Source organism: Ralstonia sp. A12 (assembly GCF_000801955.1).
Lineage (GTDB): Bacteria > Pseudomonadota > Gammaproteobacteria > Burkholderiales > Burkholderiaceae > Ralstonia.
Genome location: NZ_JSZO01000033.1, coordinates 1 through 230,686, shown reverse-complemented (window position 1 = coordinate 230,686; position 230,686 = coordinate 1). Strand labels below are relative to the sequence as shown.

Genomic DNA, 230,686 nt, shown 5'->3' with positions numbered 1-230,686 from the left:
ACGCGTTCGATACGCGCAGCCGAACCCTTGCCGTGTGCATGCCGCATGTGCGGCCACCAGCCAATGAAGGCCAGCAGCGCCGGCAACGCCCAGAACGCCAGCGCCGGCTGCCACCCACCCAGCCATGCGGAAAGCGGCGCGCTGGCACCGGCTGCAACCGCCGCGCCAAAGCACAGCGCCATGGTGTAGACGCCGGTCATCAGATCAGCCTGACGGCCAAAGTCTCGCTTGACGATGCCCGGCAGCAAGATGCCTGTCACGCCAATGCAGGCGCCCGCTGCCAGCGTGCCGATGAAGAGCGCAAGCGCACCGCCCGCGCTGCGCAAGGCAATGCCCGCGGCCAGTGCGATCAGCAGGCCACCGACGGCGCGTTCCGCGCCAAAGCGCCGGGCCAGCACCGCCGCAGCCGGTGCGAACACGCCAAGGCACAACACCGGCAGCGTCGTCAGCAGCCCCGCCGTTGCACCTGACAGGCCCGTGCCAGCCGCGACTTGCTTGAGTACCGGCGACAGGCTCGACAGTGCTGGCCGCAGGTTCACGCCCACTAGGACCAGCCCGACTACGAGCAGGACGAGTGCGCCGGCCGAGTTGCGCGCGGTGGCGTCATGCGTGGCGGCAGGAGATTGCGGCGAGTGTGGTGATTGGGACATGGCAGGGCAGGCTTGCGGGCAAGCTGCCGATTGTAGGGCGTGCGCTGGATTGGTGCATGCGCCTTGCCCGATCCCCATGACGGCAGCGCGCGTTAGTGTGCTCCGTTGATTCGCGAGGCGATGTCCGTCAGCACGTCGGTGGACGGCGCGCCGCGTTCGGCCGCCAATGCCAGTGCGCGCCGTGTGAGCGCGGTGTACAGCGCAGCATGATCCGCGCCGAGCGCCCCCAGCGCATGCAAGTGTTTGTCGATCACGCCGCCGTCGCCACGCGAGACCGGCCCGGCCAGTGCGCCGGCCAGGCCGCGCGCGCGGGCGGCGGCCAGCGTGCCGTCCACCAGCGGCCACATGGCGGCAACAGCAGCATCGCGGTCGATGCCCGCGGCCTGCCACAGCGTGGCGGCCTCATGCAGTGCGCACAGCAAGAAGCTGGCAGCGTAGTTGGCCCCCGCGTGGTACAGCGCGCGTTGTCCGGGTCGGACCTTCAGCGGTGTGCAGCCGAGGCGTTGCGCAAAGCTGGCGAGCGCCGCGTCGTGCGGGGCGTCCGCGTCAATGGCGATGGATGCGCCGCCCAGGCGTTCGGCGTCGTCTGGCAAACCAGCAAAGAGGAAGAGGGGGTGAAGGCTGGCCGTATCTGCACCGGCCTGGCGGGCGGTGTCGAGCAGATCGCGTTCTCCCGCGCCGCTGCAATGGACCACGAGCTGCCCAGGTCGCCAGCGCACACCGGCCGCGACGCGGGCAATCGCATCATCCGGCACAGTGATGAAGACCCAGTCCGCCGCATCGGCCACGCCTTGCGCATCGAGCGCCTTGGCACCCGTGGCCTGCGCCAGCCACGCCGCATTGGCTTGCGTACGACTGGCCACCGCAACGCTAGGTACGCCCGCGTGATACGCCCGCGTGGCCAGTGCTCGCGCCAGGCGACCCGCGCCGATCCAGCCGACCGAAACTGGCGCCTCGATTGCTAAAGAAGACATACGTGAACCCCGCGTCAGAACGGGCGGATCATAAGCCCGGCGCCCCTTCATATTCGCAATTAACTGCCGTGATTTTTTCGTAACCGCCAATGCGCGTGCAGGAAAGTGGGGTACGCCGAGTGCTGAGCAAGGCAGCCGCAGGCGTGCACTTTCGCTGAGCATCGCCTGACCGCTTCTCGTGGGTTGGCTGAGCGCGTTGCAGGTGTGGGTGTCTCGCAGACGCTTGACTGGGCATAATTCCGGCTGCATTCCCGAAGGACAACATTCATGAAAACAGGTCGACGCGCTGGGGGCATACCCTCCGGCGGTCCTGCCCGACGTTGTGTCCGTTATGCGCCCCTGATACTGGCGATGCTGCTGGCAGGCTGCGCTGTCGGCCCCGACTACGGCACGCCGCAATTGAAGGGCACCGAAGCGCCGCAAGGCTGGCACGCCACGTTGCCGCACCACGGCAACCGCATGGCGCTGGCGCGCTGGTGGGAGCAGTTTCACGATCCGGTGCTGACGCAGCTTGTCGAGCAAGCCGACACCACCAGTCCCACCATCGCCCAGGCGGTCGGGCGCGTGCGCGAGGCACGCGCAAGTGTCTCTACCAGCCGGGCGGCGTTCTTTCCCCAGTTGAAGGGCAGCGGCTCGGCATCGCGGCAGGGCGGGTTCGGTAGCAGTGAGTTCGCCGGTGGTTCGAGCTTTGGCGGATTGCCCGGCGGCACGGTGAGCCCGACGCTGGGGCTGGGCACCATCACCACGCTGGCGGCACAGGCCGATGCGTCTTGGGAGATCGACCTGTTTGGCGGTAAGCGCCGCAGCTTGGAGGGTGCCGATGCGCGCCTGGAGGCCAGCGAGGCCGATTGGCACGATGCCCGCGTGACACTCGCGGCGGAAGTCGCCAACACCTATCTGCAGCAGCGTGAGTGCGAAGCGCTGGTCGACATTGGTGCGACGACGCTCACTTCACGGCAGGAAACGCTCACGCTGACCGAGCGCAAGTTCCGCACGGGCTTTGTCGCGCCGGCTGACTATGCGCAGGCGCAGGCCACTGTAGCTGATGCCATCAACGCGCTGGAAGGGCAGCGAGCCCAATGCGCGCAGGGCATTGACAAGCTCGTCACGCTCACCGGCTTGGACCACGAAGCACTGAACACCCTGTTGGCCAAGGCGAGTGCGCAGATTCCTGCGCCGCCTGACGCCGGCGTGCACGACGTGCCAGCGCGGGTGCTGTCGCAGCGGCCAGATGTGTCGTCGTCGGAACGCGCGGTGGCAGCGGCCAGTGCGGACATTGGTGTTGCGGTGGCGAGCCGCTTGCCGTCGCTCACGTTGGTGGGCTCCATCGGCATCAACTCGTTTCGCGTGAGCGGGCAGTCGTTCACGAGCAAGTCGTGGTCGTTCGGGCCCTCGGTGTCGCTGCCGATCTTCGAAGGTGGTGCGGGCGCGGCGCGTGTGGAAACCGCACGTGCACGCTACGACCAGGCGCTGGCCAGCTACCGCGGGAAGGTGCGCCAGGCCGTGCAGGAAGTCGAAGATGCGCTGGTGCGTCTGGACGCGGCGGACCGCCGCCTGGATGCCGCCACCACGGCCGATACGCAATACACGAAGGTGCTGGAGGCGGCCAACGCGCGCTATCGCCTGGGCGCCGGCAGCCTGCTGCAGCTTGAGGACGTGCGACGTACGACGCTGCAGGCATCGCAATCCCTGGCGGCTGTGAGGCTCGAACGCGCGCAGGCGTGGGTCGCGCTGTACAAGGCCGCGGGCGGTGGCTGGCACGCAGATGATGCCGACGCCGCCGGCAACGCCCAACCGAATTCTTCCAAGGCTCCCGCGCCGGCCGCAATGGCCCCGGCGCACAACGGAAACGCTTCATGACAGGACAACGTGTTTGGATGACAGGGCTGGCCCTGGTGTTGGCCGGCGTGCTGGCGGCGTGCGGCAAGGCTGCGCCCGAGAGCAAGCAACCGGGCAAGGAACAGCCTGCGCCCAAGCCGGCGCTGACCGTGAACGTGACGCATCTCACGCAGCAGGTGTGGCCGCGCACGGCTACGGCCAGCGGCGCGGTGCAGGCGTGGCAGGAAGCCAGCATTGGCGCTGAGGTGGGCGGATTGAAGCTGGCGGAGGTGCTCGTCAACGTGGGGGATGTCGTCAAGCAGGGGCAACTGCTTGCGCGCCTGTCGGACGAGACGGTGCGCGCCGACGTTGCCGCGCAACGCGCCGCGCTGGCAGAGGCCGAAGCTTCTGCAGCGCAGGCTGCCGGCGAAGCCCGCCGTGCACACGAGTTGGACAAGAGCGGTGCCATCAGCCAACAGGATCTGGTGCAGTACGACACGCAGGCCAAGACGGCAGCGGCCAAGCTCGCGTCAGCGCGTGCGCAGTTCGACAGCCAGCAACTGCGGTTGCGTTATACGCGGGTGGTGGCGCCGGATGACGGCGTGATCAGCGCGCGTTCGGCCACCGTCGGTGCCGTGGTGTCGTCGGGCACCGAACTCTTCAAGCTGATCCGCAAGAACCGCCTGGAGTGGCGCGCCGAGATGCACGGCGATGTGCTGCCGCGCGTGCAGCCCGGCCAGGCCGTGCGCTTGCGCCGCATGGATGGCGGCATCGTCAACGGCCGCGTGCGCCAGATTGCGCCCACGGTGGATGCCAACACGCGCAATGGTCTCGTCTATGTCGATCTGCCGCCCGAAGCCGGCAGCACCGGTATAAAAGCCGGCATGTACCTGTCAGGCGATGTGCAGTTGGGCGATGCGCCCGCCAAGACAGTGGCAGAGACCGCGGTCTTCTCGCGCGATGGCTACGACTACGCGATGGTGGTCGGCCCACAGAACCGCGTGCGCCAGACCAAGGTCGTGCTCGGCCGTCGTCAGGGTGGTCAGGTGGAGATCACGCAAGGCATTGACGCGAACGACGCGGTGGTTGCCGCAGGGGCCGCCTTCCTGAGTGACGGTGATCTTGTGCGCGTGGCTGCGGCCGGCGCGCCTGCATCGGCACCGGCGGGAGCGAAGCCATGAACTTCTCTGCCTGGGCGATCCGCAAGCCCATTCCGTCGATCCTGTTGTTCATCCTGATCACGGTGGCGGGGCTGGTGTCGTTCAAGATGCTGCCGATCCAGAATTTTCCGGACATCGACTTTCCCGCGGTGTCCATTACCGCCAGCCTGCCCGGCGCCACGCCCACGCAGATGGAGACGGAGGTCACGCGCAAGATTGAAGACAGCATCGCCAGCATCGGTGCGATCAAGCACATCACGTCCACCATCAACGATGGCAGTTCGACCACGATGGTCGAGTTCCAGCTTGAGAAGGATGTGCAGGAAGCGGTCAACGATGTGCGTGACGCGGTCAGCCGTATCCGCGCGCAATTGCCGTCTGACGTGCAGGAGCCGGTGATTTCGCGCGTGACGTTTGCCGGCCTGCCGGTGCTGACGTACGCCGTGGAAGCGCCCGACATGGACGCGGAGGACCTCTCCTGGTTTGTCGACAACGTCGTCAACAAGCGGTTGCTGTCGGTGCGCGGCGTGGCCAAGGTCACGCGCCAAGGCGGGGTGGACCGCGAGGTGCGCGTGCAGCTCGACCCTGTGCGCCTGCAAGCCCTGAACGTGACGGCGGCTGACATCAGCACGCAGGTGCGTGGCATGCAGCAGGAGGCGCCGGGCGGCCGCGGCAATATCGGCGGGCAGGAGCAGGCCGTGCGCACGCTCGGCACCGTAAAGAGCGCGCGTGAGCTGGCGCAGATGGACATCCCGCTATCGGATGGACGGCGCGTTCGCCTCTCAGATGTAGCCGAAGTGCGCGACACCGCTGCCGAGCCGCGTCAGATGGCGCTGTTTGACGGCAAGCCGGTGGTGAGCTTCCAGGTGTTCCGCTCGCGTGGCGCCAGTGAAGTCTCGGTGGCCAAGGGTGTGCGCGAGGCCATCGCCAAACTGCAGGCCGAGCGCCCCAACGTGCATGTGACCGAGGTCTTCAACATGGTCAAGCCGGTGGCGGATTCGTACAAGGCATCGATGGATGCGCTGTACGAAGGCGCCATCCTGGCTGTGCTGGTGGTGTGGTTGTTCCTGCGCGACTGGCGGGCGACGTTCGTGTCGGCGGTGGCGCTGCCGCTGTCGATCATCCCGACGTTCGCCGCCATGCAGTTGCTGGATTTCACGCTCAACGGCATTACGCTCCTGGCGCTCACGCTGGTGGTCGGGATTCTCGTCGACGATGCCATCGTGGAGGTGGAGAACATCGTGCGCCACCTGCGTGATGGCAAGAAGCCGCTGGAGGCGGCGATGGAGGCCGCGCAGGAGATCGGCCTCGCCGTGATCGCCACCTCGCTCACGCTGGTGGCGGTGTTCCTGCCGACGGCCTTCATGGGCGGTATCTCGGGCAAGTTCTTCAAGCAGTTCGGGTGGACCGCCTCGCTGGCGGTGCTGGCGTCATTGCTGGTGGCGCGCTTGCTCACGCCCATGATGGCCGCCTACATGCTCAAGCCGCAGGACGAGCCCAACCGCGACAGCTGGATCATGACGCGCTACCTGCAGGCGGCGCGCTGGTGCCTGGTGCACCCGTGGAAGACGGGTGGCATGGCTGCGGCGTTCTTCGTCGTATCAGTCGCCATCATTGGATTGATTCCCGCCACCTTCCTGCCGCCTGAAGACTGGGCGCAACTGCAGATGACGGTGGAAAGCCCGCCCGGCAGCACCATCGCCCAGACCCGCGACAACACCGAGCGCGTGCGCAAGATCGTCATGCAGCACAAGGAAGTCCGCCACGTCTATACGGCCATCGGCTCCGGCGTCATGGCCGGCGTGCCGGGTTCCAGCGGTGGCGAGGTGCGGACGGGCACGCTCACGATCTCGCTCACGGACAGGCATGACCGCAGCATCAAGCAACAAGCGGTGCAACGCCAGTTGCGCGAGATGCTGGAGGGTGTGCCGGGCGTGCGCATTTCATTTGGCGCGGTGGGTTCCGGCGAGCAATTGCAGGTGGTGCTGACCGGCGATGACCCTACCACGCTGCAGCAGTCCGCCCGCGATGTGATGCGCGATCTACGCACCGTGCCGGGCCTGGGTGCGATCACGTCTTCGGCGAGCCTGTTGCGGCCTGAAATCGTCATCCGTCCGGACTTCGCGCGTGCAGCGCAGCAAGGCGTTACCGCGGCCGCCATTGGCCAGGCCGTGCGTGTGGCCACCGCCGGTGACTACGACGTCAACCTGCCCAAGCTGAACCTGCCCGAGCGGCAGGTGTACATCCGCGTAGAGCTGGACCCGAAGGCGCGCAACCAGATCGACACGATCCGGCAGTTGCGCGTGTTGGGCCGCAACGGCGCGGTGCCGCTGGAGAACATCGCAGACATCTCCATCGCCAGCGGCCCCGCGCAGATCGACCGCTACGACCGCAGCCGCAACATCACCATCAGCGTGGGGCTGGAGGGGCGTGCGCTGGGCGACACCAACATGGCGGTGGAGGCGCTGCCATCCATCAAGAACCTGCCGCCGGGCGTACGTCGTATTGCGGCGGGCGATGTGGAGGGCATGCAGGAACTCTTCGGCAGCTTCTTCCTGGCCATGGTCGCGGGGGTGCTGTGCGTGTATGCGGTGCTGGTGCTGCTGTTCCACGACTTCACGCAGCCGGTGACGATTCTGGCGGCGCTGCCGCTGTCGGTGGGTGGCGCGTTCGGGTTGCTGGCGTTGTTCGGCTTCAGCCTGTCATTGCCGGCGCTGATCGGCCTGTTGATGCTGATGGGCATCGTGACCAAGAACTCGATCCTGCTGGTGGAATACGCCATCGTGGCCCGGCGTGACATGGGCATGTCGCGCACCGACGCCATCATTGATGCGTGCCACAAGCGTGCTCGCCCCATTGTCATGACCACCGTGGCGATGACGGCCGGCATGGTGCCGATGGCGCTTGGCCTGGAAGGCGATGCGGGCTTCCGTGCGCCGATGGCGGTAGCGGTGATCGGTGGTCTGCTGACCTCCACGTTGCTGAGCCTGCTGGTGGTGCCTGTGGTGTTTGAGAAGGTGGACGACATCAAGGAGTGGATGCTGCGCAAGTTTCGCAGTGCGCGCCATCACGGGCACCAGGGCGAGCCCGCATCGGAGCGCGGCACGCGCTAGGTGTAGCATCGGGCGGTCCCAAGCCGGGGAGACCACCCATGTCCGACGCCGTGCTGTTCCAGACCGATGGCCCGGTCTGCACGATCCTGCTCAACCGGCCCGAGTGCCGCAACGCGGTAGATGGACCGACCGCCGCCGCGCTGCTCGCCGCGTTCGAGCGCTTTGAAGCCGATGATGCGTTGCGCGTCGCGGTGCTCGGCGGCACCGGTGGGCATTTCTGCTCGGGCGCGGATCTCGCTGCGGTGGGTGATCCAGCGCGGCGCAATCTCCTTGACCCCGATGGCGGGGCACCCGGGCCGATGGGGCCGTCACGCATGGCGCTATCGAAGCCGCTGATTGCTGCTGTGAGCGGCTACGCCGTGGCAGGCGGCCTGGAACTGGCGTTGTTGGCCGATTTGCGCGTGGTGGAGCGTGACGCCGTATTCGGCGTGTTTTGCCGCCGCTGGGGCGTGCCGCTCATCGACGGCGGAACGGTACGCCTGCCGCGTATTGTCGGTATGGGGCGGGCGCTGGACATGATTCTGACCGGTCGCGCTGTACACGCCGACGAAGCGCTCGCCATGGGCCTCGCCAGTCGCGTGGTCGAGCCCGGTGAATCACTGGCTGCTGCGCAACAGCTCGCCCGCGAGATTGCCGCGTTTCCGCAGCAATGCATGCTGGCCGATCGCGCATCGGCTTATGCGCAGTGGGATCTGCCGCTGGCCGAGGCGCTGCGACAGGAAGGGGCGCGTGGCACGCCAATGGTATTTGCCGAAGGCGTGGCCGGTGCGGCGCGATTTGCCAGTGGGGCAGGGCGGCACGGGCAACCGGACACGACAACCTGAACACGTATGAAAATGCACCAACCGAAAGCCAAATCGGTTGGCGTTTTTCTTTGGTGTTGCGGGCGCTTAGGCGGTAACGCTTTCAGCCTGCACAGCTTTGCTGCCTGCATGCTGTGCCTTGGCATGCTTGGCACGCAAACGGCGCGTGGCTTCCACCATGCCTTGCAGCGCTGCTTCCACTTCCGGCCACCCACGTGTCTTCAAGCCGCAGTCTGGGTTCACCCACAGGCGCTGCACCGGCACCACCTGCGCCGCCTTGTCGAGCAGCGCTTCCATCTCTTCCACACGCGGCACGCGCGGTGAGTGGATGTCGTACACGCCAGGTCCGATCTCGTTCGGGTACGCAAACTCGCCAAACGCGTCCAGCAGTTCCATGTTCGAGCGGGAGGTTTCGATGGTGATCACGTCGGCATCCATTGACGCGATGGCCGGCAGGATGTCGTTGAACTCCGAATAGCACATGTGCGTGTGGATCTGCGTGTCGTTGCGCACGCCCGAGGCGGATACGCGGAAGGCGCGCGCCGCCCACTCCAGGTAAACCGGCACGTCGGACGCACGCAGCGGCAGGCCTTCGCGGAAGGCCGGTTCGTCGATCTGGATGGCGGCAATGCCGGCGGTTTCCAGATCGCAGACTTCGTCGCGCAGGGCCAGGGCGATCTGCAACGCGGTTTGCTCACGCGGCTGGTCATCGCGCACGAACGACCACTGCAGCATCGTCACGGGGCCGGTCAGCATGCCCTTCATCGGCTTGGTGGTCAGGCTTTGCGCGTACTTGGACCACTCGACGGTCATGGCTTCGGGTCGGTACACATCACCGTAGATGACGGGGGGCTTCACGCAGCGCGAGCCGTAGCTCTGCACCCAGCCGTTGGCGGTGAAGGCGTAACCCCACAGCAGCTCGCCGAAGTACTCGACCATATCGTTGCGCTCGGCTTCGCCGTGCACGAGCACGTCGAGCCCCAGGGCTTCCTGGCGGCGCACCACGTCGGTGATCTCGGCGCGCATGCGTTCGAGGTAGTCCAGCGCAGGCAGATCACCGCGCTTGTTCTGGGCGCGGGCCTGGCGGATCTCGGCCGTTTGTGGGAAGGAACCGATGGTGGTGGTCGGCAGCAGCGGCAGATTCAGGCGTGCTTGCTGGGCTTCTGCGCGCGTGGGGTAAGGCGCGGCGCGTTCCGCATCCTCTGCACGGATGGCAGCCACGCGGCGCTTGACGCTAGCGTTGTGTACGCGGCGCGATTGGGTGCGCGTGGCAATGGCAGCGCGGTTGTCATCGAGTGCGCTTTGCACTGCGGCCGGCCCCTCGACCACCGCGCGCTTGAGCACGACCAGTTCGTCCAGCTTCTGGCGTGCAAAGGCCAGCCAGCCCTGGAGTTCGTCGTCGAGCCGGGTTTCGGCAGACAGGTCCACCGGCACATGCAGCAGCGAGCAGCTCGGTGCGATCCACAGACGATCGCCGAAGGCTTCGGCCAGCGGTGCTACGCGTTCCAGCACGCGTGCAAGGTCCGTGCGCCAGATGTTGCGGCCATCGATCACGCCCACGGACAGCACCTTGTCGGCGGGCCACGGTGCGAAGGCAGCAAGCTGTTCCGGCGCACGCACGATATCCAGATGCACACCGGCAACCGGCAGCGACTTGATCAGCGCCGCATGGTGTGAGGCGGCTTCAAAGTACGTGGTTAGCAGCAGCTTCGGGCCATTGGCGGCCGCCAGCGTTTGATAGGCCGGGCCAAATGCTTCAACCCAGGCCTGCGGCAGGTCGAGCACCAGCGCCGGTTCGTCGATCTGCACCCATTCCACGTTCAGCGCAGCCAGGCGCTGGAGCACGGTGGCGTAGGCCCGCAGCACCTGCGGCAGCAGCGTGAGCTTGTCGGTCAAGCCATTGCGCGCCTTGGACAGATGCAGGAACGTGACCGGCCCGATCAGCGCCACCTTCACGCGATGGCCTGCCGCCTGCGCTTCACGTACCTCGTCGAAGAGCCATTCAGTACCGGGGCCAAAACGGAGGTCCGGCGTGAGTTCCGGTACGAGGTAGTGGTAGTTGGTATCGAACCACTTGGTCATCTCCATGGCCGCGTGGTCGGCATTGCCGCGTGCCAGCACGAACGATTGCGCCAGCGTGAGCTGCGTTGCGTCGACACCGTAGCGGGTGGGGAGGGCACCAAGTAGAGCGGCCGTTTGCAGTACCTGGTCATACCAGGCGAAGTCGCCCACGGTCACGAAATCCAGCCCTGCATCACGCTGGGCCGCCCAGTGGCGCTCGCGCAATGCGCGGCCGGTGGCACGCAGGTCGTCTTCCGAAGACGCGCCCCTCCAGAACGATTCGAGGGCGAACTTCAGCTCGCGCTGAGCGCCGATGCGCGGGTAGCCGAGGGTGTGGATGGTCGTCATACAGATTACAGGTGCCAAAGTGCAGGTCGGTTTTCGAGTCCTGTGATGATGGGTGACGACATTCCATGAATCAAATGATATTATTTTCTACATCATTGAATTGGATTCATATTTCGGAAATCGCACGCGTATGCTGGAAGTCCGTCATCTACGAACCCTGATTGCCCTGGCCGATGGCGGCTCGGTGTCGCGCGCAGCCGAGCGGCTGCACCTGACGCAATCGGCGCTGTCACACCAGTTGCGCGCGCTGGAATCGCACTACGGGTTGGCCGTCGTGCGCCGCAAGGGCCAGACCGTAGAACTGAGTGAGGCCGGCGAGCGCCTGCTGGAACTGGCCCAGAAGGTCGTCGCCGACATCCAGACCGCTGAGCGCGACTTGGAGCGCATCAAGGGCCGCGCCGCCGGCACGCTGCGCATCGCGCTGGAATGCCACACCTGCTTCGACTGGCTGATGCCCGTGATGGACGCCTTCCGTCAGCGCTGGCCCGAGGTGGAGATGGACCTGGTCTCCGGCTTTCATACCGATCCGCTCGCGCTGCTCAAGGACGGCCGTGCCGACGTCATCATCGGCTCCGACGCCAAGATGCGCCGGGGCGTGGTGTTCGCGCCGCTGTTCCGTTTCGAGATCCTGGCCGTACTACCAGTGGACCATCCCCTGCGCAATAAGAAGTGGCTGGAAGCGAAGGACTTCACAGACCAGACGCTCATCACATACCCCGTGCCGGAAGAGCGCATCGACCTGATCCGGCAGGTGCTGACGCCCGCCAGTATCGTGTTCAACCGACGGACGGCAGAGCTGACCATTGCCGTGCTGCAGCTTGTCGCCAGCCGCCGCGGGCTGGCCGCGCTGCCGAGCTGGGGTATCAAGAACTACATTGACTACGAATACGTGGTCGCCAAACGCGTCGGCAAGGAGGGAGTCTGGAGCGATCTCTACGCCGCCATGACGCGCGACTACGCGCAGGCGCCGTTCGCGCAGGACTTTATCGAGACGGCCAAGTCGATCTGCTTTGCGCAGTTGCCGGGGTTGATGCCGTTGGAGGCATAGTCCACTGAATCACTGAAATTGGTCGGCGCCTGCCATGCCATGCGGGCGCATCGCGTCGTTGCAAATGCTCGCAATAGCTGGCTATTGCTGCGCTTTGCGCCTAGCGCTGCATCCCGCATGGCATGTCCTTCGCCTCCCATTTCAATGATTCAGTGGACTAGTCAGGCGTGTTCTTTCTGGGGCAGGCGCGGCAGCTTGTTCTGCAAACCGGCTTTCAGAAAATCCAGCAGATGCCGCGTCGCCAGCGTCCGATACCGACTCGGCATCGCCAACATGTAGAGCCGACTGCCAAACACGCTGAACCGATAACCCGGCAGCACGCGTTTGACGTGGCCCTCGCGCAAATCATCAGCCGCCGCGTAGTAGGGCAGAATGCCCAGCCCATTGCCGGCGCGCACGGAGGCTTGCAGGAACAGGTAGTTGTCGGAAGAGACGCCTGGGTCGAGCGTGACATGCATGCGTTCATCGCCAAGCTGGGCTGACAACCGCAACGGCTGCCCAACCGCCGGCGCACTGACGATGGTGTGTCCGGCCAGCGTATCGAGCGTCTTTGGCATGCCATGCGCGGCCAGGTAGTCCGGCGCGGCGCACAGCACCCAGTCCACCTCATCGAGCAGTGTGGCGACGAGCGACTCGGGCGGGTTCGAGACGATGCGCAGTGCCACATCCACATCTTCGCCAATCAGGTCGGACACACGGTTGTCGAAGCGCACATCCAGCCGGATGTCCGGATACGCGCGCTTGAACGCCACCAGCAGCGGCGACACCAGTAAGTGCCCCAGCCCTGTCGGCACCGACAGCCGCACGCTCCCCTGCAGCGATTTGCCTAGCGACGACACCAGCGCGTCCGCCGCCGCCATCTCGCGCAGGATGCTGCGCCCATGCTCGTAGATGCCGGCGCCGACTTCGGTTGGCTCCACGCGGCGGGTGGTCCGGCGCAGCAACTGCACGCCCAGTGCTCGCTCGAACGCCTTAAGCCGGTGGCTCACGTTGGAGCGCGTGGTCTGCAGCTTGCGCGCCGCCGCCGACAGGTTGCCCGCATCGACGATTTCTACGAACAGCTTGAGTGCATTCAGGTCCATATCGGATCCATCCCGGCGTGCCATATTGGTGAAGCAGACTCGACATTCTGTTGATGTAGGAACGGATTGTCAAAACGCCTCAAGTCGGTAATATCTGCCGGAACATCCCATTGGAGCCAAGCGACATGGCACTCGACGACGAATCCTTCGGCCTGCTGCAGCAATCGGTGCAGCGCTTCATCCAGGAACGGCTGATGCCGGCGGAAAACATCCTCGAAGAAGAGGATGACGTGCCCGCCGAGATCGTCGCGGACATGAAGGAGATGGGCCTGTTCGGCCTGTCGATTCCGGAAGAGCACGGCGGCATTGGCCTGTCGATGGCGCAGGAATGCGAGGTGGTGTACGACCTTGGGCACACCGCGTTCGCGTTCCGCTCGGTGTTTGGCACCAACGTCGGCATTGGCTCTCAGGGCATCCTGATGGACGGCACCGATGCGCAGAAGGCCAACTACCTGCCGCGCATCGCCAGCGGCGAGCTGATCATCTCGTTTGCGCTCACGGAACCGGGCGCCGGTTCGGATGCGGCATCACTGCAGACGCGCGCCACGCTGGATGGCGACCACTACGTCATCAATGGCACCAAGCGCTTCATCACCAACGCGCCGCGCGCCGGCGCCTTCACGCTGATGGCGCGCACCGGTGGCGAGGGCGCGGGTGGCATCTCCGCCTTCATCGTGCCGGCCGATACGCCCGGCATCACGCTCGGCAAGCCGGATAAGAAGATGGGCCAGCGCGGCACCAAGACGTGCGACGTGATGCTCGACAATGTGCGGGTGCCTGCGGCCAACATCATCGGCGGTGTAGCGGGGCAGGGCTTCAAGACAGCAATGAAGGTACTGGATCGCGGGCGTCTGCATATCTCTGCGCTGGCCTGCGGCATGGCGCACCGGCTCATCACGGATGCCGTGGCGTATGCCAAGGAGCGCAAGCAGTTCGGCCAGCCGATTGCAGACTTCCAACTGATTCAGGCGATGCTGGCCGACAGCCAGGCCGAGCTGTACGCGAGCATGTCGATGGTGCGCGATTGCGCGCGCCGTTATGACGCCAAGCCCGTGGGCAAGCAGGATCACGAAGTCAGCATGCTGGCCTCGTGCACGAAGATGTTCTGCACGGAAATGGTTGGCCGCGTGGCAGACCGCGCCGTGCAGATCCACGGCGGCGCGGGCTACATTGCAGAGTACAAGGCCGAGCGCTTCTACCGCGATGTGCGCCTGCTGCGCCTGTACGAGGGCACAACGCAGATCCAGCAACTCATCATCGCCAAGAATCTGCTGCGGGATTGAGGCTACGTGGTTCCATCAATTCGGGCGGGGATGGCCCTGTAATGGAGCCATGTTCTGGTTCACAATGGGTGCCTTCCCCCGAGCGGTTGGCCCAGACGCCACCGGAGTTGCCATGTACGTCCCCGCCCATTTCGATGAATCGCGCACCGAGGCGCTGCATACGCTGATCGCGCAGAACCCGTTCGGCACGCTCGTCACGCACGGCAGGAGCGGGCTGGATGCGAATCACATTCCGTTCCTGCTGCTGCCTGAAGAGGGCAAGCTTGGCGTGTTGCATGCCCACGTGGCGCGCGCCAACCCGGTCTGGCAAGACGTGGCCAATGACGACGAAGTGCTCGTCATCTTCCGTGCGGGTGATGCGTATATCTCCCCCACGTGGTATCCGAGCAAGCACGAGGCGCACAAGCAGGTGCCGACGTGGAACTACCGCGTGGCCCATGCGCACGGCCGCATCACCATCCGCGACGACGAGCGCTTCGTGCGCGGTGTGGTTGCGCGCCTGACGCGCACGCACGAGGCTTCGCAGCCAACACCTTGGAAGATGTCCGATGCACCGGCTGACTACATCGACACGCTGCTAGGGATGATTGTCGGCATCGAGATCGAGATCACGCGCATCGAAGGCAAGCTCAAACTCAGCCAGAACAAGGAAGCGCGGGACATTCGCGGCGCGGGTGAAGCACTCCAGGCAAACGGCGAGCGTGTGATCAGCGATGCGATGCTGGCTTGCGCTGCCGCCAAAGCAGAGTGATGCGAGAGATGGACGCTGCGTCCGTTGCGCATAGGTATTACCTCGCGCTGCAGCTCCAGTAATCTGTCACCGCCAGTACAGTTGCCTCTGGAAACAGGCGCAACTGTTTCTGTACCGTCTGTGTGCCTGCATTTCAGAATGCATGAAACCCGACAGCCGTATGGATCGACGGAGCGTTCATGTACATCCCCACCCAGTTTGAGGAACCGCGTGCACAAGCGCTGCATGCGCTGATCGCGCAGTACCCGCTCGGCGCGTTGGTCACGCGCTGCGAGGGCGGTTTCGATGCGAACCATATCCCGTTTCTGTTGCTGCCCGAAGCGGGCAAGCTAGGCGCACTGCACGCCCATGTGGCGCGCGCCAACCCGCTCTGGCAAGACGTGGCCAATGGCGACGAAGTGCTGGTCATTTTTCGCGCGGGCGATGCGTATATCTCGCCGACTTGGTACCCGAGCAAGCATGAGCACCACAAGGATGTGCCGACGTGGAACTACCGCGTCGTGCACGCCCATGGCCGCATGACCATCCGCGACGATGAGCGCTTCGTGCGCGGTGTAGTCGGGCGCCTGACGCGGGCACATGAGGCTTCGCAACCCGTGCCGTGGAAGATGTCCGACGCTCCTGCCGACTATGTCGATGAACTGCTGAAGATGATTGTCGGTATCGAGATCGAGATCACGCGGCTTGAGGGCAAGCTCAAGCTCGGCCAGAACCGCGAAGCGCGGGACGCTCGCGGAGCCGGTGAAGTGCTCAAGGCCAGCGGCGAGCATGTTGTTGGCGATGCGATGCTGGCCGCGCTGGCGGCGAGGACGGAGTGATGGGAGCGGCGGACGTTTGATCCGCCGCTCGGGGATGCCTTACTTCACATTACGCGCCGGTAGTACCTCCCCGCGCACTTCACCAAAGCCCACGCGATAGCCATCCCCCTGGCACCAGCCGGTCATGATGACTTCATCGCCGTCTTCCAGGAAGGCGCGCGTGGTGCCGTTGCCAAGGTCAAGCGGCTGCTTTCCATTGACGGTCAGCTCCAGCAGGCTGCCGTACGAATCGGGCGTGGTGCCGCTGATGGTGCCGGAGCCCATCAAATCTCCCACGCGCACGTTGCAGCCGGACACGGTGTGGTGTGCCAGCTGTTGCGCCATCGTCCAGTACATCGCGCGGAAGTTCGTGCGGGCGATGGTGGCGCGCCCATTGTGATCCGTGCCGTGCGGGCGCAGCGCCGTTTCCAGGGCGATGTCGTAAGCGTTGGGCTGGCTCTGGCGCAGGTATTCCAGCGGCTCGGGTGATTGCGCCGGGTTGGCCACGCGGAACGGCTCCAGCGCTTCCATCGTCACGATCCACGGCGAGATCGACGTGCCGAACGTTTTGGCGTTGAACGGCCCTAGCGGCACGTATTCCCATTGCTGGATGTCGCGCGCGCTCCAGTCGTTGAGCAGCACCACGCCAAACATGTGGTCCGGTGCTGCATCGACGGCAATCGCTTCGCCCAGCGCGCTTGGCTTGCCGACCACGAAGGCCATCTCCAGTTCATAGTCCAGCTTGCGGCAAGCGCTGAAGATCGGGCGCGACTGGTCCGGCAGCTTGATCTGGCCCATTGGGCGGTGCAGCGGCGTGCCGCTCACCACCACCGAGCTGGCGCGGCCGTTGTAGCCGATGGGGATTTCGAGCCAGTTGGGCAGCAGCGCGTTTTCGGGGTCACGGAACATGCGGCCGACGTTGGTGGCGTGCTCCTTGGACGAATAGAAATCCGTGTAGCCGGGAATGTTGATCGGCAGGTGCATCACGGCGTGGGATTGCGGCACGAGGGCGCGGGCGTGCAGGGTGGCGTTGTCGCGCACGTGGGTGTCGGCCACGCTGAAGAGCGTTTGCAGCTTTTTGCGCGTTTCTGCCCACACGGGTTTGCCCAGGGCGATGAAGGTGTTGAGTGTGCCGGTGCGGAAGGTGCCACGTGTGGAGGCGGGCAGCAGGCCGGCGTCGTCCAATGCGCCCAAGTCGATCACCTGGTCACCCAGGGCGACGCCGGCGCGCGGCGAGGGGTTCTCTTTGGTGGAGAAGATGCCGAAGGGCAGATTTTCTAGCGGGAAGTGGGTGTCGGGGGTGTTGGCGGATTCGAGCCAGCTTAGTTGTCGTGTGGTCATGTTGGGTCGGGGGCGTTGGGTTGTTTTGGGGCTTGACGCTGTCAGTGCATTCTCTGTTTCACCCCCTGCCGGGGGCGACTCACTTTCTTTGTCTTGCCAAAGAAAGTAAGCAAAGAAAGGCGCGCCCGAGATGGCGACTTCCCCTTGAATTTATGTCGCAGAGAGGGGAAGGGGAAAACTCGCTTCGCTCAGACAGTTCCCCTTCCTTTTTCCTCTCTGCAACAGAAATTCAAGGCGCCATCAAGGGCAGGGTACGGCCAAACCTTCTGGATGTATGCCTTGGCGTCAAGGCGAATTCGGTATCAACGCTGGGTCGGGTCGAAATGCTTCTTCAGGCCTTGCCAGCACTCGAAGTACTTGGCCTGCAACTGTGCGGATTCTGCCGCGAAGCGCGTCGGGCGGATGACGGCGGGTGTCTCGAACATGAAGGCCATCGTTGCGTCCACCTTGTGCGGCTGGGTGGTGTCGCCGTTGCTGGCTTTCTCGAATGTGTCCGCATCGGGACCGTGGCCGCTCATGCAGTTGTGCAGGCTGGCGCCGCCCGGCACAAAGCCTTCGGCCTTGGCGTCGTACACGCCTTGGATGAGGCCCATGAACTCGCTGGCGATGTTGCGGTGGAACCAGGGCGGGCGGAACGTGTTCTCGGCCGCCAGCCAGCGCGGCGGGAAGATCACGAAGTCGATGGTGTCCACGCCAGGCGTGTCGGACGGGCTCTGCAGCACCAGGAAGATCGACGGGTCCGGGTGGTCGTAGCTGATCGAGCCGATGGTGTTGAACAGGCGCAGGTCGTACTTGTACGGCGCGAAGTTGCCGTGCCAGGCCACCACGTCCAGCGGCGAGTGGCCGATCTTGGCGGTCCACAGGTTGCCCTGGAATTTGGCGATGAGTTCAAAGTCGCCCTCGCGGTCTTCGTACCAGGCGTGCGGCGTGAGGAAGTCACGCGGGTTGGCCAGACCGTTCGAGCCGATCACGCCCAGGTCCGGCAGGCGGAAGAGGGCGCCGAAGTTCTCGCAGATGTAGCCGCGGGCTTCACCATCGGGCAACTCGACGCGGAAGCGCACGCCGCGCGGGATGACCACAATTTCCAGCGGTTCGACATCGACCACGCCCATCTCGGTCAGCAGGCGTAGGCGGCCTTGCTGCGGCACGATCAGCAGTTCGCCGTCGGCGTTGTAGAAGAAGCGGTCGGTCATGTCCGCGTTGGCGGCGTACAGGTGGATGCCGCAGCCGGTTTGCGCGTCGGGGCCGCCGTTGCCGGCAAAGGTGACGACGCCGTCAACGAAATCGGTGCCGGCGGCCGGGGCGGGCAGCGGGTCCCAGCGCAGCTGGTTGGGCGAGGGCGGCACCTCGTTGAAGTTGCTGTGGAAGCGCGCTTGCGCCATGGCGGCGAACGGCAGATGCACGGCACCCGGGCGAATGCGATACAGCCACGAGCGGCGGTTGTGCGCGCGCGGCGCGGTGAAGGCGGTGCCGGAAATCTGCTCCGCATACAGGCCATACGGCGCCTTCTGTGGCGAGTTCTGCCCGTGCGGCAGTGCGCCCGGCAGGGCTTCGGTGGCGAACTCGTTACCGAAGCCGCTCTGGTAAGCGGGGCGGTCCAGCGACGCGGGGGTGAATGCGAAGGGGGACGCGCTCGGGGCCGTCGGGGCGAGCATGTTCATGGTGAAGTCCTTGGAGAAAAGGTCGTCAAGGGAAAGCGTAGTCGTTCGAAAGCCATCAAGCAGGCTTGCGCGCAGCAAAGCGTGCGGCGTCCGAGCCACTGGCGGCCAGCGTGAGCGCCAGCACCATGCCGAACGACACCAGCGCCGGCACCGCCGCTGCCTGGAATAGCGCCTGGCCCGTCCACTGCATGGCGATCAACTGTCCGCCGACCACGGGGCCGAGCACCGAGCCGATGCGGCCCACGCCCAGGCTCCAGCCGATACCGGTGGCGCGCAGCGTGGTGGGGTAATACGTGGCGGCCAGCGCATTCACGGCGGGTTGCCCGCCGACGATGCAGAAGCCAGCGATAAACACGACAGCCACCAGCATCGGGAGTGCCGCCGCCACATGGCCGATCAGCGCAACGGTGGCGCAGGCGATCAGGAAACACACGGCCAGCACGCGCACAAAACCCAGGCGATCAATCAGCCGGCCCAGCGTGAGCGTGCCGATCACACCGCCCACTTGCAGCGCGGTGGCTACCAGCACAGCGGTATCCGTTGAGTACCCCGCGTCGCGAATCAGCGTCGGCAGCCAGTTCGACAGGAAGTACAGGTCGATCAGGTTCATGAAGTTGATGACCCACAGCACCAGCGTGACCTTGGCGCGGCCTTCCGTGAACAGCGCGGAGACCGGCATGCCGCGCGCAGGTGCCTCGGGCACGACGAACTGCGTCTGCGCGTTCACCTGTAGTTGCGGGGCAAGTTTGCCCAGCCAGCGTGCGAGGCGTTGATGGCGCGTTTGCGGATCGCCCTTGAGCACTAGGTATTGCAGGGATTCGGGCAGCCACAGCACCATCATCACGCCAATGACAAGCGGCACCAGTCCGCCCACGAGGAACACTGCGTGCCACCCGAAGCTCGACAGCAGTGCCGCGCTCACGAACCCGCCCAGCGCTGCGCCCACGGTAAAGCCGCAGGACACCAGCATCATCCACGTCACGCGTGAGCGCGCCGGGCTGAACTCGCCGGCCAGCGCCATCGCGTTGGGCATGATGCAGCCCAGCCCGAGGCCGGTAATGAAGCGCAGGACAAGCAGCGCCTGCACCGTTTCCACCTGCGTGGTGGCCAACATGCAGGCCGCAAAGAAGAACGTGGCGATGATCAGCACCGGCCGCCGCCCAAAGCGGTCGCCCAGCACGCCAAACACGAGCGAGCCGACCAACATGCCGAACAGCCCCGCGCCGAACACCGGCCCGAGGCTCGCCTTGGTGATGCCCCAATCCTTGATGATGGCCGGTGCCACATAACCCATGGCCTGTACGTCAAAGCCGTCGATGATCAGGCACAGCCCGCAGATGGCGAGCAACAGGATCTGGAAGCCGCCGACCTTGCCCTGGTCGATCAGGCGCGCAAGGTCAATGGAAGTAGATGGCACTTCATGGGCAGAGGGGGCTGGGCGCATGGTGGTCTCCGGTGGCGGCATTGGCCGCTCTGTCGTTCTGGTTCTAGGTATGCGCGTATTGTCCGGATTGGGTGAAAATTTGGAATATCAATGCGAGAATGCATGCTATTGATATTGTGAATATTGGGGCGTCGCATGCTCAACCTGCGCGATGTGGACCTGAACCTGCTGGTGGTTTTTCAGGAAATCCTGCGTGAGAAGCGCATTTCCGTGGCGGCTGAGCGTCTGGGGCTATCGCAGCCGGCGGTGAGCAACGCGCTGGCCCGGCTGCGCCAGACCTTCGACGACGAACTCTTCGTGCGCACCCCGCGCGGCATGATGCCGACGGCACTTGCCGAACAATTGGCTGAGCCGGTCGCCACGGCGCTGGATACCTTGCAGCGGGCGCTGGGCCAGCGCACGCACTTTGAGGCCGTCAGTTCCACGCGCACCTTCACCATTGCCATGAGCGACGTCGGCGAGGTGTATTTCATGCCGGTACTGGCGCAGCTCTGTGCCGAGCAGGCGCCCGGCGTGCGCATCGACACCCTGCGTGCCGGCGGGTTCGACATGAAGGCGGAGATGGAGGCAGGTGCCATCGACCTCGCTATCGGTGCGTTCGATGATCTGTCGGGCGAGAGCATTTTCCAGCGCCGCCTGTTCCAGCAGGACTACGTGACGATGTTCCGGCGCGGCCACGTGCTGGCGGAGGGTGCGCTGACGCTGGAGCGCTTTCGCGCGGCGTCACACCTGGTAGTGGCGAGTTCAGCCAGCCCGTACAACGCCATCGGGCCGCTGCTCGACAAGGCGGGGATCACGCAATCGGCGCGCTTCTCGGTGCCACATTTCGTGGCGGTGCCGTACATCGTCAGCACGACGGACCTGGTGGTGACGGTGCCGCGCAAGCTGGCCGAGCGCGCGGCGCCGCCGTTCGGGCTGCAGTTCGTGGCGCCGCCGCTCAAGCTGCCGGCGCTGCAGACCAATGTGTTCTGGCACCGGCGTTTCCATCAGGATGCCGGCAACCAGTGGCTGCGCAACCTCGTCGCGCGGCGCTTTGCAGAATTGGAGGGGTAGCGCGAGTCATCCCCGCATCCGCAGAGATGACTCGGCGGGCCGAATCAATCGGCGAGCTTGCCCTTGCCCATGACCTCCATCATGCGCACTGTCAGGTACAGGCGCGGCACCACACTGTCGAGGTCGGCCCATTCGTCTGACGAGTGCAGCCGGTCGCCAACGATGCCCATGCCGTCTAACACGATGGGTTTGCCACCGTTCGGGTGGTAGGCGAAGCCGGCATCGGTGCCGTAGCGCATGGCCACCGGTTTGATCGACTTGCCCAACTCCTTGTAGATGCCATCGGCAGCAGCGGCCAGGCGGTCGCTGTTGGCATTCCGGCTGAACGGCGGGCGGCGATTCTCCACCTTGACCTTGACCTCGGTGTCGGCAATCAGCTTTTTCTGGATGATCTTGTCGGCATCGGCCTGCACGCGTTGCACTTCGGCCACGTCGGCCATGCGCATGTCAGCGGTGGCGGAGGCCGCCTCGGGGATGATGTTGACGCGATCGCCCGAGCGGACCACCGTCCAGTTGACCGTGGTGCCCTTGGCCGGGTCGCCCAGATCCTTGAGCTGCACGATCTGGTTGGACAGTTCCAGCGCGGCATTGCGGCCGGCTTCCGGCGCGGAGCCCGCGTGCGATGCACGGCCCTTTACGTCCAGATGCACATAGGCGATGCCGTTGGTGGCCACAGTCACCACATCGGCTTCGGGCGGTTCATACACCAGCACGTAATCCTGATCGGCTGACAGCTTGGTGATCAGGCTGCGTGAGCCGAGCGAGCTTTTTTCCTCATCGGGGTTGAACAGCACGGTCAGCGTCTTGTAGTCCTTGAAGCCACGCTCGCGTGCGATTTCCAGCGCGTAGAGGATCAGCAGCGCGCCGCCCTTGGCATCGGCAACGCCGGGGCCGGTGGCCTTGTTGCCGGAGATCTTGAACGGGCGCTTGGCGGCCTCGCCGACGCCGAACACGGTGTCGTAGTGAATCATCAGCATGATGTTCTGCGTGCCGGTGCCTTGCAGCTTGCCAATCACGGCTTTGCCTGCAGCCGGCGGTGCGGCAACGACTTCGACGCTGGCGCCGAGGTCTTTCAGGCGTTGTGCGAGGATCGCCTCGACTTTGGCCAGCCCATTGGTATCGTCGGTGCCGGTGTCGATATTGACCAGCGCGGCCAGGTCTTTGACGAACGCATCCTTGTGCTGTTGCGCGGCTTGGAGCAAGGCGCTATCGGTGTTGGCTGCCTTGGCGGGCTGTGCGAATGCGGTGGGGGAGGTGGCGCAGGCCAATGCCGCTGCCAGTGACATCAGTTGTCTCTTTTTCATAGCTGTTTGTTCTGATGGATGGAGCGATTGTGAAACGGGTGCGTGTCGCGCCGATCAACAATCGCGAGGAATTATCGCACTGGGTTTTCACAAGGTGTGCAGGAGGGGGCGCTTGCTAGAGCGTCAAGCGTTTTCCGATCGGGTGCGCAAAGCGCACCACTCGGCGGCACGCGTTGGTTTGAAGGTGTCGAGCGGAGAGCCCCCAAAAACCCACCAGAATGATGTGCCCTGCACAGTTGACCAATCCGTCCTATCCTTTGCGCTTCATGCCTGTCCTGAGCCTGCGCGCTCAGCCTCCAATCACACCGTATCGGAGTTGACCTCATGCGCTACAACCAGTTGGGCCGGACTGGCCTGTTTGTATCGGAGCTGTGCCTGGGCACCATGACCTTTGGCGGCACCGATGGCATCTGGCAGAACATTGGCGCCTTGCAGCAGGCCGACGCGGAGCGTCTGGTCGGGCGGGCGCTCGATGCCGGCATCAATTTCATCGATACCGCAGACGTGTACGCCAACGGCGTGTCGGAGCAGATCACGGGCCAGGCGCTCAAGAACCTGAAGGTGGCGCGCGACAGCGTGGTCGTGGCCACCAAGGTGTTCGGCCAGACCGGTGAAGGTGCGAACGCGCGCGGCGCCTCGCGCTATCACATCATGGATGGAGTCAAGGCGAGCCTGGCGCGTTTGCAGCTCGACCATATCGACCTGTATCAGATCCACGGCTTTGATCCGGCCACGCCCATCGAAGAAGCCGTGCGTGCGCTCGACACACTGGTGCAGCAGGGGCATGTGCGCTATGCCGGTGTATCGAACTGGGCCGCCTGGCAGATCGTCAAGGCGCTGGGCATTGCGGAGCGACTGGGCTGCGCGCGCTTCGAAAGCCTGCAGGCGTACTACACGATTGCCGGCCGCGACCTGGAGCGTGAACTGGTGCCGATGCTCCAGAGCGAAGGCCTGGGTCTGATGGTGTGGAGCCCGCTGGCCGGCGGGCTGCTCAGCGGCAAATACACGCGGGACCAGCAGGGCGAACAGGACAGCCGCCGCACCAAGTTCGATTTCCCACCGGTGGACCGCGAGCGCGCCTACACCTGCGTCGATGCCATGCGCGTCATGGCCGATGCGCGCGGGGTGTCGGTCGCACAGATCGCATTGGCTTGGCTGCTGCACCAGCGTGCCGTGACCACCGTGATCGTCGGCGCCAAGAAGGTCGAGCAGCTTGACGACAACATCGCCGCCACCAAAGTGGAGCTGACAGCGCAAGAGTTGGCGCAGCTTGATGGTCTGAGCAAACTCCCGGCCGAATACCCAGGCTGGATGCTGGAGCGGCAAGGCGAGTACCGGCGCGGCCAACTCGCCGGAACGCGCCAGGCCCGCTAACCACGGGTTGCCGGCTCGAACCGTTCGCCCTTGAACACGCGGCGCGGGTTGCCGCGCTCCACCTGGTGATGGAGCGCGCGCCGCTCTGCACGCTGCGCCGCGTTGGCAGCAGCATCGTGGTCTGCCAGTTTGTGCGCGAGCAGCAGCACGGCCAGCCGCTTGTTGGCGTGCTGGCTGCGCTCGGTCTGCACCTTCACGCTGATGCCCGTGGCGATGTGCGTAGCTCGCACGGCGGATTCCGTCTTGTTGACGTGTTGCCCGCCCGGCCCCGACGAACGTGTGGTCTCAAATCGGATCTCGCTCGGTAGCGTTTCCGATGGCGCCGCACAGCGCGCCACACCAAAGAACCAGTTCTTGCGCGCGTGCCGCGAGCGATAAGGGCTCGTGCACGTCCACTGGATCGTGCCCTCCCACGCGCGCGCCACGGCGTCTTCAGCATCGCCTTCCAGGCTGATCAATGCGGAGCGCAGCGTGCCGGCGCGCTCGCCATCTTCCCGTTCAAGCAGTTCGAGCTGTACGCCAGCGTCTGCCGACTCGCGTTGCAGGCGCGCGAGCGCTTTCGCCACCGCCAGCGCGCATTCGGCTGGCCCCTGTGCAGAAGAGAATTGCAGCAATACCATCAGCAGCACTCCCCACGCGTCTTGTAGGTCAGCACCGGGCGCAGGCGCGCGAGCACCTTCACCAAGCCCGCATCCACCAGCGGCGCAATGACGCTGTCGATCGCCTTGTAGGCTTCAGGCGCCTCTTCGTAAATCAACTGCTTGTCTTCGCAGATGACGTGGCTGCCCAGCTTGGTCCGGTTGAGCTGCGCCGGGGTGAAGCGGCGCACCAGGCGGTCTTTGCACTCGCTGCGCATCCACTTGCGGCCCGCACCGTGCGCGAGCGAGAACAGGCCGTGCTCGCTCGGCAGTGGGGCGACGAGGTAGCTGTAGTCCCCGCGCGAACCGGGGATGACGACCACACCCGCATCCGACGGCGTCGCTCCCTTGCGATGCAGCCAGCCGCGTTCGCCATGCACCGTGGCCGGCGCAACAAAGTTGTGATGCACGTCGAGCAGCGGTTTGCCCTGCGCGTGCAGGCGGTCCAGCATGCGGCGCGCGATCAGTTCGCGGTTAGCTTTGGCGAAGTGTAGCGCCGTTTCGTGGCGTTCCAGATAGGCGGTGCACGCGGGGTTGTCCTGTGCCAGGCCGGTGTGGCCGTACGCGCGAACTTGTTCTTCCAAAATGGCCTGGCCCAGCCCGCGCGAACCACTGTGTACCAGCAGCAGAAGCTGACGCGGGTTCAACGCGATGCCCGCTGCCTCGTCGTAGATTTCATCCACGCGTTGCAGCTCGGCAAAGTGGTTGCCGCCGCCGATGGTGCCAAGCGCGGCATCAAAGCCCGTGCCCGCCGGAGCCAGCGATGCAACCCGTTCGCTCCAGCTTTCGTCGAGCGGTGTATCGATGTTGCCGAGCCGCTTTTCGAGCTTGTCCAGGCTAACTTTGCCCGCGTCAAGATCGGTGGCCCACAGCGCCATGCCGCAGCCGATGTCGTTGCCGATCAGCGCCGGATACAGGCGGCGGACCGAGAAGAATGCTGCGCCCACGGGGTAGCCGCGGCCAGGGTGCAGATCCGGCATGCCGGCCACATGACGCATGCCGTCGAGTGCTTTGGTGGTTTGAAGTTGTCGGATCGCATCGCCTTCGATCCAGGTGTCGTCCGAGGCGATCAGGGTGCCGCCATCGAACAAATGCAAGATGCAATTGCCCATGAATATTCCATATCAGGTCTGAAAAAAGTCTGATGTGGCAGGCCGGAGCCTTGGGGCAATGCGAAGACGCTGTGTGCTACAGCGCGAGAGATTCGATCAACCCAGGCAAGGGCCTGCAAAGGGGAAAGCAAGGTGACGCATGATGTTTTTCCTCCTGTGCAATGTGGTTGATCGGTAAGCGGTGCGGATACTAGCACCGCACTTTGCGCAGTCGCAAGTGCGGTGCAGTGCGAGTGTTGGATTGTTGAAACGCGATGGCGCTTACGCGCTGGTTGCGGGCAATGCCAGTCGCGCCGCCGCCAACGCTTCGCGCAGCACCGCCATGTCGCCGATATGGTTGGCGAGCAGCAGGATGAGCTGCGCGTTGAGCATCGCGCTGTGCTCGTCGCTCAGGTTGCGGTGCGTATCGATCAATGCCTCGTAGAAGTCATCGGGACGGGGCAGGTTGGGCTGCGTGTTCAGCGGCATGGTGGTCAGCGTTGGGCTCAGGCAGTGACAGTGGCACGTGACGTTGCGGTAAGCGCGGTTTGCCCCGTGGCGCGAAGCACCGCAGCGTTCAGCTTGGCAAGGTCGAATGCGCGCCAGCGCGCGCAGACGTGCTGGTCCGGGCGGATCAGGTAGGTCGTGCCGGGCCGCGCGTCATAGCGTTGTGCGACAAGGCCATCGACGTCTTCGAGTGCGGTCACGTTGGCCGAGACCGTGCCCTTGCCGCCCGAAGGGAAGACTGCCAGCGTGGACAACGGCAACGCATCGACATGCTCGCCGGCACCGCAGAAGCGCAGTGCGGTGAAGCCCTCGCGCATGTGAGAAAGCAGCCAGCCTGCGCGGCCATCGGCGCCGCGTACCGGCGCATCCAGGGCAACCGCACCCGGCACCAGTGCGCCAGCAAATGGCGCGTCATCCGGTGTCATCAGCGGTGAGCTGTCGAGCACCGTCGGCATCGACAATCGCCCGCTGTTGACCAGCGTGCGCGCAAACGGATAGTGCTTGGCCAGCCGCAGCGTGGCATCGCGAAAGAGTCGGCTGACCGGGCTCTTGGGCGTGATGAAATCGGTGGAGCGGGTGGAGTGGCGGATGTTGTCGTCCGCGGCGAATTCGCGCTCGCTGGCGTAGGTGTCGAGCAGCGCGTCGGGTGCGTCGCCGTTGAGGACCATACGCAGCTTCCACGCGAGGTTCTCGGCATCCTGCAGGCCGCTGTTGGCGCCGCGCGCGCCAAAGGGCGAGACACGATGTGCCGCATCGCCGATGAACAGCACGCGGCCATGGCGGAAGCGGTCCATGCGTTCGCACGAGAACGTGTAGACGCTGACCCACTCCAGTTCAAAGTCGACGCCTTCACCCAGCAGCGCGCGCACGCGGGGGATGACGCGCTCGGGCTGCCTTTCGGCCACCGGGTCTGCGTCCCAGCCGAGCTGGAAGTCGATGCGCCAGACGTTGTCGGGCTGGTGGTGCAGCAGGACGGATTGATTCGGGTGGAACGGCGGATCGAACCAGAACCACCGCTCGCTTGGGAAGGGCGCGTCCATGCGCACATCAGCGATCAGGAAACGGTCCTTGAACGTCTGCCCGTGGGCTTCCAGGCCCATCATCTGGCGCACGGAGCTGCGCGAGCCGTCGGCGGCGACCACGTATTGCGCGCGCTGCGTGTACGTGCCGTCGGGCGTTTCGATGGTGAGCATAACGTGATCTGAGCCATCGGCATCCTGCGTGAGGCCCGTCACCTTGTTCTTCCAGCGCAGCTCGATGTTCGGCAAAGACTGCGCGCGTTCGGCGAGGAAGCCTTCGACGTAGTACTGCTGCAGGTTGATGAACGCGGGGCGGTGGTGGCCGGCTTCGGGCAGCAGGTCGAAGCTATAGAGCAGCTCGTTCTTCAGGTAGACCTTGCCGACGTTCCAGCTCACGCCTTTGTCGACCATGCGATCACCACAGCCAAGACGGTCGAAAATTTCCAGCGAGCGCTTGGAAAAGCAGATCGCGCGCGAGCCGGTGGACAGCGTGCAGTCGTCATCCACGACGACAACGGGCACGCCTTGCTGCGCCAGATCGATGGCCGTGGCCAAACCAACCGGCCCCGCGCCGACGATGACGACGGGGCGGGATGCGGTTGCCGCACCGGGCTGTTGTTCAGCGCACGGCGTGTACGAGAAAACGCGGTTCTGGAAATCGGGATTCATGTCTCGCTCGCACCCGCGGCGGTCTTGGCCGCCGCTTTTTTGGTCGATTCAGTTCACGGCAGAGGCGCCGCGTCAGTTCTGCAGCGCGGCCCACATCTCCTGATCGCGCTGGGCGGTCCAGATGCGCGGATGCTTGATGCCGCTGGCTTCGTCAAAGGCGCGCGTCACGTCAAACGGCAGGCAATGTTCGTAGATGAAGACGTTGCCGAACTTCGGGTCCATCGCCGCACGGGTGTGGGCCATGGCGGCCTTCAGGTCCATCTTTTGCGCCACGGCCTCTTTACCGCGTTGGAGCAGCGTGGACACGAAATCGCGCGTGTAAGCGAGGCCCTTGTCGACTTCGGCGGGGTTCAGCAGCGCCGGGCCACGGCCGGGCACGAGCTTGTCGGCGCCAAGTGCACGCAGGGCATCCAGCGTGGCGGGCCACTCTTCAAGTTGGGCATCTCCGCAGTAGCAGGCCGCGTCGTATTCGACCAGATCACCTGAGAACAGCACCTTCTGAGACGGAATCCACACCACCGTGTCGCCCTTCGTGTGGCCGGGGCCCAGGTGCAGGATCTTCACTTCCAGCTTGCCGAGGAACAGCGTCAGCTCACGCTCGAATACCAGCGTCGGCCATGTCAGACCGGGCACCGTCTCGACGCCGGCAAACAGGCGCGGAAAGCGCTCGATCTCGGATTTCATATCCGCCTCACCGCGCTCGACGATCATTTCGTACGTGCCGCGGCTGGCGATGATGTTCTGTGCGCCTTCAGCAAAGTACGCCGACGCGCCCAGCACGCGCACCGCGTGATAGTGCGACAGCACCACGTGCTTGATCGGCTTGTCGGTGACGGCACGGATGCGAGCGATCAGGTCTTGTGCCATCGCCGGGGTGGCGGTGGTGTCGACGATCAGCACCGAGTCGTCGCCGATGATGACGCCCGAGTTCGGGTCGCCCTCGGCGGTGTAGGCGTAAGCGTTGGGAGAGAGCTGGGTGAAGGTGACTTGTTTGGCCTCGAGGTCGGCTTGCGAGGCGAAGGCTTTGGCCATTCTGTCACTCCTGGTGTAGTGCATTACGGGTTGGGGAATTGTTTTCGGCGCTGAAGATGCCGTGAAAGCGCGGTTGGAGGCACGTAGATGTCAGGCATGACCGAACGTTGCCCATCATAGACCGCACGGTCGGGTGGCGCGCCTAGGGTATACGTTTATTATGAATAGAAGCATTGTTTCTACAATGCATAAAAATTAAAACGTCGTTAACGACTGCGATCGGCATGCTACGCTCGCAGCACTTGTTGCCTCCCGCACCGCCCAATTCGCGCCCCACGAGGACATGGAGACCACTGAAGTCGAAGACGACCTGCCACCCGATGGCGATGCTGAGGACGCGCGTGCAAATCGTGACCGCTCTGGCATTCAATCCATCGAGGTCGGCTCGCAATTGCTGGTGGCGCTGACGCGTGCCATGCGCGCGATGGCGCTGGGCGACCTGGCGCGTGCGGCGGGCATGCACCCGTCCAAGGCGCACCGTTATCTGGTGAGCCTGCAGCGCGTGGGCGCCGTTTCGCAAGACCCGCTCACCGGTCGTTATGAGCTGGGTCCCTTTGCGCTGCGCCTGGGGTTGGCCAGCCTCAACCGCACCGATGCCATCGTCCGCACACGGCCCTTGCTGGCCGCCATGCGGGATCAGACCGGCCACACCATCGGTATTGCTGTGTGGAGTGATCGCGGCCCGACCGTCGTGCATTGGGAAAAGGCCGGCGGGGCGCCCGGCGTGAATCTGCGCATCGGCGACGTCATGCCGATGCTCAATTCCGCCACCGGCCGCCTGTTCGGCGCGTACCTGCCGATCGAACAGACGCTGCCGCTGGTGGAGCGCGAACTGCATGAGCGCGCCAGCGATGATCTGCCGGGCCTGCCTCGCTCGCTGACGGACTACTACCGCCTGTGCGAAGACATCCGCCGGGAAGGTGCATCGTGGGTCTCGGGCAGTCTGTTGCCGGGGGTGAGCGCGCTGTCGTTGCCGGTGTTTGGCGAGCGCGGGCAGTTGGCGTTGGTGCTGATTGCGCTGAACCTGCAACCGCTCTTTTATGCAGAGCGCGGGGGTGAACTGGAAGCGACGCTGCGGGCATTCGTGACACAGCTTTCGACCATGCTGCGGGCACCGGCACCAGAACCTGCCAAGGCAGGGGGGCGGCGGACTCGCGCGATGCGCTAGTGATCGCGTTAGGGTTCTCGCCAATTTCATCCTGTCGTAAGAAATTTACTATCTCGTAACTCGTGGCGCCCTGTCGCGCTTTTTGTGTTTCCGCGCGAATCCCACGACTACAAGAACGAGGAGACTCATGGACTTGTCGATTGCCGCCATCCTGGCGCAGGACGGCGTGACATCGGGCGCGATCTACGCGCTCCTGGCATTGGCGCTCGTGCTGGTGTTTTCGGTCACGCGCGTGATCTTCATCCCGCAGGGCGAGTTCGTGGCCTATGGCGCGCTCACGCTGGCGGCCATCCAGGCCAACAAGGCGCCGCTGTCGGCGTCCATGCTTGTTGCCCTCGGCGTGCTGACCTTCCTCGTCGAGATGGGCCGCACGCTGCTGCAGCCCGAGTTGCGCCTGCATGCGCTACGCACGGGCGCGATCTACGCAGGCAAGTATCTTGTCTTTCCGCTGGCGGTGTACGCCGCGGCCACCATGCTTGCGCCGATGACGCTGCCGATGGCAGTGCAGGTGGCGCTCGCGCTGCTGATCGTCATTCCCATGGGCCCGATGATCTATCGCCTGGCCTACGAGCCGCTGGCTGAGGCGAGCACGCTGGTGCTGCTGATTGTCTCGGTGGGCGTGCACTTTGCGATGGTGGGGCTGGGCCTCGTGATGTTTGGCGCGGAAGGCTCGCGTACGGATGCCTTCTCGGATGCGCGCTTCGATCTGGGGGCGCTTTCGGTGTCGGGCCAGAGCCTGTGGGTGGTGGCGGTGTCGCTGCTGATGATCGTGGCGCTGTACTTCTACTTTGGCCGCACGGTGTCGGGCAAGGCACTGCGTGCTACCGCCGTGAACCGGCTCGGCGCGCGGCTGGTGGGTATCGGTACGACGCAGGCGGGCCGATTGGCTTTCACGCTGGCGGCAGCGCTCGGCGCGCTGTGCGGCATCCTGATCGCGCCGCTCACCACGGTCTACTACGAGTCGGGTTTCCTGATCGGCCTGAAGGGCTTCGTGGGTGCCATCGTGGGCGGGCTGGTCAGCTATCCGGTGGCTGCGCTGGGCGCGCTGCTGGTGGGGCTGCTGGAGTCGTATTCATCGTTCTGGGCGTCGGCGTTCAAGGAGGTGATCGTGTTCACGCTCATCCTCCCGGTGCTGCTGTGGAGGTCGCTCACCACCAAGCACGTCGAAGAAGAGGAATAAGCCGATGACGACCTTGACCAAATCTTCCGATCAGGCCGGCCAGCGCGGCTGGCTTTCGCGCAACCGCGTGCTGACAGCGCTTTTCGTGATCGTGCTGGCGCTGGTGCCGGTGGTGCCGACACCGGAGTTCTGGATCACGCTGCTCAACTACATCGGGCTGTATAGCCTTGTCGCGCTTGGCCTTGTGCTGCTGACAGGCGTGGGCGGGCTGACCTCGTTCGGGCAGGCCGCGTTCGTTGGCCTGGGTGCGTACAGCACGGCGTATCTGACCACGCAGTACGGGCTGTCTCCGTGGCTGGGCTTGCTCGCCGGGCTGGTGATCACGATGGCCTGCGCCTACGTGATCGGCCTCATCACGATGCGCATGTCGGGACACTACCTGCCGCTGGCGACGATTGCCTGGGGCCTGTCGCTGTTCTTCCTGTTCGGCAACCTGGAGTTTCTGGGCAAGTACGACGGGCTGAACGGTATTCCGGTGCTGAACTTCCTTGGCAAGCCGCTGCAGACCGGGCGCGAGATGTTCTACCTGATCTGGGCCGTGGTGGTTGTGGCCGTGCTGGCGGTGCAGAACCTGTTGAATTCGCGCCCGGGCCGCGCCATCCGCGCACTCAAGGGCGGCGGCACCATGGCCGAGGCGATGGGCGTGAACACGGCGTGGATGAAGGTGGTGATCTTCGTCTGCGCGGCGGTGCTGGCGTGCATTTCGGGCTTTCTCTACGCGCACCTGCAGCGTGCGGTGAACCCGACGCCGTTTGGCCTGAACTACGGCATTGAATACCTGTTCATGGCGGTGGTCGGTGGCGTAGGCCATGTATGGGGCGCAGTGCTCGGCGCCGGGTTGCTGACCATCCTGAAGGACAGCCTGCAGAGCATTCTGCCGAAGCTGCTGGGCTCGAACGGCAACTTCGAGATCATCGTGTTTGGTGTGCTGCTGGTGCTGTTGCTGCAGCACGCGCGCGATGGCGTATGGCCATTCATCCGCAAGTTGTTCCCGTCTGCGCCGACGGCCCGCGCGCCGGAGGATGCGCCCGCGCTCAAGCAACGCGAGAAGCCGCAGGCCGGTGAACTGATCCTCGACGTGCGTGCCGCGCGCAAGGAGTTCGGCGGCTTGGTGGCCGTCAACGACGTCAGCTTCCAGGTGAAGGCCGGCGAAATCATCGGCTTGATCGGCCCGAACGGCGCGGGCAAGTCGACCACGTTCAACCTCGTGACGGGCGTGCTGCCGGTAACGCGCGGCGAGGTGCTTTATCGCGGCGAATGCATCAGCGGCCAGCCCTCACGCGAGATCGTCAAGCGCGGCATCGGCCGCACCTTCCAGCACGTGCAGCTGCTGTCGGGCATGACGGTGCTGGAGAACGTGGCGCTAGGCGCCCACCTGCGGGGCGACTTTGCAGCGCAGGGTGGGGTGCTCGCCAGCGTGGTGCGTATGAACCAGGCGGAAGAACAGAAGCTGCTGTTCGAGGCGCGCCGTCAATTGGAGCGCGTTGGCCTGGCCGACTGCATGTATCAGGAAGCCGGCAGCCTGGCGCTCGGCCAGCAACGGATTCTGGAAATCGCCCGTGCGCTGTGTTGCGACCCGGCGCTACTGCTGCTCGACGAACCCGCCGCCGGCTTGCGCTACAAGGAGAAGCAGGCTCTGGCCGCGCTGCTCACCAAGCTGAAAGCTGAAGGCATGAGCGTGCTGCTGGTCGAGCACGATATGGATTTCGTCATGAACCTGACCGACCGGCTGGTGGTGATGGAATTCGGTACCAAGATCGCCGAAGGGCTGCCGCAAGAGGTGCAGCAAAACCCGGCAGTGTTGGAAGCCTACCTAGGCGGCGTGGAATAAGGAGAACGCGCATGTCGATCATCCTCGAAGTCAAGGATCTGCACGTCCGCTACGGCAAGGTGGAAGCACTGCACGGCGCCAACCTGAAGGTGGGGGCGGGGCAGATCGTGACCGTCATCGGCCCGAATGGCGCCGGCAAGTCGACCATGCTGGGCGCGATCATGGGCGCGTTGCCGACCACCGGTTCGGCCAATGGCGTGGTCTCGTACCTCGGTCATAACCTGACCGGTCTGCCGGTGGAAAAGCGCGTGGCGCGCGGCATGTGCCTGGTGCCGGAAAAGCGCGAGCTGTTTGCCACCATGAGCGTGGAAGACAACCTCGTGCTCGGCGCCTATCGCCGCAAGCGGGCAGGCGAGCGCAATTATCTGGATCAGATGGACGTGGTCTACGACCTCTTCCCGCGCCTGAAGGAGCGCCGCGTGCAGGAGGCCGGCACGCTCTCCGGCGGTGAGCGCCAGATGCTGGCCGTGGGCCGTGCGCTGATGGCCAAGCCCCAACTGCTGATGCTGGACGAGCCGAGCCTCGGCCTCGCGCCGCTGATCGTGAAAGAAATCTTCCATATCATCAGCGACCTGCGCAAAACCGGCGTAGCGACGCTGCTGATCGAGCAAAACGCGCGCGCCGCCCTGCAGGTGGCTGATTACGGCTATGTGCTGGAAACGGGCGACATGACGCTCGAAGGCCCGGCGCAAGAGTTGGCCGTCAACCCGCGCGTGATTGAGACCTACCTCGGCCTGGCGAAGAAGGCAGCCTGAGCGCTGCCGGGCGCGCGATCAATCGTCGTAGTCGTCGCGACGATGGTGCTTGCGCCATTCGCGCTCACGCCAGCGCTGCTCGCGCCATTGCCGTTCCTGCCATTCGCGGCCGCGTCCGTCATCGTAGTAGCCGGGCGCAACAACCACCGGCTGCGGCGCAACATAGACGGGGGGCGGTGCATAGTAGGCCGGCGGTGGAGGCGGTGCGTACACCGGCGCAGGTGCATAGACCGGCGCGGGCGCGACATACACCGGCCCCGGCACACCAATGCCGATATCGACATTGACTCGGGCCAGAGCCGCCTGGGACGACAACGCCGCAATGGCGGCCAGAGCGCACAGCGCTAGGTTCTTTTGCATGATGGAAATCCTCGCTACGGCGGCACTGTAGTGGAATGGCGCGCGCGCAGTCTTACAGAAGATATACGGGTGTTACGAATTGTAACGGAGTGACGGGGCGGGCGCTCAGGGTAGTTGGCGTTCCATCAACTGGGCGTCATCACCGTAAATGGTGCGCAATGCCGTTAACTGTGTGCGTTCAAGGTTGGCGGACTGATAGCCGAGGCGGCGCCAGAAGACATCAGCGCCTTGCACCGCCACCAGCCGTGATTGCCACAGACCCTGGGCCTGGGCGCTGGCGCATGCGGTTGCATAAAGGCGTTCCCCCAGGCGCTGACCGCGGCCAGCCGGGGCGATGGCCATGTCGTGCACGAACCAGAGCACGTCCGCGCCATCTGCTGTGGGCAGCGGCACGTGCAGTTTGGGCGGCGCCCATGCGTGCCACGCATGCGAGAGCAGGTAGCCGACCACCTCGGCGCCATCCAGCGCGACCAGACACATGGCCGGGCTGCGCGCCCAGCGGCTGGCCAGTGCATCGCCCGGCTCGAGAAACCCATCGCCATAGCACGCCTGTTGCACAGCCAGAATGCCGGGCAGATCGGGCTCGGCGACAGGGCGGATGATGAGGTCGGACATGGCGGGTGAGGTTGGCCGGAAGTCTCCGGAAAGCCCGCAAGTCTACCGGACGCCTCCGGCCCGTCATGCCGTTTGCGCATAACCCGAGCGCAAAACGCTATTCGCGGTGTGGCCCACGTATCCTTTAGATTCCCTGGCAGGGCAGTCCCGCCCGCCTCGAAACTCTTCCTCCCAGCATGTCCCGAATCGTCTTCCTGAACGGCCAATACGTGCCCGCCGCCGAAGCCACCGTCTCCATCATGGACCGCGGCTTCACCTTTGCCGATGGCATTTACGAAGTGACCGCCGTCGCGCGCGGCAAGCTCGTCGACAGCGATGCGCACCTCGCGCGCCTGACGCGTTCGCTGTCTGCCATCGACATCGAGAACCCGTACACCGAAGCCGAATGGACGCGTGTGTGCGAGGAGTTGGTGGCACGCAATGGCCTGGAGGAGGGTGTCGTCTACATGCAGGTCACGCGCGGCGTGGCTGAGCGCGACTTCGGTATTCCCGCCAGCATCACGCCGACGGCCGTGGCCTTCACGCAGGTCAAGACCATTGTCGACAGCCCGCTGGCGCGCAAGGGCGCGACCGTGGTGACGGTGCCTGACCTGCGCTGGAAGCGCTGCGATATCAAGAGCGTGGGCCTGCTGCCGCAGGTGATGGCCAAGCAGATGGCTGCCGCCGCTGGCGCGCAGGAAGCCTGGATGACCGATGGCGACCGCGTGACCGAAGGCGCGTCGTCCACCGCCTTCATCATCACCGCGGACAAGCGCCTGATTACGCGCCCGCTCTCCAATGCTGTGCTGCCGGGCATTACGCGTGTGTCGGTGCTGGAGCTGGCGCGCGAGCATGGCCTGACGCTGGAAGAGCGGACGTTCACCGTGCAGGAAGCCCAACAGGCAGCCGAGGCGTTCTACACGAGCGCATCGACGTTCGTGATGCCGGTGGCGTCCATCGATGGCGTGAAGATCGGCAACGGCCAGCCTGGCCCGCTCACGCAGGCGCTGCGCACGCTGTATCTGCGTTTTGCCGGTATTGAGGTTGCTGAGCCCGCCAATCAGATGTGACGAGAACGGTTGAGCTGACACGGTAGAATCGCCCGCTTAGTTTTTGCAGCAAGGCGAGACCACCCATGAAGACAGGAGGCTGGCGCCCGCAAAGCGCCATCGCAGCAGCCACGTTGGTTGTTGCGCAGTGGGCAGCGATGCCCGTGTTCGCTCAAACCGTATCCACGTCGGCGGCTGCGCCGGCTGTGTCTGCAACCCCCGCAGCATCCGCAGCGCCCGAGCGTGCCAACGATGACGATCGCTGGCGCCGCTTCGTCGGCGCTACAGGCGTGGTGTCATACGTCGACAAGCAATCCGTCAAGCCGCAGGTTGAGGAGCAAGCCGGCACACCCACTGTGCACTTCAAGCTGTTGCGCAACGTCCTGCCCGATTTCACGATCAAGACGTCGGACGGCCAGCCGATCCGCTCGTCGGTCAAGCAAGTGGTGCTTGACTGCGCGCAGCGCACCTACACGGTGATCGCGCAGACGCTCTATCGCGCGCGTAACGCCAGCGGCAATCCGCTGTACCAGATTCGCTATGGCGAAGACGCGCAAAGCCGCTCGCTTCGCGAGGGCAGCGTGTTTGACTGGATTGCCGGGCGCTTCTGCTCAGTGCAGCCGCACTAACACGAAGCGTGTGCGGGCGGCGTGTCGGGTGATGCCCCGACCTCGCTGCCTCAGACTGGCACTTCTTCTTCGCGGCCCCGTGCGTAGGGCTGCCGTTCCTGCTCGAGCTCCGGATACTTGTGTGCGGCGAAGCCCATGGCGGCTTCGTACGATCCGAACTGATTCGACTCTTCGGCCACGCCGTCGTTGACCAGAATCGCGTACCACTTCCCGTAAAGCGGTCCGTAAACCACCACCTTGCTTTTCATTGTCCTGTCCCTGTCTTTTGTATCGAAGACCGGGCGTCGCGGTTCGCGCGAAGCCGGCGGCTCGGGCTGTCCGGGCACCAGGTCGTGGTGCGTCGTCAGCGGCGTTATAGGCGGACGATGATTGCAGCGAGATGCATGCACGTCAACGTTTGCGTTGGGCGCAATCTTCTAATGCAAAGCGTTAAAAATATGCCGTGGCAGTTAAATTTTGTGAAATTGACATCGCCGGTGCGTAGCTTCTAAGGTCCTCGGGCGCGTCGCACTCCACATGGTGCGGCGTCTGATTTGATGTCTGATTGTTTGATCAATCAGACAATATCGTACTGCCTTGCGGAGAATCGCTGTCCATGGATTGGATCCACACCGTGTTCAAGAGCGTGCCGGAGACGGCGCTCTTTCTGTCGCTCGCCATTGGTTATGCGGTCGGCAAGATCAACTTCGGCAAATTCCAGATTGGCGGCGTGGGTGGCTCGCTGATTGCCGCCGTGCTCATCAGCCAGTTTGGCGTGAGCATCGATTCCGGCGTGAAGAGCATCATGTTCGCGCTTTTCATCTACGCGGTCGGCTATGAAAGCGGGCCCCAGTTCTTCAGCTCCCTCAATCGCAGCACCCTGCGCGAGATCGCCATGGCGGTGTTTCTTGCGGTGAGCGGGCTGGTGACCATCCTCATCTGCGGCAAGCTGTTCGGTTTCGACAAGGGGCTGACGGCGGGCATTGCGGCGGGTGGCATGACGCAATCGGCGGTGATCGGCACGGCGGGCGATGCCCTGTCGCGCATGGGCTTGCCGGCCGACGAAGTGGCGCGTCTGCAATCGAACGTGGCGATTGGCTATGCGGTGACGTACGTGTTCGGCAGCTTGGGCGCCATCATCATGTGCGTGAACATCCTGCCGCGCCTGATGGGCCGTGAGCTGCGTGACGACGCCAAGAAAGCCGAGCTGGAAATGGCCGGCGGCAAGCGTCCGCTGGAGCAGGGCGAGGTGGCCTCGCTGCCGGCGCTGGTCGGGCGCGTGTATGACGTGACCACGGGCGCGGGCAAGACTGTGCGCGAGGTCGAAACCACGCTGGACGACGGCATCACCATCGAGCGCATCCAGCGCAATGGCAGCGAGTTGACTATCGAACCCAGCCTGCAACTGCAGCACGCCGATCGCGTGCTGTTGATCGGGCGTCGGGAAGCTGCCGCCAGGGCCTGGACGCTGCTTGGTGATGAATCCTCCATGTCTTCCGACATGGACCAGCCGCTGCAGGTGCGCGATGTTGTGTTCACGCGCAAGGGCGCGAGCCACAAAACGCTGGGCGAGCTGAAGGCGCAGGCCACGCGCGACATGAAGCACGGTGTCTACATCGCGCGCATCACGCGCATGGGCAAGGCGGTGCCGCTGCTGGACGGCACCGTCATGCTGCATGGCGATGTGGTGACGCTGCATGGTGCGCCATCCGATGTGAAGCGCGCCTCGGCGGAAGTCGGTTACCCCGTGCCGCCCGGCGACAAGACCGATTTCGTCTACATGGGCCTCGGGGTGCTGGTCGGCTTGCTGATCGGTATGCTGGTGGTGAAGTGGGGCGGCATTCCGCTCACGCTGGGCAGCGGTGGCGGGGCACTGCTCTCGGGCTTGGTGTTCGGCTGGCTGCGCGGCAAGCACCCGACCTTCGGCCAGTTGCCCAACGCTGCTTCGCAGATCCTCAAAGACATGGGCCTGGCCGCCTTCGTCGCGTGCGTGGGGCTGGGCTCCGGCGCGCAGGCGTGGTCGACGCTGCAAAAGAGCGGCGTGTCGATCTTCATTGCCGGCGTGATCGTCACCATGGTCCCGCTGATCCTGACGTACCTGTTCGGCCGTTATGTGCTCCGCTACGACAACGTTGCCGTGCTGGCGGGCGCACTGTCCGGCTCGCGCTCGGCCAACCCCGCCTTTGGCGGCGTGCTTGAGAAGGCCGAGAGCAGTGTGCCGACGATTCCCTTCGCCATTACCTACGCGCTGGCGAACGTGCTGCTGACCTTGCTCGGTCCGCTTGTGATTGCCTTTGCCTGAGCGCTCTCATTGTCCTAACTGGCCCGCCGCACGCGCGGTGGGCTGCCCTCGTCAACTCCACATCCACGGGAACTCGCGATGACCACCAATCCGACGCAAAAATCCAAGGAACTGGAAGCCCTCGGGCAACTGAGCCCGTTCGAGCTGAAGGACGTGCTGATCCAGCTCGCACAGAGCGATTCGCAACGCATGATGCTCAATGCCGGGCGCGGCAATCCGAACTTCCTGGCGCTGGAGCCGCGCCACGGCTTCTTCCAGCTGGGCCTGTTTGCGCTGGAGGAGTCCGAGCGCTCGTTTTCCTACCTGGCTGAGAAGATCGGCGGCATCCCGACCAAGGAAGGCTTCGAGGCGCGCTTTGAAAGTTTCGCGCGCCGTAACGCCGATGTGCCGGGTGTGAAGTTCCTGCACCACGCGGTGTCGTACGTGCGCGATCAACTGGGCCTATCTGCCGAAGATTTTCTGGCGGAGATGGTGTGCGGCATTCTCGGCTGCAACTATCCGGTGCCGGATCGCATGCTGAAGATCAGCGAGCAGATTGCCGCGCGCTACCTGAAGCAGGAGATGATCGGCCGTGCGCCGTTCGTCGGCCAGTTCGACTTGTTTGCGACCGAAGGCGGCACGGCGGCCATGACGTATCTGTTCAGCACGTTGAAGGAAAACTTCCTGCTGAACGCTGGCGACAAGATCGCGCTGGGCATGCCGATCTTCACGCCGTACATCGAGATTCCGGAGCTCAACAGCTTTGAGCTGGTCGAGGTCAAGCTCAATGCGGATCCGTTCAACGGCTGGCAATACACCGACGAAGAACTCGACAAGCTGCGCGACCCGAGCGTCAAGGCGTTCTTCCTGGTCAACCCGAGCAACCCGCCGTCGGTCAAGATTTCCAAGGATGGCCTGAAAAAGCTCAAGGCGATCGTCGACGAGCGCCACAAGGCGGGCAACGACCTCATCATCCTCACCGACGATGTGTACGGCACGTTTGCCGATGACTTTGTCTCACTGTTTGCGGTGGTGCCGTACAACACGATCCTCGTGTATTCGTATTCCAAGTACTTTGGCGCGACGGGCTGGCGGCTGGGCACCATCGCCACGCACCAGAAGAACGTGCTGGACGACAAGCTGGCCACGCTGCCTGAAGAGAAGCGCAAGATCCTGCACCAGCGCTATGCGTCCATCACCACCGAGCCGGATCAGCTCAAGTTCATCGACCGGCTGGTCGCCGACAGCCGAACCGTGGCGCTGAACCACACGGCGGGTTTGTCGACGCCGCAGCAGGTGCAGATGGCGTTGTTCTCGCTGTACGCGTTGATGGATCAGCCAGACGCTTACAAGGCTGCAGTCAAACGTCTGGTGCGCGGGCGCAAGGCTGCGCTGTACCAAGCCATCGGCATCGAGTGCGATGCGGATGAGAACGACGTCGCGTACTACAACATCCTCGACGCCGAGGTGGTCGGCCGCAAAACCTATGGCGAGGCGTTTGTGCAGTGGTTCCGCACCAAGACCAAGCCCGCGGACGTGCTGTTCCGCCTGGCCAAGGAGAGTGGCGTGGTGCTGCTGCCGGGCAACGGCTTTGGCGCGCTCAACCCGTCAGTGCGCGTGTCGCTGGCCAACCTGAACGAGCCGGACTACATCCGCATTGGTGCAACACTGCAGCGCTTGCTGGAGGAGTACCACCAGCGTTGGCTGGATGAGGGTGGCAAGTAACGCGCCGCCAGAGCGATCCAGCAATCAGGCCGGCGTCAGCGTGCCGGCTACACGGGCCCGCTGCAACGCGGCGGGCTCGTTGCCTGATTCCGCATAGTCGGCAAAGCGGCGGATGCAGTCCGCCACCCAGTCGGGCCTGCGCAGCGGCAACCAATGGCCGGCGTCGATCTCGTGCCGCCAGTAGTGCGGCACCCAGGCTTCAACCGCACGCGTGACGGCGGGACTCACGTAGCGATCCCGCGTCGGTACGATCAGCTGCACGGGCGCATGCGGTGCGCGTGCCTGCGGACGGGCCAGCCGCTCGCGAAAATTGGCGCGGTACATCCGTACGCCATTGCAGGCATCGCGCACCAGCGAAGGCCGCTGCACCGCACCACGAATGCCCTCGGTCTTGCGCAGCCACCATGGCCACGCACGCGCCACCCACAGCCGCCATGACCATTCTGGTACTAGCGGCAAGTGGAAAACCCCCACGTACCAGGACTGCAGTCGCTGCTTCCACACCGCCCGCCTGGCCGCCCACGTACCGGTGTCGAGTTGCGTCTGCATCCAATGGCCGACGTGATCCAGGCAGGGTCCCGAGATGGATGTGTACGACGCGATGCGCCCGCGCAGGCGATCGGTGGTCACCGATTCCCAACTGTGGATCGAGCCCCAGTCGTGCCCGACCAGGTGGAAGCGCTCGCCGGGCAGCAGCGCATCGGCCACGGCGGCAAGGTCATCGGCGAACTGCGCGATGCGGTAACCGGTGGTGTCGGCGGGGGCGTCAGACAGGCCCGCGCCGCGTACGTCAAAGGTGATGACGCGGCTATGGCGGGCCAGTACTTCGCGCACGCCGTCCCAAACCGAGCTGTCATCCGGATAGCCGTGCACCAGGACGACAGAGGGCCGCTGTTGTGCGGCCTCATCCCTGGGCTGGGTCAGGCGCGCATGCAGGCGCACGTCGCCTGAGCGTACGACGTGGGAAGACCGCTGGAGTGACGGGGAAAGGCCGCGCGGTTGACGCAAATCCGGGTGCTTGGGAGCGGCTGGCGTGGGCATCGGCGGGTCTCCATGTCGATCTGAAGGTGACATTGATCGATGTCATGGTAGGGGCCGATATCACGATTTGACAATGCGCAACTTCACTGACGTTGCGTGTGCGCACCGCCACAAAGGGCGTAGCTTTCCGCGAGAAAGTTCCATAGAATGCGAACGCGAATTGTTCCTATTACCATTAATTGAGCAGCCTGAGTGAGCCTACAGGCCGCCGAGATCAGGGAAATGCAAGAAAAACAAGAACGAGGAGGAGACGGCGCACGCGCTCGTCGGATGGTGCGCGCGTCGTGGCGTGCAATGTTGATGGTTGCCTGCACCGTGCTGGTAACGGCCTGCGGTGGCGGAGATGGCGGCAGCAGCACGTCGTCAGGCACGCCAGCGGCCAGTGGCCTGTCGCCGATGGCGCAGGTAGGTAAGCAGATCTTTTTTGACCAGGCGCTCTCCGCTTCGGGCAAGCAGTCGTGTGCGTCGTGCCACGATGCCGCGCGCGGGTTTACTGATCCGAACAACCTGGCCGTTTCGTTTGGCGGCCCGAACCATGGCCTGCCGGGCCTGCGCAATGCGCCGTCGCTGAACTACGCGTCGTACACGCCCAACTTCAAGATCGATGCCACCGGCAAGGCATCTGGCGGCTTCTTCCGCGATGGCCGTTCGCCTTCGCTGGCGGACCAGGCACAGCAGCCATTCACCAATCCGTTCGAGATGGCCAATGCGTCGGCCGACGACGTGTTCAAGACGCTGCTGACGCGTCCGTACCTCGACCAGTTCACCACGGTGTTCACCAAGGCGGCCATCCAGGACAGCGCGACGGCCATGCAGAGCATTGGCCAGGCACTGGCGGCTTATCAGTCTGAAGACCCGAGCTTCCATACCTTCGACAGCAAGTACGACGCGTACCTCGCGGGCAAAGCCACGCTTTCGGATTCGGAAACGCGCGGCCTGCTGCTGTTCAACAACCCCACGAAGGGCAACTGCACGGCGTGCCACGTTTCGTCGCGCACGGGCAGCACGCCTGCGTTGTTCACCGACTTTACGTACGACAACGTCGGCATTCCGCGCAACTGGAGCCTGGCAGCCAACCAGGAGGGCACGACGTTGCCGTACGTGCCGAAGAACGGCGCGGCACTGGGTGATCCGAACTACAGCTACTACGACCTCGGCCTCTGCGGCCCGCTGCGCACGGATTTCCGCGTGGGTGGTACGACGTGCGGCAAGTTCAAGGTGCCGACCCTGCGCAACATCGCGCTGACGGCGCCGTATTTCCACAACGGCGTGTTCCAGACGCTGGACCAGGTGGTCGCCTGGTATGTCACGCGCGACACCGAGCCCGGCCGCTGGTACGTCAAGGCCGACGGCACGCCCGACGTGCCCTACAACGATCTGCCCGTCGCCTTCGATGGCAACGTGAACGTGGCGGAAGTGCCCTACAACCCGGCCAAGGCACCGTCGATGACGAACCAGGAGATGAGCGATCTCGTGCATTTCCTGTGCACGCTTACCGATGGGTTTGACCCGGCCAACCCGTCTGCCTACAACGTGCCGGCGCAATGCGGCTCCACCGCGAACAGTGTGGGCGCCGCCCGTATCCAGACCGTTTCTGCCAGCGGAGCCACGCTGGCCAAGACGGCAATCAACAAATAAATCGATTCAAAGTTCAAAGACTAGGGAACGTCACAGCATGAAACGAATCGCCCGAACCGCGATTGCGGCCGCCGCCGCCATCGCACTGATGGGGGCCGGCGCAGCCCATGCCACCACCACTGCGCAACTTGAACAGAAGCTCGACGCCATGGCCGCGCAGATCGAGGCGCTCAAGGCCGAGCTGAAGGAAGTGAAGTCGCAGAACGCGACGCTGGCCACGCAGCAGCAGACGCAGGCCAAGGCGCAGGCGCAAGTCCAGGCACAACAAGCCGCCGCGCTACAAGACGTGCAGCAGACTGTGCAGACGGCGCAGCTTGCATCGACCAGGCCATCGCCGCTCGACAACCTCACGCTGTGGGGTTACGGCGAGATCAACTACAGCCGCCCGACCCGCCGCTCCGAAGACACCAAGATGGACTTGTCGCGTGCGGTGTTCGGCATCGGCTACAAGTTCAACGACAAGACGCGTTTCAACTCCGAGTTTGAAGTCGAGCACGCGATTGCATCGTCGACCGATTCGGGCGAGTTCGAGGTCGAGCAGTTCTACATCGATCACAAGCTGACCGACAAGATCGGCCTGAACGCGGGCTTGTTCCTGATCCCGGCGGGCTTCATCAACCGCAACCACGAGCCGACCAACTACTACGGCGTGCATCGCAACTTTGTCGAGACGCTGATCATTCCGAGCACGTGGCGCGAGGGCGGTCTGTCGCTGTACGGCGATACCGATTTCGGCCTGAACTGGAACGTGGGCCTGACGACTGGCCTGAACCTGGCCAAGTGGAACTTCAATCCGGAGAACCCGCTGTTCAACTCCGCGCTGGAGATGCAGAACAACGGTGCGGGCCCGATGCAGCAGACGCACCAGGAGCTGGGGCTGGCGAATGCGAAGAACCTGTCGCAGTACGTGGCGCTCAATTACTCCGGCATTCCGGGTGTGACGCTGGGTGGCTCGGTCTTCACGGGCAAGAGCAGCCGCGGTAGCGCTGATGTGACGCCGCTGCCTGAACAGCGCGTCACGCTGTATGAAGCGCATGCTCGCTGGACGCCGGGTAAGTGGGACCTGTCCGCTTTGTATGCGCGTGGCACGCTGAGCAACGCCGATGTGGCTAACCAAATGAACCCGGGTAGCGCGAATCCGATGCCGTCGGCGTTCTATGGCTGGTTCGTGCAAGGCGCGTACAACGTGTGGCAGAAGGGCGATTACCGCGTCACGCCGTTCGTGCGTTATGAGCGCTACAACATGGGTGAGAAGTACGCGGGCCTGGTGCCGGGCTTCGTAGCACCGGCGGGCTGGCCGTCGCTGTCTGATACGGTCTATACCGTGGGCGCGAACTTCTACCTGAACCCGAACGTGGTGTTCAAGGTCGACTACCAGCGCTTCACCAAGAATCGCGATTTCTCGCGTGTCGACCTGGGCCTGGGCGTATCGTTCTAAGCCGCGTCGATTGATCTGAAGAGCCGAAGGAGGCGCAAGCCATGCGTTATCAGCCAGTGCCCATCGTTCTCGTGTGTGCCGCCGCCATCGGCGCGCCGGGCGCGGTCGTCACCAACGCCTTTGCAGCGGACTACATGACCGCTGCAGAGGCCCAGAAATCGATCTTTCCCGATGCCACCAGCTTTGAGCCGGTGGTGGTTGCATTGTCAGTCGATCAGCTCAAGCAGTTGGCTGATCGCGCGGGCGGCCCGGCCAAGCCCGGTGTTTGGCGCGTGTGGCAAGCCAAGCAGGGCACGAAGGATGGGGAGCGGGCGCTCGGCTATGTCGTGACCGACGCCGTCATCGGCAAGTTTGAGTTGATTAACTACGCCGTGGGCCTGAACGCGGCGGGCGAGATCACTGGCGTCGAGATCCTCGCCTACCGCGAAAGCCACGGCTACGAAGTCCGCAACAAGCCGTGGCGCGCGCAGTTCCTGGGCAAGTCGGCCAAGTCAGCGCTGCGTGTTGGTGACGACATCAACAACATCAGCGGGGCGACGCTGTCGTGCACGCACCTGACAGACGGCATCCGGCGCATTGCGGTGATGGCGCAACTGACGCTGGTCAAGGGCTGAGCACGTGATGGAGCCGGTGATCTGCCGGCGCGCGCGGCCGCTGCTCGGCACCTTGGTTGATGTGCAGGCCGAAGGGCCAGACGCGCAGGCAGCCGTGGCGGCGGCATTCGACGAGATTGCCGCCGTGCACGCACTCCTGAGCTTTCATGCGCCCGATAGCGAGTTGCAGATGATCAACCGTGCTGCGCCTGGCGCGTGGCTGCAGGTCGATCATCGAACACGCGCAGTGCTGCACCTTGCCGCCGCGCTGTATGACGCATCGGCGCGGGCCTTCGACTGCCGTGTCGGCACACCTGAACAGTTGGCCGACACGCGCTTTCCTGTTGCCTTTGAGGGCGACATCCTCATCAAACAGACTGACGCATCGATGGACCTGGGTGGCATCGCCAAGGGTTATGCCGTCGATCGCGCCATCGAGGTGATGCAGGCGCATGCGATCGAACGCGCGGTGGTCAATGCCGGCGGTGACCTGCGTCACCACGGTGCAAGGCCGATGACCGTGCAGGTGCGTGACCCACGTAATGCGGCACATGTTGCTGTGACTGTGCGGCTCGACAATGCCGCACTCGCCAGTTCAACGGCCGGTGGTTTGGGCGCGCATGCCGACAGCGCGTCGCGTATTCACGATGCCGATCGGGCGCGTCTTCCTGCGCTTGCCGGGGCGACTGTGCAGGCGCCCACCAGCATGCTGGCTGATGCACTGACCAAGGTTGTGCTTGCCACGGGCGACGTCATGCATCCGCTGCTGAATCAGTACCGTTCAACGGTGGCCGTATACTCGCCGGGTTAACCGGTTGCTCAGTCCGTCATGTCTGCTTCTCCCCGTTTTTCTCATCATCTGCGCGAAAGCGCCTTCCGCCTCAGCCGCCGCCGGCGCTGGGCGGTGTATGGCGTGTTTGCCGTGCTGCTGGTGACGGGGCTGGTCTGGCTGGCGCTGCATTTTCTGGATGACGGCAGCGAGGGCGGCATGTTGGCCCTGGCGTGGAGCATGAAGCTGCACGGCGCGGCCGCCATGGCGGGTTTGTATCTGCTCGGCATGCTGTGGGGCCCGCATATCCGCAATGCATGGGTGCGACGGCGCAATCGCGCGGCGGGCGCCGTGTTCGGCACGCTGACGGCGGTGCTGGTGCTGACGGGCTATGCGCTGTACTACGTCAATGGCGAACTGCCGCGCCAGAGTGCAGAGATCCTGCACTGGGTAGCGGGGGTGGTGGTATGCATTGCCTTGTGGGTGCACATCTTGATCGGGCGGCGCAAGCGCAAGGCAGTGTCGACGTTCCAGATGTGAGCGTCAGGCGGGCAAGTCCGGCACGTCTTGCAGCAGCGGCGTGGCAGCCGCGAATTCGGCCAGATGCTCCAGCAGTGCGCGCACCTTGCGCGGCAATTGCTGCTGCGGCCACACCGCATAGATGGTGCGCTGCGGCGTGTGCCATTCCGGCAGCACGCGAACCAGACGTCCGCTCTCCAGCGCCGCGTGACATAGCGTGCGCGGGCAATACAGCAGGCCCTGTCCCGCCTCTGCCAGCGAAACCGCCAGTTCGATATCGTTCACATCGCATTGCCCTTGCGGCTGCATCTCGATGGCCTCCTTGCCATCGGGCGAGGTGAAGCGCCACGTGGAAATGGGCGAGGCCACCAGCAGCCGATGCATCTCCAGCGCGTTGGGATGGGCTGGTGCACCGTGCTCGGCCAGATAGGCAGGCGAGGCGACCAGTACGATCGCGATCACCCCCAGCCGGCGCTGCCGCAGCTTGGGGTCATCCTGCGGCCCGACGCGGATGGCCAGGTCTGCGCCATGTCGCCAGACATCTTCATTGCGGTTGCTCAGCGACAGCTCCAGCCGGATCTCCGGCCACGCCGCCATGAAGCTCGCATAGGCGGGACCCAACAGCCCGCGCGACAGGTTCAGCGGTGCCAGCACGCGCAGCGTGCCCTTGATCTGGTTGAGATCGTCGTCGAGCGTTGCCGTGGCTTGTGTGAGCGCGGTCAGCAGCGGGCGGCACTGCTCGTAGTAGAGCTGGCCTTCCGGCGTCGGTTTCAGGCTGCGGGCGCTGCGCAGCAGGAGCTGGCAGCCAAGCGTGGCCTCCAGTTTCTGCAGGCGCCGCGTGAGGGTGGCCGGGGGCAGGTTGGCGTGCCGTGCTGCCGCCTGCAGGCTGCCGTGATCCACGATGGAAACGAAGAGGGCCAGATCGTCGAGCATGATTCCATTTTCGGAATTTAAGTTTCAATAAACATCTATAGTTTCTTGAAACGCGGTTGTCTAGCATACCGTCAATCACATTTGATGGCTTTGCAAGGAGAACCGCCATGTCGATGCCCATTCGCCTCCGTGTCACCTTTGCCTGGTTGATGTCTGGCCTGATGTCGCTGTTGATGACGGGCTGGATTGGCTGGATCAACGCCGGTTTCAGCGCAGACTTTCTCGCCCGCTGGGCGCATGCCTTCGTGCTGGCCTGGCCGGCGGCATTCACCATCGTGCTCATCGCCGCGCCGACAGTGCAACGCCTCACGCAACGTCTGCTGGTGCCGGAAGTTGCCCAGCCCTGAAAAGAAAAGGCCCGCCAGGAGGGCCAGCGGGCCGGAAGGTTGACAGCAGGAAAGACCGATCAAATCGGTGTGATACCAGGCCGGCGGCATGCGAAGTCCCGTTCGCAACGTCGCCAACCCTATCGCGCATGGCAGCGCAGACACGGCAACCTTCGGTTGGACCTGCGGCGCGGATTCCCCAATCACGCCAGACGCCCACCCTTGCCGCGCGTTGCTGCCAAAACGCGTCTACTTGACACCCGACCGACTCCGCCGTGCACACCGGCGGAGCTCAAACGCCAAAGCAGTGGTTGGACTGTATGGCCTGCGCGCTTTCGTGAAACTTTCGAAGGGCCTCAGGACTTACCCGCATCCGCGCCATTTGCGGCGTGCCTTGGTGCGCACGAACCCTCAGGATCCGCTGGCAGAATGGCAGTCTCACCACACGGACCGTCCACCATGCCTGCATCTGCCGAGCTGCTGATTCGCCCCATTCACCAGGATGATTTCGCCACCTGGAAACCACTCTGGGATGGCTACAACGCCTTCTACGGCCGCGCGGGCGAGACCGCCTTGCCCGACTTCGTCACGCAGACGACGTGGCAGCGCTTCTTCGATGAGCATGAACCCGTGTACGCCATGGTCGCGGAGCGTGACGGCGCATTGCTCGGCATCGTGCACTTCCTGTTTCATCGCAGTACGACGCAGGTGCAGATGACGTGCTATCTGCAGGATCTGTTCACGGTAGAAGCGGCGCGAGGGCAGGGCGTGGGCCGTGCACTCATCGAAGCTGTCTACCGCCGCGCCGCGGAGACAGGTTTGCCGCGCGTCTATTGGCAGACGCACGAGACCAACGCGACCGCCATGCGGCTGTACGACACGGTGGCCGAGAAATCGGGTTTCGTGGTGTATCGCAAATTCCTGTAGCCCGATTCGCGTGACAAGCGGGTACGCCAATCGTGCGTTCCCGCAAAACGCCGTGCGATCTTGGTATCCGTGCGCAAGGGTGATCGGCAGACTGTGTTCAGCCGCTGCAGCAACATGCCAGCGGCTCAATCGACTGCACAGGAGCCCTTGATGTCTGCCAATGAAACCCGCCCACCGATTCCGCCGTTCACGCTGGAGTCGGCCATCCAAAAAGTCCGCCTGGCCGAAGACGGCTGGAACAGCCGCAACCCCGAGAAGGTCGCGCTGGCCTATACGCCGGACAGCCAATGGCGCAACCGCGCCGAGTTCGTCACCGGCCGCGAGCAGATCGTCGCCTTCCTCACGCGCAAGTGGCAGAAGGAACTCGACTATCGCCTGATCAAAGAGCTGTGGGCATTCGGCGGCAATCGCATCGGCGTGCGCTTCGCCTATGAATGGCACGACGACTCCGGCAACTGGTACCGCTCATACGGCAACGAGAACTGGGAGTTTGATGCGCACGGCGTGATGCAGCGCCGCTACGCGTGTATCAACGATGCGCCGATCAAGGAGGCAGAACGCAAGTTCTTCTGGCCGCTAGGCCGGCGCCCTGACGATCACCCGAGCTTGTCCGATCTGGGATTGTGATGGCATGCCCCACTGATCGAGCATCCCGTCGAGCGCGCGGCGTCGCCAGATCGACGGGCTGTCACCCGTGAGCCGTTTGAACACGGTCGAGAAATGCGCCTGGTTCTGGAAACCGACCGATAGCGCGATCTCCACGACCGCTGTTTCGGCCTGCATTAGCAATTTCTTGGCGCGCTCAATGCGCCGTTGCAGCAGGTAGTCGTGCGGACGCACGCCAGTCGCCGCGCGGAACTGCGCCGCAAAGTGCATGCGCGTGAGGCCCGCTGCGCGCGCGAGATCCTCCAGTCGTACCGGCTCGCCCAGATTGGCTTCGATGTAGGCCGTTGCCAGCCTCAGGCGCCACAGCGGTAACGGCGATGGCCGAGTGCGCAGCGGCGGCGCGGCAGCACGGCAATCAGCAGGCGTGGCGGTCGATAGGGGAGTCACAGCATCATGGCGATACAGATCTGTCTACATGATTGAGTAGACAGGTCTGTCTGTCAAGACCATACTGCGGTCATCCCACCTGAAGGCCCAGAGATGACCAAGGCAGCCGAAACCCTCTCCGCCCGCGATCGCATTATGGAAACCGCCGAGCGGTTGTTCCTGCAAGAGGGCTTTCGTGCCACCGGTATCGACCGGATCATTGCCGAGTCTGGCGTCGCCAAGATGTCGCTGTACCGGCATTTCCCTTCCAAGAGCGACTTGATTGCGGCGTTTCTGGATGTGCGGCACGAACGCTGGATGACATGGTTTCGTGAGGAAACGGAAGCGCGTGTGGCCAAGCGCGCTGAACTGGATGTGCTGGCTGACGTGCTGGCAAGCTGGTTCTCGACCGATACCTACCGCGGCTGCGCGTTCATCAACCTGGTGGCTGAATCCGGCACCGAAACCGGCGATGCGCAACTGGTGGAGAAAGCGGTGGCGCACAAGGCCGATCTTGGCGCTTACCTGGCCGAGCTGGCGCGCCGCCTGGGCTATCCGCGCCCGAAGGCGGTCGCTGAAGAGGCGCTGCTGTGCGTGGAGGGGATGATCGTGCGCTACCAGATGACCGGTAACCGTGCGGCCGTCGATGCGGGGCGCCGGTTGCTGGCCCGGCTCCGCTAAGACCCATATCGGGCGCGCCATCCGGCTGATCAGCCGGCTTCGGGCGCACCACTTTTTCACAAAAGCATAGGGTAATCCCGCATCTTCGATTTCGAAGACGCGGTCTATAGTTGCACCTGTGTTCCAGATATTAACAGACGTTTCATAGGTAAAACAAATGAAACGTGATGGAGTCGACAAAAATGCAGCCGCAATTCAACCCCGACCTCGCTCCGTGGGAGCCGATTTCTCCGAACAACGTCGCAGGCAAGGGCCGTGTCGAGCGCCCGGGCCACGTCGCCAATCTGGTGTGGCAGACGCGCGCTGCAGAGCCGACGCCCTATGAGAACCAACTCGCCGATTCTCTGGAAGCGGCATTTCTGGGCGGCGCGCAGACGCCGGCTGACATCGTCGTCGTGCTGAACGCGCGCGGCCCGCGCAACGCCGCCGGCGGCGAGGCCTGGACGGAAGAAGCGTTCCTGGCCGAGATGCGCCGCCTGGGCGCCTGAGTTCAGCCAGTTCCGACCACACGATTCGACGCCGTATTGCCCACAGAGGCGGCCGGCGCAACCCCATCAAGCGAGGCAAGCAATGGAAGGCAACAAGGAAGCGCAGAAGGAAGCGCGCATCAACACCGGTCTGCGCAACTACTGGTATCCGGTGGCGGCGTCGTGGAATGTGAAGAACGCCCCGGTCGGCATCACCCGCCTGAGCCAGAACATCGTGCTGTGGCGTGACACCGCCGGCCAGGTGCACGCACTGGAAGACCGCTGTCCGCATCGTGGCGCGCGTCTGTCGATGGGGTGGAACCTGGGCGACCACGTGGCTTGCTGGTACCACGGTGTTGAAGTGAATGGCCAAGGCACGGTCACGAGCGTGCCGGCAGTCGACGCTTGCCCGATGGAAGGCAAGACCTGCGTGCGCAGCTACCCGGTGCAGGAACGTGCCGGCGCCATCTTCCTGTGGTTTGGCGACAAGGCCCCCTCCGAATTCGACGATGCCGTTGGCACGCTGCGCCTGCCCGAAGAACTGACCAGCGACGAGCACAGCCACTTCCTCTGCTTCGCACACTGGAACGTCAACTACCGCTATGCCATCGACAACGTGATGGACCCGATGCACGGCGCGTACTTGCACGCCGTGTCGCACTCGATGGCCAGCGGCGAGAAGAAGGCCGTGATGGAAGTGCTGGAAACCGAGCACGGCATCATGTTCCAGAAGACCGGCCAGCGTGGCGTGAACTTCGATTGGACCGAGTTTGGTGAGACCGGCACGATGTGGCTGCGCCTGTCGATTCCGTATCAGCCAAAGGTCGGCCCCGGCGGCCCGTTCACCATCATCGGCATCACCACGCCGGTGGATGAAGAGCATTGCATCGTCTACTTCTGGCGCACGCGCCACGTGCAGGGCTGGGAGCGCGACGTGTGGCGCTTCCTGTATCGCAACCGCCTGGAAGGCCTGCATTGGGATGTGCTCGAGCAGGACCGCGTGGTGCTCGAATCGATGGCACCCGAGGCGCGCGATCACGAAACGCTGTACCAGCACGACATCGGCATCACGCGCATCCGCCGCATCCTTTCCCGCCGTGCCGCAAGCGAATTGGCCGATGCGCCTGTCGCCATGCTCAAGCCCGTTCCTGCGGATGCCCAACATGCCTGAGCGCAATCAAGCCATCGGGCTGCTGGCTGGCCGCAGGGTGCTCGTCACCGGCGCCGCGCGTGGGCTGGGTCTGGCGTTTGCCAAGTCCATCGCTGAAGCCGGTGGCGCGGTTGCCCTGGCAGACATTCTTGGCGAGCGTGTGCAGGAGGAGGCCGCGGCACTGCGCGCGGCTGGCTTCGAGGCGCATGGCTTCACGCTTGATCTCGGCGACCCGGCTTCCATCCAGGCTTGTGCGGCAGCGGCTGCGCAAGCACTGGGTGGGCTGGACGGTCTCGTCAACAACGCGGCCATCACCAATTCGGGCGGGCGCGATGCATCGTCCATCGACGTCGACACCTGGGACCGCGTGATGAACGTCAACGTGCGCGGCACCTGGCTGATGACGACGGCCTGCCTGCCGGCACTCAAGGCATCGGGCCGTGGTGCGATCGTCAACTTGTCGTCGGACACGCCGCTGTGGGGCGCGCCGAACCTGCTGGCCTACGTGGCGAGCAAGAGCGCCGTCATCGGCATGACCAAGTCCTTGGCGCGTGAGTGCGGCGCAGACGGCATCACCGTCAACGCCATCGCACCGGGCCTGACGCTGGTGGAAGCCACCGAATATGTACCGGCGCATCGTCATGCGCTGTACCGCGACCAGCGCGCCATCTCGCGCGATCAGGTGCCCGACGACGTATGCGGCGCCGTGCTGTTCGCGCTGTCCGATCTTTCCCGATTCGTGACGGGCCAGACGCTGGCCGTCAACGGCGGTTTTGTCATGCAGTAATGCAACCCATATCACTGAGAAGAGGCATTCGATGAGCGATCTCTCCGAACAACAGCAAGTGCAGCGCACGTGGGACCGCCCGGAAGGCGCGTCGTTTGAAGATTGGATGAACAGCCGCGTGGCGCGTTTCGCCACCCGCCGCTACGACTGGGACGCCCTCAAGTTCCAGGCTGACTACGACCCGAAATACCGCCGCGCACAAATGCGTTACCTCGGTACCGGCGGCACGGGCGTGGCGGCTGACACCAACACGGTGCCGTCGGAGCACTTCACGTTCTCGACCATGGTCATTCCGGCTGGCCACGAAGGCCCGTCGCACCTCCACACCGATGTGGAGGAGGTGTTTTTCGTCATCCGCGGCAAGCTCAAGCTGGTGCTGGAGAAGGACGGCGAGCGCTTTGAGACCATCCTGACTGACCGCGATCTCGTCTCGGTGCCGCCCGGTGTGTACCGCGAAGAAATCAACATCGGCGATGAAGATGCGCTGATGTGCGTGATGCTCGGTGCCAAGAAGCCGATCACGCCGACGTATCCGCCCGAGCACCCGCTCGCCAAGATCAAGCGTTGATGTCATGAGCGCGCAGGCTGTCATGTCTTCCCACCCATTCCGCGTAGCCGATGCACTTGCTGTGCTCGGCGCCGAGTTTGCCGAACGCACCGTTGCGATCAACGAGCGTGGCGACCGTATCGGCTATCGGCAATGGGGCGAGCGCGGGCCGGTGGTTGTGCTGTTGCACGGCATCAGCTCCAGTGCTGCGTCATGGCTGCCGTGTGTGCAAATCCTTTCGCAAACCACGCGTGTGTTCGCGTGGGATGCGCCGGGCTACGGCAACTCCACGCCGCTTGCACAAGCCGAGCCGCGTGCTGCCGACTATGCACTGCGCCTGCGCGCGTGGCTTGCCGCATTGCGCGTGAAGCCGGATGCGCTGGTTGGACATTCGTTGGGTGCGCTGATGGCGTCCGCGTATGTGGCCGACGCACCTGCGGCGATGCAACCGCGCAGCTTGCTGCTCCTGAACCCGGCACAGGGCTACGGCCAGCCGGGGCAGGAAGCGAAGTCGCGCACGGTACAGGCTCAGCGATTGGCAACGCTCGACCAGCTTGGCATTGATGGCATGGCGGAATCGCGCCATGCGCATCTGCTGCGCGCCAATGCCTCTGACGAAGAGCGCGCCTGGGTGCGCTGGAACATGAAGCGCCTGAACGATGGCGGTTATCGCCAGGCAGTGGCCATGCTCAGCGGCGACGACATCGGCGCCCACCTGCGCAAGCGTCCCGCATCGACGCCAGCACACATCGCGTGCGGCGACGTGGACGGCATCACGCCCCCGCAGGGCTGCCAAGCACTGGCCGAGACGTTCAGCCTGCCGTTTGCGCTCGTGCCGTCTGCCGGACACGCCTCCTACATCGATGCTCCTGAAGCGGTTGCAGGCTGGATCGAACAAGCTGTCCTCTCCCAATCCCGAAACGCGTAAGCGCCAACACGTATGAGCAACGACCTCATCTCCGAAGACGTGCAGGAAAAGTACATCGTCCCCGGGCTCGAACGCGGCCTGCGCCTGCTATGCGAGTTCAGCCACAAAGATCGCGTGCTGTCGGCACCGGAACTGGCGCGCCGGCTGAAGGTGCCGCGCTCGACGGTGTTCCGCCTGCTGACCACGCTTGAAGTGATGGGCTTTGTCGAGCGTGTCGATGGTGGCCGCGATTTCCGCCTCGGCATGGCCGTGCTGCGCCTGGGCTTTGAGTACCTCGCCTCGCTGGAGCTGACCGAGCTGGGCCGCCCGCTGCTCGATCGCCTGCGCGACGACATCCACTACCCGTGCAATCTCGTGGTGCGCGATGGCCGCTCGATCGTCTACGTGGCGAAGTCGGTGGCGCCCACGCCGTTCACCAGCTCCGTCAATGTCGGTACGCGCCTGCCTGCGCATGCCACGGTGTTGGGTCGCGTGCTGCTGGCAGACCTGTCGCTGGCTGAGTTGCGCCAGCTCTATCCGGAGCCGCAGCTGGAAGTGTTCTCGCACAACACGCCGCGCACGGTGGAAGAGCTGTTCGAGATGGTCCAGCGCGACCGCGAACACGGCTACGTGCTGCAGGAGGGCTTCTTTGAAGCCAATATTTCGACGATTGCTGCGCCGGTGTTGGACCGCGCCGGCAAGGTGGTCGCCGCGCTCGGTACGACGATCCCGTCGCCGCGCATCGAGCCTGCCCAGCTGGATACGATGATCGACAAGGTGCGTGCCGCCGCCGGTGAGCTGTCTTACCTGCTGGACTACCGCCCCGCCAGCGGCAAGGTCGTCAACCTGTTCCGGGAATGACCATGCCAATGATCAATCTGACTGGCAAGACCGCAGTCGTGACCGGAGGCTCCTCCGGCATCGGCCTCGCCACCGTTGAACTGTTGCTGGAAGCCGGTGCCGCCGTGGCGCTGTGTGGCCGCAATGCCGAACGTCTTGCGCAAGCTGAACAACACCTGCGCAGCCGATTCCTGGGTGCCAAGTTGTTCGCCGCCACGTGCGACGTGCTCGATGCAGCGCAGATGACTGCGTTTGCCGATGCGGTGGAACAGGAACTCGGCCCTGTCGACATGCTGGTCAACAACGCCGGCCAGGGCCGCGTCTCGACCTTTGCCAACACCGAAGATGCTGCATGGACGGACGAACTGCATCTCAAGTTCTTCTCCGTCATTCACCCCACGCGCGCGTTCCTGCCGCAACTGGAGCGCTCGGCACACGGTGCCATCGTCTGCGTGAACTCGTTGCTCGCGCAACAGCCGGAGCCGCACATGGTGGCCACCTCGGCGGCGCGTGCCGGCGTGCTCAACCTGGTGCGCTCGATGGCGACCGAGTTTGCGCCGAAGGGGGTGCGCGTCAACGGCATCCTGATCGGGTTGGTTGAGTCCGGCCAGTGGCGTCGCCGCTTTGAGGCACGACCTGAAGAAGATCGCCATCTCGACTGGGCCGCGTGGACGCGCCGCCTGGCCGCGCAAAAGCATATTCCCCTTGGCCGCCTGGGCCTGCCCGAAGAGGCGGCCCGCGCCATTCTGTTCCTTGCCTCGCCGTTGTCTTCGTACACCACGGGCAGCCACATCGATATCTCCGGAGGACACTCCCGTCATGCGTAACGAACAACAACTGGTCACGGTGGGCCACGCGATTGCAGCCTTCCTGGAAAGCTGCGAGGTCAAGGCCGCCTTTGGCGTCATCTCGATCCACAACATGCCCATCCTTGACGCGATGGGCGAGCGCGGCAAGATCCGCTTCATCATGGCGCGCGGCGAAGCAGGCGGCACCAACATGGCCGATGCCTACGCCCGCACCACGGGTGGCCTGGGCGTGTGCCTGACCAGCACTGGCACGGCCGCTGGTAACGCTGCCGGCGCGATGGTCGAAGCACTGACGGCCGGCACGCCGCTGCTGCACATCACCGGCCAGATCGAAACGCCGTACCTGGACCAGAGCCTCGCGTACATCCACGAAGCACCGGATCAACTCACGATGCTCAAGTCGGTGTCGAAGGCGGCTTTCCGCATCCGCAGCGCGGACACCGCCATCAGCACGATGAAGCTGGCCGTGCAGACCGCGCTGACAGCGCCGACTGGCCCCGTGAGCGTGGAGATTCCCATCGACATCCAGGCCGCGCTGATCCCGATGCCGGACGATCTACGTCCGTTGCTGGTGCCGCAGCATGTGCCGTCTGCGCACGCGCTGGATGAACTGGCCGAGCGCCTGTCGCGTGCGCGCCGCCCGATGCTGTGGTTGGGCGGTGGTGCCCGTCATGCTGCCAAGCAGGTCAAGCGCCTGATGGACCTGGGCTTTGGCGTGGTCACCAGCACGCAAGGCCGCGGCATCGTGCCGGAAGATGATCCGCGCTCGCTGGGTGCGTTCAACCTGCACAAGCCGGTTGAAGCGTTCTACCAGACCTGCGACGCCATGCTCGTGGTCGGCTCGCGCCTGCGCGGCAATGAAACGCTCAAGTACGAACTGAAGCTGCCGCGCCCGCTGTACCGCATTGATGCGGATGCGTCGGCGGAAGGCCGTTGCTATGCCAGCGACTACTTCGTCTGCGGCGATTCAGCCCTGGCGTTGGATGGCCTGATCGAGAGGCTGGAAAAGAAGATGCAGATCGACGCCGCATTCGCAGGCGACCTGCGTGCTGCACACGAGAAGGCAGTTGGTGCACTGGTGGATGGCCTGGGCCCGTACTCGGCGTTGGTGGAATCACTGCAAGCTTCGGTGGGCCGCGAGTTCAACTGGGTGCGTGACGTGACGGTGTCGAACAGCACATGGGGCAACCGCCAACTGCGCATTTTTGATTCGCGTGCCGGCGTGCATGCGCTGGGCGGCGGCATTGGCCAGGGTCTTGCAATGGGCATTGGTGCCGCCATCGGTTCGGCGGCTACGGCATCGGGCAAGAAGACCTTCTGCCTGGCCGGCGACGGCGGCTTCATCCTGAACCTGGGTGAGCTGGCGACGGCTGTGCAGGAGCGCGCCAACCTCGTCATCGTGCTGATGAACGACAAGGGCTACGGCGTCATCAAGAACATCCAGGACGCGCAATACGGCGGCCGCCGTCATTACGTCGAGCTGCACACGCCGGACTACGCCGCGCTGTCGCAGTCGCTGCAGTTGCGTCATCGCCGTGTGTCCGATCTGGCGGACGTGGGCAAGGCGCTGCAGGAAGCCACCAGCGAGGAAGGCCCGTTCCTGATGGAGATCGACATGCTCTCCATCGGCAGCTTCAAGACCATCTTCGCCGGCCCGCCGGTCAACCAGCAGGCCAAGGACACCCAAGGCGAACGCGCAGCCGAGCGCACCACGGTGGTGGCGTGAGCCCGCAACTGAGCCAACCCAAGGAGCCGGACATGCTGCATGTATCGATGGTCGGTTGCGGAGCAATCGGGCAGGGCGTGCTGGAGCTGCTCAAGAGCGATCCGGATGTCTGCTTTGATGCCGTGATCGTGCCCGAGCACGCGATGGACAAGGCGCGCGAGGCCATTGCCCCGTTCGCACCGAAAGCGCGTGTGATGACGCACCTGTCGGCGGATGCGCATCCCGACCTGCTGGTTGAGTGCGCCGGCCACGACGCGCTCGAAGAGCATGTGCTGCCGGCGCTGGAGCAGGGTATCGACTGCCTGGTGGTCTCGGTGGGCGCACTGTCCGAGCCCGGTGTGGCGGAGCGCCTGGAAGCGGCGGCCCGTCGCGGCAATGCACAGGTGCAGTTGCTTTCAGGTGCCATCGGTGCCATCGATGCGCTGGCCGCTGCACGCGTGGGTGGGTTGGATGCCGTGGTCTACACGGGCCGCAAACCGCCACGTGCCTGGAAGGACACGCCAGCTGAGCAGCAGTTCGACCTCGACGCGCTGCGCGAGCCGACCGTGATTTTCGAAGGCAACGCCCGCGAAGCTGCACGCCTGTTCCCGAAGAACGCCAACGTGGCTGCCACGCTGTCGGTGGCTGGTCTGGGGCTCGACCACACGCATGTGAAGTTGTTGGCCGATCCGACCGTCGACGAGAACGTCCACCACGTCGAGGCGCGCGGCGCCTTTGGCGGCTTCGAGCTGACCATGCGCGGCAAGCCGCTGGCGGCGAATCCCAAGACTTCTGCGCTGACAGTGTTCAGCGTGGTGCGTGCGCTGGGCAACCGCGCGCACGCCGTTTCGATTTGAGTGAGGCCACTGCGCCATGACTGCTTCCAACTTGAACGCAACCGCAACGTCCCTGCTGCCGATCTGCATTGCAGGCGAATGGCGCCTCGGCACCGGCGAGCGCTATGTCACGCGCTACCCGGCCACGGGCGAAGTCGTAGCAGAACTCAATGCCGCCAGCGTGGCTGACGTGGAAGAGGCCGTCGCCGGTGCGTACCGCGCATTCCTCTCCAGCGGCTGGGCCCAGCGCAAACCGCACGAGCGCGCTGCCGTGCTGTATCGCGTGGCCGAGCTGATCCGCTCGCGCAGCGAAGCCCTGGCCCAGCGCCAGCGCCTGGACAACGGCAAGCCGATCAACGAAACGCGCGCCCTGGTGGCGAGCGCTGCCGCCACGTTCCAGTTCTTCGGTGCAGCCTGCGAGACGCTGGAGGAATCCCTCACACCCGCGCGTGGCGATTGCCTGACGATGAGCGTGCACGAGCCCATGGGCGTGGTGGCCGCCATTACGCCGTGGAACTCGCCGATTGCCAGTGAAGCGCAGAAGATGGCCCCCGCGCTGGCGGCCGGCAACGCTGTCGTCGTCAAGCCCGCCGAAGTCACGCCGCTGATGGCGCTGGAACTGGCCGCCATTTGCGAAGAGGCGGGTGTGCCCAAGGGCATGATCAGCGTGCTGCCGGGCAAGGGTTCGATTATTGGTGACGCGATCACCAAGCATCCGCTGGTGCGTCGTGTGTCGTTCACGGGTGGCACGAATACAGGCCGCCATATCGCGCACATCGCGGCCGACAAGATGATGCCGGTGTCGCTGGAGCTGGGTGGCAAGTCGCCGACGATGGTGTTTGAAGACGCCGATCTCGACCACGCGGTGAACGGCGTGCTGTACGGCATCTTCAGCTCGTCGGGCGAGTCGTGCATCGCGGGTTCGCGCCTGTTCGTGGCACGTTCGTTGTATGAGCCGTTCATGGATCGCCTGGCCGCCGCCGCCGCACGCCTGCGTGTCGGCAACCCAGCCGATGAGGCTACGCAGATGGGCCCGCTGATCACCGATCGCCACCGCGAGACCATCGAGTCTTACGTGGCGATGGGCGTGGAAGAGGGCGGCCACCTGCGCACGGGGGGGCTGCGCCCCGAAATCTCCGGCTGCGAGTCCGGCTACTTCTATACGCCGACCATCATCGAAGGCCTGACCAACAACGCACGCATCTGCCAGGAAGAGATCTTCGGCCCGGTGCTCGTCGCCATGCCGTTCGATGACGAAGAGGAGCTCATCGAACAGGCCAACGACAGCGTGTATGCGCTGGCCGCCGGCATCTGGACGCGCGACTACAAGCGCGCCTGGCGTATCGGCCGCGCCGTGCAGGCCGGCAATGTGTGGATCAACACGTACAAGCAGTTCTCGATTTCGACGCCGTTTGGCGGCTGGCGCGACAGCGGCCTGGGCCGCGAGAAAGGCCGCCTGGGCATCCTGCAGTACATGGAACAGAAGAGCCTCTACTGGGGCCTGAACGAACAACCGCTGGCCTGGGCCAACTGAAAACAAGAGCCAAGGGCAGGTGTGAGGAGACAACAATGAATTCAAGTACTGGGCGCTGGCTGGGCGTGGTCACGCTGTTTCTGGTCGTCGCCATTTCGTATGTCGACCGCATCAATATTGCGGTGCTGATTACGCAGCATGATTTTCTGCAGCACGTGGGTCTTGCCGCCAACGACCGTAGCAGCCAGGGGCTGCTGGCCACGGCGTTCATGGCCGGCTACGGCTTGTCTGCCATCTTGTTCACCCCGTTCTGCGCAGCACTGTTCGGGGTGCGCCGTAGCCTGATCTATGGGCTGACGTTGTGGGGCGTGATCACCATGGCATCGCCGTGGTTCAACAGCTACATGGAGCTGCTGCTGTCGCGGTTCATTCTGGGTTTTGCCGAGGGGCCGCTGTTCTCGCTGGGCGCGTCGTACATCAAGGCGCATTTCGACAGCCGGGAAAGCGGCAAACCGAACGCGATCTTCAACATGGGCACGGGTGTTGGCCTGGCGGTGGGCTATCCGCTCGTTGGCTATGCCATTGCCAATGCTGACTGGGAAGCGTCGTTCCACCTGCTGGGCCTGCTCAACCTGCTGATGGGGATTCCGCTGGTGCTGGCGTTCGTGCGCATGCCGGCGCGCTACGCAGCCATCCCCAAGCCGGAGTCTCTGCCGGCAGCGCTCTCCACGGTGCGCGAGATGTTCCGAGGCGCTTTTCACACGCGTCATATCTTCACCATGACGGTGCTGACTGCCGCCTTCCTCTCTTACCTGTGGGGCAGCAGCAACTGGCTGCCGACCTACCTGAAGGAGGCACGTGGCTTTTCTCTGCGCGAAATGGGTTGGATGGCGTCGATGCCGCAGTACGCCGCGGTGCTGGGTGTGCTGCTGGGTGGCCTGCTGCTGGATATCCTCCCGCGCCGCCGCATTCCGTTGATTTTCGTGTTGGGCAGCCTGGGCGTGGCGGTCGCGGTGCTGCTGGCGATCAACAGCACGGACCGGTATGCCGCTGCTTACTGGCTGACCGCTGCCAGCCTGTGCTGGGGCTTGCAGAGCCCGGCCATCCCCAGCACCGTCCAGTTCAATGCAGCACCCGAGCACGTTGCGTGCGCATTTGGTGTCACCAACGGTGTGGGCAGTCTGGTGGCGGGCTTCATGCCGGCCCTCATGGGCGTCGTGATCGGGCTGGGGAACGGCGGAGGTCTTGCCGCCGGCTTCGGCAGCCTGGTGGGCACGCAATTGATCGTGTTGCTGTGTGGCCTGGCTTTGTTGCGCAACGGCGCGACGGCTACGCGGGCCGTTCCGGGCGGGGCTCACTGACAGCGCGGTCCCCACATCAATGAATCACCGCGACTGCACGTCACTCAGGTTATCGGGGCGTGCAGCGCAAAGCAGGAGATGAAGATGAATACCATTCGAGGCATCGACGAGATCGTCTACGGTGCCGACGACCTTGCCGCCTGTAAGCAGTTCTTCCAGGACTGGGGTCTCACGCTGCAGGCGGAAGACGCCAGCGGCCTGCTGTTCGAAACGCTCAACGGTTGCCGCGTGCGCGTCAAGCGCACCGACGACGCAACGCTGCCCCCCGCCATGGAGGCTGGCCCGACGCTGCGTGAGGTGATCTGGGGTGCGGATTCGCAAGCCGTGCTGGATCGTCTGGCGGACAAGCTGTCGGATCAGCCGGGCTACATCAACGCGAATGGTCGTGTTGGCTGTATTGATCCGAATGGTCTGGCCGTGCGCGTGCAACTGACCGCCAAGCGTGACGTTGACGTGCAATGCGCAGCGATGAACACGTGGACAGACAAGCCGCGCCGCAACCAGCCCAGCCCGATCTACGAGCGCGCCACGCCCATCGAAGTGGGTCACGTGGTGTTCTTCGTGAAGGACGTGGCGACCACCGAACGCTTTTATATCGAGAAGCTCGGCTTCGTACCGTCTGATCACTATCCGGGCCGCGGTGCCTTCCTGCGCTGCGAGCCGGAAGGCGGCCACCACGACCTGTTCTTGCTGCAACTGCCGCAGGCCAAGAGCGGGCTGAACCACGTGGCCTTTACCGTGCGCGACATCCATGAGGTGTTCGGTGGCGGCATGCATGTGTCGCGCTGCGGCTGGGATACGCAACTCGGCCCGGGCCGTCACCCAATCTCGTCGGCGTACTTCTGGTACTTCAAGAACCCCGCCGGCGGCTTGATCGAGTACTACGCCGATGAAGACCAGCTCGACGCCGAATGGCAGCCGCGCGATTTCGAGCCCGGCCCGACCATGTTTGCGGAGTGGGCCATCGAAGGCGGTATCGACGGCAACACGCGCCGGCAGAAGAACGCCGGTGGGCCCGAAGGCAAGTTCCTGACGGAAAAGCGCTGAATCGACGTTGAGAGAAGTGCCATGAGTACGAATCCCCCCCTCAATCTGCGCGTGCACGCGATGCGCTACGAAGCCCAGGGCATCGTGAGCGTGGAGCTGCGCGACGTGGACGGCAAGACCCTGCCCGAGTACGCACCGGGCGCGCATATCGACCTGCACCTGGGCAATGGCCTGGTACGCAGCTACTCGCTGTGCGGCGCGCCGGAAGTGCGTGACCGTTATGTGGTTGGCGTGCTGCTGGACCGCAACAGCCGCGGCGGCTCGCGCTACGTGCATGAGCAGCTGCGTGTGGGCTCGACGCTGAAGATTGGCGGCCCGCGCAACAACTTCGCGCTGGATGAAGCCGCGCCGCGTACGGTGCTGGTGGCCGGCGGTATCGGCGTGACGCCCATCGTCTGCATGGCGCGTCGGCTGGCGGAGCAGGGCAAGACATTCTCGATGCTCTACTGCGCGCGCTCACGCACCGAAGCCGCTTTCGCTGATGACCTGGCAGCGCATCGCGATGCCGTGCGTTTCCATTTCGACGCGGATGCGGGCGGCCCGCCTGATCTGAAAGCGCTGCTCGCAGGACATCCGGCAGACACGCATTTCTATTGCTGCGGCCCGGGCCCGATGCTGCGTGCCTTCGAGGCTGCATGCGAAGCGCTGGGTTACACCAACGTCCACATCGAGCGCTTTGCGGCGGACGCTGAGGTCTCGTCGGTGCAGGAAGGGGAGTACACGGTCAAGCTCGCACGCACCGGCTCCGAGCTGTGCGTGCCGGCCGGCAAGTCGCTGCTCGATGCCTTGCTGGAAGTGGGCGTGGACGTTGAGTACAGCTGCAAGGAGGGCGTGTGCGGCTCGTGCGAGACGCGCGTGCTGGAGGGCGAGCCCGAGCACCGTGACAGCGTGCTCTCCAAGAGCGAGCGGGCTTCGAACCAGACCATGATGGTCTGCGTGTCGGGCTGCAAGGGTAAGCGGCTGGTGGTTGACCTTTAAGCAGTTGAGCGCCGGCTTGACCAGCCGCGCGCTCTCTTTTTTTCACGTGTCAATTTCTTAAACGTCGTTTCATAGGCGAAACGATCAATAACAGCCTGCCAACAGGCGGGCGATAACAACCGGCAGGGCCTGACACCCTGGCCAACGGAGGAAGCGGAAATGAGGAAGACACTGTTCGCCATGGCGGCGATGGGCTTGGCTGGTACGGCCGCTGCACAGAGCAACGTGACGCTGTACGGCAGCATTGACCAAGGCGTGGCCTACATCAACAACTTGAAAAGTGGCGCGACCAGCGGTTCTGCCTTGCGTGTGGACCCAGGCACGATGCAGCCGGACCGCTTCGGTTTCCGTGGCACGGAAGACCTGGGGCAGGGCACACAGGCCATCTTCCAGTTGGAATCGGGCTTTCTGGGGGACACCGGCAACAGCGTGGTGGCGGGCAAGCTGTTCAACCGCGCAGCGTGGGTCGGCCTGTCGAACGAGCGCCTGGGCAACATCCAGCTCGGCCACCAGGCGGACTTCATGTTCGATTACCTCGGCCGCCTGAGCAATGGCTTCCAGCTCACCAACTTCTACCTGTTCCACCCAGGCAACTTCGACAACCTGGCCAATCAGTTCCAGATCGATAACGCCGTGCGCTATGTCTCGCCTGTCTTCGGTGGGCTGCAACTGGGCGGTATGTACGGTTTTGGCGAAGTACCGGGCTCGCCGTCGAAGAGCCGCAGCTACAGCCTGGGGGCCTACTACAGTAACGGTGGCTTCCGTGCTGCAGCGGCCTACACCGCGTCGAACGACCGCGCGCTGGACATTGCCGGTCGCCTGGGTATTACCAACACGCTGGGCACGACGCTCGTGCCAGGCGTGATGACGCCGATGAGCTCGGTCAAGTCGTTCGGTGCGGGCACGCTGTACCAGTTCAGCAGCCTGCCGTTGCAGATCAACGCGGTCTACACGCAAACGCGTATCACGCTGGGCGGCGCCAATGCACGCTCGCAGAACGTTGACCTGGGCACCGCTTGGCACTACAGCGCAGCAAATACGCTCAACGTCGGCTACACGTTCAGCAAGTACGAAAGCGCGCGCTGGAACCAGTTCAGCGTGGGCAATGTGTATGCATTCTCCAAGCGCACGCAGGTGTACTTGCAAGGCACGTATCAACGTGCCTCAGGCGATGCGCCGTCGGCGGCAATCAACGGTGTGGGCGTGTCGGCCAATCGCAGCCAGGTCGTGGTCAGCACCGGGGTGCATCACTCGTTCTGATGTCCAGGCCGAATGCGGCGCTGCGGGCAGGTTCGCAGCGCCGTGTTGGTCTACGTGTGATCAAGCGACGGTGTGGTCGGCCATCAGCTCAAGCGCCTTCACCATCGCCGAGTGATCCCACGCCTTGCCGCCATTGGCTGCGCACACGCTGAAGAGCTGCTGTGCGCTGGCCGTGTTGGGCAGGGCAATGCCAAGCTTGCGCGCGCCTTCCAGTGCCAGGTTCAAGTCTTTCTGGTGCAGTTCGATGCGGAAACCCGGGTCGAAGGTGCGCTTGATCATGCGTTCGCCGTGCACCTCCAGAATGCGCGACGCGGCAAAGCCACCCATCAGCGCCTCGCGCACGCGCGCCGGATCCGCGCCGGCCTTGGAAGCGAACAGCAGCGCTTCCCCCACCGCTTCAATGGTCAACGCAACGATGATCTGGTTGGCGACCTTGCAGGTCTGCCCGGCACCGGATTCGCCCACGTGCGTGATGTTCTTGCCCATCAGGGCGAATAGCGGCTTGGCGCGCTCGAATGCCGCCGCCGTGCCGCCGACCATGATGGTGAGCGTGGCATCGCGTGCACCCACTTCACCACCCGAGACCGGCGCATCCAGGTAATCGGCCCCCAGGGCTTCCACGCGCTTGGCGAATGCCTGGGTTTCAATGGGCGAAATCGAACTCATGTCGATGAACAGTTTGCCGGCGGCAAGACCCTGTGCAACGCCGTCTTCGCCAAACAGTACGTTTGCCACGTCCGCTGTGTCCGGCACCATGGCGATGACGGTGTCTGCTGCTTGTGCAACGGCTGCGGAGTTGGGGACAACCGTTGCATGGGCGCGCAGGTCATCGGGCACAGAGTGCTTGCCGCTGACCACGAGGGTGTGGCCGCCCTTGAGCAGGTTGCGGGCCATGTGGGCACCCATGATGCCCAAGCCGATGAAACCGATGGTTGCCATGATGTTGTTCTCCCAAGAGGCAAATTGGTTGAGGCAGACCACAAGCGTAGATCAGTTTGGGCGTTGTGGTGCGCAGGGCGCGTGCTTCTCCACCAAGATCCACCTTCAGTAGTCGTAGACGTGTTCGACTTGCCAACCGTGCTGCTTGGCTGCCAGAAGGGTGGCGGACAGGCTCCCTACGGGGATGAGTGCCCCGACACGTCGCTCCCTTGCCGGCACAGACAGGGATTGTTCGAACAACACGCGACCCAGCGCGGTACCGAACGTCGCGTTATCCGGCAGCCAGAGGGTGATCAGCACATCCGAGGTGTTGCCCGCAATGTCGACGATGCGAATACCGTCTTCAGCCAGGGCGGTTGCCGCAATGCGGAAATCGAAATAGCGGGGCAGCGATAGCACGGCGCGCCCATCCGCGGCATGCGTCACGACGCTGACTCGTGCCGGAGGTGCCCACGTTGGCGGGATGTGGTCCACCACCACGTCAGTCGTCATCTGGGCCGGGGTGTAGATCACGCCAGTGGCCCAGGCGATCAGCTTGCCGTAGAGCGCCTTGACGATGTATTCGGTGGTCAGCGCATAGCGCCGCTCCCACTTGCGCAATGGGTTGGCGCCGGTGCCCAGCACGTCGGCCCACAGATGCCTAAGCCGCGTGGCGAAGTCAAACCGGTACCAGGGCTCCTGGCGGATGAAGTCGACATAGTCCTGGGCGGCAGCGGCGGCGTAGCGATCTTCGGCACTGGGCTGACTGCCGGACAGGGCCCAGCTCAGTCGTCCAACGGTGTTTTCGTAAGCCGAGCGCAGCGCGTACTCAATGGTGGTGCTGACCGAGAGCACGCCGATCATCAAGTGATAGCCCGGGTTGGCCGGATATCCGCCACGTACCTGTTCGGCCGATACCGCGGCGTAGCTGGACCACAGCTGCCCGATGTGGCGGACGAATGGAAAATCCTGCGGCGTGCCGGTCTGCACGGTGCGTGCATATTCGGCTGGGCTGTGCACGAGAAACCATTCCGGATAGGTCAGCAGCGTCTGCTCGGCGCTGCGGCGGTCGGCGGGTGGGACCAGGCTGTCTGCCGCCTGCGCGCAGGCGGGGGGTATGGCGGCGGCGCCTAGCGCGAGCGCGGCCAGCGTCAGCTTGATGCGATTCATCATGATGGGGTGCGCTCTTTTACGAACGCCATCAGCAGGTTGTCGGAGGGGTCGCCTTCCTGGCGCAGTTGCACGCCGGTACGGCGTAGCCCGCAGCGTTCGATGCGGCGGATCCAGGCTTTGGCACTGGCAAAGTGGCGCAGCTCTGCGGCATTGGTGGCCCAGCTTTCACCGAGCCCCGCGTTGAACACCGTATGCGCCAGCGCGACGAAGCGATGCATGGCGGACGAGGTCACATCATGTTCACGCACCACAAACATGCCGCCGGGCCGCAGTACCTGCGCAATCGATGCCAGGAACGGCTCCAGCTTCTCCGGGGCCATGTGATGCAGGCCGATAAAGCAGCTCACGAGGTCAGCGCTCTCTGGCGGCAAGGCAAGCGGCGCGTAGTCGTTCAGCGGGATGGCGCGGCCGATGGACAGGAGTTGGCCGCGCTCGACGATGTCGACAGGCGAGAACCCCGTTGCCGTATCGGTAACCAGCGTGACGCTGCCCGTGACGCCCGCATGCTTGCGCAGCGCGCGCACGTACCGGCCGGTGGTGCCGATCTCGACGTAGTCGCGCAGCCGTGCATTGCCGATCAGTCTGGCGGTCTGCCGGCCGATTTCGCGCTTTTGCGTGGCGAGCGCCGGCAGGGCATGGGTCAGCATGGCCAAACGCGGTGTGATACCGGGCAGTGCGGCCTGGAGGTTGCGGTAGATCGCTTCATCGTCGCCACCTGCCGCAATGCATTGTTTGATCAACGCGTGGAAGCGGTTTTCCGGTACGAGGTTGAAGATGTTCCGCAGGAAGGCGTAGAAGCCGTCGGCGGATTTGACATCGCCATAGACGGACGCGAACAGCGATGGCCGGGTTGCCGTGTCCGGTTTAGTCGAATGTGCAGGCGCGTAATAGCGATCCCATAGCGCGCCACGCAGCCGGTAGTGCGGGTCCAGCTGCGCCTTGAGCGCGAAGAGCTCACCTGCGCGCGGATAGGCGCGACGAAACTGCTCTGGCGTTGCGTGTGCCTGATACGGCAGGTAGTACGTGCCGCCAGCATCCAGCACGGCATCGATCAACTCGCGCGTCCACACCGCCACCTTTTCCAGCGCACTCTCACGCGTGCGTTGCTTGTAGTAGAGAACGAAGGCAAAGGTCTCGCCGCGCGCCCACGACATCAGGGTGTGCGTATCAGCCGCCGCATGCCGCACCGACACGTTGACGGTATTGACCCGGTAGCGCCGCAGCGTGGCCGCGAGCGCCTTGGCAAAGCGTGCCATCTGCGCGGCAGGTACGAAGTACTCCTGCAGGACATAGGTGCGATGCTGGCGGTCAGCCGGTTCAAGCTCCGCCACGTCGTAACCAGCTTCGTAGTTGCGCCAGTGCACCTTGCCGCGCAGATAGAGCAGCGGGTCATACAGAAACTCACGGCGGAATTTGCCCAGCGGCGTTTCAGTGATGGCCCAGAGCAGGTACTGCTCCATCGGGAAAGACTGTCGTAGTGTCTGCAGACGCGGCGCGGTGGCGGGCTTGTCGGTGACCGTCCAGCTGACGGCGCGGCCGGCAGCGTAGTGCGGTGGGTAGAGGTCGAAGTTGTGGAACACCACGTCGCTGTGGCCTTGCACATTGGCGTCGAACCATGCGGGATAGTCCGCCACGTCCAGCTTGACGGCGCTGCGTTCTACGCGCGCATTCGGCACCAGTTCCAGTTCGACCTCGGTGATGATGCCGATGGCGCCGTACCCGCCAATTGCTGCGTGGAAGAGGTCGGCATGCATGGCCTGCGTGGCCTCGATCACCCCTCCATTGGCCAGTACCAGCGTGATGGCTCGTACAGATGAGACGACCGGTCCGGCCAGGTAGCGCCCGTGCGCGTTGACCGACAGCGTGCCGCCCACGGTGAAGTTGGCATAGGTCTGCATGATCTTGACCGCCAGACCGTGCGGGTCGATGAAGCGCTGGATGTCACACCAACGGGTGCCAGACTGAACGCGGATGGTTTTGGCCTCTGGCTCGAAGCGCAGGATGCGGTTCATCTTGCGCAGATCCAGATGCAGCGTGCCGGGGCTGGCGGTCTGACCGCCCATGCTGAAGTGCCCGCCGCCCACGGACACCGGAAAGACCGTGCCGCTCAGTGCATCGACCACGTCTTGGGTGGAGCGGGGGGCGGCCACTGAGAACACCGGCATGCGGTTGAGCTGCGTAATGTCGTTGACGGTCGTGTCGTTGATGGTCGTCATGGCATTACCCCGCGATGTCGACCTGGAGGTAATCGACGCGCGCCGCGGGCTGCGCATCGAAGCGGTTCTCGCCGTCGATGCTGCGTTTGAACAGCAACATCAGCAGCCATAGCGGACCAAGTACCGGCAGCAGCACCCACCACAAGCGGTGTCCGCTCAACCCGGCGTCATGCAGGCGGCGCACCGAGGCTGCACCGGCTGCCCAGAGGAACAGCACACTGAAGACCGCGCCCGCCGCATCGCCCCAGACCGCTATGGCGGCGGAGCCGAGTGCGGCACAGCTCAACGCCAGCCCTGCCAGGCGGAGCACCCATGCGGGGCGTGACAGCCTGCCTCGTGCGCAAAAGAGAGCAATCAGGATCGGTTTCAACGTGGGCTCCAGGTCAAGGGTTGGATGCATTGGCTACGCCGGAGTGGCGTGAGGCGCAGCATGCGTAACAGGACTGGAATCCGCACGGTTTATCTGGAAAAATCCCGGAATCGACACTTGAAGTATCAAAAAACGATACCTAAATGACCGAGATCACACAGCTCATCGCAACCATCAAGCAGCGGTTGAAGGCTGCCGGAATGACCTATCGCGACGTCGGCCAAGCGCTCGATCTGTCGGAGCCGAGCGTGAAGCGGTTGCTTTCCAGCGGGCGGTTGACGGTCGACCGCTTGGCGCAGTTCAGCGAGCTGCTCGGCATGACCATGGCGGAATTGCTGCGTCAATCGGAAGCGTCACAGGCACGCATTCACACGCTCACACAGGCGCAGGAGGCGCAACTCGTGTCGAACGACAAGCTGCTGCTTGTCGCGGTGTGTGCGCTCAACCACTGGTCGCTGGTCGATATCGTCACGACCTATCGGCTGTCAGAGGCGGAGTGCATCAAGCAGCTGCTGGTGCTCGACCGCATGGGCGTCGTGCAGCTCAAGCCCGGCAACCGCATCCAGTTGCTGGTCGCGCGCGATTTCGACTGGCTGCCCTATGGGCCGATCCGACAGTTTTTTCTGCAACGGGGCATGCCTGACTTCATGGAGAGCCGCTTCGACGGTGCGGAAGAGACCCTGGATTTCAGCCACGGCATGCTGACCAAGGCTGGGTATGCGCAACTGCAGGTCGAGTTGCGCAGACTGCGCGCCAAGCTCGCCACCCTGCACGACGAGGCAGCCGATGCACCACGTGCCGAGAAGCGCGGCACTGCATTGCTGCTAGCGATGCGCGTGTGGGAGCCCGATGTCTTCAGGGCGATGCGGCGGGCCGCGTAGAAGGGTGTCAATCGAGCATCACACGCGATGACGTGATGCAAAAGATCCCCCTGAGAATTGGCACCAAGAACCGTCATTGCTCGTGCAATGGCTTTTCGCTGCCCTCTCATAAGCTGAATCCGTGCCGATAACACAGCTATCGGAGCACTGCAGAGATGGGAGGGGATATGTCCACCACAGCCACAGCAGCCAACTGGATCGTCGTCCTGACATGCGCGTACATGGAGTACAGCACGTGGCACGGCATGAGCGTCTATCGCCGCACAGTCGGCTACGAGAGCGTGGTGTGGTGCTGACTAGCGCACTGCTGGCTCAGTGGGCAACCTCGGTAGCAACCGACGGATCAGATCATCATGTGCCGCATGACTCTTCAACAGCACACGGCTTTCCGCCAATTCGAATTCACTGAACTCGAAGCCCGGCGCGACCGTGCAGCCAACCAGCGCGTAACCGTGCGCACCGGCCACGCGCTCGGCAGCAAACCAGCGGCCCGCCGGCACCACCGCCTGGTACACCGCCATCTCGTCCTCGGCCGCGTGGCCCAAGCGATGCGTGCGCACCGTACCGTCGTCTTCCAACACATGCACGTCTAGCGCATCACCCGTATGGAAATGCCAGAGCTCGTCCGACTGGATCCGATGCCAGGCGGAATATGCGTCATCCGCCAGCAGGTAGTAGATGGCGGTGGCCGCCGCACGTTCGACGGCCATGACATCGATCCGGCCGCGCTGGATGCGTTCCTCGCTGCGATAGGTCTCGCGGTAGAAGCCGCCTTCCGGGTGCGGTTCGAGACCGAGCCGGTGGATGAGACGCAACGCAGCGGGGGCGATCGGCATGATGGTGGTGCGTCCTCGACTCAGTCCTGCTGACGACGGAACGGAAAGCGTTGCTGGTTAATGAAGCCGTCGGGCATGTAGTCACCCACCACGCCGTACTTTTCCGGGAAGGCCTTCGTCGACTTCACCGCCGTGCCAAACATGTAGTCGATGAACGCGAAGTGCGCAGCGTAGTTCTTGTCGATAGCTTCGTCTTCCGAAGAGTGGTGCCAGTGGTGAAAATCCGGCGTCACGAAGATGTACTTCAGCGGTCCCCACGGCAGGTGCACGTTGGCGTGGTTGAACACCGCCTGGAAGCCAACGATGATGATGTAGACATCCACCACGGCCTTGTCGAAACCCAGTACGAACAGCGGCCCCAGCACGGCCACGCGCGTGACGATCAGCTCAAGGATGTGCTGGCGCGAGCCGGCCAGCCAGTCCATCGTCTTTACGCTGTGATGCACGGCATGGAAGCGCCACAGGAACGGCACCTCGTGATACGCGCGGTGCGTGACGTACTCCATCAGGTCGGCCACCAGCATGCACAGCAGCAACTGCGGAATGAACCAGATGTGCTGCACCATCTGCTGGAAATCCGCATGCACCATCCACCCGAACACGCGGTGGATCAGGAAGTTCACCACCAGCAGCACCAGCCCCACGATGAAGTGGTTGACCGCAAAGTGCACCATGTCGGTCTGCCACTCGGCGCGGAACACCGGCTGCTTCTTGTAGAGCGGGAACAGCTTCTCGAGCAGCACGAAGATCATCGTGGAGCCGAGCAGATCGAGAATGAACCAGTCCATGCCGATATACGGCGTATGGTCCGGGAAATCGCCCACCGGCACGCGCGAGCCGCCCAATGCCACCGCAATCACCACGAATACCAATGCCAGGCAATTGAGGCGGCGGCGGTTATCCAGCACGATATTCGCCAGCGACAGCCCGCCCGAAATCAGCAGCGACACAAACAGAATCTGCCGAATCACATCCACGGAGTACGCACGCCGCAATTCGGGCGTGGTCAGGTACTGCGGAAAGTGAAACGCCAGCACACCCAGCAGGCACAGGAAACCCAGCACCAGCGCCAGGACGGTGCCGATCATGCCGCGGCCGAAGACCATGCCGCCGCTGGAGTGCAGCAGCGTATTGGCCTCGCGGATGGTGGCGTCAGCCACGCGGACGATGGCGGGGTGGTGTTCCTCTTCGGGCGAAGGTGCCGAAGGTTTATGGTTGGTATCCATGGATCTGACTCGCGCGTATTGTTTTGTTTTATTAACAATGCGATAGCCGATTTGATATCGGTCCCCGTTCGCATTGCAGCGCGATTATACGGCTGCGTTATCGAACAATGTGCCTCGCGCCAAAGCCCTTTTCAGCTTGGATACGGCTTGTTGTAGCGGGGTTTCCGCAGGGGAAGCAGCCTGAATCATGTGCCGGTGTCTATTGCAAATCGCCCGGGTTCTTTTTCGCCTGGCTTCTGGCTTGCTCCGGGAGTCGAGATAGGCGTTAGGCGCGCCAGATGGCGAAGATCCAACTGAAAGCGCTGCACCGGTATGGGAATTCGATGTTGAACTGCGGGATACGATCGTTCCCTGGTTCATGTGCAAGGCGATGTGAACTCCCCGTTCAGTAACCGATGGGTCTGGCCAGCAAACTGGATGGCGCTCGTCCACCAGTTGCGGGCCAACAGCGTCTTAGACGTGGATTGCGGGGTCAATCGCGTGCGCGTGCACGCTCGATGGACATGTCGGTCGACATCATGTTCACGTTGGCGTTGTGCATGACCCACAGGGAACCCGCGACGACGATGACGATCAGCAGGCCGGTACAGACAAAGATCGCGGTATTGCCGCGTTGTCCCGAGCCCGTGCCGAGATGCAGGAAGTAGATCAGTTGCACCAATAGCTGTGCCACGCACAAGCCGACAATGCTGGCCATCGTGGCAGGCGTGGACAGTTTCCCCAGCATGACGATCGCAAACGCGGCCATCGTGAGTGCAATCGAAAGCAGCAGGCCGACGGTATAGCTGCGCAGGCTGCCGTGAGCGGATACATCGCCGGCGTGCGCAGAATGCAGGTGGGACGGCTTCATGCAAACTCCCGCAGATAGACAAAGGTGAAGACGCAGATCCAGACCAGATCGAGGAAATGCCAGAACAGGCTCAGGCAGGCGAGCCGGCGCCGAACCACGTCGTCCAGGCCGAAATGCCGGATCTGGTGAATCATCACAGCGAGCCACAGCAGGCCCAGCGTCACATGGAGGCCGTGTGTGCCCACCAGCGTGAAGAAGGCGGAAAGATAGGCGCTGACATTGGGCCCAGCACCTTCATGCAGCAGATGGGAAAACTCATACAGCTCCATGCCGACGAAGGCTGCTCCGAGCACAAACGTGACGACCAGCCAGCGGATCATTCGAGGCGCTGCGTTGGCATCCTGCTTCAGCATGGCAAGACCGAAGGTGTAGCTGCTCACGAGTAGCAGCATCGTCTCGGCAAACACAAACGGCAGCTCGAACAGTTGCCGCCCGCCAGGGCCGCCTGCCGTGCTTTCGGAGAGCACGCCAAAGGTTGCGAACAAGACCGCGAAGATGAGGCAGTCGCTCATCAGGTAGAGCCAGAAGCCCAGCGTGGTGTTGGCGCTGCTGTCGTGGTGCGCGTGCGCCGCGCTGTGGGCAGCGCGAGGCAGTGTTGGGGCGTGAGTGGGGGTCATGGTTCAGGCAGCTTCCTGCAGTTGGGCGTAACGCGTGCGCTCGATCTGGGCGACTTCGGACGCGGGCACGTAGTAGTCCACGTTGCGGTCGTAGCTGCGCAGCACGAACGTGACGACGGCGCCGACAAGGCCCACGGCAGCCACGAGCCACATGTGCCAGACCAGTGCGAAGCACAGCAACAGTCCGAACGCGGACACGATAAAGCCGGCCGACGTGTTGCGCGGCATATGGATGTCTTCGTAGTGCGCAGGCTGCTGCCACGCGCGGCCGGCTTCCTTGTCGTCCCAGTGCTGTTCGAGCGACGTGATGTGTGGCACGTGCGCGAAGTTGTAGAACGGAGCGGGCGAGGCGGTCGACCATTCGAGGCTGCGCGCGTCCCATGGGTCGCCGGTCAGGTCGCGGTTCTTCTTGCGATCGCGGATGCTGACGGCAAACTGGACCAGGATCGCGAGGATGCCAAGGCCGATGATTGCCGCACCGACCAGCGCCACCACGAGGTACGGATGCCAATCCACGTTGGCATAGTGGTTCATCCGGCGCGTCATGCCCTTGAAGCCGAGCGCGTAGAGCGGCATGAAGGCCAGAAAGAAGCCGATCAGCCAGCACCAGAACGACACCTTGCCCCAGAACTCGTCGAGCGTGAAGCCGAACACCTTCGGGAACCAGAAGCTGATGCCGGCCAGGCAGCCAAACAGCACGCCGCCGATGATCACGTTATGGAAGTGGGCAACCAGGAACAGACTGTTGTGCAGCACGAAGTCGGCGCCAGGCACGGCCAGCAACACTCCGGTCATGCCACCTACGGCGAAGGTGACCATGAAGCCGATGGTCCACAGCGTTGCCGAATGGAAGCGGATTCGCCCCCAGTACATGGTGAACAGCCAGTTGAACAGCTTCACGCCGGTTGGGATCGAGATGATGGAGGTCATGATCCCGAAGAAGGCGTTGACGTTGGCGCCCGACCCCATGGTGAAGAAGTGATGCAGCCAGACGAAGAACGACAGGACACCAATCGAGGATGTGGCGTACACCATCGATTTGTAGCCGAAAAGGGGCTTTCTCGAGAACGTCGAAATGATCTCGGAGAACGCACCGAACGCCGGCAGGATCAGCACATAAACCTCTGGGTGACCCCACACCCAGATCAGGTTCACGTACATCATTGCGTTTCCACCAAGCTCGTTGGTGAAGAAATGCATGCCCAGGTAGCGGTCTGCCGTGAGGAGGGCGAGCGTGGCGGTCAACACCGGGAAGATCGCAACGATCAGAATGTTCGTGATGAGCGCAGTCCAGGTGAACACCGGCATCTTCATCAGGTCCATCCCCGGCGCGCGCATGCGCAGGATGGTAGCGATGAAATTGATGCCGGTCAGCGTGGTTCCGAGACCGGAGATCTGCAGTGACCAGATGTAGTAGTCGACGCCCGGCGTCGGGCTGTAGCCGAGCTCTGATAGCGGTGGGTAGGCGACCCACCCCGTAGCCGCGAAATCACCGACGAACATCGACATCATGACCAACACAGCCCCCATGGCCGACAGCCAGAAGCTCAGCGAGTTGACGAATGGGAAAGCCACATCGCGGGCACCGATCTGCAACGGCACGATGACGTTCATCAGGCCAAGCACCAGTGGCGTCGCCACGAAGAAGATCATGATCACGCCGTGCGCCGTGAAGATCTGGTCATAGTGGTGCGGCGGCAGGTAACCGGCGGCATCGCCATAGGCGATCGCCTGCTGGACACGCATCATGATGGCGTCGGCAAAGCCGCGCAGCAGCATGACCAGCGCCAGGATGATGTACATCACGCCGATCTTCTTGTGATCGACCGAGCAGATCCACTCTGTCCACAAGGGCTTCCATTTGCCGAAGTAGGTGATGGCGCCAATCAGCGCCGCACCGAGTATGAGCACGGCAGCCAGCGTCCCCATGATGATCGGTTCATGGAGCGGGATGGCATCGAGGTTGAGTTTTCCGAACATGACTTATTGCTCCGTGCGCGCGACGGACGTGGGCGGGACAGGCAGAGAGGCCTGCAGGGACTCGGGGCCGTCCGCGCGACACATCTGGCCATTTGCGAGCATGTATTTGTCGACCACGCGATCGAATAGCTTCGGCGCGACAGACGAGAACAGGGTGACAGGGTCTTTGCTGCTCGGCCGCTCGAGCGCCTGATACGTCTTGAGGTCGAGCGCGTTGGGGGCGGCCTTGGCCGAACGGACCCACGTATCGAATGCCTCGGGCGACATCGCCAGGGTCTTGAAATGCATGTCGGAGAAGCCGGCACCGCTGTAGGCGGCGGATTGGCCAAGATAGGTGCCCGGCTCATCGGCAATCAGGTGCAGGCGTGTCTGCATACCCGCCATCGTGTAGACCATGCTGCCCAGTTGCGGAATGAAGAACGAGTTCATCATCGACTCGGCGGTCAAGCGGAAGTTGACCGGCGTCCCAACCGGAATCGCCAATTGGTTCAGCGAGGCGACGCCGTACTGCGGATAGATGAACAACCACTTCCAGTTCAGCGCGACGACTTCGACTTCGATCGGTTTGACCTGTGAGACCAGCGGGCGGTAGGGGTCAAGCTTGTGGGTCGTGTTCCAGATCAGCACGCCGAGAAAGGCCACGATCAAGCAAGGGATGCCCCAGACGACGACCTCAATGGCAGTGGAGTGGGCCCATTTCGGTGCATACGTAGCACGTGTGTTCGTCTCGCGGTAGCGCCAGGCAAACCACAGCGTCAGCAGGATCACGGGGATGACGACCAGCAGCATGATGAACAGCGCGATCAGGATGAGCGATTTCTCCTGTTCTCCGACGCTGCCCTTGGGCGACAGCAACTCGAGGTTGCAACCGCTCAGTAATGCGCTTCCAAGGGCGACAAGGAGGAGCGCAGTCACGCGCGACGGTATTGCTGGGGCGTTGTATGGGGATGGCTTCAGCAGAGGGTTGCCTGCCGGCCAAGCGCTAGGTTTAAGCATGTCGGACACCGTGGTTACACATCACACAGGTATCCAACGCCCCAGACTTCGGGCTACTGCAATGGCTGCCACCACACCAAGCGAGCCAGGGAAGGGGACTGGCGCATGAGGGATGTATGGATCCAGATGATGATGTCTGGCATCCTAGCTAAAGACAAAACCCATACAAGCGAGAAGATTCACGTCATGGATGCCATGCAAGATCGACACACAAGCCCGCGATGGGATCTGAAAATCACGCAGAGTGGTGGGGCGAGGTACCTGCAGATCGTCGAATTCATCGAGCAGGCGATCGGCGACGGGCGCCTGGCTGCGGGGGATCGCGTACCGCCACAACGTAGCCTTGCCAAGGCTCTTGGGGTGGATCTCACGACGGTGACGCGGGCGTATACCGAAGCGAAACGCCGCAATCTCATCGATGCCAAGGGGGCGCTTGGGACGTTCATTGCGGCGCCGCGCGCGGAGCTTGCCCGGGTTGTCGACATGAGCATGAATGTGCCGCCACCGCCGGCGGGGCTCGATTTTCAGGACCTGCTGCGGCGCGGGCTTTCACAAGTCCTGCTGCATAGCGACCCGCACCTGTTGATGACCTACCAGCTCGGGGGCGGTAGTGCGACAGACCGCGGTGCAGGTGTGCGCTGGCTGACGCAGGTACTGGGGACTGTCGACGCGTCCAGGGTGATTGTCTGCCCCGGTGCGCAGGCCGCCATCGCGGCCATGATCCTGAGCCTCACAAGCCCCGGCGATGCGATCGTCACCGAGCCCCTGACCTATCCGGGCATTCGCGCCGCAGTGGCCCAACTCGGCCGACGTGTGATCACCGCGCGATGCGATGCCGATGGAATGCTCCCCGACGCGCTGGAAGCGGCCTGCGCAAATGGGGCCAGGCTGGTCTATCTGAATCCGACAGCACAGAACCCGAGCACACACACCATGCCGGCCTCGCGCAGGGCCGATATTGCTCGCGTGGCCGAACGCTGTCACATCACGATCCTGGAGGATGATCCGTACTGGCTGCTGACACCCGGTGCGCCGCCACCGCTGGTCCATTTCGCGCCCGCGCAGACCTACTATGTGTCGACCCTGTCCAAGACGCTCAGCCCAGGGCTGCGTACTGCATACGTCTTGCTGCCAGTGGGTGCGCGTGGTGACGACCTGCTTGCCGCGCTCCGCGCATTCGCATTGATGGCCGCACCGATGACTGCAGCCTTGTCCTCGCAGTGGATACATGATGGCTCGGCATTCCAGTTGCTCGAGAATATTCGTACCGAGGCTTTCGCGCGGTGTGAACTCGCAAACCGGTGGCTCAGCGGAATCGGGCAGTTGCCGCCGACCGGCATTCACGTCTGGCACCGTCTACCAGACCACTGGTCGACGCATCAGCTGACAAGGGCCGCGCTGGCGGAGGATCTGCGCGTCACGCCGTCAGACGCCTTCTGCGACGGGCCAAGCTCACCCAATGCGATTCGTATTTCATTGGGCGGTGTCGATGATCGTGCGCAGCTATCACTAGCGCTGCGGAAGCTGGCAGCGCTGCTTGAGCGCAAGCCGACGATCAATGGAGAACTCTTGGTCTGATTGGAGACTTCGAGTGCGGCTCAGCGGCTTCCATTCCAACATGGAGTGAGGCGGATGGCGCTTGAATGGCCGCCAGCCCGGCATACAAGGTATGCCTCGGCATGCCCGCCGTCCGGGTTGCCATCGAGATATTGCCGATCCCCCAAGTAACAGCGCCGGAAGCGCTTCCGGTCAAGCGTCCGCTCTGGACGTTGCCGGGTCCCTGCGGCCCTGCCAATGCTGAGGCGTAGAGCTCATCCGGAGGGGCGGCCTGCGACCACATCGTTTTTCGTCGCGGCCCGAGATCGCTTCTGCGGTCGTATCCCCGTCCATTCGTGCGTTCTACCGATGTGGGCAAGTGGCGCTTCGTTGATGGCGGGCGGCATGTACGGGAATACGCCGCCGATGTCCTAAGCATTTCAGCATCGCACTTCAGCAATCTACTGATAGCTCGCCGCCGGGTGCCCGATCAATATCCCGGCAACGATACCCAAAGTGCTGCGGCTGACGGGGGGCGCGACGGATGCCCTTGCCCGGCAACACAGCCGCGACAACTCTCCGACCGACCGTGATCGACAGCGCCCTTGGCCATCTCGCGATGCAGTTGAACCAGCATTTGCGACGGCGTCTCGTGTTGGCAGAAGACATGGTCGTGGTCTCGAACCTGCAGGAACCAGGCGGCGGTGTGGTGACATCGGCGAGCAACAAGCTGGTGCTGTTCATCAGTGGCATTGAGCGCGATACCGCGGCGCATCGCGCGGGCGGGGCCGGCAGCGAGCAACGGACGCAACTGCGCGGTGTGGAGCCGCTGTTCCTGAACTTGCTGGTGATCTGCGCGGCGACCTTCAGCGGGCAGGGGTATCCCGAAGCGCTGCGGTTCCTGTCCGATGCCATCGCGTACTTCCAGGCGCGGCCGGTGTTCGATCATCAAAGCTCGCCGGGCCTGGACCCGCGCATCGATCGGCTGGTCCTGAACATCGAGAACCTGAGCAATAGCGAGATGCACAGTCTGTGGAGCATTCATGGCGGCCGCTACCTGCCCTCGGTGTTGTACCGGGTGCGGCTGGTCTGCCTGGGTGACGACGCACCGCGACGTCGGGAAACGCTGATCAGCCAACCCGATGTCGACGCACAGGGGGCAGGACGATGACGACGGCCACCCCACCCAGCGTGGCCCGGGAGACGATGCGTGGGTACCGCACGCTCGCGAGCCTCGCTGTGCGACATCCGTACTTCGCGCCAGGCCGGCCCGACGCGCTGCATCTGCGGGCGGAGCCGTCTGCGGCGGCGCTGATGGCGCGCTTTGACCTGCATCTGCGCGGCGACGCGCGCCGCGCCGTCATGCTCGCCCCGGAGCGTCAACTGCCGAACCTGTGGAGCGAGCGCGACGCTTGGCTCACAGACGGCCTGGCGCTGGCACTGCACTCGTCCGATCCGCTTTGGGCTTGCTACACGGATGTGCGCCTGCTCGCAGCCGGGGGCACGTTTCGGCCGTCGCCTGGGCAGGAGGGGCTGCTGCGTCAGGACGTGACGGGCGGGTCAGCTGGAAGCGCCGGCGTGCTGGCGCGGCTGCAACTGCCGCTGGCGCCGTCAGGCTGCGAGAGCCTTGCTGCGTGGACAGACGCGACTGCCGACGCCTGGACGCTGGAGCTGCCGGTTCGCACCACGATCTGGAAGTACCTTCTGCTCGGCGACTGGGCGGACGACATACGTCTTGTCGATCTGAGCGACGTCAACATGTTCGGCGAGCCGGCGCGCGAGACGCTGCCCGACGGACGCGAAGCGATCACGATCCGCTCGCTCGCGCCGATCGCGCTGCAGGAGCGTCCGCAGCACCGGTTCCAGTTGCGCCGTGGTATGGGCAACGCCGAGCGCGTACTGGTGGCACGCATGCCGACGGCCGCGCCGGACGGGCTGCGACGCGAAGTCATTGACGGTGTGCCGCACGATGTATCGGAGATCTTTGTCAGTCGGTAACCATTTCATCGGGAGCTTTCAATGGGTGCAATGAAGACGCCAGGCGTCTATATCGTGGAGAAGAATGCCTTCCCCAACTCCGTGGTGGAGGTGGCGACGGCAGTGCCTGCATTTATCGGTCACACAGAGATCGCGGACAACCGCAACAAGCCGCTCGCCATGAAGCCATGGCGCATCAGCTCGATGGCCGAATACCACCAGTACTTCGGCCTTGCGCCGTTTCCGCGCTTCAATATCGCGGAGAAGACCGATCCGTCGGCCATTGCCGCGTTTCGCGTGGCGGGCAAGGACTACGTGCTGCAGATGCCGGACGGCAAGGATGGCGGGGGCTATCTGCTTTACTCGGCGCTGCGCCACTTTTTCCAGAACGGCGGCGGGCCGTGCTACATCGTCTCGGTCGGCACCTACACCGATGACCTGGACGCCGACAAGTTCAAGGCCGGCATCGAAGAACTGCTCAAGGAGCAGGAGCCCACGATGCTCGTGGTTCCGGAGGCCGTGAAGTTCAAGGCCGACGTTTGCATTGACCTGCAGCAGGCAATGCTCGCGCACTGCGGCGACAAGATGCGCAATCGCGTGTCGATTCTCGACATCTGGGGTGGCGACAAGCCGCGCACCGACCCGGCCGGCGACCCCGTGGCCGCGTTCCGCAACGCGCTTGGCATCAACTATCTCGATTTCGCGTCGGCCTACTACCCGTGGCTCAACACCACGGTGGTCGGCGATAAGGACATCAGCTACGAGAACATCGCCAACCCCGACGTACTGCTGCCACTGCTGCGCGCAGACCTCGAGCTGCCCGATGCGCTGCCCAACGACGCAACGCAAAAGACGAAGGACACCTTCGAAGCCGTCGCAGATATCACAAAGGACTGGACCACAGTCAAGGACAAGGACGGTCAGCCGCTTTCAAAGGATGCCATCCTCAGCAACAAGGCGCTGCTGAACAAGACGCTGGTGTCGATCAGCCCGTTGTTCAACACGGTGCTGGGTGAGATCAAGTATCAGTTGAATCTGCTGCCGCCCAGCGCTGCAATGGCCGGCATCTATACGATGGTCGACAACTCGCGTGGCGTCTGGAAGGCGCCGGCCAACGTGAGCCTTGCCGGCGTGGTCTCGCCGTCGGTCAGCATTTCCGCTGCCGACCAGGAAGACCTGAACGTGACGACACAGGGCAAGTCGATCAACGCCATCCGCAGCTTCATCGGCGAAGGCGTCCTGGTCTGGGGGGCGCGCACGCTGGACGGCAACAGCCTCGATTGGCGCTATATCAACGTGCGCCGCACGATGATCATGCTCGAGGAGTCGTGCCGCCTTGCCGCCAAGGCGCTCGTGTTCGAGCCGAACGTTGCCAACACCTGGGTCACCATCAAAAGCATGATCCAGAACTTCCTTACCAGTATCTGGAAACGTGGCGGCCTGGCCGGAGCGGTGCCGGACGATGCATTCAGCGTCCACGTCGGGCTTGGCGAGACGATGACGCCCGACGACATCCTCGAGGGCATCATGCGCGTGACCGTGCTGGTAGCCATGGTGCGTCCGGCCGAGTTCATCGAGATCACGTTCCAGCAACAGATGCAGAAGTCCTGATGGGGCGGCGTTCCCGACCCCATAACCTGATCGCGTAAAAAAAGGAGATCGTCATGGCAGACGATGGTTCGGCACAGTCGCAGAATGTTTGGCCCATTCCCAAGTTCCACTTCCAGGTGAAATGGGACTCCACGGTGATGTCGTTCGAAGAGGTTTCGGGCCTGGACGTGGAGGCGCAGCAGATCGAGTACCGCAGCGGTGACAACCCTGTGTTCTCCACCGCCAAGATGCCCGGGCTCAAGAAGTACGGCAACGTGACCATGAAGAAGGGCGTGTTCAAGGCCGACAACAAGTTCTGGGACTGGTTCAAGCAGATCAAGATGAACACGATCAAGCGTGTCCCGGTGACCATCAGCCTGCTTGACGAGTCGGGCAACGCCACGATGGTCTGGACGCTCACCAATGCCTGGCCGGCCAAGATTACCGGGACTGACCTGAAGGCGCAGGGCAACGAGGTCGCAGTCGAGACCATCGAGATTGCCCATGAAGGCCTGACGATCGCCAACGGCTGACGCCCCGCCACGGGTTCTCACGCATGCAGAAATCGAAGCACTACGGTGCTGGCTCGGACACCGACTTCATGCCGGTGTCGTTCTCCTTCGTGGTCGGCTTCAGCAATATCGCCTCTGGTGTGGACGCTTCATTTCAGGAGGTCTCCGGCATGGACCAGGTTTTGGAGACCGAGGATGTGCAGTGTGGTGGCGAGAATCGCTTCGTCTACAAGCTGCCCAAGGGTGTCCGGCAGGAGAAGCTGGTGCTCAAACGCGGCATTGCCGACATCCGCTCGCCGCTGATGCGCTGGTGTAAGTCGGTGATGAGCGGTGGGCTGGCCCAGCCGGTAACGCCAATGGATGTCAGCGTCTACCTGCTGGACGAACAGGGCGACAAGATCCGAGGCTGGACCTTCCGGTCGGCGTATCCGGTGCGCTGGGGCGTTGACGAATTCAATGCGACTAAGAACAACGTGGTGATCGAAACGATCGAGATGGCCTACCTCAACTGCGTTCGGGAACTGTGAGCGATGACGATCGAAGTACGTCAGATGGTGATCCGCTCGGAATTGAACGGCGGCCAGGCTAAGGACGGGCAGCCACCCAAGCAGGAGCACTGCTGCGAAGACGACGAGAAGGCGGCTTCCGGCCACCGAGCGCAACGCGCGCAGTTGCGGCAATTGCACGCGCAACTCGACCGGCTCCGGGAGCGCTAGATGCCGCTGCCCGGCGCCGACCTCACGCCACTGAAGATCTCCGCCTGCCAGGACGACAAAGGGCGCATTTCGCCCATTGCCGGCAAGTCGATCTCGTTGCAGATCAACCCGTCGCAGTTCAAGCATGAGCGCAGCACCTGCTTCACGCAGGAGAAGCCACTGGGCGATACCGGCTCGGGCCGCCAGTACAGCCACATGCAGCCTGGCAAGCTGTCCTTCTCGGTCATATTTGACGGCACTGGTGTGATCCCACGTCCGGCCAGTGCGCCGCTGCAGGAGGTGGAGGAGCAGTTGGCGGCGCTGTCCAAGGTCATCTACGAGTACAAGGGCGTGTCGCATCAGCCGAGCATCGTGCAGATTCTCTGGGGGCAGCTCATCTTTACTGGCCGCCTGACGAGCTTCACGACCGATTACACGCTGTTCCGCCCAAGCGGCGTACCGCTGCGTGCCACTGCTGCGCTTGCCTTTGACTCGTACCGAAGCAGCAAGGAGGCCCAGTTGGAGGCCGACGCCAGCTCGCCCGACCTGAGCCACGTCGTCACGGTACGTGCAGGCGACACACTGCCGCTGCTGTGCGAGCAGATCTACGGTGACGGCCGCTACTACGCCGAGGTGGCCCGCTTCAACGGCTTGCGCTACTTCCGCGCGCTGCCGCCGGGCACGGTGTTGCACTTTCCGCCGTTGGAGTAGCCCATGGCAACCTCCCCAACGGTCGATGCCGATGGCGTGCTGAACGTCACCATCAGCAGCAACAAGAAAGTGCTGAAGAACCTGCCACTGATGACGGTGACTGTGCGTCGGGCCTTCAACCGCATTCCATGGGCCGAACTGGTGATCCAGGACGGTGACATGACGACCGGCAAATTTGAGTATGCCGACACGTCCGTTTTTGAACCGGGCGCCGTCGTTACCATCTCGGCCGGTTTCGGCAGCGATTCGGCGCAGATCTTCAGTGGCGTCGTCGTGCGCTACGGCGTCAGGATCGAGGGGCAGAACGAATCGCGCCTCGTCGTCGAGTGCCGCGACACGGCCACCAAGATGACCGTTGGCCGCAACAACGCCAACTACGTCCAGAAGACGGACAGCGACATCCTGACGGCGTTGATCGGCGCACACGGGCTGACGGCAAACGTTGCGAGCACGACGCAGCAGCACGATGAGCTTGTGCAGTACTACTGCAACGATTGGGATTTCCTGCTCGCGCGCGCTGAAGTCAATGGCATGCTCGTCAACGTGGACGCGGGCACCGTGAACGTGCAGCCACCCAAGGCGGACGGCGACGCTGTGCTGACTGTGACCTGGGGCAGCAATCTGTACGAATTTGACGCCGAGATCGACGCGCGCCTGCAATTCAAGTCGGCGCAGGCCGTGGCGTGGAATCCTGCGCAGCAGCAGATCGTGATGGGCGAGGCCGCAGCACCCGGCACGCTCAATGCGCAGGGCAACCTGAAGCCGGCCGCGCTGGCAGATGTGGCGGGGCCGGAGGTGATGCGGTTGCAGACGGCCACCACGCAAGAGCAGTCCGCGCTGACCACGTGGGCGAAGGCCTTGCAGGTGAAGGCGACGCTGGCGCGCATTCGTGGCCGGCTTCGCTGCCAGGGCAACGCCCTCGTGATACCGGGCGCGCTGGTCGCGGTCAGCGGGGTGGGTTTGCGCTTTCAGGGCAGCGTGTTCGTCAGCGCCGTCGAGCATACGATGGCCGGCGGCCAATGGTTTGCTGACGTCGAGTTCGGGCTGGACCCGCGCTGGCACATGATGCGCGACGATGTGGCGGCGCCGCTGGCGTCCGGCCTGCTGCCAGGTGTGGGCGGGTTGCAGATCGGCGTTGTGAAGAAGCTGGACGGCGATCCGCAGAACGCGCAGCGCATCCAGGTTGCGCTGCCGGTGATGCAGGCGCAGACCGAGGGCATCTGGGCGCGGCTCGTGCAAGGCTACGCCTCAAATACCTTCGGCATGTTCTTCCTTCCCGAAGTTGGCGATGAGGTCATTGTTGGCTACCTGAATGACGATCCCAGCCACCCGGTCGTGCTGGGATCGCTCTATAGCGCCGGGCATACGCCGCCTTACGCAATCGAGGCGCCGAACGACACCAAGGCGATCGTCACGCGTGCGCAGCACAAGATCGAGTTCAACGAGAAGGACAAGATCGTGACCATCACCACACCAGGCAACAACAAGGTGGTGCTCGACGACAAAGACAAGTCGATCCTGGTTCAAGACCAGAACGGCAACAGCGTGAAACTGTCTGGCAGCGGTATCGCGCTCGACAGCCCCTATGACATCACGGCCAACGCGAAGGGAAACATCCAGCTCAAGGCCGCGGCGTCGATCGAGATCTCTGCGCAGGCCGACATCAAGGCCAACGCCATCAACATCGGCTGCGAGGCCCAGGCCGGTTTTACCGGCAAGGGTGCCGCCACCGCCGAGCTGTCCGCGTCCGGGCAGACGACGGTCCGGGGCGGCGTGGTCATGATCAACTAGGAGTGCCATCCGATGCCCGCCGCCGCTCGCTTGACCGACATGCACACCTGTCCAATGCAGACACCAGGGTTGCCGCCCGTGCCGCACGTTGGCGGTCCGGTGGTCGGTCCTGGGGTGCCCACCGTGCTGATCGGCAGCCTGCCCGCGGCCGTGGTTGGTGACAATGCAGTCTGCGTGGGGCCACCCGACGTGATCGTGCAGGGCTCCACCACGGTACTGATCGGTGGCCGCCCTGCCGCTCGCGTGGGCGATGCCACTGCGCACGGCGGCAGCGTGGTCATGGGCTTGCCCACGGTATTGATCGGGGGGTGACGATGAGCTCCAGCCCGTTCCTCGGCCGTGGTTGGCAGTTTCCACTGCGCTTTGACCCGCGCTCCGGGCAGGCCGGCATGGCGACCGGTGTGGAAGACATCGAAGAAAGCCTGCGCATCCTGTTCGGCACCAACCCCGGCGAACGCGTGATGTTGCCCGCCTACGGCTGCGGCTTGCGCCGCGCTGTGTTCGATACGCTTTCCGAAAGCACGGTGACCGAACTCAAGGAAATGATCCGCAAGGCGATTCTGTTCTTCGAGCCGCGCATCCTGGTCGAGCGCATCGACACAGCGTTGGTGGATCCCCTTGAGGGCCGGCTCGACATCCGGATCGACTACATCGTGCGCACCACCAATACGCGCCACAACCTCGTCTATCCCCTTTATCTCGATCAGGCCACCCAGCCGGTCGACGGCTACTGAGCAAACGGGGCGGCATGGGATACGGTACGCGACAAGATCAGCGGTTGGCCGATGCGCTGCGCCCCGGCTATGTGCTGCCGGATGAGTTGAACCTTGCACAGCGGCTGGCGCTGACACTGGCGCAAGCGGGCGACCTGCGCTTCAGTGAGGGCGGCGAATATGGCGACGGGCGCCACTGGGGCGACGTGCTGCGCCGCGACGAGACCATCGTGCTGGCCGAACTCGCCGCGTTTCCGCTGGAACGGCTGCAGCAGGATTTTCTAGCCGCGCTCGAGCGCGAAGGCGAGGCCGCGCTGTGGCAACGGGTCTGGCGGCTCGTGCGCAGTTTCGACGGTTGGTGCCAGCAACTCGGCGATGCCGAGCCGGCGGCAGCCCGCGCGGTGGGCCAGGCACTGGTCGCGCAGTTGGAGCAGGGGCTGGCAAGGATGCTCGCACCGGGCGTACGCGCGTTCGGTCATGGCGGCGGTACGCTGCATCCGGCATGGGCGGGGTACACACCGCAGACGGCCGGCGTGCAGGATCTGCCGCCAGGCAACGCGCCTGTGCGCCGCCAATGGCTGCGACGCAGCTGGCTTGCATTGACGCAGGCCATCGCAAAGCTGCAGCCGCAGGCAAGAGCGGCGCTTGATGAGAGTCTGAAAAGCGGTCGCCACGATCCGGCAATGGGTCTGCTGCTGGCGACGCATGCACTGGTCCAGCACAGTCGCGCGCCGCTTAACCGCTTTCCCGAGCGGTTGATCGACTTCTATTACCACGATGTGCTGCGGCTGCAGCCGCGCCCCGCATCGCCCGATCGTGTGTTCCTCCTGCTGGAGCGCGAGCCGCGCTTCGGCGGGGCGGTGCAGATCGAGGCCGGCACACACTTTGTTGGTGGCAAGGACGGAGCGGGGCGTCCAATTGCGTTCGCGGCGGACGGCCCGCTGGAGGTAACCGACACGCGGGTGGCAGCGCTCTATACGCTGCGCGTGGAGCGCGATCCGCTGATCTCGCCCGAGCGCGAGTTCGAGTATGCGACGAGCGTCAAGGTCGAGAAGCTGCCGCTGCAGGCGCCGGAAGCCGCCTATGCGGCACGCCCGGCATGGTGGCCGCTGCTTGGCGGCCGTGCGCGCGGATCGACATCGCACGCGTACGATGCCCAACTTGGCATCGTGCTGGCGTCGCCGTTGCTGCGGCTGAAGGAGGGCCGACGCGAGGTGCGTGTCCGCATGCAGTTCGCACATCCGTCCGACGACGACGGTTGGCTGCAGAACGCGCTGCGCACGCCGGCCGACGCGCGCACGCCCGAGTGGCTGGCGCAGGTCTATGCGCGCTACGCGGCATTCGAGGCGCAGCACTTTCCGCCGCGCCCGCGCCCCGGGCCGGCCGCGCGGGAACCGGATGCCGCCGCGCTGGCGCATGTCGCATGGCAGCGCTCACCCGAGTTCGGGGCCGATGTGCAACTGAGCTTCCTGCTGGCGGCGTGCCTCGCCTGCGGCAACGCTGCCGTGTTCGCAGAACGCCTGGGGCGCCTGTTCGCGGCTTGGTTGGTGGCGGGCGAGGAGACGCTGCGCGCTGTGGATATTGCTGCGCTGCGCGCGCATGCCGCCACATTGCCCGGACAAGACGCCGACCGGCGGGTCGAGATCGACGATCCGCTGGTGCTGATCTATCCGCCACGCAATCGCGATGAGGTGGCGGCGTTGCCTGATCGCGCATTGATCTTCGGGCGTGTTTTCGCAGGTGTATGGGAGGCCCGGCTCAGCACGCAGGAGGGCTGGCTGACGGTCGACAAGGTGTTCATGTGCCGTCGGCCGCCTGCCGCTGGCACGTTACTGCGCGGTGGCGGTATCGAACTGGTAGTGCGGCTGGGGCCGGAAGAGCCCGCCGTGGTGCCGTGCGATGCCGCACTGCATGGCGCGCAATGGCCAGCGCAGGCCGTGCTGCAGTTGGGGCTGCGGACGCAGACGCGCATGTACGCCTACAGCATGCTGCAGCAGTACCCGTTGCTGGAGGTCAACCTCTCAGTCTTCGTGCATGACCTGCGCGACGTGGTGCTCTACAACCAGCTTGGCCGTCTCGATCCGTCCCGGCCGTTCCAGCCGTTCGGCCCGATGCCCTCAACAGGCAGCTACCTGATGCTCGGCAGCCCCGAGCTGGCCTGCAAGCCGTTGACAGCGCTGCAGGCACGCCTGCGCTGGGCAGGCCTGCCGACGCGGCCTGGCGGTTTCGCAGCACACTACGCGGGCTATCCGGGCGACTGGCGCATCGGCGCGTTTCAACTGCGCGCCCAAGTTCTGGTGGACGGCCAATGGCAGGCGGGCGAGGGCGAGCCCTTGCCGCTCTTCACCGGCACGGACAACGACATGCACGTTGCCGCAGGGCACCGGCTGCGGTTTCCTGCCACGGAGCTGCGCCGCTTGCATCGCGCTACGCCGCCGCGCCCGCTCGGTCAGCCGTTCGTGTTCGGGCTGAATACGCGCAACGGCTTCTTTCGCTTTGATCTGGCCGAGCCGGAGGGCGCCTTCGGCCACGCAGCCTATCCGACGCTGCTTGCCGCCGCGCTGACGCGCAACGCGCGGCTCAAGCGCGCCGATGCTTTGCCGCGTGAGCCCTATACCCCGACGCTGGAGAGCCTGACGGTGAACTACCAGGCCAGCCAGGATCTGTTGCTGACGGGTGATGGCGCATCCGGAGCCGACGGCCTGCGTCAGGGCGTCTACCACATGAATGCGTTCGGTGTGTTGCCTGTGCAGCGTAATCGCGTTGGCCAGCACCCGACGCTGCTGCCGCGCCATCCGAGCGATGGCAGCCTGTATATCGGCCTGTCGGGCGGTGACCCGCAGGGCGCGCTGAACCTGTTCTTCCACCTGCGCAAGGAGGAAGCCGCCGAGCGGTGGATCGACGCGCCTCCGGTGCTGCATTGGTCCGTCTGGCGCGAGGACGGCTGGCGGCAGTTGGGGCCGCACCAGCAACTGGCCGACAGTACGCAGGGCCTGTTGCGTTCCGGCATCGTGCAACTGAATCTGCCGGCAGGCATGCGCACCGAACGTGGCGCACTTCCGGAGCCCGCGTACTGGCTGCGGCTGTCTGCCGACTGGGGATTTGCACAATTGGCCGGGTTGTATGGCGTGCACGCGAATGCGATCAGTGCCACGCGCAGCCTGCAGGCAGCGGCCGACGACAACGAAGCGATGAACGAGCCGCTGCCGCCTGGCGTGATCCAGGCCCCGGCGCGAAGCGTGCCGGGGCTGCGCAGCGTGCTGCAGGTGGGGCCATCCGAAGGCGGCCGCCCCGCTGATCTGCCCGAGGCGCTACGCCTGCGCGGTGCCGAACGGCTGCGCCACAAGGCGCGCGCGATCACTGCGTGGGACTACGAGCGTCTGTTGCTCGATGCCTTCCCGGCCGTCTACAAGGTCAAGTGCTTTGCGCACCATCGCGCCACACTCGGTGACGGGAACGGTCTGCACCATCGGCGGCTTACCAGCCTGCCGGGCCATGTGCTGCTGGTGGTCGTGCCGTATCCGCACGCGGGGGAGCTGTTCAGCAGTACCGAAGGGCCGCGCCTGGATGCCGCATCGCTCGATGCCATGCGCCGTTATATCCAGGACTGCGCGCCAGCGGGTGCAAGCGTGCTGGTGCGCAACGCGGCATATGAGCGTGTGCAGGTGCGCTGTTCGTTGCAGCTTGCCGCAGGCAGCCACCCCGGTGCGACACTGCGGCGACTCAATCAGGCGATCGTCGAGTACCTGTCGCCGTGGCACGCAACGGGACTTGGTGCGGATTTCAATTGGCGTGTGCGCGGTGACGCGCTGGAGGCCTTCCTGCGCGCCCAGCCCAGCGTGGCGGCTGTCGGGCGGTTGTCGCTACTGCACATCATCCGTAACGACCAGCAGTTCTACGCACTGCACGACACGGCTATGCGTGCCAATGGTGCCGTATCGGACACGGCGCTGCCGGCACAGCCATGGAGCCTGGTGCTGCCGACGCGTCAGCACCTGCTTGAGTTGCAGGACGATTCGCGCATCCTCGCCCCTGTGACAACCGGCATCGACCGGCTCGAGGTGGGCGGCACTTTCATCGTGGGCCGGCCGCAGCCGGACAAACCTGCTGCAGGAACGAGATGACGAGCCGGAGCCGAGAATCCCTCAAGCGCTATTTTCGCGATGGCGCACTGCCCAATGAGGACCATTTCGCTGATCTGATCGACTCGATGCTCAACATGAGCGACGAGGGCTTTCGCAAGACGGTCGAGCATGGCTTCGAGGTGTACTCGCCGCAGGGGCACGACGCATTGGTCAGTTTTTTCCGCGAGCAGGAGCCCGAGACACCGGCCTGGTATTTCGAGCTCGGCGGTGCCCGCGACGCGCTGCTGGTGCATGGCCGCACGCCGCCCAGTGATGCCGCACAGCCGGGCGCCCCATCTGGTGCGAACTCCAGGAGTGTTGCGCCTGCGCTGTTGTGCCTGGACCAGGAGCGCCGCATCGGTATCGGCACAGAGTCGCCACGCGTGGCGCTGGATGTGGCTGGCGTCGTGCGCAGCAGCGGGCGGCAGGGTGCCTACGCACGTGCAGTGGAGGTGCCGCTGCTCGCCAACGGCAAATGGCAGGACCTGACGGACGCGCTGGAGGGCTGTCAGGCCTTCGAGGTCGTGGCGGGCGCTGGCCATCGTGGCGAGGGCCGCTTCGGGCTGATGCATGCCATCGCAGTCAACACGTACAACCCGACGCTCGGGCTCTTGAACCTGTTCAATCGCAAGCGCGGCATCCGTGCCACACACGGCTACTACAGCCGGCGCTGCGACCGCCTGCTGCTGCGCTGGGATGGCACCAGCGGGCGCAATGCCAGCTACAGATTGCAGATCCGCACCGGCTGCGACTTTGGTGCCGGCGTGCGCATCCAGGCACAGCTGACGCAACTGTGGTTCGATCCGCACATGAGCGAGGGGCAGCCATGAGCGGGCGGTTGCCGCTCGTGGATGCGCTTGGCGAGCCAGCCGACCCCGCTGACGAGGCCGACTCGGCGTATATCCCGCGACTGCTCGGCGATCCTGACCACGGCTTCGTCGACCTGCGCCGCCGTGGCATTGCATTGGCACAGGCGCTTTCCGGCGAGTTGTGGACGGACTACAACCACCACGACCCCGGCGTCACGTTGCTGGAAGCGCTCTGCTACGCGTTGACCGAATCGGTGTTTGGCGCCGAGGCCGACGTGGCGGACCTGCTGACCGAGGCGGACGGGCGTATCCACTACCGGCGCCACGCGCTGTACGGCGCGGAGGAAGCGCTGCCCTGTCGGCCCGGTACGGAGACGGACCTGCTGCGCTACCTGCTCGATTGCGTGCCGACAGTTCGCCATCTGCGCATGCGGATGCCCGATGCGGACGGCCGGTGGCACATGGCTCTGCGTGTGCACGCTGGTCAGGAGGCCGCTGCCGCCAACGCGGCGGCGCGGGCCTATCGCGCGCAGCGCAACCTCTGCGAAGACCTGGCCGGCGCGCCGCAGGTGCTGCGGCCACGGTGGTGTGCGCTGCGGGTTCATCTGTCCGTGGATGGCACGCGCGATGCGGGCGACGTCCTGGTCGAACTCGTCCAGCGCTGCGCGACGCTGATCGGCGGCGCGCCTCCGCGCCAGCCGTTGCGCGCGCGGCTGGACCAGCGCGACGCGCAGGGCCGCGCGCTTGACCCCGCCGGGCAATTCGAGGGCCCGGCTGTGCGCTATGGCTGGATCGATGCCGCTGACCTGCAGCGCGATCCGGCGAGCCAACTCTATTTCAGCGACCTGGCTCGCCAACTGAGCGAGATTGCCGGCATTGCCGAGATCAGCTCACTGCGGCTCGACCTGCTGGCAACGGAGGAGGACGCCGGTGGCACTGCCGACAGCCTCGCTTGGCACGGCGCGGACTGGGCGCTGCAGTTGCGCTGGCCGGACAATCACGACGCGCTGGCCGGCTGGCAGGTGACGCGGCGCGGCAGCCTGCTACCGATCGACGAGGCAGCACTGCTGGCTCGGCTTGCTGATGAACGCATGGCGACACATTCGGCCGATGCGCCGAGCGCCGCGACGCATGCGCGCCATCCCGCCGAAGTTCTGCTGGCCCGGCCAGCGGGACGTCATTTGCCGGAGGCGCCGTACTACTCCATCTGGCACCACCTGCCACCGCTCTATCGCGATATGCACACCGCACCGCGGGCACAGGCCGACGATGCCGCGCGTTTTGGCACTTACCTTGCGTTGCTTGAGCAATGGATCGCACATGGCGATGCGCAGTCGCAGCACGTGCGGCAACTGTTCAGCCTCGAAGCGAATCCCGCACAGAGCTACTGGTGGGCACCGCTCGGTGCCTCGCCGGCGCCAATGCCGTCCGGCATCAGTGCGCTCGCAGATAGCGACAACGTGCTGGAGCGCCGCTCGCGCTCGCTCGACCTGCTGCTGGCACTACACGGCGAGAGCTGGGGCCAGCACAGTATCCAGGGCTTCGGCTGCTATTACGACGCGGCCCAATGGCAGGCGCACCTGTATGACTGCAAGCGACGCTTTGCGCAACGCGTCGTGCGTCACACGCGCGATCGCGCCGGTGGTTTCGATTACGGTAAGACCTCGCTCGGCCGCAAGGGCAACACGGCGCCGCTGCAGGAGCGCGTGAGCCTGCTGCTCGGTTTCGCGCAGGCGCACAGCCGCCTGCTCAGCGGTGGCCTCGCCGCATACGGCATGGCGCTGGACGAACAGGCTGGGCAGGGATTGCGCGTGCGGTTGCCCGACGATGGCGAAGCGCTGACGATGTGGGACGCATCGCGTGCACGCATCCTGGCGCACTACGACGATGACCGGGCCGTTGGGCGCGTGGCGGCACGCCTGGCGTACTACTACACGAAACTCGACATGCAGGCGTTTCCTGCCGCGCTGTTGCGCTGCGCCGCCTATGCCGAGCGGTATCGCCGTGTGGCATCTGACACGGAGCACCCGCTCTGGCTGGGGCCGGACGAGCACGGCTGCTGGTGGCCGCTGGCGGTGCGCGGCGGGGCGGACGGCGTGCTTGCGCCCGCCATGTACCTGCATGCGTTTGCCTGCCATGTGCAGCGCGAGGCCGAGGGCCTGCATCTCGTCGAGCATATCCTCCTGCGGCCGCAGGCAGAGGCCACTGGCGCAGCCGACGAGGCTGACCCGGCCAACACGCTGCCCGAGTTCTACCCGCACAGGATCAGCGTGATGCTGCCCGGCTGGACCGCACGCGGCGCTGATCGTAGCTTTCGCGATCTGGCCGAGGAGACCATTGCGCGTTGCTGTCCAGCGCATATCGAACCGAGGGTGCTTTGGCTCGATGCGGTCAGCCTTGCGCGCTTCGAGCACGCGTTCGAGGCGTGGCTCCACGCGCGCGCAGCCCACGCGAGTGCACCGGCCGACGCAGATGCCAAGGAACGCGCCAGGCTGGCCGGCCATGTCGACGTGTGCGCCGCGACGTTGCGAAGGCAACTCCACGACCGAGACACGCGCCACGGTGGGGAACACAAATGACGGCGGCGCGTCTTCAGCAAGGCGTTGCCGGCACGCTGCACGCCATCGAAACTCTGCAGTGGAACAGCTGCGGTACGTCGGACCGCGAACACGCGCACGCACATCAGGCGAGGCTCAGTGCATTCCTGAACGGGCCTGGGCTGCGGACGATCGAGCGGGTGTTTTCGCGGCTCTCGCCGCCTGGCGAAGTGTGGCAGTTGGACAGCCTGGAGATCGACACCGGGCCGATGCAGGCGGACGGCAGCTTCGCGCAGTGGTCTGAGGTGCTGGAGCACCAACTGTGGGACACGCTCTGGCGCGCCAGGCACGAACAGGGTGGCGCGCGGCCTGCTGGCGTGCTGACTGCGGACGACCATGCGCTCGAGCATTTCCTGTACTACCTCCAGCACGGCCACCTGCCGTGGGCGCGAAGCGCGCTGGCAGGGCGCGAGCTGTCGGCGTGGCTCGCAAGGCTGGCGCGGCGTACTGGCGCCGCACTATGGACGCGGCTGCGGCAACTGCAGCCGGGTGAATACGTCGAGGCGCGGCTCAGCCAGATTGCACCCTGCGAGGGGTTGCAGGCGTTGCTTGCCGTCAGGCACCGCGAACTGGCCGACAGTCTCGACAGTCTTGACGCGCAACTGCTGGCGCCGCTGCAGGCAAGAGGGCGCCTGTCTGCCTATCAGGTCCGGCAACTGCGGCAGCGGTGGCGTGTGGCCGGATTCCGCGTGCTGTGGGCAGAGCATGCTGGCAGCTTGGGCGCAGATGCGCTGCGCCGGCTGCAGCGCGAGTTGGGGCTCGCGCTGGCGACGCAACTGGGGCGCGGTGGCCTTGGCGCCTGGCGGCCGGGGGCGGGAGGGGGCAAGGAGTTTGGGCAGCGGTTGCTGCTGGGCGTGCTCGATGTTGTGGTATCACCCTCTGGGCGGCGCAGCGACGCGCCCCAAGGCTTGGATGCAATGACGACGGTGCCGCGAGAGGCTGATGGTGTCGGTCCGTTGTTGTCGGAGGCCGATTCACCGTCGTCCTCGCTGGATGCCGAGGACAGTGATCCGGAGACACGAGCGGATACCGATTGGCAACGTATCAGTATGGCATTGGACGGGCGCCATCCGCTGGACGCACCGACGTTCCGCGCGCTGCTGCGTGGTTTGTGCTCGCGCGACGCGGAAGGCGTGCGTGCGCGACTGCGCGTGGAGGGGCAGCGCCATCAGTCGCGTCAGGCGTGGTTTGAAAGGCTGGGTGCCGAGACGGTGTGGGAGGTGATGCGGGTGATGGCCGACGATGCGCCCGTGGTTGGCGAGCCACCGTCGGCTGCCGGCGCGAGTTGGGCGGAATCGCTGCGGCAGTTCGCGTTGGCGGCACTGGCCGATGGCGGGCAGCCGGGCGGCGGGCGCAAGGCGGGCCTGTCGGCGCTACAGGCGTGGCTTGCTGACTACAGCCTGCGTGAGTGGCTGCTCGGCGGCAACATGCCGCGTGATCCACGCGGCTGGCGGCACCTCTGGCGCCAGGCATTGGCTGAGTGGCGTGGGCAGACGCCGGCCAAAGTGAGGCAGCAAGGCGGGCAAGCGCGCGAACGGCATGCGGCCTCGATTGAAAGGGGCCATACGCTGCGCGAGACGCAGCGCGATACCGACGCATACGCAACCAAGATTGGCGAGGAGGGCGATGCCACCGGGGGGCCGCAGCAAACAGTGGGGCGTCCGCAGCGCGCCGCCGCTGCGCGACAAACGGATCGCACACCACCACAGTCGTTGCCGGCGCACGAAGCGGCGCGCTCGACTGATGACATACGCACCGCCTTACCAGGTCTCACGCTATCCGAGCGTTACTTGCGGGCCATGCGGGAGCTGGCAGCGCAAAGTCGCGCGGTGCCGCCCTCGGCACTGTTTGCACGCTGGCGCGTGCGCTTGCACCGCTTTGTCGAGGCGCAGCCGGATGGACTTGGCGTCGCGCACTTCGCAGCCAGCCGCGACACGTGGCGCGGCGAGCTGGGCGGGGACGCTACGCCCACGGAGGTGGCGCGCGTGGGGGGAGCAACGCGCGCGTCCCCAGTCTCACAGTCACGCCTCCTTGCGCGCTGGCTGGCCGGCGCCGCTAGCCCGGGCTCCGCTGCGGCATGGGCCACCCTGTTAAGGATGCCGGACCGCCTGCGCGCCGAGCTGCTTCCACGCCTTCGCCGCCGCGCTTGGCGCGCGCACGTCGCACGGCACTGGACCACGGCGCGCAAGCTGGAACTGCTCGTGCTGGCGGACGCGGCATGGGGCCGTGAGCGACTGACGCACTGGCAAACGGCACTGGAACACTGGCAATGGCTGCCACGCGCGATCGCAGTGTGCGCGGCCGGCCCTGCATCGGCCGACGGCACGACGATCGACGGGCTGCGGAGGGTGTGGCTGTGGGAGGCCGCGCTGCAATGGGCCGCAGAGCCGGGGCCGCGCATCGCTGGCAGCGCTGCTGAGGGCGACTTGTATGCCCATTGGCTGCACCGGCTCAGGGTGCAGGCTGATACTGCCATTGCGAGTCGTGGGCCGATGTCATTGTCCGCAGCAATGGATGCGGTTCGCCATGCGTTGCAAGCGTCGTCGATCGGGCCGGGCTTGCGGTTCGTGGTCCTCGCTCCGCCGCGAGCGAGGGCGGGGAGCCCAAGCGGTGTGGGCATGGCGCCCGAGCGAACGACGCAGATGCCACAGCCGTGGCCGGATTCACCCACTACGGTTTCCCGTCTCTCATATGCGGGCGAGGAGAACAGGGGCGGGACGCGCCCCGGAGCGACTGCGGTTGCATCGCCTAGAGCGGCTCCTTCGCCAACGGAAGCGGCGGACAGAACCGGCGTAGGCGACGCCGCTTCCACGGCGGCGCCGATGCAGCCGGCGATATCCGCACGATGGCTTGCCGATGCGTTGGCCGGCGTGCTCCCGGATTTGCCGGCCGCTAAGCGTGCCATGTTGCACGAGCACCTGTACGTCCAGGCCGTTGCCGGTGCGGCACCTGCCTGGCGCGCACTGGCGTTTCGCTATGCGCGTGCTTTGCACCGGAAGCAACCGATGCGTTTCGCTGGTACCGCTGCGGCAATGCGAGGACTGGCCAGCGCAGGCAGCCAATCCGGCAGGGCACGGCGCATCCTGCCCGGCAACGGTACGCGCCACGCCACGCCATGGCTACCTGCCGCGCTGCCGGTACGCACGCATCGCATCGACCTATCGCGTGCGCCCACCCGGCGTCTGCCGATTGCGGTGGTGTCGCCAAGGCAGCAGGACTGGAAGGCATTTGCTGAACTTGCCTCGCTGTCATCATCGGCAGCCAGGTTGGTCCGCATCCTGGCGTTGCCCTCGCAATCCCCCGGACCGCTTGCCTGGACTGCCCAGCGTCAGGTGGCGGGTTGGCTTGCTGACGCTGCCCTCTGCGACGAGTGGCTTGCGCGAACCCACTCAGCAGAACGCTGGACGCTGCTCGCGATGCTGTTCCCCGCCCACATCGCCACGCTGCGCCGAAGCAGTCGCATGCTGCGGGTTGCCCACGCGCACCTTCTGCCGGACCTGCCCACCAGCGCTCGCGCTGACAGCCATTGGGCGTTTCTTGTCGATCATCTGCTGCTGTCCGGCCTGTCGGCAGCTGCACCGCTGCTGGTGCGCCGCTATGCAATGCACCTTTACCGGGAAGACTGTGTCGCACGTGGTACCGCGGCGCTGTCGTTCGAGCACTGGCTGGCACGCCTTGCACAGGCGCTCGATGCAAGCGGGCCTCCGGGGCGGGGTGTCTCCGGCGGCGATGCGGTGCGTGCGCCCGTCGCATCGCGTTCGCACCGCACGACGATGTGCCTTGATGTGCAAGCACTGCGCCAGCCTCCAGACGCCGCAGAACAGTGGGAAGCGAGTCAGATATTGGGATCGGCCGGCGCTAGCGCCGGCACCGTCGCACCAGCGATCGGGCATACGTCACCGCAGGTGCAACAGGAGTCCGCACGCACACCGGCCAACCCAGACCAGCCACCCGGTGAAACGACGGTGCGACAGACGGCGCTGCCCGAGCCGCCCAGCCCAGGAAATTCCCCCGACGAAGCTGCTACGCAACAGATGCCGCCGCTGCGTGCGGCATCTCCTGAGCCGGCCGGCCCCGGCACGCCAACCAGCAACGCAGCCTTACGGCGCCTGCCGCCGCAAGCGCCGCCGCCCGCCGTTCCATTCGGCCCGCGCGCCGCGCCACCCGCGTCGACCTCGCCGCCCGTGCTCCCCGATGTTGCTGGCGCCGGCAGCCACTACGTCGCCAACGCGGGCCTGGTGCTGCTGGCCAACTACACCCAGCGTCTGTTCGACATGCTGAACCTGCGCGACGGCCCGCAGTGGCGCGATGCCGCGTCGCAATCTCGTGCCGTGCGCTGCCTGGCCTACCTCGTTGACGGCCACGAGGCGGGCAGCGAGCCTGAGTGGGTGCTGCCCAAGCTGCTGTGCGGCATGCCGCTGGCACAGCCGCTCACTGATGAACCGGGGCTGGACCGCGACACGCGAGCACTGCTCGACAGCCTGCTGCAGGCGGTCATTGCACACTGGACAGCGCTTGGCCGCACCTCGGTGGCCGGCCTGCGGGAAACCTTCCTGCGCCGCGAGGGGCGCCTGCAGCGCGAGACTGCCCAGGCTGGCGCACTGTGGAGGCTTGTAGTCCGGCCCGGTCCGTTCGACATGCTGCTCGACCGTCTGCCATGGTCCTACGCAACGATCAAGCTGCCTTGGATGAAGGAGGTGCTGTATGTCGACTGGCGCTAAGGCATCCATTGCCGCGCACGCCAAGGCGCTGCAGCGCGAGCTGGATTGGCTGGAAGTCATGCTGGACCTGCGCTTCAAGCAACACTTCGACCATGACGATGCCGCAGTCACGGTGCCACCACCGCCAGCGCTGCCCGAGGCCAGCGCGCTGGCTGAGGTCATCGCGCAATATGCGCTCGGGCCGCGTGAGCGGCTGGTGCTCGCGCTTGCCGCTGCGCCACACTTGCGCCCGGCCGCGCTGGATCTCTTCTTCGTCAAGAACCGCAATTTCGACCGCGGCTTCAGCGAATTCGGCGGTGGCAAGGCAGTCCGCCACGGTGGTTTTCTCCCCACCGGCGAGACCGCAGCCTTTCTGCTGGCGGGCGACGACCTGGCAGCGCGCATCGTGGTCCTGGAGCTCTTTGACGCGCAGCACGCCTTCGCGCACGGCGGCCTGGTGCAACTGGACAGCGAGGTCGGCGGCGAGCCACAACTCTCGGGAAACCTGCAGATCAGCGCGGAAGCGCTGCAGCGGCTCCAGACCGGCGTCTGGCACAAGCCTGACTACAACGCACAGTTCCCGGCCAAGCGCATCAGCTCGGCGCTCGCATGGGATGACCTGATCCTTGCCCCCGAGGTCATGGACGAGATCGCGATCGTGCAGTCCTGGTTGCGTGCGGGCCCGGAACTGATGAAAGACTGGGGGCTCGACAAGGCGGTCCGGCCAGGCTACCGGTGCCTGTTCTACGGGCCGCCCGGCACCGGCAAGACGCTGACCGCAACGCTGCTCGGCCAGGGTATCGGCATGGACGTGTATCGCATCGACCTGTCGATGGTGGTCTCCAAGTACATCGGTGAAACGGAGAAGAATCTTGCGCGCGTGTTCGACCAGGCGCAGAGCCGGCGCTGGATCCTGTTCTTCGACGAGGCTGACGCATTGTTCGGCAAACGCTCGGCCACCAATAACAGCAATGACCGTCACGCCAATCAGGAAGTGGCCTACCTGCTGCAGCGCGTGGAAGATTTTCCCGGCATGGTGATCCTCGCCAGCAACCTGCGCGGCAATATCGACGACGCCTTCTCTCGGCGCTTTCAATCCATGATCTATTTCCCAATGCCCGACGCGGCCCAGCGCCTGCGGCTGTGGCGCAGCCTGTTGTGCCAGCCCGAGCGGCTGGCTACCGATATCGATCTGTTGGCGTTGGCGGAGCAGCACGAGCTGTCAGGCGGCGCCATGGTGAACGTGGTGCGCTTTGCGGTACTGCTGGCCGAGCGCCATGGGCACGCGCAACTCACCGCCGAGCACTTGCGTCAGGGTCTGGCGCGCGAACTGCGCAAGGAAGGGAGGACGGCATGAGCCGCGCTTGGCATACGTTGGCCCGCTGGGGATTGGTCCTGGGCCTTTGCTTGGCAGTGCCCACACCGCACTCCGGCATGGTGTCCGCCGCTGGGGGGAACGCCGCTCCAGCGAGAGCCGGCAGCGCGGCCTCCGGGGTTGCCGCAGCTTCCGATGCGGCGGTGGTTTCCGGCGTCTCCACTGCCTACGGTCCTTTGCTGACTTCTGCCGCCTCTGCGGCTCCTGCGGCCCAAAGCGCGCCGCAAAAGCCTGGTGTTTCCGCACCTGTTGCTTCCCCAGCAGCCTCGGCCGGCGCGGGCGCATCGGCCCCCACTGCGACTCCCGCAACTCCCGTAACTTCTGGCGCCACCGCTGCTTCAGCAGTTGTAGGAGCATCCGCCACTTCGGCAACTGCAGCCGCTGCCACCGCCCTTGGGGGGGGAGGTTCCGTCAAGGGTAAGCCGTCGCCGCTGGTTGCTGACACGCAGGCTTGCCACACGGTTGATACGGCACACGCCCGTGCCGGGGCCTGCATGCCGGTCAGCGATCCGCTGACGCTGCAGAAGACCACGGTGCCTACGTTGCCGAACGCGGTCGTCAACCAACCCTACCTGTACCGCTTCCAGGCAAGCGGCGGCCAGCCTCCTTACACGTTCGCGGAGATTGGTCGTGATCTGCCCGACGGGATCGCGCTGGGGCCGGATGGCAGCGTTACCGGGACTGCCGGCCAGCGGGGTCGCAAGACGTTCACGCTGGAGCTGCGCGACCAATCGGGTCAAGCGCTGCGTCAGCGCTTCGCGCTGAACGTGATCGAGCCGCGCGCATCGCAGAAGCCATCCGCCAAGCCGGCTTCCGCCCCCGCCGCACTAACGCCGATCGAGACGCTGCCGGTTGCCGCTGCGCAGACGCCTCTGGCCCAGCGCGGATTGATCACCACCTACACGCTCACCGACGACGTGCTGAAACTCATCCACCCGGCCGCAGCGGAGGCGGCGCCGGCCACGGACGCCGCCTCGGGCGTTCAGGCCAGTGCGGTGACGGTCGTTGATGCCCGCTCGACGCAGGCGGCGGTGGCCCAGCCCCAGGCTGCTGCCGGTTCTCAAGGCGATGCCCTTGACGAGCTGGACGATGCCGGCGCCACCCAGTTGGCGGCATTGCTGGAGCCACTCGTTGGTGTGGAATACCCCACCCGCGCGCTGTTCGCAGCGGCGCTCGACGCGCGGGTTTGCGCTTACGCGACTGCGCTGACCGACCGGGCGGCGGTGGATAGCAAGCAGGCCTCGCCCACGGCTGAGCAGTGGCGCGCACGCTGCACCGTTGCCTGGCAGGGGCCACCGCCGTCCAATCCTGCAACGCTGCCGGCGACCGCAAAGGTCAAGTGGCAAGACCTGCCGGTGACGCTGCTGCCAGTGCGCGTGCGCACGTGGCTGATCGACCAGGCTAGACAGGAGCGCGATGCGGAAGCGGGTAGCGCGCTCGGCTGGTCAGGCACCGGCTGCAATTGCCTGGTCGGCTCGGCGAGCGGGCTGGTCTTCGGCGTGGTGCCGAACTGGAGCGACCCGCAGAAGGGGCCGAAAGTCGATTTCAGTCTGTATGACCGGCTACTCATGTTTGCGCAGCCGTTCGACGACGATGGCAACGTCACGCCGCTGCAGCCTCAGGAGAGTCAGATCGAGTTCTTCCGCGCGGCGCGTCGCTTTGGTACCAAGATCGACCTGACGATCTACCGCAAGGATTGGCAATTCCTGCAGCGCTTGCCGGCGGATCACCAGCCCCGCATTGCTGCGCAGATTGCCAAGCAAGCGGTGCAGATGATCGACACACCGCTTGAATCGCTTGGCCAGCGCTGGCAAGACCGCGTGCCTGGTCTTACCGGCGACAAGCACCTGGGCCACGGCCTGACGCTGTACCTCGACAACCTGCCGGCTCCCGGTGATAGCGGCTATGCGGTCTTCGATGCATTCCGTCGGCAACTGCTCTCGGCGCTGATTGCCGAGCTTCGCCGTGGCGGGCGACCGTACACGCTCAACCTGATGATCAACGGCGGCGACTTGATCCCGGAGTTGCGCGAGGGCACTGCGGTCGGGCTGGGCAAGGACCAGGGCGTGGCGCAGAAGCAGACAAGCTGGACGATCGAGCGCCTGTTCGATCTGCTGGTGGAGGCCGAGGCCCCGCATTTCGAGGATGGCCGCATCACCTCCAGTGCGAGCGGATATCACAGCAATACCAACATCACGCTCAACTACGTGGTGCTGCTGCCGGAGCCCAGCAAGATCAACAAGAAGGTGCTGCGCGAGACCATTGAGCGTGTCGAGACCACGCCGGAGCTGCTGGGCACCAACCGCGCGCTCTTCCTGCGCCGCGTGCTGCCGCTGGTCTCCGTGGGCAGCGCCACGTCCAAGCAGTTTGCCGACGACATGGCCTATTTCACCGATAACTTTGGCGGCGTGGTGCTGTGGCCGCAGCCCGATGCAGACGCCGATCTGAGCAGCATGGTGGAGAAGACCGTGCGCAGCACCCTGCTGGTTGGCGAGCCCACGGAGAGCGCGCTGTGCAACTTCGCTTGCGACTGGCGTTGGCTGTTGCGCTTCGCGTTCGGACTGTTGCTCGGCGTTGCGCTCTTGTCGCTGTTGCTCTACCTGACGTCGTGCCGTATCCGCGCGCTCGGGCGGCCGTACCAGTTCTACCTGCTGCTGGTCGGTATCGCGCCACTTGTCATTGGCGGGTTGCTGTTGCGGTGCGATCCGGATATCGCCAATACGGGGCTCAGCCGGCAACTGCTGGTTGGTGTGTTGGTGGCGGTGATCTTGAGCTTGTTGTTTCCGTTGTTGAAGCCGAAGGCGGAGAGGCCATGAAGCACGGTATCCCGCAAGCCGTCCCTACTCGGGACGCCGCACAGACACAGCCACGATCGGAGGAGCCGGCGCACCGCAATCCGGACGGTACAGTGCAGAGACAGGTTGATGACAGTCCACGCCAACTGGCGCTCGGCGCGCGCTTGGCGACGTGGCGGGCTGTCAACGAGGAGGGGGCGCAGCGAGCCAGCTGGAACGGCAACGGGGGGGTGATTCAGGCGTATGCCAAAGAAGACATGCTCATTGCCAGGCTGCGGGGGCTGGATACGGTCCTGGGTGTGTATCGCGGGGACGCCATCAATAAATTGCAGCATTTGACCCAGGAGACGGAAGGCAGGCACTGGCTGAGAGCCGTATCGGCAATCTTGGCATTGCGCGAAACATACGGTATCGACGAATTCCCGCCGCCGCTGATCCACGACGATGCGCCGGAACTGGTGGGCGGCGCCCCGCCGCTGGAATCCCGTGCCATCGAGTCCTCCCCGCCGGAGAGCGAGTCCAGCCACCGGCGCATCCAGGCATCTGCCGAGGAAGATGCGCTCATTTCCAGATTGCGGGAGCTGGATGCCGTCCTACGTGCGCATCGCGGGATGGTTTTTGACGAATTGCAGGCATTGACCCGGGAGATGGAGGGCAAGAACTGGCTGAGGGCGGTAGCGGTCATCGTGGCATTGCGCGAAAAATACGGTATCGACCAGTTTCCGCCGCCGCTGATCCTCGGGGATGCGCCAGAACTGGTGGACGGCGCCCCGCTGCTGGAATCCCCGAACATTAAATTCCTACCCCGTCCTCTGCTCATGCCGCCGCCGGAGAGCGAGCCAGGCCACAGGCGTATCGAGCTGGGAGCGGGGCCAATGGATTCGGCCAGGGCTTTCTGGACGACGGAGCAGTACACGGCCTTCACGGAGTTTCGTTCCAGGGATGGACTCGAGAAGGACTATGGCGCGCATTTCAGTGGGAATCTTGCATCGACCGCTTCCGGGAATCCGAATCACAATGTCGTTGCGTTTGGCGTAGATGCCACCCAGCAGGCGCCGTTCAGCGATCTCCCACTCACCAGGAATTTACGCTTCACCAATCCGAACATCGGTCATCAGGATCTCTCGACAGCCCAGGACGTGTCGGAATCCGCTGAGGATGCGGACATGTCCGAGCATGTCCAAGGAGTGACCGGGCTAGGGCCGATCGCCGCGCTGATCGCGCAGGCGGAGGTGGAAGGAGAAACGGGCAACCTGATCTTCCGCTCCATGGGCATGACTTTCATCCTCAGTATGCAGAGATTCCATGAGTACATGCAGCACAAGGCGTCAGGCCTGACCAAGCCGAAGAAGGAAACGGAGCAATGGAGAACCGCCCGAGCGCATGCGGAATTGGGCTGGCGGACCACCGTCATCACCAGCACGATCAATTCGATCAGTACCTGCCGCAACGTGCTGATGATGCACCAGTTCATGCTCAATGCTCCAGGAAAGCTGATTCCAGGCCACGGGAGGGTCGAGATTATTGTTTCCACCCCCTACCTGAAGCGATGGCCGCTTCTGCGCATGGCCGAACACATGGGCTACAGGTATGAGTGCCGCGAGCACGATCTGGGATTCACAAACGTCAAAACACAGGCCAGCGAAGATGTGGGAGAGGAGCCGAAGAAGTCGATGCTTGTGTTGTACCCGCCATGGGGCGGAACGCTGAAGACCAGTAGCGTGCTGGCATGGATTCATGAGTACATGGCATACAGCCACGCTCAGCCAACCATGCTTGTCTTGGTCGATACACCGCCCGGCGTGTGAGCGTACGTCAGGCATAGCGGGTCTCGAGGCCAACTCAGGAGGCCATCATGAAAGTGCCAAAGCAAAAACGATCCCAAGCAGCGCCTGTGAGTCGAGCCGAACGCCAGCCGGCAGGCGACGCGCAACGCCGCGTGGACGAAGGTCCGCACCAGCGGGCCCAACGTGATCGGCTGGCGCAGTTGCAGGCAGATGGCAATCGCAATGGTCTGCCGGAATCGTTGAGAAGCGGCATTGAATCGCTGTCCGGTTTGGATATGAGCGATGTGCGCGTGCACCGCGATTCGGCTAGGCCGGCGCAGTTGCAGGCGCATGCGTATGCGCAGGGCAGCGACATTTACCTTGCGCCAGGGCAGGAGAAGCACTTGCCGCACGAGGCATGGCACGTGGTGCAGCAAAAGCAGGGGCGGGTCCGGCCGACGATGCGGCTGCCGGACGGCGCCGTGATGAACGACAGCGCGGCACTAGAGGGGGAAGCGGACAGCATGGGTTCGGCGGCGATTGTCGCAGGTCGGTATGCGCCGCCGGAGCCTGTGCGAGCGCAGGCTCCGGCGGCCACCGTAGCGCAAGGTGTTCTGTGGGTGATCACGGACAAGGAGAAAATGCCCGAGACAACGGAAAAGGACATCGAGCGCCTGAAGGGCGGCAGCGGGCTACCGGCATCGGATTTCGCCACCATGGAGCACAGTGGGCGCAGGAAGCACGCCAACGCTGCGGCAGAGACGATGCCGACCGACCAAGATCTCGATATCCATGTGCTGGCGCATGGTGGCCTGGAAGACAAGCCCTGGATCGGCGGTCTCTACCTCGAAGAGTTTGTCGACGCCTTGGTGAACAAGTATGGAGTGCAGAACATCGAGGGCCGGACCCTGTGGATGATGGTCTGCCACGTCGGAAACGCAATCGATGCGTTCATGAAACTTCTCGAGGGCAAGGGGTTGCAGAACGTCAGTGTCTTCATTCCGAAGGACTTCATGTATATCAGCAAGCAAGGGATTCCGCATGTCGCCGGGGAAGGTAGGTTCACCGACGTGAAGACAGTCAACAAGACGGTCGCGAAATACGATGCGAATCACAGCACGCTTGCCGTGGCGGGTTTCCAGCCGACTGGAGGTGGCTGGGAGGGCAGGAGGCTGGTGAGTGGGAGGGTCGAGCGCATTGGCAGCCTACACGTCGAAGAGGCGATAACCAACAAATTCGATCCGGAGGGGCTTGAAACGTAGATGCGACTAGGACCGGTGGCGCCCCCTACGAACTCAACCCCTCCCGAATCGCATACCGCGTCAGCTCCGCGATGCTACGAATCCCCAGTTTGCGGAACGTATTCTCGCGGTGGCTGGCGATGGTCTTGGCAGAGAGGAACAGCATGCCCGCGATGTCGTTTGTCGTGTGCCCTTCGGCAAAGAGCTGCGCGATCTGACGCTCGCGCGTGGTCAGTTGCGGCAGGCGGATGGTTTCGGCGGCAGCCGGGGCCGGTGCGCGGCTGGCGTGGATCACGGAGCCGATCAGCTCGCCGCTCAGGAAGATCTGGTTGGCCATGATGCGCCGGATGCCGCGCACCAGTTCTTCGTAGGGGTTCTCCTTGAGCACGTAGCCGGCCGCGCCAGCGTCCAGCGCGGCCATTACCTGCTGCAGACCGTCATTGACCGACAGGCACAGCAGCTTGCAGGGCATGGCCTCCGCGCTCAGGCGGCGGACGACCTCCAGGCCGTTCAAGATCGGCATCGCCATGTCGGTGATCACTACGTCAGGCTTTAGCGTGCGGGCGAGCTGCACCAGCTCCAAGCCATTCCTGGCCTGTGCCAGCACCTCCATGTCCGATTCGCGCTGCAGCAGCGCGATCAGGCCTTCTCGGACCATTGCGTGGTTGTCGCCGAGCACGATGCGGATTCTCATGGCCACTCCGCCTTTCCGGCGACGCGGATCGTGGCCGTGTGCCGCAGCGCCACGTCGCGTGTGTCGGCGCTGGTGCCTTGCACCGCGTCGAGCTGGAGCCGCGCAAATGCCAAGTGCTGCACCAAGCTGTCAGGCAACGTCTTGACAGGCGCTGCGGCGCCGGAGGGCGCCACGGTCTCCACGCGCGCCAACAGCCGGCGTCCGGCCAATGCCGGAACCCAGCTTTCCGCCCCATCGGTAGACATGATGTCTTGACCCCGATTACATCTGTATTTGTTGGTCTGTGCTCCACCGTCTTTCGTCGTGCCACGGTCCGAAGCTTCCGGTCCGATGGCGCTGACGGGACGGCGTATCCCATTCGCCCGGTGGCTCCCGCAAGCCGCCGGTCATCACCTGGGCCGGCAGGCTGCCGGGAGTGCGGCGTGCAGGCGGAGTGAGTTTTTCCGCAGTCTGACGCAGCCGGCCGATTCGCGCACTTAGCAATACTGAATTGTCTCTTTCGTAACATTTCAGACACAGTGTTGGCGCGGACGCGGGCGCCGCGATCGTCAAAACGGCCCACCGGTGGTGCCGATTCCCGAGCGGTGGGCGGCCGCCGTTTTTGTCAATGTGATGACATTGCGATGGCTCCTGGAATCGAGAGATGTGCCAGGGGTGCCAGATGGCAAAAATCGATCTGGATAAAACCGTTGCTGATGCTGCCCAGCCGCGGGCGTGCGATGTCAAACTACGGGATCACAAACCAATCAACGACGTACAAGTCCAGCTCATGTTGCGCACGCTCTCTTTCCGACTGGGACGCCTGACGCTCGGTGCCGCTGCATTGGCGGTGCTTTGCAATGGTCAATGGGCGGTTGCCGCCACACCCGCACCGGCCACCAGCGCTCGAAGCCTGCCGCCTGCTGGCACGACGTGGTGCTACAGCGCTGGCAACGACCAGGTGTCGCGACTGACCCTCAAACAGGTCCAGGACGGCATTGCGAGTTATGAGACCGGCTCGGCCGGTGCACCCGTGAAGATTGACGAGCAGGTCGGCACCTATACGACGCTCAACAGCGGTCGCCAGGGGCAGCGTAAGTTGCTGGCGTTTCCGCTGTCGCGGGGCAAGACGTGGTCAGACGCGTTTGATGAGGACCTGACATCCGAACTCGGCCCCGGTATGGCGTGGCAGTACCACTACAAAGCGCGTGCGTCGACCGAAGTGATCGGTACAGAGAAGCGGAAAGTCGGCGCAGGCACGTACGACACGATTGTGGTCATGCGCACCACGTCATGGATCAAGAGCAAGCCCCGCGCATTGGATGCGAAACTGAGCAGTCAGGAGTGCGATAAGCCTGAATGCACGGTGACGGGTAGCAGTAGGGAGGTGCTCTGGTATGCCCCGGCGATCGGCCGCGCGGTGCTGCGCGCCTATACGCAGAGCGGCTTTTTCGACTTCATGAGCGATCGTCCGTCCGATGCGTTGTTGGAGAACGCGAGCACGCTCGTGGTTGAGTTGGTCGGCTATGGCAATGACGCGACTTGCGCAGCGGCACATGCACCGCTGCTGGCACGACTTCCGTCGGCGCCGTGGTTCGGTTTCCCTATGCGGCCGAACAACACGTGGGAATTTCTGATGGCGCGGGATATCGCGAGGGAATAGGGGGTGGATTCGCTTTGGCAATGCAATCGGTGGCATCGGACTACGTCCACGACGATTGGCATATGAGGCGCTGTGGACGAATCGCCGATGCTTGCTTGATGTTCTAGAGAGCAGTTGGCGGCCGCAGGCACGCGCCACGATCCTCCGATTGGAGCCAAGGCATCATGCTGGCGACAAAGTCGATGAACGCTCTTACCTTGGCCGGAACGTGGTTTCGACTGGGGTAGTAGACGTAAAGCGGGAACGTCTCGTCAGACCAGTCCGTCAGAATCGGCTCCAGCGACCCTGCACGCAAGTGCGTGTCGATTCCGAGGTCGATCACCTGAGCGATCCCGTAGCCGGCAAGACAGGCCCCAATCTTGGTTCCCGCATCCGTGACGGTCAGGTTCCCCTTAACGGCCACCTTCACCTTGTCATTGCCGCGCCAGAACTCCCACTCGAAGGGCCTGCCGGTAGCCGGGTCGACGGCCTGGATGCATTCATGATCATCATCCACAAGATCCGTCGGCGAGCTGGGTCGGCCGCGTTGCTCCAGGTAGGACGGCGCGGCCACAGTCAGTATCCGCGGGCTGTATAGCCTGCGACAGATCAAGGTTGAATGGGATGGCGGTCCAAACCGTATGGCGAGATCAAATCCGTCGCTCACCAAATCCGAAAGATCGTTTCTCGTCTCCAGCTTCAGCTCAAGAGCCGGGTGGTCCTTGAGAAACTGCGCCAACTCCGGTGCCAACACAAGGCGGGCGAACACAGCATCGCATGCCACGCGGAGCGTTCCGCTGACGACTGCGTTCTGGTCCGAGGCTCCGACGGTCGCCTCTTCAATCCCCTGAAGTAACGGCAGCACCTTGGCCAATAGGTCATGTCCGGCTTCCGTGACTTCAACGTGCCGACTGGTGCGATGCACGAGCTTTGCACGTAGGCGGTCTTCCAATCGTTGAATAGCGCGACTCACCGCAGGCTGCGTCTTACCCAGGCGAGATGCGGCACGACCAAAGCTCTTGGATTCGGCGATGGCTGCAAGGACAAGCAGGCCGCCTACAAGGCCTCCATCGAGATCTTCCATGGTCTATGTGTTCCTGTAATGGAAGCGATAACCGATTCGCAGTAGCTGAGCGCAGATGGGCCGCTCATTATATGAGCCGTTCAACTATTGAGGAACGCCAGCAATGACCCAGACCCAAGCCGTAGTCGCTTTGATTGAAAACTATTTCAATTTGGCTTATGAGCCGAAGAGCCGTGACTTCGATCAGGTTTTCCACCCGAGTTGTCTTGTCCAGTGGCTTCATGAAGGCCAACTGCAAACCCTGTCGTCGCCGGAGTATGCGGCGCTTATCCATGGGAGGCCGAGTCCTCTATCTACTGGCGCGCCCAGAGATGAGGCGATCCTCTCCATGGAGAACATCTCAGACTGCCTTTCAACAGCAACGGTGCGGGTGCGGATTGGAAAGAAACTCTTCAATGATCACTTCATCCTGCATAAGGTGGAGGGCAGCTGGCTGATCGTAACCAAGGCATCCTGCATCGTGCATACGTTCGACTGAAGAGGGCGATAGATGCGCAACGCCAGGGATGTCAAAGACGCCGTGATCTGTGGCACCTCGATTTAAATCGCATCAGCGCGGGGAAGGGCATCCCATGCCGTTGGATACGTGCACTGGCGGGCGTTGCGTTTCTCTGTAAGTCCATGCATTGTGAGACCCGCGCCTGACGGGGCGCATGACCACACAAAATGAAGACGGGGAGCCACAATGTCCGAAGGATTTCACGTGCATGGCGCACATGACCACGTGCTGGAGCACGCCGCAGAAACCGGCCACGCAGACAGCTTTGCCGGCCGCATCGCTGTCATGACGGCCATTCTGTCGACGGCCGGCGCCATTTTCGGCTACCAGGGCGGCGCCACGCAAAACGAAGCGCTGCTCGCCAAGAATGAGGCGGCCATCCACAAGACGGAAGCGGCCAACCGCTGGGCCTACTACCAGGCCAAGGGCCAGAAGCAGGCGATTGCCGAGCTGACCGCACAGCTGCCCGGCGCCGACCAGGCCGCTGGCAAGCGCGAAGCCCAGCGTTACGCCACCGAGAAAGAAGATATCCGCCGCCAGGCCGAAGATCAGGAACGCCAGGCCAAGGAAGCCGATGCTGCCAGTGAGCGTGCCGTGCACCACCATCACCGCTGGGCGCAGGCGGTGGTGGCCATGCAGGTGTCGATTGCGCTGGCGGCCATCACGCTGCTGTCGCGTCGGCGCTGGCTGCAGGTGATTTCGTACGGTGTGGGTGCGGTAGGTGGCGTCCTGGCTGTGTTGGCGGTGCTGCATATCTGAACCGATGCGGTTGCGCCGTCATATGTGCTGCCGCCAGAATGACGCCCGTGCAGGAGGCACCCTGCCTCCCCGAACCAGGACAAGAACACCATGACACTCGGAATGTGGGCGCGGCGCGCAGTGACAGTTCTGTGCTTGTCGGTCAGCGCTCTGGCCGTGGCAGCCGGTCCGGCAGTTGAGCCGGGCGACTACGTTTACGTTGAAGGCGGTAGCGCCCACGGCGCAATGTCAGTCAAAGGCAACCGTTTCAACATCGAAACCATGGGCGCGAACTGCCATACCTGCGCGGTCAGTGGCACGTTCAAGGGTCGCACTGGTGTGGCCGATGCATGCCGTATCGCCGTATCGGATGGCAACGGCGTGCTCAAGCTCGATACGTCTGCCACGCAGGATGCCTGCCGTGATTTCTGCGGTATGCGCGCCATGTTCGACGGCGAGTACCGCAGCCCGCCGGCGGCGTGTACCGATCGCCAGCGTACGGTCCGCATCGGGCAAGCGCACAAGCAGTACGCCGCCAAGGACTATGACGGCGCCCGTACAACGCTGCGTGCGCTGCTCTCCGAGTGCGACACCTTCATGGACTGGATTGAGCGCGACAAGGCGCGTAGTGACCTGGCCGTGACGGAGTACCACCGAGGCGACAACGCGCAATGCCTGGCGGCGTTGTCCGATACCGTTGCCGTGCGCATGCAGGGCGACAGTTCAAGCTTCCTGCCGCCGTGCGATGCCGACAACTACGCGTCCACCAGCAAGGCCATCCTCTACAACCAGGGGCTGTGCAAGGCGCCGGCCAAGCACTGAGCGCTACCTCGAGGACGGCGCCAGCCTCACTCGTCCATCAACCGAACCCTGACCTTCTTGCCCTTCACCGTGCCGCCGTTGAGCTTGCGCAGCGCATCGCGTGCGATGCCGCGCTCGACGGCAACGTAGGTCGAGAACTCGGTCACGTTGATCTTGCCGATCTGGTCGCCGCGAAAACCCGCGTCGCCCGTCAGCGCGCCGAGCACATCGCCGGGGCGGATCTTGTCCTTGCGTCCGCCGAGAATCTGCAGCGTTTCCATCGGCGGCAGCAGCGGCCCGTCGTTGCTGGTATCGAGTTCGTCGAGCTGATGCCATTCGACTTCGCGCCCAAGCACCGCCTCGATATTGCCGACACGCCCCATCTCGTCCATGCTCGCAAGGCTCAGCGCCCAGCCGTTCTCATCAGCGCGGCCCGTGCGGCCGATCCGATGCACGTGCACTTCGGGGTCAGGCGTCACGTCGACGTTGATCACCGCTTCAAGTTGCGCGATGTCGAGCCCGCGCGCAGCGACGTCGGTCGCGACGAGCACCGAGCAGCTCCGGTTGGCGAACTGGATCAACACCTGATCGCGCTCGCGCTGTTCAAGTTCGCCATGCAGTGCGAGTGCATGGATGCCCTCTGCACGCAGCACGTCGAGCAGGTCGCGGCATTGCTGCTTCGTGTTGCAGAACGCGAGCGTGCTGACCGGCCGATAGTGCTTGAGCAGCAGCCCGACCGCATGCAGCCGCTTGTTGTCGGTCACCTCGTAGAAGCGCTGGCGGATCTTGCTGTCGTCGTGGCGCTCTTCGAGTTTCACTTCCTTCGGATTGCGCAGGATCTGCCGGCTCAGCTTCGCAATCCCGTCCGGATAGGTTGCCGAGAACAGCAGCGTCTGACGCTCAGGCGGGCACTGGCGTACGACCGTCGCAATATCGTCGAAGAAGCCCATGTCGAGCATCCGATCCGCTTCGTCGAGCACGAGCGTCTTCAGCGCGCCGAGCGCGAGATTGCCGCGCTCCAGATGGTCCATGATGCGCCCCGGCGTGCCGACGATGACATGCGCGCCATGCTCGAGGCTCGCCGTCTGTGGACGCATCGGCGTGCCGCCGCAGAGCGTCAGCACCTTCACGTTTTCTTCGGCGCGCGCGAGGCGGCGGATTTCCTGCGTGACTTGGTCGGCGAGTTCACGCGTTGGGCAGAGCACCATCGCCTGCACGTCGAAGCTGCGCGCATCGAGCCGCGCGAGCAGCGCGAGCGAGAACGCCGCGGTCTTGCCGCTGCCGGTCTTCGCCTGCGCGATCAGGTCGTGGCCCGCAAGCGCGATCGGCAGGCTCGCGGCCTGGATCGGCGTCATGTCGGTGTAGCCGAGCTGCGTGAGATTCGCGAGCACAGCGGGGGCGAGCGCGAGGGTGCTGAAGGGCGTGGCGGTCGGTTCGATGGTCATGTCGTTGCGTTGGGTTACTTGAGCGGCCGGTCTTCGCGTTGCTTGTAGACGACTGTGCCGTCGCGGGCTTCGCGGCGCTCGACATAGTTGCGTGCGCCGCACAGCGCGCAGCGGAACAGCGGCCCTTGGCCTTCGTCCTTGATGACGACGTCGGACGGTTCCCACCGCGTGCGGCAGCTCTGGTTTTTGCAAGTGAACACGGTTTTCTCCGGGTGGATTCGGTTGCGCACGGTTGGTGGCGGGAAAGGATGGGGCGGCGACAAGGACGTTTAGAAACAGGCTAGCGTAAGGCAGAAGTTGTGATACTGTATATCCATACAGTATTCGCGGCTTGCCTTGCGCCTCCCATGTTTGCGTCGTCCCCGTCTCTTTTTCCCGCTGAAGGTGTAGCGGAACGCCCCGTCGCCACTGGGCCGGCGGTGTGCGGGCCGCACCTGCCTGCGCAAAGAGCCCGGATAGTACCAGCGCCCGAGACGCTGCACCCGGCGCTGTGGCGTGCCGGCAGCCTGGCACGGGCCAGCGGGCGCGTCCTTGCCACGGGTTATGACGCACTGAATGCCGAGTTGCCTGGTGGCGGCTGGCCGCTGGGCGGGTTGACCGAACTGCTGTGTCCCCAGCCCGGTATCGGCGAATGTCGTTTGCTGCGTCCGGCACTGTCCACGCTGTGCACGGGGGCAGGGCGCATCGCTCTGGTCGGCCCTCCTTATCTACCCAACGCGGTGCGGTTGGTCGGTTGGGATTTCTCTCCTGAGCAGATCGTCTGGGTGCGCGCCGATAAGCCGGCTGACCTGCTGTGGGCAGCCGAGCAGATCGTACGCAGCCAGGCATTCGGCGGCGTACTGATCTGGTTGAACCAGGCTCGCCCCGGCGCGTTGCGCCGGTTGCAGGTGCTGGCGCAAGCGGGCGAGAGCGCTATCTGGGTGTTCCGGCCGACGCAGGCGCTGCGCGAGTCGTCGCCGGCGGTGCTGCGTCTTGGGCTGGTGCCGGCGGGTGGGGACGCGTTGTCCATCCTCTTTCACAAGCGGCGCGGGCCGTTGCGTGACACGCCGTTGCTGCTGCCGTTGGCGGATCCGTTGCAGGCAGGGCGTGCCTCCGTGCGTTCGCTGCCCACGCAACCCGCCGAGCCGTTCACCATGGACCCGGCCACTGCGGCATTGCTGGCCGCGCTGTCGTCTTCTTCTGCGTTTGATACTTTGTCGGACGCTTCTGATCATGCCGTTCTGGATCGCGGTGCATCTGCCCCGTCTGCCGCTCGACGCGCTTCGACCCCAGTGGTCTGACCCCGCCGCGCTGCCCCTGCCGGTGGTGGTGCTGGAGCAGGAGCGGGTGGTGTCGGCCAACCGCCTGGCGGCGCGCGAAGGCGTGCACGCGGGCTTGCGCCGGGCGGGGGCACAGGCGTTGGTACCGCACGCCGTGCAGCTTGAGCGTGATCCGGCGGCCGAGGCGCGGCTGATGCAGTCGCTGGCGCTGGCGTTGCTGGCATTCACGCCGCACGTCACGTTGGATGTGGCTGATGAGGCAACCGTGCTGCTGGAGGTGGAGGCGAGCCTGCGCCTGTTCGGCGGGCATCGTGCGCTGTGCCGGGCGGTGAAGTATTGCGCGTACCGGTTGGGCGCCGTGCCTGTGCTCGGCGCAGGGCCGACGGCGCGTGGTGCCGCATGGCTGGCAAGTACGCGACCGGTGCGCGGGCGCCGCTCGGCAGCACGAGACAGTGTGCAAGGTGGTGTACGACGGGCCGTGCGGCTGGAACGCATGTCGACGCTGCTGGATGCCTTGTCGATCGACGCCGTCGTTCGTCTTACACGTCCGGATTGGCTTGAGGGCCTTGGCTGCCGCCGGCTGGCCGATTTGCGCGGGCTGCCACGTGCGGGCCTGCGACGCCGCTGCGGGCCGTTGCTGGTCGATACGCTCGACGCGGCCTATGGCGATGGGCACGAGAGCTTCACATGGTTTGCTGCGCCGCTGCGCTTTGATGTGCCGCTGGAACTGCCCGGCCGTATCGACAGCGCCGAAGGTGTATTGGCCGCGTCCGAGCAATTGCTGTTGCAATTGGTTGGCTGGCTATCGGCACATCAACTGGGGGCGAAGACCTATCGGCTCACGCTTGAGCACGAGCGCCGACGCGGCCGGAGCAGTGAGGATGCCGCATCCTCCACGCCGGTGGAGATCGCCCTGGCGCAGCCGGTCCGCACGCTGGCGCACCTGTCACGCGTGTTGCACGAGCGCATGCACCGGCTCACGCTGATTGCCCCAGTGGTTGAGCTACGCCTGACGGTGACAGACGCCACACCGCTGGCACCGCCCACCGAATCATTGTTTCCCGAGCCTGGCGGCCGTGCGGAAGATGCCGCTCGCCTGATCGACACGCTCATCGCCCGATTGGGTGCGGGCAACGTGCGCCACCCGCAACCGTGCGCAGACCATCGTCCCGAACGTGCCAACCATTGGGTGGAGGTAAACGCCGCCACCACCGCGCACAGCCGTGCCGCCGCACGTCAGGCGCTGGCGCAATGGCATGCGCAGCAGCCAGAGCGGCCGCTGTGGCTGCTGGAGAAGCCCATCCCACTGCTGACGCGCCAACACTATCCGTACTATCGCGGGCCGTTGCGGTTGGTGTCCTTGCCCGAGCGCATCGAATCCGGCTGGTGGGACGACGCCCTCATCAAGCGCGACTACTTCATCGCAGAAGGCGAGGAAGCCGTGCGCTACTGGGTCTACCGCGAGCGTGTTTCCGCATCGGCCAGCGAGGAAGACGCCCGCTGGTATCTGCACGGCCTGTTTGGCTGAAGCGCGATGGCTGCAACCACGCCCCTGCCTCTGCTGCCCGACTATGCCGAGCTGCATTGCATCAGCAACTTCACGTTCCTGACCGGCGCATCACACCCGAGCGAGCTGGTGGAGCGTGCCAAGCTGTACGGTTATCAGGCGCTGGCGCTCACCGACGAGTGCTCCGTGGCCGGCACCGCACGAGCCCTCGTGGCTTCCAAGGAGCACGACCTGAAGCTCATCATCGGCAGCCGTTTCACGGTGCGCGATGCAGAGGGCGAGCCGTGGCTGCGGCTGGTGCTGCTCGCGCAGGACATCGAGGGCTACGGCAACCTGAGCGAGATCATCACGCACGCGCGGCTGGCTGCACCCAAAGGTGAATACCGATTGCAGGCCGACGACCTGGCCGCACCCAAGGGCGAGCTTGCTCATCTGCGCGGCGTGCCGCATTGCTTGGCAATCCTGCTGCCCGATTACGACCCCGACCCGCAGCAACTGCTGACACAAGCACTGTGGTGCCAGCACGTGTTCGGCGATCAACTGTCGATTGCATTGGAGTTGCCGCTGCGCCACGCCGATGATCGTCATCGGGGCACAGTCGCAGCGGTGTCGGAACAGATCGATGTGCCCATGGTCGCCACCGGCGGCGTGCAGATGCACTCGCGCCAACGCAAACCTCTGCATGACGTGCTGACCGCCATTCGCCTGTCCAAGTCGATTGCCGAATGTGGGTTGGAGCTGGCCCCCAGCGCCGAGCAGGCCATGCGCACACGCATGCAGCTCGCGTTTCTCTACCAGAGCGAGCGCGGTCTCCGTGCCTTGCAGCGCAGTGTGGAGTTGGCCAGCCTGTGCGAGTTCTCGCTCGACGACATCAAATATGAATACCCAAGCGAGGTTGTGCCGGAGGGCATGACGCCTGCTGAGTACCTGCGTGCAGAAACCATGGCTGGTGCCGCGCGGCGCTATGGCAAGTCCGTGCCGGACAAGGTGCTGAAGCAGATCGGCATGGAGCTCGACCTGATTGCCGAGCTGGGTTACGAACCGTTCTTTCTGACTGTCTACGACGTGGTGAAATTCGCCCGTAGCAAAGACATCCTCTGCCAGGGGCGAGGCTCGGCGGCCAATTCGGCAGTGTGCTACTGCCTGGGGATCACCGAGGTGAACCCGGACAGCGGCAACACGCTGTTTGCGCGCTTTCTTTCTCGTGCTCGCAACGAGCCCCCCGATATCGATGTCGACTTCGAGCACCAGCGCCGCGAAGAGGTCATTCAGTACATCTACAACAAGTACGGCGAGACCCGCACCGCACTGGCTGCCGCGCTCATCACCTACCGCACGCGCAGCGCCTTGCGCGATGTGGGCCGCGCGCTTGGCATCGATCTGGGCATCATCGAGCAGGTGGCCAAGGGGCAGGCGTGGTGGGACAGCCGTAAGGAGTTTGCCGAGCGTGCCGGCCAGCAGGGGTTGGACCCGGAGTCGCCGCTGGTGCTGCGCTGGGCCGAACTGGTGAGTGAACTGCGCGGTTTTCCGCGCCATCTGTCGCAGCATGTGGGCGGGTTCGTGATTGCGCAGGGCAAGCTCTCGCGCCTGGTGCCGATTGAGAACGCGGCCATGGAAAACCGCCGCGTCATCCAGTGGGACAAGGACGATCTCGAATCGCTGCGGTTGTTGAAAGTCGACGTGCTGGCGCTGGGCATGCTGACCGCTATCCGCCGCACGCTCGACATGGTGGATGCGCTGCCCGGCCGCCGGGCGCATTACAAGACGACCAACAAGCTCGTCATGCAGGACCTGGACGATGACGATACAGCCACCTACAACATGATCTGCCGCGCCGAGACCATCGGCGTCTTTCAGATTGAATCGCGTGCGCAACAGTCGATGTTGCCGCGCTTGCGTCCGCGCAAGTATTACGACTTGGTGATCCAGGTGGCCATCGTGCGTCCGGGGCCGATCCAGGGAGGAATGGTCCACCCGTATCTGCAGCGTCGCGAAGCGGAGCGCAATGGCGATACCAATTGCGTGACGTATCCCGGCAAGGAGGTCGAAGGCGTATTGAAGCGCACGCTGGGTGTGCCGATCTTCCAAGAGCAGGTCATGCAGATCGCCATGGATGCGGGCGATTTCACCGCGGATGAGGCTGACCGTTTGCGCCGCGACATGGCGGCCTGGAAGCGCAAGGGCAACCTCACGCAACATCAGGAGCGCCTGGTGCAGGTGATGGTGGACGAGAAGGGCTACGACCGAGCCTTTGTCGAGGCGTTGTGCAAGCAGATGGAGGGCTTTGCCGAATACGGCTTCCCCGAGAGCCACGCAGCAGGTTTCGCCAAGCTGGCCTATATCAGCAGCTACCTGAAGTGCCACGAGCCGGCGGCGTTCTTTGCCGCGCTGCTCAACAGCCAGCCGATGGGGTTCTATTCGCCGTCGCAACTGGTACAGGAAGCGCGGCGCAGCCATGTGCGTGTGCTGCCGACGGACGTGACGGCCAGCGTATGGGGCAGCACGCTGCACCCCCGTGCGGACGGCGATGGAGCAGGGCAACCCGACATCCGCCTCGGATTGAACCGCATTCGCGGCATGCGCCAGCCGGCCGCCGAACGCATCGAAGCTGCCCGCGCGCAGGCCCCGTTTACCAGCGTGGACGACCTGGCGCACCGCGCGGAGCTGGACCGCCACGACCTGAACGTGCTTGCCGCCGCCAACGCGCTCAAGCCGCTGGCGGGCCATCGACGCCAAGCGCTGTGGCAAACGCTCGCCCTGCAGGAGCCCGGGCACGACCACGCGCTGTTGCGCCAGGCCCGTCCGGTGGAGGCGTCGCTCGTGCTGCCCGCTCCGCCCATCGGCGAGGAGGTGGTGGCCGATTACAGCAGTCTGGGCCTGTCATTACAGCGTCATCCGGTCAGCCTGCTGCGGCCCCGGCTTGACGACATGCGCTTTGTGACCGCCGCCGCTCTGGCGGGCTATCGCAACGGACAGCTCGCGCGGGCCTGCGGCATCGTCACGGTGCGGCAGCGCCCGGGTACGGCCAAGGGGACGATCTTCGTCTCCATTGAGGACGAAACCGGCACCATCAACGTCGTACTCTGGCCGCGCCTGATCGAGCGTCAGCGCCGTGAGGTGCTGAACGCCCAGTTGCTGGGCGTCTACGGCAAATGGCAATGCGAACGCGAAACGCGGCATCTGGTCGCCCAGCATCTTGTGGATCTGACGCCACTTCTCGGACGTTTGGCTACCACCAGCCGAGATTTCCACTGAACCGGCACCCGCTGGTTTTCCCGCCCCACGCCAACTGACCGCCGAGTCACCTTCCGGCACGGCAATTGCGTGACGAAAGACACGCGCCGCCTTCTGCCCGTGACGTTGGGGTCTCAGGTTCCTCTCTCTCATCCAGGCCCCCTCCAATTGGTGGATAGGGCAAGCGCGGATCGACGAAACGTGGTGTGGGTGCAAGGATTTGCGCATGAGACGTCACAAACGTGACACATCAAGCGAAGAAAACAGCATCTGCGAGGGAACCGACCCCTTACCGGGCTTGTCACGGTAAACACAGATGACGGGATGCGCTTTCATCACGCGTCAATGTTGGGTGCAGTCGAAATTACGTCTACTCTGTAGAAAACACATCGCGGAGGCCGCCACCCAAAACGTGTGCAACGGTACGCAACACAACGATGACACCGACCGCACACATGTGTACGACCGCGAATCAAGGTGCAGCGCACCAGACATTCGCATTGTTTTCAGCCCATCGTGCGGGTCCCCCCGGCCCGGCGGTGTTTCCCATCTCAGGTGCAGGAGCGAACAGATGGAACAGCCCTTCAAGCAGTTGCACAGTCTGCGCAAGTCGCGCAAGCTCAAACAGGAAGACGTCGCCAAGATGGCCGGCATCTCCCGCGAAGCGTATTTGCGCGCGGAATCCGGTCGCGCTGACCCACGCCTGTCGACGCTGATGGCCGTGGCCGGCGCGCTGGGGTTGGAAGTCGTGCTGGCCCCGCGCGACGCGATTGCCGAGATCGAACGCGTGATCGCCAGCCATCCGACCCAGCCGCTGCAGGGCGGCACGTCGAGCACCGAAGCCAGCCAGTCCGGCTCCATGGGTGGTTCGACCGGTGGTCACGGCCTGGCAGGCCAGTATCGCGGTCCGGAGCGTACGCCGCAGTCCACATACCATCCGGGCGGCGCCAGCGGTACGAGCGATCGTCCGAGTGCTGGCGGTACGGGCTCGTCGGGCAGCACTGACCGCCCGGGCTCGGGTTCCGGCTCGCGCGAATCGTAAACGAGGTCGGCAAACCTTGATCGGGTGCGCATGCGCGTGCCCGGTCAGCGGTTGCGCGCTTGAGTTGAGCGACTGAAGCGCCCGCACTTACAATCGGCCGGGCAAACCGCGCCCGGCTGGTTTGTGCGCTTCCGCGCCAACGTTTCCTCCAAGTTTTCCTCTATGCACGGCGATTCGCCTCGCACGCGCATGGCATCAGCCATGCCGGCATCCCATCCGGCCTCCGCCGCGCAGCATCACCCGCCGTTCTGGCACCACCTCAAGCAAGACGTTTTCTTCTGGCTGCTGCTGCTCGTCTGCGGTGCGTTCTCGATCGTGTCGCCGCAGCGCATTGCCGACTATCCATCGTTGGTCGACTGGCACACGATTGCAGCGTTGGCGGGCCTGCTGATCCTGACCAAGGCGGTCGAGTCCAGCGGCATGCTGCAATTGCTGGGCGTGCGTCTGGTCGATGCGGTCAGCAGTGAACGCGTGCTCGCGCTTAGCCTGGTGGGCGCCTCGGCGGCACTGTCGACGCTGCTGACCAACGATGTCGCCCTGTTCGTGATCGTGCCGCTGACGGTTGGTTTGCGGCAGTTGGCGAAGCTGCCGGTGACGCGGCTGGTGATTTTTGAGGCGCTGGCCGTCAATGCGGGCTCAGCACTCACGCCGATCGGCAATCCGCAGAACCTGTTCCTGTGGCACCAGTCGGGGCTGTCGTTTGGCGCGTTTGTCTGGCAGATGGCGCCAATGGTCGCATTGCTGATGGTGTTGCTGCTGGTGGCCACATGGCTGGCATTTCCGTCGCACGAAATCCATCTGCACGCGGAAACCGGCGATGTGGAACTGCACAAGCGCCTGCTGCTGCCCGCACTGGCGCTGTACATGCCGTTTTTGGTGCTGACCGACCTGGGGTACCCGTTGGCAGCACTGGCCGGACTGGTGGTGCTGTATCTCATCGGCGCACGCTATGTGCTGGCGCGCGTGGACTGGGGTTTGCTGCTGGTGTTCGTGCTGATGTTCATCGACCTACGCTTGGTGGCGCAGCTCGGCGCCGTGCGGCAGGCGCTGGATGCATTGGCGTTGACCAACCCAATACACCTGTATTGGGCTGGCATTGGCGTCTCCCAAGTCATCAGCAACGTGCCGGCGGCGATTCTGCTGGCCGAGTACTCACACGATTGGCCGGTCATCGCCTTTGCGGTGAGCGTGGGCGGGTTCGGCACGCTCGTCGGTTCGCTGGCCAGCCTGATCGCGCTACGTATGGCCGGTGACCGGCGCGCCTGGCTGGCGTTTCACGCGTACTCGGTCCCGTTTCTGGCGGTTGCGGCCGGGACTGTGTACGCGTGGCTGACTTGGTTGCGCTAAAACGTCAGGCGGGCACCGCATCCCAATCCGGCGCGAAGGCCGGCTGCACGTAGCGCAACCCCTTGGGCAGGGTGGCAATGGCGGCGCGGTCTGCCTCGTCCAGGCGCAGGTTCAGCGCGTCGAGGTTTGCCTGCTGGCTTTCGCGCCGCTGGGCCTTGGGAATGGCGATCACGTTAGGCTGATCCATCAACCACGCAATGGCGACCTGCGCTGCAGATACGCCATGTTTGCGACCAATGGCCTGCAACGTGGCGTCCTCCGCCACACGCCCTTGTGCCAGCGGGGCGTAGGCGGTGAGCGGAATCCCCTTGTTGCCCAGGTAGCCCAGCAGCCCCGATTGATCCAGAAACGGGTGGTATTCCACCTGCACGCAGGCGAGCGGCGCGCCGATCGTGTCGATGGCGGTCTTGAGCATCGGCAGATTGAAATTGCACACACCGATGGCGCGCACACGGCCGCTTTCACGCAGCGCCGTCATGGCCTCCATCGTTGCCGCCATGTCCATGCCCGGTGCCGGCCAGTGGACGAGGTACAGATCGACGTAATCCAGCTTCAACTTGGCGAGACTTTGCGCAAACGCCTGCGGCACGGCGTGCGGCGCGAGCTGGTCATGCCAGACCTTGGTGGTGACGAAGATCTCGTCGCGGGGCAGGCCTGAGGCTCCGATGGCCGCGCCCACGGCGGCTTCGTTGGCGTACATCGCCGCGGTATCGATGTGCCGGTAGCCGAGCGCCAGCGCGCTTTCGACCACGGGTTGGCAATCTTCGTTGGGCACGCGGAATGTGCCGAGCCCCAGCCGGGGGATGGAAATACCTTGCGTCTTCAATGCTTGCTGCATGTGCGGCTCCTTGGGTTGCCTGCTGAATGGACCAACGGGTGAACAGGCCGCCATGGTGCCGATCGCTCAGCTTTGAATAAAGTGCGTAACATGCAAATAATTCGTGAAAAAACTCCCGTAATAACTGCGGGCAGAAGGGGATTGCATGACGTTCGATGGGCAATTGTTCTCCGGCATCACGCTGCTGGCAGCCGTGGCGGAAAGCGGCAGCTTCGTGCGCGCGGCCGATGCATTGGGGTTGTCGCCGTCAGGGGTGAGCCGTGCGATCAGCCGGTTGGAGGCGCGCATCGGCGTGCGCCTGATCGAGCGGACCACGCGTTCGCTCACCCTCACCGATGAGGGGCGCCGCCTTTACGAACAGGTGGGCCCGCACTTGACGGGTATCACCGAGGCCGCCGCGATGGCCTCGGGCGCGGCGGGTGCCGTGCTGGGGCGATTGCGGGTGAACGTCGATCCGTTTTTCTCGCGCATGGCGCTGGCGACGCCGGTAGCGGGGTTTCTGGAGCGCCATCCCGATCTGTCGCTGGAACTCATCATGCGCGACGACGTGGGCGATCTGGTGGCCGATGGTTTTGATCTGGCCATTCGCTTCGGGCCGCCGCCGGTGGGCTCGTTCGTGGCGCGCAAGCTGATCGAGACGCGCATCATCACCGTGGCGTCGCCGGACTACATCGCCAAGCATGGGCAACCAGCACACCCGCGCGATGTACCGTCACACGAGCGCATCCTGTTCTACAACCCGGTGACGGGGCGCCCCTACGAGTGGGAGTTCTGGCGCCCGGACGAGCGCATCGAAATCCGGCCTGCTGGGCGATTGATGGTGTCGGACGTACGCACGATGCACGCGGCGTGTGTGGCGGGGGCGGGCATTGCCCAGGTGATGGCGCTGGGTACGGAAGAGCTGCGGCGCAGTGGCCAACTTGTCGACCTGTTTCCCGATTGGCCGGACGAGCGTTTTGCGCTGTACGCGCTGTACCCGTCGCGGCGCCACCTGCCAGCCAAGGTGCACGCGTTCATCGATTTCTGCGTCGAGAACTTGCCCGCGGGGTAGCCCGCAAAGCGCTGCGGCCGCACTAGGCGGCCGCAGCGGATAAAACAAACAGCGTCAGGTCTTCTTGGCCGATATCACCGCTTCGGACACATTGCGCGGCGCTTCAGCGTAGTGCTTGAACTCCATCGTGTACGTCGCACGGCCCTGTGTGGCGGAACGCAGCGCGGTCGAGTACCCAAACATTTCGGCCAGCGGCACCTCGGCCTTGACGATCTTGCCGCCGCCACCCGCAATGTCTTCCGTGCCTTGCACCATGCCGCGTCGGGAGGACAGGTCGCCCATCACGTTGCCCATGTAGTCTTCGGGCGTTTCCACCTCCACGGCCATCATCGGTTCGAGCAGGATGGGGCCGGCCTTGCGCATGGCGTCCTTGAAGGCCATCGAGCCAGCCATGCGGAACGCGTTTTCGTTCGAATCCACGTCGTGGTACGAGCCGAAGGTCAGGCGCACCTTCACGTCCACCACCGGATAGCCGGCCAGCACGCCTGTGTTGAGCGTGTCGCGGATGCCCTTGTCCACCGCAGGGATGAACTCGCGCGGGATCACGCCGCCCTTGATCTCGTCGACGAACTCGTAGCCCTTGCCCTCGTTCGGCTCCAGCGTGATGACCGCATGGCCGTACTGGCCGCGCCCGCCCGACTGCTTGACGAACTTGCCTTCGACATCTTCGGCGGCCTTCTTGATGGTTTCGCGGTACGCCACCTGCGGTTTGCCGACCGTGGCTTCCACGCCAAACTCGCGCTTCATGCGGTCGACCAGGATTTCCAGGTGCAGCTCGCCCATGCCCGAGATGATGGTCTGGCCGGATTCCTCGTCCGTCTTCACGCGGAACGACGGGTCTTCCTGCGCCAGGCGGTTCAGGGCAATGCCCATCTTTTCCTGGTCGGCCTTGGTCTTGGGCTCCACGGCCTGGCTGATCACGGGCTCGGGGAATTCCATGCGTTCGAGCACGATGACGTTTTCAGGGTCGCACAGCGTCTCGCCGGTCGTCACGTCTTTGAGGCCCACGGCGGCGGCGATGTCGCCAGCCAGCACTTCCTTGATTTCCTCACGCTGGTTGGCGTGCATCTGCAGGATGCGGCCCAGGCGCTCCTTCTTTTGCTTGACCGAGTTGTAGACCGTGTCGCCCGAATTGATCTTGCCCGAGTAGACGCGGAAGAACGCGAGCTGGCCGACAAACGGGTCGGTCATGATCTTGAAGGCGAGCGCGGAGAACGGCTCGCTGTCGCTCGGGTGGCGTTCGAGCGGCTCGTCCTTCTCGCCATGGCCCTCAATGGCGGGAATATCCACCGGCGAGGGCAGGTAGTCGACCACCGCGTCCAGCATCGCCTGCACGCCCTTGTTCTTGAACGCGGAGCCGCACAGCATCGGCTGGATTTCGCCGGCGATGGTGCGTTTGCGCAGGGCGCGCTTGATCTCTTCCTCGGTCAACTCTTCGCCGCCGAGGTATTTGTTGAGCAGATCTTCATCCGCTTCGGCGGCGGCTTCGACCATCTTTTCGCGCCATTCCTGCGCGGTAGCCAGCAGCGCCGGGTCGATGTCGACGTATGTGAACTTCACGCCCTGTGAGGCATCGTCCCACAGGATCTCTTTCATCTTGACGAGGTCGACCACGCCGCGGAAACCGTCTTCCGCGCCAACGGGAATCTGGATCGGTACGGGGTTGCCTTTCAGGCGCTCGCGCATCTGGCGCTCAACGCGGAAGAAATCCGCACCGATGCGGTCCATCTTGTTGACGAACGCAATGCGCGGCACCTTGTATTTGTTGGCTTGGCGCCAGACGGTTTCCGACTGCGGCTGCACGCCGCCCACGGAGTCGTAGACCATGCACGCACCATCGAGCACGCGCATGGAGCGTTCCACCTCGATGGTGAAGTCGACGTGCCCAGGGGTGTCGATGATGTTGATGCGGTGTTCCGGGTAATTACCCGCCATGCCTTTCCACATGCAATGCGTGGCGGCGGACGTGATGGTGATGCCGCGCTCCTGCTCCTGCTCCATCCAGTCCATCGTGGCCGCGCCGTCATGCACCTCGCCAATCTTGTGATTGACCCCGGTGTAGAACAGGATGCGCTCGGTCGTGGTGGTTTTGCCGGCGTCGATGTGCGCCGAGATGCCGATGTTGCGGTAGCGCTCGATGGGGGTCTGGCGGGGCATGATGTTTCTCTTCCCTAGTAGAGGACACTCGCAACGCCGACTCCACACCATGCGGAGGGGCGAATGTGCGAGTGGGAACACATTATAGGATTGGTCCTGATCCGGCGTATGTAAGGCCATCGGATAGGATTTCACCCCCTGGCGAGTTCGCGCAGGCCAGAAAAGTCCAACAATTCGATCTCTCCGTAGGCCACCTTGAGGATGCCGCGTGCCTGAAAGTCCTTCAGGACTTGGTTGACCGTCTGGCGGGATAGCGCCAGAAGTTGCGCAAGCTGCTCCTGCGGCACGCGCAGCACGCGGCGCGTGCCCAGGCGCAGGTCGCCGTAGCCGTCGGCCATCAGTAGCAGGCGGCGGGCCACGCGCACGGAGGCGGGCAGCAGGGCGGTCTCTTCCAGCACCGTAAAGGTCAGCCGCAGCTTGTGTGTCAGCAGCAGCGCGAAGGCATGCAGCAGTGCCGGGGTGCTGTCCAGCAGGGCGACCAGCGCGGTCTGGGGCATGTGCAGCAATGTCGTGTTGCTGTCGGCACGGGCATCGTGGGTGCGTGGCTGGTGGTCGAACACACCGATCTCGCCAAACCAATTGACGGGTTCCAGCACCGCCAGCAGGGCTTCGCGCCCCTCCGCGCTGGTGGCACCGATGCAGATCGTGCCTTCCACCACGCAATACAGCCCGTCCGGCGGTTCACCGCGCCGGAACAGCACGTCGCCCGGCCCAAGACGGTGCACGGCAGCAATGCCAATCAACGCGTCCTGCAGGGCGGTTTCGAGTGAGCCGAACCAGCTGCTGGCGTGCAGGCGTTCGCGGTATGACGCAGCATCTGCGGGCGTGTGGGGGAGGGCGGAGCGGTCCATGGGGCCGGCATTGGAAGAGGGCTTCAGAACGGCGAATTTGTCGGCTATGTGACAGAGCGTCGTTCCATCCGCTGACTAAGATGAAATGATCATAACGAGGGGGCAATTGCAGCGTCCATGCTGCAAACGCACAAAAAACCGGAGACCACGATGCGCAGCCTGTCAGACCACCTTTCGAACTACGCGGCCTACCACCAGGACGGCCGCAATATCGCCACGCATTTTGTCGGCATCCCGGCCATCGTGCTGGCGGTGGCGATTCTTTTGTCGCGGCCCGTGTTTGCGGAGTTGGCCGGTGGTGTGGCCGTGACGCCCGCGTTGCTCCTGCTGGCAGCGGTGACGGTGTTCTACCTGCGCCTGGATGTGGTGTTTGGTGTGGTGATGTTCGCGCTGGTCGGCGCGTGCGTTTGGGTGGGCGGCCACGTGGCGGCGCACTCGATGGCGGCGTGGCTATCAGTCGGTATCGGCCTGTTCGTGATCGGCTGGATCGTGCAGTTTGTCGGCCACTACTACGAAGGGCGCAAGCCGGCCTTCGTTGACGATCTGGCGGGCCTGGTGATCGGCCCGCTGTTTCTGGTGGCGGAGACCGCGTTTGCGATGGGTTTGCGCGCACCGCTGCGTGACGAGGTGGTCAGCCGCGCGCGCGCCATGCGTGCGTCGCTCGGCGGCAAGCCTGTCGCCGCCTGAGCGCGTCGCTCCCGTTTAATTGCCTGAGTACTTCGCGGCCGGCTGAAATGCCGGTGCGCGATTTTCCATGCCGGCGAGCACGGCTTCACGCTGATTGGGCGCACCGATCAGGCGGTCCTGCTCGATGGATTCGGCCAGCAGGATGGCAGCGGTATCGCCATCCTCCACAACGCGCATCAGGCGCTTGGCCGCACGAATTGCGTCCGGGCTCCTTTGCGCGATCTCGTGTGCCGCAGCCAGTGCCGCTGCGCGCGGGTCATCAACCACGTGGGTTGCCAGACCCAGGGCGCAGGCCTCCTCACCGTTGACGACGCGCCCGCTGTAGATCAACTCGCGCAACCGGTCAGGGCGGACGAGGCCACGCGCGAGTGCCATGCCGCCCATGTCGGGCACCAGCCCCCACTTGATTTCCATGACTGACAGGCGCGTGTCGGCGCTCACGTAGCGCGTGTCCGCGCCCAGCGCAATCTGCAGCCCACCGCCGTATGCGACCCCGTGCACGGCCGCCAGCACCGGCACAGGCAACTCGCGCCAGACCATGCACGCGTACTGCGGCAGATTGGCCGATCCATGCGTGCGCCGCGCTAGCCGGCCGGCGCTGATGTCCGAGCCGCTATCGTTCTTGCCAAGGCTTGCCATGCTGCCCATGTCCAGCCCGGCGCAGAAGGCGCGGCCCTCACCGGACAGCACTACGGCACGCAAGTCCGCCTCATTCATCAGGCGTTCACCGGTTGCGACCAGGGCCTCGAACATGGCCGGGTCGATGGCGTTCATCTTCTCCGGCCGGTTGAGCCGGACTTCGGCCACGCCGGCCTCGATGCTGAGTAGGATGCGTTCTGTCATGGTGGAGATATCGGATGTTGGGTCTGCCGCATCTTATCGTCCCTGCCGCAGGGGACGAAAGGCGGCCACGGGCTGCCTGCGAAGCCCGCATTGACACAACACCGGAATGAGTACCGACCAGAAGTGGAGATTTCCGGCGTCGTTGAATCGTCCGTCGAGGCATCCTTCCGTGCGTGACGGGCGAGTTCGGCAGGTGTCGTCCACTTGGCCGTTTGCCCAGCGCCGCCAGGGCCAGCTGTGCCGCTTGATCGGTAAGTTGCCGTGTCGGCAGCCTTCGCGGTAAACCAGGGACATCACCGCACCTGTGTCGACTCCGAAAATCAGAGGTGTATCGTCACCAATTGTATTTGGCGCTGGCTAGCACGGTGCGCTCGTTGCCGAATACGCAGACCGCGTACGACTGGCAACCGCTGATGTAGCGACGGTCGAACAGGTTCATCACGTTCAGTGAAAAACGCCAATCGCGCGTGCCATAGTGCAGTGCCGCGTCGTACAGCGTGTAGCTCGGGACCGTCAGCGAGTTGTCTGGCGCACCCGCCGACGCGCTCTGGTAGCGGATCCCGCCGCCAATGCCGAATCCCGCGAGGGCCCCGGTATGCCATGTCCAGTCAGCCCACAGCGACGCCATCTGGCGCGGCCGTGGAATGTCGACCGGCCAGTGGTTCAGCGACGCGTCGTTCGCCTTCACGTTCTTCACATCCTGATAGATGTACGACGCAATCACCGATAACTCGTGCGTCACGTTCCCGACCGCGTTCAACTCGATGCCGCGCGAACGCACCTCGCCAGTCTGCACGGAGGATAGGCCGGTGGGGTCGAGATTTCTCGGCGCCGGTGTCACGACGTTCGTCTGGTTGATCTGGTAGACGGCCGCGCTCAACATCAGGTTCTTGCCAAGCGGCTGCCAACGCAAACCTGCCTCGGTTTGCGTGCCGCGCGTTGGCTGCGGCAATCCTCCACCAAACATCCTCACACCGATGACCGGGTTGAACGATGTCGAATAGCCAACGTACGGCGAAAGCCCGTAGTTGCCGCGATACGTGAGGCCGACGCGGCCCGAGAACGCGCTGACGTCCTGGTTAGTCTGCGTGCCGGCCCCGCGGTCGTCCTGGCGCAGATTGACCCAATCCTCGCGGCCACCGAGCGTCAAGACCCAGCGGTTCCATTTGATCTGGTCTTGTGCGTAGGTACTGACCGTGCTCATCGCCGTGTGCAGATTGGGGTGGCCCAGAAGCGTCGGGCCCGAGAAGATCGCGGTCGTGACTGGCGTGTAGACCGGATTGTAGATATTCAGGCGCGGCGCCAGCGCAAGCCACTCGCTGTCGGTCGTCGTCTGCCGGCTGTACTGGAAGCCGAGCAGCACCGTGTGTTCGAGCGGCCCTGTGCCGAAACGCGCCTGTGCGGTGTTGTCGATATCGAGGCGGCTGTAGTTGAACTGGAACAGCCCTGCGTAACGCGTGATGTTGGTCGTACTGCCGTTGGCAAGGCCGGCGCCGAAGACCGATGCGTCATCAAGCGACAAGTGCATCCAGCGTACGTTCTGGCGCAATGTCCACGTCGAATTGAGGTTGTGCGAGAACTGATAGCCGAGCGACCACTGCTTCTTTCGGTAGTCATTGAATGTCGGGTCGCCCGTGTAGACGTCATGCGTGAGCTGCCCATTGGGGTTCGGCAGCACGGTGCCCTGCGCGGGGAGGAAGTTGTGTGAAAAATCACTCCGATCCTGCAGGTAGGTCGCAGTGAGTGTCAGCGAGGTGTCGGCATCCGGCCGCCAGCGCAGTGAAGGCGCAAGCGCGACGCGCTGCTCGTCATGCGGCCCGGTCAGTGCGTTACCGTCGCTTGCAACGCCGACGAAGCGATAGGCAACCCTGCCGTCGTCGTCGAGCTTGTCGCCGATATCGAGCATCGTTTCCTTCCGCGCGTAGTTGCCGATCTGCACACCTGCCTCACGCACGCGCTGGCCGTCGGCCTGCTTCATCTGCACATCGACGATCGCGCCCGGATCGCCGGCCCCATACAGCACCGACGTCGGCCCACGTAGCACAGTGATGCTGTCGATCGTATACGGGGCAACGCGCCAATCCGCGATGACCGTCGTATTCGGCGCTGGCAACCCGTCGACAAACAGAGCCGGCTTAAAGCCTCGCAGCGTCGCGTACAGGTCCGAGCGGTTGTCGGAACCATACGATGCGAACCCTGGCAGGTAGCGCAGTGTCTGGTTGAGGTCGGTCGAGCCGGTCATCGCCATCTGTTGCTCAGTGACGACGTTGACCGTTTGAGGAATCTCCGTGATCGGCGTATCGGTCTTCGTTCCCGTTGCGGTGCGTTGACCAACGAGCCCGACTGACGGCACCTTCGCCGTACCTTTCGTCACGGTCTCCGGCAGTGCGGCGACCGGGCCTTGCGTATCGTTCGCTTGCTGTGCCGCCTGCGCGTATGCATGGCCAGCGGCCGTTGCGCAAAGCATCACTCCAGCAAGGATTGCCCGTCGACCTTGATCTGTTGCCTGCCAGATCTTTCGTTGCGCTACGCTGCACGGCTGCGGTGGCGTGCATCGACGGTCCGAATACCCCGCATTTCGCTGACTGGAGCTTGGTTGCAAGTTCATGCGTTTCAACGCGGGCTTCATTTTTATTGGATGCGTTCAGGACGAGTGCGGGCGTGGCCTTGTGGAGGCGCGTCGCCGCGGACAGGCGCTGGTGTGACGCCTATTGGGGCGCGAAGATTGTAGCGGGGCGAAGCGCAGAGGTGTGTGGCGAGCGACACCAACCTCGTCCGGCATCCGGATGAACGTGACGTGGTTGATTGGCCTACACCCGGTAGGTCAGGATTCGGTCCAGATCAACAGAGGTCAGATCAGCCTGGTCTTTTGTCGAGGCAAGCAGCGCTTCTATCGCTGCAAAATCCAGGGCATCGACGCATTTTTGGACTTCGCCGAGAAAGCTGGCATAGCCGGGGACATTCGCAAATCTGCTGATCCAGTCTTCCACGTCCGTCAGGCGGCCGTTTCTGGCGAACTGGGCAAGTTCATCAAGGTCCTGGGCTGGAGGCCGGAGCGTTGGCGTACGGGGGCGTGCGGGTTCGGTCTTGGGCTGTGTTGGGCGAGGGAGATCGTCCACATCGATCAGAGCATGTCCAAGGGCCGGCGCGGTGATTTCGAAAGCGAACGATGTTCCAACGCCGGGTCTGCTGGAGACAAGCAGTTCGCCGCGCATGGCTTTGACGATGCGCTGTGCGATAAACAGACCGAGTCCAGTCCCTCCGTTGATTGCCTGGACTTGTTGGTAGGCGCCGAAAATGTCGGTTTTCTTCGCGACGTCGATCCCGATGCCTGTGTCGGCAACCTCAAGGCTGACACGATAGCCGTCGGCCTGCTGGTGTGCCTCTATGGATAGCGTTACGACGCCGTTGTGTGTGAACTTCGACGCGTTGGATAGAAGGTTGAGCAAGACTTGCTGGAGACGGATTCCGTCGATCTCCAACGTTTTCGGCAGCGGCGTCAACGGCCGATAAATGAACTGGTTGTTCTGTTGTGCGCAAAGTGCGATGGCATAGCCGGCGATGTCATCCAGAAGGTCTGGCAAGTCCACGGGGCTGGGAGCAACGCCGAGTGGCTGCAGTTCGGCCTTCGTATATTCCAGCAGCTCGTCAATGAGCGTCAGTTGGTAGCGGATGCTTCGGTCGATGGATTGGATCAGCTTGGCCTGACTCTGTGTCGCGCTATCGAGCAGGAGTTTCGCGTACCCGTTGATCGTAGACAACGGTGCGCGCAAGTCGTGGCTGACATACCCCAGGGTTTCAATCTTCTGCTGCATGCTGGTTTGCGCTTGGTCCAGCGCTTCGTTCAGCGCGACCGTCCGTTTCGCGACTTCGTCCCGCAGCCGATCCTGTTCCGTGAGCTGCCAATGTTCCAGCCGCTGCCTTGCTTCTGTGCGCTGACGGCCCACATGGTTGATCCAGGCTGCCAGAACCACGAGATGCGTGGCAAGGCCGATGATCGCAATGACGGGATTGGGGTAAATGTCAGACTTGAGCCATGACATCGCCGAAGGTAGCGCATCGAGCGCTTCGATAGCCCGTATCAGGATATTGAAGAGAGCAAAGCAGACCGTTACCAGCAACAGACGGCCGGTTGGGGTGCCGCGTTTGGCAAGTAACAGCGCAATGCAGACATTGAAGATGCCGAGTGCGACGCTCAGTTGCAGGCAGAACCGCGTAAAGACAAGGAGATCGCCGAACGCGGCGCCGACCATGCCGATGCACTCAAGGCACAGTATCACCACGTAGATGACCTGCACCGGCATCCTGACGTTTTCACCGCGAGCAATCTTCAGAATGAACGCAATGAAGAGCGCGATGGCAAGATACACAAACAGTATTTCGCTACGCGCTGACCATTCGGGCGCATGCGGCCACAGATAGGCACGGGTATAGCCGCGAATGGATGCCTCATATAAGGCGGTATTCAGGGACAGGCCTGCCAACAGATAGAACGCGCTACTGCGAGAAAAGAATCCGATCAGCAAGGCAGCCCACGTCAATGCCAGCAGGCCGCCAAGGAATCCAAAGTTCCACAAGGCGGCGCGAATCTCCCTTGCGTGCCATGCCTCCTGAGCAAAGGCCATGGGCTCCAGTTGCAACGTCTTGCGGGAGGTGACCCGCACCATGACCGGGATCTTCTCGCCTGGATGCAGGGTCATGTTGAGTACCGGGTACCGGGGCTGCGCCTGATTCGCGTCGGTGCTGGCGGTCGGGAATACGGCATCCTGTGCCCAGTGGCCGCTCCGCGGGCTATAGAAGTCCGCCCGATCAACACGTGCGTCGCGCAGCGCCAGCACGATTGGGCGCTCGACATTGTCGTGATTGACCAGCGTGAGGCGGACCCACCAGGCAGACCGCGAGAATCCAGGATTCAGCCGCGCCTTTGTGGCCGGTACAAAGCCACCACGATCACTCTTGGGCAGGGCAACGATCGCTTCGAGCGGCATCGCGGCCGTGGCGTCTTCGAATATCGATACATCCTCCAGCAGCGCTGGGCTTTCGGCAGTGGCGGCCCAAGCTGCCGGAAGGGGCATGCACGCAAGCAGCAGGAAGCACAGCGCAGCGCGATACAACACTGCACATGCTTTGCATCGTTCACGCATCGGTGTTCGGGACCTGAATGGGATCGGTGGTGTCGACTTCGCGGTGCTGCCGCTTCCAGGCAGATGGCGTGGTGCCGAAGCGGTCGCGAAACGCAGTTGCAAAATTGGCGGCGCTGGAAAAACCGATCTCTTCAGCGATCTCTCCGGTACCCATCGATGTTCTAGCGAGAAAACGCTGCGCCATTTGCAGCCGCGTGTCGCGCAAATATTCGAAGACGGTCTTTCCGAGATGGTCGCGGAATACCCGAGACAGGCGCTTTTCGTGGGTACCCACCTGCTTGGCTAGATCTTCGACGGTGGGCGGGTTGCGCACGTCACGCAGCAGAAGCTGGCTGGCTGCGCGTACCAAGGACGCATCCGGAGTGTCGGGGAGCGCGGGCAGGTAGTGTTCGGAACGACTGTTGAGCGCCTTCTTCAGGTGATTCCGGATGCGCGCGATGACCTCTGCGGGTTCAAATGGCTTGACGATATAGTCAATCGCACCGATTTCGAGCCCTTCGAGTCGGTCATGGAGATCCGTCGCTGCCGTCAGCATAATGATCGGAATGGCCTGTGTTGAAGGCGTTGCAGTGAGCAACCGGCACGAGGCAAAGCCATCCATGCGGGGCATGCGCACATCCATCAGGATCAGGTCGGGGGCCACTGCCTGTGCCCGGTGATAAGCCTGGATGCCATCGAATGCAACACTGATCCGGCAACGGGCAACACGCAAAATCTCGATCAGTAGTTGAAGCTCGTTGGGGCAATCATCTGCGACAAGGATGTGCGCGCCGGCGAGATCCGGGGCGGCACGAAGCGACGTCGAATATGACGGGCGAGATGGCATGACGACGAGCAAGCGGAGAAGGGGGCCAAACCGTGGGGCATCGTGGTCCGCGCATGCGCCATGGTTTCGCGCAAGTATAAGCGGACATCTGTGACATAAAGGGAGGTTGCGCGCGGTTGGCGAAACGCGATGCCGCTACGGAGAGAACGTTGTCCGGTATACAGCGCAACCGCTTGAACTGATCCCAGACCCCGCACACAGGACGCCGGACAGGGTGAACGCCGCCATGACTGTGCCAATAACCTTCTCACGGTTGTGGCTAAACACATCAGCCGCGCGCGCGAGGCGCGCTCTTTGCGCGGGCAGGAGTCCAGCGGACTCTCTATTGATGCATCTCCGGTTCGCGCGCACCGTCCTTGTCTAGCGGTGACCTCGCCAGACATCCGATCTTGTGGGAACTTTGAAGATCCATCCGCTCGGGCAAAGTATTTTTCCGCCAATCAAAAACCACGCCTACCCGGATGCTCCCAAAATGCACAGCGTCTATTTTTAGGCGGGATTTTTTGTGCCTCCTCGGAATTGATCTCTGCTTTTCAAAAACACTCAGACTGCGTTGTTTACAATTGTTTGAAATGTTCGATGAGGGGAATTTGTTCTTAATTGCTCCTTAATTGGTAATATTGCGCGCCATGTCAGCGTGGCGTCGTACGGTGTTGTTGCATAAACCCGTCCGGTGCGGCCTGCTGGCGTGACGTACAACAGTCGAAGCAAATAGCGCAGTAAAAAAATCGGCTGGCTGCAAAGATTCTCAGTGTCTTTCGGGAAGATGCGCAGGAACAGACAGAAGCGACGTTGCGGGTTGTAGGGGAAATTGGCTGTAGCCGGCTTGAGCTACTGCATTTTAAGGGTTCGGGAGTCGGTCCAGGGTTGGTGCGGTTGGCGAGCGGCGGGGTGTGGCCATCGCCGAGAACTGCCGCCAGTCCTTCATAGCGGGTCAAAATGAGAGGGTACTTCGTGTCAGGGCGCTTGGTCTGCGCTCAATGGCAGGCATTGCTGCGCGCATACGGGCAGGCCTGTCTGCGTTGTCACGAAATCCGCTCATAACGCGGTTCTAAATCTGAAGGCGGTATTTGCAAGCGCGATTTTATCGTGCGGGCAGCATTCGCTCGTTCATTTTATAGACATCACCCTGCTGTTCCCCTTTTGTTTCTACCTGTTTTGTCCTTTCTTGTCGCTGCCATTTCATTTGGCGGCGACGCCGGGTATGCAGCGAAGTATTTAAATCAAACGGTTACGCATGACGGGCGGTCGTTTGTTGATAACGGGGCGTTCCAAAGATGGAATATCAGGGTGGGGGGTATCGCCGGCACAGCGCTTTTCGACGTGCCTGGTGGAAGCGTTGCGGGTTGCTCTTACTGGCATCGTTGGCGTGGTTGCTGGCATCGCCGGCATTTGCCAACAACCTTTGCCGCATGGCCGATCCGAACTCGAAGGGGGTCCATGTCGATGAGATCTGCTGGCTGCAGCTCGACGGCGTATCGCTGACCACGAACGGCTCAACGCCGCTCACGTTTGATCTGCCGGATGGCTCGACCATGACCCTGACGGCGGTCGTGAGCAACATCGGGACGAGTTCGGGCTTGAGCGGTGTGCAGGCGCCATCCTGGACGGGGTCCCAGTTCAGCGGCACCAGCGGCTACTACACCATCTACACGCCGAACAAGGCCGCGCTCTATACCAACAACGGCAGCGTCGCGAACCACACCACGGTCACGCTGCAGGACATCCACATCTACAACCCGGCGGGCCAGGAAGCGACCAACAGCTTCGAAATGGTGCTGGCGGATGGCGAGAGCACGAACACCGGCGAAAACCTGGATTTCGGGGTGGTGTCCGGGGGGAGCGCGCTCCATCTGGTGGAGTGGCTGGGCGCATCGGCGAGCAACAACCTCAGCTATGGCCCGCCAGGAGGTTCTGCCTCACCGCCGTCGGCTTGCGATGGCATGCCCGACTGTCAGCGGCTGGTGGGCAAATCCGGCACCGCCAACGCCGCAGTGTTCTCTACCACGCGCACCGGCTCCCCGTTTACCGTGATGGGGCAAGTCCACACCAACAGCTCCAGCCTGCAAGGCATGGCGTTTGGCGTGCGTTGGGGCGGGGTGCGACTGCGCAAGGCGCTGCCGAGCGGCCGGCTGGACCCATCGGATCAATTTACCTACCGCGTTCTTAATGCCAAGGGTAGCGAGGTCATCAACACCTCCACATCGGGCACCGGTACCGGCACCTATCCGTACATCAGCGGCCAGGCTGTGATGCCGGGCAACGTGCTCACTCTGATCGAGCAGATGGCGCCGGGCAGCCGCTACACGCTGGCGCAGTACGACAGAACGATTGCCTGTACCAACGGCAATGCGGGTTCGAGCACGGTGCTGCCCAGCGGCACGTTCGATCCGGCCAATCCACCGACGCTGAACCTGCTGCAACTGGCCGACCGGGTGGATTGCACGCTCACGAACATCCCGCGTGTGGTGGATCTGAGCGTGACCAAGACCGCGCCCGCAAACGTTCAGGCTGGTCAGCCGATGACCTACACGCTGACCATCGCCAACACCGGTGCCTACCCAGCCACTGGCGCCACCTTCAAGGACACCATGCCTCAGGGCATCGTGGGTGTCACCGCCAGCAATGTGAGTTGCGGCAATCCGACTGGCGGCGCGATCTGCGGAGCATTGGGCACTAGCGTCACAGGCACCGATGCAGCCGGGTACGTGATTACCGGCGCCGTGCAGAGCCTGCCGGCCGGCAGCAGCGTGCAGATCACCATCAATGTGAATGCCCCTGGCGCGGCTGGAAACATCAGCAACACCGCGACTGTGCAACTGGCCGCCACCGATACCACGGTTGCGGAACCCTCAACGGGCAACAACAGCGCGACCGTATCGACCACCGTGCAGGGCACGCCCGGCATGTCGGTCACGAAGACTGCCACGCTCAATGACACCAACGGCAACGGCAAGGCGGATGTGGGTGAAACCATCGGCTACAGCATCACTGCCGTCAACAGCGGCAGCATCGTGCTGAATGGTTTGACCGTGTCTGACCCGAAGGCTGGCGGCACCGCATTGGCCTGTACACCGACGACGATCAACCCGGGTGCCTCTGCCAATTGCGGCAGCTTTACCTACACGGTGACGCAGGCTGACGTGGACGCTGGTGTGCCGATCCACAACGTCGCGACGGTCACTGGCACGCCCTTGGGCGGAGGTAGCCCCGTCACGTCGACCGGTGTTGTGGATACCCCGATTGGCGACCCGAAGATCACGGCTACCAACGACAACTATTCCGTGCCCAGCGGCGCGGCAGGTGGCTCGCTTGGCAGCGTGCTTGTCAACGACACCCTGGGCAGCACCGTGGGGCCGACCAGCGGAACCTCCAAGGGCAACGTGACGTTGACCTGGGGCACCACAACGCCCACGCCGTCGTCGGGCGGCTTCACGCTCAACCCGGACGGCACGATCACGGTCAAGCCCAGCACGCCTGCTGGCACTTACAAGATCCCGTACACGGTATGCGATGCCGTGCACCCAACCAATTGCGCCTCGGCAACGGCCACCATTGTGGTGGGGGCTGCGCCTATCGCCGCAAGCAACGATACCTACACGGGCATCGATGGCACCGCGGGCAACGGCAGCGTTGGCAATGTGTTGGACAACGACACGCTCAATGGCGCCAAGGCGACAACAAGCACGGTCAATGTGAGCGTGACCACGCCGTCGAGCAATCCAAAGGTGAGCCTCGATCCGACCACCGGTCTGGTGTCGGTGGCGCCGGGCACGCCGGCGGGCACGTACACGATCGGCTACCAGATCTGCGAGAAGCTGAACCCGACCAACTGCGCAAACGCGACGGCCTCGGTGACAGTGGCGCCGGGCAAGATCATTGCCACCAATGACACCTATACGGGCACGAACGGCGCCACCGGCAACCCGCAGGTCGGCAACGTGCTGGACAACGACACGCTCAACGGTACGAAGGCGACGCCGGGCACGGTCAATGTGAGCGTGACCTCGCCGTCGAGCAATCCGAAGGTGAGCCTGGACCCGACGACGGGCCTGGTGTCGGTGGCCCCGGGCACGCCGGCAGGCACATACACGATCGGTTACCAAATCTGCGAGAAGCTGAACCCGACCAACTGCGCAAACGCGACGGCCTCGGTCACGGTGGTAACGGGTCCGATTACGGCGGGCAGCGACAGCTACACCGGTATCGATGGCAACGCGGGCAACAGCAGCGTTGGCAACGTGTTGGACAACGACACGCTCAACGGTGCAAAGGCGACGCCGGGCACGGTCAACGTGAGCGTGACCTCGCCGTCGAGCAACCCGAAGGTGACCTTGGACCCGAACACCGGTCTGGTGTCGGTGGCCCCGGGCACGCCGGCGGGCACGTACACGATCGGCTACCAGATCTGCGAGAAGCTGAACCCGACCAACTGTGCGAACACCACCGCCACGGTGACGGTGGCGCCGGGCAAGATCGTTGCTGGCAACGACACCTACACCGGCATTGACGGCAACGCGGGCAACAGCAACGTTGGCAATGCGCTGGATAACGACACGCTCAACGGCACGAAGGTGACGCCAGGCACCGTCAACGTGACCGTGACGACGCCGTCGAGCAACCCGAAGGTGAGCCTGGACCCGACCACCGGCCAAGTGTCGGTCGCACCGGGCACGCCGGCGGGCACGTACACGATCGGCTATCAGATCTGCGAGAAGCTGAACCCGACCAACTGCGCAAACGCCACGGAAACCGTGACGGTGGTGCCAGGCAAGATCGTTGCAAACAACGATACCTACACCGGCGTTGACGGCAACGCCGGCAACGCCGGCAACGGCAGCGTGGGCAACGTGCTGGACAACGACACGCTCAACGGCGCCAAGGCGACTCCGGGCACGGTCAACATGAGCGTGACCTCGCCGTCGAGCAACCCCAAGGTGACGCTGGATCCGACTACCGGCCAAGTGTCGGTCGCGCCGGGCACGCCGGCGGGCACGTACACCATCGGCTACCAGATCTGCGAGAAGCTGAACCCGGCCAACTGCGCCAACGCGACCGCCTCGGTCACGGTGGCGGCGGGCAAGATCGCAGCGGGCAACGACAGCTACACCGGTGTCGACGGCTCGGGCGGCAACCCGCAGGTTGGCAACGTGCTGGATAACGACACACTCAACGGTACGAAGGCGACGCCGGGCACGGTCAACGTGAGCGTGACCACGCCGTCGACGAACCCGAAGGTGAGTCTGGACCCGAATACCGGCCTGGTGTCGGTGGCCCCGGGCACGCCGGCAGGCACGTACACGATCGGCTACCAGATCTGCGAGAAGCTGAACCCGGCCAACTGCGCCACGGCAAACATTTCCGTGACGGTGGCATCGCAGCCGCTGCAGGCGACCGATGACGACTATCGCCAGACGCCCGTGAACGGCGCGACCGGCGGCCCGATTGGGATCGTCCTGGGCAACGACACCCAGGGCGGCAAGCCGATCACCAACCCGAGCAACATCAACGTGACGTTGCTGGACAACGGTGGCTTGCCTGGCATGTCGATTCGTCCGGACGGTACCGTGATGCTGCCGCCGGGCACGCCCAGCGGCAGCTACACCCTGCGCTATCGCATTTGCGACCGGACGAGCCCGACGAACTGCAGCGACGCCGTGATCCGCTTTGCAGTGAGCGACGACGCGCTGTTGCGTGTGAACAAGCAGGCAGCACCGCAGAAAGTGAATGTCGGTGATGTCGTGCGCTACACGCTGACGGTGCAGAACCCCAGCAAGACCAACATCCAGGGCGCGGTTCTGGTGGATACGCCGCCGGTGGGCTTCAGCCTGATCGCCAACTCGCTCACGGTGACAGGGGGCAGCGGCCGTCTGGCCGGTACCAGCCCGATCCGGATCGAGGGCATCGCGCTCTCGCCTGGCGCATCGATGACGGTGGTCTACATGCTGCGTGTGGGGCCTGGTGCCTCGGCACGTGGTGAGTACATCAACACCGCGCTGATGCAGCTCAACGGCATGCGTGTCAGTAACCAGGCACAGGCAACCGTGCGCCGTGACGCGGACCCGCTGTTTGAGGAGACCCGCGTATTCGGCACCGTGTTCGATGACCGCAATGGTGACGGCTGGCAAGCCACCGCCGCTGCAACCGGCTTGCGCGTGCAGGGCGGCTTCACCCCGGACGCGTACGTGCCCGGCTCCACAACCGTGGACCGCGGCGACGGCCCGCGCCCTGAGCCCGACGCCAGTGCGCCGCTGCTGCATGGCATTTCGCTGGGCAGCCTGTCTGGCCGCCTGAGTGCAGCGCAGCCGGTGAACAAGCATCGCATCGTGATTTCGCAGCGCCTGCGCGAAGCCGCCTTTACCGACGACTTCACGCTGACGACGGCGGAGGGCAGCCACGTTCGCATGCATGCCGATGGCCGCAATGAAAGCACGCCTACTGGCGATGTGGCGAAGCAGCTCTCGTCCCAAGCCCTGAGCGTTGAGCGCCAGGTCACGAAGGAAGATGGCGGCACGCTGCGCGTGGACTACATCATCGTCAACAGCGGTCTTGAAGAGCGCGGTATTCCTGGTGTTCGCATCGCGACGGTCGAGGGCAACATCATCGAGACGGATGCCTACGGCCGATACCACCTGGAAGGCATCGACGTGGCGAACATCGCTCGCGGGCGCAACTTCATCATGAAGGTGGACCCGGCAACGCTGCCACCCCGCAGCGAGTTCACCACGGCCAATCCGCTGGTCAAGCGGATCACGCAGGGTGTGCCGGCGCGCTTCGACTTTGGCGTCAAGTTGCCGACCGCAACGCCGGCCCAAGATGGCGCAGCAGTACGTGGCAATGGTGGCAAGGAGGGGCAGCAATGAACGCGCGCCTCACCTCCCGAATCCTGTCCCGACCCCGCTCGAAGGCCACCAAGACCATGCGACTCAAAACGCTGGATGCTGCCATTGCCGGCATCCTTTTCGTGGGCTTTGGGATGCCCGCCTCGGCACAGACGCCGTCTGCCGACAAACAGCCCGCGGTTGTCGGACAAGAAGCCGTGGCCACCCATTTCAGCATTGACCTGCCCAACGGCGGCATGGTCTGGGCGACGGAAGACCCTGCACAGACCACGCCCGTGCTGAGCGTGCAGGCTGGGTCTGAGGCGGCGGTCGAGAACGGCCGTATCGTCGAGCCGGTGAAGCTGCAGGTCTATAGCAACTACGCAGCCTTCATCAAGCGGATGCAGATCAGCATCTACCGGGCCGAAGATACGGACCTGGTGACGCCACTGGCCACGGTGGATATTCCGCCCGGCGGTGTGGTCCAGGCAACGTGGGACGGCAGCCTGCCTGATGGCACGCGTGTGCGCCCTGGAGACCGGCTCACCTACATCCTGCGTGCCACGGCGGCGGATGGCAGTGTGGACGAGACCTATCCGCGCAGCCTGCTGCTGGTGTCTCCGGCAGACCGGCAGCGCATTCTTGACCAGATGCACCAGAACGCCAGCGGCCCGCTGCGTGCGTTGAGCGCCAGCGAGCTGGAATCGCGTGCACTGCTGGACAGTACGTTCGGCAACAACGCGCTGCGCCAGCAGAACATCATCATTCGCGGCTCAAGGGTGCGCGTATTCGGGCAGAACGTGCCCGATGGCTATGCGCTGACCATCGACGGCCAGACCGTGCCGGTGGATCAGCGGGGCAAGTTCGTGGCGGAGTATCTGCTCCCGACCGGCATGCACCGGTTTGCCGTCAGCGTGAAGGGCCCGGGTGGAGATGAAACCAGCTATCCGCTGGACATCAACGTGCGCGAGAACTACCTGTTTGTCGTTGCCATTGCCGATCTGACGATGTCCAAGAGCACGATCAGCGGTGATGGCGCATCGGGCCTGACCGTGGACGACCGCTATCGCAACGGCTTCCTCGATGAAGGGCGGTTGGCCTTCTACACAAAGGGCAAGGTGGACGGGCGCTACCTGTTCACCGCCCAGGCCGATACGACTGAGCGCAATGTCGGCAACCTCTTTGACGGGCTGTTCAAGGCGGACCCGCGCGACGTGTTTCGTCGCCTGGACCCGAACATGTACTACCCGGTGTACGGCGACGATTCCACCACGTACCGCGACATCGATACGCAGGGCAAGCTGTATCTGCGGGTCGATTGGGACAAGAGCCAGGCGCTGTGGGGCAACTACCAGACCGGCTTCACGGGCACGCAGTATGCGCAGTACGTGCGTAGCCTGTACGGCGCGGCGGTCGATTGGCGCAGCCGGTCCAGCACGCCGCTGGGCGACCCGACCACGCAGGTGAAGGTCTTCGCCTCGCAGGCGCAAACGGTAGCGGGGCATTCGGAATTCCTCGGCACCGGCGGCAGCTTGTATTACCTGCGCCATACCGATCTGCTTCCGGGTTCGGATCAGCTCGTGCTGGAGGTGCGTGACCCTTCCACGGGTAGCGTGGTGAATCGCGTCTCGCTGGTGCGTGGCATCGACTACGACATCAACGAGATGCAGGGGCGCGTCATGTTGACGAAGCCGCTGTCCCAGATTGCGGACCAGAACACCAACACCCTGTTCCGTGACCGGCCCACCGGCGGATACGAAAACCATCTGCTGGCGGACTACGAGTACGTGCCAAGCGGGTTCGACAGCAACAACGTCACGGGCGGGCTACGCGCCAAGCACTGGTTTGGCGAGCACCTTGCCGTGGGCGGCACCTACGTGAACGAAGGGCGAACAGACCAGGCGTACACCATGAAGGGTGTGGACGCGACGCTGCAGGCCGGGCGCGGGACCTACCTCAAGGTCGAGCACTCGCAGACGCAGGCTGCGATGGCGCCGATCTTCTACTCCGACAACGGTGGCTTGAGCTTTGTGCGGACCAACCCGCAAACACAGGGCAACCGCAGCGGCGATGCGACAGCAGTGGAAGGGCGAGCAAACCTGCGTGAGCTGGGGTGGACGAAGCAGGATTGGACGGTCGGCGCCTGGTGGCGTGACGTGAGCTCAGGGTATTCCGTCGCGCGTGCCGATCTCGGCCTTCCCGTTCGCGAGTACGGCTTCGAATACGCAGGCCAGTTGCGCGAAGACATCCGGATCGCGGGCCGTTACAGCAAAGCTGAGCGTGGAACGGACGCCCTGGAGCAAGCGCAGGCCCAGATCGACTGGCGCCTGGCGGAGCACTCCGACCTGATCGCAGAGATCCGCCGCGTCACCGAGACCTACCAGGGAGCCCGCGGCACCGGCACGCTGGCAGCGTTGGGCTACACCCGGCGCCTGATCGGCACGCTCGACGTGTACGGCACCGGGCAGGTGACGCTCGATGACGACGGCGGCGCCTACCCGCGCAACGACGCGGCCACCGTGGGCGCGAAGTACCAGTTCGCCAACCAGTCGTCAGCAGGTGCTGAATATACGGCCGGTAACCGCGGCAACGCAGCCAAGCTCACGGGCGAATACCGGATGACCCCGGATCACTCGCTGTACGGTAACTACACGCGCCTGATCGACTCCACGGGGGTGTACGACCAGTCGCCGCTGCTGTCGCAGGCGCCCAGCAGCATCACGCTTGGCCAGCGCTGGCGCATCTCCAACACGACCAATCTCTACAACGAAACTCAGAGCCTGAAGAGCGGGCCCAATACCGGGATCGGTCACACGTTCGGCATGGATTTCTATCCGGCACGTGGGTGGACGACGGGCTTCAGCCTGCAGCAGGCCGAGCTGGATGCCGTCAGCGGCGCGGGCAAGGTGCACCGGCAGGCCGCCAGCGTGAACGTGGGCCTGACCCAACCCGGAACCACCTGGGCCAGCAAGCTGGAGTACCGCAGCGACGATGGCGCCGAACAGCGCCGGCAGTGGGTCGCGGCCAACCGCCTTGGCTACGAGATCAACGAGTCATTGCGCCTGGGCGGACGCTTCAACTGGTCCACCACCAGCGACGCCAATCAGCCGCTCAACGATGCCCGCTTCACCGAAGCAAGCCTCGGCTTCGCCTGGCGGCCGTGGAACAGCGTGCGATGGACGGTGATCGGCAAGTACACCTATCTGTACAACCTGGCCTCGGCCGGGCAGGTGGACGGCAGCTCGGGCGCTGGCCTGTTGCCCGATCAGCGCTCCTCCATCTGGTCACTGGAAGGCATCTATCGCCTGGATGCCAACTGGGAATTTGCCGCCAAGCTGGCCACCCGAACCGGTGAGGCACGCCTGGATCGCGGCAGCGGCGATTGGTACAGCAACCGCGCGACGATGGTGGCAGGGCAGGTGCGGCGATACGTCTACGGCGGCTTGAGCGTGATGGGCGAGTACCGTGTGCTGCGGGCAACCGACGGCGGTACGCGGCAAGGCTGGCTGGGTAGCGTCGACTACGATGTCGCCAAGCATGTACGTCTGGGCGTGGGCTACAACTTCACCAAGTTCAGTGACGACATGGCCAAGCCGGGTTACCGGTATCGCGGCTGGTTCGTCAACGCGGTGATGTCCATCTAAGGTCGATTAAGGCCGATTGACCTGACGCCACGTGCTGCACGTGGCGTTTTTTTATCAGGTTGACGGTGGTGACTCGGGCGCGATGCGCAATGCATCGCGCTTGTCTTTGATTTGCGCCCAGTGGGCGTGATCGGCCAGCGGGGGCTGCACCTTGGTCAGGCGCGGCCAATCCGCACGGCGCGAAAGCTGCGCATTCAACGCAATGAAGTCCTGCTGATCTGCCGGGACTTCGGCCGCGGGGTAGATCGCCCCGACCGGGCACTCCGGCACACAGATCGAGCAGTCGATGCACTCATCCGGATCAATCACCAGGAAGTTGGGGCCAGCGTGGAAGCAGTCCATCGGGCAGACGGCCACGCAGTCGGTGTACTTGCACTGGATGCAAGACTCGGTGACGACGTAAGGCATAGCGAAGCGGGTATTCAGAACCGGTTCAAAAACGGCCCAAATTATGCCCCATCGATCCAAACTCTGACGGCGTCAGGTTGTGCGAGTTTGCATACATGGCGGCCATTTCGCCTGAGATGTGACGGTTCAACCGGGGCAAGCGGCGGGTACAACACCTAAGAAGAGCGTTTCCCCGCCAAACCACCCTATATGGCTCCGATTCGGCGTGTAGCGGGCCGCGCATTTCCTCGACTCTTATATAAGATATAAGACATTTGACCATGTAGGGGTATTGCGATTAGAATCGCGCCCAAGCCGCGCCCGGAGCAGCCTCGGGGTGCCAGAAAAGTCTTCCCCTGTAACGTCATCTCAGCAGGTCTCCCCATGCTTGAAAACTTTCGCGCTCACGTGGCCGCTCGCGCCGCGCTCGGTATTCCTCCCCTGCCGCTGACGGCTCAGCAGACCGCTGAACTGGTCGAACTGCTGACCAACCCGCCCGCCGGCGAAGAGCAGACGCTCGTCGACCTGATTACCCACCGCGTGCCCGCAGGCGTGGACGAAGCCGCCCGCGTGAAGGCCGGCTTCCTGGCCGCCGTGGCCAAGGGCGAGACCGCCTGCCCGCTGATCTCGCGTGCCCGCGCCACTGAACTGCTCGGCACGATGCTGGGCGGCTACAACATCCAGCCGCTGATCGAACTGCTGTCTGATGACGCCGTCGCTGCCGTGGCCGCCGACGCGCTGAAGAAAACCCTGCTGATGTTCGACCAGTTCCACGACGTGAAGGAACTCGCCGACAAGGGCAACGTGCACGCCAAGGCTGTGCTGCAAAGCTGGGCCGATGCCGAATGGTTCACGAGCCGTCCGGAAGTGCCGGAAAGCCTGACCATCACCGTCTTCAAGGTGACGGGCGAAACCAACACCGACGACCTGTCGCCGGCGCCGGACGCCACCACCCGCCCTGACATCCCGATGCACGCACTGGCGATGCTGAAGAATGCGCGCCCCGGCATCACGCCGGAAGAAGACGGCAAGCGCGGCCCGGTCAAGTTCATCGAATCGCTGAAGGAAAAGGGCCACCTGGTCGCCTACGTGGGCGACGTGGTCGGCACCGGTTCCTCGCGCAAGTCGGCCACCAACTCGGTGCTGTGGTTCACCGGCGAAGACATCCCGTTCGTCCCGAACAAGCGCTTCGGCGGCGTGTGCCTGGGCGGCAAGATCGCCCCGATCTTCTACAACACGATGGAAGACGCCGGCGCGCTGCCGATCGAACTCGACGTGTCGCAGATGGAAATGGGCGACGTGGTTGAACTGCGCCCGTACGAAGGCAAGGCGCTGAAGAACGGCGCAGTGATCGCTGAGTTCCAGGTCAAGTCCGACGTGCTGTTTGACGAAGTGCGCGCCGGCGGCCGCATTCCGCTGATCATCGGCCGCGGCCTGACCGCAAAGGCACGCGAAGCGCTGGGCCTCGCCCCGTCGACGCTGTTCCGCCTGCCGCATCAGCCCGCGAACAGCGGCAAGGGCTTCTCGCTCGCACAGAAGATGGTCGGCCGCGCCTGCGGTCTGCCGGAAGGCCAGGGGGTGCGCCCGGGCTCGTACTGCGAACCGAAGATGACCTCGGTCGGCTCGCAAGACACCACGGGCCCGATGACCCGTGATGAACTGAAGGACCTGGCGTGCCTGGGCTTCTCGGCTGACCTGGTGATGCAGTCGTTCTGTCACACGGCCGCGTATCCGAAGCCGGTGGACGTGAAGACGCACCAGACGCTGCCGAACTTCATCAGCAACCGTGGCGGCATCGCGCTGCGCCCGGGCGACGGCGTGATCCACTCGTGGCTGAACCGCATGCTGCTGCCCGACACCGTTGGCACCGGCGGCGACTCGCACACGCGCTTCCCGATCGGCATCAGCTTCCCGGCAGGCTCGGGCCTGGTCGCCTTTGCGGCTGCCACCGGCACGATGCCGCTGGACATGCCGGAATCGGTGCTGGTCCGCTTCAAGGGCAAGATGCAGCCTGGCGTCACGCTGCGTGACCTCGTCAACGCGATTCCGCTGTATGCGATCAAGCAGGGCATGCTGACGGTTGCCAAGCAAGGCAAGAAGAACATCTTCTCGGGCCGCATTCTCGAAATCGAAGGCCTGCCTGACCTGAAGGTCGAGCAAGCGTTCGAGCTGTCGGATGCATCCGCCGAGCGTTCGGCTGCTGGTTGCTCGGTGCACCTGAACAAGGAACCGATCATCGAATACCTGAACAGCAACATCACGCTGCTCAAGTGGATGATCGCGCAGGGCTACCAAGACCCGCGCAGCCTGCAGCGCCGTATCAAGGCGATGGAGCAGTGGCTGGCCGACCCGCAACTGCTGCAACCGGATGCCGACGCTGAATACGCTGCCGTCATCGAGATCGACCTGGCCGACATCCACGAGCCGATCGTGGCCTGCCCGAACGATCCGGACGACGTGAAGACGCTGTCCGACGTGGCCGGCGCGACGATCGACGAAGTGTTCATCGGCTCGTGCATGACCAACATCGGCCACTTCCGTGCCGCGTCGAAGCTGCTGGAAGGCAAGCGTGATATTCCGGTCAAGCTGTGGGTTGCGCCGCCGACCAAGATGGACCAGAAGCAACTGACCGAAGAAGGCCACTACGGTGTGTTCGGCACGGCCGGTGCGCGAACCGAAATGCCGGGCTGCTCGCTGTGCATGGGTAACCAGGCTCAGGTGCGCGAAGGTGCGACGGTCATGTCGACGTCGACGCGTAACTTCCCGAACCGTCTGGGCAAGAACACGAACGTGTACCTCGGCTCGGCAGAACTGGCGGCGATCTGCTCGCGCTTGGGCAAGATCCCGACCAAGGAGGAGTACATGGCCGACATGGGCGTGCTGAACGCCAACGGCGACAAGATCTACCAGTACATGAACTTCGATCAGATCGAAGACTTCAAGGAAGTGGCCGACACCGTGCAGATGTAAGCACGCAGTCGGGCTGCGGCGGGTGGTTGACGTCGCAGTGCTACGCAAGGGCGCCGCAGGCTGAATGCCGGCGGCGCCTTTTTCTTTGGCGCTTCGAAGGAACGCTTGGGGCTGAATTGCCGGCTTTGTACTGCTCGCCCAATCCTCCGCGGTCATGGGCGCGTGCGCTACCTACGCTCGTCCTCGGTCTCCATGGAATGCGTACCAAACTGCAGCGCCGCGAGACGCGCATACAGCGGCGAACTCTGCAATAGTTCGGCGTGACGGCCCTGCGCAACGATGCGGCCTTGTTCAAGCACAACGATCCGATCAGCTTGCTGCACGGTGGCAAGGCGGTGTGCGATCACCAGCGTGGTTCGGTTTCGTGCGGCATTGTTCAAGGCGGTTTGCACCAGCCGTTCGCTCGCGGCATCGAGTGCACTGGTGGCCTCGTCCAGGAGCAGGATGGGCGGGTCTTTGAGGATGGCGCGTGCGATGGCGATCCGTTGGCGTTGTCCGCCCGACAGCCTCACACCGCGCTCGCCCAACACTGTGTCGTAGCCTTGCGGCAGCGCGTTGATGAAGTCGGCAGCAGCGGCCATCTCTGCGGCGCGCTGCACCTGTGCAAGCGTCGCCTCCGGCGTGCCGTAGCGGATGTTGTCGAGCACGCTCCCCGAGAAGATCACCGATTCCTGTAGCACGACGCCAATGGCGTGTCGCAGCTCGGCAAGCGAGACCTGCCGCGTTGGGACGCCGCTGATCAGGATGTTGCCGGACTGTGGCTCGTAGAAGCGCAGGAGCAGTTGGAACAGCGTGGTCTTGCCCGCACCGGAAGGGCCCACCAGCGCAACGTGCTCGCCGGGGGCAACGTCGAGGGTGAACTGAGCGAGCGCAGCGGTACCCGGACGCGACGGATAAGAGAAGGTGACGTTCTCGAAGCGGATGCCCTCGGCATGCGCAGGCAGCGCGATGGGCGTGTCAGGCTCCGCAATGGGCGAGCGCGTCGCCAGCAGTTGCAGCAGCCGCTCAGCGGCACCGGCGGCACGCTGCAGGTCGCCCCACACTTCCGCTACCGCACCGACGGCACCCGCGGTGAACACCGCGTAGAGAATGAACTGGGACAGCTGCCCGGCCGTCATTTGCCCGGCCAGCACCGCTTTCGCGCCCAGCCAGAGCACAAACACGATTGCGGCGAACACGAAGATGATGACCACTGCGGTCAACTGGGCGCGCGCCCGGATGCGCGTGAGCGCGGTATCAAATGCCGTTTCCACGGCGGCGCCGAAACGCTTGGACTCGTGCCCTTCCTGCGTGTACGACTGCACCGTCGGCATGGCATTGAGCACTTCGCCCGCCAGCGCGCTGGCGCTTGCAACCTTGTCCTGGCTATCACGCGAGAGCCGCCGCACACGGCGCCCAAAGATGACGATGGGCGCAACCACCACAATTAGCGTGGCGATGATGTAGCCCGATAGCACCGGGCTCGTCACCACCAGCATTACCACGCCGCCGACCGTCAGCAACGCGTTGCGCAATCCCAGTGACAGGCTGGTCCCCACCACGGTCTGGATCAGCGTCGTATCAGTGGTGAGCCGTGACAGCACCTCGCCCGTTTGCGTTGTCTCGAAAAACTCCGGGCTCAAGCCGACGATGTGCCGATAGACGGCGCGCCGCAGATCGGCCGTGACGCGCTCCCCCAGCCACGAGACGCAATAGAACCGCAGCGCCGTGGCGCCGGCGAGGACCAGCGAGAGGAGGAACAGGGCGACGAAGTAGCGGTCGATGTGCGATCGCTCACCGCTGGCAAATCCGCGGTCGATCAGAAACTTGAAGGCCACCGGCAGTGCCAGTGTTGCGCCGGCCGACGTCACCAGCGCGAGGAACGCGACTGCCCAGCGCCGCGCATACGGGCGCAAGAAGGGCATGAGCGAAAAAAGGGGACTGATACGCGACGACAAGGGCACAGAAGGCATGGGAATCGGCAGCAAATCCAGGAGATGTCCATTATCTCCTCAGCCCCTCGATTGGCATGTGGCCAGCCCGTGTTCAGCGATTCTGGCGACGCCCTTTACCGCGTGTGATCTTGGCAAGGTGGCGCAAGCGCCTCACCCCGGCGCGGGCTGCCTGCTCTCAGCGCTCGCTAAGTCCAACCGTCTAGTCTTCGAGCCTCTCCACTTTTCCAAGACACGGCATGCGCCGACGTCATACGCTCACCTTCCTAACGCTGGCGGTTCTGATGGCCGTTGCGGCCCTCGTCATCGCCCGCCGCCCGGGTGGGCCGGCCATCCGCGCAACGCTTGGCAACGGGCCGCTGGCCGCCGCCGTGGCCAAGGCGGAAAACTACCTGCACGGCAAGGCGATCCGGGCTGGGCTTGAGCGGACGGCATCTGGCTTGGTCTACGACGTGACGGTGCTCAAGGCCGGCCATGTCTTCGACGTGCGGTTGGATGCACGCAACGGCCGGATTCTTTCGGCTGCGATCAACAAGTAGTGTGTTGCGGACGGCGCCCGTACGTGGGCGCGGTTTGCACCGGGGCAACTTCGCCCAGTCTGCTTTCCTCCTTCATGCTTGCAATGCTGGTTTCATAACTGGCTAGAATGCGGCATGCCGATTTCATCCGAATCCTTCGTTCATCGCGTTCGCGCCCAGCTTGAGTCGCTGCCCGCAACGGAGCGCCAGTTGGCTGATTTTCTCCTGGAGTTTCCGGGGGAACTCGCCAGCTACGCGGGCAACGAACTCGCCAACCTGGCCGGCGTATCGCCTGCCACGGTCAGCCGCTTTATCCGGCGGATTGGCTATGAGAACTACGAGGCGGCACGCCGCCACGTGCGCGAAGAACGCGCGAGCGGGTCGCCGCTCTTTCAGGACACGGCGCATGGCGCGCAGGCGAGCGATCCCGTCGCCGTGCATTTTCAGCAGGCGCAGGCAAACCTGGCGGCAACGTTTGCTCGCCTCGATGGGCGTGAACTGGCGGAAATCGCCAAGGCCATCGCTGGCGCAGGCCACGTGCTGATCTTCGGCAGTCGCGCCAGTCATGGCTTTGCGGTTTATCTGCGCTGGCAGCTCATCCAGGTGGTGTCGCGTGTGACGGCAATTCCTGGCGCGGGCGAGACCCTTGGCGAGCATATGGCCGGTCTGGGCCGCAATGACTGCGTGATCGTGTTCGGCACACGCCGGCAGTCTCCGCAGATGCGCGCCGTGATTCAAGGCGCCGTACGTGCGCGTGCCAAGCTCCTGTTCATCAGCGACCGCAGCTCGCCCGACTGCGCCGATGCCACGTGGTCATTGCAATGCGACTGCCGTGGGCCGGGCATGCTCGATGAGCATGCAAGCGTACTTGCGCTGTGCAACATCATCGCGACGCAGGTGATCGAGGCCTGCGGCACCGCGGGGCGCAAGCGCCTTGCCGCCATCGAACTGGCCCACGAGGCTTTTGGCGAACTCTGACGCGTCCGGCCGGAGACCTCCCCAGACATTGCTTGCCCTGAAAGCTGCCGCTCAAGTCACACCCTAAGGTGAAATACTTATTTCATCATAAAGCGATAAATGAAATCCTGATATCAAACCGTTGAAACCCGTCTTTCACCGCTTTGATGCAGGAGTCTTCATGGCTGGCCCCGCACTGTCTTCCGGACCCGATTCCCCGCGCGTTGCTGAACTCGACAACGCGCTGGAGCAGATCGGCGTGACCCGCGCACATCACACGATCATCTGGCTGATCCTCATGGGGTGCCTGTTCGATGCGTTCGAGCAGAATGCGGTCGGCATTGTCGGGCCGCTGCTGAAAGAGCAGTGGGGCTTGACGCCCACCGACATTGGCCTGCTCAACACCATCACCTTTGCCTTTGCCGCCATCGGGCGCATCGGTTCTGGCGCAATTGCAGACCGCTACGGGCGCCGCGTGATGCTTTCGGTCGATCTGCTGCTGTTCACGCTGGGTGCAGGCATCTGTGCCTGTGCATCTGGGCTTGGCATGATGGCTGTCGGCCGTGCGGTGGTCGGCCTCGGGCTGGGTGGGGAGATCGCGATTGCCGTCACCATGCTGGCCGAGTTCTGTTCGAACAAGTTTCGCGGCACGGCCGTGGGGCTCGTCAATGTGGGAGCGGGCGGGCTTGGCAACTTTCTGGCGCCAGCATTCGGGCTGATGATCTTCACGCTGTTTCCGGGCGATAACGCATGGCGCTGGCTGTTTGTCGCGTTGATGGTGCCGGCGTTGCTTGGCGCGTTCTACCGTCGATTCATTCCGGAGACGCCGCGTTTTCTGGTGGCACAAGGCCGCATCAAAGAGGCCAACGCTGTGTTGTCGCGCCTCGCCGCCGGAGCCCTGACGCTCAAGGATGTGCCGACGCGCACGTTCCTGGCAGACGACGGTCGTGCAGCCGCTGTCGCTGCCAAGGTGAAGGTACGCAGCACCGACATCTTTCGCGGTGCCCTGGCCAAACGCACCATTCCGCTGTGCATCACGATCTGGATGGCGTATGGCGCGCAGATCTCGGTGCTCACGCTCATGCCGACCATTCTGGTCACGCTGGGCTATACGGTGTCCAAGAGCCTGATGTTCACCATGGTCATGCAGGGCGGCAGCCTGCTCGGTGCGATTGCGGCGTCGCTGCTGGGCTTCAGCTTTCCGCGCAAGCGCGTGCTGACGATCGGGGCGATCTGCGCTTGCGTCATGGCGCTGACCATCGGTTTTCTCGCCCACAACATCGTGATGATCCTGGCGGCGGGCGCGATCTTCCAGTTCTTTGTGCTACTGCTGAATACAACCATCTGGATCTTTGCGCCGGAGCAGTATCCGACGCGGGTGCGCGCGTTCGGCACCGCCTTCATTCTTGCCACGGGCACGGTGGGTGGCGCGTTCATGCCGCTGGCGGCGGGTCGCCTGCTGGAGCACTGGGGCATCTCGGGCGTGTTCGGCATGGTGGCGGCGATGTACGTGCTCTTTATCGTGAGCGTGCAGAGCGTGCCGGAAACCTACGGCCAGTCTCCCGATGCCGAGCCCTTGCCGTCTGAGGCACCGCCGGTTGCGGCGGCAACCAAGCCCGACGCTGCCTGACCTGGATTCCCTACCGTATCAACATGCCCAACATTCTTCTGATCAACCCGAATTCTTCTGAAGCCACCACCGAGATGATGGTGCGCATTGCACAGGGCACGGCGCCGGCCGGTTACACGGTGATCGGCGCCACGGCCGCGCAAGGGCCATCCATGATCGTGAACGAGCGCGAACTGGCGGCTGCAGCGGACGAGGTCGAACACACATGGCGCAGTGTGCGTGCGCCGTATGCAGGCGTGGTCATCAGCGCATTTGGAGACCCCGGCGTTGTGCGCATTCGCAAGGCATGCCACCCAACACCCGTGGTGGGCATTTGCGAAGCATCGATGCTGGAAGCGTCAGAGGGTGGGCGCCGCTTTGGCGTGGCCACGGTCACGCCCGATCTGGTGGCCGCGATTGATGCCAAGGCGCACGAGCTGGGGCTCGGTACGCTCTATACCGGTGTGCAGCTCACGCCTGGCGAACCGCGTGGGCTGACAGCAGATGCGGGTGCGCTGGAGGAAGCGCTAAGTGATGCCGTGCGCGCCTGTCTTGAGGAGGGCGCGCAAGCGGTGATCATCGGCGGCGGGCCGTTGGGGCAAGTCGCCGTGCGTCTGGCGCAACGATTTGACGTACCGATCATCGCGCCGATTTCCGCCGCGATGCGCCGGCTGAGCGCCGGCATCGCGGGGGAGGTGGCGGCGCCAGCAGGCACCGCCCAGCGCGCTTAGTTCGCGATGATCGACACCGTCGAATTGGCTGGCACCGTGATCGTCTCGCTATACGTGCCGGTCTTGAAACCGCGCGCCACCGGGAACTGGCCGAAACCTTGCAGCGTGGCCGGTACGGTGCTCGGCATCGCGCGCTGGCTGCTGTAGTTCTGGCCATTGACGGCCGGGATCGCGAAGCCGCTGTCTGAACGCGCCGGATACGCAAAACCTGCCGGGCTGCCCGGCACCGGCAGCAGTGCCACCGCCGTGCCCCAACGGCCGAGTGCATCGCCCAGGCCCGTACCGCCGCCGGCCTGGATGGCGCTGCTGAGTACCGTGGCCGAATCTGTGGACGAGAAGTTCTGCAGCAGATTCCTGTAGTACGCCACGCCGTACTGGCGCAGCAGGAAGCCGCCCAGGCTGCCCGAGATCGGATACCCCGGGCACGACGACGTGAGCGACGGATCGAACGCCGTCAGCGAGCAGTCATATGCGCTTTGCAGCCAGGCCGGGAAGCGGCTGTCGCGCACGTTGTTGAAGCTCGGGTCGATCTGGCTGGAGAGCACGTCTTCCATCGTCATGGCCGTCATTTCTTCCAGCCACGTGCCGTACATGTACTGCGAGCCGTTCAGCACGCCGCGCTGATAGAAGTTGGCCATGTGCGTGAACTCGTGGCCCAGTGTGGAGATGACGGTGTTCAACCCATCGGTGCCGCCCAGGTAGATGGTTTCCGAATCCACATAAAGCGACAGTGACTGGTTCGACAGCGGCTGCGAGCTGGTCGTGAAATTGTTGCGCGCCCAGAAATAGCCCACGCGGCCATAGGGCTGGCCGTCAGGCTGGATGTTCAGCACCACGATGTCGAGCGCCTGGTTCGGATCGATCAGGCTGGCCGAGCTGGAGTAGCTGCCCCAAGGCTGGCCGACGATCGAGGTGGCCAGCGTATAGACCGACTGCGTGCCCGAGGCAAACTTGGTGATCAGCGTGCTGATGATGCTGTCGGAAATCTTGCTGCTGCCGTATTCCGTGTTTTCCACCCACAAGTTGACGATGCGGCCGTCGGTGGCGGTGGCTTGCTGCTGCAGCGTGGCCGTGCGCACGGTGGCGGTGCCGTCCGGCTGCTGGTGATTCCAGGTGCGCTGGGTGCCGACGGGGGCAACCGACTGCGGGCGCAGCACGGTGTCATTGGTAGCGCCCTGCGTCTTGAGCGGGCCCGAACCGGTGGCATAGCCGTCCAGCGCGTGCGCGTTGAAGTCGGAGATCTGGCGGTCGAATGCCGCGTTGATCGCGTCGTTCTTAACAGAGGCCGTGGTCAGATTGCCGGAGGCACCCGTGGTGGGCGTGGTGCTGGTGGTCGTGCCGCCCGTACCACCGCCGAGGCCAAGCAGGCCGGCGCTCGAGAGCGACACCGACGGCATCGGCTGCGCAGCCGCACCCTGGTTGGTGTAGATGAGTGTGACGTTCTGGCCCGTGAGCCCGGCAATCGACACATTCACGGTGCCGGCCGAGCCGCCCGTGTTGGTGGCCTGCCAGACGCCTACGCCGGAGCCAGCGTAGGTATTGCCCAATGCACCGCAGTTGGAGCCGCTGCAGGCGGCAGTCAGATTGATGCTGGCAGGGGAGGCCTGCGTGGCGGCGGGGGTGGCCCCCGAGCTACCGCCACCGCCTCCACCGCCGCAGGCGGCCAGCGTGCTTGCTGCCGCCACCATGATTGCGATGGTCCATTGCTTCGTACTGCTACCGCCCTTGCTGCCTTCCATCCTCATCTCTCCAAATCCGAATTCCGGCGCGCTGTCGGCTCGTGACGGTGGCGCGCGGACGGATTCTCAAGGCGAGGTGACCGATTCGATCCGTGGAAATAACGGGTCGGCAAGGCCCAATTCCCCCCGATGTGGGGGTGTCGTCACGCACACCCTGTCGAAAAGGTTGAGAAAGTCGTAGCCCCAGGATGTAGAAGCGGAAAACGGGGGAGAGCGTCGGCCGGCACTTTTGCCCTGGGGCGGTCCGTTAAAATGGGCCGCCTCCTTCTGATTGCGGCGCTTCAGGCGCTGAATACGTCACCCATTCATGCTCGTCGCGCAGCTCAAATCGTTCTTCATGGTCGCCCGCCTGGGCAGCATCACGCTGGCTGCCAAGCAGCTCGGGCTGTCCCAACCGACCGTCACATCGCAGATCCGCGCGCTGGAAGAGGCCTACGGTGTGGAGCTGTTCTATCGCGGCGGGCGCCGGCTGTCGCTGTCGGACGCCGGCGTGCGGCTGATGCCGCTGGTCGACCAGCTCGTACACCAGGAAACCGAGATCGACTTCTTCCTGCGCAATTCCGGCGACATGGGTTCCGGCCACCTGCGCATTGGGGCCACGGCGCCGTACTACATCCTCGATATCGTTGACCGCTTCTGCCAGAGCCACCCCGGCATCGACGTGAGCATCGAGGCCGGCAACTCGGTGCAGATGCTCGACGCGCTGCAGGAATACCGGGTGGACGTGGCCTCGTCGTCGCAGCGGGTGGACGACGCACGCTTCCTGCGCATTGAGCTGGCCCGTGACCCGCTGGTGCTGGTGGTCCATCGCAGCCACCCACTGGCCGCGCAGACGAGCGGGTCAGTGCCGGTGACGGCGTTGTCGCAATGTCGGCTGCTGGTGCGCGAGGTCGGCTCCACCACCCGGGCGATGACCGAAACGATGATGGCCCAGGCCGGCGTGACAGCCGCCTCCACGGTGGAAATCGGCAGCCGGGAGTCCATCCGCGAGGCGATCATGCGCAACCTGGGCGTGAGCGTCATCGCCCGCCAGGAGGTGCCGAGCCATGCGGATTTGCGCGTACTGGCCTTCGAAGGCGGCGCGCCGGAGCTGAGCGAATACCTCTACTGCCTGCAAGACCGGCGCGAGGCACGGTTGATTGCGGCCTTCCTGGCAGAAGTGCGGTCGCCGCGGCCGTAACTTCGTCATCCACCTGAACAAAAATCCGGAAATGCGCGCATTGGCGTTTTTGGGGTAACTGCCACATGGGGTACATGTCGGCTAGCTACAGTGGCGACCGTTTTTGCTACTGCCTCAGCCGCCCCGTCAATGCCCCAGCCTGCTTCCCACCCGATCCCGGGTAACGCCACACCGTTCCTCTCCGTGCGGCAAGTTGCCCGCCGTTTTGGCGCCTTCACCGCGCTTGACGGCGTTTCGCTGGACGTGGCGCAGGGCGAGTTCGTCTGCCTGCTGGGCCCGTCGGGCTGCGGCAAGACGACCCTGCTGCGCATCATTGCGGGGCTGGAGGCGCAGGACGCTGGTCAGATCGTCGCCGGTGGTCGCGATATTTCGAGCCTGCCGCCGCGTGAGCGCGACTACGGCATCGTCTTCCAGTCGTACGCGCTGTTTCCCAACCTGACGGTCGCACAGAACGTCGCTTACGGTCTGGACACCACCAACGGCAACCGTGCCCGCATGCAGGAGCGGGTGTCGGAGATGCTCGCGCTGGTGGGCCTGGCCGGCAGCGAGGCGAAGTACCCGTCGCAGCTCTCGGGCGGCCAGCAACAGCGTGTGGCACTGGCCCGTGCGCTGGCGCCCGCGCCGTCGCTGCTGCTGCTCGATGAGCCGATGTCGGCGCTGGATGCCCAGGTGCGAGAACACCTGCGCATCGAGCTGCGCCGCCTGCAGCGCAAGTTGAACGTGACCACGCTGATGGTCACGCACGATCAGGACGAGGCCATGGCAATGGCAGACCGCATTGCGGTCATGTCCAACGGCCGCATCGAGCAGACGGGTTCGCCCTCGGAAATCTATACGCACCCCGCCACGGGCTTTGTTGCCGGCTTTGTCGGTCAGGCCAACTGGTTGCCGCTGGAGCGCACGGAAGATGGCTCGCCCATGCTGGCCGGTCAGCCATTGCTGCTCGATCCAGCCTTTGCAGATTCCGCACCCGGTACCGGCCGTCTGTTCTGCCGCCCCGAGGCCGTGACGCTGCATCCGGACGACGACGCCCCCAACCGCCATCTGGCCCGCGTGGTCGACCAGATCTACCTGGGCAGCCGCACGCGCGTAACGCTGGCCATCGATGGCCTGGCCAATGCGCAGTTGGTTGCCGAAGTGGCATCGAACGCATTGCGCGGTGCCGGCAGTAGCCTTGGCGAAGCCAAGCTGTGGATCGCGCTGGAGCGCGACGGCCTGCGAGTCTATGCCTGAGGTGGTGATGTCGATGCTCCCGCCCGAGGCCAACGTGGTCAATGTCGTGAAGGCCACTCCCCAAACACAAGCCGCGCGCACGTTGTTCTGGCGCACCGATGCGCCGGTGCTCGCCGGCATGAAGCTGGGGTGGTTCCTCCTGCTGACGCTCGGTCTGCTGCTGCCCACGGCAATGATGCTGTTGCAGGCCACGGGGCTGGTCGCCAGCGCGCGCAGTACCGATGAACACGGCTTGGCGCTCGTCGCCCATGTCGTGCAGGGCCCCAATTTCCTGGCCATGGTGGGGCGCACCCTGGCCGTGTCGAGCGGCGTGGCCGCCATCGTCGTACCGCTGGCCTTTGTCTTTGCCTACGCCGTGCAGCGCACGCGCATGCCGTTGCGCGGCACGATGCGCACGCTGGCGATGCTGCCGCTATTTGCGCCGTCCTTGCTGCCGGGCATCGCGCTGGTCTACCTGTTCGGCAACCAGGGGCTGTTCAAGGCCTGGCTGGGCGGCAGCAACATCTACGGCTTCTGGGGCATCGTGCTGGGCGAGGCGTTCTATACCTTCCCGTATGCGCTGATGCTGTTGGTCTCCACGCTCACGCTGGCGGATGGCCGCCTGTATGACGCCGCGCGTGCCATGGGCGCGAGCCCGTGGCGCACGTTCCGCACGGTCACGCTGCCGGGTGCACGTTATGGCCTGTTTGGTGCCTTTGCCCTGGTCTTCACGCTGGTCGCCACGGACTTTGGTGTGCCGACTGTGGTGGGCGGCAGCTATCAAGTGCTGGCGGTGGAAGCCTACAAGGCAGTGGTGGGCCAGCAGCAGTTTGCGCGCGGCGCCGTCATCGGCCTGATGCTGCTGCTGCCTGCGCTGCTCACCTTTGCCGTGGAACGCCTTGTGCAGCGCCGCCAGCATGCGGCGCTGGCCAGCCGCGCGCAGCCGTACCACCCGCAGCCGGATCGCATGCGCGATGGTCTCTATCTGCTGCTGACCGCACTGGTGGTCGGATGGATTCTGGTGATGCTGGCCACCGCCGTGGGCGCATCGCTGGTCAAGCTGTGGCCGTACAACCTCGAGCTGTCGCTGCGCAACTACGACTTCGACAACATGGATGGCGGCGGCTGGCTGGCCTACCGCAACAGCCTGAAGCTAGCCGCACTCACCACCGTGTTTGGCACCGGGCTCATCTTTACCGGCGCATGGTTGGTCGAGAAAACACGCACCACGCGCGCCACCGCATGGCTGCATCCGGCCATCCGCTTTGCCGTGCTGCTGCCGATGGCGGTGCCCGGTCTCGTGCTGGGCCTGGGCTACGTGTTCTTCTTCAACCACCCGGCCAATCCGCTCAACAGCCTGTACGGCAGCATGACGCTGATGGTGCTCTGCACGATCATGCACTGCGCTACGGCCGCGCACCTCACGTCGGTGGCATCGCTGGGCCAGTTGGATCCGGTGTTTGAAGCCGTGTCGGCCTCGCTCAAGGTATCGGCGCTGCGCACCTACTGGCGTGTGACGTTGCCGATGTGCCTGCCGGCCGTGCTGTCGTGCGCGCGCTATCTGTTCGTGTCGGCCATGACCACTGTGTCGGCGGTGATCTTCCTCTACAGCCCCGACACCGTACTGGCCTCCGTGGCCGTGCTGAACATGGATGACGCCGGTGACATCGGCCCCGCTGCGGCCATGTCCACGTTGATCCTGGTCACGTCGATCGTCGTATCGCTGCTGCTGGAGCTTGCCACGCGCGGCGTCACACGCCGCACGCAGGCCTGGCGCACCCCCTCACATTGAATTGGTAGCAACGCATTTGTCTCAATGAAGGAAGCAGAACATGGGTGACTCCTCCCCAATCACGGCCCGCCAGGCGGGCACTGACCGCGTCAACCCGGGCGCCACGCCATTGCGCCTGGAAGCCGCCGTGCTCGACTGGGCCGGCACCGTAGTGGACTTCGGTTCGTTTGCCCCCACGCAGATCTTCGTGGAAGCGTTTGGCGAATTCGGCGTGGCTATCACGCTGGACGAAGCACGCGGCCCCATGGGCCTGGGCAAGTGGGACCACATCCGCACGCTGTGCAACGACGGCGCGATTGCCGCACGTTTCTCGCTGGCACACGGCCGCATGCCCACCGATGACGACGTCACCGCCATCTACAACCGCTTCATGCCGCTGCAGATCGAGAAGGTGGGTGCGCATTCGGCAATGATTCCCGGTGCGCTGGAGACCATCGCCGCGCTGCGCGAAGCCGGGCTGAAGATCGGCACGTGCTCAGGCTACCCACGCGTGGTGATGGACCGCGTGGTCGAGTTGGCCGCCAAGGCCGGCTACACGCCCGACTGCGTGATCGCCTGCGACGAGGTGCCGCGTGCCCGCCCGTGGCCTGCACAGGCACTGCGCTGCGTGGTGGATCTCGCCATTGGCGATGTGGCTGCCTGCGTGAAGGTGGACGACACCGTGCCCGGTATCGAAGAAGGCCGCCGCGCCGGCATGTGGACGGTGGCGCTGCTGATGTCGGGCAACGCGCTGGGCCTGCCGTACGCGCAATACGCCGCGCTGTCTGCCGACGAGCGTGCGCGCCATCGTGTCGCCATTTCTGCCGGCTTTGCCGCCTGCCGTCCGCATTACGAGATCGACACGATTGCCGATCTTCCCGAAGTCGTCGCCGATATCAACCGACGCCTGGCGCGCGGTGAGCGGCCGCAGTGTTTGTAACGCGTGTTCGTAACTTCAGCAGTTCCAACCCTAGCTTCACACCACACCGAGGAAACCATGACGAAACGTCTTTCCCTCCTGGCTGCCGCCGCTGCAATGGCTCTGGCCTCAACGGCTTCCGTGGCCTTTGCCAAGACCACGCTGACCGTGTACACGGCGCTGGAAGCTGACCAAGTGAAGGCGTACCAAGACGCCTTCGAGAAGGTCAATCCGGACATCGAAATCAAGTGGGTGCGCGACTCCACCGGCGTCGTCACCGCCAAGCTGCTGGCCGAGAAGAACAACCCGCGCGCTGACGTGGTGTGGGGCCTGGCCGCATCGAGCCTGGCCATCCTGGACAAGGAAGGCATGCTGACGCCGTATGCACCGGCTGACCTGCCGAAGATCGGCGCCACGTACCGCGACAAGGCCAACCCGCCGGCATGGGTGGGCATGGACGCCTGGGGCGCCGCCATCTGCTTCAACACGGTCGAAGCCGAAAAACAGCACCTGCCGAAGCCGACCTCGTGGGCTGACCTGACCAAGCCCGTGTACGCCGGCAAGATCGTCATGCCGAACCCGGCTTCGTCGGGCACGGGCTACCTGGACGTGAGCGCCTGGCTGCAGATGCAGGGCGAGCAGAAGGGCTGGGACTACATGGACGCCCTGCACAAGAACATCGGTCAGTACACGCACTCGGGCTCCAAGCCTTGCAAGATGGCCGCTTCGGGCGAGTTCCCGATCGGTATCGCGTTTGAATACCGCGCTGTGAAGTCGAAGAAGGAAGGCGCACCGATCGACATCGTGCTGCCGTCGGAAGGCCTGGGCTGGGACGTGGAAGCCACCGGCATCATGAAGGGCACCAAGAACCTGGACGCCGCCAAGAAGCTGGCTGACTTTTCGGCAAGCCCGGCTGCGATGGCGCTGTACGAGAAGAACTTTGCCGTGGTCGCCACGCCGGGCTTCTCCAAGCCGGATCCGCTGCTGCCAGCCGACTACGAGAAGCGCCTGATCAAGAACGACTTCACGTGGGCCAGCGCCAACCGTGACCGCATCCTCGCCGAGTGGACCAAGCGCTACGACGGCAAGTCGGAGAAGAAGTAAGTGACTGACGCTCCCGCAACTCAAGGGGGCCTGGATGCCAGCACCGACGTCGCCATTGTCGGGGCTGGCATTTTGGGCTTGGCGCATGCCGCTGCCGCCGTCAAGCGCGGCCTGCGCGTGACGGTGTTCGAGCGCAGCGACATTGCCGTGGGTGCCTCCATCCGCAACTTCGGCCAGATGCTGGTGACCGGCCAGCCGCCCGGCATCATGCTCGACCTGGCGCGTGAAAGCCGTGCGCTATACCTCGACTGGGCCGACAAGGCCGGCATCTTTGCGCGCGCCAAGGGTGCGCTGCTGTTCGCCCGCAACAGCGCGGAAGACGCCGTGTTGGACGAGTTCATGTCCACCCGTGCGCCGGCGTTTGGCTACAACGTCAAACTGCTGCGCGGCGCTGAACTGGCCAATCTGTACGACGGCCGCTTCGCACGCCACCGCGCGGCGCTGCAAGGCTTTGATGACGTGCAGCTCTATTCGCGTGAAGCCATTCCGGCGCTGGCTGCATGGCTTGCCGCGCAAGGCGTGCGCTTCCACTTCGGCACGCTCGTGCGCCATGTGGACGGCGGCCGGCTGGAGACGACGGCAGGCGTGTGCAATGCGCAGCGCGTGATCGTCTGCAGTGGCCACGACTACCAGACGTTGTGCGCGGATCAACTGCGTGCGCTGCAACCGCAGGTGTGCCGCCTGCAGATGCTGCGTGTGACGCCCGAAGACGGCTTCCAGCTGGAACACGCGGTGCTGACTGGTCTGTCGTGCACGCACTACGGCGCCTTTGCCGATCTGCCGACCGCCCAAGCGCTGGCCATGCAGATCGAGCATCAACGCCCCGAGCTGCAACGCCACGGCATTCACCTGCTGGTGAGCCCGACGCCGTATGGCGACTGGATCGTTGGTGATTCGCACGACTACGGCCAGGACGCTCGCCCGTTCAATGCCGAGTCGGTCGACAACATCATGCTGGACCTGGCGCGCGATACCTTCGGTAGCAAGCTGCGCGTGGTGGAACGCTGGCAAGGCGTGTATGGCGCCAAGTGCCATGTGCCCGGCAGCGGCGCGTTCTCGATCACCCGCATCGATGACCGCACCACCGTCGCGCTAATGCACAGCGGCATTGGCATGAGCGTGGGCCCCGCACTGGCGCATCGCCATGTCGACGCGCTGGTGGATGGCACGGCACTGCCACAGTGGACACCGCCGGCGACATTGCCTGCGACGGCCACGGCCTGACGTCAGTCACGTCACCCAAGAAAGAATGCCCGTACGGTTTTTGCCGTGCGGGCGTTTTCATTTCAAGCTGCGAATAGTTCAACCACCGGCCAGCCGCGTGCTTCTGCCACGCCGCGCAAGGTGTCGTCAGGGCTGATGGCGATGGGGTGGGAAACGGTTTCCAGCAGCGGCAGGTCGTTGCGTGAATCGCTGTAGAACACGGTGCGGGAGAAGTCCGCCATGCGCTGGCCCCGCTGCGCGAGCCATTCCGTCACGCGCACGATCTTGCCGGCGCCGAAGCTTGGCGTGCCGACCAGGTTGCCGGTGAAGTTGCTGTCAGCCTGATTGCCCACCATCTCGCCTTCCACCGCCAGCAGGTGCGGCACGTTGAAGGCGGCGGCAATCGGTTCGGTCAGGTAGCGGTGCGTGGCGGTGACGATGCAGCAGAGATCGCCTGCGTGCAGGTGCGTATCCACCAGTTTCCTAGCGCGCGGCAGCATGGCCGGTTGGATGACGTCGCGCATGAAAGTCGCGCGCCATGCATCCAGCCGCGTGCGCGGATGCTGCGCCAGCAGCCCGAGCGAGAAGCGTGCATGGCGTGCAAAGTCGAGCGTGCCCTCGCGGTACTCGCGCATCCAGCGCTCGTTGGCCTGCTCAAAGGCCTCGCGATCGACGGCGCCCTGGGCCACCAGGAAGCGGCCCCATTCGTATTCGCTGTCGATGGGCAGCAGGGTGTGGTCCAGGTCGAACAGGGCAAGCGATTGCATACAACGGGCAGCAGCGGCAGTTGGAAAGCCGCGAGGTTACTGCTTCAACGCGTCGCGGTTGTGTCCATCGCCAGAACTTTGGCGATGAACGCATCGGCGTTTTTCTTCGGAGGATGTTTGTCCAGGCAATCAAGGAAGCTGCGCACCAGCCGTGAATCCTTGCGCTCTTTCAGGAAGTACAGGTATTCGTGGATGACCGGCGCGTTGGCGGCAAACGGCAGCACACGCACGTCGGGCCGGCGCGGCGCCTCGCGGGCCGGCACGATGCTGCTGCCCAGCCCCAGGCTGATGGCCTCATAGATGGCCTCGCGGCTGCCGATGATGCTCATGCTGGCGGGCTCGATGCCGGCGGCGGCCAGAGCGTCTTCGGTCACGCGGCGGGTGACGGAGCCCGGCTCGCGCATCAGCAACGGGCAGCCGGCAATGTCATCCAGCGTTACGTGCGGGCGGCGCGCCAGCGGGCTGTCCAGCGGTACCACCAGCACCATCGTGTCGTCAGCCAGGGTGATCCGGTGCAGGCGCTCATCGTCCACCGCGTGCGACGAGACGGCCAGGTCGATACGGACCTCGGACAGCGCCTCGAGCATCTGCTGCGAGTTGCCGAACTCGATGGTGATCTCGATGGTCGGGTAGCGGGCGCGGAAGGCAGCCACGCTGGGCAGGATGTAGTAGGGGCCGGTGGCGCCCACGCGCAGGTTGCCGGTACGCAGGTCACCGGCATTGCGCAGGAGAAAATCGACGTCGCCTTCCTGCTGGGCAAGGCGCTCGACAATGGGCATCAGGCTCACGCCCAGGTCAGACAGGTCCAGCCGGCTGCCGCGGCGGTGGAACAACTCCACACCGTACATCTCTTCCAGTTGGCGGATGCGTCCGGTCACGGTGGGCTGTGACAGGCGCAGGCGCTTGGCGGCGCCCGTCACGCTGCCCTGGCGGGCCACCTCGAAGAACGACATCAACAGATCGCCCAGCATGCTTGTATTTCCTCTGCATTTCATTTGCTATTTGGCGGCACAGTGTAGAGAGCCTTTATGACGCTTCACACTGTGGAACCTTACGAAGCGGCCGGGCAGCGCGGGGCAGAGGGCCGTGCCGAGCCGACGTGGTGTGATAGGGGTAGGGCGCTGGGCGCACATCGTGCTACCTTGTGAGCCAGTGCGCGCAATACAGGAACAGGAGACACCATGCCGGTGCTGAAGGTCGATGTCGTGACGGCAGAAGAACGGTTGTACGAAGGCACAGCCAAGTTCGTGGTCATTCCCGGCACCGAGGGCGAGCTGGGCATCCTGCCCGGCCATGAACGCCTGCTCACGCGCCTGCGCCCCGGCACCGTGCGCGTCACCTTGGAAAACGATGAAGAGGTGATCCTGTTCGTGGCCGGCGGCTTTGTCGACGTGCAGCCCGAGCAGGTGATCGTGCTGGCCGACACCGCCGTGCGTGCGCGTGACCTGGACGAGGTCAAGGCCCAGCAGGCACGCAAGGCCGCCGAAGAACTCATGCAGAACAGCCACAGCAAGATCGACTACGCCCGTGCCCAGGCGGAACTGGCAGAGGCCGTAGCCCAACTGGCTGCCATCGAGCGCCTGCGCAAGCGCCGCCGCTGAGTTTTCACGCTCGTGTGCAGCACCCGCTGCACACCACAAGCGCGACGTTGTGTCCTCCCGCCCACGGGAGGGGTAAAGAACCGCCGCCGCCCTCCGTTTTAGAGCAGAACGATTGAAATCCCGTTGAACGTCCTCCAGAGACGTGATCGGTTCTGCTGGTCTGCCGATGTCGCCCCTAGTTGTGATAGCGCGTGCGCTGGTCTGCCGTGTCCCCCACGGCCCCCGAAAGCACGTGCGTGCCCTGGTTCCATTTGCGTTGTTGTTGCGCCTGCTTTTGCGGAATTTCAGGTGGATCGGCAATGCGCAAATGTTTGCGCTGGCACTTCTGCTGGTACCAGCCTTCGTCTATGCGGGAACCGACGTGAGCGATCTGACCGAGCTGCCCATCGAGCAGTTGATGCAGGTGCGGGTGGTGACCGGGGCATCCAAGTATGCCGAAGCGGCCAATGAGGCACCCGCCAATGTGCAGGTGATCACCGCCGAGGACATCAAGACCTACGGCTGGCGCACGCTGGCCGACATCCTGGGCAGCCTGCCGGGGCTGTACACCAACTACGACCGCAACTACGCCTCGCTGGGCGCACGCGGCTTCCTGCGTCCGGGCGATTACGACACGCGCTTCCTGCTGCTGATCGATGGCTACCGCACCAACGACTCCATCTTTGACGAAGCCGCGGTGGGCACCGATGCACTGCTCAACGTCGACCTGATCGACCGTGTGGAATACGTGCCCGGCGCCGGCTCCGCAGCGTATGGCTCAAATGCGCTGTTTGGCGTGATCAACATCATCACCAAGCGCGGGCGGGACATTGGCGGTGTGCAGGTCAGCGGCGCCACCGGCAGCGCCAATGCGCGCGATGGCCGCGTGACCTGGGGCAACCGTGCAGAGAACGGCGCCGAATGGCTGCTCTCAGCCAGCGTGAACGACGCGCCGGGTCGTGACCTGTACTTCTCGCAGTTCAACCAGCCCGGTGTCAGCGACGGCGTTGCGCGCGGCATGGATTTCGACCGCAGCAAGCGGCTGTTTGCCAAGGGTAGCTTTGGCGAGTTCGGTTTGACCTTCGGCTATGCGGACCGCACCAAGGGCACGCCCACCGCACCGTACGACCAATTCTTCAATGACCAGCGCTCGCGCAGCATCGACACGCGCCAGATGCTCAACGGTACGTGGCAGCACGCGCTGGACGATGCCACCGATGTCTCGGCGCGGCTGTACTGGGGCCGCTACGTATCGCAGGGCCACTACGTCTACGACTATCCGCCGGTGACCGAGAACCGCGACTGGTACGACTCCGCCTGGTACGGCGCCGAGCTCAAGCTCGTGACGCGCCGCTTTGATCGCCACACGCTCGCGATCGGCACGGAATTGCAGCGCGACTACCGCGATGCCATGCGCAATTTTGACGTCACCCCGTACTTCAGCTACCTGGATGACCACCGCAACAACAACCGCGTCGGCATCTATGTGCAAGACCAGTTCGCGCTCAACCAGAACTGGGTGCTGGATACCGGCCTGCGCTACGACCACACCAGCTTTGCGCCGGGCATCTTCAGCCCGCGCGTGGGCCTGATCTGGCACGCTGCGCCCACCACGACCGTCAAGGCGATCTACGGGATGGCCTACCGTGCGCCCAACGACTACGAGCTGAACTACCAGACCGCATCCCTGGGTGGCCAGCAGGTCAACACGGGCCTCGTTGCCGAGCGCATCCGCACATATGAAGCGGTGCTGGAGCAGCAGGTGAGCGCCGGCGGCAAGGCAACGCTGTCGGTGTTTCAGAACAACGTTTCCAACCTGATCAGCCAGAGCGAAGACCCTGCGACCGGGTTGCTGTACTTCAGCAATGTGGCGCGTGTGCGTACGCGCGGTGCAGAACTCGGCTACGAACAGAACTGGCCCGGCGGCACACGCCTGCGCACGAGCTACAGCTTCCAGCACTCGGAAGACGCCACCACCGGCCAGACGCTGAGCGACTCCCCGCGCCACATGCTCAAGCTCAACGCCACCACGCCGCTGTGGCGCAGTGACTGGCGCGCCGGGCTGGAGGCGCAGTACATCAGCAACCGGTTGACGACGTCGGGCAGCGTGGGCGGTTACTGGATTGCCAACCTGACCTTGCTGGCGACCCGGCTGGCGCCCAATCTGGAGATGTCGGCCAGTCTCTACAACCTGTTCGACCGGCGCTATGCCGACCCGGCCGGACCGGAGGTGCTGATGCCCGCCGTCCAGCAGGACGGCCGTACGTTTCGCCTGAAGCTCACCTACACCTTCCGATGAACGCACTGCGCGCCCACCTCCGTCGTGCCACGAGCCAGCGCTTGCGCCGGCTGTGCGCGGTGTTGGCCGTGGTGCTGGCAACGGTGGCATGGATGCGGGCCACCTATGCGCAGATGCAGGCCAGCGAAGTTCAGATCAAGGCGGCCTTCATCTACAACTTTGCGCTGTTCACCAGCTGGCCGACTGACGCCATGCAGGCGGGCGCCCCGATGGTGGTGTGCGTGACTGCCGAGCACCCGTTGCAGGCAGCCTTGGAAAAACTGACAGGAAAACCCGTGCGCGGACACCGGCTGGAAATCCGAAAGATCAACGATGGCGCCGTTGCCGGCTGCCATCTGCTGGTGCTGGGGGCACAGTCATCCGGTAGCGTCCGCCTGGACCCGGCTAGCCCGGTACTGACGGTGGGCGACGGTCACAAGGGCGCACTCACGCCGATGATTGCGCTAGCCTTGCAGGACAACCGGGTCGTATTCGACATCGACGCGGGCGCGGCGCGGCTGGCAGGTCTGCAGCTCAGCTCGCAGTTGCTGCGCCTGGCAAGGAGCGTGCAATGAACCTGGCCCTGATGACACAACGGCCTCGCCTGGGGCATACCGTGGTGCGGGCGAACATGGCGGGCGCTGGTGCGGCGCTCACCATTGCCGGCTTTCTGCTGATCGTGTTCCAGTTCATTGCATTGCACGCGGCGCTGGTGCGTGATGTGCACGTGCAGGCACGCATCATCGGCGCGAACAGCGTGGCGGCGCTGCTGTTCAACGACCGTCGCGCGGCCGAAGAGACGTTGGGTGCGCTGGGTGCATCGCCAACGCTGCGCGCGGCCGGCATCTTCACAGCGCTGCGCAAGCCGCTGGCGCTGTATCAGCATGGCGAGGCCGCCCCCGTGCGGGCGCCCGATGCCGCCATGCTGCGGGAGGAGGACATCTCCACGCTGACCACGCTGGAGGTGGTTGAGTCGGTGGAATCCGAGCGCCGCGTGATCGGCTACGTGGTAATCCGCTCCAGCCTGGTCGACCTGTACATGCAGTTGCTCGGCTATGCCGTGCTAACGGTATCGGTAGGCATTGGCGCGATGGGCGTCGCCTATCTGGTGATCGCCCGCATGCGCCGGGCAGTGCTGCAGGCCGAGGCCCACCTCGACTATCTCGCCCACATCGATTCAGTAACGGAGCTGCCCAACCGGCACGCCTTTAACGAACGGCTGCAGGTGTCGCTCAAGCGCGCGGGCCAGTCGGGCGCGGTAGGCCTGCTGTTGCTGGATCTCGACAACTTCAAGGTGGTCAACGACACGCTGGGCCACAACAATGGGGACCGCCTTTTGCGCCAGGTGGCTCGCCGCCTGAACGAGGTCATCGAACAAGCCAACCTGCGTGCCGTGCTGTGCCGCATCGGCGGAGATGAGTTCGCCATCATTGCCGAGCTGTCCGGGCGCGCATCGATTACCCCGTCGGATGCCGCTGAACTGGCTGATGGCCTGGCCAAGCGCATTCTCGCCGCGCTGGCTGCGCCGTTTGCGCTGGATCTGCACCAGATCTACGTGACGGCCAGCGTGGGCGTGAGCCTGTATCCGCATGACGCCCGCGACGTGCAGGCCCTCACGCGCAACGCCGACACGGCGATGTACTACGCCAAGAACCGTGGCAAGAACGCTGCGGCCAGCTTCACGTCCGAGATGGACCAGCAGGCCCGCCGCCGCCTGCGCGTGGAAGCCGACCTGCGCCGCGCGCTCGACCGTGAAGAACTGCTGCTGGCGTATCAGCCGCAGGTTCGCTTGCAAGGGCTGGATACGGACGGCGCAGCGGTTCCCACCTCGCATGTGCATGGCGTGGAAGCCCTGGTGCGCTGGCGCCATCCGGAGATTGGCCTGATCGGCCCGGGCGAGTTCATCGCCGTGGCGGAAGAAACCGGCCTGATCGTGCCGCTGGGCCTGTGGGTGCTGCGCACGGCGTGTGAGCAGGCTGTGCGCTGGATGCGGGAAGACGGCGCCACGCTGCGCGTGTCGGTCAACCTGTCGGCGCGGCAGGCACGTGATCCGGCGCTGGTGCAGAACGTGCTCAACGTGCTGGCCGAGACGGGCTTGCCGCCGCACATGCTGGAGCTGGAGATTACCGAAAGCGTGCTGATGGAAGACATCGAGGCCAACATCGCGTTGCTCGAAGCGCTGCATATGGCGGGCATCAGCCTGTCGATCGACGATTTCGGGACGGGGTATTCGTCGCTGGCGTATCTGCAGCGCTTCCCGATCCAGAAGCTCAAGATTGACCGCAGCTTTGTGCAGCGCATGCCGGGCGACGGCGAGGCGATTGCCGGCGCGGTCATCGCCATGGCCCACAGCCTGAAGATGGAGGTGGTGGCTGAAGGTGTGGAAGACCCCGAACAACTGGCGCTGCTGCGCCGTGCCGGTTGTGATCTGGGGCAAGGCTATCTGTTCTCGCGCCCGCTGGAGGCAGCACCGCTGACGCAGTGGCTCAGGCGTTTGGATGGCATCGATGAGGCTGCCTCCGACATCGCACCTGAGGGCGACGCCGTACCTTCTGACCAGCAGCCTTCATCGTTCGTGGGATAGGGCTCAGGCGGTTGCGCGCCGGGCCGCCCGCGTGGCGCCGGCCGTCAGCACCACCACGGCCGCCAGGATGATGCCCGTGGCGCCCAGCGTTTGCGGCGCGACGTGCTCATCGGCCAGCCATGCGCCCATCAGCAGGGCGATGGGTGGGTTCACGTAGACATAGCTCGTCGCCATGACGGTGGATACGCGCTCCACCAGCGCCATATAGGCCGTGAAGGCAATGGCCGAGCCGAACACAACCAGGTACCCCCACGCCAGCGCCGAGTGCAGGCCGATGCTGTGCGGCCACTTCTCTCCCACGATCAGGCTGAGCAGCACCAGCGCCACGCCGCCAAAGGCCATCTCCAGCACAAAGGCCGTTGTGCCCTTGGGCATATCGATGCGCTTGGAGAGCTGCGAGCCGAACGACCACGACGCAATGGCCGTGGTCAGTGCCAGTACGCCAGCGGTGCTGGCCTGGAACTCCGCACCGTGGAACAGCACCGCAATACCGAGGCTGCCCAGTGCAATCGCACCAATCTCATACGCACGCAAGCGGCCGCCCGCCAGCAACGTCCACAGCGTGGAGAACAGCGGCATCGACGCGATCATCACCGTGGTGGCGCCGGAAGAGATGGTCTGTTCGGCCACGGCCGTCATGCCCATGCCGCCCACCAGCATGAAGGCGCCAATCAGCGCGCAGTTGCGCACCTGGCGCCAGCTTGGCCGTTCGCGTTGGCGCAGGAGGACCAAGGGGGCGAGCAGCGCCGCTGCCGCCAGAAACCGCGAGCCCATCATCAGGAAGGGCGGCAGATCGGTCAGCGCAAAACGGATGGCGAGATAGGTCGTGCCCCACACCACGTAGGTGATGAACAGGCAGACCACGATCAAGGGAGACATGTCGGAACCCAGGCGAGGAAGTCCCGATGCTACTCAAGGCGCGCTGATGCGCAAAACGAGTTTTGTTATCGCTCGTTGTTAGCGGGGTTAGCAAGCACGTGAGTTTTGGGGCGCGCCACGTTTGGAACACCACCTTTCAAGCGCCGAAGGCCACCGATGGCGTTCAGAACCTCAAACGCCGAGTTCAGAACGAGGATGGTCGAGTTGTGAACGCCAGACCATGGGGTTCAGAACCTCGAACGCGGCGTTCCGAACCCCCACAGCGGGGTTCGGAGGCGCAACCGTGGCGTCCAGAACCCCATGCGCCGGGTTGGGCAACCCAAATTTCGGCGTTCTGAACGGCAAAGGCGGAGATCAGAGCCTCAGCGGCCGGTCAGATGACCCGGAAGCCGTGCGTGCCGTCCCGCCCAAGCTGCTCGACCAGCCCGAACTCCCAGTCCAGATAGCCTTGCATGGCTGCACGCGGGGCATTGGTGCCCTCGTATGGGCGGCGATAGCGGTCGATACGCTCGGAGGCGAGGTGCGTTTCGCCGGATTCCACGGGTAGACCGGCTGCCACCCAGGCTGCCGTGCCGCCATCGAGCACCCAGACCTCCGCTTGCGTCAGCTTGGCCAGATCTACGGCGGCAAAGCGGGCGAGCAGGCTGGAGCCACAGGTCAGCACGTAGCGGCGGACCGGCGGAATGCGCTTGAGCGCGCCGGGCAAGTCTGAACGCACGGCAAACCAGGCGCCCGGAATGTGCCGCGCCACGTAGTTGGCGCTGCGCGTGACGTCGATGACCGCAGTGTCGCCGGCGTCCAGCCAACCAGCCAGTGCGCGGGCATCCACCGTACGTACGGCTGGCGTGCTAGCGGTGGGGGCGTGCCAGGGGCCGGTTGCGCTGCGCACGCCGGCGTCGACTGGGTTGACCACGTACACCTCCCAGCCCATCTGCGCGAGCCAGGAAGCGGTCATGTCGGCGCGCACGCCGTCGTCATCGGTCAGCACGATGCGGGCGCCACGCACGGCGGTGGTGTGGTCGGTTTCCTGCACGAGCTGCCCGCCCGGAGCGCTGGCAAAGCCGGGCAGGTGGCCGGCGGCGTATTCCTCGGGCGTGCGTACGTCCAGCTTGTAGAGCGTGCGATCCGGGGCTTCCAGCTTGGCAACGTCAGCCAGGGTAATGCGTGGCACGTTGGCGCGTTCAGCCACGGTGCGTGCATCGGCCTGGGCCTGGGTGCGGGTCTCTGCGGAAACAGAAGCGGGGTGCGGGCGGTTGATGCCGTGGTCCAGTACCTGATCGGCCAGCAGCCAGCCGATGGTGCCGTTGCGCAGCGCTGCCACCGGGTTGGGGATGCCGGCATTCACCAGCGATTGCGTGCCGATGATGCTGCGTGTGCGCCCTGCGCAATTGACGATGACCTGCGTGGCCGGGTTCGGCGCCAGCTCGCGGATGCGCAGCACAAGCTCCGCCCCCGGCACGCTGGTCGCGGTGGGGATGCTCATGGTCTGGAATTCGTCATAGCGGCGCGCGTCGACGATCACCACGTCGCGCTTGGCGTCGAGCAACGCCTTGACCTCCTGCGCGCTGAACGACGGCGTGTGGCGTTGTGCCTCCACGTATTCGCCAAAGGATTTGCTGGGCACGTTCACGTCCTGGAAGACCTCGCCGCCGGCCGCGCGCCAGCCATCCAGGCCGCCTTCCAGCAAGTAGACGCGCGTGTAGCCGAGTTCAGCCAGTTTGGCAGCAGCGTGCGGTGCAAGATCGACGCCATCGTGCACGCCATACAGAACAATCAACGTATCCCGGCGCGGAATGCGTGACCAGGCTTCCAGCTCCAGCCGCGAGAGCGGCAGGTTGGCCGCCCACAGCGGGTGCGCCTGCGCATAGGGGTCTTCCTCGCGCACATCCACCAGGGCGATCTCCTTGCGGGCCAGCAATGCGGCGCGCACGTCAGCATAGGTGAGCGTGGGGACGTGGGTCTCAGCCAGCGGTGCGGCAACCGGCGAGTCGGTGGCGTCGAGGGTGTCGATGGCAGTACTCATGTGGCAGACGTGTCCTTGGAACGGTCCCAGAGATTGGGCAGGTGGGTATTCGAATAGCCGGAGATGAACGGCTTGCGCTCACCGTCTTCCGTATAGACGGAGCGGTGAATGCCGCCGATGTTGCCGCCGTACACGTGAATGCTGATCGACGTGCGGTCGTCAAACGCGTTGTGCACGCGGTGGATGTCGCCCACGCGCGGTGAGACGCGCTCGACATTGCCGGGCTCCAGGCGAATGGCGGCGCCGTCGGGCTGCGGGCGGCCATCGGCATCGAGCTTGAACGGCTGCGAATACTCTGCGCCGCGCAGCATGCCGATCAGGCCCCACGTGGTGTGGTCGTGAATGGGCGTGCGCTGGCCCGGCCCCCAGACAAAGCTGACGATGGAGAAGCGCTCGCCGGAATCGGTATGCAGCAGGAACTGCTGGAAGTGCTCGGGATGCGGCTCGGCGTATTCGGCAGGCAGCCAGTTGTCCTGCGCGACGAGTGCGCCGAGCAGCGCGCCTGCACGCGAGAGGATTTCCGCTTCCGTCGGCTGCTGATCGAGCAGGCGGGACAGGGCAATCACGAAATCGCGCAGCGGCGCAATGGACTGCGTTTGCGCGGGTGCAGCGGCAAGGGCAGGCGTGCTCATCGGCAGGTTCCTGAGGTGGGGTTTTGCTTCATCTTGCGGGACTTGGCTGGCCGCGTCTACTTAAACCCCGAGCGCAGTGCGGCCTGCAGCCAGCAGGATCGAGTCGTTCTGCGGGGTGTGAATGCGGCTGCAGAGCACGTCACGGTAGTGGCGCTCCAGCGGGTTGTGGCGCGACAGACCGTGGTTGCCAGAGAGCTGCAGGGCGAGTTCGACCGCGCGGATGGCGTTGCTAGTGACGGTGTACTTGAGCAATCCGCTATCGGTCATGGAGAGCGGCGTGCCGGCATCGGCTGCCTCGGCAGCGTGGTCGAGCAGTACGCGGTTGGTGCGCAGCGCCGCAGCAATCTCACCAGCGGCTTCCTGCATGCGCGGCAGCGTTGCCAGCGGGGCACCAAGGTTGGCCGGCGCACGTGTGTTCAGGAACTGCGCGAGCCAGTCGCGTGCGGCCTGGGCTACGGCGTCGTACAGGCTACCGAGCAGGACGGCCATCCATGCCTGCTGATCGACATGCGCACCGGTGTCTGCCCATTCGGCGGCAGGCCGGATGTCGACGGCGTGGTCGAGTGGAATGGCCACGTCTTCCAGCACAACGTCGTGGCTGCCAGAGGCGCGCAGGCCAAGGTGGTTCCAGGTGTGCTCGATACGGATGCCGGGTGTGTCTGGGAGCAGGCGCGGCACGAGGAAGATGCCGACGTGAGGCTCCGCCTCATCGGTCCGCGCCCAGACTGCCAGCCAGCGCAGCGCCGGACTGCCGGTGCTGTAGAGCTTGCGGCCGTGGATGCGCCAGTGGTCACCAACGCGCGTAGCGACGGTGCCGGGCAGGCCGCCGCGTGCGGGCGTCCCCAAGTCGGGCTCCACACGCAATGCGTTGATGAGGGCACCTTCATTCAGCGCAGTGGAGAACACTTGCTGGCGGAGATGCGCGGGCCAGCGCGTATCGGCGCGGCCCAGCGCTCGATGCTGCAGATACGTCATCGTCAGCACAAGCGCAGTTGCTGCGTCGCCATACGCAACGGCCGCGATGATGCGGCGCGCCGTGGCTAGGTCCGCGCCGCCGCCACCATGTGCCTGCGGAATGACTTGCGCGGTCAATCCGGAAGCATGTAGCAGCGCAAAGTTCTCGTGCGCGAACGTGCCATGCGCATCGTGCTCTGCGGCCGTGGCAGCCAGTTGCGGCGTGATTGCGGCCAACACCTCGGCAAGCCGTTCGGGTGCCGTGGGCAGGCGATGCAGAGGGATGGACGACATGGCGAAACGGCGCACGAAGCAAGTGATGTTGCCGTACAGCGTATCCGCGTTGCCACGCACGGCGAACGATCCATGCCGAATATGCAGCGTTGAATTTATTCGTTAGTGCAACGCTGGTGGTGACGTAACTTCAATCGCATTCGTGGCGAGATGCAGTGCAACAAACGCAGCCTCGCCAGTCTTCTAACGATATGCGGAGCGAGCCACCATGAGCGTCGATTTCATCGGCATGATCCAGAGCCAGAAGCAATCGGAAATTCATCCGCCCAGCGGACCGGTGATCGACCGCGACTATGTGCGGGCCTTTGCGCAGGCGCACGAGCAGGCCGGCTTCGACCGCATTCTGGTGCCGCATCATTCGACCGGCCCATCGGCCACGTTGACGATCTCGTATGCGGCGGCACTGACCGAGCGCATCCACTTCATGCTGGCGCATCGGCCCGGCTTCACGAACCCGACACTGGCCGCACGCCAGATTGCAACGCTGGATCAATTCACGGGTGGGCGCCTGGGGGTGCACTTCATCTCGGGTGGCTCCGACAGCGAGCAGCGCCGCGACGGCGACTATCTTGACCACGACCAACGCTACGCCCGCACGGATGAATACCTCGGCATCCTGCGCCGCATCTGGACTGCGGCCGAGCCGTTCGATCACGAAGGCCAGTTCTATCGCTTTGAGCAAGGCTTCTCGGAGGTGAAGCCCGCGCAAAAGCCGCACGTGCCGATCTACTTTGGCGGCGCATCGGACGTGGCGGTGGAGGTGGCGGGCAAGCACGCCGATGTGTATGCCCTGTGGGGTGAATCGCTCGACCAGGTGCGTGAACTCACCACGCGTGTGCGAGCAGAGGCGGCCAGGCACGGACGCAGCATCCGCTTCTCGGTGTCGTTCCGGCCCATTCTGGCGGACACGGAAGATGCGGCCTGGGCCCGTGCCGAACGCATTCTCGAACGCACCCGTGCGCTGCGCCTGCAGCAGGGCTACAGCCGTGGCGGACCGCAACAGAGCGAGGGCGCGCGTCGCCTGCTGGCCGCGGCCGAGCAGGGCGATCGCGTAGACAAGCGCCTGTGGACGGCCATCGCCCGCGAAACCGGTGCGCGCTCCAACTCCACGGCACTGGTCGGCACGCCCGAACAGGTAGCCGACGCGCTGCTCGACTACTACGACCTGGGCGTCACGACCTTCCTGATCCGCGGCTTTGATCCGCTGGAAGACGTTGTCGACTACGGCCGCACGCTCATCCCGCGTGTGCGCGAGCTGGTGGCGCAGCGCGACGCACAGCGCAAGGCGGCCTGAGGACGCGGCATGAGTACAGTCATCTCCATCGAGCGGCCGGCTTCTTCCTCCCTCAGGCTGAATCCATCACCCCAACAGAAGTTCTGGTTTGATCCGCCCGCCGCGCGTACGTCCATCGAAGCGGAGCGGCGCCATCGGCAGGAGCGTCTGGCCGCCGCCTTTCGCATCTTTGCGCGGCATGGCTTCGACCTTGGGCTGGCGGGGCATATCACGGCGCGTGATCCGGAGCTGCCGGACCACTTCTGGGTGAACCCGCTGGGCGTGCATTTTTCACGTATCAAGGTGTCGGACCTGTTGCTCGTCAATGCGCAGGGGGAAACGGTCATTGGCAACCGCCCGCTCAACAAGGCAGCGTTCGCCATTCATGCGGCGATTCACGAAGCACACCCGCACATCGTGGCGGCAGCGCATACGCATTCGACGTATGGCAAGGCGTGGTCGACGCTGGGGCGGCCGCTTGATCCGCTCACACAGGATGCCTGCTCGTTCTATGAAGACCACGCGCTGTTTGACGACTTTACCGGCATGGTGGTCGATGCCAGCGAAGGAGAGCGCATCGCACGCGCGCTCACCAAGCCCGACCGCAGCACGCACAAGGGCGTGATCCTGAAGAACCACGGCATCCTCACCGCCGGCCCGACGGTGGAGGCCGCCGCCTGGTGGTACATCGCGCTGGACAACGCCGCGCACACCCAACTGCTGGCCGAAGCCGCCGGCAAGCCGCAGCCGATTGACGCCGCCACCGCGCGCTACACGCATAGCCAGGTGGGCGGCCCCGAAGGCGCGCTGCATGCGTTCGAGAGCCTGTACGCAGGCCTGATTGCCGCAGAGCCGGACGTGCTTGACTGAGCAGACCACAACACATCCAACGCATCACCATACGGGGAGCATTCAATGAGCCAAGACAAGGCGGGCATCTCGCGCCGCAAGGTACTGCACGCGGCCGCCGCCACGGCGCTGGCCGCACCGGCGTTGATTCTGGGCCGCAAGGCCTATTCCCAGCAGCGCAAGCTGACCTTTGCGTGGAACCAGAACTCGTTCTGCCTGACGCCCATCGTGGTGGCGCAGGAGCGCGGTTTCTTCGAGAAGAACGGCCTGCAAGTCGACCTGATCAACTACAGCGGATCGACCGATCAGTTGCTCGAGTCCATCGCCACCGGCAAGGCCGATGCCGCGGTGGGGATGATCCACCGTTGGCTCAAGCCGTTGGAAGCGGGCTTTGACGTGAAGATCATCGGCAGCTCGCACGGCGGTTGCGTGCGGTTGGTCGGTTCCAAGGCAGCGGGTGTGACCAACCTGCAGGCGCTCAAGGGCAAGACCGTGGGCGTGAGCGACCTGGCTGCGCCGGGCAAGCACTTCTTCACCATCCTGCTGGCCAAGAACGGCATTGACCCGGACCGCGACATCACCTGGCGCCAGTACCCAGCTGACCTGTTGGGCGTGGCGGTGGACAAGGGCGAGATCCAGGCCATTGCCGACGGCGATCCGAACCTCTACCTGCTGGAGAAGCGCACCAACGGCGCCTACGTGGAACTGGCGACCAACCTCTCTGGCGAGTACGCACGCAAGGTCTGCTGCGTGATCGGCGCACGCGGCGAGCTGGTGCGCAATGACCGCCAGACGGCCTCCGGCCTGGCGCGCGCCATCGTGCAGGCAACCGATTTCGTCAACGAGAACCCGAACGAGGCGGCCAAGGTGTTTGCCAAGTACTCGCCCAAGGTGGCAGCGGAAGACCTGCGCAAGCTCTACGCCACGCTCACGTATACACACCATCCAACCGGTATCGACCTGCGCGACGAGATCGCCTTCTATGCGGAGGACTTCCGTCGCATCGGCGTCATCAAGAAGACCACCGACCCGCAGCGGCTGGCGCAGCACGTCTACGTCAACGTGCTCGCCTGACAGGCGCGATTAGAGGAGAGCATCGACATGAGCACCATCCCGCAGACATTGGAAGTGCCGGGTGCGCTGGCCAATCCGTTTGCCCATGCGGCAGTCAACGTTCGCGTGTGGCGCACCGGCCTGGTGGCGGCGATCACGTGGGCGGCATTGGGCCTGCTTACGTGGCGCTGGCCCAACCACGTGGTTGGCTTTAGCGATTGGGCATTTACGGCAGAGTTGGGCATCGCCGCGTTGCTGGTGGGCGTTGCGCTGTTTGTGCTGGCGTCGGTGGGTGCGTACCTTGCGCCATTGCGTTCGGCACAGGAAGCGCTGCAGCCGTTCGGGCCTTGGCTCATTGCCGTGCCGATCGTGCTGGGCGCATGGGAAGCGCTGACAGCCAAGTCGGGCTTTCTGCCCACACCGTTCTTTGCCCCGCCACAGGCGTTGATCGAGGTCTATACCGAAGACTGGGCGCGCCTGGGCGGCAGCGTCGTCAACACGCTCAAGCTGCTAGGGCTGGGCTACTTCTTTGGCGCGCTGACGGGGTTTCTGGTGGGCGTGTCGATCGGTTGGTCGCGTGCGGTGGGGTATTGGGTGCATCCGGTGCTGCGCATTCTCGGGCCGCTGCCCGCCACGGCACTGCTGCCGATCACGTTTTACTTCTTCCCGTCGAGCTATTCGGCGGCGGCCTTCCTGATTGCGCTGGCGTCGGGCTTTCCGGTGGCGGTACTTACGTGGTCGGGCGTGGCCGGGGTGAACAAGAGCTACTACGACGTGGCGCGCACGCTGGGTGCGTCCAACGCCTTCCTGGTGCTGCGCGTGGCGATTCCGGCTGCGCTGCCGCAAGTCTTCGTCGGACTGTTCATGGGGTTGGGCGCGTCATTCACGGTGCTGGTGACGGCCGAAATGATGGGCGTGAAATCCGGTCTCGGCTGGTACCTGACGTGGGCGCAGGGCTGGGCTTCGTACGTGAACATGTATGCGGCGCTGATTGTGATGGCGCTGCTGTTCTCCAGCATCATCACCCTGCTGTTCAAGGTGCGTGACCGTGCGTTGGTTTGGCAGAAGGGGACGCTGAAATGGTAGCCGTGCTTGAACGCGAAGCGCCGGTTGAAGCGGTGCCACCTGCTGCCACGGGCGCACGCATTGACGTGCAGGGCGTGAGCCATTGGTTTGGCAATCGAGACAACCCACTGCAGGTGCTCGACAACGTAGACCTGACCGTGCGGCCCGGCGAGTTTGTCGCGCTGCTGGGGCCCAGCGGCTGCGGCAAATCCACCTTGCTGCGGTTGATTGCCGGGCTGGAAGCGCCCACACGTGGCCGCATCTTGCAGGACGACGCGCCCATCACCAAGCCAGATCCTTCACGCGTTGTCGTGTTCCAAGACCCGACGCTCTATCCGTGGCGCCGTGTGTGGGACAACGTCGCCCTTGGCCTGCAGGCGCGCGGCGTGCTCAAGGCGGAGCGCGACCGCGTGGACGATGCGCTGGAGCGTGTCGGCCTCAACGGCTTTCATCGCGCGTTTCCGCACGAGCTGTCGGGCGGCATGGCGCAGCGTGTGGCGCTGGCGCGTGCGCTGGTCAACGATCCGCAGTTGCTGGTGCTGGACGAGCCGCTGGGCAAGCTCGATTCCCTGACGCGGCTGGCCATGCAGAGCGAGCTGGTAGCGCTGTGGCAGCGTGCGCGTTTCTCTACGGTGCTGGTCACGCACGATGTGGAAGAGGCCTTGTTCCTGGCCCAGCGCGTGATCATCTTCAGCCCGCGTCCGGCACGCATTGCGGCGGAGCTGACGGTGGACTTGCCCTATCCACGCCATCGCGGAGACCCACGCCTGAACGCCTTGCGGCACGAGGCGCTTGGCCACCTCGGCTTGGGCCAGACCTGGTAGGGCACGTGCAGGACATTCCACGATGAAGGTGCAGTCATGAGCGGGCCGCCGCCGCCAACGGTCTGGCTCAACACGTTGCTTGGCTTCCTGCAGTGGGCGCAGCAAGGTCTGCTGACGCTGTGGCATGCGCTGGGGCTGACGGGCGATGTGCACGGTCAGCCGGCGTGGCCTTGGGGCGTGCGAATTGCCGGTGAAACGCTGTTGATCGACCTCGGGCAAGCGCGACAGGTGGGCATCACGCTGATCGCCGTGGCGCTGGCATTGGTTGCTGCGCTTGCGGCGATCTGGGTGCGTCGCTGGCGTGCGGTCGCGCTGGGGATTGCGGCAGGCCTATTGGTGGTGGCGCCGTGGCCGTCAGCGGTGGTGCTGTCATCCGCCGTGCCAACCAGCTTCCACGCCAGCCCGACCGCGTTCTCCCTGGCGTCCATTGCGAAGGGCGCGCGGGTCTACAACGCCGCTTGCGCAAGCTGCCATGGCGCAGATGGTCGTGGCGAGGGTCCATTGGCCGCCACACTCACACGGTGGCCACCGACCGTCGTCGGTCCGCTACTCGGCCGCCATGCCGATGGCGAGCTGTTCTGGCATATCGCCCACGGCATGCGGGATGCGCGAGGCGCAGTCACCATGCCGGCCGTCGCCAACCGGCTGAGCGACAACGAGGTCTGGGCCGTGCTCGACTACATGAAGGTGCTGGCCGCCAGCGGCGGTGTGCGCGCAGGCGGCTGGCCGTTGCCGGTGGCGCTGCCGGGGTTGTCCGTGCATTGCACGGACGCCTCGCCCGAACCATTGAATGCATGGCGGGATGGACAACGCGTGCGGGTTGTCGCTGTCGACGCTGCATCTGCAAGCCAACTGCCTTTTGAAGACCCGCGCTTCCAGACATTACTCGTCACGCCAGACGGCACGCTGCCTTCGCCACCACCGCCCATGCGGGCGCGCTGCGTAGTGGACAGCAAGGATGCCTGGCCCATCTTTGCGGCCATTGCCGGTGCCACGCCACAAACGTTCGCGGGCATGCAACTGCTGGCGGATCGCAATGGCTGGCTGCGCGCACGCGGTGAACCGGGCACCACCTGGTCCGATGCTGATTTTCTTTGCACCTCCGCCTCTCGCGCCGAGCAAACGCCTCGCGCAGCGGGACTCGACACACTCATCGCCCGCATGGACGCCGAACCGGTGCGCTATGTGAAAGGCGGCTTTATTCATTGACCACCATGCCGATTTCTCGACGACGTTTCACTCAATCTGCGCTGATGTTGGCGGCGGCACCTGCCTTGTCCTTGGCGCAGTCACGCCCTGTGCTCAAGGCCGGTGACCAGAAGGGCGGACTGCGTGCGTTGCTGGAAGCTGCGGATGCACTCAAAGGCGTGCCCTACGACATTCAGTGGACGGAGTTTCCTGCGGCTGCGCCGCTGGCAGAAGCGCTCAACGCGGGCGCCGTGGATCTCGGGCCGATCGGCGATGCGCCAGCCATCTTTGCGCTGGCTGCCGGCACGCGCATCAAGCTGATCGGCGCGAACCGATCTGACCCCTATGGCACGGCGGTGCTGGTGCGCCCGGATTCACCCTTGAAGACGGCGGCGGACTTGAAGGGCAAATCCATCGGGACCAACCGGGGTTCGATCGGGCACCTTGTGGCGCTCAAGGCGCTGGAATCTTCCGGGCTTGGAGCCCAAGATGCCAACTTCCGATTTCTGCCGCCGGCCGACGCGAAGCTTGCCCTGGTCAACGGCTCCATCGATGCGTGGTCTACCTGGGAGCCCTATACGGCGATGGCCGAAACCGCTGGGCATGCGCGCGTGCTGGTGAGCGGGCGCGGGTTGTGGTCGGGCCTGAGCTACCTGGCCGCTACGGATACCGCCTTGGCCGCGAAGCGCGATGTGCTGCGTGATTTCCTGCAGCGTGTGGTGCATGCCCAGATCTGGTCGTACCAGCATGTCGACAGCTATTCGGCCACGCTGGCGCGCATCATTGGCATTGCGCCCGAGGCCGCGCGGCTGCAGTTTGCACGGCGCCAGACAGTGTGGCGGCCTATCGATGCTCAGCTCATTGCCGAGCAGCAGCGCACGGCAGATTTCTATCTGAAGTCGGGCCTGCTCAAGCAGAAGCTGGAGGTGGCATCCACCTTCGATGCCGGCTTTCCGCTGACGGCCTGAGCGCTCAGGGCGCGGTGATCATCCGCGCAAAACGCTTCAGTGCAGCGGTGGTGCCTTTGCGATCGCCCGTGGTGACGAGATCGAGCAGCAGCCCGCGCATCGTCGCTACCTGAATGCGAGCACGGGCGCGGGCTTCGGCCGCGGGCAGGCCAAGCCGCGCTTCGAACAGCGCCGTGACAGGCGCGAGCCAACTGTCCACCACGTCACCGAGAAAATCATGAAAGCGCTCGGGCTCGCGAATGGCGCGTGCGTACAGCTCAAACAGCAGCCGGATGATGGGCAGATAGGCATCCGACGCGTAGCGGTCCCATGCGGCTTCAATGGCGGCCACTGGGTCATCGATGTCGTTCTGGATGCGCACGCGCGCAAGCTGCTCGCGGTGGCGGATCTCGCGCAGCACGATCTCCCAGAATTCATCGGCGGAGCCGAAGTGGTAGATCAGCATGCGGTGGCTGGTGCCGATGGCCTCGGCCACGCGCCGCAACGACATGTCGCCGATACCGTTGTCGAGCACATAGCGGACAGCGGCATCGAGCGATTTGACGGCAGACTCGCTGGGTGTGAACGGGGTCTCGGTGCGCTTCTTGCGCGGTGCGGCAGTGGTCATACGGGATGCTGCTCGAGGCTTGGATTGCCCGCCAGTCTACGCGATCAACGGGCGCTGCCAAGCCGGTGGCTTACGCATGCAAAGAATGGCCACCACCGACACAACAGCCGCTGCCAGCAGGTAGTAGAGCGGCGCCCGGACGATGCCTTGCGAGAGCGCATAGGTGGACACCACAGGCGACGCGGCGCCAAACAGCATCACGCCGATGTTGTAGCCCAGCCCAATGCCCAGCGCGCGCTGCCCGGGCGGAAAGCGCTCCGCAAAGAACGGAAAGCTGCCGCCCAGGAACAGGCCGAACCCGAGCGCACACGCCACCTGGAAGGCAAACAGCGCCCCAGGCGTCGGGCTGGCGAGTAGCCGTTCGTATAGCGGCGTACCCAGGCCCAGCGCCAGCACGATGCCGAACAACATGATGCCGCTGCGCCCGCGCCGGTCAGACCAAGGCCCGCCGATCAACGAGCCGGCAATGATGGCGAGCGCCGCCAGCGTGGATCCGATCGCCCCGGTGGTCTGCCCGATCTTGAGCGCCTGCGTGGCAAATGCCGGCATGAAGACGATGGCCAGGTAGACCACCGCCGAGCCGAAGCCCGTCAATGCCGAGACCATGATGACCTGCGCGGCCAGCGTGCGGGCCGGCAGCGTACGTGCCTCTGCGCCGGTGACCAGCGTGGCACCCGTGTGCAGGCTTTCATTCATGTGCCGCCGCAGATAGGCCCCCACCGGAATCACGCACAGCCCCACCACAAAACCGATACGCCAACCCCAATCCAGCGTGCGCTCCACACCCAGCGTGCCGAACACCAGCAGGGCCAGGCCGGACCCGGCTGCCAGCGCCAGATAGGTGGATGCGCTGAATACGGCGCCATACCAGCCGCGCCGGTGCGGCGGGCAGGACTCGATCACCAGCGCACCAGCGGCACCACTTTCGCCCGAGGCCGCAAAGCCCGACAGCAGCCGGCCCATGATCACCATGGCCGTCCCGAGCAGGCCTGCTGTCTTGTAGGGCGGGGCAACGGCAATCAGCAACGTGCCTGCGCCCATCAGCAGAACCGTGGCAACCATGGCGGCCTTGCGACCGCGCCGGTCAGCGTAGCGGCCGATGCACCAGGCGCCGAACGGACGCACGACAAAGCCGGCGGCGAAGGCGGTGACGGCGGCCAGCGTGGAAAGTACCTCGTTGCCTGCTGGAAAGAAGTTGCGCGCAATGGCCAGCGCAAAGTAGCCGTACAGGGTGAAGTCGAGCCATTCGAAGAAGTTGCCGACGGCCGCGCCGACCAGGTTGTGGCGAAGGGTTGTCATATCGCGTGCCTCCGGGGTTAGAAGCGGTAGCGCACGCCCACCGCCACCTGAAACTGATTGGCGCCCGGCGTGACGCTGCTGGTGGTGCCGAGCGATTGCGCCAGCGTATTGGCGCCATACGCCGAGGCCGCCGCCGATGTGCCGAAGGCCACGACCGGATAGCTCGTACCCGCGCCACCCTGGTTATGGACAAACGCCCCCAACAGGTACACATCAACGTTCTTCGACAGGTAGTAGCCGAGCTGTGCGCCCACCAGATACGGGTGGATATTGGTGTCTTCCACCCGCAGCTTGTAGAAGCCGACGCGCAGGTCGGTGTTGCGGGTCAACCAGTAGGCCGCACCGGCCCAGTACAGGTGTGTGGTGTATCCGCGCCGCGCTGCGCCGGAAGAGGGGCGGTCACTGTCGTGCGAGTAACCGGCGTACAGGTTGAGCTGGTTGATCGTGTAGTTGACACCCAGCATCCAGGTCTCGCGCTTCCAGTCGTTCAGGTAAGCGGGGCTGGCGATGGGTGGGCGCGGTGTACCGGCCGCCACGGCGTTGATCATCGAGCCCGAGGCGTCCCACGGGTTGTCTTCTCGGTTGTAGCCAGCCACCAGCGTGAGCGATGGTGTGCCGTACATCAGGTGCGCGCCAAAATCGCTTTTCTGCACGTTGCTGCCGGGCGTGCCGAATGCGTAGAGCATGCTGCCCGAGATCGGCCCCCACGATGCAGGCGTGGTGTACCGGATGGTCTTGTCGAGTCGGTAACCGTTGCCGGGCGCCAGCACGCTCAACTGGCCCAGCGCCACCACCGAAGCCGTGCCGGTCCCTTCACGCAGCGGGTCGGCCATGTAGGCGGCTTCCAGGATGGGGGCGTAGGTCCGGCCCAGCGTCACGCGGCCGTACGGTCCTTCCAGCCCGACCCACGATTCGCGTGACCATGCCTGCTGCTGTGTTGCGCCGTTGGCCGGAGAGAACCCTTGCTCCAGGTTGAAAACGGCGCCCCAGCCTTGCCCAAGATCTTCCCGGCCGCGCATGCCCCAGCGGCTGGTGGTGAGAATGCCCGCCGACATGCCAGATAGGCTATCGCCCGCTGCATTGACGTGCGTGGTGTACGACAGGGCATTTTCAACCGTGCCGTATAGCGTCACATTGGACTGGGCATACGTCGAGCCCATCACGGAAAGGCCGATCACGCCCGCCGCGCGGATGCCGCCTGCAATTCCCATCGCTGTCTTCCTCCTGGTTCTGTTCTCAGAGTGTTCTTTCTCACGTACCAATCGGTACATCAGTAACGCAAGAGGCCAAAGAATGACTCTGCGCGAAGGGCATCATGCGCTTAAACAGCAGAGTTGGTATTTGCGAGATTCCCTAGTTGTCCCGATCAAATCATGTGTGTACCATTCGGTACGTTTTATTTTTGAACTGACGCGGGATCACCATGAAAGCAGCCTTTACACCGGAGCAGGACCAGGAATTCCAGAGGCGTGCCGATGCAGTGTGTGCTGCAATGCGCGCGGCGGGTCTGCGTCAACTGGTGCTGACCGACACCGACAACCTGTTCTATCTGACCGGCGCCACCTTCGATGCGCTGGAGCGACCGTTCTTCCTGATCCTCGGTGCAGACGGCGGGCGCCAGCTGGTGGTGCCGACGCTGGAGCTTGACCACCTGGGCAAGGCATGGGGCGCACAAGACCGCGTCTCGACCTATCGCGAGTACCCGGCGCCTGCCGGGGCGACCTGGCATGACGCGTTGCTCGGCACGGGGCTGCTGCAGCCGGGGTTCGCGTTCGAGCCAAGCCTGCCGCTGGCGATGGCGCGAGTGCTGCTCGATGCCGGTGGCGAGCCACATGAGCTGATGGAAGGCATCCGCATCATCAAGTCGGCATGGGAAATTGCCGCCATCGAGCGTGCCGCGCACTATGCAGACTGGGGCGTCCAGCAAATCCTGCGCAGTGCCTCAGAAGGCGCGTTGGTGGCCGAAACGTTTACGCCAGGGCAGGCGCTCTCGCGCAAGATCATCCGCGAGACTCCCGATTGGGACCCGGTGGCCACGCGCGTCATCTGCGGGGCATGGCCCGCGCCGCTGAGTGCGGAGCCGCACGCCATTCCGCGCCTGGACATGACACTGAACGAAGGCCCGCACGTGGCGATGGTGCTGACTCGCGTCAATGGCTATGCGGCAGAAAGCGAGCGCACGTTCTTCACCACACGCCCCGACCCGCGGGCACGCGAGCTGTTCCACCTGCTGGAAGCTGCACGCGAGCGGGCGTTCTCACTCGTGCGCCCAGGCATGCACTGCTCGGAGCTGGACTGGCAGGTCAACCGTTTCCTGGCCGGTAGCGGCTATGCGGGCGACAGCGTGCGGCTGCACCGCTGCGGACACGGCTTCGGTCTGGGCAATCACGAACCACCGTGGATTGCCGAAGGCAGCGAACACGTGCTGCAGGAGAACATGGTGATTTCCATCGAGCCCGGCATCTATCTGGCGGGCGAGGGTGGATACCGTCACTCCGACACCGTGCTCGTCACCGCCAACGGCTACCGCTGTCTGACCAAGGCACCGATACGGTTGAACGAGCTTGTGCTCGGGCGCCCCAAGCTACGTCATCGGCTGCAACGCAGTCTGGTCCGCAATGCGCTGAACCTGTGAGCGGCCATGCAGATATTGCTGCTGCAGATCGCCTACCTGTGCGTTGCACTTGCCTTCAACGCGTTGAGTGTCAGCCTGGCGCTGGCGGGTAGGAAACCGCTGGCGCCAACCAACCTCGTTGTCGCTTCTGGCGTGTTCGCGCTGTATGCGCTGGCCTTGTGGGTAGGGCATACCGGGTTCGATGCCGCCTACCGCGCGGCGATGCTGTGCTTCGTGCTGGTGCTCGGTGCGGGAGGGGTGCTCGCGCATCTGCGTCGCGGGCCGACGCAAGCCTATCAGTCATTGGCTGCCTGGGCGGCCGCCATCCTCATCAACGGCACAGGTGTCGTGCTGAATGTTGCGGGCGCCATGATGGGCGCCCGCAGTGTTCTCTGACCCGATCAGCGTCCACCGGTGAGCGACTGCCGCAGCGTGTCTTTCAGCACCTGGAACGCCGGGTTGTCGTTGTCCTTGCGATAGGCCAGCCATAGCTCGACCGGCTTCGCAGGGGTGGTCCGCACGGGGCGGTAGACCACGCCTTCAAAATGCAGCATCGATGCCGCTGCGGGGATCAGCGCCACGCCAATCCCGGCACGCACCAGCGCCAGCATCGAGTGAATCTGGCTGACGTATTCAACGATGTCGGGCAGCACCTCGGCACGTTCGAGCAGACCGCTCACCAGTTGGTGGAAGTAACGCGCTTCGTAGGGCGAGTACATCAGCAGCGGTTTGCCCTCGCAGTCGCGCAGGCTGGGGCGTAGCGGCCAGGTATCGGCCACGGCTTCGGGCAATGCCAACACCATCGACTCCTGCGAGCACGGTACCGCCGTCAGCTCACCGTGCTCCACGGGCGGGCGCAGCAGGCCAACGTCAATCTCACGCGCATCGAGCGCCGCAAGCTGCGCACCGCTCACCATCTCCTTCAACGTCAATCGCACCCCTGGGGATGCCGCCCGCACAGCGCTCACCAGCGCGGGCAATTGCCCATAACCGACCGTTGCCGTGAAGCCAATCGCCAATGACCCGGTTGCGCCTGTGGCGACACGCCGCGCCGTGGCAGCCGCCTCGTCGGCCAACCGCAGAATGCGCGAAGCATCCGGCAAGAAGCTGCGCCCGGCAGCGGTCAACCTGACGGAACGGCTGTTGCGCTCAAGCAGCTCGGTGCCAACTTGGTGTTCCAACAAACGCACCTGGCGCGACAGCGGCGGCTGCGTCATGTGCAGACGTTCAGCGGCGCGCCCGAAGTGCAGTTCTTCGGCCACAGCGACAAAGCAACGGAGTTGGCTCAGCTCAAACATCGATTCAAGACAGGTATGGATGGGGCTCTTTAACTATCTTGAATTGGAATGATGCGCAGCGCAAGAATTGGCCGGCACGACGGGCCTCCGGCATGGGCAGCGGTAAAGCCTGAGGATCCACCCACATGGCGCGATACCGTGTCTTGGCACCAGGCGGCGGTCACTCCATGTGCAACCGCAGCATCCGATCAGGCGGCTAGGGGAACACCCTGTATCAATACAAAACGTGTATTAATCGAGCTATTAATTGGCTTGGACTTGAATCGTTCCCGATGCAAGAATCCGCTCATCAACAACACCTGACCACGGCCGCAGTGGTCTTCAGGCAGAGCGAGACATGTCCCGATATACCCCCAAAGAATTCGCCCAACAGATCGGCTCCGGTCTGCTGTCCTTCCCGATCACGCACTTCAAGGCGTCCGATCTGTCGTTTGACGAAGACGCGTACCGCAAGAACCTGGCCTGGCTGTTCAGCCACGATGCCGCCGGCTTGTTTGCCGCAGGCGGCACGGGTGAGTTCTTCTCGCTCACCGCGACCGAAACGGACCGCGTCGTGCGCGCTGCCGTGGCGGAGACCGGCGGCAAGATCCCGGTGATCGCCCCCGCAGGCCGTGGCACCGCTGAATCGATCGAATACTGCAAGGCCGCTGAAGCCGCCGGCGCCGACGGCATCCTGCTGCTGCCCCCGTACCTGACCGAAGCCTCCGCCGATGGCGTAGCCGCCCACGTGGAGCAGGTCTGCAAATCGACCAAACTGGGCGTGATCATCTACAACCGCGCCAACCAGATCCTGGACGCCGATCACCTGGAACGTCTGGCCGATCGCTGCCCGAACCTCGTCGGTTTCAAGGACGGCGTGGGCGATCTGGAACTGATGACGCGCATCTACGCCCGCCTGGGTGACCGCTTCACCTACATCGGTGGCCTGCCCACCGCCGAAACCTTTGCGCTGCCGTACCTGACGATGGGCGTGACGACGTACTCGTCGGCCATCTTCAACTTCGTGCCGAAGTTCGCCCTGGAGTTCTACGCCGCCGTGCGCGCGTACGACAACGCCAAGGTCTACAAGATGCTCAATGAGTTCGTGCTGCCGTACATCCAGCTGCGCAATCGCAAGCGTGGCTACGCAGTGTCGATCGTCAAGGCTGGCATGAAGGTCGTCGGCCGCAGCGCCGGCCCGGTGCGCGCACCGTTGACGGACCTGACCGACGCAGAAGTGGCCGAGCTGGCAGCGCTGGTGTCGCGCGTGGCCGAAGTCGAAAAACTGGCCGCCTGAGCTCAACCCGAATAAGGAACCCACCATGTACTTGAGCGGCGAACTGCTGCTGGGTGCTGCCCGCGTTGCGGGCGGTGCCGGCACGGTTCGCGCCATGAACCCCGCCACCGGGGAATGGCTCGAACCCGAATTTACCCTGGCCTCCAAGGCCGATGCCGCGCGTGCCGCTGAACTGGCCGCCGCGGCCTTTGACGTTTACCGCGAGACCGCACCGGAAGCGCGCGCCGCGTTCCTTGAAGCCATCGCCAGTCAGATCGAAGCGCTGGGCGATGCGCTGATCGAACGTGCCATGGCGGAATCAGCGCTGCCGCGTGCCCGCCTGGAGGGCGAGCGTGGCCGTACGTGCGGTCAGCTCCGTTTGTTTGCGAACGTGGTGCGTGCCGGCGACGCCGTGGGCGCGCGCCTCGATTCAGCACTGCCCGAACGCAAGCCGCTGCCGCGTTCCGACCTGCGCCTGCGCCGCATCGCGCTGGGCCCGGTGGCCGTGTTTGGTGCGAGCAATTTCCCGCTGGCGTTTTCAGTGGCGGGCGGCGATACCGCATCGGCGCTGGCGGCTGGCTGCCCGGTGGTGGTGAAGGCGCATCCGGCACATCCGGGTACGTCGGAGCTGGTCGGCCGTGCCATCCAGGCAGCCGTTGCCCAGTGCGGGCTGCCGGAAGGCGTGTTCTCGCTCATCCTGGCGGACAACGATGTGGCGGGCGCACTCGTGGCTAATCCGCGCATCCAGGCCGTGGGCTTTACCGGCTCGCGCGCTGGCGGTCAGGCATTGCTGCGCATTGCGCAGGCGCGTCCGCAGCCGATTCCCGTGTATGGCGAACTGAGTGCCATCAACCCCGTCTTCCTGCTGCCCGACGCGCTGGCCAAGCGTGCCGCTGTGCTGGGGCAGCAGTATGTGGCCTCGCTCACGATGGGCGCGGGTCAGTTCTGCACGAACCCAGGCCTGCTGTTGGCCATCGATGGGCCGGATCTTGACGCATTTGAAGCCGCCGCAGCTGCAGCCATGGGCCAAGCGCCCGCGCAGCCGATGCTGACTGCCGGCATTCACGCCGCGTACGCACGTGGTGTCGACAAGCTGGCTGGTGAAGCCAACGTACGCTGCGTCGCGCGCGGGCAAGACAGCGATCAACCCAATCGCGGGCAGGCCGGTTTCTACACCACCGATGCCAAGAGCTTCCAGGCACAACCGACGCTGCACGACGAAATCTTCGGCGCTACCGGCCTTGTCGTTCGCTGCCGTGACGCAGAAGAACTGCGCACGCTGGCCGAATCGCTCGAGGGCCAGTTGACGGCCACGCTGCATTTGGATACCGGTGATACGGCGATCGCCCGTTCGCTGCTGCCAACCCTGGAGCGCAAGGCAGGCCGCATCCTGGCCAACGGCTGGCCGACCGGTGTTGAGGTGTGCCAGGCCATGGTGCACGGCGGCCCGTGGCCCGCGACGACGGATTCGCGCACGACCTCCGTCGGCACGGCTGCCATCGAGCGCTTCCTGCGCCCGGTGTGCTACCAGGATCTGCCGGCAGAACTGCTGCCGCAGGCACTGCAAGACGCGAACCCGCTCAAGCTGCGTCGCCTGGTCGACGGGCAGTGGCAGTAATCAGGTCGTCAACAAGCACATAAAAAGCCGGGCCGCACAGGACCCGGCAGCTTGAACCCAGGCGCGCATGACGCCGGACCTAGGAGGAGACAATGGATATCAAAGCCCCAACTGTTGGCGCGCAAAGCGTGCCGCGCACCGAGCGCATGAGCCGCGTGCGCTTCGTGATCCTCGCGATGCTGTTTATCGTGACGACCATCAACTACGCCGATCGCGCGACGATCTCCATGGCCGGCTCGGCCATGCAGAAGGAACTCGGCATCGATGCCGTGTCGCTCGGCTATATCTTCTCGGCCTTCGGCTGGGCCTACGTGATCTCGCAGATTCCGGGGGGCTGGCTGCTGGACCGTTTCGGCTCCAAGCGCGTGTACACGTTCAGCATCCTGCTGTGGTCGTTGTTCACGCTGGCGCAGGGTGCCATCGGTTTCTTTACCGGCATGACCGCCATTGTCATGGTGTTCTGCCTGCGCTTTCTGGTGGGCGCGGCTGAGGCGCCGTCCTTTCCGGCCAACAGCCGGATCGTCGCTGCATGGTTCCCCGCCAATGAACGTGGCACCGCATCCGCCATCTTCAACTCGGCGCAGTACGCAGCCACGGTGGTGTTTGCGCCGTTGATGGCCTGGTTGGTGCACGAGTTTGGCTGGCACCACGTCTTTATCGTGATGGGCGTGATCGGCATTGTCATGGCCTTCGTGTGGAAGACCTTCGTGCACGACCCGAAGGACCACCCCGGTATCAACCGCGCCGAGATCGAGTACATCGAAGCCGGCGGCGGCCTGGTCAACATGGACCGTGCCGGCGTAGCCAAGACCGAAGGCCCGAACCTTGGCTACGTCAAGCAACTGCTTCGCAACCGCATGCTGATGGGCGTGTACATCGCGCAGTACTGCATCAACGCGCTCACCTACTTCTTCATCACGTGGTTCCCGGTGTACCTGGTGCAGGCGCGTGGCATGTCCATCCTGAAGGCCGGTTTCGTGGCGTCGATTCCTGCGGTGTGCGGCTTCCTGGGCGGCATTCTGGGCGGGATCATTTCCGATGCGCTGCTGCGCCGCGGCGCCTCGTTGTCGGTGGCGCGCAAGGTGCCGATCGTGCTGGGCATGCTGCTCTCCATGAGCATGGTGATCTGCAACTACGTGGATGCCCAATCCATCGTGGTGGCGGTGATGGCGTTGTCGTTCTTCGGCAAGGGCCTGGGTGCCCTGGGCTGGGCCGTCAACTCGGACACGGCACCTAAGCAGATCGCCGGCCTGTCGGGCGCGCTGATGAACACCTTCGGCAATCTGTCGAGCATCACCACACCCATCGCCATTGGCTACATCGTCAACACCACGGGTTCGTTCAACGGCGCGCTGGTGTATGTGGGTATCCATGCCGCGGTGGCCATCCTCTGCTACCTGGTCATGGTGGGCGAGATCAAGCGCGTGGAACTCAAGCCGCTGTAAGACAACAGGAGACGTAGTTGTGACGTTGCAATCGATCGAATCCGGCGCACGTACGCACACACCGCGTGTGACGGAGATGCAAGTGATCCCTGTCGGTGGGCGGGACAGCATGCTGCTGAACCTGTGCGGCGCGCACGCCCCGTTTTTTACCCGTAACCTCGTCATCCTCAAGGACAACGCCGGGCGCACCGGCGTGGGCGAGGTACCGGGCGGGGAGGGCATTCGCCAAGCGCTGGAGCGCGTGATTCCGCTGGTGGTGGGGCAATCCGTTGGTCGCACCAATGGGGTGCTGAACAGCATCCGCCGCGCGCTGGCCGGCGGCGGCAACGCGGCGCATCAGGCGACGGTGCATCAGGTGACGTCCGCTTCGGAAGCGGCCGTGCTGCGCCAGCCGCACGAGATCAACCTGCGCATGGACAACGTCATCACCGCGGTGGAAGCGGCGCTGCTGGACTTGCTCGGCCAGTTTCTGGAAGTGCCGGTGGCAGAACTGCTGGGTGCCGGGCAGCAGCGCGATTCGGCGCCGATGCTCGCTTACCTGTTCTACGTAGGGGATCGTCGCAAGACCGATCTGCCGTATCTGGAGGGTGGAAGCGGTGCGGATGACTGGCTACGTTTGCGCCACGAAGCCGCAATGACGCCGGACGCCATCGCCCGTCTGGCGGAAGCCGCCACCGAGCGCTATGGCTTTGCCGATTTCAAGCTCAAAGGCGGTGTGATGCGCGGCGCAGAAGAGATGGAGGCAATTGCCGCCATCAAGGCGCGCTTCCCGCAAGCACGCGTCACGCTGGACCCGAACGGTGCCTGGTCGCTCAACGAGGCGATTGCGCTGTGCAAGGGGCAAGGCCACCTGCTGGCTTATGCAGAGGACCCCTGTGGCCCGGAAGCCGGCTACTCGGGGCGCGAGATCATGGCCGAGTTCAAGCGCGCCACCGGTATCCCGACCGCCACCAACATGATCGCCACCGACTGGCGCCAGATGGGCCACGCGATCCCGCTGCAAGCCGTCGACATTCCCCTGGCCGATCCGCATTTCTGGACCATGCAGGGCTCCGTGCGTGTCGCGCAGTTGTGCAATGAATGGGGCCTCACGTGGGGCTCGCATTCCAATAACCACTTCGATGTCTCGCTGGCGATGTTCACGCACGTGGCGGCTGCCGCGCCTGGCAACATCACCGCTATCGACACGCACTGGATCTGGCAGGAAGCCGAAGAGCGCCTGACACGCGAGCCGCTGCGCATCCAGGGCGGCCACGTGGCGGTGCCTGATCGCCCGGGCCTGGGTATCGAGATTGACATGGAGCGCGTCATGGCGGCCCATGCCCTGTACAAAACCCTTGGACCGGGCGCGCGCGACGATGCCATGGCCATGCAGTACCTCGTGCCGGGCTGGACGTACGACCCCAAGCGCCCGAGCCTGAGGCGTTGAACTGCTGAGCTGTTTGATGCGCACCACCCAATTCCGGAGTCTGTGATGTCCGAATCCACGCTGGCCGCCGAGGCCAGCACTGAAACCGAGAAGGCGCTGACGATCCGCGTGCATGACGGCGACAACGTCGCCATCGTGGTCAACGCGCGCGGTCTACCCGCAGGCACAGCGCTGGCCGATGGCACCGTGCTGGTCGAAGGCGTGCCGCAGGGGCACAAGGTGGCACTGGCCGACTTGGCCGAAGGCGATGCCGTCATCCGCTACGGCGAGGTGATCGGCTATGCCGTCAAACCGTTGCCGCGCGGCAGCTGGATCAACGAGCATGCCGTGAAGCTGCCGTCCGCGCCTGCGCTGGATGAGCTACCCCTGGCGACGCGCCCCGACCCCAAGCTGGCAAAGCTCGAGGGCTACACCTTCGAGGGCTACCGCAACGCAGACGGCACGGTCGGTACGAAAAACGTGCTCGGCATCATGACCAGCGTGCAGTGCGTGGCTGGCGTAACGGACTACGTGGTCGGCCGCATCAAGCGCGAACTGCTGCCCAAGTATCCCAACGTGGACGATGTGGTTGCGCTCAATCACGTCTATGGCTGCGGTGTGGCAATCAACGCCCCGGCGGCCATCGTGCCGATCCGCACGCTGCAAAACCTGGCGCTCAACCCGAACTTTGGCGGCGAGATCATGGTGATCGGCCTGGGCTGCGAGAAGCTCGTGCCCGAGCGCCTCGTGCCGGAAAAGCTTGCCCCGGGCGGCCGCATTCCCATTGAGGTTGCAGGTACGGCAGATTCGCCCGTGCTGCGCCTGCAGGACGAGGCCTTTGACGGCTTCATGGGCATGACCGATGCCATCATGGAGATGGCCGAGCGACGTCTTGAACACCTGAACAAGCGCCAGCGCGAGACCTGCCCGGCATCCGACCTCGTGGTCGGCGTGCAATGCGGCGGCAGCGATGCGTTCTCGGGCGTGACCGCCAATCCGGCGGTCGGTTTTGCGGCCGATTTGATCGTGCGTGCGGGTGGCACGGTGATGTTCTCGGAAGTGACCGAGGTACGCGACGCGATCCACCTGCTCACGCCACGCGCCATCGACGAAGACGTCGGCCGCGCGTTGCTGCGCGAAATGGCCTGGTACGACGACTACCTGAGCGGCGGCCAGACGGACCGCAGTGCCAACCCGTCGCCAGGCAACAAGAAGGGCGGCTTGTCCAACGTGGTGGAGAAGGCGCTGGGCTCGATCGTCAAATCAGGCAGCACGCCCATCGTCGACGTGCTCGGCCCCGGCGAGAAAGTGCGCCGCAAGGGCCTGATCTTTGCCGCCACGCCGGCCAGCGACTTTGTATGCGGCACGCTGCAGCTCGCCTCAGGCATGAACCTGCAGGTGTTCACCACCGGGCGCGGCACGCCTTACGGCCTGGCCATGGCGCCCGTCATCAAGGTGTCGACGCGCAAGGCGCTGTCCGAGCGCTGGCATGACCTGATCGACCTCGACGCAGGCCGCATCGCCACGGGTGAGGCCAGCATCGCCGACATCGGCTGGGAACTGTTCCACCTGATCCTCGACGTGGCCAGCGGCCGCAAGCAGGTCTGCGCAGACAAGCTCGGCTTGCATAATGCGCTCGCGCTGTTCAACCCCGCCCCCGTAACCTGATATGACCGTCACCAATACCGACACGCCTGCACAGACTGATCCGCTGGCAGGCATCACCACCCGCTGCCACCGCCTGCTTTTGACGGGCGCAGGCGGCAACCTGGGCAAGGTGCTGCGTGAGCGCCTGCCCAAGTACGCCGACGTACTGCGCATTTCCGACATCTCGGACCTGGGCGCCACACGCCCGGGCGAAGAGGTCACCCTGTGCAACCTGGCCGATCCCCAAGCCGTTGACGCACTGGTGGCGGGCTCGGATGCCATCGTGCATCTGGGTGGCGTCTCGGTTGAGCGCCCATTTGAAGAGATCCTGCCGGCCAACATTCAGGGCGTCTACAACCTGTATGAGGCTGCGCGCCGTCACCGCGTGCGCCGCATCGTGTTTGCCAGCTCGAACCACACCATCGGCTTTTACAAGCAGGGCGACGTCATCGACAACACCGTGCCGACCAAGCCCGATGGCTACTACGGGTTGAGCAAGGTCTTTGGTGAGCAGCTCGCCAGCTTCTATTTCGATCGCTACGGCATTGAAACAGTGGCCATCCGCATTGGCTCGTCGTTTGCTGAGGCCCGCGACCGCCGCATGCTGGTCACGTGGCTTGGCTACGACGACCTGGAACAACTGATCCGCCGCGCCGTGTTCGTACCAAACGTTGGCTTTACGGTGGTCTACGGCATGTCGGCCAACCGAGACCGCTGGTGGGACAACCGCAATGCCGCCCATCTCGGCTACGTGCCCACCGAGACCAGCGAGATCTTCCGCACGCAGGTTGAGGCGCAACCACCACTGCCCGCGGACGACCCGGCCGCGCGGTATCAAGGCGGTGCCTTCGTCAAAGCCGGCCCGTTCGGAGACTGACCCGATGCACGCAACTGTGGAACGCATCGGCACCATGCATTGCGGCGTCGGTGAAAGCCCAGTGTGGCATGCCGGCGAACAGGCGCTGTACTGGACAGACATTCCTGGGCGCACGTTGTGGCGCTGGAATGCATCCGCAGGCGATTGTGACGCATGGGCGTTGCCCGAAATGGCCGGCTGCATCGCCATGACTGCCGGCGGTTGGGCACTGGCCATGGAGACCGGCGTCTTTCGCGCGCAGCAGCCGAAGGCAGGCATCGAGCTTGCGCCGCTTGAACGCCTCGCCACGGTGGAACACGCCCGGCCTGACATGCGCTTCAACGACGGCCGTTGCGACCGCCAAGGCCGTCTCTGGGCGGGCACGATGGTGTTCGACACCACGCTGGGCGTGCCTGCCGGCAAGCTCTATCGCCTTGATACAGCCGCGCGCCGTGTGGAAGCCGTCATCGACGACCTGATCGTCCCGAATGGCCTGGCCTTCAGCCCCGATGGCCGCACGATGTATCTGTCGGATTCACACGCCAGCCGCCAGACCGTCTGGGCGTTCGACTACGACATCGACACCGGCACGCCGCACAATCGCCGTGTCTTCATCGACATGCGCGCCCATCCCGGTCGCCCCGATGGCGCTGCCGTGGATGCCGACGGCTGCTACTGGATCTGCGGCAACGATGCCAGCCTCGTCCACCGCTTCACGCCCGACGGCCAGCTCGATCGCAGCATCGCCATTCCCGCTGCCAAACCCGCCATGTGCGCCTTCGGCGGGCCTGGGCTGGACACCCTGTTCGTCACGTCGATCCGCATCGACGACGACACGCTCTCGGGCGCCACGTTTGCCGTGCGCCCGGGCGTGACCGGATTACCGGAACCTGCCATGCACCTCTAACCGCAGTACGAGCCCCACACCACAACAACACGGGGCGTCTAGGAGACAAACACACCATGAAACCCATCAAAGGCTTGCGCTGGTGGATGATCGGGCTCGTCCTGAGCGGCCTGATCATGAACTACCTCGCGCGCAACGCGCTTGCGGTAGCGGCACCCGAAGTCAACAAGGTGTTGAACATCACCACGCAGCAGTACGGCTACATCGTGGCCGCATTCCAGGCGGCGTACATGGTGATGCAACCCGTGGCCGGCTACGTGCTTGACGTGCTTGGCACCAAGCTGGGTTTTGCGTTGTTTGCTGCGGCGTGGTCGGTGGTGTGCCTCTTGCACAGTACGGCGGGTAGCTGGCTCTCACTGGCCGCATTCCGTGCAATGTTGGGGATGACAGAGGCGGCGGGTTTTCCGTCGGCACTACGGGCCACCTCCGAATGGTTTCCGGCCAAGGAGCGCTCGATTGCCACGGGCTGGTTCAACATCGGCTCGTCGGTTGGGGCGGTGGTGGCACCGCCGCTGGTGGTCTGGTGCATCTTGCACGGTGATTGGCGCTTCGCCTTTGCGTTGATTGGTGCGCTCGGGTTGGTATGGAGCGTGTTGTGGTTCGTCCTGTATCGCGTGCCGGCCAAGCATCCGCGGCTGTCGGGGGAGGAGCACGACTACATCCGTGCCGGCCAGGAAATGCCGGGAGACAGCTCGAATGCGCCCAAGCCTTCGTGGGGCAGCATCGTCAGCAGCCGTCGCTTCTGGGGCATTGCCATTCCGCGCTTTCTGTCGGAACCGGCGTGGCAGACGTTCAACTTCTGGATTCCGCTCTACCTCGCGACCGAGCGACACATGAATCTCAAGGAGATCGCGTTCTTTGCGTGGCTCCCGTTTCTGGCGGCGGATATCGGCTGCGTGTTGGGCGGATACCTTGCACCGTGGTTCCAGAAGCGCTTCGCGGTATCGCTCGTGACCTCGCGCAAGCTGGTGATGGTGACGGGCTGCGTCTGCATGATCGGCCCGGCCTGCATCGGGCTGGCAACGAGCCCCTACACGGCCATTGCGCTGTTCTGCATCGGCGGTTTTGCGCATCAGACGCTGTCGGGTGCCCTATATACGCTCACCTCCGACATGTTTGGTCGGCACGAGGTGGGCACTGCGGTTGGGTTGACGGGCATGTCAGGTTGGCTGGGCGGCATGCTGTTCTCGCTGGCCGTGGGCACCTTGGCAACCACCATCGGCTACAACCCGCTGTTCGTCGCACTGGCGGTATTCGACATCATCGCGGCCATCGTGGTGTGGACGATGCTGAACGATGGGCAGGCGCAACCCATCCCCATGCAGCGTGACGATCAACGTTCTGCTGCAGGTGCGCTGGGCAGTTGAGTGGTTGAAAACGTCCTCTAAAACGCGCGCGGCAAGCCTGAAAACCAGCTTGCCGCGAAACGCGTTTCTCATGGCGCACGGCAATCGCCCACGCGCCCCAAAAGTTACCTAGATCAGGTGATTGGCTAGGCAAAATCGCCTCGACATACTGCCCTCCGACGGCTGCATCGCGACCCACAGCGGCCATTCAATTCCAACAAAGACATAACGAAAACGTGGCTGCCCAGCGCACCGGGAAGCCAGCCGACGCCGCCCGGCAATCAGGCGGCTTTCTGGTATTGAAACGGGAGGGTGTGCCATGTTCTACGGCTTTGAAGCGGTGCCGGGCGCGATCGTGCCCTACGAATACGACTGGCCGATGGTCGGGCTGTCGTATCTCATCTCAGTCGTGGGTGCGTATGTGGGCTTACGATGGTCCAGACGCATCCGCAACAAGAACGGCGGTATCGATACGGACCGGCTCATCTGCGCGAGCGTGGCATTGGGCGGCGGCGCCGTCTGGTCCATGCACTTCATCGGCATGGCCGCGTACCGGACCCCGGTGCGGATCGAGTTCGGCCTCTTTCTGACTGTGCTGTCGTTGCTGGTGGTGATGGTGTTTGCCGGGGCCGGGCTGGTGCTGGCCTCGCGCTCCACGGGCAACCGCATGAAGAACATTGGCGAAGGCGGCGTCGTAACCGGTCTGGGCGTGGTGGTCATGCACTACACCGGCATGGCCGCAGTGCATACCAACAGCACGTTCGACTGGAACATCTCCGTGATCGGGTTTTCTGCGTTGATCGCCGTGGTGGTGTCTGTGGTAGCGCTGTGGCTGGCTACAACCGTGAAGACACGCGGGCAGCAGTTTGGAGCCGCGCTCATCATGGGTGTGGCCGTCTGCGGCATGCACTACACCGGCATGACCGCCGGCACCATGATCTGCACTGGGCGGAGCTACTCACCTTCGCTGCTCGCCATTGAGGGCGGCAACATTGGTTATGCCGTGTTTGCGCTGGCCGGCACAATCCTGATGATCATCTTGCTGATCGAGGCCACGCGCAGCACAACCAGTGCCCGCACCGCAGTGCCAAGCGGCACGCGCTGACCGCAACACCGTCATACCAAACGCCCAGCCATGTATTTTTTGGCTGGGCGTTTTCATTCTGCCCGCCCGCGCCCGCTACAATCGCGGGCTTGGATTCGCAGATGGCATTTCGAAATGGGGCTTGGCTGGTTTGGCATTTCTACCGTGTGGCTGCTGCCGATGGTGTGGCGGTATGCAACGCGGGCACTGGCGGGGGAGCGGGGCTTCCTCAAGGGCCGGGGCACCGTGCGGCTCTGGCTGGTCACGCTCGTAGCGCTGTGCACAAGCGCGGCGCTCGAAGCGCTCACCTCGGGCGCTGACCCACAGGACAAGGCGGGTGGGGCAGCAGGGCGCGCGCTGTCGTCGCTGTTCTCACACATGCTGGGCTGGACGGGTGCCTTCCTGCTGATGCTCGGCGTGCTCGTCTGGGTGGCGCCCATGGTGTTTGGGCGATCGTGGCGGCAGGTATTCAAACGCAGCCGCACTGTGCAGGAAGACGCACCTGGCGAACCCACTCCAGATCATGACGAACCGCACGACGAAAGCCTGAAGCCAACCGCGCTTGGCCTGGGCGGTGCTGCACAAGCACGCTGGACCGGCAGCACCGGCCCCGCGCAGCCGACGGTGCGGCATCGCGGTATCGAAGCCATTTCTGCGCGCCGCCAGCCGACGTGGCAACCGCCACCGCGTACGCGTCCGTCGCCACCGCAGCCTGGTGAAATCTGGCCGCTGCTCGATGCGCAGAAGGCCGCGGATGGCAATGCCCCCGCAGATGCAAAGGCGGCGTCAGCCGCCGCACCGGTAGCGGTGGCGACACCGTCTCCGGCACCAGCGCCTGCCGCCGCACCAGCCCGTCCCAAGCCGCGCGCCACGATCGTCAGCAGCCCGTTCCATCAACCCCAGCTCGGATTGCGTCCGCAAGCTCAACCGGCGCCCGCAGTCGCGCAAGTGGAGGCACCTCCTGCGCCCCCAGAGACTGCCGAGGAACCCGCGGTCGAAGCCATCGTGACGACGCCGCCGGAGGTGGAGGCCATTGAGACGCCGGAAGCAGCGCCTGAAGTGCAGACGGTGGATCTCGAAGCCGTGCGCCAGGAGGCCGAGGCACTACTGGCGGAACTTCGAGGTCTGGTAGCACCCGCAACCATGGCGCCCGAGCCGATGCCGACCGCTATCGAAGCTATTGACGCCGTCGAACCGGAGCCGGTTGCCGAGGCGCTGCCAACACCTGACGCGCCCATCATCGAGCCGGTTTTGGACGAGATGGATCCATTGCCTGCGGTAGCCCCCACGCTGAAGCCTCGCATCGTTCTGCCCGCCGTGGTGGGCAACGTGGTCTCGCGCGCCGTACCGCAGGCTGCTGCTGTAGCTGTCGCCGTACCTGCGCCCACCCCAGCCCCGGCCCCTGTCGTACCGCGCCATGTGGACTACCGCCTGCCGGGCGCCGCGCTGCTGACTGCCGCTTCAGCCAACACTGAGTCCGTCTCCCCCGAGCACCTGGAAGAGACCAGCAACCTGATCACCCAGCGCCTGGCCGAGTTCAAGGTGCCCGTGACGGTCGTGGGTGCTTCGGCTGGTCCGGTCATCACGCGCTTCGAGGTCGATCCGGCCATCGGCGTACGTGGCGCACAAGTCGTCGGCCTGATGAAGGACCTGGCGCGCGCGCTGGGCGTCACCTCCATTCGCGTGGTCGAGACCATTCCCGGCAAGACCTGCATGGGCCTGGAGCTGCCCAACGCCCGCCGCGAAATGATCCGCCTGTCGGAAGTCGTGAATGCGGCGGATTTCCAGTCGCACGCCTCGCACCTCGTGCTGGCGATGGGCAAAGACATCACCGGCAACCCGGTCGTGACCGATCTGGCACGCGCCCCGCACCTGCTGGTGGCCGGCACAACGGGCTCGGGCAAGTCGGTGGCCGTCAACGCGATGATCCTGTCGATGCTGTACAAGGCCACGCCCGACGACGTGCGCATGATCATGATCGACCCGAAGATGCTGGAGTTGTCCGTCTATGAGGGCATTCCGCATCTGCTTGCGCCAGTGGTGACCGACATGAAGCAGGCCGCGCACGCGCTCAATTGGTGCGTGGGCGAGATGGAAAAACGCTACCGCCTGATGTCGACCCTGGGCGTGCGCAATCTGGCCGGCTACAACCAGAAGATTCGCGCGGCGGAGCAGGCGGGCCGCAAGGTGCCGAACCCATTCTCGCTCACGCCTGATGCGCCGGAGCCGCTCTCCACGCTGCCGATGATCGTGGTGGTGATCGACGAGTTGGCCGATCTGATGATGGTGGCCGGCAAGAAGATCGAAGAGTTGATCGCACGTCTGGCGCAGAAGGCTCGCGCGGCCGGCATCCACTTGATTCTGGCGACGCAGCGGCCGTCGGTCGACGTCATCACGGGCCTGATCAAGGCCAACATTCCGACGCGCGTGGCGTTCCAGGTGTCGTCCAAGATCGACTCGCGCACGATTCTCGACCAGATGGGCGCGGAATCGCTGCTTGGCCAAGGCGACATGCTGTTCCTGCCGCCGGGCACCGGGTATCCGCAACGCGTGCACGGCGCCTTTGTGGCCGATGAAGAAGTGCACCGCGTGGTCGAGCACTGGAAGCAATTCGGCGAGCCCGAGTACGACGAGGCCATCCTGGCCGGCGACCCCGGCGAGGCGGCCGCCAGCGGCGACCTGTTCGGCGGCGAGAGTGGTGAGGCGGAAGCCGATCCGCTCTACGACGAAGCTGCGGCGTTTGTGCTCAACACACGTCGCGCATCGATCTCGTCGGTGCAGCGGCAACTGCGCATTGGCTATAACCGTGCCGCGCGGCTCATCGAACAGATGGAAGCAGCAGGGCTGGTATCGCCCATGGGCCGCAACGGCCAACGCGAAGTGCTGGCGCCTGGCGGCGGCGATTGAGCACCGCCGGTGCATGGAGACAAGCGATGGGCGAGAACCAAGGCAGCCTCTTCACCGATGTGCCAGCCGGCGCCTCCGAAGAAGTCTTCACCGCGCTGCTGGAACGCCCCGGACTGAAGATCGAGCGCATCGTCTCCAACGGGCAAGCCAGTCCGCCCGGCTTTTGGTACGACAGTGCCCAGGAGGAATGGGTGCTGTTGGTCGAAGGCAGCGCGGCGGTGCAGATCGAAGGGGAGGCCGCACCGCGACTGCTTCAGCCGGGGGCCTGGCTACACCTCCCCGCGCACTGCCGGCACCGGGTCGCGTGGACCGACGCCGGTCGGCCGACGATCTGGCTGGCCGTCCACTACGGCGCCGGTTAGACGCGATGCCGCAGACCGGCGTTGCACCGCTCAACGGTGCTGGCCGGCACCCAGCTTGTCTGGATTCCGCACCAGGTGGATGGCGGCCAGACGGCCGTCGGCCTGCCAGTGCAGCGCAGCGGCAAGCTCCAGGCGGCCATCGGCATTGTGCAGCAGATAGCCAGGCTGGCCATTGATCCGCGCGCGCTGCAATCGCCCCCCAGTCTCGCGGCGGCGCCAGCTCTCCAGCAATCCGTACAGCACCCGGGCAACTGCCGCATTGCCACGCACCGGACGAGGAATGGCGGCCACGCGCCCACCACCATCGCTCATCAAGGTCGCCTCATCGCACAACAGTGCGGCTAAGGCGTTGGAATTGCCCGTCTGCAATGACGCCTCGAAAGCCTGCAACAGGGTATCCACCTGCGCCGGGCCAAGCTCGCAGCGTACGTATTCGCGCCGCACATGCCCCCGTGCCCGCGCGGCAAGTTGCCGGCAAGCCGCCGTATCGCGCCCCAGACGGGCTGCTACCTCGTCGAAGGGCACCTCGAACACGTCGTGCAGCAGAAAAGCGGCGCGCTCCAGCGGCGTCAGGCGTTCGAGTGCCAGCAGAAAGGCGGTGGAGACATCTTCGGCATAGGACAAGCGGGCCAGCGGATCTGCGCCGCCCGTTTCATCCGCCGCATCCAGGCTGGCCTGTTCGAGCACGGGCTCGGGCAGCCACACGCCAACGTAGTGCTCGCGTAGGCGCTGTGCGCTGCGCAGCTGGTCTATGCAGGCGTGGGTGGCCATGCGTGTCAGGTAGGCCGCGGGTTCTTGCAAGCCCGCCAGCGGAGTGTTCTGCCACTGCAGCCAGAGCGCCTGCACGAGGTCCTGCGCCTCACTGCGTGCGCCAAGCATGCGCCAGGCCAGCGCCAGCAGGCGTGCTCGCTGCGCTTCAAAAAGGCACAGATGCGCGCCGGTGGCATATTCGGCATCGGCTTGCGGTGCGCTCATCGGAGGGTCTCCAGGCGGTGGCGCGCGGTTTCGCGCCAAGCCGAAAGCAACGCTACCACACGGTCGGGCGCGTCTACGTGCAGGTAGTGGCCGCTGCCTGCCAGCACGACTGGCGAGACGCAGGCCTCCTGCGCGATGCTCCGCTGGTTGCCTTGCCAGGCGGCGTGCATGGTCTCGTCTTCCAGGCCGGCGGGAAAGTCACGCATCACAGCGCTGCTGAGCACCACGGTCGGCACCCGCGGCAAGGGCGGCAGTGCACGCGCTTGCTCCAGTACGGCGTCGAAGCCGGCATTTTCATCGTGCAAGGTCCGGTAGTGGCGCGCGGAGAACGACCAGTCAACCGCACTGGCGCGCTGTGCTTCCGGCAAGCGGCGGACGACAAGCGAGGCCGGTTGATCCGCCAGCCGCAACACCCCCAGGGGGGCCAGCGTATCGCTGAGTGTGAGCAGCCGGTCAAGGCCTGCACGGAAACGCGCGTAGCGGTCAGGCGGAAACTGCGCCACATAGTCGCGCCCAACCGCGTCAATGAAGGCCAGGCCAGCCACGTCGGCCGGGTAGGCGCGTGCGTGCATGCCGACCAGCAGGCCGCCCATCGAGTGACCTGCGAGCAACCACGGTGGCGCCTCGCCCGCAGCAACCAGGGCAGTTCGCAGATCGTCGACCGCCTGCATGCCGAGGCGCGGCGGCGTCACGGCATCCGACCAGCCGTAACCCGCGCGGTCATAGCTGCAGACGCGCCCGCCGGCCGCCAAGGCGTCCTGGACCCAGGCCCAGTCCTGCGACCAGCCTGCCATGCCTGCCTCTAGCACCAATGTGGGCCCGCCCTGGCCGGTGCAGTACAGGTGCAGATGCCTGTTGCCGACCACTACGCGTTGGCCGGGTGGCGCGTGCTCGGTGGCGACGACGTCCCGCCGGTGTTGCCAAGCACAGCCGCCTGCGGCAAGGGCGAGCAGGCCGCCAAGCACGGCGAGAGCGGCGCGCAAGCGCCGGTGAGTTTGCCACCGGCGCGGCGGCGTCGAGGACGATTCGAGAGGGAGAGGCATCGGAACTGGCGCATCTGGGTTGTTGGAGTGATGCGGCCCACTGCGTACATCCGATCAGCCGCATCTTCGCTTGCCGTGACGATGACGACACGACACCTTGATGACGGATCAGCCATCCCGAATGTGACATCGGTCGGGCCGCTAACCACGGTGATGCGACTAGCCTCCGCGCTGGCCTCAGTCTGCCGGGGCTAGGGCCGATACCCGTCGTCCAGCGTCTGCAGAAAGGACACCACGTCGCGGATTTCTTGATCGCCCAGGGCTGGCTTGTCTCCAGCGCGGCGGTTGAACGGCGGGTCCACATCATCGATGTTGCCGCGCAGGGCCGGCGGCAAATCGTCATAGGCGACGGTCTTGCCGCTGGCATCGCGGCTGTACCACTTCGCGGGCTTCAGGTCGCGCTCCACGTAGAAGCGCACGGCATCTTCCAGGCTGTGCATCCGGCCGTTATGGAACCACGCGCCGCGCTTGGCGGTGTTGCGCAGGCTCGGCGTCTTGAACATGCCGCAGTACGCGGTCTGGTGCGCCTGGTCCTGCCGCTTCGGGCCGCACAGGCCGAGGTCGTAGTAAGCCGGGTCAGCGTTGGCGTCAATCTCGGGGTTGCGCGGCACAGCCAGCACAGCGAACTGGTAATCGGTCAGCAGCGGGTGCGAGCCATCGGCGCCCTTGGCGATCAGGTGGCATGACGCGCAATTGCCCCTGTCCGGGTTGGCGAAAAGCTGCAGGCCGCGTTGCTCCGCAGGGCTCAGTGTTGCTTTGCCATCCAGATATGCGTCGAACTTGCTGTCGTAGCGGTGGAAGCTTGGGTCGTCCAGCTCGAAGCGTTCCAGCGCACGCATGGCGTGGTCGAACGCTTGATCCGGGTTGTCGAATGCGCTGGTGCCGAACGCTGCGCGGAATGCATCCGCATAAGGCGCGCGTTTGAGCTTTTCAACGACGGCCGCGCGGCTCTCGTTGGCCATCTCGTCCGGGTCGAGCATCGGTCCAGCCGCTTGATCACGCAACGAGTTGAAGCGGCCATCCCACATCAGGCCGCCGGTGGGCGGGCTATCGGTTTCGGTCAATCGCTCGGTCAGGCTGGCTGCCTGCACCTTGTGCCAGATCGGCGTCTGGTTGAGCGTGTAGGTCAGGTTGGGGGTGGCGCGCTTGCCCTGGCGGTCGAGGTTCGGTCCGCCGAGCTGCACGGCCAGCGCATTGGGTGGCCCGTAACCATGCGCGGGGTCGTGGCAGCTTGCGCAGGATTGCCGGCCCGAGGCCGACAACGACGGGTCGAAGAACATCGCCTTGCCCAGTTGGGCCAACGTGGCGGCATCCGGCATGCGGACGGCCTGTGCGGCAGATGTGGAAGATGCGTCTTTCTGCTGGCAACCGGCCAGCAAGGCCAGGAGCAGCGCACCGGCCACGATGCCAACGCGCGTCGAACGTGCAGTGAAGTCGGTCATGGAAATGACAAAACCGCTGGGGCGCAAACCCCGGCGGTCATGCTTGCTAAACGGCTGGGCCGCAGCCAATCAAAGGTTGGTGAACACGTCGTTGCCGAACGATTGCAAGCCATCCTGGGCTGCATAGCCGAGGTAGCCGCCCACCTGGAAGATGTCTTCCAGTGTCTTGAGCATCGCGTAATGGTTGTACTGCGTGGTCGACACCGTACCCGGCTTGATGAACGGCGAGAGCAGCACCGCGCCCGTGCGGTCTCCACCGTGGCTCTGCGTCACCAGGTTGATGTTGTATGGGTAGTGCGACACCGATGCCGGGAAGCTCTGCGTGATCGGGAACGTCACGTTCGGGCCCGGTTGCTGGTTGCAACAGGTCTGACCGGTGAAGGTCATGGTCAGCGTCGGCGGCGTGGTGGTCGTGTCCATCGTCTGCGATGCATAGGCGCTTTCATCAAAGTTGATGATGAGCAGGCCATCCTGCTGGTACGCCGGCGATGCCATGATCAGCGGCACCCACTTCTGCAGGAAGGCATCCGCCGACACCAGCCCGCCCGGCGCGCCCGTCACGCACGGCGAATCATGACCGTCGTTGCACAGGTTGGGCGTGATGAAGGTGAAATTGGCCGTGGTGTTAATCGACTTCAGATCGTTCGCCAGGCCATTCAGGTTGACCACGTTGGTCGCGCAATCCGGCGAGTCGATGATCGAATGGAAGTACGCGAACGGGTTATGGCGCGTGGCGTACATGTCGGCCGGCGTGCCACCTGCCGTGGCTGCCTGTGCCGACTGCGTCTTGTCCTGTGTGTTCAGCACCGGGTGGCCGCAGGTGGCGGCTTCACGCGCCGGGTCGTTGCCCATGTCTTCCATGTAGCCCTTCCAGGTCAAGCCCACGGCCTTGAGCTGGTCGGGCAGCGTCTTGATGGAAGCCGGGTACACGCAGCCGGTGCCGATGGCCTGGCCGTGGTCTGCCATGCCCGAGAGCGAGAAATCCTTGTAGACCATGCAGTCCATCTGCGTGTCGGGCGTAACGGCCTGGCCGCTCAGCATGGCGACGTAGTTGCCCAGGCTCACGTGGGTGGTGCCGTAGTACTGCTGCAGGTGGGCACCCTGGCTCACCAGCGTTTGCGAGAGGTAGGGCGCCTTGGAGTTGGCGGCAAACGTGGTCGCGTAGTTCTGGTTTTCCAGCGTGATCACGAACACGTGCTTGATCGACTGGATGGTCTTGGCGGCAGGGGTGGCGGGAGCAGGGTTCGCTGCAGCGGTGTTGGTGTTGCCACCATCGCCAGTGCCGCAGGCCGCAACGAGGAGTGCGGTGGCAGCGGCCGCGCATGAGGCCGCCAGCCAGCCCGCTCGGGGAAGCTTGAACATCGACTTTGTCCTTATCTTGTGGGTATGACGCGCCAGCGCTTTGGCTCGGTCCGCCGGTGCGCGCACGATATAAACAAACTTGTATGTTTGTTTTGTGACAGAAATGCTTCAGGAGCTCCGTAATAAGCGGTATCACGGGCGGACTTATTTACAATTGCGCCCATGGCCACCCAAGCAGAACGCACCACCGCCACGAGGCAGGCGCTGATCGATGCCTCCACCCAATTGCTGATCGAACAGGGCTACGCAGCCTTTGGCGAGGCGCGGGTGTGCGAACTCGCCGGCATCAGCCGGGGCTCGCTGCGGCATCAGTTTCCAGAAGGGCGATACGACTTGCTACCGGCGATGGTGGCATCGCTGCTGGATCGGGAATTGGCGCAGTTGGCGGCGCTGGGGCCGCTATCGGCCAATGTGCGGATGCACTTGATGCTGCACATGCTGGTGCAACGGCGCCAGCGGCATACGTCGCTGGCGATTCTGGAGGTGTGGATGGCGTCGCGCGGCGACGAGCGGTTGGCCCAGGCCGTCGGCCCGTTGCTGGCGACCGTGCCTGAACGGCTGTTCGGACAAGACCCGAATGGCCCGCCGCAACCCGAATTGCTGGCGCTGCGTCTGTTCCTGCATGGCGCAACGCTGCACAGCTTTGCCGCCGACTACAACCGAGACGAACTGGCCAGCGCCGTGCAATGGCTGCTGGCCCAACTTACGCCGCCGCCGGAGCTGAAAGCGGTACTGGCGCACATCGGCAACGCAGGCGCCGTGCAACGCGCCGGTTAGCGCAGTCCGGCTGGCAGTTAGCCGCCCGTACGCTGCTTCTGCAGAATTGCCAATTGCTGCGTCAGGTAGTTGCTGGTGTTCGTCATGCCGGCCACGACCTTCGACAGCGCATTGAACTGCGCGTAGTAGAGCGCCTGCTTGGCGTCCAACTGGCGCTGCATCTGCGTCATCCGGCTGGACAACGTGGTGAGCGAGCTGTTGATGGCATCGGTGGCGTTCTGCACCATGCCCTTATCGGCCAGCAGATTGGTCGATACGGTATGCAACTGTGCCGCATAGCCACGCTGAACCGTCACGCTGCCGCGGTCCCCCAGCGCACCGCCCATCACCTGCACGGTCAGGCCTTCAGCTGCCGAGCCGTTGGCGCCGTGCAGGTTCTGCCCAGAGCCGGTGGCTGCCACACCGTTGATGGTGCCTTGCACGTCGCGCCCAGCCGTGGCCGTGGGGCTGCCGCCCAGCAACGATGCAGCGCCATTGCCCGTCACTGACACCGTCGACATCGAGCCGTACTGGCGGTCCGTGAACGTCAGCACGCCGCTGGCATCCGCCGTAATCGCAACATCCACCTTGGCTTTCTGTAGATCCGGCGATGCATTGATCTGGCTCTGCACCTGGGCGGCCAGGCTTTGCGGCGTGTAGCTGCCAGCCGGCACCTTGATGCTGGTGGTGATGCCGCTGAGCGTGACCGACAGGCTGTCGTTCACGCCGCTCTGGATCGTCGTATTGGCTGCCGCCGAGCCCTTGAGCGAGCCCTGCGTGGCCAGCTGCGTCACGTTGATGGCGTAGTTGCCGGCCTGCGTGGTCTTGGAGAAGGCCGAGACCTTGAGCATCGAGTCCGTTGCCGTGCCGGTGCCCGCAAACAGAGCTGCCACCTGGCCCGGCGATTTCTTGAGGGCCGCGGTGAGCTTGCTGTCGTCAATCGACAGCGTGCCTTCCTTGTCCATCGTCACGCCAATGCTGCCCAGCGATTGGAATGCGCCGTTGCCGATCCCCTGGCCCAGCACGTCCGTTACCTGGTTGATCAGCGCCTTGGTGCTGACATCCCCCGCCAGCGCGCCGTTGTTGGCGGCATTGGCGGTATCGAACTTGGTCAGCGAGTTGAGCTGGATGCGCAACGCGTTGTATGCCTTGACGAAGTTCAGCACAGACTGGCTTGCCTGGCCCGCATCGTTGCCCACTGTCACCGTCGTGTTGCCGGTCTTGGACAGCGTGAACGACGTGCCATCCACCACATCCGTGAGGGTGTTGGTGGGGCTTTGCACATTGATGCCGTTGACGTTGGCCAAGGCGTTTTGGCCCGTGGCCACTTCGGTCATGTTCTGCGTGCCGGACGGATCGTGCGCCAGCAGTGATTGCAGCGTCGAATCGCCCGACACCGAAATCTTCATCTCCGAATTGGCGCCGCCGGCAGTGGAGGTCAGCACTAGGCGGTAGGGGTTGCCACTGCCGTCGTTGACGATGCTGGCCGACACGCCCAGGTTGGCCGAGTTGATAGCGTCCCGAATGCCTGACAGCGTGTTGTTGGACGCATCGATCTTGATGGAGCCGCCCGGCAGGTTGCCGTTCTGCGTGAACGTGGCGCCGGTGTACTTGCCGTCGGCAAAGGTGCCGCCCGACACCGTGCCGAACGAGAACGAGATCGTGGTGGGCGCGCCGCTGCCCACCGGCACCTTGTTGGACGCTTGGCCCTGCGCGCTCAGCACCTGCGCCTGTGCAAGCTGCGTCACCTTGACGTTGTACGTGCCCGACGGCGCTGTGCTACCTACGTTCACGTTCAGGATCGACGTGTCGTGCCCGCTGGCCTTCATGCCGCTGAAGGTATCGGCATTGGCCAGGTTGGCCATCGCCGTCTGGAAGGTCGACAGCGCGCTCTTGAGCGAGCCCACCGCAGAAAGCTGCGCCTGAAAGACTCTCTGCTGGTTCTGGTGAACCACCATTCCCTTGCCTTCAGCCTGCATCAGCTTGGTGACCAGGGTGTTGACGTCGATGTTCGTGCCGATGCCCGGGATGGAGATCGGTGGGATATAGGTGTTGGTCGTCGCCATGGGTGAGAACGCGCGCGCGCAAACGGTTGTTTCTTCACAATGTGACGGCAGCCAAGCGCACTTCTTTAGGGCCAACCCTGTCTAGGCAGACTCTTTTGTGCGGATTTCATCAGGAAAGCGAAAGAAAACGAGGGGGGGGCGGCTGGACCCAAAGGAGGGTGCTGACCGTTTCAAGCGGGTGAGAGCCCACTCCACAGCGTCAATCAGCGCTGGGACCGCCGGCGCCTAAAGTGAGACAGTAGACATTGCAATGGCCCGCCCTTCCAAGGCGGCGGCCTCATGAATGTATCCCATCATGCACTTTTCCCACGCCGTCGGCGCACAGCGCCACGTGTTCAACGATCTCAAGACGCTGCTGGCCAAGGCCAGCCCGGCGCGCTCGGGCGATTACCTTGCCGGCTTGGCGGCAACCAGCGAAGCCGAGCGCATGGCCGCCCGCATGGCGCTGGCGGATGTACCGCTGTCGGTTTTCCTGAGTGAAGCGCTCGTGCCTTATGAGCATGACGAGGTCACACGCCTGATTCTGGACAGCCATGACACACAGGCCTTCAAACCCATCGCGTCATTTACGGTGGGGGAATTCCGCAACTGGCTGCTCCTGCACGAGACCGACAGTGCCGCCCTGGCAAAGGTCGCGCCCGGCGTTACGCCAGAGATGGCCGCGGCGGTCAGCAAGCTGATGCGCAATCAAGACCTGATTGCGGTTGCCCGCAAGTGCCGCGTGATCACGCGCTTTCGCAACACCATCGGCTTGCCCGGCCACCTGTCGGTTCGGTTGCAACCCAACCACCCCACGGATGACCCCAAGGGCATTGCCGCGTCGATCATCGATGGGCTGCTCTACGGCTGTGGCGACGCGACCATCGGCATCAACCCAGCCACCGACAACCTCGGCGCCATCGTCTCGCTGCTGCAGTTGATCGATGAGTTGCGAGACCGCTATGCCATTCCCACGCAATCCTGCGTGCTGACCCACGTCACCAATACGGTGCGCGCCATCGCGCAGGGCGCACCGGTGGATCTGGTGTTCCAGTCCATCGCGGGTAGCGAGCAGGCCAATGCGGGGTTCGGCATCAGCCTTGCGCTGCTGGCGGAGGCGCATGACGCCGCGCAAAGCCTGGTGCGCGGCACCGTCGGCAACAACGTGATGTATTTCGAAACCGGGCAGGGCAGCGCGCTGTCAGCCAACGCACATCATGGCGTCGACCAGCAGACGATGGAGGCGCGTGCCTATGCGGTTGCGCGGGCGTTCTCACCGCTGCTGGTCAATACGGTGGTTGGCTTTATCGGGCCCGAATACCTGTACGACGGCAAGCAGATCATCCGTGCCGGGCTGGAAGACCACTTCTGCGGCAAGCTGATGGGCCTGCCCATGGGCTGCGATGTCTGCTACACCAACCATGCGGAGGCGGACCAGGACGACATGGATACGCTGCTGACGCTGTTTGGCGTGGCGGGCATTCATTTCATCATGGGCGTGCCGGGTGCCGACGACATCATGCTGAACTACCAGAGCACGTCGTTTCATGACGCGCTCTACCTGCGCGATACGCTGGGGCTGCGGCCGGCCCCGGAGTTCGAGGCATGGCTGCAAAGCATGGGCATTATCGACATGGCCGGCCGCCTGCAAGACGCCACCGCACGCCAGCCGCTGCTGCAGTTGGCCCACACGCTGTAATGCCTTCCATGCCGACGCGAAATCTCGTTCAGTCCAATCCCTGGGCGCACTTGCGTGCATTCACCGATGCACGTATTGCATTGGGCCGGGTTGGCAACAGCCAGACGACCGACGCCGTGCTCGCCTTTGGCCTGGCGCACGCACAAGCCCGCGATGCCGTGCATCAGCCGCTAGACAGCGCAGCCGTGGCGGCGGCGCTTGAGCAAGCGGGCTTCGCCAGCCTGAGCGCGCATAGCGCCGCCGCAGACCGGGCCCAGTATCTGTGCCGGCCGGATCTGGGCCGGCGCCTGAGCGATGCCAGCCGCGCAAGCCTTGCGGCGGCACGGCCAACCGAGCCGGTCGACACCATCTTCGTGATTGCCGATGGTCTCTCGGCTCTGGCTGCGCAGAGCCATGGTGTGCCGCTCCTGCGCAGCGTGCGCGAGCGCTTGCCGGAGGACTGGTCGATTGGCCCCGTCGTCATTGCCGAGCAATCCCGCGTGGCACTGGGCGATGAGATTGGCGAACTGCTGGGCGCGCGCCAGGTGGTCATGCTCATTGGTGAGCGCCCCGGCCTGAGTTCGCCCGACAGCCTCGGCATCTACCTCACCCATGCGCCGCGCGTTGGCCGAACGGATGCCGAGCGCAACTGCATCTCGAACGTTCGTCCCGCTGGACTGGGTTACGACCATGCAGCGGACAAACTCGTGTTCCTGCTCAAGGGCGCGCTGGCGCTCGGCCGCAGCGGCATTGATCTGAAGGACGACACTCCCGTTGCCAGCCTCATTGCCGCGTCAAGTACCCCCCAACTGAAGGAATAAGGCGTATCGGCCTTCGGGACAGGGGGCACCGGCGTAGTTTGTTACAACTGGTCAAGAACAAAGTGTGCTGATAAAGTGGCTCGGCCCTGATCCATCGTCGAGCCAGTCAGCGCCATGCTGGCGGGCGGCGCCGAGACATCGATGCCACGCCGAAACCTGCCCATTCCGACGCGCGTTCTGCTGGTTCCTGCCCTGGCGGGCTTGGGGTTGGCACTTCAAGGTTGCAGCACGCATGGCGCGCCTTCGTACGCCATCTTCGGCGCGTACTTCCCCCTCTGGCTGCTGAGCGGGTTGATTGGCGCGGCAGGTGCGCTGATTGCGCACCGGATCTTCGTCATGACGGGGTGGGCAAGCTGGATACCGCTCCAGCTTTCTGTGTGTGTGGCGATTGGAGTGATGGTTGCCGTGGTCGTCTGGCTGTCTGGCTCGGGGCACTTCCTATGAAAATGGCCGGCCTGCACAAGCCCGTGCTGCGCGGCTACCTGATCGCGCTGGCGATTATCCTCATCGGTGTGGCGGTGGCGGTTTATGCCTACGTCCACACCTCGCGCTATCCCTCCACAGACGATGCCACCATCGATGCCGATGTCGTGCACGTTGCCACGCCGGTGGGCGGGCGCATCGTCAAACTGGTTGTGTCCGAGAACCAGCACGTCAAGAAGGGCGACCTGCTGTTCGAGATCGATCCCGTACCGTATCGCCTGACCGTTGCGCAAGCACAAGCCGATGTGGAGCTGGCCCAGGCTTCACTCGACACGCGGCGCCGGTCGCTGATCGGTGAGCGCTCCAAAGCCAGCATCGCCGCAGACCAGAGCAGCCGTGCCGAGCACAACTACGCGCTGGCCTCCCGCACCGTCAACCGGCTGGCCCCGCTGGCGGCCCAGGGGTATGTGCCTGCCCAGCAACTGGATCAGGCGCAGGTGGCACAGCGCGACGCCGCCATCTCACTACAGCAGGCCAACGAACAGAAGCGCGCCAGCGCGCAGACCATTGGCGACGAAGCCGATGCCATTGCCATGCTGCACGCCCGCGAGGCCGCACTGGCGCGCGCCAAGCACGCGCTGGACGACACCGTGGTACGCGCGCCGCACGATGGCTGGGTCACAGGCCTATCCGTGCTGGCGGGCGAGACCGTCGCCCCCAACCAGTCGATCTTCACGCTGATCCACTCAGGCGAGTGGTTTGCCGTGGCCAACTTCCGGGAGACGACGCTCTCCGCCATCCAGGTGGGCGACTGCGCCACGGTGTTCTCCATGATCGACCGCAGCCAACCCATCCAGGGCAAGGTGGACAGCATCGGCGCCGGTATCGCCGATACGGACCGGGTGAACCTGCCGCGCACGTTGCCCATCGTCCAGCCATCGGTGAACTGGGTGCGGGTGGCGCAGCGCTTCCCGGTGCGCATCCGTCTGGAGGAACCGGCTGACAGGCTGGTCCGGGTCGGCGCCAGCGCGATTGTCGAGATTAAGCATGGCGCCGCCTGCCGGTGACATCGCACGGGGCATCTGGCCTCGCCCCGGCGAGGTGTTCCGGCTACTGGCGCCAACGCCTGGCAGGGCGGAGATCACCACCCGCATCGCCGTCATCTGCGCGTTGACCGCGCTTGTCACCAGCATCGTCACCACACCCTGGGCCGCCATCTCGGCCTACGTGGTGTTCTTCATGATCCGCCCCGATCGCGTGACCAGCATCGTGCTGTCGATCGCCATGTTGCTGCTGGTGACGGTGGTGCTCGGGCTGATCATCGTCATCGCCATCTTTTGCATGGACGACCCGCTATGGCGGGTGGTGTGGATGGTCGTGCTGTCGGTGAGCCTGCTGTTTTTGACATCGGCCAGCAAGCTGCGCCCGGTGGGGGCGATCCTGGCGATGATTGTCGGGTATGGGCTGGACGAACTCGGGATTGCCCCGGTGGGTGAGCTGGCGACGCGGGCGCTGCTCTATGCGTGGCTGATGGTGGCGATTCCGGTGGGGGTGGTCATCGTAGTGAATCTCGTGATGGGGCCATCCCCGCGCAAGCTGGCGTGTCAGGCGTTAGCGCGGCGCTTGCGGCTGGCGGCACAACACCTGGGCCAGGCGGGTGCCAACCGCACCGCGCTCACCGCATGCCTGCGCGAAGGCAGCCAGCAGATTGCCACGTGGCTGCGGCTGTCGAAGGTAGAGGGTTCGACCTCGTCGGCCGATCTGGCGGCGCTGCAGCAGGCGGTGGCGTCCACCACGGCCATCCTGATGGCGGTTGACCTGGCTGCCAGCGAACCGAAGGCGCGCCTGCCCGTATCCGTCGCCACCCCTGTCATCGAGGCGCTGCAAGCCATGGCAGGCATGCTCGAGCAGGGCGGTTATCCAGTCGACATTGAACTGACGCTGCCCGCGGGCGTTACATTGCCGCCGCTGGCAAACGCTGTAGCAGCGGAGCTGCAATCCGCCATCGCTCACTTTGCAGTCGTGGAAGGCAAGCCGGCGCAAGCCGAGGCGCCACCGCCCAAAGCGCGCGGCGGTTTCTTCTTGCCGGACGCCCGCACCAACCCCGCCCACCTGCGCTACGCCCTGAAGACCACCGCCGCGGCGATGTTCTGCTACCTGCTGTACATGCAGCTCGACTGGTCAGGCATCCACACCTGCTTCATCACGTGCTACGTGGTGTCGTTGAGCAGCGCGGCGGAGACGGTCGAAAAGCTGACGCTGCGTATCGCCGGCTGTCTGGTGGGGGCAGCGTTGGGTATTGCGACGCTCGTGTGGGTACTGCCGGCCATGACGTCCATTACCGAGCTGATGGCGCTGATGTTTGTCGGCATGTGGCTGTCGGCATGGGTTGCGCAGGGCTCGCCGCGTATTGCGTATGCGGGGTTCCAGATTGCCTTCGCGTTTCTGCTGTGCGTGCTGCAAGGGGCTGCACCGGCATTTGACCTGACCATCGCGCGGGACCGCATCATCGGCATCCTGTTGGGCAATGTGGTCGTGTACCTGATGTTCACGCGGGTCTGGCCGGTGAGCATTGCGGGGCAGGCAGATGTGGCGTTGGCCGCATTGCTGCGCCAGTGGGAGGCGGTCACGCGAGCAGTGCGCACAGGCCAAAGGCGAACATTGGCTGCTCAGGCGATGGCGCAGCAAGGCGCGCTGGAAGCGAACGTTGCGCTGCTCCGGTACGAACCCGCCTGGGTACGCCCCGTGCCGGAATGGATCGCGCAGCGCCGCCGCGCACTGACCGAGCTTGAAGCGCTCGAAGGTCCGTTGTTCCTGATCGCCGAGCGTGCACCCGGTGATGCGGCCGTGCAGACGCGATTGCGTAGCGCGGCCGAGCGTGCCGGCGTGAGCGGGCTGGCGACCGACAGCGGGTCCATCGCCACCCCCGATACCATGCGCGATGCGCTGTTGGCGCTGGTTGATGAGCGCCTTGCCCGCATTGCACGAGAAGTCCCCGATGCTGTATCCAAGGAGTCGCTGACGCATGCGCCAGCCTGATCTGTTGGCCGTTTTCCTCAGCCTGGCTGTCACCGTCACGGCCGGGTGTGCGACGTCTGCGCTGGACATGGCACCGGAGCGTGCTGACCGCCCGTGGCAGCCGCGCACGACGGATACAGGCGAGATCATCCCGGGCGCGCCATCACAGCCGACGTCTTCCAACGGTGCAAATGCCAGCTACACGTTGCCGGCCAACACCGCTGCGGCGACGATCCCGCCCGCTGCCGCATTCGACGCCGCACACGCCTACGCGCTGCCCGAGCTGATCGACGTTGCCGAATCGAACAACCCACTCACGCGAGTCGCCTGGAACGATGCGCGCAATGCCGCGCTCATGGCAGGGATCGCAAAGAGCGCCTATCTGCCGTATCTCTCTGCCACAGCCATGGCTGGGTACCAGACGGGGCACGGTTCGTCGTCGACGCCGCTCGGTACGGCCGGCACGGATACCACGGTGCACGGAACCGTGTCGGTGCTGTCATTGCAATGGTTGCTGTTCGACTTTGGTGGCCGCGCGGCGCGCGTGGATGCCGCCGAGCAGTTGTCGGTTGCCGCCAACATCGGTTTCACGGCGGTGCACCAACAGGTGATCTATGACGTGACCGTCGCGTTCTACGCGTATGAGGCGGCACGCGCCCGGACCGTGACTGCGGCGCAAGGTCTGAACAATGCCGAGGCGATCCTGGCGGCCGCCAAGGCGCGCTTCAAGCAGGGTATCGGTACGGTGGTCGAAGTCGCACAGGCCACGCAAAACCGTGCGCAGGCCAACCTGGCGCAAGTCCAGGCCCAGGGCGCGGAGAGTGACCGGTATCTGTCGCTGCTCTCTGCGGTGGGCATCTCGCCGTTGTCGAAGCCGAAGATTGCCGACCTGCCCATCCGCACGCTGAATCCGGCATTGCGCACCCCGGTCGACCAGATCGTCGCCGATGCCATCGCCCGGCGACCCGATGTGCTGAGCGCCTATGCCGCCGAAAAGGCCAGCCAGTCGAAGATCCAGGCCGCGGAAGCGGAATTCATGCCGAAAGTGTTTGTCTCGGCCTCCACGTCGTACAACTCGGGGCGAGCGGCCGTCACGGCCATCCCGCCCGTCGGCCAGCAGGCACCGACGGTGAACCTCAATGGCACCCACTATGGTGTAGGCGCCTTTGTGGGCGTGACCATTCCGCTGTATGACGGCGGTTTGCGTTCCGCCGTGCTGGCACAGGCGCGCAACGATGCTGAAAGCGCTGCGGCCAAACGCGTACGCACCACGCAGGAGGCGGTGCGCCAGATCGTGGCGGGGCAGAACACGCTGCAGACGAGCCTGACTTCGCATGAGGCGGCGCAGGCGCTGGTGGCTGCCGCCCAGACGACGTACGACGCGGCGCTGGCGGCGTATCGCCACGGCGTCGGATCGATTACCGATGTGTTGATGGCGCAGAACCAGCTGCTGCTGGCCAAGAACGCCTACGTCGATACCTACAGCGGCGCGCGTACGGCTGCCGCCACGCTGGCGCTGGCCACAGGATCGATTGGCGCCGCATCAACCCAGCCCGGCTGGTAAGCGCGCCCGTCCGGTTTGCATGGGCGCGTCAAATATCGAAGTACAGATGGAACTCCCAAGGATGGGGCCGCAATTTCAATGGCGCGATCTCGTGCGTGCGCTTGTAGTCGATCCAGGTGCGGATCACATCTTCCGTAAAGACATCGCCCTTGCGCAGGAAGGCTGAATCGGCTTCCAGCGCAGCGAGGGATTCTTCGAGTGAACCGGGCACCTGACGGATGTTGGCCGCCTCTTCCGGCGGAAGATCGTAGATGTTCTTGTCGAGCGGCTCACCGGGGTCCATCTTGTTTTCGATGCCGTCCAGGCCTGCCAGCAGCATTGCGGAGAAAGCGAGGTACGCGTTGGCCGATGGGTCAGGGCAGCGGAACTCCACGCGCCGCGCGGCGGGTGAATCGGAAACCATCGGAATCCGCGCCGCCGCCGAGCGGTTGCGCTGCGACATCGCCAGATTGACTGGCGCTTCGTAGCCCGGCACCAGTCGCTTGTAGGAATTCGTGCTCGGCGCGCAGAACGCCATCAACGCCGGTGCGTGCCGCAGTAGCCCACCGATATACCAGCGGCACATCTGCGACGTGAGTGCCCAGCCGCTCGCGTCGTAAAACAGGTTCTCGTCGTCCTTCCACAGGCTCTGGTGGCAGTGCATGCCGCTGGCGTTGTCGGCAAACAGCGGCTTGGGCATGAACGTCGCCACCTTGCCGTGCTTGCGCGCCACGTTCTTGCAGATGGTCTTGTAGATCATGACGTTGTCGGCCATGCGCGTGAGCGAGGCGAAGCGCATGTCGATCTCGCACTGGCCGGCTGTCGCCACCTCGTGGTGATGCACCTCGACGCGCACGCCTGCCTGCATCAGCGCCAGGACGATCTCGGAACGGATGTCCTGCAGCGTGTCGTGCGGCGGTACAGGGAAGTAGCCGCCCTTGTAGAGCTGCTTGTAGCCAAGGTTGCCGCCGCCGTAGGCGCCTTCATCGCGGCCCGATGTCCACTCGCCCTCGGCGGATTCCACGTGGTAGTAACCGGAATGCTGGTCTTGCCCGAAGCGGATGGAATCGAAGATGAAGAACTCCAGCTCGGGGCCGAAGTAGCAGGTGGTGGCAAGGCCGGTCTGCCGCAGGTACATCTCTGCCTTCTTTGCAACGTAGCGCGGGTCGCGTGAGTACAGCGCCTTGCGCACGGGGTCCAGAACGTCGCAGATCAACGCCAGCGTGGGCGCGGCGCAGAACGGGTCGACAAATGCGGTGGTCGGGTCGGGCCGCACCAGCATGTCGGATTCGTGGATCTCCTGAAAGCCGCGGATCGACGAGCCATCAAAGCCGATGCCGGCCTCGAACAGATCGTCATTGACTTCCGGAAGCGTGATCGAGAAGTGTTGCCACTGGCCGGGCAGATCGGTGAAGCGGAGGTCAACCACCTGGATGGCGCGCTGCCTGATGAGGTCGATGACCTCGCCCGCGTTCTTCAATGGGGTGAAGCGATAGCTGCCGGGTTCCACTTGGACCATGCTCATGGCGGCCTCCTTTGCTTGCCATGCCATAGTCCAACACTAGTCGTTCAGGTGCTGAAAGCAATGCGCCGAACGGGTGGCGCCCGCCGCTTAAAAGTGCGGGAAGGCGCGCCCCCGATCGGTTGCTGTGACGCTTTCGATTCAGCCGGTGCGCCGCTTCTCCTCCTGCTTCCCGCGTGCCAGCACCGGCACCAGCGCCGCCCCGGTATGGCTGGTCCTGACCCGCGCCAGCGCCTCCGGTCCGCATGCTGCCACGATGGTGCCGCCCTCATCGCCACCCTCGGGGCCCAGATCGAGAATCCAGTCCGCCTCGGCAATCACGTCAAGGTCGTGCTCGATCACGATCACGCTGTGGCCGCCATCCGCCAGGCGATGCAGCACGCGGATCAGCTTGGCCACGTCGGCCATGTGCAGACCGACGGTCGGCTCATCCAGCACGTACAGCGTGTGCGGTGCCTTCTGGCCACGGCGGGTCACGTCATCGCGCACCTTCGACAACTCGGTGACAAGCTTGATGCGCTGCGCCTCGCCGCCAGACAGCGTGGGCGAAGGCTGGCCCAGCGTCAGGTAACCCAGGCCCACGTCCTTCATCAACTGCAGCGGGTGCGCGATGCTGTTCATCGCGCCGAAGAACTCGACTGCTTCGTCGATCTCCATGGTCAGCACTTCACCGATGTTCTTGCCGCGCCAGGTGACGGCCAGCGTCTCGGGGTTGAAGCGCTGGCCATGGCACACGTCGCATGCGACCTTCACATCGGGCAGGAAGCTCATGGCGATGGTGCGCACGCCCTGGCCCTCGCAGGCCGGGCAGCGGCCGTCGCCAGTGTTGAACGAGAAACGCGAGGCGGTGTAGCCGCGTGCGCGCGCTTCCAGCGTGTCGGCAAAGAGTTTGCGGATGGTGTCCCACACGCCGATGTACGTGGCTGGACACGAGCGCGGCGTCTTGCCGATCGGGGTCTGGTCGACTTCCAGCACGCGGTCGATGGCTTCCCAGCCGGTCACGCCGTCACAACCGTGCCAGTCGTGTTTGACGTCGAGCTTGCGAGGCATCTTCGCATCAGGCACCTCAGCCTGCGCAGCCTTGCGTGCACGGCGCGTGGCCGGCGACGACAAGACCGAGCGACCCACCGCATCCAACAGGTTGGTCATGAGCACGTCGCGCGCCAGCGTGGATTTGCCGGAGCCGGACACGCCCGTAATCGCCACCAGACGCGACAACGGCATCGTGGCCGTAACGTTGCGCAGGTTGTGCAGCTTGGCGCCATGCACCGTCAGCCACTGCTCGGGCACGGGCTGCGCGCCTGCGCGCGGTGCAACGACCTCGCGGCGTGGCTGCAGCGGGTGCTCGATCGGCTGCGACAGGAAACGCCCAGTGAGCGAATCCGGCTGCGCGGCCAAGTCCTGCACGCCGCCTTGCGCGACAAGGGTGCCGCCGCGTTTACCGGCGCCGGGGCCGATGTCAATGATGTGGTCGGCACGGCGGATGGTGTCTTCATCGTGCTCGACCACCACTAGCGTGTTGCCCTTGTCGCCCAGCTTGCGCAGGGCATCCAGCAGGATCTGGTTGTCGCGCGGATGCAGGCCGATGGTCGGCTCGTCCAGCACGTAGCACACGCCCTGCAGGTTGCTGCCGAGCTGCGCGGCCAGGCGAATGCGCTGCGCCTCGCCGCCCGACAGGCTGGGTGCGGCGCGATCCAGGCTCAGGTAGCCCAGGCCGACTTCTTCCAGGAACGACAGTCGGCTGTGGATCTCGGCCACCACATCGCGCGCGATGTCGGCATCGCGGCCAGTCAGGTCCAGGCCTTCCACCCAGCGGCGGGTCTGGCTGACGGTCCACTGCGCAATGTCGACGATGGGTTTGGTGGCAAAGGTCACCGCGCGCGCCGTCGGGTTCAGGCGCGTGCCGTGGCAATCGGGGCAGGGCAAGTCGGTCATGCCGTCCGGATCGACTTCTTCCGAGGGCAGTGTCTGCTCACGGCCACGATCATCGCCGCCGAGCACGGTGTCGTCAAACGCGGCGCGCTGCTCGCGCGTGAGCGCCAGGCCCGTACCGACGCAGCTCGGGCACCAGCCATGCTTGCTGTTGTACGAGAACATGCGCGGGTCCAGCTCGGGGTAACTAGTGCCGCAGGTCGAGCACGCGCGCTTGGTCGAGAACACTTTCACGTTGCCGACGTGCGCGGTGCCGCCGCTATGCATGGCGTTCTGCAGGCCGTCCAACGGGGCGAGCACGTGCATGATGCCCTTGCCGTATTCCAGCGCCTGCTCCATCAACGTGCGCAGTGCGGCTTCGTTTTCCGGGGAGACAACGATATCGCCCACCGGCAGTTCCAGCGTGTGCTCGCGGAAGCGGTCCAGACGGGGCCACGGGTCAACGGTCAGGAACTCGCCATCGACACGCAGGTGCGTATAGCCGCGCGCCTTGGCCCATTTGGCGAGGTCGGTGTACACGCCCTTGCGGTTCACCACCAGCGGGGCGAGCAGGCCGATGTGCTCGCCACGGTGGTCGCGCATGAGTTGGGCAAAGATGGCCTCGGGGCTCTGCGCCGACACCGGCGTGCCGTCGTGGATGCAATGCTGCACGCCCAGCTTCACATACAGCAGACGCAGGAAGTGCCAGACCTCGGAGGTCGTCGCTACCGTGCTTTTGCGGCCGCCGCGCGACAGGCGCTGCTCGATGGCGACCGTGGGCGGAATACCGTAGACCGCATCCACCTCGGGCCGGCCCGCCGGCTGCACGATTGAACGCGCGTAGGCATTGAGCGACTCAAGATAGCGCCGCTGCCCCTCGTGGAACAGGATGTCGAACGCCAGCGTTGATTTGCCCGAGCCCGATACCCCCGTCACGACATTGAACTTGCCGTGCGGAATATCGACGTTCATTGCCTTCAGGTTGTGCTCGTGCGCGTTGACGATACGCACCACGTTCTCGCCCTGGACTTCCGCCACGGCAGCGCGCTGCGCGCGGCGAGCAGCCAGTGCGCTTTGCAGCGGCACGCCTTCATCGGCAGCTTGCGGTTGACCGATGCTCGCTTCGTACTGTTTGAGCGCGGCACCGGTATGCGAAGCAGCGCAGGCCTTCACCTGCTCGGTCGTACCGGCACACACCAGCAGGCCGCCCGCATCGCCGCCCTCGGGGCCGAGATCGATGATCCAGTCGGCCGCCCGGATCACATCGAGGTTGTGCTCGATCACGATCAGCGAATGCCCAGCGTCGAGCAGCTTGCCGAACGCGCGCATCAGCTTGGCGATGTCGTCAAAGTGCAGACCCGTGGTGGGCTCGTCGAACATGAACAAGCGGCCGGCGTTGGCGGGCACGTCTTGCTTGACGCGCTTGCGGGCGGCGGCCTGGGCCGCCTGCGCCGCTTCGGCCAGGAAGCCCGCGAGCTTCAGGCGCTGCGCTTCGCCGCCGGAAAGCGTCGGCACCGGCTGGCCGAGTTTCACGTACTCCAAACCCACGTCGACGATGGGCTGCAGCACGCGCAGCACGTCAGCGTCGTCGGCAAACACGCTGGCGGCTTCGCTCACCGTCAGCTCCAGCACGTCTGCCACTGATAGCTTGTGCGCGCCGCGCTCCAGCTTCACCTCGAGAATTTCCGCGCGGTAGCGCGTGCCATCGCAATCCGGGCAGCGCAGGTAGATGTCGCTGAGGAATTGCATCTCCACGTGCTCGAAGCCCGAGCCGCCGCAGGTCGGGCAACGCCCATCGCCCGAGTTGAAGCTGAACGTGCCGGCCGTGTAGCCGCGCTGCAGCGCCATTGGCACCTTGGCAAACAGCTTGCGGATCTCGTCAAACGCGCCCACGTAGCTGGCCGGGTTCGAGCGCGCGGTCTTGCCGATCGGGGATTGGTCGACGAAGACCACATCGCTGATCTGGTCCGCACCGCGCAGTGCGCGAAACGCGCCAGGCGATTCCGTCGCCTTGCCGAAATGGCGCGCCAGGGCGGGGTGGAGCACGTCCTGGATGAGCGTCGACTTGCCAGAGCCGGACACGCCCGTCACGCACACCAGCCGTTGCAACGGCACTTCGATCGTCACGTCCTGCAGGTTGTGCTGGCTCGCACCCTCAAGCACAAGACGCGGTGCACCGTTGATGGGGCGGGCCTGCCAGTCGGTGGCGTTGGCCACGCGGCGCTGGCCGGACAAATAGGCGCCAGTCAGCGTGTCGGCTTTTCGGATGGCAGCGGGCGTACCGTCGAACACGATGGTGCCGCCGCGCTCGCCGGGGCCGGGGCCCATGTCGATGAGGCGGTCGGCAGCGAGCATGACGGAGGGATCGTGCTCCACGACAACCAGTGTGTTGCCCGCATCGCGCAGGCGCTGCATGGCTTCCACAATGCGATCCAGATCGCGCGGATGCAGACCGATGCTCGGCTCATCCAGCACGAACAGTGTGTTGACGAGCGATGTGCCCAGCGCCGTGGTCAGGTTGATCCGCTGCACTTCGCCGCCGGAAAGCGTGCGGCTCTGGCGGTCCAGTGTCAGGTAGCCGATGCCGACGTCGCACAAGTAGGCCAGGCGCGTGCGCACCTCGTCCAGCAGCAGCTTGAGCGCATCGTCGAGCAGGGTGGAGGGCAGCGTCAGCTCGTCAAAGAACCGGCGGATGCGTGCGATGGGCAGCAGCATGACGTCGTGCACGGTCAGACCGGGCAGGGCTTCGAGCTGGGCGCGGCTCCATTTCACGCCGCGCGGCATGAAGCGGTGCTCCGGTGCCAGCACAGCGTCGGCATTTTCCTTGCTGCCCAGGCGCCATTGCATGGACTCGGTTTTCAGGCGCGCACCGCCGCAGGTCTCGCACGTCGTATAGCTGCGGTACTTGGAGAGCAGCACGCGGATGTGCATCTTGTACGCCTTCGACTCCAGGTAGTCGAAGAAGCGGCGCACGCCGTACCACTGCTTGTTCCAGCCGCCGCGCTTGAAGGTCGGGTCGCCGTTGATGACCCAGTGGCGCTGTGCTTCGGTCAACTCGGCCCACGGCGTGTCGCGCGGGATGTCGGCCGCCGCCGAATAGCGCATGAGGTCGTCCTGGCATTCCTTCCAGGCCGGAGTCTGCATCGGCTTGATGGCACCTTCGCGCAGGGTCTTGCGCTCGTCCGGAATCACCAGGCCAAGGTCGACGCCGATCACGCGGCCAAAGCCACGGCATGCATCGCACGCACCGTAGGCCGAGTTGAATGAAAACAGCGCGGGCTGCGGATCGGCATAGCGCAGATCGCTCTCTGGGCAGTGCAGGCCGGTGGAAAAGCGCCAGATCTCAGGTTCGGCAGCCTCGTCGGCGGGCAGCACGTACACGTTGACACGACCGCCGCCGCGCTTGAGCGACGACTCGATGGCCTCCAGCGCACGGACACGCTCAGTGCCCTGCAGGCGAAAGCGGTCGGCCACCACGTCGAGCAATTTGCGTTCACCACTGACACGTTCGGCCTGCACGCGCGTATAGCCGCTGACGGAAAGCCACTGCGCAACTTCATCCGCGCTGGTATTGGCCGGCAGCTCCACCGGAAAAGTCACCACCAGGCGCGGATCAGCCTCGCGCGTGCGCGCCAGCAGCTCGTTGTAGATGGTTTCCGGCGTGTCATGGCGTACCGGCAGTGCGGTATCCCGATCGAATAGTTGGGCCGCGCGCGCAAACAGCAGCTTCAGGTGGTCGTTCAGCTCCGTCATCGTGCCGACAGTCGAGCGTGAGCTGCGCACCGGATTGGTCTGGTCGATGGCGATGGCCGGCGGCACGCCTTCCACATGGTCGACCTGCGGGCGGTCCATGCGATCCAGGAACTGGCGCGCGTAGGCGCTGAAGGTCTCGACGTAGCGGCGCTGGCCCTCGGCATAGAGGGTGTCGAACACCAGGCTCGACTTGCCGGAACCTGACGGCCCGGTCACCACGGTCATTTCGCCCGTGCGCAGGTCCAGATCGAGGTTTTTGAGGTTGTGCTGACGGGCTCCGCGCAGGCGAATGACACCGGAAGACATGAGGGGTGGTCCTTGGAGAACGTAGGGGGAGATGCCGGCACGGGTAGCCAAACTGGCACCGGCCGGCAATCAGAAATCGGGCCGTAAACTGTAGCGGATTCTTGAGATCCGGTTCACTGACGGCACAAATCGCGGGCGCGAGGTTACCGCAAGGCTCCTGACACCGTTTTGTCAGGAGGTTTCAGTGGGGAAGAAAGTTGGAGAGGGCGAGAGCGCCCGATCAGCCTGCGGCGAGCCCGTAGGAGGATTGTTGCTTGCCCGACACTTCAGACACGGGCAGCCGGGGGGTGAACCGATGGCGCTCGATCACGCCACTCTTGGCGACCACCAGGGTCTCTTCCGGAATCTCATCCCAGGCGTCGGGCAGGTCGACCAGGGGTTCGGACAGCACGAGAACCGCCTCGTCGCCCGCATCCGTGATCCGGGAATTGTCCGGGTAGAGGTGCTGCAGATGCCGGAACGACGTGCTGTGGAAGAGGGACCGCGAATCCCGCTCGCTGGAATAGCGCGCCGCGATGATCTGCTCGCCGTCAGTCACGCAGACGGTCATGTTCAGCGGGTGTTCAACGCCGTGCCGGTGGCCGACGTGCTCGATCAGTCCCGCCATTTGCTCCAAGGCGCCGCAAGGCTCCCGCTGCAGCCCAAACGTGAGCGCGAGGAAGAACATGACTTCAGAATCCGTTGAGCCCTCGATCCAGCGAAACAGCTCGGGCGCGACCTCCATCATCAGGTCACGCCGCAGTGTCGGGTATTCACGGATCAGCCCGTTGTGGGCAAACAGCCATCGGCCATAGCGGAACGGGTGGCAGTTGGTTTCCTGCGTGGGGGTGTCGGTGGCCGCGCGGACATGTGCCACAAACAATGGCGATCGGATGGCGCGGGCGGCTTCGCGCAGGTTCGTGTCATTCCAGGCGGGGTGCAGGCACCGATACCGGAAAGGCACCTCGGAGTGGCCGCCATACCAGCCAATGCCGAACCCGTCGCCGTTGGTGGTGGTGTGCCCCAGGCGGGATCGCAGGCTCTGGTCGATCAGCGAATGCGTCGGCCGGAACAGCACCGTCTCCATCTGAATGGGGTTGCCCGAGTAAGCCAGCCAGCGACACATGATGCACCTGCCTTTAGAACGCTTCGCACTTGGAAAGTGAGTCTAGGCAATGCGTATGGGAATGCACAGAGGAAGTGTTGCGCGCTGGCACTCCTGCAGTGCAGCAATCTATCGACTTGCCACCGCCTCACCGTTGCGCTTGATTGGTACATCGTCGGTGCCTTGCGTTGCGTCATGCACGATATGTAGCTCGCGCATGCGGACGGGCAGGGTGCAGCGTGCGTCCTTCAGCGTCGTGCGAACTTGCTGCGCCAGCTTCCAGCGCATTTCCCAGAAGTTCTCGGTCTTGGCCCAGACACGCAGGTTCAGCACAGCCACGCTGTCGTCAAAGCGCATGACCATTGCCATGGGCGCCGGCTCGGGCAGCACCAGCGGCTCGCTGGCGGCCAGCGCCTTGAGCGCCTCGATGGCGCCGGAAATGTCGTCGTGCAGCGAAACTTCGGTTTCCAGGTCTAGCCGGCGGGTCGGATTGCGCGTGTAGTTGCGCACGGTGTGGCTCCACAGTGCGCTGTTCGGCACGTATTCGCAGATACCGTCCGGCTTGGTCAGGCGCGTCATGAACAGGCTGACTTCTTCCACCGTGCCGGCCACCTCGCCACCGCCGCCGTCGATATAGTCCCCCACCCGGAACGGACGCAGCGCCAGCAGCATGATGCCGGCCGCGATGTTCTGGAGCGTGCCCTGCAGCGCTAGGCCAATCGCAAGACCCGCCGCACCCAGCACCGCAATGATGCTGGCCGTTTCAATGCCAAGCCGGGACAGCGCCCCGATGACGGCAAGAGTGCGGATGCCCCAAACGCTGATGTCGCAGAGGATCGGCGTGAGCGTGGCATCAAGATGGGCCTGACGGCTCATCAGCCGGTTCAGCCAGCGGCCAATGAGTTTTGACAGCCACCAGCCACCAAAGAGAATCAGCAGCGCGGTACACAGGCTGATCGCGAAATGGCTGAAGGTTCCCCAGAGGATGGGGTCAAGGTAAGCGTGAAGGTTTTCCATTATTGAACGCAGATGAGATGACTTGGCCTTGTGATGGGAACCGGACACTGGTACTTGGTTCCCATCATTTTTACTCATAATGTATCTTATGTTAAATACAATGATTGAGCAGATACCCAGAGATTCCTGGCGAACGGAAGCAAATCTATTCACTTGAGGTCAGCTCGGGTTGCCTCATTGTTCCGACTTGGTAAAAGTGCCTGCAATTTCTTGCGAATGGCCCTGTAACAGCCATTCATTGTGTCCAGATCGGCATCGTCGCACTACTGCTGAACGCCCAAATCTCTCCGACGGCTGTCAAGCGGAGGCCGAATGCTGAACTTTTCCCAGTCTCTGCCGATAAGATGGCTGCCGCAGGTTGCCGGCCAAAATGAAACGCTTGACCCTACCCTGCTTATTCATACCGTCAGCGATCGCCAGAAGGCGGACGTACAGCGCATTCCCTCCGCAAAGACCGCATCGTGTCCACTCGAATCTCCGCTCGCAATGTGGCCACATTGGCTGGCCGCCACCCTTTGATTGTTGGCTCGCTGGGGACACTGCTGACACTCGTCGCGCTGTCGATCAGCGTACTGACGCTGTGGGCCGCTCGCGAGACCGCAATCAAGCATGCGCATGAGATGTCCAGAAACGTCGCTAACGTATTGGCCAGCCACATTTCCCGGACCATCGAATCATCGGATCAGTCTTTGCTCATGCTCATCGCCGTGTTGAACAAACCGGGGATCCAAAACATGGATCCGGAGCTTCGGCACGCGTTGCTCTTCAGCCAGACAGCCGCCGCCCGCTATGTCACCGGCATGGGCGTCACCGACGATCAAGGGCGCCTGATCGACGGCTGCTGCTCCAGTACGCACCGGTGGGATTTCCACGATCGCGACTATTTCATCGTTCATCGCGATTCCGCAAACGTTGGCCTCTATGTATCGGCAGCCTATCGAGCACGATCGCGTGACGGCGTTGAGGCCATTGCACTGAGCCGGCGCATGAACCGGCCTGACGGGTCCTTCGCCGGCACCGCACTGGTCGCAATCGATCTCGACTACTTCAAGCAGTTGCTGGAAAAGCTTGATGTCGGGCCGCTCGGCGTCACGGCAATCGTCCGTGAAGATGGCAACCTGGTCGCTCGAAATCCGGCCCTCCCGCTCGCGCAAGCCCCGAACTACAGCAAGTCGCCAACCTTTCCACGCATGGTGAACCGTGATTCCGGCTTCTATGTGGCTCCGTCATCGAGCGATGGCGTGCTCCGCCTATATACGTTCCAGCGCGTTGCAGGCACCCCGTTCATTGCCGTGGTTGCCCCGGCGCTAAGCGATGCGCTAGCGTCATGGAGGCAGCTATCCTGGATCGTCGGACTCGCTGCGGTGTCGGTCAGCATCGCCTTCTGCGCGGTCGTATGGCTGCTGGCGTTTGCGTTGCGAGATCGTGTGGCGGCAGAAGGTCACCTGAGGGAACTCACGCAGACGGATCCGCTGACTGGCCTCAAGAACCGGCGTGCACTCGATGAAGCGTTGGAGAGCGAGTGGGATCGCCTGCAGCGCAACGGCAGTTGCCTTTCCGTCCTCTTTGTCGACGCAGACAACTTCAAGCGATACAACGATGCCCACGGCCATGCACTGGGCGATACCGCGCTTCAGCACCTTGCCGGATGCATTGGCAAACACGCACGACGGCGTGGTGACCTTGCCGCGCGCTACGGCGGAGAAGAGTTCGTGGTGGTGCTACCGGATACGAACGAGGCGGGGGCCGCTCACATCGGCGAAGCGATACGTGCGGAAGTCGAGCATGCGCACAGAGACCCGCAGCTTGCCCCTTTCACCGTCAGCGTCGGCTGCGCGACCGCACGACGCTCGTCTGCCGCGTCGCTTGATGCGTTGGTCAAAGCGGCCGATGTCGCGTTGTACGAAGCCAAGCACAGTGGCAGGAATCGGGTTGCCGCGACGTTAGTGCAAGAGCGCCTGAACCCGTGACGGTTCAGTGCGATGGCGGTCGCTGCTGTGCCGTGACCGCCATCGCCCACCCGAACGTGCTGATGCCTCACGCGGACAGGTGAGGTCAGACCGCCTTAGCCATTTCCTCGACTACCTTATTGGCATCACCGAAGACCATCATCGTCTTGTCCATGTAGAACAGCTCGTTGTCGAGCCCGGCATAGCCAGCGTTCATCGAGCGCTTGTTTACGATGATGGTCTTGGCCTGGTAGGCCTCCAGGATTGGCATGCCGGCAATCGGCGATTTCGGATCGGTCTTCGCGGCGGGATTGACCACGTCGTTGGCGCCCAGCACCAGTACGACGTCAGATTGGCCGAACTCGCTGTTGATGTCTTCCTCCGTCGCTCGAAATTGCCGCTTCGGAAGTTGAAGATGCTGAACATACCCTGGCGAGCACGGTACACGTGACGGTGTTCAGTTACCTCATCAAGCAGCAGCACTAGTCGCTCATACGGTGGCTGCATTCGCTGTTTTTCCTAGACCTCAGTTGCCCGGCATATCCCCGAAGGGGTTGTCGGGGATCTTTGCTTCGCCGGAAAGATTGTATTCAGCACGCACCGCTTTAAGCACCGCGGCGATGTCCCGCTCATGGCCGGCGGCGTTACCGAAATGCTTCATGGTCCAGTTACAGCCCGTTTCGTCAGGCTCTTGCAGTTGCGGACGAGGTACATGAATCTTCACGCCGTCTTCAACGACTTCGTGAATGCGATGTATGCGGCGGCTTACCTCGTCCCGCAGCCGGGACGCATTGAGCATCTTGCGGATCATCGAATTTTCCGTGGTTACTGGCTGTCGGCGTGCGGCACATCAAGATCGCCCGCTTTCTCGCGAGCGAAGTCCACGACAACCCTGATTATCCTTCTCGCCCCGGCCTACAGGGTATGCCGCTTAACCGCGTCGTCGTGTGCGCACGGCCGCAGCAAGCGTCTCCAGCAACGGTTCAGTCTGGGACCAGCCAAGGCAGGCATCGGTAATCGACACGCCGCGCAGCAACGGTACACCGGGCTTCAAGTCCTGGCGCCCTTCTTCCAGATGGCTCTCGATCATGACACCGATGATGCGTCGCTCTCCCGAAGACAGTTGGTGCGCCAGGTCATACCCCACGTCGACCTGACGAGCGTGCGACTTACCTGAGTTCGCGTGCGAGCAGTCGACCATCACCTGCTCGCGCAGCCCAGCCGTTCGGAGAATCGCGCAACAGTCTTCAATCGCCGACGCGTCGTAGTTTGGCCCCTTCTTGCCGCCGCGAAGAATGACATGTGCATCGCTATTGCCACGTGTTTCAAAAATCGCAGCCATCCCCATCTTCGTCATGCCCATGAACGAGTGGCTTGAGCGCGCAGCCAGAATCGCATCCGCCGCGATCTGAACGCCGCCATCCGTACCGTTCTTGAATCCGATCGGACAACTCAGCCCCGAGGCGAGTTGGCGATGGCTCTGGCTTTCAGTCGTTCGCGCGCCAATCGCCCCCCAGGCAACAAGATCGGCAATGTACTGCGGGCTCAGCAAGTCCAGAAATTCGGTGGCAACGGGCAACCCAAGCGCATTGACCTCCAGCAGCAGTTCGCGCGCCCGACGCAACCCTTCGTTGATCCGAAAGCTGCCGTCGAGCCGCGGGTCATTGATGTAGCCCTTCCAGCCAACGGTAGTCCGCGGCTTTTCAAAGTAGACGCGCATGACGATCAATAGATCGTCGCGCATGCGCTGCGCAGCCGCATCAAGCCGATGGGCGTATTCCATGGCCTGGTCGTGATCATGTATCGAGCATGGGCCGACCACCGCGATCAGTCGATCGTCCTGCCCCTGCAGGATCTTTGTGATCGCCGCCCGGCTCACCTCAACATGCGCCTGCACATCGGGTGACACGGGCAGCTCATCCAGAAGAAGCGCCGGGGAGATGAGCGGACGAACTGCACCAATCCGCACGTCATCGATGCGGGTTGTGTCCTGCGTGGCGTCTGCCACGCCAACCTCTTGGTCATGCTGGGGGTTGTCGATACGAGTCATGGAGGCCACCTGTTGAATAACGTTCGTCCCTCTGCATGTTGCAGGAAAACTCGGACTAGCGGGATGACTACCGTTAAACCAGCGACATCATGCGTAGCAGAAAGCAAGAAGCCACCTGCGGGTGGCTT

At 64.3% G+C, this 230,686-nt stretch carries 183 protein-coding genes and 1 pseudogene (1 of these 184 cut by a window edge); 118 read left to right on the top strand and 66 right to left on the bottom strand.

Going from position 1 to position 230,686, the window contains the following annotated elements:
* Positions 1 to 650, bottom strand: the 5' portion of a protein-coding gene (locus PI87_RS25215; protein ID WP_039600450.1) for a CynX/NimT family MFS transporter. Its footprint begins 580 nt before the window's first position; only the first 650 of its 1,230 coding nucleotides appear in the window; the start codon lies at positions 648 to 650; its stop codon lies beyond the left edge, outside the window.
* A 92-nt stretch (positions 651 to 742) separates the two neighbouring features.
* On the bottom strand, positions 743 to 1,624 hold the full coding sequence (locus PI87_RS25210) for a Rossmann-like and DUF2520 domain-containing protein (protein ID WP_039600449.1): 882 nt from the start codon (positions 1,622 to 1,624) through the stop codon (positions 743 to 745).
* A 267-nt stretch (positions 1,625 to 1,891) separates the two neighbouring features.
* Here PI87_RS25210 and PI87_RS25205 point away from each other — a divergent pair, with 267 nt between their 5' ends.
* From PI87_RS25205 to PI87_RS25190, 4 genes are read left to right on the top strand one after another with little or no spacing between them, the layout of a single operon-like run.
* Positions 1,892 to 3,484, top strand: a complete 1,593-nt coding sequence (locus PI87_RS25205; RefSeq protein WP_039600448.1) for an efflux transporter outer membrane subunit — start codon at positions 1,892 to 1,894, stop codon at positions 3,482 to 3,484.
* Positions 3,481 to 4,623, top strand: coding sequence for an efflux RND transporter periplasmic adaptor subunit (locus PI87_RS25200; protein WP_039600447.1), 1,143 nt, complete (start codon positions 3,481 to 3,483; stop codon positions 4,621 to 4,623). The genes PI87_RS25205 and PI87_RS25200 overlap by 4 nt, the downstream gene beginning before the upstream one ends.
* Positions 4,620 to 7,715, top strand: coding sequence for an efflux RND transporter permease subunit (locus tag PI87_RS25195; RefSeq protein ID WP_039600446.1), 3,096 nt, complete (start codon positions 4,620 to 4,622; stop codon positions 7,713 to 7,715). Before PI87_RS25200 ends, PI87_RS25195 begins: the two co-directional genes overlap by 4 nt.
* 38 nt (positions 7,716 to 7,753) lie before the next feature.
* Positions 7,754 to 8,539, top strand: coding sequence for a crotonase/enoyl-CoA hydratase family protein (locus PI87_RS25190; RefSeq protein ID WP_039600445.1), 786 nt, complete (start codon positions 7,754 to 7,756; stop codon positions 8,537 to 8,539).
* A gap of 66 nt (positions 8,540 to 8,605) precedes the next feature.
* Here PI87_RS25190 and metE read toward each other — a convergent pair whose 3' ends face one another.
* On the bottom strand, positions 8,606 to 10,927 hold the full coding sequence (gene metE, locus PI87_RS25185) for a 5-methyltetrahydropteroyltriglutamate--homocysteine S-methyltransferase (RefSeq protein WP_039600444.1): 2,322 nt from the start codon (positions 10,925 to 10,927) through the stop codon (positions 8,606 to 8,608).
* Positions 10,928 to 11,057: 130 nt separating this feature from the next.
* On the opposite strand from metE, the gene PI87_RS25180 reads away from it, so the two are divergent.
* On the top strand, positions 11,058 to 11,975 hold the full coding sequence (locus PI87_RS25180) for a LysR family transcriptional regulator (RefSeq protein ID WP_039600443.1): 918 nt from the start codon (positions 11,058 to 11,060) through the stop codon (positions 11,973 to 11,975).
* A gap of 161 nt (positions 11,976 to 12,136) precedes the next feature.
* Here the strand turns inward: PI87_RS25180 and PI87_RS25175 are convergent, their stop codons facing one another.
* Complete coding sequence (locus PI87_RS25175; RefSeq protein ID WP_039600442.1) at positions 12,137 to 13,057, bottom strand: LysR family transcriptional regulator; 921 nt, start codon at positions 13,055 to 13,057, stop codon at positions 12,137 to 12,139.
* A 125-nt stretch (positions 13,058 to 13,182) separates the two neighbouring features.
* Between PI87_RS25175 and PI87_RS25170 the strand changes: the two genes are divergently transcribed.
* From PI87_RS25170 to PI87_RS25160, 3 genes are all read left to right on the top strand, one after another.
* Positions 13,183 to 14,340, top strand: a complete 1,158-nt coding sequence (locus tag PI87_RS25170) for an acyl-CoA dehydrogenase family protein (protein WP_039600441.1) — start codon at positions 13,183 to 13,185, stop codon at positions 14,338 to 14,340.
* A 112-nt stretch (positions 14,341 to 14,452) separates the two neighbouring features.
* Positions 14,453 to 15,091: an FMN-binding negative transcriptional regulator gene (locus PI87_RS25165; protein WP_039600440.1), complete on the top strand. Its 639-nt coding sequence runs from the start codon at positions 14,453 to 14,455 to the stop codon at positions 15,089 to 15,091.
* A gap of 179 nt (positions 15,092 to 15,270) precedes the next feature.
* Positions 15,271 to 15,909 carry an FMN-binding negative transcriptional regulator gene (locus PI87_RS25160; protein ID WP_039600439.1) on the top strand — a complete coding sequence of 213 codons (639 nt, stop codon included), beginning with the start codon at positions 15,271 to 15,273 and terminating at the stop codon, positions 15,907 to 15,909.
* 39 nt (positions 15,910 to 15,948) lie between these two features.
* Here the strand turns inward: PI87_RS25160 and fahA are convergent, their stop codons facing one another.
* The 3 genes from fahA to PI87_RS25145 all read right to left on the bottom strand — a co-directional run bounded on the left by fahA (position 15,949) and on the right by PI87_RS25145 (position 20,334).
* Complete coding sequence (fahA, locus tag PI87_RS25155; RefSeq protein ID WP_039600438.1) at positions 15,949 to 17,229, bottom strand: fumarylacetoacetase; 1,281 nt, start codon at positions 17,227 to 17,229, stop codon at positions 15,949 to 15,951.
* A gap of 302 nt (positions 17,230 to 17,531) precedes the next feature.
* The gene (hmgA, locus tag PI87_RS25150) at positions 17,532 to 18,890 is read right to left on the bottom strand and encodes a homogentisate 1,2-dioxygenase (protein WP_039600437.1); all 1,359 of its coding nucleotides are present in this window, start codon (positions 18,888 to 18,890) and stop codon (positions 17,532 to 17,534) included.
* Positions 18,891 to 18,945: 55 nt separating this feature from the next.
* Positions 18,946 to 20,334 carry an MFS transporter gene (locus PI87_RS25145; RefSeq protein WP_052321757.1) on the bottom strand — a complete coding sequence of 463 codons (1,389 nt, stop codon included), beginning with the start codon at positions 20,332 to 20,334 and terminating at the stop codon, positions 18,946 to 18,948.
* A 135-nt stretch (positions 20,335 to 20,469) separates the two neighbouring features.
* On the opposite strand from PI87_RS25145, the gene PI87_RS25140 reads away from it, so the two are divergent.
* Positions 20,470 to 21,387, top strand: coding sequence for a LysR family transcriptional regulator (locus PI87_RS25140; RefSeq protein WP_039600436.1), 918 nt, complete (start codon positions 20,470 to 20,472; stop codon positions 21,385 to 21,387).
* 44 nt (positions 21,388 to 21,431) lie between these two features.
* Here PI87_RS25140 and PI87_RS25135 read toward each other — a convergent pair whose 3' ends face one another.
* Positions 21,432 to 22,691 carry a glutamate carboxypeptidase gene (locus PI87_RS25135; protein ID WP_039600435.1) on the bottom strand — a complete coding sequence of 420 codons (1,260 nt, stop codon included), beginning with the start codon at positions 22,689 to 22,691 and terminating at the stop codon, positions 21,432 to 21,434.
* Positions 22,692 to 23,015: 324 nt separating this feature from the next.
* Between PI87_RS25135 and PI87_RS25130 the strand changes: the two genes are divergently transcribed.
* Positions 23,016 to 24,065 (top strand): aldo/keto reductase, encoded by a 1,050-nt coding sequence (locus tag PI87_RS25130; protein ID WP_039600434.1) that lies wholly within the window; start codon positions 23,016 to 23,018, stop codon positions 24,063 to 24,065.
* Here PI87_RS25130 and prfH read toward each other — a convergent pair.
* From prfH to PI87_RS25105, 5 genes are all read right to left on the bottom strand, one after another.
* Positions 24,062 to 24,685: a peptide chain release factor H gene (gene prfH, locus PI87_RS25125; protein ID WP_039600433.1), complete on the bottom strand. Its 624-nt coding sequence runs from the start codon at positions 24,683 to 24,685 to the stop codon at positions 24,062 to 24,064. The two genes, PI87_RS25130 and prfH, sit on opposite strands and share 4 nt — an antisense overlap.
* Entirely contained in the window at positions 24,685 to 25,815 is a 1,131-nt protein-coding gene (locus PI87_RS25120) for an RNA ligase RtcB family protein (protein WP_039600432.1), read from the bottom strand. Before PI87_RS25120 ends, prfH begins: the two co-directional genes overlap by 1 nt.
* Positions 25,816 to 26,076: 261 nt before the next feature.
* A complete protein-coding gene (locus tag PI87_RS25115; protein ID WP_039600431.1) occupies positions 26,077 to 26,283 on the bottom strand; it encodes a DUF2783 domain-containing protein in 207 nt (68 codons plus the stop codon).
* Between the two features lie 17 nt (positions 26,284 to 26,300).
* Entirely contained in the window at positions 26,301 to 27,989 is a 1,689-nt protein-coding gene (locus tag PI87_RS25110) for an FAD-dependent oxidoreductase (RefSeq protein WP_039600430.1), read from the bottom strand.
* A gap of 72 nt (positions 27,990 to 28,061) precedes the next feature.
* Positions 28,062 to 29,021 (bottom strand): MBL fold metallo-hydrolase, encoded by a 960-nt coding sequence (locus tag PI87_RS25105; protein ID WP_039600429.1) that lies wholly within the window; start codon positions 29,019 to 29,021, stop codon positions 28,062 to 28,064.
* Between the two features lie 283 nt (positions 29,022 to 29,304).
* On the opposite strand from PI87_RS25105, the gene PI87_RS25100 reads away from it, so the two are divergent.
* The 4 genes from PI87_RS25100 to PI87_RS25085 all read left to right on the top strand — a co-directional run bounded on the left by PI87_RS25100 (position 29,305) and on the right by PI87_RS25085 (position 33,955).
* Positions 29,305 to 30,189: an IclR family transcriptional regulator gene (locus tag PI87_RS25100; protein ID WP_039600428.1), complete on the top strand. Its 885-nt coding sequence runs from the start codon at positions 29,305 to 29,307 to the stop codon at positions 30,187 to 30,189.
* A 127-nt stretch (positions 30,190 to 30,316) separates the two neighbouring features.
* Positions 30,317 to 31,369 carry a branched-chain amino acid ABC transporter permease gene (locus PI87_RS25095; RefSeq protein ID WP_039600427.1) on the top strand — a complete coding sequence of 351 codons (1,053 nt, stop codon included), beginning with the start codon at positions 30,317 to 30,319 and terminating at the stop codon, positions 31,367 to 31,369.
* Positions 31,370 to 31,373: 4 nt separating this feature from the next.
* Positions 31,374 to 33,200, top strand: a complete 1,827-nt coding sequence (locus PI87_RS25090; RefSeq protein ID WP_039600426.1) for a branched-chain amino acid ABC transporter ATP-binding protein/permease — start codon at positions 31,374 to 31,376, stop codon at positions 33,198 to 33,200.
* Positions 33,201 to 33,211: 11 nt separating this feature from the next.
* Complete coding sequence (locus PI87_RS25085) at positions 33,212 to 33,955, top strand: ABC transporter ATP-binding protein (protein WP_039600425.1); 744 nt, start codon at positions 33,212 to 33,214, stop codon at positions 33,953 to 33,955.
* A gap of 18 nt (positions 33,956 to 33,973) precedes the next feature.
* Here the strand turns inward: PI87_RS25085 and PI87_RS25080 are convergent, their stop codons facing one another.
* A complete protein-coding gene (locus PI87_RS25080; RefSeq protein WP_039600424.1) occupies positions 33,974 to 34,315 on the bottom strand; it encodes a hypothetical protein in 342 nt (113 codons plus the stop codon).
* Between the two features lie 105 nt (positions 34,316 to 34,420).
* Positions 34,421 to 34,930, bottom strand: coding sequence for a GNAT family N-acetyltransferase (locus tag PI87_RS25075; RefSeq protein WP_039600423.1), 510 nt, complete (start codon positions 34,928 to 34,930; stop codon positions 34,421 to 34,423).
* A gap of 176 nt (positions 34,931 to 35,106) precedes the next feature.
* Here PI87_RS25075 and PI87_RS25070 point away from each other — a divergent pair, with 176 nt between their 5' ends.
* Both PI87_RS25070 and PI87_RS25065 read left to right on the top strand, forming a co-directional pair.
* Positions 35,107 to 35,979 (top strand): D-amino-acid transaminase, encoded by an 873-nt coding sequence (locus PI87_RS25070; RefSeq protein WP_039600422.1) that lies wholly within the window; start codon positions 35,107 to 35,109, stop codon positions 35,977 to 35,979.
* A 65-nt stretch (positions 35,980 to 36,044) separates the two neighbouring features.
* Complete coding sequence (locus PI87_RS25065; protein ID WP_039600421.1) at positions 36,045 to 36,587, top strand: surface-adhesin E family protein; 543 nt, start codon at positions 36,045 to 36,047, stop codon at positions 36,585 to 36,587.
* A gap of 50 nt (positions 36,588 to 36,637) precedes the next feature.
* On the opposite strand, the gene PI87_RS25060 is transcribed toward PI87_RS25065, so the two are convergent.
* Positions 36,638 to 36,835 (bottom strand): hypothetical protein, encoded by a 198-nt coding sequence (locus PI87_RS25060; RefSeq protein WP_039600420.1) that lies wholly within the window; start codon positions 36,833 to 36,835, stop codon positions 36,638 to 36,640.
* A gap of 347 nt (positions 36,836 to 37,182) precedes the next feature.
* On the opposite strand from PI87_RS25060, the gene aspT reads away from it, so the two are divergent.
* Complete coding sequence (aspT, locus tag PI87_RS25055) at positions 37,183 to 38,868, top strand: aspartate-alanine antiporter (RefSeq protein ID WP_039600419.1); 1,686 nt, start codon at positions 37,183 to 37,185, stop codon at positions 38,866 to 38,868.
* A gap of 78 nt (positions 38,869 to 38,946) precedes the next feature.
* Positions 38,947 to 40,572, top strand: a complete 1,626-nt coding sequence (locus PI87_RS25050) for a bifunctional aspartate transaminase/aspartate 4-decarboxylase (RefSeq protein ID WP_039600418.1) — start codon at positions 38,947 to 38,949, stop codon at positions 40,570 to 40,572.
* Positions 40,573 to 40,596: 24 nt separating this feature from the next.
* On the opposite strand, the gene PI87_RS25045 is transcribed toward PI87_RS25050, so the two are convergent.
* On the bottom strand, positions 40,597 to 41,613 hold the full coding sequence (locus PI87_RS25045; RefSeq protein ID WP_084210096.1) for an alpha/beta fold hydrolase: 1,017 nt from the start codon (positions 41,611 to 41,613) through the stop codon (positions 40,597 to 40,599).
* Between the two features lie 294 nt (positions 41,614 to 41,907).
* On the opposite strand from PI87_RS25045, the gene PI87_RS25040 reads away from it, so the two are divergent.
* Genes PI87_RS25040 through PI87_RS25020 form a run of 5 tightly spaced genes read left to right on the top strand, consistent with a single transcriptional unit; the run spans position 41,908 to position 46,591 of the window.
* On the top strand, positions 41,908 to 43,251 hold the full coding sequence (locus tag PI87_RS25040; RefSeq protein ID WP_442965521.1) for a cytochrome-c peroxidase: 1,344 nt from the start codon (positions 41,908 to 41,910) through the stop codon (positions 43,249 to 43,251).
* A 46-nt stretch (positions 43,252 to 43,297) separates the two neighbouring features.
* Entirely contained in the window at positions 43,298 to 44,689 is a 1,392-nt protein-coding gene (locus tag PI87_RS25035) for a porin (RefSeq protein ID WP_039600494.1), read from the top strand.
* Between the two features lie 41 nt (positions 44,690 to 44,730).
* Entirely contained in the window at positions 44,731 to 45,303 is a 573-nt protein-coding gene (locus PI87_RS25030) for an FMN-binding protein (RefSeq protein WP_039600416.1), read from the top strand.
* Positions 45,304 to 45,310: 7 nt separating this feature from the next.
* Positions 45,311 to 46,093 carry an FAD:protein FMN transferase gene (locus PI87_RS25025; RefSeq protein WP_039600415.1) on the top strand — a complete coding sequence of 261 codons (783 nt, stop codon included), beginning with the start codon at positions 45,311 to 45,313 and terminating at the stop codon, positions 46,091 to 46,093.
* An 18-nt stretch (positions 46,094 to 46,111) separates the two neighbouring features.
* Entirely contained in the window at positions 46,112 to 46,591 is a 480-nt protein-coding gene (locus tag PI87_RS25020; RefSeq protein WP_039600414.1) for a hypothetical protein, read from the top strand.
* Between the two features lie 3 nt (positions 46,592 to 46,594).
* Here PI87_RS25020 and PI87_RS25015 read toward each other — a convergent pair whose 3' ends face one another.
* Positions 46,595 to 47,503 (bottom strand): LysR family transcriptional regulator, encoded by a 909-nt coding sequence (locus PI87_RS25015; RefSeq protein WP_039600413.1) that lies wholly within the window; start codon positions 47,501 to 47,503, stop codon positions 46,595 to 46,597.
* Positions 47,504 to 47,610: 107 nt separating this feature from the next.
* On the opposite strand from PI87_RS25015, the gene PI87_RS25010 reads away from it, so the two are divergent.
* From PI87_RS25010 to PI87_RS25000, 3 genes are all read left to right on the top strand, one after another.
* Positions 47,611 to 47,850 (top strand): DUF2798 domain-containing protein, encoded by a 240-nt coding sequence (locus tag PI87_RS25010; RefSeq protein ID WP_039600412.1) that lies wholly within the window; start codon positions 47,611 to 47,613, stop codon positions 47,848 to 47,850.
* A 438-nt stretch (positions 47,851 to 48,288) separates the two neighbouring features.
* Complete coding sequence (locus PI87_RS25005) at positions 48,289 to 48,756, top strand: GNAT family N-acetyltransferase (protein ID WP_039600411.1); 468 nt, start codon at positions 48,289 to 48,291, stop codon at positions 48,754 to 48,756.
* A 150-nt stretch (positions 48,757 to 48,906) separates the two neighbouring features.
* Positions 48,907 to 49,383 (top strand): nuclear transport factor 2 family protein, encoded by a 477-nt coding sequence (locus PI87_RS25000; RefSeq protein ID WP_039600410.1) that lies wholly within the window; start codon positions 48,907 to 48,909, stop codon positions 49,381 to 49,383.
* Here PI87_RS25000 and PI87_RS24995 read toward each other — a convergent pair.
* The gene (locus PI87_RS24995; RefSeq protein WP_084210095.1) at positions 49,333 to 49,809 is read right to left on the bottom strand and encodes a helix-turn-helix domain-containing protein; all 477 of its coding nucleotides are present in this window, start codon (positions 49,807 to 49,809) and stop codon (positions 49,333 to 49,335) included. The two genes, PI87_RS25000 and PI87_RS24995, sit on opposite strands and share 51 nt — an antisense overlap.
* A 93-nt stretch (positions 49,810 to 49,902) precedes the next feature.
* On the opposite strand from PI87_RS24995, the gene PI87_RS24990 reads away from it, so the two are divergent.
* The 15 genes from PI87_RS24990 to PI87_RS24920 all read left to right on the top strand — a co-directional run bounded on the left by PI87_RS24990 (position 49,903) and on the right by PI87_RS24920 (position 64,637).
* On the top strand, positions 49,903 to 50,469 hold the full coding sequence (locus PI87_RS24990) for a TetR/AcrR family transcriptional regulator (RefSeq protein ID WP_039600409.1): 567 nt from the start codon (positions 49,903 to 49,905) through the stop codon (positions 50,467 to 50,469).
* Between the two features lie 182 nt (positions 50,470 to 50,651).
* Positions 50,652 to 50,957, top strand: coding sequence for a recombinase-like helix-turn-helix domain-containing protein (locus tag PI87_RS24985; RefSeq protein ID WP_084210094.1), 306 nt, complete (start codon positions 50,652 to 50,654; stop codon positions 50,955 to 50,957).
* An 82-nt stretch (positions 50,958 to 51,039) separates the two neighbouring features.
* Positions 51,040 to 52,107 carry an aromatic ring-hydroxylating dioxygenase subunit alpha gene (locus PI87_RS24980; RefSeq protein ID WP_039600407.1) on the top strand — a complete coding sequence of 356 codons (1,068 nt, stop codon included), beginning with the start codon at positions 51,040 to 51,042 and terminating at the stop codon, positions 52,105 to 52,107.
* Complete coding sequence (locus PI87_RS24975; protein WP_039600492.1) at positions 52,100 to 52,873, top strand: SDR family oxidoreductase; 774 nt, start codon at positions 52,100 to 52,102, stop codon at positions 52,871 to 52,873. Before PI87_RS24980 ends, PI87_RS24975 begins: the two co-directional genes overlap by 8 nt.
* 31 nt (positions 52,874 to 52,904) lie before the next feature.
* Positions 52,905 to 53,441, top strand: coding sequence for a cupin domain-containing protein (locus PI87_RS24970; protein WP_039600406.1), 537 nt, complete (start codon positions 52,905 to 52,907; stop codon positions 53,439 to 53,441).
* A 4-nt stretch (positions 53,442 to 53,445) separates the two neighbouring features.
* The gene (locus PI87_RS24965; protein WP_039600405.1) at positions 53,446 to 54,348 is read left to right on the top strand and encodes an alpha/beta fold hydrolase; all 903 of its coding nucleotides are present in this window, start codon (positions 53,446 to 53,448) and stop codon (positions 54,346 to 54,348) included.
* 12 nt (positions 54,349 to 54,360) lie between these two features.
* Positions 54,361 to 55,188, top strand: a complete 828-nt coding sequence (locus tag PI87_RS24960) for an IclR family transcriptional regulator (protein WP_039600404.1) — start codon at positions 54,361 to 54,363, stop codon at positions 55,186 to 55,188.
* Positions 55,189 to 55,190: 2 nt separating this feature from the next.
* Positions 55,191 to 55,994, top strand: coding sequence for an SDR family oxidoreductase (locus tag PI87_RS24955; RefSeq protein WP_039600491.1), 804 nt, complete (start codon positions 55,191 to 55,193; stop codon positions 55,992 to 55,994).
* Positions 55,987 to 57,702: a thiamine pyrophosphate-binding protein gene (locus PI87_RS24950; protein WP_039600403.1), complete on the top strand. Its 1,716-nt coding sequence runs from the start codon at positions 55,987 to 55,989 to the stop codon at positions 57,700 to 57,702. Before PI87_RS24955 ends, PI87_RS24950 begins: the two co-directional genes overlap by 8 nt.
* A 32-nt stretch (positions 57,703 to 57,734) precedes the next feature.
* Positions 57,735 to 58,538 (top strand): aspartate dehydrogenase, encoded by an 804-nt coding sequence (locus PI87_RS24945; protein ID WP_039600402.1) that lies wholly within the window; start codon positions 57,735 to 57,737, stop codon positions 58,536 to 58,538.
* Between the two features lie 16 nt (positions 58,539 to 58,554).
* Positions 58,555 to 60,051 carry an aldehyde dehydrogenase gene (locus tag PI87_RS24940; RefSeq protein ID WP_039600401.1) on the top strand — a complete coding sequence of 499 codons (1,497 nt, stop codon included), beginning with the start codon at positions 58,555 to 58,557 and terminating at the stop codon, positions 60,049 to 60,051.
* A gap of 35 nt (positions 60,052 to 60,086) precedes the next feature.
* On the top strand, positions 60,087 to 61,352 hold the full coding sequence (locus PI87_RS24935; protein ID WP_039600400.1) for an MFS transporter: 1,266 nt from the start codon (positions 60,087 to 60,089) through the stop codon (positions 61,350 to 61,352).
* An 84-nt stretch (positions 61,353 to 61,436) separates the two neighbouring features.
* Positions 61,437 to 62,399, top strand: coding sequence for a VOC family protein (locus PI87_RS24930; RefSeq protein WP_039600399.1), 963 nt, complete (start codon positions 61,437 to 61,439; stop codon positions 62,397 to 62,399).
* A gap of 21 nt (positions 62,400 to 62,420) precedes the next feature.
* Complete coding sequence (locus PI87_RS24925) at positions 62,421 to 63,377, top strand: PDR/VanB family oxidoreductase (protein WP_039600398.1); 957 nt, start codon at positions 62,421 to 62,423, stop codon at positions 63,375 to 63,377.
* A 159-nt stretch (positions 63,378 to 63,536) separates the two neighbouring features.
* Positions 63,537 to 64,637 (top strand): porin, encoded by a 1,101-nt coding sequence (locus tag PI87_RS24920; RefSeq protein ID WP_039600397.1) that lies wholly within the window; start codon positions 63,537 to 63,539, stop codon positions 64,635 to 64,637.
* 60 nt (positions 64,638 to 64,697) lie between these two features.
* Here the strand turns inward: PI87_RS24920 and PI87_RS24915 are convergent, their stop codons facing one another.
* From PI87_RS24915 to PI87_RS24900, 4 genes are all read right to left on the bottom strand, one after another.
* On the bottom strand, positions 64,698 to 65,576 hold the full coding sequence (locus tag PI87_RS24915; RefSeq protein ID WP_039600396.1) for a 2-hydroxy-3-oxopropionate reductase: 879 nt from the start codon (positions 65,574 to 65,576) through the stop codon (positions 64,698 to 64,700).
* A gap of 105 nt (positions 65,577 to 65,681) precedes the next feature.
* The gene (locus PI87_RS24910) at positions 65,682 to 66,728 is read right to left on the bottom strand and encodes a hypothetical protein (protein WP_198139627.1); all 1,047 of its coding nucleotides are present in this window, start codon (positions 66,726 to 66,728) and stop codon (positions 65,682 to 65,684) included.
* Positions 66,725 to 68,944, bottom strand: coding sequence for an FAD-binding protein (locus PI87_RS24905; protein ID WP_039600394.1), 2,220 nt, complete (start codon positions 68,942 to 68,944; stop codon positions 66,725 to 66,727). The genes PI87_RS24910 and PI87_RS24905 overlap by 4 nt, the downstream gene beginning before the upstream one ends.
* A 4-nt stretch (positions 68,945 to 68,948) precedes the next feature.
* Complete coding sequence (locus PI87_RS24900) at positions 68,949 to 69,314, bottom strand: DUF805 domain-containing protein (protein ID WP_084210099.1); 366 nt, start codon at positions 69,312 to 69,314, stop codon at positions 68,949 to 68,951.
* Between the two features lie 143 nt (positions 69,315 to 69,457).
* Here PI87_RS24900 and PI87_RS24895 point away from each other — a divergent pair, with 143 nt between their 5' ends.
* Both PI87_RS24895 and PI87_RS29910 read left to right on the top strand, forming a co-directional pair.
* Positions 69,458 to 70,195, top strand: coding sequence for a helix-turn-helix domain-containing protein (locus PI87_RS24895; protein WP_039600393.1), 738 nt, complete (start codon positions 69,458 to 69,460; stop codon positions 70,193 to 70,195).
* Positions 70,196 to 70,362: 167 nt separating this feature from the next.
* Positions 70,363 to 70,491 carry a hypothetical protein gene (locus PI87_RS29910; RefSeq protein ID WP_269746668.1) on the top strand — a complete coding sequence of 43 codons (129 nt, stop codon included), beginning with the start codon at positions 70,363 to 70,365 and terminating at the stop codon, positions 70,489 to 70,491.
* Here the strand turns inward: PI87_RS29910 and PI87_RS24890 are convergent, their stop codons facing one another.
* The 6 genes from PI87_RS24890 to cyoA all read right to left on the bottom strand — a co-directional run bounded on the left by PI87_RS24890 (position 70,492) and on the right by cyoA (position 76,700).
* Entirely contained in the window at positions 70,492 to 71,031 is a 540-nt protein-coding gene (locus PI87_RS24890; protein WP_039600392.1) for a cupin domain-containing protein, read from the bottom strand.
* A 20-nt stretch (positions 71,032 to 71,051) separates the two neighbouring features.
* On the bottom strand, positions 71,052 to 72,257 hold the full coding sequence (locus PI87_RS24885; RefSeq protein WP_039600391.1) for a sterol desaturase family protein: 1,206 nt from the start codon (positions 72,255 to 72,257) through the stop codon (positions 71,052 to 71,054).
* Positions 72,258 to 72,729: 472 nt separating this feature from the next.
* Positions 72,730 to 73,107: a cytochrome o ubiquinol oxidase subunit IV gene (gene cyoD, locus PI87_RS24880; RefSeq protein ID WP_039600390.1), complete on the bottom strand. Its 378-nt coding sequence runs from the start codon at positions 73,105 to 73,107 to the stop codon at positions 72,730 to 72,732.
* Positions 73,104 to 73,724, bottom strand: a complete 621-nt coding sequence (gene cyoC / locus PI87_RS24875; RefSeq protein WP_052321755.1) for a cytochrome o ubiquinol oxidase subunit III — start codon at positions 73,722 to 73,724, stop codon at positions 73,104 to 73,106. The genes cyoD and cyoC overlap by 4 nt, the downstream gene beginning before the upstream one ends.
* A gap of 3 nt (positions 73,725 to 73,727) precedes the next feature.
* Complete coding sequence (gene cyoB, locus PI87_RS24870; protein ID WP_039600389.1) at positions 73,728 to 75,704, bottom strand: cytochrome o ubiquinol oxidase subunit I; 1,977 nt, start codon at positions 75,702 to 75,704, stop codon at positions 73,728 to 73,730.
* A 3-nt stretch (positions 75,705 to 75,707) separates the two neighbouring features.
* Positions 75,708 to 76,700: a ubiquinol oxidase subunit II gene (cyoA, locus tag PI87_RS24865; RefSeq protein ID WP_039600388.1), complete on the bottom strand. Its 993-nt coding sequence runs from the start codon at positions 76,698 to 76,700 to the stop codon at positions 75,708 to 75,710.
* A gap of 186 nt (positions 76,701 to 76,886) precedes the next feature.
* On the opposite strand from cyoA, the gene PI87_RS24860 reads away from it, so the two are divergent.
* The 19 genes from PI87_RS24860 (at position 76,887) to PI87_RS28810 (ending at position 105,653) form a co-directional block, all read left to right on the top strand.
* Positions 76,887 to 78,278, top strand: a complete 1,392-nt coding sequence (locus tag PI87_RS24860) for an aminotransferase-like domain-containing protein (RefSeq protein WP_039600488.1) — start codon at positions 76,887 to 76,889, stop codon at positions 78,276 to 78,278.
* Between the two features lie 547 nt (positions 78,279 to 78,825).
* Positions 78,826 to 79,407, top strand: a complete 582-nt coding sequence (locus tag PI87_RS24850; protein ID WP_039600387.1) for a DUF4255 domain-containing protein — start codon at positions 78,826 to 78,828, stop codon at positions 79,405 to 79,407.
* Entirely contained in the window at positions 79,404 to 80,234 is an 831-nt protein-coding gene (locus PI87_RS24845; RefSeq protein ID WP_157003236.1) for a hypothetical protein, read from the top strand. Before PI87_RS24850 ends, PI87_RS24845 begins: the two co-directional genes overlap by 4 nt.
* A gap of 21 nt (positions 80,235 to 80,255) precedes the next feature.
* Positions 80,256 to 81,824: a phage tail sheath family protein gene (locus PI87_RS24840; RefSeq protein ID WP_039600385.1), complete on the top strand. Its 1,569-nt coding sequence runs from the start codon at positions 80,256 to 80,258 to the stop codon at positions 81,822 to 81,824.
* Between the two features lie 53 nt (positions 81,825 to 81,877).
* Positions 81,878 to 82,336, top strand: coding sequence for a phage tail protein (locus tag PI87_RS24835; protein WP_039600384.1), 459 nt, complete (start codon positions 81,878 to 81,880; stop codon positions 82,334 to 82,336).
* Between the two features lie 23 nt (positions 82,337 to 82,359).
* The gene (locus tag PI87_RS24830; RefSeq protein WP_052321754.1) at positions 82,360 to 82,842 is read left to right on the top strand and encodes a phage tail protein; all 483 of its coding nucleotides are present in this window, start codon (positions 82,360 to 82,362) and stop codon (positions 82,840 to 82,842) included.
* A 3-nt stretch (positions 82,843 to 82,845) separates the two neighbouring features.
* Positions 82,846 to 83,031: a hypothetical protein gene (locus tag PI87_RS24825; RefSeq protein ID WP_039600383.1), complete on the top strand. Its 186-nt coding sequence runs from the start codon at positions 82,846 to 82,848 to the stop codon at positions 83,029 to 83,031.
* Positions 83,032 to 83,721, top strand: a complete 690-nt coding sequence (locus PI87_RS24820; RefSeq protein WP_039600382.1) for a LysM peptidoglycan-binding domain-containing protein — start codon at positions 83,032 to 83,034, stop codon at positions 83,719 to 83,721. It abuts the gene before it with no gap.
* Between the two features lie 3 nt (positions 83,722 to 83,724).
* Complete coding sequence (gene vgrG / locus PI87_RS24815) at positions 83,725 to 85,512, top strand: type VI secretion system tip protein VgrG (RefSeq protein WP_039600381.1); 1,788 nt, start codon at positions 83,725 to 83,727, stop codon at positions 85,510 to 85,512.
* A gap of 12 nt (positions 85,513 to 85,524) precedes the next feature.
* Entirely contained in the window at positions 85,525 to 85,824 is a 300-nt protein-coding gene (locus PI87_RS24810; protein ID WP_039600380.1) for a PAAR domain-containing protein, read from the top strand.
* 2 nt (positions 85,825 to 85,826) lie between these two features.
* The gene (locus tag PI87_RS24805) at positions 85,827 to 86,246 is read left to right on the top strand and encodes a GPW/gp25 family protein (RefSeq protein WP_039600379.1); all 420 of its coding nucleotides are present in this window, start codon (positions 85,827 to 85,829) and stop codon (positions 86,244 to 86,246) included.
* Between the two features lie 14 nt (positions 86,247 to 86,260).
* A complete protein-coding gene (locus PI87_RS24800; RefSeq protein ID WP_039600378.1) occupies positions 86,261 to 90,349 on the top strand; it encodes a baseplate J/gp47 family protein in 4,089 nt (1,362 codons plus the stop codon).
* Complete coding sequence (locus tag PI87_RS24795; RefSeq protein ID WP_039600377.1) at positions 90,346 to 91,179, top strand: hypothetical protein; 834 nt, start codon at positions 90,346 to 90,348, stop codon at positions 91,177 to 91,179. Before PI87_RS24800 ends, PI87_RS24795 begins: the two co-directional genes overlap by 4 nt.
* Positions 91,176 to 93,737, top strand: a complete 2,562-nt coding sequence (locus PI87_RS24790) for a hypothetical protein (protein ID WP_039600376.1) — start codon at positions 91,176 to 91,178, stop codon at positions 93,735 to 93,737. Before PI87_RS24795 ends, PI87_RS24790 begins: the two co-directional genes overlap by 4 nt.
* On the top strand, positions 93,734 to 98,476 hold the full coding sequence (locus tag PI87_RS28260; protein ID WP_052321753.1) for a contractile injection system tape measure protein: 4,743 nt from the start codon (positions 93,734 to 93,736) through the stop codon (positions 98,474 to 98,476). Before PI87_RS24790 ends, PI87_RS28260 begins: the two co-directional genes overlap by 4 nt.
* Entirely contained in the window at positions 98,460 to 99,812 is a 1,353-nt protein-coding gene (locus PI87_RS24780; RefSeq protein WP_039600375.1) for an ATP-binding protein, read from the top strand. Before PI87_RS28260 ends, PI87_RS24780 begins: the two co-directional genes overlap by 17 nt.
* Positions 99,813 to 100,324: 512 nt before the next feature.
* Positions 100,325 to 102,646 (top strand): putative Ig domain-containing protein, encoded by a 2,322-nt coding sequence (locus PI87_RS24775; RefSeq protein ID WP_039600374.1) that lies wholly within the window; start codon positions 100,325 to 100,327, stop codon positions 102,644 to 102,646.
* Positions 102,643 to 104,433 carry a hypothetical protein gene (locus PI87_RS24770; RefSeq protein WP_039600373.1) on the top strand — a complete coding sequence of 597 codons (1,791 nt, stop codon included), beginning with the start codon at positions 102,643 to 102,645 and terminating at the stop codon, positions 104,431 to 104,433. The genes PI87_RS24775 and PI87_RS24770 overlap by 4 nt, the downstream gene beginning before the upstream one ends.
* Positions 104,434 to 104,480: 47 nt before the next feature.
* Positions 104,481 to 105,653 (top strand): eCIS core domain-containing protein, encoded by a 1,173-nt coding sequence (locus PI87_RS28810; RefSeq protein ID WP_084210092.1) that lies wholly within the window; start codon positions 104,481 to 104,483, stop codon positions 105,651 to 105,653.
* 25 nt (positions 105,654 to 105,678) lie between these two features.
* Here PI87_RS28810 and PI87_RS24760 read toward each other — a convergent pair whose 3' ends face one another.
* On the bottom strand, positions 105,679 to 106,326 hold the full coding sequence (locus PI87_RS24760) for a response regulator (protein ID WP_039600372.1): 648 nt from the start codon (positions 106,324 to 106,326) through the stop codon (positions 105,679 to 105,681).
* Positions 106,323 to 106,571, bottom strand: a complete 249-nt coding sequence (locus tag PI87_RS24755; protein WP_157003235.1) for a hypothetical protein — start codon at positions 106,569 to 106,571, stop codon at positions 106,323 to 106,325. The genes PI87_RS24760 and PI87_RS24755 overlap by 4 nt, the downstream gene beginning before the upstream one ends.
* 524 nt (positions 106,572 to 107,095) lie before the next feature.
* Between PI87_RS24755 and PI87_RS24750 the strand changes: the two genes are divergently transcribed.
* Complete coding sequence (locus tag PI87_RS24750; RefSeq protein WP_157003234.1) at positions 107,096 to 107,968, top strand: hypothetical protein; 873 nt, start codon at positions 107,096 to 107,098, stop codon at positions 107,966 to 107,968.
* Between the two features lie 103 nt (positions 107,969 to 108,071).
* Here the strand turns inward: PI87_RS24750 and PI87_RS24745 are convergent, their stop codons facing one another.
* Positions 108,072 to 109,031, bottom strand: coding sequence for a LysR family transcriptional regulator (locus tag PI87_RS24745; protein ID WP_039600369.1), 960 nt, complete (start codon positions 109,029 to 109,031; stop codon positions 108,072 to 108,074).
* A 103-nt stretch (positions 109,032 to 109,134) separates the two neighbouring features.
* Between PI87_RS24745 and PI87_RS24740 the strand changes: the two genes are divergently transcribed.
* From PI87_RS24740 to PI87_RS24730, 3 genes are all read left to right on the top strand, one after another.
* On the top strand, positions 109,135 to 109,509 hold the full coding sequence (locus tag PI87_RS24740; protein WP_052321752.1) for a nuclear transport factor 2 family protein: 375 nt from the start codon (positions 109,135 to 109,137) through the stop codon (positions 109,507 to 109,509).
* A 207-nt stretch (positions 109,510 to 109,716) separates the two neighbouring features.
* Positions 109,717 to 110,289, top strand: coding sequence for a DUF4337 domain-containing protein (locus tag PI87_RS24735; protein WP_039600368.1), 573 nt, complete (start codon positions 109,717 to 109,719; stop codon positions 110,287 to 110,289).
* Between the two features lie 90 nt (positions 110,290 to 110,379).
* A complete protein-coding gene (locus tag PI87_RS24730) occupies positions 110,380 to 111,090 on the top strand; it encodes a hypothetical protein (RefSeq protein WP_039600367.1) in 711 nt (236 codons plus the stop codon).
* 26 nt (positions 111,091 to 111,116) lie between these two features.
* Here the strand turns inward: PI87_RS24730 and dbpA are convergent, their stop codons facing one another.
* Positions 111,117 to 112,514 (bottom strand): ATP-dependent RNA helicase DbpA, encoded by a 1,398-nt coding sequence (gene dbpA / locus PI87_RS24725; RefSeq protein WP_039600366.1) that lies wholly within the window; start codon positions 112,512 to 112,514, stop codon positions 111,117 to 111,119.
* 14 nt (positions 112,515 to 112,528) lie between these two features.
* Positions 112,529 to 112,714, bottom strand: coding sequence for a hypothetical protein (locus PI87_RS24720; RefSeq protein ID WP_039600365.1), 186 nt, complete (start codon positions 112,712 to 112,714; stop codon positions 112,529 to 112,531).
* 147 nt (positions 112,715 to 112,861) lie between these two features.
* Here PI87_RS24720 and imuA point away from each other — a divergent pair, with 147 nt between their 5' ends.
* From imuA to PI87_RS24695, 5 genes are all read left to right on the top strand, one after another.
* Entirely contained in the window at positions 112,862 to 113,794 is a 933-nt protein-coding gene (imuA, locus tag PI87_RS24715) for a translesion DNA synthesis-associated protein ImuA (RefSeq protein ID WP_039600364.1), read from the top strand.
* The gene (locus PI87_RS24710) at positions 113,727 to 115,301 is read left to right on the top strand and encodes a Y-family DNA polymerase (protein WP_039600363.1); all 1,575 of its coding nucleotides are present in this window, start codon (positions 113,727 to 113,729) and stop codon (positions 115,299 to 115,301) included. Before imuA ends, PI87_RS24710 begins: the two co-directional genes overlap by 68 nt.
* Before the next feature lie 6 nt (positions 115,302 to 115,307).
* A complete protein-coding gene (locus PI87_RS24705) occupies positions 115,308 to 118,535 on the top strand; it encodes an error-prone DNA polymerase (RefSeq protein ID WP_039600362.1) in 3,228 nt (1,075 codons plus the stop codon).
* Positions 118,536 to 119,085: 550 nt separating this feature from the next.
* On the top strand, positions 119,086 to 119,556 hold the full coding sequence (locus PI87_RS24700; RefSeq protein ID WP_039600361.1) for a helix-turn-helix domain-containing protein: 471 nt from the start codon (positions 119,086 to 119,088) through the stop codon (positions 119,554 to 119,556).
* A 162-nt stretch (positions 119,557 to 119,718) separates the two neighbouring features.
* Complete coding sequence (locus PI87_RS24695) at positions 119,719 to 120,903, top strand: anion transporter (protein ID WP_039600360.1); 1,185 nt, start codon at positions 119,719 to 119,721, stop codon at positions 120,901 to 120,903.
* A gap of 4 nt (positions 120,904 to 120,907) precedes the next feature.
* Here PI87_RS24695 and PI87_RS24690 read toward each other — a convergent pair whose 3' ends face one another.
* A complete protein-coding gene (locus tag PI87_RS24690) occupies positions 120,908 to 121,741 on the bottom strand; it encodes an aldo/keto reductase (protein ID WP_039600359.1) in 834 nt (277 codons plus the stop codon).
* Between the two features lie 145 nt (positions 121,742 to 121,886).
* Here PI87_RS24690 and PI87_RS24685 point away from each other — a divergent pair, with 145 nt between their 5' ends.
* On the top strand, positions 121,887 to 122,792 hold the full coding sequence (locus PI87_RS24685; protein ID WP_039600358.1) for a LysR family transcriptional regulator: 906 nt from the start codon (positions 121,887 to 121,889) through the stop codon (positions 122,790 to 122,792).
* 54 nt (positions 122,793 to 122,846) lie between these two features.
* Here the strand turns inward: PI87_RS24685 and fusA are convergent, their stop codons facing one another.
* Complete coding sequence (gene fusA, locus PI87_RS24680) at positions 122,847 to 124,949, bottom strand: elongation factor G (RefSeq protein WP_039600357.1); 2,103 nt, start codon at positions 124,947 to 124,949, stop codon at positions 122,847 to 122,849.
* Between the two features lie 131 nt (positions 124,950 to 125,080).
* Positions 125,081 to 125,800: a Crp/Fnr family transcriptional regulator gene (locus PI87_RS24675; RefSeq protein WP_039600356.1), complete on the bottom strand. Its 720-nt coding sequence runs from the start codon at positions 125,798 to 125,800 to the stop codon at positions 125,081 to 125,083.
* Positions 125,801 to 125,950: 150 nt separating this feature from the next.
* Here PI87_RS24675 and PI87_RS24670 point away from each other — a divergent pair, with 150 nt between their 5' ends.
* Entirely contained in the window at positions 125,951 to 126,487 is a 537-nt protein-coding gene (locus tag PI87_RS24670) for an Mpo1 family 2-hydroxy fatty acid dioxygenase (protein ID WP_039600482.1), read from the top strand.
* A 15-nt stretch (positions 126,488 to 126,502) separates the two neighbouring features.
* Here PI87_RS24670 and PI87_RS24665 read toward each other — a convergent pair whose 3' ends face one another.
* From PI87_RS24665 to PI87_RS24650, 4 genes are all read right to left on the bottom strand, one after another.
* Positions 126,503 to 127,330 carry a crotonase/enoyl-CoA hydratase family protein gene (locus PI87_RS24665; protein ID WP_039600355.1) on the bottom strand — a complete coding sequence of 276 codons (828 nt, stop codon included), beginning with the start codon at positions 127,328 to 127,330 and terminating at the stop codon, positions 126,503 to 126,505.
* Between the two features lie 334 nt (positions 127,331 to 127,664).
* A complete protein-coding gene (locus PI87_RS24660; protein WP_052321750.1) occupies positions 127,665 to 129,797 on the bottom strand; it encodes a TonB-dependent siderophore receptor in 2,133 nt (710 codons plus the stop codon).
* Between the two features lie 343 nt (positions 129,798 to 130,140).
* A complete protein-coding gene (locus tag PI87_RS24655) occupies positions 130,141 to 132,474 on the bottom strand; it encodes a sensor histidine kinase (RefSeq protein WP_052321749.1) in 2,334 nt (777 codons plus the stop codon).
* On the bottom strand, positions 132,467 to 133,300 hold the full coding sequence (locus PI87_RS24650) for a response regulator transcription factor (protein ID WP_052321748.1): 834 nt from the start codon (positions 133,298 to 133,300) through the stop codon (positions 132,467 to 132,469). Before PI87_RS24650 ends, PI87_RS24655 begins: the two co-directional genes overlap by 8 nt.
* A gap of 1,412 nt (positions 133,301 to 134,712) precedes the next feature.
* Here PI87_RS24650 and PI87_RS28255 point away from each other — a divergent pair.
* Together PI87_RS28255 and PI87_RS24640 are read left to right on the top strand one after the other, a co-directional pair.
* A complete protein-coding gene (locus PI87_RS28255) occupies positions 134,713 to 140,163 on the top strand; it encodes a DUF7507 domain-containing protein (protein WP_157003233.1) in 5,451 nt (1,816 codons plus the stop codon).
* A complete protein-coding gene (locus PI87_RS24640; protein ID WP_052321746.1) occupies positions 140,160 to 143,765 on the top strand; it encodes a hypothetical protein in 3,606 nt (1,201 codons plus the stop codon). The genes PI87_RS28255 and PI87_RS24640 overlap by 4 nt, the downstream gene beginning before the upstream one ends.
* 54 nt (positions 143,766 to 143,819) lie before the next feature.
* Here the strand turns inward: PI87_RS24640 and fdxA are convergent, their stop codons facing one another.
* Entirely contained in the window at positions 143,820 to 144,173 is a 354-nt protein-coding gene (gene fdxA, locus PI87_RS24635) for a ferredoxin FdxA (protein WP_039600354.1), read from the bottom strand.
* A gap of 363 nt (positions 144,174 to 144,536) precedes the next feature.
* Here fdxA and acnB point away from each other — a divergent pair, with 363 nt between their 5' ends.
* A complete protein-coding gene (gene acnB / locus PI87_RS24630; RefSeq protein WP_039600353.1) occupies positions 144,537 to 147,122 on the top strand; it encodes a bifunctional aconitate hydratase 2/2-methylisocitrate dehydratase in 2,586 nt (861 codons plus the stop codon).
* 167 nt (positions 147,123 to 147,289) lie between these two features.
* Here acnB and PI87_RS24625 read toward each other — a convergent pair whose 3' ends face one another.
* The gene (locus PI87_RS24625; protein ID WP_039600352.1) at positions 147,290 to 149,074 is read right to left on the bottom strand and encodes an ABC transporter transmembrane domain-containing protein; all 1,785 of its coding nucleotides are present in this window, start codon (positions 149,072 to 149,074) and stop codon (positions 147,290 to 147,292) included.
* A 218-nt stretch (positions 149,075 to 149,292) separates the two neighbouring features.
* Here PI87_RS24625 and PI87_RS24620 point away from each other — a divergent pair, with 218 nt between their 5' ends.
* The 4 genes from PI87_RS24620 to PI87_RS24605 all read left to right on the top strand — a co-directional run bounded on the left by PI87_RS24620 (position 149,293) and on the right by PI87_RS24605 (position 152,868).
* Positions 149,293 to 149,592 (top strand): PepSY domain-containing protein, encoded by a 300-nt coding sequence (locus tag PI87_RS24620; protein ID WP_157003232.1) that lies wholly within the window; start codon positions 149,293 to 149,295, stop codon positions 149,590 to 149,592.
* 114 nt (positions 149,593 to 149,706) lie between these two features.
* On the top strand, positions 149,707 to 150,549 hold the full coding sequence (locus PI87_RS24615; RefSeq protein ID WP_039600351.1) for a MurR/RpiR family transcriptional regulator: 843 nt from the start codon (positions 149,707 to 149,709) through the stop codon (positions 150,547 to 150,549).
* Between the two features lie 160 nt (positions 150,550 to 150,709).
* Complete coding sequence (locus PI87_RS24610) at positions 150,710 to 152,158, top strand: MFS transporter (protein WP_039600350.1); 1,449 nt, start codon at positions 150,710 to 150,712, stop codon at positions 152,156 to 152,158.
* Between the two features lie 23 nt (positions 152,159 to 152,181).
* Positions 152,182 to 152,868: an aspartate/glutamate racemase family protein gene (locus PI87_RS24605; protein ID WP_039600349.1), complete on the top strand. Its 687-nt coding sequence runs from the start codon at positions 152,182 to 152,184 to the stop codon at positions 152,866 to 152,868.
* Here the strand turns inward: PI87_RS24605 and PI87_RS24600 are convergent.
* On the bottom strand, positions 152,865 to 154,607 hold the full coding sequence (locus tag PI87_RS24600) for a M30 family zinc metallopeptidase (protein ID WP_052321744.1): 1,743 nt from the start codon (positions 154,605 to 154,607) through the stop codon (positions 152,865 to 152,867). The two genes, PI87_RS24605 and PI87_RS24600, sit on opposite strands and share 4 nt — an antisense overlap.
* 307 nt (positions 154,608 to 154,914) lie before the next feature.
* Here PI87_RS24600 and PI87_RS24595 point away from each other — a divergent pair, with 307 nt between their 5' ends.
* The 6 genes from PI87_RS24595 (at position 154,915) to PI87_RS24570 (ending at position 162,017) form a co-directional block, all read left to right on the top strand.
* Complete coding sequence (locus PI87_RS24595; protein ID WP_039600348.1) at positions 154,915 to 155,787, top strand: LysR family transcriptional regulator; 873 nt, start codon at positions 154,915 to 154,917, stop codon at positions 155,785 to 155,787.
* A 129-nt stretch (positions 155,788 to 155,916) separates the two neighbouring features.
* Positions 155,917 to 157,020 carry a putative 2-aminoethylphosphonate ABC transporter ATP-binding protein gene (locus PI87_RS24590; protein ID WP_232314085.1) on the top strand — a complete coding sequence of 368 codons (1,104 nt, stop codon included), beginning with the start codon at positions 155,917 to 155,919 and terminating at the stop codon, positions 157,018 to 157,020.
* 7 nt (positions 157,021 to 157,027) lie between these two features.
* Positions 157,028 to 158,791, top strand: coding sequence for a putative 2-aminoethylphosphonate ABC transporter permease subunit (locus tag PI87_RS24585; RefSeq protein ID WP_039600474.1), 1,764 nt, complete (start codon positions 157,028 to 157,030; stop codon positions 158,789 to 158,791).
* 40 nt (positions 158,792 to 158,831) lie between these two features.
* Positions 158,832 to 159,710, top strand: coding sequence for a phosphonoacetaldehyde hydrolase (phnX, locus tag PI87_RS24580; RefSeq protein ID WP_039600346.1), 879 nt, complete (start codon positions 158,832 to 158,834; stop codon positions 159,708 to 159,710).
* A gap of 57 nt (positions 159,711 to 159,767) precedes the next feature.
* Positions 159,768 to 160,793: a putative 2-aminoethylphosphonate ABC transporter substrate-binding protein gene (locus PI87_RS24575; RefSeq protein ID WP_039600345.1), complete on the top strand. Its 1,026-nt coding sequence runs from the start codon at positions 159,768 to 159,770 to the stop codon at positions 160,791 to 160,793.
* Positions 160,794 to 162,017, top strand: a complete 1,224-nt coding sequence (locus PI87_RS24570) for a TIGR03364 family FAD-dependent oxidoreductase (RefSeq protein ID WP_039600344.1) — start codon at positions 160,794 to 160,796, stop codon at positions 162,015 to 162,017.
* Positions 162,018 to 162,079: 62 nt separating this feature from the next.
* Here the strand turns inward: PI87_RS24570 and PI87_RS24565 are convergent, their stop codons facing one another.
* Both PI87_RS24565 and PI87_RS24560 read right to left on the bottom strand, forming a co-directional pair.
* Positions 162,080 to 162,763: an HAD family hydrolase gene (locus PI87_RS24565; protein ID WP_039600343.1), complete on the bottom strand. Its 684-nt coding sequence runs from the start codon at positions 162,761 to 162,763 to the stop codon at positions 162,080 to 162,082.
* Between the two features lie 44 nt (positions 162,764 to 162,807).
* Entirely contained in the window at positions 162,808 to 163,734 is a 927-nt protein-coding gene (locus tag PI87_RS24560; RefSeq protein ID WP_039600342.1) for a LysR substrate-binding domain-containing protein, read from the bottom strand.
* Positions 163,735 to 163,944: 210 nt separating this feature from the next.
* On the opposite strand from PI87_RS24560, the gene PI87_RS24555 reads away from it, so the two are divergent.
* The 4 genes from PI87_RS24555 to PI87_RS24540 all read left to right on the top strand — a co-directional run bounded on the left by PI87_RS24555 (position 163,945) and on the right by PI87_RS24540 (position 169,205).
* Complete coding sequence (locus PI87_RS24555; RefSeq protein WP_039600341.1) at positions 163,945 to 164,364, top strand: F0F1 ATP synthase subunit epsilon; 420 nt, start codon at positions 163,945 to 163,947, stop codon at positions 164,362 to 164,364.
* 307 nt (positions 164,365 to 164,671) lie between these two features.
* Positions 164,672 to 166,642 (top strand): TonB-dependent receptor plug domain-containing protein, encoded by a 1,971-nt coding sequence (locus PI87_RS24550; protein ID WP_052321743.1) that lies wholly within the window; start codon positions 164,672 to 164,674, stop codon positions 166,640 to 166,642.
* Positions 166,639 to 167,196 (top strand): YfiR family protein, encoded by a 558-nt coding sequence (locus PI87_RS24545; RefSeq protein ID WP_039600340.1) that lies wholly within the window; start codon positions 166,639 to 166,641, stop codon positions 167,194 to 167,196. The genes PI87_RS24550 and PI87_RS24545 overlap by 4 nt, the downstream gene beginning before the upstream one ends.
* On the top strand, positions 167,193 to 169,205 hold the full coding sequence (locus PI87_RS24540; protein WP_039600339.1) for a putative bifunctional diguanylate cyclase/phosphodiesterase: 2,013 nt from the start codon (positions 167,193 to 167,195) through the stop codon (positions 169,203 to 169,205). Before PI87_RS24545 ends, PI87_RS24540 begins: the two co-directional genes overlap by 4 nt.
* A 3-nt stretch (positions 169,206 to 169,208) precedes the next feature.
* Here the strand turns inward: PI87_RS24540 and PI87_RS24535 are convergent, their stop codons facing one another.
* The 4 genes from PI87_RS24535 to PI87_RS24520 form a co-directional block, all read right to left on the bottom strand.
* Entirely contained in the window at positions 169,209 to 170,084 is an 876-nt protein-coding gene (locus PI87_RS24535) for an EamA family transporter (protein ID WP_039600338.1), read from the bottom strand.
* Between the two features lie 373 nt (positions 170,085 to 170,457).
* Positions 170,458 to 172,107: a rhodanese-related sulfurtransferase gene (locus PI87_RS24530; RefSeq protein WP_039600337.1), complete on the bottom strand. Its 1,650-nt coding sequence runs from the start codon at positions 172,105 to 172,107 to the stop codon at positions 170,458 to 170,460.
* Positions 172,104 to 172,739: a cysteine dioxygenase gene (locus PI87_RS24525; RefSeq protein WP_039600336.1), complete on the bottom strand. Its 636-nt coding sequence runs from the start codon at positions 172,737 to 172,739 to the stop codon at positions 172,104 to 172,106. The genes PI87_RS24530 and PI87_RS24525 overlap by 4 nt, the downstream gene beginning before the upstream one ends.
* A gap of 60 nt (positions 172,740 to 172,799) precedes the next feature.
* Positions 172,800 to 173,987: an acyl-CoA dehydrogenase family protein gene (locus PI87_RS24520; protein WP_039600472.1), complete on the bottom strand. Its 1,188-nt coding sequence runs from the start codon at positions 173,985 to 173,987 to the stop codon at positions 172,800 to 172,802.
* A 208-nt stretch (positions 173,988 to 174,195) separates the two neighbouring features.
* Here PI87_RS24520 and PI87_RS24515 point away from each other — a divergent pair, with 208 nt between their 5' ends.
* The 7 genes from PI87_RS24515 to PI87_RS24485 are packed head-to-tail and all read left to right on the top strand — an operon-like array spanning position 174,196 to position 181,207.
* Positions 174,196 to 175,281: an LLM class flavin-dependent oxidoreductase gene (locus PI87_RS24515; RefSeq protein ID WP_039600335.1), complete on the top strand. Its 1,086-nt coding sequence runs from the start codon at positions 174,196 to 174,198 to the stop codon at positions 175,279 to 175,281.
* 9 nt (positions 175,282 to 175,290) lie between these two features.
* The gene (locus tag PI87_RS24510; RefSeq protein ID WP_039600334.1) at positions 175,291 to 176,130 is read left to right on the top strand and encodes a class II aldolase/adducin family protein; all 840 of its coding nucleotides are present in this window, start codon (positions 175,291 to 175,293) and stop codon (positions 176,128 to 176,130) included.
* A gap of 45 nt (positions 176,131 to 176,175) precedes the next feature.
* Positions 176,176 to 177,183: an ABC transporter substrate-binding protein gene (locus PI87_RS24505; RefSeq protein WP_039600333.1), complete on the top strand. Its 1,008-nt coding sequence runs from the start codon at positions 176,176 to 176,178 to the stop codon at positions 177,181 to 177,183.
* Positions 177,184 to 177,210: 27 nt separating this feature from the next.
* Positions 177,211 to 178,248 (top strand): ABC transporter permease, encoded by a 1,038-nt coding sequence (locus PI87_RS24500; RefSeq protein ID WP_039600332.1) that lies wholly within the window; start codon positions 177,211 to 177,213, stop codon positions 178,246 to 178,248.
* Complete coding sequence (locus PI87_RS24495) at positions 178,242 to 179,051, top strand: ABC transporter ATP-binding protein (RefSeq protein WP_039600331.1); 810 nt, start codon at positions 178,242 to 178,244, stop codon at positions 179,049 to 179,051. The genes PI87_RS24500 and PI87_RS24495 overlap by 7 nt, the downstream gene beginning before the upstream one ends.
* A gap of 36 nt (positions 179,052 to 179,087) precedes the next feature.
* A complete protein-coding gene (locus PI87_RS24490; RefSeq protein ID WP_039600330.1) occupies positions 179,088 to 180,260 on the top strand; it encodes a c-type cytochrome in 1,173 nt (390 codons plus the stop codon).
* A gap of 5 nt (positions 180,261 to 180,265) precedes the next feature.
* Complete coding sequence (locus PI87_RS24485) at positions 180,266 to 181,207, top strand: ABC transporter substrate-binding protein (RefSeq protein ID WP_039600471.1); 942 nt, start codon at positions 180,266 to 180,268, stop codon at positions 181,205 to 181,207.
* A 4-nt stretch (positions 181,208 to 181,211) separates the two neighbouring features.
* Here the strand turns inward: PI87_RS24485 and PI87_RS24480 are convergent, their stop codons facing one another.
* The 3 genes from PI87_RS24480 to PI87_RS24470 are packed head-to-tail and all read right to left on the bottom strand — an operon-like array spanning position 181,212 to position 184,324.
* Complete coding sequence (locus PI87_RS24480) at positions 181,212 to 181,814, bottom strand: TetR/AcrR family transcriptional regulator (RefSeq protein WP_039600329.1); 603 nt, start codon at positions 181,812 to 181,814, stop codon at positions 181,212 to 181,214.
* A gap of 36 nt (positions 181,815 to 181,850) precedes the next feature.
* Positions 181,851 to 183,113: an MFS transporter gene (locus tag PI87_RS24475; protein ID WP_039600328.1), complete on the bottom strand. Its 1,263-nt coding sequence runs from the start codon at positions 183,111 to 183,113 to the stop codon at positions 181,851 to 181,853.
* Between the two features lie 17 nt (positions 183,114 to 183,130).
* A complete protein-coding gene (locus PI87_RS24470) occupies positions 183,131 to 184,324 on the bottom strand; it encodes a porin (protein WP_039600327.1) in 1,194 nt (397 codons plus the stop codon).
* Between the two features lie 212 nt (positions 184,325 to 184,536).
* Between PI87_RS24470 and PI87_RS24465 the strand changes: the two genes are divergently transcribed.
* Together PI87_RS24465 and PI87_RS24460 are read left to right on the top strand one after the other, a co-directional pair.
* Entirely contained in the window at positions 184,537 to 185,748 is a 1,212-nt protein-coding gene (locus PI87_RS24465) for a M24 family metallopeptidase (RefSeq protein WP_084210089.1), read from the top strand.
* Between the two features lie 6 nt (positions 185,749 to 185,754).
* Positions 185,755 to 186,123: a hypothetical protein gene (locus tag PI87_RS24460; protein WP_039600325.1), complete on the top strand. Its 369-nt coding sequence runs from the start codon at positions 185,755 to 185,757 to the stop codon at positions 186,121 to 186,123.
* 5 nt (positions 186,124 to 186,128) lie between these two features.
* Here the strand turns inward: PI87_RS24460 and PI87_RS24455 are convergent, their stop codons facing one another.
* The gene (locus PI87_RS24455; protein ID WP_039600324.1) at positions 186,129 to 187,025 is read right to left on the bottom strand and encodes a LysR substrate-binding domain-containing protein; all 897 of its coding nucleotides are present in this window, start codon (positions 187,023 to 187,025) and stop codon (positions 186,129 to 186,131) included.
* Positions 187,026 to 187,362: 337 nt separating this feature from the next.
* On the opposite strand from PI87_RS24455, the gene kdgD reads away from it, so the two are divergent.
* The 11 genes from kdgD (at position 187,363) to PI87_RS24400 (ending at position 201,860) form a co-directional block, all read left to right on the top strand.
* Positions 187,363 to 188,301, top strand: a complete 939-nt coding sequence (gene kdgD, locus PI87_RS24450) for a 5-dehydro-4-deoxyglucarate dehydratase (RefSeq protein ID WP_039600323.1) — start codon at positions 187,363 to 187,365, stop codon at positions 188,299 to 188,301.
* Between the two features lie 25 nt (positions 188,302 to 188,326).
* The gene (locus tag PI87_RS24445; RefSeq protein ID WP_039600322.1) at positions 188,327 to 189,898 is read left to right on the top strand and encodes an aldehyde dehydrogenase (NADP(+)); all 1,572 of its coding nucleotides are present in this window, start codon (positions 188,327 to 188,329) and stop codon (positions 189,896 to 189,898) included.
* Positions 189,899 to 189,990: 92 nt separating this feature from the next.
* Positions 189,991 to 191,343, top strand: coding sequence for an MFS transporter (locus tag PI87_RS24440; RefSeq protein ID WP_039600321.1), 1,353 nt, complete (start codon positions 189,991 to 189,993; stop codon positions 191,341 to 191,343).
* A 19-nt stretch (positions 191,344 to 191,362) separates the two neighbouring features.
* Positions 191,363 to 192,772, top strand: a complete 1,410-nt coding sequence (locus PI87_RS24435; protein ID WP_039600320.1) for an enolase C-terminal domain-like protein — start codon at positions 191,363 to 191,365, stop codon at positions 192,770 to 192,772.
* A 45-nt stretch (positions 192,773 to 192,817) separates the two neighbouring features.
* A complete protein-coding gene (garD, locus tag PI87_RS24430; RefSeq protein ID WP_039600319.1) occupies positions 192,818 to 194,419 on the top strand; it encodes a galactarate dehydratase in 1,602 nt (533 codons plus the stop codon).
* A 1-nt stretch (position 194,420) separates the two neighbouring features.
* Positions 194,421 to 195,275: an NAD-dependent epimerase/dehydratase family protein gene (locus PI87_RS24425; protein WP_039600318.1), complete on the top strand. Its 855-nt coding sequence runs from the start codon at positions 194,421 to 194,423 to the stop codon at positions 195,273 to 195,275.
* A 4-nt stretch (positions 195,276 to 195,279) separates the two neighbouring features.
* Positions 195,280 to 196,161 (top strand): SMP-30/gluconolactonase/LRE family protein, encoded by an 882-nt coding sequence (locus PI87_RS24420; RefSeq protein ID WP_039600317.1) that lies wholly within the window; start codon positions 195,280 to 195,282, stop codon positions 196,159 to 196,161.
* Between the two features lie 56 nt (positions 196,162 to 196,217).
* Positions 196,218 to 197,528, top strand: a complete 1,311-nt coding sequence (locus tag PI87_RS24415) for an MFS transporter (RefSeq protein WP_039600316.1) — start codon at positions 196,218 to 196,220, stop codon at positions 197,526 to 197,528.
* A gap of 298 nt (positions 197,529 to 197,826) precedes the next feature.
* Entirely contained in the window at positions 197,827 to 198,612 is a 786-nt protein-coding gene (locus tag PI87_RS24410; protein ID WP_039600315.1) for an MHYT domain-containing protein, read from the top strand.
* A gap of 114 nt (positions 198,613 to 198,726) precedes the next feature.
* Positions 198,727 to 201,498: an FtsK/SpoIIIE family DNA translocase gene (locus tag PI87_RS24405; RefSeq protein ID WP_039600314.1), complete on the top strand. Its 2,772-nt coding sequence runs from the start codon at positions 198,727 to 198,729 to the stop codon at positions 201,496 to 201,498.
* Between the two features lie 26 nt (positions 201,499 to 201,524).
* Positions 201,525 to 201,860, top strand: coding sequence for a cupin domain-containing protein (locus PI87_RS24400; protein WP_039600313.1), 336 nt, complete (start codon positions 201,525 to 201,527; stop codon positions 201,858 to 201,860).
* A 30-nt stretch (positions 201,861 to 201,890) separates the two neighbouring features.
* Here the strand turns inward: PI87_RS24400 and sigJ are convergent, their stop codons facing one another.
* From sigJ to PI87_RS24380, 4 genes are all read right to left on the bottom strand, one after another.
* Positions 201,891 to 202,835, bottom strand: coding sequence for an RNA polymerase sigma factor SigJ (sigJ, locus tag PI87_RS24395; RefSeq protein ID WP_052321742.1), 945 nt, complete (start codon positions 202,833 to 202,835; stop codon positions 201,891 to 201,893).
* Positions 202,832 to 203,818 carry an alpha/beta fold hydrolase gene (locus PI87_RS28250; protein ID WP_052321741.1) on the bottom strand — a complete coding sequence of 329 codons (987 nt, stop codon included), beginning with the start codon at positions 203,816 to 203,818 and terminating at the stop codon, positions 202,832 to 202,834. Before PI87_RS28250 ends, sigJ begins: the two co-directional genes overlap by 4 nt.
* Positions 203,819 to 204,069: 251 nt before the next feature.
* Positions 204,070 to 205,320 (bottom strand): cytochrome-c peroxidase, encoded by a 1,251-nt coding sequence (locus tag PI87_RS24385; RefSeq protein WP_052321760.1) that lies wholly within the window; start codon positions 205,318 to 205,320, stop codon positions 204,070 to 204,072.
* A 69-nt stretch (positions 205,321 to 205,389) separates the two neighbouring features.
* The gene (locus PI87_RS24380) at positions 205,390 to 206,682 is read right to left on the bottom strand and encodes an alkaline phosphatase family protein (RefSeq protein WP_039600312.1); all 1,293 of its coding nucleotides are present in this window, start codon (positions 206,680 to 206,682) and stop codon (positions 205,390 to 205,392) included.
* A 162-nt stretch (positions 206,683 to 206,844) separates the two neighbouring features.
* On the opposite strand from PI87_RS24380, the gene PI87_RS24375 reads away from it, so the two are divergent.
* On the top strand, positions 206,845 to 207,459 hold the full coding sequence (locus tag PI87_RS24375; protein WP_039600311.1) for a TetR/AcrR family transcriptional regulator: 615 nt from the start codon (positions 206,845 to 206,847) through the stop codon (positions 207,457 to 207,459).
* Between the two features lie 17 nt (positions 207,460 to 207,476).
* On the opposite strand, the gene fliD is transcribed toward PI87_RS24375, so the two are convergent.
* Entirely contained in the window at positions 207,477 to 209,504 is a 2,028-nt protein-coding gene (gene fliD, locus PI87_RS24370) for a flagellar filament capping protein FliD (protein WP_039600310.1), read from the bottom strand.
* A 295-nt stretch (positions 209,505 to 209,799) separates the two neighbouring features.
* Between fliD and PI87_RS24365 the strand changes: the two genes are divergently transcribed.
* The 6 genes from PI87_RS24365 (at position 209,800) to PI87_RS24340 (ending at position 216,987) form a co-directional block, all read left to right on the top strand.
* Positions 209,800 to 211,182: an ethanolamine ammonia-lyase subunit EutB gene (locus PI87_RS24365; protein ID WP_039600466.1), complete on the top strand. Its 1,383-nt coding sequence runs from the start codon at positions 209,800 to 209,802 to the stop codon at positions 211,180 to 211,182.
* 8 nt (positions 211,183 to 211,190) lie between these two features.
* Positions 211,191 to 211,982: an ethanolamine ammonia-lyase subunit EutC gene (eutC, locus tag PI87_RS24360; protein WP_039600309.1), complete on the top strand. Its 792-nt coding sequence runs from the start codon at positions 211,191 to 211,193 to the stop codon at positions 211,980 to 211,982.
* Between the two features lie 141 nt (positions 211,983 to 212,123).
* Complete coding sequence (locus tag PI87_RS24355; RefSeq protein ID WP_039600465.1) at positions 212,124 to 212,426, top strand: hypothetical protein; 303 nt, start codon at positions 212,124 to 212,126, stop codon at positions 212,424 to 212,426.
* Positions 212,423 to 213,472: a multidrug transporter subunit MdtN gene (gene mdtN, locus PI87_RS24350; protein ID WP_039600308.1), complete on the top strand. Its 1,050-nt coding sequence runs from the start codon at positions 212,423 to 212,425 to the stop codon at positions 213,470 to 213,472. Before PI87_RS24355 ends, mdtN begins: the two co-directional genes overlap by 4 nt.
* On the top strand, positions 213,453 to 215,444 hold the full coding sequence (locus tag PI87_RS24345; protein WP_039600307.1) for an FUSC family protein: 1,992 nt from the start codon (positions 213,453 to 213,455) through the stop codon (positions 215,442 to 215,444). Before mdtN ends, PI87_RS24345 begins: the two co-directional genes overlap by 20 nt.
* On the top strand, positions 215,431 to 216,987 hold the full coding sequence (locus tag PI87_RS24340; RefSeq protein WP_039600306.1) for a TolC family protein: 1,557 nt from the start codon (positions 215,431 to 215,433) through the stop codon (positions 216,985 to 216,987). Before PI87_RS24345 ends, PI87_RS24340 begins: the two co-directional genes overlap by 14 nt.
* A 28-nt stretch (positions 216,988 to 217,015) precedes the next feature.
* Here PI87_RS24340 and glnA read toward each other — a convergent pair whose 3' ends face one another.
* The 4 genes from glnA to PI87_RS24320 all read right to left on the bottom strand — a co-directional run bounded on the left by glnA (position 217,016) and on the right by PI87_RS24320 (position 226,559).
* A complete protein-coding gene (glnA, locus tag PI87_RS24335; protein WP_039600305.1) occupies positions 217,016 to 218,491 on the bottom strand; it encodes a type I glutamate--ammonia ligase in 1,476 nt (491 codons plus the stop codon).
* Positions 218,492 to 218,629: 138 nt separating this feature from the next.
* Entirely contained in the window at positions 218,630 to 224,458 is a 5,829-nt protein-coding gene (gene uvrA, locus PI87_RS24330) for an excinuclease ABC subunit UvrA (RefSeq protein ID WP_039600303.1), read from the bottom strand.
* A 220-nt stretch (positions 224,459 to 224,678) separates the two neighbouring features.
* Positions 224,679 to 225,563, bottom strand: a complete 885-nt coding sequence (locus PI87_RS24325) for a class II glutamine amidotransferase (protein ID WP_052321740.1) — start codon at positions 225,561 to 225,563, stop codon at positions 224,679 to 224,681.
* Between the two features lie 108 nt (positions 225,564 to 225,671).
* Positions 225,672 to 226,559, bottom strand: coding sequence for a mechanosensitive ion channel family protein (locus PI87_RS24320; RefSeq protein WP_052321739.1), 888 nt, complete (start codon positions 226,557 to 226,559; stop codon positions 225,672 to 225,674).
* A 461-nt stretch (positions 226,560 to 227,020) separates the two neighbouring features.
* On the opposite strand from PI87_RS24320, the gene PI87_RS24315 reads away from it, so the two are divergent.
* A complete protein-coding gene (locus PI87_RS24315; RefSeq protein WP_084210087.1) occupies positions 227,021 to 228,529 on the top strand; it encodes a GGDEF domain-containing protein in 1,509 nt (502 codons plus the stop codon).
* Positions 228,530 to 228,614: 85 nt separating this feature from the next.
* Here the strand turns inward: PI87_RS24315 and PI87_RS24310 are convergent.
* From PI87_RS24310 to PI87_RS24300, 3 genes and pseudogenes are all read right to left on the bottom strand, one after another.
* A pseudogene (locus tag PI87_RS24310) lies at positions 228,615 to 228,887 on the bottom strand (NAD(P)(+) transhydrogenase (Re/Si-specific) subunit beta); the annotation flags it as partial.
* A gap of 147 nt (positions 228,888 to 229,034) precedes the next feature.
* The gene (locus tag PI87_RS24305; protein ID WP_039600300.1) at positions 229,035 to 229,319 is read right to left on the bottom strand and encodes a hypothetical protein; all 285 of its coding nucleotides are present in this window, start codon (positions 229,317 to 229,319) and stop codon (positions 229,035 to 229,037) included.
* Between the two features lie 120 nt (positions 229,320 to 229,439).
* Positions 229,440 to 230,558, bottom strand: coding sequence for a 3-deoxy-7-phosphoheptulonate synthase (locus tag PI87_RS24300; RefSeq protein WP_039600299.1), 1,119 nt, complete (start codon positions 230,556 to 230,558; stop codon positions 229,440 to 229,442).
* Positions 230,559 to 230,686 lie beyond the last annotated feature (128 nt).

Bases quoted from the DNA above. Each gene is read 5' to 3' on its own strand.
- PI87_RS25010 (WP_039600412.1), top strand. From the start codon at position 47,611: ATGTCGATGCCCATTCGCCTCCGTGTCACCTTTGCCTGGTTGATGTCT.
- PI87_RS25000 (WP_039600410.1), top strand. From the start codon at position 48,907: ATGTCTGCCAATGAAACCCGCCCACCGATTCCGCCGTTCACGCTGGAG.
- PI87_RS25070 (WP_039600422.1), top strand. From the start codon at position 35,107: ATGTCCCGAATCGTCTTCCTGAACGGCCAATACGTGCCCGCCGCCGAA.
- PI87_RS24675 (WP_039600356.1), bottom strand. From the start codon at position 125,800: ATGGACCGCTCCGCCCTCCCCCACACGCCCGCAGATGCTGCGTCATAC.
- PI87_RS24605 (WP_039600349.1), top strand. From the start codon at position 152,182: ATGCCCAACATTCTTCTGATCAACCCGAATTCTTCTGAAGCCACCACC.
- PI87_RS24380 (WP_039600312.1), bottom strand. From the start codon at position 206,682: ATGTTCAAGCTTCCCCGAGCGGGCTGGCTGGCGGCCTCATGCGCGGCC.
- PI87_RS24965 (WP_039600405.1), top strand. From the start codon at position 53,446: ATGAGCGCGCAGGCTGTCATGTCTTCCCACCCATTCCGCGTAGCCGAT.
- PI87_RS24460 (WP_039600325.1), top strand. From the start codon at position 185,755: ATGCAGATATTGCTGCTGCAGATCGCCTACCTGTGCGTTGCACTTGCC.
- dbpA (WP_039600366.1), bottom strand. From the start codon at position 112,514: ATGACCATCGAACCGACCGCCACGCCCTTCAGCACCCTCGCGCTCGCC.
- PI87_RS24940 (WP_039600401.1), top strand. From the start codon at position 58,555: ATGACTGCTTCCAACTTGAACGCAACCGCAACGTCCCTGCTGCCGATC.
- PI87_RS25195 (WP_039600446.1), top strand. From the start codon at position 4,620: ATGAACTTCTCTGCCTGGGCGATCCGCAAGCCCATTCCGTCGATCCTG.
- PI87_RS25210 (WP_039600449.1), bottom strand. From the start codon at position 1,624: ATGTCTTCTTTAGCAATCGAGGCGCCAGTTTCGGTCGGCTGGATCGGC.
- sigJ (WP_052321742.1), bottom strand. From the start codon at position 202,835: ATGAGCGCACCGCAAGCCGATGCCGAATATGCCACCGGCGCGCATCTG.
- prfH (WP_039600433.1), bottom strand. From the start codon at position 24,685: ATGGTATTGCTGCAATTCTCTTCTGCACAGGGGCCAGCCGAATGCGCG.
- PI87_RS24300 (WP_039600299.1), bottom strand. From the start codon at position 230,558: ATGACTCGTATCGACAACCCCCAGCATGACCAAGAGGTTGGCGTGGCA.
- PI87_RS24775 (WP_039600374.1), top strand. From the start codon at position 100,325: ATGCCGGTCAGCGATCCGCTGACGCTGCAGAAGACCACGGTGCCTACG.
- PI87_RS24540 (WP_039600339.1), top strand. From the start codon at position 167,193: ATGAACCTGGCCCTGATGACACAACGGCCTCGCCTGGGGCATACCGTG.
- PI87_RS24575 (WP_039600345.1), top strand. From the start codon at position 159,768: ATGACGAAACGTCTTTCCCTCCTGGCTGCCGCCGCTGCAATGGCTCTG.
- PI87_RS24895 (WP_039600393.1), top strand. From the start codon at position 69,458: ATGACCGAGATCACACAGCTCATCGCAACCATCAAGCAGCGGTTGAAG.
- PI87_RS25130 (WP_039600434.1), top strand. From the start codon at position 23,016: ATGCGCTACAACCAGTTGGGCCGGACTGGCCTGTTTGTATCGGAGCTG.
- PI87_RS24920 (WP_039600397.1), top strand. From the start codon at position 63,537: ATGAGGAAGACACTGTTCGCCATGGCGGCGATGGGCTTGGCTGGTACG.
- PI87_RS24970 (WP_039600406.1), top strand. From the start codon at position 52,905: ATGAGCGATCTCTCCGAACAACAGCAAGTGCAGCGCACGTGGGACCGC.
- PI87_RS24960 (WP_039600404.1), top strand. From the start codon at position 54,361: ATGAGCAACGACCTCATCTCCGAAGACGTGCAGGAAAAGTACATCGTC.
- PI87_RS25100 (WP_039600428.1), top strand. From the start codon at position 29,305: ATGGAGACCACTGAAGTCGAAGACGACCTGCCACCCGATGGCGATGCT.
- PI87_RS25140 (WP_039600436.1), top strand. From the start codon at position 20,470: ATGCTCAACCTGCGCGATGTGGACCTGAACCTGCTGGTGGTTTTTCAG.
- PI87_RS24340 (WP_039600306.1), top strand. From the start codon at position 215,431: ATGCGCCAGCCTGATCTGTTGGCCGTTTTCCTCAGCCTGGCTGTCACC.
- PI87_RS24620 (WP_157003232.1), top strand. From the start codon at position 149,293: ATGCGCCGACGTCATACGCTCACCTTCCTAACGCTGGCGGTTCTGATG.
- PI87_RS24935 (WP_039600400.1), top strand. From the start codon at position 60,087: ATGAATTCAAGTACTGGGCGCTGGCTGGGCGTGGTCACGCTGTTTCTG.
- PI87_RS25065 (WP_039600421.1), top strand. From the start codon at position 36,045: ATGAAGACAGGAGGCTGGCGCCCGCAAAGCGCCATCGCAGCAGCCACG.
- cyoB (WP_039600389.1), bottom strand. From the start codon at position 75,704: ATGTTCGGAAAACTCAACCTCGATGCCATCCCGCTCCATGAACCGATC.
- PI87_RS25015 (WP_039600413.1), bottom strand. From the start codon at position 47,503: ATGCTCGACGATCTGGCCCTCTTCGTTTCCATCGTGGATCACGGCAGC.
- PI87_RS24755 (WP_157003235.1), bottom strand. From the start codon at position 106,571: ATGTCTACCGATGGGGCGGAAAGCTGGGTTCCGGCATTGGCCGGACGC.
- PI87_RS24400 (WP_039600313.1), top strand. From the start codon at position 201,525: ATGGGCGAGAACCAAGGCAGCCTCTTCACCGATGTGCCAGCCGGCGCC.
- PI87_RS24445 (WP_039600322.1), top strand. From the start codon at position 188,327: ATGTACTTGAGCGGCGAACTGCTGCTGGGTGCTGCCCGCGTTGCGGGC.
- PI87_RS24700 (WP_039600361.1), top strand. From the start codon at position 119,086: ATGGAACAGCCCTTCAAGCAGTTGCACAGTCTGCGCAAGTCGCGCAAG.
- PI87_RS24650 (WP_052321748.1), bottom strand. From the start codon at position 133,300: ATGCCATCTCGCCCGTCATATTCGACGTCGCTTCGTGCCGCCCCGGAT.
- PI87_RS24800 (WP_039600378.1), top strand. From the start codon at position 86,261: ATGGGATACGGTACGCGACAAGATCAGCGGTTGGCCGATGCGCTGCGC.
- PI87_RS24915 (WP_039600396.1), bottom strand. From the start codon at position 65,576: ATGGCAACCATCGGTTTCATCGGCTTGGGCATCATGGGTGCCCACATG.
- PI87_RS24455 (WP_039600324.1), bottom strand. From the start codon at position 187,025: ATGTTTGAGCTGAGCCAACTCCGTTGCTTTGTCGCTGTGGCCGAAGAA.
- PI87_RS24470 (WP_039600327.1), bottom strand. From the start codon at position 184,324: ATGGGAATTGCAGGCGGCATCCGCGCGGCGGGCGTGATCGGCCTTTCC.
- PI87_RS25170 (WP_039600441.1), top strand. From the start codon at position 13,183: ATGGCACTCGACGACGAATCCTTCGGCCTGCTGCAGCAATCGGTGCAG.
- PI87_RS25005 (WP_039600411.1), top strand. From the start codon at position 48,289: ATGCCTGCATCTGCCGAGCTGCTGATTCGCCCCATTCACCAGGATGAT.
- PI87_RS24425 (WP_039600318.1), top strand. From the start codon at position 194,421: ATGACCGTCACCAATACCGACACGCCTGCACAGACTGATCCGCTGGCA.
- eutC (WP_039600309.1), top strand. From the start codon at position 211,191: ATGCCGACGCGAAATCTCGTTCAGTCCAATCCCTGGGCGCACTTGCGT.
- PI87_RS28255 (WP_157003233.1), top strand. From the start codon at position 134,713: ATGGCCGATCCGAACTCGAAGGGGGTCCATGTCGATGAGATCTGCTGG.
- PI87_RS25120 (WP_039600432.1), bottom strand. From the start codon at position 25,815: ATGGGCAATTGCATCTTGCATTTGTTCGATGGCGGCACCCTGATCGCC.
- PI87_RS25145 (WP_052321757.1), bottom strand. From the start codon at position 20,334: ATGCGCCCAGCCCCCTCTGCCCATGAAGTGCCATCTACTTCCATTGAC.
- PI87_RS25200 (WP_039600447.1), top strand. From the start codon at position 3,481: ATGACAGGACAACGTGTTTGGATGACAGGGCTGGCCCTGGTGTTGGCC.
- PI87_RS24730 (WP_039600367.1), top strand. From the start codon at position 110,380: ATGACACTCGGAATGTGGGCGCGGCGCGCAGTGACAGTTCTGTGCTTG.
- PI87_RS25175 (WP_039600442.1), bottom strand. From the start codon at position 13,057: ATGGACCTGAATGCACTCAAGCTGTTCGTAGAAATCGTCGATGCGGGC.
- PI87_RS25045 (WP_084210096.1), bottom strand. From the start codon at position 41,613: ATGCCCACGCCAGCCGCTCCCAAGCACCCGGATTTGCGTCAACCGCGC.
- PI87_RS25160 (WP_039600439.1), top strand. From the start codon at position 15,271: ATGTACATCCCCACCCAGTTTGAGGAACCGCGTGCACAAGCGCTGCAT.
- PI87_RS24830 (WP_052321754.1), top strand. From the start codon at position 82,360: ATGCAGAAATCGAAGCACTACGGTGCTGGCTCGGACACCGACTTCATG.
- PI87_RS24670 (WP_039600482.1), top strand. From the start codon at position 125,951: ATGCGCAGCCTGTCAGACCACCTTTCGAACTACGCGGCCTACCACCAG.
- PI87_RS24610 (WP_039600350.1), top strand. From the start codon at position 150,710: ATGGCTGGCCCCGCACTGTCTTCCGGACCCGATTCCCCGCGCGTTGCT.
- PI87_RS24585 (WP_039600474.1), top strand. From the start codon at position 157,028: ATGTCGATGCTCCCGCCCGAGGCCAACGTGGTCAATGTCGTGAAGGCC.
- PI87_RS24655 (WP_052321749.1), bottom strand. From the start codon at position 132,474: ATGCGTGAACGATGCAAAGCATGTGCAGTGTTGTATCGCGCTGCGCTG.
- PI87_RS24420 (WP_039600317.1), top strand. From the start codon at position 195,280: ATGCACGCAACTGTGGAACGCATCGGCACCATGCATTGCGGCGTCGGT.
- cyoD (WP_039600390.1), bottom strand. From the start codon at position 73,107: ATGAAGCCGTCCCACCTGCATTCTGCGCACGCCGGCGATGTATCCGCT.
- PI87_RS24525 (WP_039600336.1), bottom strand. From the start codon at position 172,739: ATGAGCACGCCTGCCCTTGCCGCTGCACCCGCGCAAACGCAGTCCATT.
- PI87_RS25085 (WP_039600425.1), top strand. From the start codon at position 33,212: ATGTCGATCATCCTCGAAGTCAAGGATCTGCACGTCCGCTACGGCAAG.
- PI87_RS24750 (WP_157003234.1), top strand. From the start codon at position 107,096: ATGTTGCGCACGCTCTCTTTCCGACTGGGACGCCTGACGCTCGGTGCC.
- PI87_RS25105 (WP_039600429.1), bottom strand. From the start codon at position 29,021: ATGGCCAAAGCCTTCGCCTCGCAAGCCGACCTCGAGGCCAAACAAGTC.
- PI87_RS25165 (WP_039600440.1), top strand. From the start codon at position 14,453: ATGTACGTCCCCGCCCATTTCGATGAATCGCGCACCGAGGCGCTGCAT.
- PI87_RS24975 (WP_039600492.1), top strand. From the start codon at position 52,100: ATGCCTGAGCGCAATCAAGCCATCGGGCTGCTGGCTGGCCGCAGGGTG.
- hmgA (WP_039600437.1), bottom strand. From the start codon at position 18,890: ATGAACATGCTCGCCCCGACGGCCCCGAGCGCGTCCCCCTTCGCATTC.
- aspT (WP_039600419.1), top strand. From the start codon at position 37,183: ATGGATTGGATCCACACCGTGTTCAAGAGCGTGCCGGAGACGGCGCTC.
- PI87_RS24495 (WP_039600331.1), top strand. From the start codon at position 178,242: ATGGTAGCCGTGCTTGAACGCGAAGCGCCGGTTGAAGCGGTGCCACCT.
- PI87_RS25080 (WP_039600424.1), bottom strand. From the start codon at position 34,315: ATGCAAAAGAACCTAGCGCTGTGCGCTCTGGCCGCCATTGCGGCGTTG.
- PI87_RS25180 (WP_039600443.1), top strand. From the start codon at position 11,058: ATGCTGGAAGTCCGTCATCTACGAACCCTGATTGCCCTGGCCGATGGC.
- PI87_RS24745 (WP_039600369.1), bottom strand. From the start codon at position 109,031: ATGGAAGATCTCGATGGAGGCCTTGTAGGCGGCCTGCTTGTCCTTGCA.
- PI87_RS24515 (WP_039600335.1), top strand. From the start codon at position 174,196: ATGAGCGTCGATTTCATCGGCATGATCCAGAGCCAGAAGCAATCGGAA.
- PI87_RS24695 (WP_039600360.1), top strand. From the start codon at position 119,719: ATGCACGGCGATTCGCCTCGCACGCGCATGGCATCAGCCATGCCGGCA.
- PI87_RS24925 (WP_039600398.1), top strand. From the start codon at position 62,421: ATGAGTACGAATCCCCCCCTCAATCTGCGCGTGCACGCGATGCGCTAC.
- PI87_RS24985 (WP_084210094.1), top strand. From the start codon at position 50,652: ATGCAGCCGCAATTCAACCCCGACCTCGCTCCGTGGGAGCCGATTTCT.
- PI87_RS29910 (WP_269746668.1), top strand. From the start codon at position 70,363: ATGTCCACCACAGCCACAGCAGCCAACTGGATCGTCGTCCTGACATGC.
- kdgD (WP_039600323.1), top strand. From the start codon at position 187,363: ATGTCCCGATATACCCCCAAAGAATTCGCCCAACAGATCGGCTCCGGT.
- PI87_RS24810 (WP_039600380.1), top strand. From the start codon at position 85,525: ATGCCCGCCGCCGCTCGCTTGACCGACATGCACACCTGTCCAATGCAG.
- PI87_RS25090 (WP_039600426.1), top strand. From the start codon at position 31,374: ATGACGACCTTGACCAAATCTTCCGATCAGGCCGGCCAGCGCGGCTGG.
- PI87_RS24930 (WP_039600399.1), top strand. From the start codon at position 61,437: ATGAATACCATTCGAGGCATCGACGAGATCGTCTACGGTGCCGACGAC.
- PI87_RS24950 (WP_039600403.1), top strand. From the start codon at position 55,987: ATGCGTAACGAACAACAACTGGTCACGGTGGGCCACGCGATTGCAGCC.
- PI87_RS24910 (WP_198139627.1), bottom strand. From the start codon at position 66,728: ATGATGAATCGCATCAAGCTGACGCTGGCCGCGCTCGCGCTAGGCGCC.
- fdxA (WP_039600354.1), bottom strand. From the start codon at position 144,173: ATGCCTTACGTCGTCACCGAGTCTTGCATCCAGTGCAAGTACACCGAC.
- PI87_RS24640 (WP_052321746.1), top strand. From the start codon at position 140,160: ATGAACGCGCGCCTCACCTCCCGAATCCTGTCCCGACCCCGCTCGAAG.
- PI87_RS24305 (WP_039600300.1), bottom strand. From the start codon at position 229,319: ATGATCCGCAAGATGCTCAATGCGTCCCGGCTGCGGGACGAGGTAAGC.
- metE (WP_039600444.1), bottom strand. From the start codon at position 10,927: ATGACGACCATCCACACCCTCGGCTACCCGCGCATCGGCGCTCAGCGC.
- PI87_RS25095 (WP_039600427.1), top strand. From the start codon at position 30,317: ATGGACTTGTCGATTGCCGCCATCCTGGCGCAGGACGGCGTGACATCG.
- PI87_RS24545 (WP_039600340.1), top strand. From the start codon at position 166,639: ATGAACGCACTGCGCGCCCACCTCCGTCGTGCCACGAGCCAGCGCTTG.
- PI87_RS24345 (WP_039600307.1), top strand. From the start codon at position 213,453: ATGGCGCCGCCTGCCGGTGACATCGCACGGGGCATCTGGCCTCGCCCC.
- PI87_RS25020 (WP_039600414.1), top strand. From the start codon at position 46,112: ATGTCTGCTTCTCCCCGTTTTTCTCATCATCTGCGCGAAAGCGCCTTC.
- PI87_RS24505 (WP_039600333.1), top strand. From the start codon at position 176,176: ATGAGCCAAGACAAGGCGGGCATCTCGCGCCGCAAGGTACTGCACGCG.
- PI87_RS24500 (WP_039600332.1), top strand. From the start codon at position 177,211: ATGAGCACCATCCCGCAGACATTGGAAGTGCCGGGTGCGCTGGCCAAT.
- PI87_RS24770 (WP_039600373.1), top strand. From the start codon at position 102,643: ATGAAGCACGGTATCCCGCAAGCCGTCCCTACTCGGGACGCCGCACAG.
- PI87_RS24760 (WP_039600372.1), bottom strand. From the start codon at position 106,326: ATGAGAATCCGCATCGTGCTCGGCGACAACCACGCAATGGTCCGAGAA.
- PI87_RS24600 (WP_052321744.1), bottom strand. From the start codon at position 154,607: ATGGAAGGCAGCAAGGGCGGTAGCAGTACGAAGCAATGGACCATCGCA.
- PI87_RS25110 (WP_039600430.1), bottom strand. From the start codon at position 27,989: ATGAATCCCGATTTCCAGAACCGCGTTTTCTCGTACACGCCGTGCGCT.
- PI87_RS24790 (WP_039600376.1), top strand. From the start codon at position 91,176: ATGAGCGGGCGGTTGCCGCTCGTGGATGCGCTTGGCGAGCCAGCCGAC.
- PI87_RS24740 (WP_052321752.1), top strand. From the start codon at position 109,135: ATGACCCAGACCCAAGCCGTAGTCGCTTTGATTGAAAACTATTTCAAT.
- PI87_RS24660 (WP_052321750.1), bottom strand. From the start codon at position 129,797: ATGCTTTGCGCAACGGCCGCTGGCCATGCATACGCGCAGGCGGCACAG.
- cyoA (WP_039600388.1), bottom strand. From the start codon at position 76,700: ATGCTTAAACCTAGCGCTTGGCCGGCAGGCAACCCTCTGCTGAAGCCA.
- PI87_RS24805 (WP_039600379.1), top strand. From the start codon at position 85,827: ATGAGCTCCAGCCCGTTCCTCGGCCGTGGTTGGCAGTTTCCACTGCGC.
- PI87_RS24480 (WP_039600329.1), bottom strand. From the start codon at position 181,814: ATGACCACTGCCGCACCGCGCAAGAAGCGCACCGAGACCCCGTTCACA.
- PI87_RS24510 (WP_039600334.1), top strand. From the start codon at position 175,291: ATGAGTACAGTCATCTCCATCGAGCGGCCGGCTTCTTCCTCCCTCAGG.
- PI87_RS24945 (WP_039600402.1), top strand. From the start codon at position 57,735: ATGCTGCATGTATCGATGGTCGGTTGCGGAGCAATCGGGCAGGGCGTG.
- phnX (WP_039600346.1), top strand. From the start codon at position 158,832: ATGGGTGACTCCTCCCCAATCACGGCCCGCCAGGCGGGCACTGACCGC.
- PI87_RS28810 (WP_084210092.1), top strand. From the start codon at position 104,481: ATGAAAGTGCCAAAGCAAAAACGATCCCAAGCAGCGCCTGTGAGTCGA.
- PI87_RS28260 (WP_052321753.1), top strand. From the start codon at position 93,734: ATGACGGCGGCGCGTCTTCAGCAAGGCGTTGCCGGCACGCTGCACGCC.
- fusA (WP_039600357.1), bottom strand. From the start codon at position 124,949: ATGCCCCGCCAGACCCCCATCGAGCGCTACCGCAACATCGGCATCTCG.
- glnA (WP_039600305.1), bottom strand. From the start codon at position 218,491: ATGAGCATGGTCCAAGTGGAACCCGGCAGCTATCGCTTCACCCCATTG.
- PI87_RS24710 (WP_039600363.1), top strand. From the start codon at position 113,727: ATGCCGTTCTGGATCGCGGTGCATCTGCCCCGTCTGCCGCTCGACGCG.
- PI87_RS24625 (WP_039600352.1), bottom strand. From the start codon at position 149,074: ATGCCTTCTGTGCCCTTGTCGTCGCGTATCAGTCCCCTTTTTTCGCTC.
- cyoC (WP_052321755.1), bottom strand. From the start codon at position 73,724: ATGACCCCCACTCACGCCCCAACACTGCCTCGCGCTGCCCACAGCGCG.
- PI87_RS24595 (WP_039600348.1), top strand. From the start codon at position 154,915: ATGCTCGTCGCGCAGCTCAAATCGTTCTTCATGGTCGCCCGCCTGGGC.
- PI87_RS24825 (WP_039600383.1), top strand. From the start codon at position 82,846: ATGACGATCGAAGTACGTCAGATGGTGATCCGCTCGGAATTGAACGGC.
- PI87_RS24990 (WP_039600409.1), top strand. From the start codon at position 49,903: ATGACCAAGGCAGCCGAAACCCTCTCCGCCCGCGATCGCATTATGGAA.
- PI87_RS24355 (WP_039600465.1), top strand. From the start codon at position 212,124: ATGCCACGCCGAAACCTGCCCATTCCGACGCGCGTTCTGCTGGTTCCT.
- PI87_RS24845 (WP_157003236.1), top strand. From the start codon at position 79,404: ATGACGACGGCCACCCCACCCAGCGTGGCCCGGGAGACGATGCGTGGG.
- PI87_RS24490 (WP_039600330.1), top strand. From the start codon at position 179,088: ATGAGCGGGCCGCCGCCGCCAACGGTCTGGCTCAACACGTTGCTTGGC.
- PI87_RS24735 (WP_039600368.1), top strand. From the start codon at position 109,717: ATGTCCGAAGGATTTCACGTGCATGGCGCACATGACCACGTGCTGGAG.
- PI87_RS24840 (WP_039600385.1), top strand. From the start codon at position 80,256: ATGGGTGCAATGAAGACGCCAGGCGTCTATATCGTGGAGAAGAATGCC.
- PI87_RS25025 (WP_039600415.1), top strand. From the start codon at position 45,311: ATGGAGCCGGTGATCTGCCGGCGCGCGCGGCCGCTGCTCGGCACCTTG.
- fliD (WP_039600310.1), bottom strand. From the start codon at position 209,504: ATGGCGACGACCAACACCTATATCCCACCGATCTCCATCCCGGGCATC.
- PI87_RS24780 (WP_039600375.1), top strand. From the start codon at position 98,460: ATGTCGACTGGCGCTAAGGCATCCATTGCCGCGCACGCCAAGGCGCTG.
- PI87_RS24820 (WP_039600382.1), top strand. From the start codon at position 83,032: ATGCCGCTGCCCGGCGCCGACCTCACGCCACTGAAGATCTCCGCCTGC.
- PI87_RS25040 (WP_442965521.1), top strand. From the start codon at position 41,908: ATGTTGATGGTTGCCTGCACCGTGCTGGTAACGGCCTGCGGTGGCGGA.
- PI87_RS24955 (WP_039600491.1), top strand. From the start codon at position 55,191: ATGCCAATGATCAATCTGACTGGCAAGACCGCAGTCGTGACCGGAGGC.
- PI87_RS24375 (WP_039600311.1), top strand. From the start codon at position 206,845: ATGGCCACCCAAGCAGAACGCACCACCGCCACGAGGCAGGCGCTGATC.
- PI87_RS24705 (WP_039600362.1), top strand. From the start codon at position 115,308: ATGGCTGCAACCACGCCCCTGCCTCTGCTGCCCGACTATGCCGAGCTG.
- PI87_RS25060 (WP_039600420.1), bottom strand. From the start codon at position 36,835: ATGAAAAGCAAGGTGGTGGTTTACGGACCGCTTTACGGGAAGTGGTAC.
- PI87_RS24890 (WP_039600392.1), bottom strand. From the start codon at position 71,031: ATGCCGATCGCCCCCGCTGCGTTGCGTCTCATCCACCGGCTCGGTCTC.
- PI87_RS24560 (WP_039600342.1), bottom strand. From the start codon at position 163,734: ATGCTGGGCGATCTGTTGATGTCGTTCTTCGAGGTGGCCCGCCAGGGC.
- PI87_RS24520 (WP_039600472.1), bottom strand. From the start codon at position 173,987: ATGTCGTCCATCCCTCTGCATCGCCTGCCCACGGCACCCGAACGGCTT.
- PI87_RS24690 (WP_039600359.1), bottom strand. From the start codon at position 121,741: ATGCAGCAAGCATTGAAGACGCAAGGTATTTCCATCCCCCGGCTGGGG.
- PI87_RS24440 (WP_039600321.1), top strand. From the start codon at position 189,991: ATGGATATCAAAGCCCCAACTGTTGGCGCGCAAAGCGTGCCGCGCACC.
- PI87_RS24555 (WP_039600341.1), top strand. From the start codon at position 163,945: ATGCCGGTGCTGAAGGTCGATGTCGTGACGGCAGAAGAACGGTTGTAC.
- PI87_RS24885 (WP_039600391.1), bottom strand. From the start codon at position 72,257: ATGGATACCAACCATAAACCTTCGGCACCTTCGCCCGAAGAGGAACAC.
- PI87_RS25030 (WP_039600416.1), top strand. From the start codon at position 44,731: ATGCGTTATCAGCCAGTGCCCATCGTTCTCGTGTGTGCCGCCGCCATC.
- PI87_RS24590 (WP_232314085.1), top strand. From the start codon at position 155,917: ATGCCCCAGCCTGCTTCCCACCCGATCCCGGGTAACGCCACACCGTTC.
- PI87_RS25135 (WP_039600435.1), bottom strand. From the start codon at position 22,691: ATGAAAAAGAGACAACTGATGTCACTGGCAGCGGCATTGGCCTGCGCC.
- mdtN (WP_039600308.1), top strand. From the start codon at position 212,423: ATGAAAATGGCCGGCCTGCACAAGCCCGTGCTGCGCGGCTACCTGATC.
- PI87_RS24365 (WP_039600466.1), top strand. From the start codon at position 209,800: ATGCACTTTTCCCACGCCGTCGGCGCACAGCGCCACGTGTTCAACGAT.
- PI87_RS24535 (WP_039600338.1), bottom strand. From the start codon at position 170,084: ATGTCTCCCTTGATCGTGGTCTGCCTGTTCATCACCTACGTGGTGTGG.
- PI87_RS24685 (WP_039600358.1), top strand. From the start codon at position 121,887: ATGACGTTCGATGGGCAATTGTTCTCCGGCATCACGCTGCTGGCAGCC.
- PI87_RS24665 (WP_039600355.1), bottom strand. From the start codon at position 127,330: ATGACAGAACGCATCCTACTCAGCATCGAGGCCGGCGTGGCCGAAGTC.
- PI87_RS25190 (WP_039600445.1), top strand. From the start codon at position 7,754: ATGTCCGACGCCGTGCTGTTCCAGACCGATGGCCCGGTCTGCACGATC.
- PI87_RS24530 (WP_039600337.1), bottom strand. From the start codon at position 172,107: ATGAGTACTGCCATCGACACCCTCGACGCCACCGACTCGCCGGTTGCC.
- PI87_RS24320 (WP_052321739.1), bottom strand. From the start codon at position 226,559: ATGGAAAACCTTCACGCTTACCTTGACCCCATCCTCTGGGGAACCTTC.
- imuA (WP_039600364.1), top strand. From the start codon at position 112,862: ATGTTTGCGTCGTCCCCGTCTCTTTTTCCCGCTGAAGGTGTAGCGGAA.
- PI87_RS24550 (WP_052321743.1), top strand. From the start codon at position 164,672: ATGTTTGCGCTGGCACTTCTGCTGGTACCAGCCTTCGTCTATGCGGGA.
- PI87_RS24795 (WP_039600377.1), top strand. From the start codon at position 90,346: ATGACGAGCCGGAGCCGAGAATCCCTCAAGCGCTATTTTCGCGATGGC.
- PI87_RS24405 (WP_039600314.1), top strand. From the start codon at position 198,727: ATGGGGCTTGGCTGGTTTGGCATTTCTACCGTGTGGCTGCTGCCGATG.
- PI87_RS24415 (WP_039600316.1), top strand. From the start codon at position 196,218: ATGAAACCCATCAAAGGCTTGCGCTGGTGGATGATCGGGCTCGTCCTG.
- PI87_RS25075 (WP_039600423.1), bottom strand. From the start codon at position 34,930: ATGTCCGACCTCATCATCCGCCCTGTCGCCGAGCCCGATCTGCCCGGC.
- PI87_RS24485 (WP_039600471.1), top strand. From the start codon at position 180,266: ATGCCGATTTCTCGACGACGTTTCACTCAATCTGCGCTGATGTTGGCG.
- vgrG (WP_039600381.1), top strand. From the start codon at position 83,725: ATGGCAACCTCCCCAACGGTCGATGCCGATGGCGTGCTGAACGTCACC.
- PI87_RS24860 (WP_039600488.1), top strand. From the start codon at position 76,887: ATGGATGCCATGCAAGATCGACACACAAGCCCGCGATGGGATCTGAAA.
- PI87_RS24835 (WP_039600384.1), top strand. From the start codon at position 81,878: ATGGCAGACGATGGTTCGGCACAGTCGCAGAATGTTTGGCCCATTCCC.
- PI87_RS24905 (WP_039600394.1), bottom strand. From the start codon at position 68,944: ATGACGACCATCAACGACACGACCGTCAACGACATTACGCAGCTCAAC.
- PI87_RS24385 (WP_052321760.1), bottom strand. From the start codon at position 205,320: ATGACCGACTTCACTGCACGTTCGACGCGCGTTGGCATCGTGGCCGGT.
- PI87_RS25115 (WP_039600431.1), bottom strand. From the start codon at position 26,283: ATGCCGCTGAACACGCAGCCCAACCTGCCCCGTCCCGATGACTTCTAC.
- uvrA (WP_039600303.1), bottom strand. From the start codon at position 224,458: ATGTCTTCCGGTGTCATTCGCCTGCGCGGAGCCCGTCAGCACAACCTC.
- garD (WP_039600319.1), top strand. From the start codon at position 192,818: ATGTCCGAATCCACGCTGGCCGCCGAGGCCAGCACTGAAACCGAGAAG.
- PI87_RS24325 (WP_052321740.1), bottom strand. From the start codon at position 225,563: ATGTGTCGCTGGCTGGCTTACTCGGGCAACCCCATTCAGATGGAGACG.
- fahA (WP_039600438.1), bottom strand. From the start codon at position 17,229: ATGACCACACGACAACTAAGCTGGCTCGAATCCGCCAACACCCCCGAC.
- PI87_RS24475 (WP_039600328.1), bottom strand. From the start codon at position 183,113: ATGACAACCCTTCGCCACAACCTGGTCGGCGCGGCCGTCGGCAACTTC.
- PI87_RS24615 (WP_039600351.1), top strand. From the start codon at position 149,707: ATGCCGATTTCATCCGAATCCTTCGTTCATCGCGTTCGCGCCCAGCTT.
- acnB (WP_039600353.1), top strand. From the start codon at position 144,537: ATGCTTGAAAACTTTCGCGCTCACGTGGCCGCTCGCGCCGCGCTCGGT.
- PI87_RS24465 (WP_084210089.1), top strand. From the start codon at position 184,537: ATGAAAGCAGCCTTTACACCGGAGCAGGACCAGGAATTCCAGAGGCGT.
- PI87_RS24980 (WP_039600407.1), top strand. From the start codon at position 51,040: ATGGAAGGCAACAAGGAAGCGCAGAAGGAAGCGCGCATCAACACCGGT.
- PI87_RS24565 (WP_039600343.1), bottom strand. From the start codon at position 162,763: ATGCAATCGCTTGCCCTGTTCGACCTGGACCACACCCTGCTGCCCATC.
- PI87_RS25205 (WP_039600448.1), top strand. From the start codon at position 1,892: ATGAAAACAGGTCGACGCGCTGGGGGCATACCCTCCGGCGGTCCTGCC.
- PI87_RS25050 (WP_039600418.1), top strand. From the start codon at position 38,947: ATGACCACCAATCCGACGCAAAAATCCAAGGAACTGGAAGCCCTCGGG.
- PI87_RS24410 (WP_039600315.1), top strand. From the start codon at position 197,827: ATGTTCTACGGCTTTGAAGCGGTGCCGGGCGCGATCGTGCCCTACGAA.